This is a genomic window from Synechococcus sp. RC10A2, assembly GCF_047502605.1.
Genome location: NZ_JANSHP010000042.1, coordinates 227,844 through 435,159, shown reverse-complemented (window position 1 = coordinate 435,159; position 207,316 = coordinate 227,844). Strand labels below are relative to the sequence as shown.

Genomic DNA, 207,316 nt, shown 5'->3' with positions numbered 1-207,316 from the left:
GAAATTTACCCCAAGCGGCACTTTTTTTGTACCTGACCGATGTACCCTTATCAGAACCTTATGGAGGGGGGCGAATCCTTGAACCACCCCACCCCCACCGCCAACCCCAACACGATCACGCCCGCGACCAGCCACAGCAGCGACTGCAGGTACATCGGCTGACCCGCAAACTGCAGGTGATACCACCCCACCACGCCCGCGGCTGCCAACGCCAGCAGCGCGACCTTCCACCGCCAGCCGTCCCCCAGCGCGGCTTTGAACCGCCGCCTGACGCCCAGCCACAGCAGCGTGCTCGCGCCCAGCCCGACGACGCCAGGCAGCAACTTCGCTCCCAGCGGCGCGCTACCCCGACGCTCCTGCCACAGATACACCAGATGCACTTCGCCGTCTGCCCACAGGTTCAACGCCGACCAGCCCGCAATCGGCACAAGCGCAAGCGTCAGCCAGCCCAACGCGCCGTACGCCCGCTGCTGCAGCGTATACAAAGCGACCAACAGCACCCCAATCAGCGCAGTGTATTTCGCCAGTCCCGCCAGCCCGACCAGCAGCGCGCCCGCCGCCAGCCATCGCGCTCCCCGACGCTCCACACCCTCCACCCAGCACGCCAGCCCGCCCACCAGCAACGCCAGCGCAGGCACATCGCGCATCAGGTTCATCCCCGGCAGCACGGCAGGCGACAGCATCAGCCAGCCGACCGCCCACCACGCCCACTCCGCGCCCAGCCAGCGCGTCGCCAACCGATGCATGCCCCACATCAGCAGCGCAATAAACGGCGCAAACGACACATGCAACACCCACTCGCGGTAGCCTGTGAGTGCAATCCACGGCGCCAGCCAATAACTCACCAGCGGCGGGTTCGTGGTGACCTTTGCCAGCGGCTGCGGCGTCTCCAGCCAGAAAAACTCGCCCGCGAACGGACGCAACGGGTCGCGCAAAATGTTCTCCGCCACATGCAGCACAACCGTATCGTCGATATGCACAGGCTTAATCAGCGCGAATAGCCCGATGCCCGTTGCCGTGAGCGCGAGGAGGTAGCGCAGCATCACCAGCCGTACCGTTCGGGTCCCCAGTCGCGGTAGACCAACTCCTGCTTCAGCAGCACGAGTTTGCGGCTGGGGATGTCCTCGTAGACCACGATGCCCGCGCCGACGCACGAGTACGCGCCGATTTTGACGCCGGGCATGGTAATCACATTCACGCCTGTGCGCGAGAAGTCGCCGAAGTAGGTGCCGTTCGCGCCGAAGTCGGGTCGCTCGCGTCGTCCGCGCACTGTGTGCATCGTGTCGCCGTCGTCGAAGCGCAGCGTGCCGCACACAGTCGCCGCGCCGATGTCTACCCGTTGCCCCACCACGCCCATAATCTCGCAGTAGTGGAACAGGAAACTGCCGTCCAGCATCACACCGTCCATCTCCGCGCCGTGCCCGACGATGCAGCCGTTGCCGACCACCGTCGTGCCCGACAGGTGGCAGTAGTCGCGCAGGTAGCTGCGTGCGCCAATCGCCGTCGTGCCCATCAGCATCGCGCCGTTCGTCAGGTGCGACTCGCGCCCGATGAAGCAGTTGCCGCGAATCACCACGCGCTTGCCAATCACCGCGCCGTCTTCCACCACCACCTTGCCGTAGATTTCGGCGGAGTCGTCGATCTGCGCGGTCTTGCTGATGCGGTCGGTCTCCAAGCGGCTCGCCTCGTAGTCCAGCCAGCGCGCGTTCGCCTCCCACAGGTGCCACGGCTTGTCCATATCGACCAGAAAGCCCACTGGCTCCACGAAGGGGATGTCGTGCCCCTGTTCCAACAGCGTCTGCAGCGTTTGCGCCAGTTCCGCCTCCAGCGGGGGCATCCCGCCCACAGGCACGCTGGTCATGAGTCCCGGATGGGCGTTGAGCGCGTCGCGAATCTGCGGTTGGAACGCATACAGCCCGCCGAGGCGGTAGTTCGTATCCGCGCTGTGCCCTTCGATGCGGCGCAGGCGTCCGCCTTGCACAACTGCGCCGATCCAGTCGCGCGGGTCGTGTTCGGGCAGGTACGGCTGCGCCACGACCGCCCCCAGCGCACCCGATTGCTGAAACGCTTCAACAAGGCGGCGAACGGTCTCTGGCGGGGTGGCGATGTCTCCGTAGGCGACCACGAACGGCTCGTCGCCGATTAGCGGCAGCGCGCTCAGCACGGCATATGCCGTGCCCGTCGGCGGGTTCTGGCGAATAAACGCGACGGGCAACTCTAAGTCGTGCAGCGCGGCGCGCACCGACGCCTCATGCGCCCCTACAACTACAATTAGCCGCTCGACGCCTGCCTGCTGTAGCGAGTCTGCCAATCGGCGCACATTCGGGCGGTTCATCACGGGCGTCGCCGCCTTGTTGCGCACCTCGTTGTAGGGCCAAAAGCGCGCCCCCTGCCCTGCGCACAGGATGACCGCTGTTTTCATCGGCGTGTGCGTTCGACAGCCGCGCACTAATTCCTACCCTGTGCAGGCGCAGGTATACTTGCGGTATGCAACCCGTTTCGGTCGGCGCGGTCACGGTTGGCGACGGCAGGCTCTGCCTGATTGCAGGTCCCTGCGTGATTGAAAGCCTCGAATTATGTCAGCGTGTGGCGGAGGCGATGACGCGCCTATGTGACCGCTTGGGCATCCCGTACATCTTCAAGGCGTCGTTTGACAAGGCGAATCGCACGGCGCACGACTCGTTTCGGGGGTATGGGCTGGAGGCAGGGCTTGAGGTGCTGGCGCGTATTCGTCGCGAGTTCGGCGTGCCCGTCACGACCGACATTCACGAGTCGTGGCAAGCCGAGCCGACGGCGCAGGTGGTCGACTTATTGCAAATCCCCGCGTTTCTGTGCCGTCAGACTGACCTCTTGGCAGCGGCGGCGCGCACGGGCAAGCCCGTGAATGTGAAAAAGGGGCAGTTCCTCGCGCCGTGGGATGTGGGCAATATTGTGGAGAAGTTGCGGGCGTTTGGCGCATCGGGTGTGCTGATTACCGAGCGGGGCGCCAGTTTCGGCTACAACACGCTGATTGTAGACATGGCAGGCTTGCCGATAATGCGCGGGTTCGGCGCGCCTATCGTGTTCGACGCCACGCATAGCGTGCAGCGTCCAGGCGGGGCAGGCAAGCAGTCGGGGGGCAATCGGGAGGCGGTTGAGCCGCTGGCGCGGGCAGCGGTTGCCGTCGGAGTCGACGCGCTGTTTATGGAGGTACATCCCGACCCAGACCACGCGCTTTCCGACCCAGCGACGCAGTACCCCTTGGCGCAGGTGGAGCCATTACTGACGCGCCTGCTGTGCATTTGGGAAGCGGCGCGGGCGTCCTGACCCGCACAAAACCGCTACTGGCAGTAGCGAATCTGGAACGGCGCGTTCATGCCCCACGGCGCCCACGGACCGAACGGGAAGTTGTCGCCGTCGCCACAACAGGGCGGGTAGACCCAATGGCGCGCCTCGCGCCCGTCGCCCCCGCGCAAGCTCGGCTTGAGCCACTTCACATGCCCGTCCATCCACAGGATGTTCGTGCCGCCCGCATGCTGGAACCAGATTTCGTTCGTCTGCCCGCAGTCGATGTCTGTATCCGCAGTGCTGCCTGCAAGTTGACCGCCGCCGCGCCCGCGCACCTCCAGCAAGAACAGCGACTCGGTAGGCTTCTCCCACATCGCAATCGCAGGGTAGTCCAGCACATGCTCGCTCAGGGCGTAGCTCATGTGGAACTCATAGGTGCGGCGCGGCGTCATCCGCAAGCCCCACTCGGGCAGCGGGCGCGAGCGGAAATTCGGCTCCATCACAATCGGGTTGCTCGGACAGCTGAAAAAGTTGTCGCGCGTCCCTTGAATGTCGCTCGGCTTCATCTTAATGTACGGAATCAACAGGAACGGCCACCAGTCCTCCTGCCAATAGCGGTTGGGTACGGAATTGTCGCGCGGGCGCACAAAAAACTGCTCGTCGAAGTCCTGCAGGTACATCTGCTGCGCAATCCCCAGCTGTTTCAGGTTGGATGCGCACACGGTCTGGCGCGCCTTCTCGCGCGCCTGCGCAAACACAGGGAACAGAATCGCCGCCAGAATCGCGATAATCGCAATCACGACCAGAAGCTCGATAAGAGTAAATCCCTTACGCATGGCTCATCTCCTTGCATCCCCAGAGTACCTTTCAACGGTTTAAGGTTGTGTTAAGAAAACGGTTCCTTAACGCGCACTTAAACTTGCTGTAGGTAATCTCGCGTCGGAGGCACGAAATGAGAGGCTTCGCGAGCATCATTGTGGCGACAGGCATGGCGCTCGGCGCGACAGCGCAGGTGCGCATTACGGAAGCGATGATTAACCCCCCCGGCTCCCCTGACGCGGGACGCGAGTTTATCGAGATTCAGAGCTGTCAACCGAACTTCTCCCTGCAGGGCTACTGGCTGATTGGCATCGACGGCGAGTGGCTTTTCAACCCTGGCAACATCCACTGGGCGATTGACCTGAGCGCGTACAGCACGGGCAGCAACGGGCTGCTGCTCGTGCGCGACGGGGAAGCGGTACTCCAACCCCCGCCTGCAGCAGAGACGACGGTCGTGGTCATCCCGAACGCCTTCACGGCGGCGGGCATGGGCAACGACAGCTACACGGTCGCTTTGGTACGCAACTTTACGGGCGCGCCTGGCGACGACATCGACACGAACGACGACGGCGTTATCGACAATGTGCTGTGGAGCGAGGCGGTGCAAGCGTTCGGCTGGAAAGACGACGAAGAGGAGCCTGGACAGCCCGACCACATCTACCCTGAGCAGTTGAACGGCGTGGACATCCCTGCTAATCTGCGCCGCCGCGCCGACGGCAGCACCTGGGAACCCGATGTGATTATCTTCTTCCAGAACGGCTCGATTATCGCTGCAGACGCGGGACGCGCAACGGGCGCGGGCGACTTCGGTCCGTTCCTGACCAGCACAACGAACCGCGCCATTCTCGGCACGCTGCCCAGCCAGTTCAACCGCGAGGTGACTCCAGGCAACCTGAACCCTGGCGACCGCCCTGCGGTGGCAGGCGATGTGAACTGCGACCGCTGCGTGGATGACGCCGACCTGCTGCAGGTGCTGTTCAACTTCGGCGGCGACGACCCGAACTCGGATATCAACGGCGACGGCGTAGTGGACGACGCTGACCTGCTGACCGTGCTGTTCAACTTCGGCAGCGGCTGTTAGGCTTCGCGTCCTTGAGCGCGATTTTCCCCGCGCCGAAGCGTTTGGGCAGTATAGCCCTCACCCCCTGTGCCCCCTCGCCCGCCTCGCGGGCGAGGGGTTCATTCTCCCACGCGGTGGCAGAGGGCAAAACTGCCGTGCTTCACTCGCAGGACTCCCACACCGCATAGCGTACTCATAGGCTATGGACTTAATACGACCGAAGGCAATCGAGCCTGGCATGACGCTTGGGGTAGTCTCTCCTTCCAGCGCGATTGAAGCAGATGACTTGGAGAAAGGATTGACGCCATTCTATCAGCGCGGATACAAGATTGTGTTGGGCGAGTACGCACTGGCGCGACGGGGCTACCTGGCAGGCACGGACGAACAGCGCGCCCGCGACCTGATGGCGATGTTCGCACGCGAGGATGTCGACGCCGTGCTGTGTTCGCGCGGCGGCTATGGCGCAGCGCGATTGATTCCGTATTTAGACCCCGCCGTGTTCCGCAACCACCCGAAACTGCTGATTGGCTACAGTGACATCACGGTGCTGCATTTATGGCTACTGCGCCATGTGGGGCTGGTCGGCTTGTACGCGCCGATGCCGATTACGATGACGCGCCACATTCCTGACCACGCGATGGAGGTGTTCTGGCGCGCGCTGGAAGTGCCCGAACCGCTCGGCGAACTGCCCCCTTGGGACGCGCCCTATCGCACGATTGTGCCAGGCGAGGCGCAGGGACGACTCACGGGCGGTTGCCTCTGCCTCGTCGCCGACTCGATCGGCACACCTTACGAAATCGACACGCGCGATGCTATCGTCGTCCTCGAAGATGTCGACGAGCCGCCTTACCGACTGGATGCGATGTTGAACCACCTCGCGCTGGCGGGCAAGTGGGCAGTGTGTCGCGGAATCGCCTTCAGCGAGGACACGCGCTGGGAGCAGCATGTCAAGGAAGGCGAGCCGACGCTCACCCCTGACGAGGTGCTGGACGACTACTTCGGCACGCTGCCGCAACCGTCGATGGCGGGCTTCCCGTTCGGACACATCACAGACCCGCTCACGCTGCCCTACGGCGTGCTGGCAGAGTTAGATACCGAGCGCGGTAAACTCACCATTCTGGAATCGGCGACGGTACGGCGATGAAAACGCTTGACCCATAGGTAAACTATCAGTACGCTATGCGTGAGATTAGCGAGGCGCAACGACTGGTTCTGGAGTTGATGCGCCACGGCAGTTTCAACGAATTCGACGGCGATGTGGTCGCCGACGACCTGCTGGAACACGCCGACCTCTGGCTTGCTTGCTGGTGGGGCGACCACACGACGCCCTTGAGTGCCCTCGCAAGCCTCGCAACGGAAGGTGTGCCATATGCCGACACGCTCTACCTGCTGACCACGCAAGATCGTTGGGAACAGCTCACCGAGCTGGCGCAGGCATGGGAGTACGAAGAGATTTACGCAGTGTTCCAAGACTCGGATGAGGTGCTACTGATTGCCTATGATGAAGTCTATCATACCGACCCCGCAATAAAGCCTGAACTGGAGAAGGCTCTGGGGCGCACTCTGGAGGAGCTGAGCGACGACTTGGATGTCCCCGCGCTTGTGCTGCTCGAAATCTGGTGGGATTAGCGTTGCGCGATCGTTTGTAGGGCATCTGCTCAAGATTTCGAAACGGCGTTCCGATAATCCCTCACGAGCCGTTGCGGGAATGCGATTCGGAGTGTCCCGAAGAGGCTCGAAATCTCTTTCTCTGGAGGTCGATGATGCGTAAGCGAAAACCGAAACCGCCTGTTGAGGAGCGACCCGTGTCGATTAGCACGGCGAGCGCGCTGGTGAAGGTGGAGACGCACACCATCCGCTACTGGGAGCGCGAGTTCGCCGAGTTCCTGAATCCTGTGCGCACGGCAGGCGGGCAACGCCGCTACCGCCCCGAAGACATCGAGGTGCTCAAAGAGATTAAACGCCTGCTCAAAGAGGAACTCTACACCATCGCAGGCGCGAAGCGTAAACTCAAGGAGCGCTTTGCCCAGCAAGCGCCCCAATCCCCCAGCACAGGCAACAACAACGGTACAACCGCTTCGAAACACAAAAAACGCGCGACAGTCAAGCGCTAACGCTTAGCGCCCCAGAAAAGGAGGGAACCTATGCCAACTACTGTCGTGCGCCAGGAAGTGCCCCTCTTCACGGAGCGGTGGGACGCGCACCTCGACGAGGCGTTCGAATATCTCCGCGCTGAGCAGCCTGACGCCGCTTACGAGGCGTTCATGCACCACCTGCAGAGCCACCCCAACGACGAGAACGCTTACGAAGGCGCCGCTGTCGCACTGTTGCAACAAACGCGCTGGGACGAGGCGCAGCAACTCGTCGAGCGGGGACGCGCCGCATGCCCAAACTCCGCCGTCCTCGCGGCACGACAGACATGGCTGTGGGTCTATCTCACCCAAGAGTCGCAGGCGTACCCGCTGGTGGTGCAACTGCTGGAAGCGGGCTTTCGCCACCCTGACTGGCTGCGCGAGACGGTGCTGCCCCTGCGCAATGTGCTGATTTGCCACGCGAGCGACCCGCGCCTGGTCTCCAGCAACAAGCAGAAACGCCAGCACGAACGCGCGACGCTGCTCAAAGGCATCCAGACGCTGGAACACTGGCTCGAACGCTATCAGTTCCCCATCCCCGACGAGCCTGTCGGTGTGAAGATTACGCTGAGCATGATTGCTCGTAACGAGGCAGAGTACCTCGAAGAGTGCCTGCAGAGCGTGCAGGGCGTGGTGGACGAGATCGTGCTGGTGGACACAGGCTCGACGGACGCGACCCCGCAGATTGCCGAAAAGTACGGCGCGAAGGTGATCCACGCCGAGTGGCAGAACGACTTCGCTGCCGCGCGCAACATTGCCCTGCAGCACGCCACAGGCGACTGGATCTTAGTGCTGGACGCCGACGAGCGGCTGACCCCCGAATCGAAGCAGGCGATACTCAACGCCGCACGCCACCCGCAGTTCGTCGGCTATTACCTGGAGATTCTGAACGAAATTCGCGAAGGCGACTACTTCGTGCATCGTCTGGTGCGCCTGTTCCGCCGTATGCCCTACGCCCGCTGGGAAGGCGCGATTCACGAGCAGATTATCCCCAGCCTTGTGTCGCACAAGGGACGAATCGCCACTGTCGCCGCGCAGGTGCGCCATCTGGGCTACAGCAAAGAGGTCATGCGTAGCCGCGACAAGGCGCAGCGCAACATCGAGATTATCCTGCGCGAGTTGGAGCAAGACCCCGACGACCTGTTCCACAAGTTCAACCTCGCGAACACCTACTTCGCACTCGGCGATTATGAGCAAGCGGCATACTGGGCGGAGCAGACCTGCCCGTATCTACGCGGCGACGAGGACTACGCAGGGCAGATTTGGGCAAACTGGGTCGAGTCGCTGACGCATCTGGAGCGGTACGAGTCGGCGTTGCAGGTCGGCGCGGACGCCCTCGCGCGGGGAATTGACCACCCGATGGTGCATTACACCCTGGCCATGGTCTATGCACGAATGGGTTGCGCCCAGAAGTCGCTGGAGGCGTTAGAAGCCGCACGCGAAAGCGCGATTCGCATCGGGTTGCTCGCGCCCGACGGCGAGACACTTCTATCGGGCAGCGGCTATGTTGGCGATTTCGGCGTGGTCACCTACAAGTGGCGGTTCGCCTACGCGCGCGCCCTGCGCGAACTCGGACGCCCCGATGAGGCGTGCCTGCTCTACGAACGCCTCGTGCAGGAGCGACCGAACGACCCAATTGTGCTACTCGACTACGGGCAGACGCTGCTGCAGGTGGGCGCGCGCGAGCAGGCGGAAACGATTTTCCAACAACTGGCGACGCACGCAGATTACGAAACTGTAGCCCTTCAGCTCCTGGCAAAAACTTGGTGGGAAGCGGACGACCATCGGCGCGCGCTGCCCTATGTGCGCGCTGTTGCCTATGCGCTGCCTGACCAGCAGGAGTGGCTGGAACGCTGGCTGTATGCGGCGCACGAGGCAGGCGACGCGCGCAGCTTCGCCGAAGCGTGCGAGGTCTACGCGACGCGCGGCTACGCCCCCGACGCCGCGATGCACATCAACTGGGGGCGCGCCCTGTGGCAACTCAAGGATTACGAGAACGCCTTGGCACACTTCGCCGCCGCCATCGAGCTAAACCCCACCGACGCGAACGCCTTCCTCAACGCGGGCGACGCCCTCTACCAGCTCGGCGCGTACAACGAGGCTGCCGACGCCTACTCCGCGGGCATCGAACGCGACCCCTACAACGCGCAAGCGTGGTTCACGCTCGGCAACTGCTACTTCCGCATGGGGGTTTACGACGCCGCCAAAATCGCCTACGAGCAGGCGCTGCAGTTAGACCCCAAGCACGCGCAGGCGCAGCACAATTTGGAGCTGACCCGCGAGCGCATTCGATTCACAGCGGCGTAGCCTAAAACCCACTGCTCTCGAACGCCGCCTTGATGTTCGGACGGTTCAGCACAATGAGGACGGCGACGGGAAACGCTATCTGGAACGGGACACTGATGAGCGAAGGCAGTTGGTCGCATATCTCCCTTACCTCCTGAAGTAGAACATTCATTCAAGCCCATCGGGTAAATTCCTGCTATGATGGTTGCGGAATTCAAGGAGATGCCGATTCTCGCACGCTACCCTGCGAATCGGGTGCGGGCGATTGCGATGCCCGTTGGTGGGATAGGCGCGGGCTGCCTGGCGTTGGCGGGGGACGGCGCGCTGGTGGACTGGCAGTTGATGAGCCGTCCGCATCGGGGCTGGCGTCCGCCGTGGGCGCACATGCTGCTGCGCGTGCACCCGCAAGGCGATAAGGCGCGCCTGCGCGTGCTGGAGGGCATCACGCGCCTGCAACTGGACGCCGACCACGGCGCGCCGCAGACACTGGCAGGGCTGCCCCACATGCGCCCGCTGGGTTTCGAGGCAGCCTATCCCTTCGGGCGCGCCCTGCTGCGCGACCCCGAACTGCCACTGCAGTGCGCGATTGAGGCGTTCAACCCGCTCATCCCCGAAGCGACCGACGATTCGAGCCTGCCGTTCGCACTGCTGACCGTCGCGTTGCGCAATCGCGCCAGTACGCCGCTGGAGGCGAGCGTCGTGTTCGTGCTAAGCAACTTCATCGGCGACGACGGTATCGTGCGCGACCAGAAGGGCAATATCACGGAGTTCGCGCGGGCGCACGGCTGGCGCGGGCTGCTGTTCCGCAAGGCGACCGAGCAGCGTTCGCCGCGCTGGGGCACGGTCGCGCTGCTGACCGACGCCGAGAACGCCGTCGCCGCGCGCCGCTGGGCATTCCGACGCTGGGACTTGCCCACCACGCTGATGCCGTTGACCGACTGGCTGCTGGAGAACCCGACCGTCCCCGACGCTGCGCCGCGCCAGCCCTGCCCGCCCAGCGACGAACGCGGCTGGGAATCGTCGATCTCCGTACCGCTGACGCTTGCGCCCAACCAGACCGTGCGCGTGCGCTTCCTGCTGTGCTGGCACTTCCCGTACCGCAACATGCGCGAGGTGGGCTGGTGGCACGGCGAGAGCGACCCCATCGTGCGCAACCACTACGCGCTGCGCTTCGAGGACGCGCGGCGCGTGGCGGAGTATGTCATCCCGCGCCTGCCCGACCTGTGGGAGCGCACTGCCCGCTTCGTGGAGGGCATCGTTGCCCGCCATCCCGCGCCGATTGCCGAATCCGCGCTGAACTGCTTGGCGGTGCTGCGCAGCCCGACCGTCTTCCGACTGGAGGACGGTACTTTCTGCGGCTTCGAGGGCTGCAACGCCGACACAGGGTGCTGCTTCGGCTCCTGCACGCATGTGTGGAACTACGAGCAGGCGACGCTGTCGCTGTTTCCCGACCTGCACCGTTCGATGCTGGAGGCACACCTGCGTTACGGGACGATGGACGACGGCGCGCATCGGTTTCGGCTGGACTTGCCGCTGGGCGCGAACGCCTACGCGCTTGCCGCCGCCGACGGGCAGATGGGGCTAATCGTGCGCAGCTACATGCAGTATCGGCGCACAGGCGACCGCGCGTGGCTGGAACGCTGGTACCCCACGCTCAAAAAACTGCTCGCCTTCGCGTGGCAACCTGGCAGCTGGGACGCCGACCAAGACGGCGTCATGGAAGGCGCGCAGCACAACACCTACGATGTGGAGTTTTTCGGACCGAATCCCGTGTGCGGGACATGGTATCTGGCGGCGCTCAGGGCGATGGAAGAGGCGGCGCGCCTGCTCGGCGACATAGAGTTCGCCCAGAAGTGTCGCACGCTGTTCGAAAGCGGCAGCCGCTGGATGGACGCGAACCTGTTCAACGGCGCGTTTTATGTGCAGCAAATCCGCCCTGTGCCCGACAACCCGCACCCGATGACCACCCCGCGCAAGGGCGACTATCCCCACTACCGCGACAGCCAACTCGGCGAGGCGTGCAGTATCGACCAGCTGATTGGGCAATACAAGGCGAACCGCGCGGGGCTGGGCGACCTGCTGCAACGGGAGCATATCCGCACGGCGTTGCGCGCGGTGCTGCGCCACAACTTCCAGCGCACGCTGAACCAGCACTACAACTACGGGCGCACCTACGCGACAGGCGACGAGCGCGGCGTGATCACGGGAACCTACCCGCGCGGCGGCAAGCCCAGCCTGCCGTTCCCGTACCAGTCCGAGTGCTGGACGGGGCTGGAGTACGCCTTCGCGCGCCTGCTGCTGGACTACGGTTTTAGGCGCGAGGCGGTGCAGGTGGTGCAAGCCGTCCGCGCCCGACACGACGGCGCGAAACGCAACCCGTTCAACGAACCCGAATGCGGCAGCTACTACGCCCGCAGTATGTCGGCGTGGTCGCTGGTGGAGGGCGAATGAGGTATAGTAATACGCCGTGGGGGAACCCATAACTGACTATTCGGAGGGTACTATGCTGAAACAACGACGGTTCATTACGCTGTGGTTGCTGCTGTTTGCCGTGTCGCTGGGCGCGTTTGCGCAAGAGAAAGTGCTGCTGCAAAACAAAGCGCAGGCTGGGCAGACGATGCGCTACCGCCTGTCGGGAACGATTAGCATTGAGGCGGCAGGCAGAACCTTCAACTTGGAACTCACCTCCGTGGTGGCGCAGAAAGTCCTCGAAGTCTCTCCCGAGGGCAACATCACGCTGGAGCAGTCCACCGAGTCATATGAGATAAGCTTTGGCGGGCAAAAGATGCCCGCGCCTGACGAAGTGCTGGGCGCGAAGATTACCACAGTCATCAAGCCCAACGGCGAGGTGATTCGCCGCGAAAGCACCCGCGAAGAAGACGAGACCGACCCCGAGCAGCGTCATCTGGGGCAGACGCTGGCGGTCGTCTTTAGCGAGAAGCCCGTTGGTGTCGGCGACAAGTGGAGCTACACCTTCAAGGACGACTCCAAGCTGGGCACCGCGCCTGCCACAATCGAATACACCCTGCGCGGGTTCGAGACCTACAAGGGCATCCGTGTTGCCCGAATCGCCAGCGTCTACACTGCAGGCGGCGGCAGCAAGACCTCCGCTGAGAGCGAGCTGCTCGTCGAGGTGCGCACGGGCGACACAGTGTACGCTACGACCAAAATCACAGGCTTGAGCTGGGGCGCAGGCGAGGTCTCCGCCGCAGCATCGGCACAACTGGAATACGAGCGCATCTCAGGCTCACCCCTACCTGAAGGCGTGAACGGCGCGCAGCCCACACCCCAGCCCAAACAAGACGCCCAACCACAAGTAAGCGAGCAGAAAGCGGATGAGAAGAAACCCGACGAGCAGAAGCCCGCCGAAGGCGAGAAAAAAGAGGACGCCAAAAAGAAAGAGAAGACCATCGAAGAGGTAACCAAAGACTTCGAGAAGCTGGAGGGGCTGTTCACGCTCTACCGCAAGAAGGAGGCGGGCAAGGACACGATTTACATGGAAATCCGCCGCGAGCAGCTGGAGACGCTCTACTTCCTGCAGGCGACGGTGAGCGAGGGGCTGCCGACCTTTTTCCTCGCCGCAGGCACGCCCATCAATGACATCCTCTTCAAGTGGGTGCAGCGCGACGAGCAAATCCTGATGGTCGTGCCGAATTTCCGCTTCCGAGCGAACCCAAACACGCCGATTGCCCGCTCGGTGCAACGCTCCTTCGCCGACGCTTACCTCGAAGCGTTCAAAATCGAAGCCAAATCGGACGAGGGCAAGCGGCTACTCATCGATGTCTCTAACCTGTTTCGCTCCGACCTGATTCAGATTCAGCAGATCGTTAACCTTGCGACAGGCGGGAGCTACAGCATCGACCGCGAGAAGACCGTCTACAATCAGGTCAAGGCGTTCCCGAACAATATCTTTATTCAGACGGCGTACCACTTCGCTGGGGGTCCGCAGCGCGGCGGCGGGCTGGCAGGCATTCTGGGCGGACTGGCAGGCGGGGCGAACCTTGCCGACCCACGCAGCGTGCCCATCACGGTCAACTACAACCTGTGGGAGCTGCCCGTCAACAACGGCTATGTGCCTCGCTTCTACGACCCGCGCGTTGGCTACTTCACGACCCAGTACGACGACTTCACCCGCGAGCAGGAGAACCAGACCCGCCGCTACATCCTGCGCTGGCACCTCGAGAAAGCCGACCCGAACGCCGAACTCTCGCCCCCGAAAGAGCCGATTGTGTTCTGGCTCGACAACGCCATCCCGCACGAGTACCGCGACGCCGTGCGCGAGGGGCTGCTGGAGTGGAACAAGGCATTCGAGAAAATCGGCATCAAGGACGCGATTGTGGTCAAGCAGATGCCCGACGATGCCGATTGGGACCACGCCGATATGCGCTACAATGTGATTCGCTGGGTGACCTCGCCGAGCAACGGCTACGCCGTCGCCCTGTTCCGCGCCAACCCGCTCACGGGGCAGATTCTGAACGCCAGCATCACCATCGACGGCAATATGGCACGGTTCACGCGCGTGCAGTTCCTGCGCCAGATTGACCCGCTGGCGGCGTTCAAGGAAGCCGAGCAACGCGCGTGCTGCGACCACCACGACCACAACTCGCCGCACGCCTGCACCTTCGTGCAGGACACCCTCCCGCGCGCGTGGCAGGGCTTCGTGATGATGGAGCTGCTGGCAAGCAAGCGCGGCGCGACCAAAATCACCGAGCAGGAGTTCGTCAAAAGCTATATCCGCTCGGTCACCATGCACGAGATGGGGCACATTCTGGGGCTGCGCCACAACTTCGCCGCCAGCCGCCTGCACACGCTGGACGACCTCAAGGACGGCGAACGGGTGCGCCAGCGCGGCACGGTCGCCAGCGTGATGGAGTACGACCCGTTCAACCAGATGGCGCTGCACGCCCCCAACACCTACTATTGGAACCCCACGATTGGACCCTACGACTACTGGGCGATTGAGTACGGGTATCGCATCTTCCCCGACGCCCGCACGCCCGAAGCGGAGCGACCTTACCTGATGCAAATCGCCCAGCGCAACACGGAGCCAGAACTCGCCTATGAAACCGACGACTACGCCGACCGATTCGACCCGTATGTGACGCGCTGGGACTTAGGGCGCGACCCGCTGGATTACTGGGAGCTGGTGATTAAGGACACGCACGAGCTGCTGGAGGTGCTGCCGTCGCGCGTGCCTGGTCCTGGCGAGAGCTACTATGACTTCACGCGCTACTTCTTCGGCACGCTGGCGAGTTTTAGCCGCGCGGCGACGCAGCTGTCGCGGTTTGTTGGCGGGCTGCAGATTCGGCGCAACTTCGCCAGCGACCCGAACGCGCAGCCGCCGCTGGAGCCGCTCAGCGCGGACAAGCAGCGTCGCGCCCTGCAACTGTTGGCGACCTACATCTTCTCCGAGAGCGCGTTCAACATTCCGAAGGGGCTCTACCTGCGGCTGGCGCCGAATCCCTACGGTGGGGGCAGCTCCATTCCCCCCGATGCGCCCGTGCGCGACTTTTTGAGCAACATCCAGCGGCTGACGCTGGCGCGCCTGATGGCGCCCGATACCTTGCGCCGCATCGTCAACAACGAGTTCAAGGCGGTCGACGAGCGCAACGCGCTGACCCTGGCGGAGCTGTTCGACACGCTGCAGGGCGTCATCTGGTCGGAGGCGCAATCGGCGCGCGCGGTTCCCGCGCTGCGACGGCTGCTGCAACGCGCCCACCTACAGACGCTGGTGGATATGATCACCAAAAACACAGGCGCGCCCGACGATGCGCGGATGCTCGCCCGCTACCACCTGCGCCAACTGCGCGAGCAACTGGGCAAGCAGCTCCCCCGCGTGAAAGATACTTACACCCGCGCCCACTACAGCGAAGCCATCGAGACCATCGACAAGGCGCTGAACGCGCAATACATGCTGGGCATGCCCGAAATCCGCGTGCCGTCGCTGGCGGAACTGCTCGGTATCGGCGCGGAGAAGTAGGGGACGCCCTGAAAAACCCGTAATTCAGGGGCGCACCGCCGTGCGCCCCTACTGTTCAGAACCCTTCCAGCGCGAGGCTCGATTCGGGCAGCACCTGCCCGCCGTCCACAATCAGCGTCTGCCCCGTGATGTAGGACGCCTCGTCGGAGGCGAAAAAGAGCGCGGCATAAGCGACATCTTCGGGCGTGCCCAACCGCTTGAACGGGATCACCGCCTCCATCTTGCGCCGATACTCCTCGCCAATCTCGCCCAGCCCCTCCGTCTCGATGTTGCCTGGCAGAATCGCGTTCACCGTAATCCCGTACCTCGCCAACTCGATTGCGGCGGAGCGCATAAAGCCCAGCATGCCTGCTTTTGTCGCCCCATAGTGCGCCCAGCCAGGGAAGCCCGTGACGGGACCTGTTATCGAGGAGGTCAACACAACTCGCCCATACGGGGATTGCTTGAGCATCGGCAGGAACGCCTTGACGGTCAGGAACATTCCCCTCAGATTCACGGCGTGTACCATATCCCAGTCGGCTTCGGTCATCGTCTCCAGAAACGCTTGGGGGTAGATGCCCGCGTTGCAGCAGAGGATGTCGGTTCTGCTGTAGGCTTTTTGCACTTCGGCGGCGGCGTGGGTCAGGGTGGTCGGGTCGCTCACATCGGCGAACAGTGGAAGGGCGTCGCCTCCCTGCTGCTGAATCGCTTGGGCGGTGCGTGCCGCAGCTTCAGTGTCCACATCCAGCAGGGCGACTTTTGCGCCGCGCTGCGCGAACTGCTGCGCCATCGCGCGTCCGATGCCCTTCGCCGCGCCCGTAATCACCGCCACACGCCCAGAAAAGTTGTTCATCGCCTCCCTCCGCACGGAATTGTACCTGACGCGCGGTTCAGCACCCGCTGCCGAAGGCGAACAGCACCTCCAGCAGATCAGCGTCGTCCACAATCCCGTCGCAGTTCACATCGGCGGCGTCCCCCGTCGCGCCGAAGGCGAACAGCACCTGCAAGAGGTCGGCGTCGTCCACGCAGCCGTTGCCGTCGGCGTCGCCGCCAGCAGGCGTGCAGGCGCGCCGAGCTGCCCACCGCACAGCGTTCGTGAGCAACTGCCGAAAGAGCGCGTTCTGCGCCATAGGGTCGAGCGCATAGGCGGGGGCAACCGAGAGGCTGATGACTCGCCCCTCTTGGTATGCCCACCCAATCACCCCGCCTGCGCCTGGTAGATAATCGCTTACATAGTAGACCGTCGCGCCCAGTCTGGGTCTCAAGTGCGCCTCGTGCCCCTCGCCCAGCACCAGCCCTGCGGTCAGCCCGTGATTAAGGATAGGGTCGCTCACCTGCTGCTGGTACTGGATACGCATGCGATAGGTATGGCGCTGATAGGTCGCGGGGAACAGTTCCCGCAGGATAAGGAATCTGTTCATACGACTTACTGCCCAGAGCGTCCATTCCAGCGTTACCAGCCCGTGCCCGCTGCCGACCCACTCCAGCAACGCCTGCTGCCCGTCGAGGGGCATGTCATCGTTGTTGCCCGTGCCTGCCAGCACGACGACCTGGTAGCCGCTCAGGTTCTGGCTACCGTCGAAGGCTTGGTAGGGCGCGCCCAGCGTGACCTGCAGTCCGTGCGCCTGCAGCGCGTTATAGAGCGCGGCGTCCCGTTCAGGCACGCCCGTGCCGAACAGGTAGACCCGCTGCGCCGCGCAAGTCAAAAAGCCAACCATCAGCGCAAGGCACAAGGTCGCCGTTTTCATCTCTTCTCTCCGACTCACCGCAGCAGCGCGTCTTTGAACGCCGCGATGCGCTGGGCGATTTGCTCGCCGTCTTTGCAGTCGCGCGCCGCCTCTGCGACGCTGTCCAGCAACGCGCTGTACGCCTGCCGCCACTGCTGGTAAAGCGTGTTCAGCCGCTCTTGCGCATGCGGAGGCAGGTCAGGGTAAATCGGGCGCGGCTGAAGGCGCAATAACTCCTGCTGCAGGGGCGCGAGTTCATCCTCCATCGCCTGCTTGGCGTGCTGGTAGTTCGCTTCGGCGGCGCGGGCGCTTGCTATCGCCGTAAACGCTGCACGCAGCCGTTCCTGCGGATCCGTGCTGGCAGGGGAGGCGAGTATTCTCGACGGGGCGCTGTCGCCGTTGGTGGAGACCTCAGTAGCAGCTTGCGCGGCTGGCGGGGGTGCAACAGTCGGCTCGTGGCGCGTCGGCGGCTCGGAGCGTTCGTGTCCCTCGCGTGCCTGCTCCCGCCGCGCCGCGTTCACCGCCGCACGCACCGCGTTCGAAACAATCTCTTGACGCCCGTGGAAGTAGCCTCCCGACAGTGCAAGCCCTGCCAAGGGCAGCATCAGCACCAACGCGAGCAACGCCAACATTAGCACAGGCGTATTCCACACGCTCGGCGCGAAGTAAAGCCCACTCAGCAGTACGAGGATTGGCAAGAGCAGCACCGCGAGGATGGCTGCGCCCGCCAGCCAGGCGACCCGCCGCGCCTGCCCCGCGCCCCAGTTGAAAAGGTAGTAAAGCTCGCTCAGCGCACGGCTGGCGTTCCAAAGCGCACGATACCAGACCAACATCGACAGCGCGCCCGCAACCGAGGCAATCCAAAACAGTGGGTTCTGCCAATCGTTAAGCGATAGCCCAAACGCTGCCAGCAGTAGTTGCCCCAACAGTAGCCCGACAGCGATTGGCGCAAGCCACTGCACCCAGAGGAGCGCCGTACGCGGTTGCGCAGTGGGCAGCCGTGCTGCGTGCGCCGCCTCCTCCGCGCTGAGCGGCTCCACAGGCGGTTGAGCAGGCGACCAAGCGGAAGGGGGCGCGGCAGACCCAGAAGGCGTTTCCACCCGTGCGGGCAGCGAGGGCGCGCCTTGCAGGGCAGGGACGCGCGTTGCATGCTGGGGCGCGGGCGCATTTGTCTGGGTCGCTCCCTGTGCGTCCCATCCGTCTCCTTCAGAAGGCTCTAACCCGATTCCCAAGAACGCGCCGCCGCGCAGATTGATGCCCGCCTCGCCCGCGCGCAGATACGCCTCCACGCGCGCCTGCTCCAGTTCCGTGCGCAGCGAAGCCAGCACAGGACGCCATCGTTCGCGCACCTCGCGTACCTGCGCCTCGACCGCCTGCCGCTGGGCAGCTACCTCGCGGTTGTACGCCTCGTCTGCAACGCGCTGGGAAGCGTACACGGCTCGCTCTTCCGCGCGCGCGGCAACATAGTGCTGGTACGCCGTTCGCGCCGCCTCGTAATGCACGCGCATCAGCTCCGCTTTGGGCTGATTGACCTGCCGCAGTACCTCGTAAAGCTCCCGCCACTCGCTCTCGTCGAAGGGCACATCCCGAAAGAGCGGCTCCCGCAACGACGCGCCTGACGCGCTCCCCTGAACCACGGCGTTATTCGGCACTGTTATCACACCCGTACCGAGAGAATTGTACCCCCAAATTAGGACTAAAGTCCCGCAATCTCTGGCAGGCGCGTTCCGTATTCGGAAATAGGAGGCGCGTTATGTCTGATGAGGCTCGTCGTGAGTTGGAGGCGATTAAGTCGGATTTGTATCGGCTGAGCTACCGCGTGCGCGCGCTGGAGGAGCGGCTGACGCGCGAGTCGCGGGGATCGAATGTAGGGACAACCCCGTCTGTTCGCCCTGAACCCGAAGTCGCCCGCGATGTCGGGGCAACTGCGCCCATCCGTCTTGAATCCCCTGCCCACCCCGAACCGCGTGTTGCGCCCCCGCCGATGGACGAGGAGGTGCAAGCGTTCGAGCGCGTGCTGGGCGGCAAGGTCGCGCTCTACACGGGGCTGACGCTGCTGTTTTTGGCGACGGCGTTCTTTCTGGGCTGGGCGTGGACGCAGCTTTCGCCCGCAGGTCGCCTGACGCTGGGCTATGTAGGCGGTGTGCTGCTGATGGGGCTGGGCATCGTGGTGCGGGAGCGCACGGAGCGATGGTTCTCGGACGGGCTGATGGGCGCGGGGCTGGCAACGCTGTATCTGAGCACTTGGGCAGGCTGGGAACGCTACGCGCTGCTGGGCTATATGCAGGCGTTCGGGCTAACGGGCGCGATTACTGCGCTGGGGATTGCGCTCGCGCTCTGGCGTGGCTCGGAGACGCTGGCGATTGTGGCGACCCTCGGCGGGTTCAGCGCGCCTGTGTGGTTGCGCGGCGACAGCGCGGGCGCGCCCGCCAACTTCTTCGGCTACTTAGCCGTGCTGAACGCGGGCATGCTGACCGTGAGCGCGTGGCGCGCGTGGCGGTATCACCAGCTAACCTGCCTCGTAGCGACCATCGTGCTGGTGAGCGGCTGGGCAATGACGAGCTACACGCCTGAGTATCGCGGGTTGACGCTGGGGTTTGTGTCGCTTTATTACGCACTGTTCAGCGTCGCGTACCTGTTGCCTGACGCGCTGCGCCGCCGCGCGACCGACGCGGTCAGCTTGGCGCAGTTCCTTGTGGCGTCGCTGCACTATTTGCCTGCGGGCTACGCGCTGACGCAGGAGGTGTGGCGCGAGTATCCAGGCGCGTTTCTGGCGGCGATGGGCGCGCTCTACTTCGCGCTCGGCTGGCTGAAGATGCTCACCAAAGACTCGCCCACCGACGCCGCGCTGTTCATACTGGGCATCGTGTGCGTCGCAGCGGCAATTGCCGTGCAGTTCCAGCCGTCGGCGCAGGTTGTGCTGTATGGCTTGACGGCAGCAGGGCTGATTCTCGCAGGGCTGCGCCTCCAGACGCGCCTGCTCTACGGGTTCGGGATTCTGCTGACGCTGGCGGCAGTCGCGGCAATGTGGACAGTGCTAATCGAGCCGATCCGCACGCGCACAGTGCTGCTGAACGAGCATGGGGTCGGCTGGCTCGCGCTGCTAATAGGCGGCAGCGCGGCACTGTACGGGCTGTACCGCGATATGCAGGCGCGCCCGCAGTCGGCGTTGGATTCGATATTCCCGCGCTACGCGCTCGCGCACCTGATTGCTCCCGCGCTGGTGATTGCGCTGGCGTGGGGCAGCGCGGAGCAGACGCTCTATGCGTTCGAGCTGGCGGGTCGGCGGGACGCACCGCTGGCGCACCTGCTCGTGTCGCTAGAGTGGACGCTGATTGGCGCGGGGCTACTGATTGGCGGGGTGCAAGCGTCGCTGCGCGGCGTGCGCCTGATGGGATTGGGGATGCTCGCGCTGACAACCACGAAACTGTTCCTGTACGACTTGGGCTTTCTGGAGATGCCCTACCGCGCGCTGAGTTTCGCGGGGCTGGGACTCGCGCTGATAGGCGTCGCGTGGCTCTACAGCCGCTTCGGAACCGCCAACGCACGCGCTAATTAAGCAGGAATCGCGTGGCGAGCGGCGTATAGGAGTCGTGCCATGAGGCGTTGGGTGTTTCGCTTGGGGTTCTGGGGGGCGCTGCTTCTAAGCGCGTGGGGGCAGCCGCCTGTGGAGATTAAGGCGAAGCCGTTGCTGGGCAGGACGCCTGCCGCCAACGGCGCGTTCCCGATTGCCGTGCAGCTCGAATCGCGGCGGGGCAACTATCAGGGCGTGCTGAGCGTGTCGCTGGGCGGGTTCGGCGGTCGACGCGAATATCTGTATCCGATTGACTTGCCTGCAGGCTCGCGCAAGGTGGTGGTCGCCACGCCGATTGTCAACCGCTACGGCGATGTTGCAATAATCCGCTTCACCGCGCGCGGCGCGAATGTGGAGACGCGCCTGCCCATCGACCGCGTGTTGGATGTAGACCAGTTAGCGGTGGTGGTGGGCGACGCGATTGGCGGACTGCAGGTGCTTAGACAGGTGCGCGGGATAGCGAACCCGTTCCACATCGACTTTCGCACGAACCGTCCGATGCGCGGGGTCTACGAGGTCGCCTACTGTGCGCCCGAACTGTTTCCTGAGCAGACGATTGCGCTCAGCGGCGCGCAGCTGATTGTGCTCACTTCGGGCGCGGAGCGGTTGCGGGCGGAGCAGTGGGGGGCGCTGCGCCAGTGGGTGATGCTGGGTGGGACGCTGATGGTGTCAGGCGGGGCAGGCGCGGTTTACTTACAGGCGCCCGTGCTGCGCGAGTTGTTGCCTGTCGCGCCGCAAGGCACGCGCGAAGTGGCGCAACTTGCCGCGCTGGGGCGATGGCTCCAACACCGCCCGCCCGCAGGACGCGCAACCATCACGCAAGCACAGCTCACAGCGGGCGTCACCCTGCTGCAGCAAGAGGGGCTGCCGCTGATTGCTGTGCGCCCCTACGGACTGGGCACAGTGGTCTTTTTGGCGTTCAGCCCGCTGGAGCGACCGCTCAGCGAATACGACGCCCGCGTGCGATTCTGGCAGGCGTTGGTGGACGCTACGACGGGCTACTCACCCAGTTTCAACATCGCCGCACTTCAGGCAGGGCAATCGGGCTACTCCAGAGACCCATGGTCGGGACAGATGTCTGCTACCTTCAACGCCGATATCGACCCGCCCAGCGTGCTGATGATTGTCGTGTTGCTGAGCGCGTACTTTATGCTGGTCGTGCCGATAAACTACTGGGCGTTGAAGCGGTTGCGGGCGTTGGACTGGGCGTGGCTCACGACGCCGCTGATTGCGCTCATCTTCGTGGGCGTCTTGTGGCGGTTGGCGGGCGATTTGTACCGCAAGTCGCTTTCCAGCAAGGTACAGACCGTGCTGATGGCGCAGGCGGGCAGCGCCGACGCCTACGCGGTCAACGGCGCGCTCTTCTTCTTCCCGCGCGCGGGCGTGTTCGACCTGCAGTTCGACCAGAGCGACATGGTGGAGGTGGGCGTCGGCGATGACGGGGGCATGGGATTTGGACAGTCAACGGTGATTCGCACCGTCGAGGGCGACCCGAAGCGCGTGGACGGCTACCGCGTGGCGAACCTGAGCTTCCAGTGGTTCCGCTACACGCGCACCGTGCAGCTGCAAGGGCAGATTGAGGGCAGCCTGCGCCTAACGCGGCGCAACGGCGAATGGGTGCTGTCGGGCACGCTGCGCAATCGCCTGCCCTACGAGTTGCGCGAGGTGCAGATACTGACCCCGCGCGGCACCGCGAGAATAGGCTCGCTTGGCGCGCGCGAGACACAGACACTACGCGACAAGCCGCTGTTCCCTTCCAGTGGGTACGGCGGCGGTAGGTACGACTTCGATTGGGGCGTTCCTGTTCTCGCCTTGTCCGCCGAGCAACTGGCGCAGCGGCTTCTCGGGCAGCGCTATGAACTGCCCCGCGCGTTTCTGATTGCTCGCGCATCGCAGCCTGTGCTGACCCCAGAACTCCGCGAGGCAACCGATCGCTCCGCCGAGGTCGTCTACCTCGTGAGCGTGCCGCTGGAGGAGAGACCATGAGGGCGCTTTGGGAGAACCCCCTGCTGCAGTATCACCTGCTGGGCGCGACGCGCCACCGCTGGAAGCGTCAGCCGTGGCTCTACTGGGCGGCAACGCTGGGGACTGGGCTTGTGTATCTGCTCGCCCTGCAAACGGCGGTAAATTACCGTCCTGGTATCGATGTCGCCTTGTGGTTCTCCCTGTTTATAATGTGCTTGGCTGCGCCGCTGATGGCGTACAACTTACTCTCGTCAGAATACGAGAAGCAGACTTGGGAGTCGCTTGTGCTCACGCGGCTGACGGCGCGCGAGATTTTCTGGGGCAAGTGGGGCGCGGCGTTGACGCGGGTGGCTGTGCTGACACTGTTGCTGGCGCCTTTCCTCCTCTTTTCTGACATCAGGGGTTGGTATACCACGACCGCCGCGTTCATTGTTCTCTTCGGCTGGGGCGTGCTGCTCGCGTCGCTCGGCGTGTGGCTCTCGTTCAAGCTCAAACGCACGCTCACCACCGCCTCCGCCCTCTACGCAGGGCAAGTCTTCGTGCTGCTGCTGTTCCCGATGCTCTACTTCATCCTCGGCGAACGCTCGCTGCCAAGGGAACTCATCTCGGCAGTGCAAAGCTACGGGGACGCCTACTATACTTGGATTATCTGCTTGTTCAACGGCGCGTTTATCATCTATATCAATCCTTTCTATGTGGCTTTGGAGATGGAACATTTCCGATGGCTGTCAGATTGGTGGTGGACGGAACATAACGGAAATGCTTATCAACAGGGATTGCGCTACATGCTCTGGGGCTTCACGCAGGGCGGAATATATCTGGGATTGGCGCTGCTATTTGCAGGATTCACCTATCGGGGTATAAAAATCTCTTGGCGAAAATAGGGGAGTCGCTTATGCTGGATGTGCAAGGGCTACGCAAGGAGTATGGGGAGCTGGTCGCTGTGCGCGATATTCACTTTCAGCTGCACCCCGGCGATGTGTTCGGCTTTATCGGACCGAACGGGGCGGGCAAGACCACGACCATCAAGATGCTCGCCACGCTGCTGGAGCCGACGGCGGGCACGGCGACGCTAAACGGCATCGATATCGTGCGCTACCCTGAAGAGGTGCGCCCGCTGCTGGGCTACATGCCCGACTTCTTCGGCTTGTACGAGGGCATCACCGTGACCGAGTATCTGGAGTTCTTCGCGGCGGCGTACCGAATCCCCAAAGCGCAACGCGCGGCGATTATCGAGAATGTGTTGGAGCTGACCGACCTCACAGTCAAGAAGGACGCCTATGTCGAGACGCTCTCGCGCGGGATGCAGCAACGCTTGTGCTTAGCGAAGAGCCTCGTGCATGACCCGATTTTGCTACTGCTGGACGAGCCCGCGTCGGGGTTAGACCCGCGCGCACGCATCGAAATCAAGGAGCTGATTCGCGAGCTGGGCGCGATGGGCAAAATCGTGCTGGTCTCCTCGCACATTTTGCCTGAGCTGGCGGACTTCTGCAACAAAATCGGCATTATCGAGAAGGGCGAATTGCTTGTGTGGGGCGCGGTGGACGAAATCGTGGCGCAGTTGCAGGCGAACCGCGTGCTGGAGATTAGACCGCTGGGCGAGCCAGAGCCGCTGATTCAGCGACTGGAGCAGGAAGCGCATGTGCACGGCGTCGAGACGCGTAACGGCAGCCTGTATGTGCATTTCGCGGGCGGGCTGGAAGAGCAGGCGGACTTGCTGACCGCGCTCATTCGCGACGGGTTCCGCATCGCCGCGTTTCGCGAGGAGTCGCTCGATCTCGAGGATGTATTTATGCAGATTACGAAGGGCGAGGTGAGCTGACCAATCAAGCGTTCAACCCTCGGCGCAGGCACAACTTTTCCGGCTGAGGCGGGTGAGGGGGGATTCGTGACCTGCTGGGTTTACAAACTCGGCTTACGCGATTGGTACAACGAGCCCACCATTCCGCTTCCGTCGCACGGCTACTTGGCGTCCGTGCAAGGCGGTTTGCGGGGTTGACGCGCGCTAAGTTTGGGCGGCGGCTTGCCCTCGCGGGCGCGATTCGTGGACAAATTCGCAATCTCCGCCAGCGTGCGCAACCACGCATTCGACGGCGCGTCGTAGGGCGCGCTCCAATCGACATCCGAGAGATAGACCAACATCGCCTTCGCGCCCTTCTTGATGGGACACTTATCCACCAGCAGGATGGACGCCAGCGCGTTCGCGCCGACGCTCTTGAACGCCTCCTGCGGCATATCGAACACGCAGCGCAGGCTGTAGTGCGTGGTCAGCCACTTGCGCACATACATCAGGTTGCGATTTGCCAAGATGCCGCGCGGCACAATCACGCATACTACCCCGCCAGGCTTACATAACTGAAAAAACCGTTCCAGAAACAGCACTTCAATCGCTACCGAGGGCTTGCGTCGCTTCGGACGGTACTCGTCGCTCTCAAATAGCGAGGATTGCCCCTGCGGTTCGCTCACAGGCTCTTGCGCGAGTTCGAATCGCTCCAGAATTTTCGGGTCGCGGACGCGATACCCTGTAGCCGCAAACGGCGGGTTGCCAATTACGAGGTCATAGTCCGATTGCCAGTAGGGGTCGGGGTCTTCGATGGGCAGAAGTCCATCTTGAAGGTAGAGGCGCACACGGTCGCCGTAGGGCTTGAGATTCTCGCGGGCGCGTTCGAGCGTCTCAGGGTCGATATCGATGCCCACCACCTGCTGCGCGCCGCGCTCTAACGCGCGTTTGAGAAACACCCCCTCGCCGCATGCAGGGTCAATCACCTTCCAGTGCGGCTGGAATTGAGCAATATCCAGCATAAAATCGGCGAGCACTTCGGGCGTCCAGTATTGCCCCAGCTGCCGCTGCGTGGCGCGAGACTTAGGCATACAGCACCCCCTGAATGAGGCGTACCACGCCCGCGCGATTCGCGCTAATCTCGTGGCGTCTTAGTTCAACGATGAGACAACGCTTCGGCTTTTTGCGTGGCTTTTTGACCAGCACCAGCGCGTACATGCGGCTGGGTGTGTGGGGAAACAGCCCGCGCGGAAGCCCCAGAATCGCCACAGGACGCGCCTGCTCGAACAGCCACCTGCGGAACGGCTTCAGCTCTGAATTACTTAGCAGCCCCTCTGGTACGATTAGCCCAATTCGACCGCTGGGCGCGGCGAGTTTTACGGCTAACTCGGTGAACGCTACCTCGTAGGCGTTGGCGCGACCCCTTCCTGAACCCGCGTACTGAAAAGCGTCCACCTGAAGCGCAACCTCAATACTGCCAGCAGGCGGATTGCAGAAGATACACTGATAGGTCTGATTCGCCCAATCGTCGGTCAGAGTGTTCGCACGGCGTAAGTGCTTGGGCGGCGCGCCAATCCCCATCTCCAGAACCAGACTCGCTAACCTGTGCGCATACTCGTCGTACTCTACGCCGTAAAGTTGGTTGGCTACGGTTGCAGGGGAAGCCCCGTGCCGTTTGACCCAGTGCTGGGCAGTCGCCAGCAGGAACCCACCCGACCCGCAGGCGAAGTCCAGCACGCGCGATTCGGGATCGGGGGCGAGCGCGTCCACCATCAGTTGGATGACCTCCGTGGGCGTATAGTAGCGTCCCGTGCGGCGCACCACATCGTTTTTGTCGAGCGGGCGGAAGTAGCCGCGCGCCGTGTGTCGCAGGGCGAGCGCCAGCGCAAAGTTCGGCTGCCCCGACTGACGAACTTGGCGCACCATCTGCTGCGCCTCGCGCACGGCAGTAGGTAGCCGCTTGCGAACGCGCGTGCCCGTGAGGGCGTCCAACCAGTCGCAGAACCTGTCGTGCGCTGAGTTTCCGCGCGACTTGGCAAGCGCACGCTGGAACATCTCACGGTAGCGCAGCTCCTGCCCCGCTTCCGTTTCCGTGTGGCGCAGATAGTCGCCAATCGCTTCCAGCAAGCGTGCAGGGGCAAGCAACTCTGCAGGAGTTTTGCCCTCCAGCGGAGCGTACCGAATCGAAGATTGGCTCGGTTGCAACTGGTAGAGTGTGTCTTTGTTGCCTGCTGCCACCCACAGCAGCGGCACGGGGTTCTCCAGATTCCACGCTGCGCCCTTGAGCCGCGCCTCCTCGTAGCCCTCACGCTGCTGACGCGCGTTGCCCTCCACCTCCACAACGACCAGCGGCGTGTCGCCTTGAAACAGCATCACATCTGCGTAGAGGCGACGATTGCCGTACAGGCGCACCTCCACCTCGTACTCGAAGTCCTCATGTTCCGCGTAGCCCAGCCGCGTGAGCGTCTCGCGCACGCGCGTGGTCGGCTTGCCAGACGGCTTAGCGCGTCTCACGGGATAACTCCTCCAACCCTGCCAGCAGTCTTGCCAAGTGGCTCAACTCCTCGTTCAGTTCGCTATCCCGCTCTAAGTGTATTCCCAGCGCACGAGACTGCAGCTCATAGCAATCGGGCGTGGTGTCGCGATTAAGCACCATTTGCCCGACACGAGCATATTCGTCTTCTAACAGCGATACAAGGGCAGGCGGCAAGTTTCGTGGGAACACTGCGAGAGGCTTCGACAGCGAACCCTCAATAAGCTTCTCTGTCTGCCAGATCAGCATTTCAAGGACGCCCACCGCAGTGTTCATAAGTTTTTCCGCCTCCCTGTCCGAGCTTTGACGCGCCTTCGCGTCCACTGCCTTGAGATGGTAGTCCACGACAGACCTGTAGCCTTGCACAAAGGCTTGCTGAATTGATGCCTCTGGAACTACGATGAGAATGTTTTTTATCTCATCGTAATCTATGTATGTCTGCCCAGATACCCCGGAAGCTTCGCGGATCATCTGATGCGCGCCGTACATCGATTGCAAGTAGACACAACACCATTCAGGAAGTATGTCTCGCACGGTAAACTTTGTGAGGTGCTGGCTTATGTTCACCTTGGAGTAGCTATACTGGTCTGTGAAGACGATAGTACGCCCTAAAGAGCCTACTCCAGAATTCACAAGGACTATGTCGCCCACCCAGAGGCGGCTACGGGGCGGATCGTTGTAGCTGTTCTCCTGAATGTAGCGTTTGTCTTCGGGGGTCTCCGTTGGGTCTATCCCAGTTCGCGCAAGATTCCTCACTTGCAAGTAGAGTACGCCATCGACCGCCTTGCGGGCTCGCGGCAGCAGCAGTTTCACGCTTCCGTTTTGATGCTCGACTAAAGTTCCCTGCGGGGGATATTCGCGTCTACCTGCTTGACCGCGCGTGATTCCCAAGGCTTCGCCCCCGTCTCGTTCCACGGTTTCGGGGATGAACTCGCCCAGCGGTCGCACAGGGTGCGGGCACTGGCGTAGGATTGGCTCCAGTTCGACCCAGCGCGGGTTCCAGAAGCCCACATCGCCGCGCTCCCACACGATGTCGGGGTTCACATACACCACAGGTCGCTGCAGTTCAGGGCTATCCTCCAGCGCTGCAACGCCGTTCACAATCTCTGGGGCAGTTTGCCGCTTCCGTCGAGATGCTCGCATCGCGATTTCCTCCTGATAGAACAGAACCAGTATACCCGCCTGAACAGGTTGCCGACGCCGAGATGCAAGTCATTGTAACGGAGCAAGCCAGCCATGCTCTCCATTCCTGGTCGGGGCGCAGATGCGGGTTCTGCTACTGCACAATCAGGGTAATCCCCAGCAGGCTCTCCAGCAGGTAGAGGAGCGCCATCAGCGCCCACGCGCCGAGCAGAATCTGGAGCAGCCCGCTGTGCAGCAGGCGCAGCCCGAACGGAGGCGTCGCGCCGCTGAGCGGACGCGCCTTGCGCAATAACTCTTCGCCGACGCGAATCGCCTGCAGAATCTGGCGATCAGTCGGCGGCTTGGTGGTGGCGACCCACTGCAACAGCGCGCCGAAACTGCGCCAGAACATCAAGGTCAGCAGCAGCGCCAGCAGCAGCGCGAAATCGCGCGTATCCTCATCAGGCACGCCAAACTGGAACACTTTCGACAGCCCCAGAAAAAGCACAATCCCCGCGACCAGGTTCGTGCCGCAGCGCGGATGCACGCGCGGCATGCGCCGCACCACCTCCAGTGTGAGCGGCTCGCCCCGCTCAATCGCATGCACCACCATATGTTCCGCCGCGTGCGTGCCTGCAATCGGCAACAGGCGCATCAGCAGCAGGAACACGACAAAGATGGAGCTGCGCAACGCCAGCCCCATCACATCGGAGAACAGGAACCACTGCCCTGCGAAGGGCGAGTTGTAATAGCTGTAGAGCGGCACGCCGAATCGCTGCTGCGCCCACCACATGCCGCCAATCACCAGCCAGTTCGCCAGCAGGAACAGCGCAAAGAGCAGCGCGCCTGTGAGCATCAGCCCCAGCGCGCCCGCGCCCGCGCTCACGACGCCATTGGTCAGGTACACGCCCAGCGGAGTCGCCATGCCGCCAAGCGTGCCGAGTTGGGGCAGGCTTATCGGTCGCGCCGCCAGCCCCGCCAGCGTGACCACGCCCACATACCGCCCCCACGGGTCTACGCCCAGCGCAGGTTGCTCGGAGTAGGCGAGCGTCTCGATGGCTTCCTCCAAAGGCATGTCGATGGGTAGGCGCAGGAAGTTCTCATCCATCCATGAGGCGACAGGCTCCAGCCAGTCTGCCCCGCGGTGGATGGCTTCGCGCAGGCGCGATTCGGTCAGCACGCCCACAGGCGCGCCATATTCCAGAATCGGCAGCACGCCCGCGCCGCCCTGCGCCATCAGCTCCGCCGCGCGCAGCAGGCTGTCATCGGGGTAGGCGGGCAGCACCCGCTGCAACTTGTCCGCCACGAACCGCTTCTCGCTCATTCCTGCGCCAGTTGCTGGTCATACCGCAGGTAGCGGTCGTATTCCAGCAGTTCGTACAGCTCCGCGCGGGTCTGCATCGCGTCCAGCATCGGCGTCTGCGTGCCGTACTGCTTGATGCACAGCAGCGTCTGCTCCGCCGCCTTCATCATCGCGCGGAAGCAACTCATCGGAAAGATGACCATCTTGTAGCCCAGTTGCGCGAACTCGTTCGCGGTCAGGTAGGGCGTCTTGCCGAACTCGGTCATGTTTGCCAGCAAGGGGGCGGGCACGGCGCGGGCGAACTGCTCGAACTCGTCGGGCGACTGGAGCGCTTCGGGGAAAATCGCGTCCGCGCCTGCCTGGAGATAGCGTTTCGCGCGTTCGATTGCGCCCTCCAGCCCTTCTATTGCGCGGGCATCTGTGCGGGCGATGATAACAAAGTTCGGGTTGCTGCGTGCGCCCACCGCCGCTTTGATTTTAGCGACCATCTCGTCGGTGGGGATGACCTCTTTACCTTCCAGATGCCCGCATCGCTTGGGGCTGACTTGGTCTTCGATATGGACGCCTGCCAGCCCCGCGCGTTCGAGCATTTGAACGGCGCGAGCGGTCTGTAGCGCGCTGCCGTAGCCTGTGTCGGCGTCGGCAATCGCGGGGATGTTCACCGCCGCCGTGATGTAGTTGCACACCTGCGCCATTTCAGGCAGGCTGATGAAGGCATGGTCGGGCAGCCCCAGCAGGCTGTTGGTCACCCCTGCGCCTGAGATGTAGAGCGCCTCGTAGCCGTGAAACTGCACCAGTCGGGCGAGCGCGGCGTTGAACACGCCTGGCATCACTACAATATTGCGCTGTTCCCAAAGCAGGCGCAGACGCGCGCCAGGGTCAATCAGCCGCTCCTCGCCCCGCAGTGGAAAGTTCATTCGCCTCGCTTCCCCAGCATCAGAATATCGGCGCGTGTGAGTGTAATCACTTTGCGCACGCGCGTGTAGGTTGTCTCGCGCGTCGGGTTCTCCACCTCCCGTCGGAGCGCGTCGGAGACCTTCGCGTATTCGGGGACTTCGATAGGCGCGGGCTTCTCGCGCACCTCCTCCAGATAGCGGGCATCGTACATCCCCACCCCGTCGGAGCCGATACGCGCCTGAATGTTCGGCGAGGCGTAGCGCGGCTCGAAGATGAACTCCACCTCGTATTCCTCCGCCTTGAACGGGTACATCTTCGGGTCTTTACTCATGTCGATTTCGCGGCGGAACTTCTCCTCGCGCACCGCCAGCGAATCCTGCATGTAGGTCAGTTTCGAATCCACTTCGAAGGTGAAGGTTTTGAGGGCTTTCGGGCTGTATTCGAGCGTTCTGCCCTTATCGCGCAGGATGACCGTCACACGCGCGCCGATGGTGGGGATGCCGAGTCTGCCCTCCACTAACAGCACGCGCGGGCGCACCACCTTCACCGTCGCGTCGAAGCCCAAGTCTATCGGCGGCTGGGTCTCAGGGTTCGGTCCGTAGCGGCGCAGCAAATCTAAGATGGTGTCTTCCAAGTTGTTCTGCCGTACATCGTAGAGGTTGTTCGACTCCCAGTCCTTACCGCGCCCTTTCTCAGCGTCCAAAAGGAGCTTCGTCCAGTGGTCGACGGCATCGTCGAAGCGTCCCGCTTTGAAAAAGGTGTGCGCCAGCATGTGGCGTCGGGCAGGAATCATGTTGGGGTACTCATTCGCGAGTTGCATCCACGGCGCGGCGTTCACAGGGTCTTGAATCTTGTGATAATACATCCAGCCCATTTCGAAGTAGAGGTCCCACACGGCGGGATTGTTCTGGATGCCCTCTTCGAGGAACTTGAGCGCCATCGGGATAAAGCGTCGGTCGGAGCGCTGCGACTCGTCGGTGAAGTTGTAGCCCATATGCCATGCGCCTGTGGAGTAGACATCGAGGTTGTGCGGATCCAACCAGGTGACCAAGCGCAGCATGGGCAGCACGGCGTCGTAGTTGCCCGAATCGAAAAAGCTGTCGGCGCGCACCCACAGAATCGCCGCCAAGAACTCGCGGAAACCCGCCACCGCCGCCAGCAGTTGGTCGGGCGACAAGCCGACAGGCGCAGTCTGCTTGGGCGCGTAGTCGCGTGCCCATATCGGGAAGATACGCGCCTGTAGCCCCGCCTGAATCAGGAATAGAACCACAATCGCGACCCATAACTTGCTATGATTGCGTTTCATCGTTGTTGCCTCCGCAGTTGCCGTCTTCGCCATAATCGCTTACATCTCCCGCTGGTTGAAGATTAGCATGCTGGCGATGAGCAGCAGCGCGATGTAGACGATTGCGTATGCGAGCGTCTGCACCGTGTACGCCGTCGGGTCAGTCAGCACCTGCTCTGGGTTGATAATCGGGTTTTGCACATTGAAGTTGGCGAAGTTGGGCAGGATAACCGTGAGCAGCTGGACGGGGACGCGCGTCAGAGGCGTGACCTCGGGATTACGCTGGATGCTCTCTAAAAAGCTACTGAGCAGGTTGCCCATCAGGAACACGCCGCCTGACAGAAAGTAGTTCACCAGCGGTGAGACAAAAGTAGAGAAGAACAGCACGACCGCCGCCAGCAGCGAACTCTGGAAGAAGAACATGATCAGCCCGTGAATAATGTCTGGGTCAAACTCGCCCAGCGCTATCCGAGAAGCAATCAGGAACACGATACCCATCATCAGGTACATAAAGCCGAGCGTGCCCACCGCGCCAAAAAACTTGCCCAATATGAACTGGTAGCGCTGGACGGGCTTGGAGAGAATCGTGTAGATGGTGCGCCGCTCGATCTCGGTGGGAATCATGCCCGTGCACAAGATGATGGCGATGAAGGTTCCTGCGAGCTGAATCACGCCGAAGCCGAAGCCGAGAATCAGCGGGCGTGCGCCCCGCGCGCCCGCGAACGGCTCAAAGGCAGGGCTAATCAGGATAATCAGCAGCGCGACAAGCAAGATTACCATCAGAATGCGCTTGCGCACTGCCTCGCCAAAGGTCGCTCCTGCGATTGCAAAGGTCGTGTTCATGCGTTTGTGCCTCCTTGAATGGTTTCCACGAACAGGTCTTCCAGCGAGCGTCGATAGGGCTTGACGCTCACGATGTGCCCGCCTGCCGCCCGCACGATGTCAATCACGCGGTCTACCGAACCGTTGTCGGGCTGCTCGACGATAAGCCTGCCGTCGTGCAGGCTGACCTTGCCACCCAGTTGACGGATGGGTTCCACCGCGTTCTCGGGCACTTTGTCGGCAATCACCTCCACATGCCCGCCTGCAAGCAGCTCCTCGATGCGTCCCAGTTGCACCATCACGCCCTTTTTGAGAATCGCCACGCGGTCGCACACACGCTCGACATCAGAAAGCTGGTGCGAGCTGATAAAGAGCGTCTTGCCCTGATTGCGCAGTTCCAAAATCATATCGCGAATATCGATGTGCGCGATTGGGTCTAACCCTGCGGTCGGCTCGTCTAAGATGAGCAGTTCGGGGTCGTTGATAAGGCACTGTGCCAGCCCGATGCGCTGCAGCATGCCCTTGGAGTAGGTGCGCAGTGTCTGGTCAGCGGCGCGGGATAGCCCAACGCGATCTAACAACTCGTTCACGCGCTTGCTGCGCTCTGGCTCAGCGATGCCGAACAGCTTGGCGTAAAAGGTGAGTATCTCCCGCCCCGTCATATAGTCGTAGAAGTAGGGGGTTTCAGGCAGGTAGCTGATCCTGTAGTGGTTTTTCGGGTCGCCTGCAGGCTGCCCCAGCACATACGCTTCGCCTTCGGTCGGGTAGATAATCCCCAGCAGCACCTTAATCGTGGTGGTCTTGCCCGCGCCGTTGGGACCGAGGAAGCCGAAAATCTCGCCGCGATACACCTCTAAGTTGAGGTTCTTCACCGCGTCCACAGCCTGCTTACTCCACAGTCCCGAATAGCGCTTCGTGAGATTCACAGTCTTAATCGCTAAATCGCTCATTACCGCCTCCTATGATGACGATTACGGGGGAGATTATACCTGACCCCTGCGCCACGCGGTATACTCCGCATGTGAGTTGGTTGACGCCTGAGTATCGCGCGACGGCGGAGCGGTACGCGCCGCGCTTCGGAGCGCTGAGCGCGGTATGCCTGCTCATAGTGCTAATGGCATGGCTGGGAATTGGGCTGCGCGGGCTGGAGCGCGAACAGCATCCGAACGCGCTCCAAGCGTGCCCCGAAGCCTACCTGCGTAGCGGGCAATATCAGCTGGTGAACTGGTTGCCGTGCGGTGAGCAAGCGTTCGAAACTGCCCGACAACGCGACCGTCTGGTACTCATTGAGCTGGGCGCGTACTGGTCGGGACGCTGCCAGCGACTCGGCAGCGAGGCGTTCTCCGATTCGGGCGTGGCGGATTTAATCAACCGCGAGTTTGTCGCCATTAAGTTCGATGCGGACGCGATGCCGAAGCGGGCGCGCTATTTGCGGCAACTGGCGCAGCTGATGGGCGCGCCTGACCGCTACCCGATTCTCGCATGGTTCACGCCCGACGGTAAGCCCATTCGTGCCGTTGCGCCCGACACTCGCGCCGAGCTGATGCGCCACCTCGAGGAACTCAGTCAGATGTACCGCACGCGCCCCGCACAGATACAGCAACTGGCGGCGCAGTTGGAGCAAGCATGGAACGCGCGCTGGGCGCGCCCTGCACGCGCGGCGACCATCGGTGGCGTCCGCGAAGCGTTCCTGAATGCACTGCCCCCACTGCCGACAGCGCCGACGGAACCGACCAACGCCCCGCCTGCCTTCAACCTATGCCATTTGGAGGCGTTGCTGGCGCTGGCGGAGCAGGGCGACCTCACGGCGCAGGAGCAACTGCTCGCCCGACTGCGCGCGCTGCGCGACAGCCCTTACTGGGACGCCGAGCGCAAGACCGTCCAGGCGTTGCGCGACGGCATCGACCCTGAGGGCAAGTCGACAGGCGGGGCGCGGCTTATCGAACAGGCGCGCCTACTAAGCCTCTACAGCCGCGCGGCGCGCCTCGACCCTGAGCTGGGCAGCGTCGCGCATGAACTGGCGGATGGGCTGCGCGCCCACTTCTACCGTGAGCGACCTGCAGGGTTCATCGCCTCGCTTGCCCCGCCGAAACTGCGCATCGCGATTGCGCAGGCGAAGGGACTGCCCCAATCTGACCCGACGCTGTTTGCGGACGCGAACGCCTACGCTGTCGTCGCACTTGTAGACTATGCGGAGACCTTCGGGACGCTGGATCCGCAGGCGGCGTGGGCGCGCCAGACCGCGCCGCGCGTGCTGGAGACGCTCCGCGCCCTGCGCACCCCCCGCGGCGACCTGTTCCACAGCTCGGCGCGCGCAAGCAGCGATTGGATGCCCGACCTTGCGCTTGTCGCGCGCGCTGCCGTGCGCGTGCATCGGCTCCAGCCCAGCCCGCGCACGCTCCAGTTCGCCGAGCAACTGTTGCACCGCATCTGGCGCGAGTACGCCGACCCGACAGGCGGCTTCTACGACGCCTCGCAAAGCAGGCAGTGGGGCAACTTCAAGGTCGTGCCCGTGCGTATGGGTACGGACGACGGCGATATGCCCGCCGACAACGCGCTGCTCGCGCTGGCGATGTGGGAGTACGCCCAAGCGTCAGGCGAACGGCTCTGGCAGCAACGCGCCCTACAACTCCTGCAAACGCTCGGCGGCGACTACGACCCTACCCAACCGCTCGCCTACGCAGGGTACACTCAGGCGCTTGCACGAATCCAGCCATGAACCAAGTGCTGTTGGGACGCACGAATCGGTATGTGTTCCCCATCTGGGCGCGGGGGCATCTCACGGGTGACGGCTCGGCGGAAGAGCGCGCCGCGCGCTTGATGGACGCGCTGCTCGCCTCGCCCATCGAGACGCTGGACATCTCGCCTGCGCCTGCGTTGTGGGGACGATTCCTGCGTGAGCGAACGAACCGACTGCAGATTGCGGTCGCTACGCCGACGAATCTGCTGTTGCACGCTCCCGACGCCCGCATCGCGGCGAACCTCGTGCAATCGCACCTCATCGAGACGCTTTGCGCCGTCGGACGCACGCACATCGATTACTATTTTCTCAGCCTGCACGAGATTCCGACCGAGGCGCAACTGAGCGGCGCGTTGGAAGCGTTGGAACTTGCGCGTCAGGAGGGGCAAATCGGCGCGATTGGGCTGGCGGCGTATGGCAAGCCGCTCGCGATTCTCGCGCTCTGGCGCACCCACGATGCCTTCGAGGTCGCCCTGCTGCCCGACGAGGCGGAACGCCTGCAGACGCTGCTGCCCGAAGCGCACGCACGGCGCGTAGGGGTCGTCGTGCAGATTGAGGGGAGCCGCGCGCCTGATAAAGGGCAGGTCGTGCTGACGCGCATCGAGCAGGCAATTGCGCTGGCATCCGCGCGCTGATACCCATCGCGCAGGCAAAGTTTACAACGCCCCTTGGTTCCCCCTGCGAGCAGGGGGAACCTTAAGGAGGGGGTCTCCAATCTCGCTGGTTTTCGTAAATTTTGCCCACAGGAGCCGTCTGGCGAGGCTACTTCTACCGCTTCAGGTCTTTAGCGACGCTGAGCATCTCGTCGGCGGTCTGGATGGCGCGGGAGTTGACCTCGTAGGCGCGTTGCGCCATAATCAGGCGCACCATCTCGTCCACGATTTGCACATTCGAGGCTTCCAGCGCGCCGCCTGCGATACTGCCGATGCCGTTCGTACCAGGTGCGCCCTCAATCGGCTCGCCTGCGGCGGGCGTGAGGCGGTAGAGGTTCAGCCCAATCCGATTCAGCCCCGCAGGGTTCACAAAGCGCACGAGCGTAATTTGCCCGATTTCCTCCACGCCGTCCTGCCCGCCGCGCCGCACGCTAATCACCCCGTCGCGCCCAATCATGATTTGCTCGGCGTCGGGTGGGATGATGATTTCAGGTTCCAGCGGGTAGCCGTTGGAGGTCACGAGCCTGCCTTGTGAATCGAGCTTGAACCCACCGTCGCGCGTGTAGGCAATTGCGCCGTCGGGCAGCAGCACCTTGAAAAAGCCGTCACCCTCAATCGCCATATCGAGCGGGTTGCCCGTGACCTGCAGCGCGCCTGTCGTAAAAAGCCCGTAGGTGGCGGCAGGGCGCGACCCCAGCCCGACCTGCAAGCCGCTGGGCAGTTGCGTACCCCCCGCCGCCGTCGCCCCCGCAGGACGCAGCGTCTGATACAGCAAGTCCTCAAAATCCGCACGCACGGTCTTGAAGCCGTTCGTGTTCACATTCGCCAAGTTGTTCGCGATTACATCGATATTAAACTGCTGCGATTCCATACCCGCCGCGGCGGTGTGTAGTGCGCGTATCATCGATGTCCCTCCTATACCTTCGGTAGTTCGTTGATGGCGCGTCCGAGCGTCTCGTCATGCGCGTGGATGATTTTCTGGTGCGTTTCGTAGGCGCGGATGAGTTCAATCATCGTGACCATCTCGCGCACCATGCTGACATTTGAGGTCTCCAGTGCGCCTGCGACGACGCGCGGGTTGGCGACGGGCTGCGCCGCGCCCACAAAGTCGCCGTTGGGCGATTTGGTAAGGTCGCCTTGCACAATCAGCAGTCGCGCGACGCGCGTACCGTTCGCCAGCACCGAGCCATCCTCGCCGATTTGCACGGTCGCGTTCGGCGGCACGCGAATCGGCTGGTTGTTCTCGCCCAGGACGGGGTTGCCCGCGCGGGTAGTGAGTGTGCCGCTGGCGTCTAACTGGAATGTGCCGTTGCGCGTGTAGCGGACGCCCTGCGCAGTCTGCACCGCGAAAAAGCCCGCGCCGTCGATGGCGACATCCAGCGGGTTGCCTGTAGTGGTGAGCGCGCCCTGCTGGAAGTCGGTGTAAAGTTCGCGTAGGATTGCCCCTGCCGAGAGCGCGCCGATGGGCTGCGTGCGCGTCCCCTCTACACGGTACAGTTGCCGTTCGTAGACCGTCGTGAAGGCAGGGCGGTCCGCCTTAAAGCCTGTGGTGTTCAGGTTCGCCAGATTGTTCGCAATCGCGTCCTGCGCTTTCTGTCGGGCAGCCATTCCCTCGGCTGCCACATACAGTCCGCGTATCATCAGCGGGCATTATCGGCGCAGGGGCAGGCTTTCTGCAGGTAGTGCGTATCCTGCTGCGGCGCTACTCCTCTGCCACTCCTAAATCAGGTATACTCTCCTGTAGGAGGCGCAAGATATGGAGGTCAAACTCATCCCGATTGACCAGATTGTGGAGGATCCCGACCAGCCCCGACGGGGCTACGACGAGGAGAGCCTGCAGGGGCTGGCGGAGAGCATCCGCCGCTACGGGCTGATTAACCCCATCACCGTGCGACCGTTGCCCGACGGCGCAACCTACCAGATTGTGACGGGCGAGCGACGCTGGCGCGCCGCACAAATCGCTGGGCTAACCGAAATCCCTTGCATTATTAAGCACATCGACCACGACACCGCGACGACCGAGCAACTGATCGAGAATTTGCAACGCGAGGATCTCGCGCCCATCGACAAGGCGCGCGCGCTGAAAAACCTCAAGGAGAGCCGCCGCCTCACCAATCGCGAACTGGCGCAGATGCTGGGGCTGAGCGAGCGCACCATCGGCATCTGGCTGGGACTGCTGGAACTGCCCGAAGAGGTGGGCGAGCAAGTGATTGCCGTGAGCGGACGCCCGCCTGCAGGCAGCATTACCGAGAGCCACGCTCGCAGCTTGCTGGAACTGGACGACCCCGAACTGCAGACGCGCGTCGCCGAGAAAATCCGCGAAGAGGAACTCACCAGCGACGAGACCGCCGCCCTCGTGCGCACGCTACGCGACGAGCCTGACCGCGCCGACGAGATTCTCGACCAGCCCGCCGAGCAGGTGCTTGCCGTCGCCGAGGTGCGCGGACCCGCGCTCGAAGTGCGCCGATTCCGACGCTACCTGGAAGGACTGGATGTCTCTGCCCTGCACCCCAGCCACCTGCCCCCCTTAGAAGAGGAACTCGAACTGCTTTTAGAGATTATCGCCGAGCAACTGCAGAGCATTCGTGCGGAGGTAGGATGACCGTCGTCGCGATTGACGGTCCAGCGGGCTCGGGCAAAAGCACGCTGGCGCGGAGCCTGGCGCGTGCGCTGGGCTTCGTGTACCTCGACACGGGCGCGATGTACCGCGCGCTCGCGCTCGCCGCCGACCGTGCAGGGCTCGACCCCAACAACGCCGAACGACTCGCCCAACTCGCCCAGCAAGTAGAGATCCGCTTCGTCGCCGACGACGAGACGCAGCGCGTGCTTCTCGACGGCGAAGATGTCTCGGAGGCGATTCGCACGCCCGAAATCAGCGACCTTGCTTCGCGGATCTCGGTGCATTCGGGCGTGCGTCGCGCGATGGTCGCCCTGCAGCGCGCTATAGCGGCGCAGGCGCACGGCGTCGTTGCTGAAGGACGCGACACGACCACCGTCGTGTTCCCCGACGCGGCAGTGAAAATCTACTTAGACGCCTCGCCGCAAGAGCGCGCCCGCCGACGCCAGCACCAACTCCAGCAGCAGGGCATCGAGGCGCCCTATGAGCAGGTGCTACAGGCGATTCTGGAGCGCGACGCGCGCGACGCCGCCCGCGCCGACTCGCCCCTGCGCGTCGCCGACGACGCAATCGTCATCCAGAACGACGGCTGGAGCAAAGAGCAGACCTTCGAGTACGCCCTGCGCCTCTGTCGAGAGCGGTTAGGCGTTCCGTAGGACGCGCAGGGTTTCCCTACGCCCTCTACCCGACTTGACACACCCGCGCCTAATGAGGTAAATTGCTTGCCCGTATTGACTTGGGAGACTACGATGGCAAAACGCACCCGCGCCACGCGAACCAAGCGCACGCAGGGCGCGTCCCCGCGCACGAAGCGGTCGCTGCCCGCGCCGTCGGGCAAGCCCGTGATTATCGTGGAATCGCCCGCCAAGACGCGCACACTCACAAAGATTCTCGGCAACGCTTACACGATTGAGGCGTCGATGGGACATGTGCGCGACCTGCCGAAGTCGCAACTGGGCGTGGACATACAAAACAATTTCCAGCCGACCTACATCCCACTGCCCGACCGCAAGGAGACGCTGAACCGCCTGAAAGTCGTGACACAAGGCGCGCCCACCGTGTACCTGGCGACCGACCCTGACCGCGAGGGCGAGGCAATCGCATGGCACATCCAGCAAGCGCTCGGCTTGCAGAACGCGCTGCGCATCGAGTTCAACGAGATTACCGCCAGCGCGGTGCAGCGCGCGCTCCAAGCCCCACGCGCCATCGATATGCACCGCGTGAACGCGCAGCAGGCGCGGCGCGTGCTGGATCGGCTGGTCGGCTACCAAATCAGCCCGCTACTGTGGCGCAAGTTGCGCGGCGGGCGCAATGCGCTCAGCGCAGGGCGCGTGCAGTCGGTCGCTGTGCGCCTGATTGTCGAACGCGAACGCGAAATCCGCGCCTTTGTGCCCGAAGAGTATTGGAAAATCACCGCTACGCTGACCCCCAAAACCGAACACTTCCCCTTCGACGCCGAACTGCGCCAAAAAGGCGACGCGAAAATCGAGCTTAAGACCGAAGCGGACGCCAACGCGGTGCTGAGCGACCTGCAGGGCGCAACCTACATCGTGGAGTCGGTCGAGAAGCGCCAGCGCAGGCGCACGCCGCCCCCGCCGTTCATCACCAGCACACTGCAGCAGGAGGCGTCGCGCAAACTCGGTTTCTCTGCCAAGCGCACGATGCAAATCGCGCAGCAACTGTATGAGGGCGTCGAACTCGGCGACGAGGGCGCGATTGGACTCATCACCTACATGCGCACCGACTCGGTACGCCTGTCCAACGACGCGCTGCAGATGGCGCGCGCGTTCATCCAAGCCCACTACGCGCCCGACTACCTGCCCGACAAGCCGCGCCAGTATAAGACCAAATCGGGCGCGCAGGACGCCCACGAAGCGATACGTCCCACCGATGTGAACCGCACGCCCGACTCGGTCAAGCCGTACCTGACGCCCGAACAGTACCGCCTGTACGAACTCATCTGGAAGCGGTTCGTGGCGTCGCAGATGGCAGAGGCGCAACTGGAGGTCACTCATGTCAATATCCGCGCGCGCGAGTACCTGTTCCGCGCGTCGGGCACCGTGGTGCTGTTCGACGGCTTCCTGTGCATCTACCAAGAGGGCAAGGACACTGCCGAGCGCGAAGAGGAGGAACTGCCGCCTCTGCCGCCGCTGCAGCAAGGCGAGCTGCTGGACCTGCTGAAACTGACCCCCAGTCAGCACTTCACGCAGCCGCCCCCACGCTATACCGAAGCAACGCTGGTCAAAACGCTGGAGCAAAACGGCATCGGACGCCCCAGCACCTACGCGACGATACTTTCCACGATTCAGGAGCGCGGCTATGTCGTGCTGGAAAACCGCGCGTTCAAGCCGACGCCGCTCGGCGAGGCGGTCAACGACTTCCTTGTCAAGCACTTCCCCGAACTGTTCGATGTGCCCTTCACTGCGCGGATGGAGAGCGAACTGGACGAGATCGAGGAGGGCAAAGCCAACTGGGTACAAGTCGTGCGCCTGTTTTTCGAGCCGATGCAACAACAGCTGCAGCGTGCTAACGATAGTGACGAGCGCGTGGAAGTGCCTGTCGTGGAGACTGACCGCGCGTGCCCGACCTGCGGCGCGACGATGGTGCGACGCACGGGACGCTACGGCGAGTTCCTCGCGTGTTCGCGCTACCCCGAATGCAAGACAACGCTGCCTGTGGGCGCGACAGGCGTCCGCTGCCCCGTCTGCAACACAGGCGAAATCGTGCAGCGCAAGTCCAAAAAGGGGCGCGTGTTCTACAGTTGTAGCCACAAGGAGTGTACGCTGCTCACTTGGGACAAGCCGACGGGCGCGCTGTGCCCTAAGTGCAACGCGCCGCTGGTCGAAAAGACGCTCAAACGTGCCCAACAGCGCATCGTCGCCTGTAGCAACTCTGAGTGCGACTATCGGGAGACCATTCAGGCTCCTGAAGATGACACGCCGCTGGAGGCAGTCGGCTAACGGCGACAGTGGGTGGTCAGGCAGTCTCTTAGGGCTTCGGCAGTCCTAAAGCAGTCATCCACTCAATGAGTTTCTGGCGTCGTGTGGCGTCGTCTTGGGGCAGCAGGAGCGGTCGCCCGCGCGTATCGACCACAACGCCGACCACGCCGCCTTCCAGCGTGGCGTCTATTGCGCGCCCTTTGCCCGCGCCGACATCGAACCCGCGCGCGGGCTTAATCGTCGCTTGTATCGTTTCGCCGACACCCAACGGCAGCACGCGCAACTCACCGTAGCGGAAGGTCTCGCTCTTGCCGTTGTATTCAATCGTGAGGCACGGCTCGCCCTCCTTCGCCTGCCCAACGGGTGCGACGCACGAGCCGAGCCGAATCAGGCAGTCGCGGTCAAACACCTGCGCCGCCGCTTCGGGATGCACCGTCGACAGCACCCCCAACTGCGGCATCATAAAGATCGAGTCCACTGCCAGCATCGTGACGCCTTCGGGCTGGTAGGCGTCCATCATCATCAGCGCGGCTTGGGCGCGTTTCGGCGCGTGGCTCAGCACTCCGCCGCTGCCGACTATCATGTTCAGTTTCATCATCTGCACGAGCGTCTTGCCCGTTTCGGCTTGCTCCAACGCTTCGCCGATGGTGCGCTGCTGCTGGACGCCCTTCAGCCCACGCGCCAACTGCTTGTGGTGAACAAACGCCAGCCGCAACGCTTCGCGTGCGACCGCCTGCTCCAGCAGCAAATCTTCGTAGGTCTGCGGGATAGTAGTCGGGCGAATCATCTTGTTGCGCAGGCGGTTGCGCACCTCGTACTCTTCGATATCGAACGGCAACCAGCGGCGGATGTTCTGAATGCCCGCCTCCAGCATCACATTACAGATGGAATAGCTCATGCCCAAATTCGCGCTCACCGTGCGCGTGTAGTTGCCGTCGAAGACCGAGAACACATCGGTCGTCGCGCCGCCGATGTCTACGCCGAGAATGTTGATTCCGCGCTGCTCAGCGATGGTGACCATGATTTTGCCGACCGCGTTCGGCGTAGACATAATGTCGGCGGAGGTCCAAGTCATGAGTTTGGAGTAGCCAGGCGCTTGCTGCATCACATGCTCAAGGAACAGTTCGTGGATGGCTTCGCGGGCAGGTCCGAGATTCTCGCGTTCCAAGTCGGGGCGCAGGTTGTCCACGATGCGCAGGTCGAACCGCTCGCCGAGCAGGTGGCGGATTTCGTCGCGGGCGTCCTTGTTGCCCGCGAAGATAACGGGCAGGTTCATCGTGCCGAAGCGCGGGCGCGGGTCGGCGGCGATCAGTAGCTCCGCCAGCTCCACCAGGTGGGTAATCGTACCGCCGTCTGTGCCGCCCGAAAGCAGCACAATATCGGGGCGCAACTCGCGCAACCGCTGAATCTTCTGGTAGTCTTTGCGCCCGTCGTCGATAGCGATGACATCCATGATAATCGCGCCTGCGCCCAGCGCCGCGCGTTGCGCGCTCTCGGCGGACATCTGGCGCACCACGCCCATCACCATCATCTGCAGTCCGCCGCCTGCGCTGGAGGTGGACAGATACAGGTCTACCCCACGCTTCTCGTCGCTCTGTGGCGTGAGGATTGTGCCGTCTTGAATCAGTTGGCGTCCCGTGAGGTCTTCCAACTCGCGCGTGGCGTTCAGCACGCCAATCGTCACATCGTCGAAGGGTGCTTCGACGGTGGTGGGCGCCTCGCCGCGATTAATGAGGCGGTACTCCTCGCCGCGCTTCTCGATTAAAATTGCCTTCGTGGTCGTGCTGCCGCAGTCGGTCGCCAGAATCGAGCGCACTTCCGCCATAAACCTCTCTCCTGCCCCGCTTCGGGCGGGGTTAAGTATACCTCGCAGGAGACGAATGACGCCCTTTTGCGCCTTAGCGCACCCGAATTATGCGTTTGTCGCGGTACTCGTCGCCGAACAGGTTGCGCACGCGCACCTCCACGATGTGAAACCCGCGCGGCAAGTCAGGAGGCAGGTTCGCACGCCACAAGTGAACGGCAGGCGCCAGCCCTGGCAGTGGTCTGCCTGGCAGTTTGAACTCCTGCTCCTGCTGTTTGAGTGCGGCGTAGGCAGGGTCGGGCGTGTCGACAACCTGCTGCATACGTGTCCACGCGCCGTCGCCGACGCGCATCTCCACCGTGCAGCGCTCCGAGCCGAAGAAGTAGTTCACCAGCACGGGCGTCTCGGCGAGCTTGGCGCGGTCGACCTCGTCCAGGGTGTAGATATGCATTTGGTAGTCGGGGGGTCGGCGCGCCGCCTGATAGCGCACATGATAACGGTTGCGGTTCACCTCCAGCCACAGGTAGCCGTTGGGCGTGCCGTCGCGCATGGTCGTGTGCGGGATGCCCACAGGGTCAGGCGCGCCTGTCCACCAACTGCCGCACACCGTCACCGCGTTGATGTGATGGTGCGGCGTGCGCCCTTTCCAGCCCGCTTCCGCGCCGAAAAAGCGATGCATCTGCACATGGGTGTGCGCCGAGAACGAGAGCGTGTGGGCAAACGGCGCGAGCGCGTCGAATACCTGCCTGCGCTCCGCGTCGGGCCACTCCCACATCGGGATATGCATCAGCAGCACAATCAGGTCGTTGCGGTTCACATGGCGCAGGTAGTTGCGGATGAACTCAATCTGTCGCTCGCCCAAGCCCGCCACATAGCGTCCGCGCTGCCCCTCCTGTGCGCCGAACCACACCACATCGTCCAGCACCAGAAAGTGCGCCCGCCCATACTGGAACGCATAGTAGTTCGGACCGAAGTAGCGATGCCAAGTCTCGTCGCTGTTTTGGTCATCGGGCGAATCGAAGTTGATGTCGTGGTTGCCCAGCACATAGTAGATGGGCACGCCGATTTGTCCCATCATGCGCGTGATGGCGGGGAACAGGCTCAGGTCATCGAACACCACATCGCCCAGCACCACGCCGAACGCCGCCTCTTTCGTGCCGATAAGTTCGCGCACCACATCGCGCCCGATGTAGAACACTTCGGTCATATCGCGCGGCTGCGTGTCGCCGAACATCAGCGCACGGAAACGGTCTGGCTCGCGTTGCGGGTACAACGGAAAGTCCACCGACGCGGGCAGCGGTCCCGTCGGGGACACGCCGCCGTAGCGCACGGGAATCGAGCCGTTCGGCTTATGCACATAGTAAAAGCGGGGCACATTGTCTTCCGAGACGGGCAGCGCCCACCCGCGCGGTTTGATTACGAACAGAATCGTGTCGTCGTCCACAGGCAGCCGATAGCGTCCCTGCGCATCGGTCTTGACCACCTCGCGCTGATTGGAGACCAGCACATTCGGAACGCCCGGCTCGCCCGCGTCGCGAATGCCGTTGCGGTTGCGGTCGTGGAACACCACGCCTGTGGCGACCTGCTGCGCCCACGCGCCAACCGCCAGCGTTAGCAACAGCCCTATCCACCCAAAACGCCACTGTAGGATACGCATGCCTATAGGATACACGATAAGGATGTGAAGGGGAAGTTAAAAAAGGGGCAAGGACGCGGGAGTTAGGTATACTTGGACGAGCATGGTACAGCGACTACGCTTGAGGAACTTCCGCAGCTTCAAGGACGCTACGATAGAGCTGCGTCCGTTGAACATCGTTGTGGGGGCGAACGCTTCGGGCAAGACGAATTTGGTGCATGCGTTCCGCTTCCTGCGCGACTTGGCGCGTTCGGGGCTGGAGGATGCCGTTGCGTTGCAGGGTGGGGCGGAGTACCTGATCCCCTTGAACTCCCGTGAACGGGAAGTGACCATCGAACTAACGATTGCGCCTAATAGGGTTGTCTACCCTAAGGGCGCAAACCGCGAAGGGCTAATTGTGGAAAGTATTTGCCATGAATTGACTATCCAGACGATTCGCTCTAAGAACTCTGCGCGTGTGGCGCGTGAAACAGTGGAAGTGCGCTATGTCACGACGGGTGGCGGTATGCGGATACTGAGAATGACGCGCAGGGGAAAAAATATACGCCTAAAAGCACCAGACTCCAATCTCTTGTACGCAATTTTCACGGGAGGGAACCGCTTTGAGTTGGATACAAGCACCTCTTTGTTTGAGCTAACACCCTTTGTGTTAGGTTTGCCTCCATCTCTGTATGAAGAGAACATAGCGACTTATGACTTTTCACCTAAGCAAGCTAAGCAAGCGATTCCTGTGGCGTCTACTTATATACTGAGTGAGGACGGCTCGAACCTGCCGCTTGTGGTTCACCAGATACTGCGCGATCCTCATCAGCGAGAACGCCTGCTGCGACTCGTACAAAGTGTACTGCCCTACATCCAACATCTGCATACGACGATGGTGGGCGGGCAACATGTGCAGCTGCAGGTTCAGGAGACCTATCACGGCAAGCGCGCGCTCCCAGCAGTGCTGCTCTCAGACGGCACAGTAGAGATTGTCGCGCTGGTGGTCGCGCTCTTCTTCTCGCGTCTGTCTAATGGGCTTGTGGTTCTGGAGGAGCCAGACCGCAACCTACACCCAGGCTTGATGAGCGCGCTGATGGAACTCTTTCGCGCAGCTGCCGAACGCAATCAGGTCCTTATCACTACACACAATCCAGAACTGGTACGGCATGCGGAACTGGATGAGTTAGTATTGGTCGAGCGTGATGCGGAAGGCAGCTCGATGATTAAGCGTCCCGCAGACCAAGAGGGTGTGAAAATCTTTCTGGAAGAAAATTTGGAGTTAGACTACCTACACACGCAACAACTTCTTGGCGTATGAACGCTACTCAGTGGCGGCGAATTGCCCTGTTTGTTGAGGGCGAAGAAGACAGAGCGTTCGCCGAGCGCGTTCTGAAGCCTCGCTTGCTGCAGCAATATAGCGAAGTTCGCGTGCACATGCACGCGCAGACCCCCGATGAGAAACTAAGCAGCCACTTTCGTTCACTCCAGCGGATGAACAGCGACTACTTTCTCGTTGTAGATAAGGACAGGGTACCGTGTATCTCTGAAGTTCGGCGGGTGTATGCTCGTCGATACCAGCCGCAATTGGGTGAGAGGCAGGTTTTGGTCGCGTGCCCTATGATAGAGGCATGGTATACCGCGGGCGTCCCCACCCAAAACCTGTTCAAAGCCAGCATCCCTCCTACAGTGGAGGATGTCGACAAGCAAGCTTTTGCACGAATTTTCGGGGAACGCGCCCAGAACCTCGAGGAGCGCATCATACTGCTCCAGCAAATCCTTGATGTCTACGATTGGAACCTTGCCCTCCAGCGCAGCGAGTCGATCCGCTACTGCGCGACTCGGCTGGGAATTGCTCCATAGCCGCGCCATGAGGTACACTACCTGCGGAGGTTGGCTATGAGTACCATCAAGGAACAGCTGATTGCGGGTCTGAACACCGATCTGGCGAACGAGTACCAGGCGATTATCACCTACATTACCTACGGCGCGACTGTCACGGGCATCTACCGCGAGGAGATGAAGGAGTTTTTCATGCGCGAAGTGCCCGACGAGCTACGCCATGCTGAGTATCTGGCGAACAAAATCGCCGCGCTGGGCGGAACGCCCACCACCACGCCCGTCGCCGTGCCGCCCGCCAGCGACCTGAAGCAGATGCTGCTGAATGTGCATCGCGCCGAAGAAGAAACCATCGCCCGCTATCTGGAGCGACGCCATCAAGCCGAGCAACTCGGCGACTTCGGGCTGGTGAACGACCTGGAAGACATCATCTCCGACGAGACCAAGCACAAAGAGTCTATCGAGATGATTCTGCGCGGGCTGTAGCCATCGGGACATCTCTTTAGCGCAAGGGAAAGTCTGCGAATACCAGTCGCGCTATCATAGTTCACAGTTATCTCCTGCGAGTCTGGGCACTTTTTCACCCCCTCAGCAAGGGAGGAGAGGGGGAAAGGAGTGGGGAGATTCGCCCTGCCTGCCGTTTTGTGAACTATGCTTGGGCGATTGGTATAAAGTCATACGGCGGTCGAAAGACGCCTTGTTCGGTAATGATGGCAGTAATCAGCGCGGCGGGGGTGATGTCGAAAGCGGGATTGAGTGCGGGCGCGCCCGCGGGGGCAATCTGCAACCCATCGATGTGCGTAATCTCCGAAGGGTCGCGGTACTCAATCGGGATAGACGCCCCGTCAGGTGTGCGAGGGTCGATCGTGGAGAGGGGCGCGGCGATGTAGAATGGAACCCCATGGTAGTGCGCCAGCACCGCCAGCGTGTAGGTGCCGATTTTGTTGGCGGTGTCGCCGTTGGCGGCGATTCGGTCGGCACCTGCGATTACGGCATCTACTTTGCCCTGCGCCATCAGCGTCCCTGCTGCGCTGTCGGCAATCACCTCGAAGGGGATACCCTCCTGCAGCAGTTCCCAGGCGGTGAGTTTCAGCCCTTGCAGGCGGGGGCGCGTCTCGCATGCGTACACATGGGCGAGCGTGCCCTGCTGGCGCGCGACGCGGAGGATGCCCAGCGCGGTGCCAATCCCGCCAGTTGCCAGCGCGCCCGTGTTGCAGATGGTCAGTACGCGGGCGTTTGGGGGCAAGAGTGCCGCGCCGTGTTTGCCCATCGCGTAGTCGGCGGCGTAGTCTTCCTCGCGGATGGCGTGCGCTTCGGCAAGCAGGCGCACCCGCGCCTCGTCGGGCGTCGGGCACTGGGCGACCACCGCCTGCAAGCGTTCGATTGCGCCGAACAGGTTCACAGCCGTTGGGCGCGTCTGCGCGAACGCACGGCACGCCTCGCCAAACTCGGCGCGGAACGCCTCCATCGTCGGGGCGTCGATCGTGCGCGCGGCGAGCGCAAGCCCATACGCAGCGGCAATCCCAATCGCAGGCGCGCCGCGCACCTGCATCACGCGAATCGCTTCCGCCACCCCCTGCCAGTCGTCGTACTCGTGAACGACCATGCGCTGGGGCAACTGCGTCTGGTCTAAAATCGCTACGACGCCGTCGCGCCACTCAATCGGTTGCACACGCATAGCGCAAGGATACCTCACTCAAACAGCGTCGCAGGCGTGATGGATGTCTCGCCCAGCACCTCCGAGCGAATCGGTTGGTCGCCTGTGAACACCCCTACCGATTGCCAGCCCGCCGCTGACCAGCGCAGCACCTCCACCGACGCTGACTGGGGGTCTACCGCCCACACCTCCTGCACGCCAATCTGATGGTAGTCGCGCAGTTTCTCCAGCCACTCGGAAGCGGTATCGGAAGGCGAAAGCACCTCAATCACGAGTTCGGGCGCCACCTCGATGCGCGGCTGGTTCTGCAGATCGGGGATTTGTTCGGCGCGTTCGTGGCTGAGGAACAGCAGGTCGGGCTGGCGCGTGCGCAGCGGCGCACGGCGTATCACGACATCATAAGGCGCAGGCACAAGGTACCCCTTCGCGTCGCGGTGGATTTGCCCACCCAACCGTATCATCAACTCCGAGACAATCTTTTGGTGCTTGAATAGCGGCGTCGGCAAAGCGTTCACCTCACCGTCGATAATCTCGTAATAGGTAAGCGGCAACTGGAGATATTCGTCCCAGCCGATTCTGCGCGTCGCTGTAAGCGCCATAGGCATCTCCGCGCGAAGTATACCGCATGCGAATGCCTAATTCAGGTACAATCAGGCGGGTGAGCGCATGTCGCCGCGCACGATGCCTGTGGAGAGCGCGATTCCACGACGGTTCAAGTTCACGCGCGACGCCTACTATCAGATGGCGGCGCTGGGCTTGTTCTGGGGCAAGCGCGTCGAACTGATCGAGGGCGAGGTTATCGAGATGTCGCCGCTGAGTCCGCGCCATGTGGCGTCTACCGACCGCCTGTACCGCCTGCTGCGCGAGGTTGTGCCCGACGGCTACTGGGTGCGTCTCCAAGCGCCGCTGAGTCTGGGCGAGAGCGAGCCTGAGCCTGATGTGTCCATCGTTCTGGGCAGTCCAGACGACTACGAAGAGGCGCACCCCACGACCGCCGCGCTGGTAGTAGAGGTGTCAGACACTTCGCTGCCGTATGACCGCACCTTCAAGCAGAGCCTGTACGCGAAAGCGGGCATCCCTGAATATTGGATTGTGAACCTGAAGGACTCGCAGGTGGAAGTTTATCGCGAGCCTGCCGCTGTCGCGAACGCGCCGTTTGGCTACGCTTACCGCGCCATGCAGGCGTTCACGCGCGACGAAAGCGTCGCCTCACAGGCGATTGCGGGCGTCGTCGTGCCTGTGTCGCGTATCCTGCGGGCGTCGCACAAGCCGCTAAGGTAGAATCAAGGCATGGCGTGGGACGGGGTTTCAATAGAAGTTCTGGGGCGTCTGGAACGGTATCGGTTCCAGCCCAAGAAGATGCATGCGGCGACCATTCGGGGCGAGCGACTGTCGTCGCGCAAGGGTATCTCCATCGAGTTCGCCGACTACCGCCACTACACGCCAGGCGACGACCTGCGCCACTTGGACTGGAACATCCTCGCGCGATTAGACCGCGCCTATTTGCGCACCTATCAGGACGAGCAGGAGTTGCCTGTGCATCTACTGCTGGACTGTTCGGCGTCGATGGCGTTTGGCGAGCCGACGAAGTTCGACGCGGCGCGGTCGCTGGCGGCGTGCTTGGGCTATATTGGGCTGGTGGCGGGCGACGCGGTGTACCCGACCGCGCTGCACCATCAGCCTGCCGAGACGCGCGCCTTGCGCGGCAGGGTCGCCTACACGCGCCTGCTGGAGTGGCTGCGCACGCGCCAAGCCGACGGCAGGCATCTTGCCGCCGCTGTGCAACGCTTCGCGCATGCGAACCTGCCCAGCGGACTGGTGCTGCTGCTGACCGACGGGCTGGATGAGGCGTTCCCCGACGCGCTGCGCGCGCTGGGCAGCCGACGCCATGAGGTCGTGCTGCTGCATATCCTTTCTGAAGTGGAGTTAGACCCCGACTTGGAAGGCGACCTGAAACTCATCGACGCCGAGACGGACGACGCGATTGACATCACGGCAACGAGCGGCGTGCTGCAAGAGTACCAGCGCAGGCTGAAGGCGCATGTGGAGGCGATTCAGTCTGCCTGCCGACGGATTGGGGGAACCTATATTCAGGTGCGCAACGACCGTGCGCCGCAGGATGTTATCGTGCGCGAGTTGTACGCGCAGGGCGTACTCGGCGTCTGACGCGGCGCAGGGTGTCGCCCCACGCCGCGCGACTTTCCTTCCCCGAAGGGGTATCTTATGCAGCGGCAGGCTCCGCCGCCTCGCCCACTGCGCGGATACTCACCACACGGTCAAGCCGTATCTCCATGTAGTCGGTAATCAGGCAGATGCCGTACAGCGGCACGAAGGTCACATCCGAGACAAATAGGTTCCGCTCTTGCACATCCCCGCGCCGATCGCGCCAGGCGATCACGCACTCCATCCCGATATACTGCTGTGCGTCGTTGAACGACATAGCGAAGCCTCCCCAAATATGGTTTCTATGGGAGATTCTGCCCGATTCGGGGAGGCTCCGCACTGAACGGATTACGGGATTCGCGCTATCCCGTATCGTCCGCGCTGCGGAACAGGGGATCCAGCACCTCGGAGTATTGGTGTTCAATCGCCGCGAAGGTGAGATCCAGCGCGAGCGTCCACAGCAGCATCACGGCGCGCTCAGCAGGCAAGTCCAGCACATCCATGAAAAACTCCTTCATGACCTCCTCATAAGTGCGAGCGTTTTCGATGGGCATCTCGTAGCGTTCGCTGTAGCGGCGTTGATTGTCCCACGCCTCCTGCTGGAGTTTATCCAGGAACTCGCGCACATTCGCGGGCGTGGCGTTTTCCAAGTTCGGTCCGAACTCGGCTTCCACTCGCTGCTTGAATTCACTTAGTCGCACAGGCGCACCTCGCGCCAATTGTACCCCGAAGAGAACCTTGCTGTTCGCAGGCAGCAGACCGTATCCTCATCGGAACGGCAGGATTCTTGCGCGGAACCTCGAATCGACCTCGTCCGAGGTGGTTGGGATGCGTTGGATGGCATGTGTGGCGCTTTGTTCGGCAACCGTGTTGGGCTGGGCGGAAACGGAGATTTTTCTGGCGACGCTGGCGAAGTTCGACCCTGAGGGCGGCTCGATCATTCTCAAGCGCACGGGCAAGCCCGATATGAACGCCACGCTGCACAAAAAGCCGCGCCTATGGCTGAACAAGCAGCCCGCCGACATCGAGCAGTTTCGGCAGCTGGAGGGCAAGCAGGTGATGGCGCGGGTGAGCGTCGGCACGCAGGTGCGCCCCGTCGTGCGCGAGATGGCAGACCCCGACACCTGGAAATGGCTCGAAAAAGTGCGCCGCGGCGTCGTCAAAGGCACGCTCGTCGGCGTGGAGAATAACTACCTCATTATTGAGTTCCCCGACAAGACGCGCTTTTCCTACAAGTTCACGCCGAAGACCCGCTTCGAGCGCGACGGCAAGCCCGCTACGCTGGAGGATTTTGCCATCGGCGAGACGCTCTACTTCGCGCCGCGCCTGCTGTCGAACCTCGACACGATGCTCTTGTCGGTCAGCAACACCGAGAAGGACGCTCAGATAGGACGCGAACGCGCCCTGCCCTCCCTTCAAGGCACCATCCAGAGCATCGACCGCCAGAAGAAGATTCTCAAGGTGCTGACTCGCGCAGGCGACCTGCGCGAAATCCGCTACGACGACAAAACCGAGTTCACTTTCAAGGGCAAGCCCGTGAAGGTGGAGCAAATCAAGCCGCCTGCCCGCGCAACGATTCACCGCACGCGCGACGAGGAAGGCAACGACTACGCCCGTAAGGTGACGATTCAGCCGAATTAGGAAGCATACTTTACGAAAGCATAGGCGATTGACGATCCTCCTTAAGGTTCCCCTTGTGTGCAGGGGGAACCAAACGGGCGCGCGGTTCGGTTCCCCATGCTGATCACTTTGTATCTGCTAATGCGTACACGGTTTCGCCGCGCGCCAACTCTGCGGCGAATAGGAATGCTTCGTGAACGGCTTCAGCGGTCAATCGTGGGTGCGACTCAAGGATTTGTTCGAGAGTTTCGCCCGCTGCTAACTTCTCCAGCACTAAATCGACAGGGATTCGGGTTCCCTTGAATACAGGTTTGCCCATCATCACCTGCGGGTTCGCCTCGATCCACTGATACTGGCGCATTGCGAAGGAATTCTACCTCATCCCACCCAAACGCCACGATCCACTTACCCTACACGCCTGCTACCCCCAGTGCCGAAACGCCAGCACATACTCTGTTGGGTAGGCGAGGTAGTCGGCGTCTTGCGTTTTGGCGAACTTGCCCGTCTCTTTATCGCGGGTGCGGGGCAGGATTTTGCTGGGGATTTCACGCAGCACCGACTACACCTGCGAACAGTGCGCGACAGACAAGAATTCCTACTCCCAGCGAATGTGGTCATTTATCCCGTGCGTGTCGTAGAGGCGTAGAACCTCACGGCAGAACTCGACCATCTTCTGATCGCCCTCTTTTTCGGCGAGCTGCAGCAGCCGAATGAACATTCGCTTCCCCGTCTCGGTCTGCCTGTAGACTTTCTTCCGAAAGTTGCACTGAGCGCAGAGGGTTTGCCCATTCTCGATTTCCGACCGTCCTCCGAGATGGCGCGGTCGGATATGGTCTACATGCAGTTCCACGCCGTCGGCAAGCCCCTTACCACAGATGACGCACCGATACTGGTCGCGCTCCAGTATCGCCTGCTTTTGTTCTGGAGTGAAGTCGTCAAGCTCAACCCTTCTTGCGGATTCGGGGTCATACCGATACACGCCCTTGCGCACTTTGATGAGCCATCCCTCCTGATGGAGGCGGCGTATCATTCGCCACGGGTCGCGCGGTGGGGTTTCGTTTCCCTGCAAGCGCCACTGCTCGGTAACCCAATCCACGACAGGTCCGTGAGGAAGGTCTGTGTTCGGGTGCTGCTGGAAATACTCCTGAATCAGTTCGCGGATGGTCTTGCGTTGCTTAGGTCGCTTCATAGGCGATAGGCTCCTCTTCTACACTGAGTGCCAGTTGCCGTGAGTATAGGTACTGCATAATCCGCTGCTTTGCCAACTCGCAATAAGCCGGCTCGATCTCTACACCTATCGCGTGGCGGTTGTGCATAATCGCGGCAAGTAGTGTCGTGCCGCTGCCTGCAAAAGGATCCAGCACCGTGTCGCCGACATAGCTGAACAGCTTGATGCAGCGTTTCGGCAGCTCCAGCGGGAACGGTGCGGGGTGTCCAACGCGCTTACGGCTCTCGCCGTTGAAAGTCCACAAGCCGTTCGTCCATTCCATAAACTCCTGCGGCGTGATGTCCGAGATGCGTGTGCCAGAGGTCTTCTTCCACTCGCGCTTGTAAAGCACAACAATCAGCTCAACAGGCGCAATCACATAGGGTGCGGACGCGCTGACCCAGGACCCCCATGCCGTGCGCCGCGAGATGTTGCCCTCGTTCCACACGATGGTGGAGTGGTATTGGAAGCCCAGCCGTTTCGCCAGCGTCGTGAGGTCTGCGCCGACGCTCTGCTGACCGCCCTTGTTTTTGTCCAGCGGGATATTGAGGCACATGCGCCCGTCGGGTTTCAGCCACTCATAGCACCGCTTCAGCCACGCCTCGCAAAACTCCAGATAGTCGGCGTAGCTGAGGTCGTCGCGGTGCGTCCCATAGACGACCTCCACATTGTATGGTGGCGAGGTGACGATGAGGTCTACCGACTCAGGCGCGAGTCCCGCCTGCAGCACATCGGTGTTGTACAGTAGGCATTTCGGCTCCTGTAGCTCGAGGTAGGGCGTCATCGGGGGAAGTATACCCCGCTTACTCCTTCCAACATCGAAAAACGATTATATATTCCGTTGGGTAAGCGAGGTAGTCGGCATCGTGTGTTTTGGTGAACTTGCCCGTCTGCTTGTCGCGCGTGCGAGGCAAGATTTTGCTGGGGATTTCGCGCAGGATCACGCGCTCCAGCACAAAGCCCAGCGTCATGAGCTGCTCGGCAAAAACCTGTGCGTTCTGCACCTCGACACCGCTTAGGTGCGTATTGCCAATCACGATGCAGGCGTACCCGCCAGAGCGCATCACTCGCCGCCACTCGGTGAAGCAGGCGTACATCTCGGCGAAGTAGAGGGCGACCTCGCGCGCCTTGCGCGGGTTGACTGCGCTTAGCTTGGTGACAATCGCTTCCGCCAGCGGCGAGTGGAGGCTTCCCACAGGCTCGTGGATACCGTTAGAACGCCCAATAAACCCCTGACGGAACTCGCGCAGGTCGGTCGTCATCTGGAACCACAGCGCGCTCAGCTGGTGCAGGTCGGCGTACTCGTAACTGGTGACATACGGCGGCGAGGTCACGATGAGGTCTACCGACTGGTCAGGCACGGGCAGGGCGCGTGCATCGGCGCAGTGACAATATGCGGATGTATCCAGTGTGCCTGCACGCTGCAGGAGTGCCCAGTATTCGCGGTTGCCCCGTGCCATGCGCCGCACATGCCTGAAAAAGACCAGCGTCGGGTCGGGGATGGGCTTCTCCAACTTGCGCACAGGCTTGACGCTGCGATCGTGCCACCACGAGACGGGTTTCAGCGTGTGCGACAGGGCGCAGCGGAAAAAGGGTTGCACCGAGTCGTCCAGCATCTCAAAGGCGTGCTGAATCCGAGACAACGCGCACAGCACATCCTCGCGGAACCAGTAGCGCAGTCGCTCGTGCCAGTGGGAGTCGTCGACGGTCGCACACGCCTCGGCAAACGGCGACGGTTGTAGGGGCGACGCCAGTCTCTCCCAAACGCAGGCAATTGCTTCGCCCAGCAGGTGCGGTTCAAGGGCGCGTACCTTCGCAGTGGCGATTAAGTGCGCCACGGGATTGATGTCCACCCCGACGCTCGGTCGCCCCAGCCGTTTCGCCTCCACTAACGCCGTGCCCGACCCCATGAAGGGGTCTAACACGGTATCGCCTGGGTGGGAGTAGTCCTCAATCAGGCGCGCTGCGAGTTGGGGAATAAACTTGGCAGGGTAGCGGTGGTAGCCGTGCGTGGCGTAGCTGGTCTGCGCCTGCGTCAGGTGCGCAAACGCCCACTCAGGGTCAGGAGTTAGCCCTGTAAACTGCTCTAACACTGAAGCCGCAGAGTCGGCTAATCGAGTTCCAACCATCGTTTCAAGTCCTCACCCAGACGGTTAACGGTTCGGAAGATGCGCGTGTAGTGCTGGATTTCGGATTCGTTGCAGAAGAGATAAATCCTGTCATACATAGCGACGGACATACTGGCTTGCTTGGAAGTTAGTTTGCCCTCCGCTGTTGCCTCTGTAAGCACGCCATCATTATCGAGAGTGATAAAACAGAACCGTATGCCGCGCCCCCGCAATCGCTCTGCCCAGAAGAGATCCTGCTGAAAACGCTCGCGGAGGGAGACCTTGCAGCTGTAGACCGCGATGATTCGTTTCGGGGTGTTGCTGGTGTCCAATTCGTAAGCCACAAAGTCCACATTCGACTCTGCCGTAACCGATTGAATCTCGCCGCGTACCCACAACCGTTCACTCAAAGGCTCTTTGAGAGAGGCTGGGGTGGCGCGCCACTGCGCTATCCACAAACCCTTCAATCCTTCGCACTGGGCAGCAAACTCCTGCAGCACGATATCTTCAAAAGCCTTGCCTGATGCGGACTTCCACGACTGCTCGGCATCTCCTGACGGAGTGCGCTGGCGGAACTGCGCTATATAATCGTCCTTCAACTGCGCCCACGCTTACGTGGGAGAGTTTCCTGCTTCGCGCAACTGCCTGTATCTTTCAGGGAGAGACATCGTGCGCCTCAAGCGAGACAATCATCGCCCACTCACAGGCTCCGACCCCGTGAGACCCTCGAACGACTCGCCTGCGTGGGGATGGGTCTTGTCCTCGATGGAGGGTCCCCAAGTGCCCTGCGCGAACGGAATCTCCTCGCCGCCCAGCGGGAAGTCCTTGCGCAGGGGATGCCCCACCCAGTCGTCGGGCATTAGGATCCGCTTCAGGTTCGGATGCCCCTCGAACGGGATGCCGAACATGTCGTACACTTCGCGTTCGGGGTAGTTCGCGCCTTCCCATATGCCCGTGACGGACGGCACAGGCTCGCCATCGTCCACACGCACCTTCAGGAAGATGCGCCGAAAATGCACGGGCGAATAGAGGTTGTAGACCACCTCGAACCGCTTGGGCTTCTCGCCCTGCTGCCAGTGGGGCAGCCAATCAATCGCGGTGATGTCGCTGATATACAGATAGCCCAGTTCGGGGGCGTCGCGCAGCAGGCGGCACACCTCCAGCAGCCGCTCTTTGCGAATATACAGCCAAGTATCCCCGCGGAATTCGTACACTTCCTCAACGGCGTCGGGGTAGCGCGCGGCGATGGTCTGGTACTCGATGCGCTCGCTCATCGGTTCTCTCCTGTCAGGGCGGCGACGGGTTCAGGCTGGGGGGCGTTCAGGACGGGCGCAGGCTCAGGCTTCAGTCGCCGCGGCTCTACAGGATCTTCCCAGTCCAACGCGCCTTTTCTCCACTCGTACAGGAAACTGACCAGCAGCAGCAGGGTGAACACGCCCACCACGCCGACGGCGAACGCTCGCGCGTCGGGGGGCAAGTCGCGCACCGCCACGAAAAACGGGTACAGGAAGGCAATCTCCACATCGAAGATGATAAACAGCATCGCGGTCAGGTAGAAGTGGATGGGGAACCGCTCACGTGCACTGCCGACGGGCGTGATACCGCACTCGTAGGGCGATCCCTTCGCCAGCGACGGGCGTTTGGGACCCAGCAGCCACGACCCGCCGACCATCACGGCGACAATCACGGCGGCAATCGCGAACAGGATCAGCAATGGCACATAATCGCTCGGCATCGCGCGGTATTATACCTGCTGGTTTCCCTGTAAGTGAAGGGTTGACGACGCGAGATGATTTCAACAAGCAGATGGGGCAGGCACGAGACCTGCCCCTACATGGGCACTTACTGACCTTCTTTGATTTCATAGCGGTACTCCCACTCCATCGCGCCGGGGGGTACAATCGCCTCCCAAGTCACCTCCGTGAAGGGGTTCATCGGCGCTTTTTGGCGCAGGCTCCAGTTCCATGTGTCGCTGGTGCTTTGCTCGACGCTTTTGCGCGTGATACGGAACGGCTCGCGCGTGGCGCTGAGGTAGTGCCCCAGAAAGCGCACGCGCACGACCATCAGCACCGCCTCGGAGCGGGCGTTCGTGACGCGGATGACGCCGCGCCGTTCGGTTTCGATGCGTCCGAAGCCTTGCCCGCGCGTCTCGCTGCTCACCGTATGCGACAGGTTCACCTGCGGCGCGGGACCCAATACCACCAGCGCGTCCTCGCCCTGCGGCGTGAACAGCAGGATGTCCTGCGCGATAGGCGCGCCGTTCTGCACGACCGTAATCGGCGCAGTCGTCCACGCTAAGTTGCCCTTGTTTTCCAGTAGGATGGCGTCTTGCACCTCGCCCGATAGGTTGCGCCGCTGCATCAACTCGTAAGCAAGCTCCTCGAAGGTGCGGAACCGCCGCGGATCGCGGCGATACCAGTAGTAGCTTTCGCGTTCGCGCTGCGTGAGGTCAATTGCCCAGAAGCAGACGCGCTTGTACGGCAACGGCTGCTGCATCACCGCGTGCTGGGCGATAGAATCTTTGGGCAGGGTGATGCGTCCCAGCGGGATGAGGCTCAACTGCGGCAGCACGGTCGCCTGCGCATCGGTTTGGGGTAGGGCTTCGAGCAAAGATTCCGATGAGGCAGGCGATATGCCCATCCCAGGTGGGGGCGAAACATTCGGCACTACCGCGCCGAATCCGCCGAACCCTCCGAATCCACCGGCGCCTCCAATCGCGCGCTGGTAGACATCGTCAGGCTCGCCGAACCAGCGTGAGAGTTGCCTGAAGGTCTCGCGCATCGCCAGCGGCGAGATTTCGTCCTTCATCAGGAACTGCGGCGCGCCCACAGCCAGCGTGACCTCCGCATCGCGAAGGTCGCTCAACTCGTTGATGAGCGTCGCGTGCAGCTCCAGAGTCGCCTCGCCTTTGTCTGGGGGCAGCACCAGTCGGTACTCTGGGATCCAGCGGATGCCACGCTCAAGGGCAGCCAGCACGACGGTCGTGCGTTGCCCCGTCTTCGCGCCGTTGAGGTGTATCTCCAGCTGCGGGTGGCGCAGGGTCGCCTCGCGCTGCTTCACATAGTTGCCGAGGAACTCCACGCGCTTCACCTGCGCGGGGGTAAAAGCGACCATCCCGCGCGCTGTTTCTAACGCAAAGCTACACTGGCTCGCCATACGGCTCCAATCGTCCTGCACATAGTCGGGCGGCGACTGCTGTCCGTAGGGGTACCAAGAGTAGTAGCCGTAGTACCAATCCCTGCGCGGGCGTGGCGGCAAGACTGGCTGCGGGCTGTACGGGGGAGGCGGGTCGTGCGTCGGGTAGGCATCCTTGTAGCTAATCGCGGGCTTGAACACCCGCAGCTTGCCCGAATGCTGCTCGGTCTGAATCGGCTGGTTCGAGTCGGGCTGCGGCGCGGGGAACATCAGCTCCATCGTGACCTCCGCGCCGTCGTTCAGTACGAGCAGTTCCGCCATGTTTTGGGGCGCAATCGTGCGCTTCGCCTCGTGCCAGCTCGCCCGCAACTGCGCCACCTGCACCTTCGGGTCGCGCGAGTACGCCCACACTCCGCCCAGCAAGGCGTGGGGCAGCTCGGAAATCGCCGCCGTCGGGCTATTCACAACAATCTCGCGTTGGGTAAAGCAGTGTCCATCCTTGTAGACAACGAGGCGTCGGATGGGCGCGTCTGAAACCGTGTTCGTATCGGAAGGAGTCGCAACAGCCGTCAGCAGACTACCGCACAGTGTAAGCCAGTATCCGCGTCTCCTCATTAGGAATCACCGTCCAGCAATTAGACGAGTGTCTCAGGGGGTGAGGTTTCACACACGAGAGTAGTCGCCTGTCTAACCCCTTGACACAGGGGGCAAAGCATGCTATAATATAGTTCAGAATACGATTTCTCACGGCGGGCGTGGTCGCCCCCACTGCAAGTAATCTGGGAAGTATTCCGACGCAGGGTCGCATAATGCGGAGACGCCTAAGTGTTGCAGGGCTACTATTAGCGTGGATGCTGTCAGGCTGGGCTGACGAGCAGACCTACCCTGTCGTGTTTCGTCTCGCGCTGGACGCCCCTGCGGAGGTGGTTTATCTGGCGGGCAGTTTCAACCAGTGGCAGCCGCGCACGACCCCGATGATTCCCGACGCCGAGAGGCGCGTGTGGAGCCTTACGCTACGCTTGCCCGCGGGGGCGCACCAATACAAGTTCGTGGTCAACGGCGTGGACTGGCGCACCGACCCCAACGCGCCCGTGATTGACGACGGCAACGGCAACCTGAACTCGGTGGTGTGGGTGGAACCAGACGGCTACAACCGCCCCGCGCGCATCGGCGACGGACACATCACCCGCAGCGCAATCCGCCATAACCCCAGCGACCTGCGCGACCGAAACCCCATCGGCGGGCAACTCTACCTGTGCCTGCGCGTGCGCAAAGACGATGTGGCGCAGGCAACGCTCGTCTACCGCCAGAACGGGCGCACGCGCCGCATGGCAATGACGCCGTTTGTGAGCGACGCGCTGTATACCTACTTCCGCGCGCGGCTACCCGAAGCCGACATGGAGTATTGGTTCGAGCTGCGCGATGGGCGGATGCGCCTGCGCCTACCTGCAGGCAATGCCACCTTCCGCCACCGCCGCGGCGAGAACCGATTCGATGTGCCCGACTGGGTGCAGGACGCCGTCTTCTACCAAATCGTGCCCGACCGCTTCTACAACGCCGACCCGACCAACGACCCCGACCCCAGCCAACCGATTGACTTCACGGGGCGCATCGAGGGCGACGGCTTCTACGGCGGCGACCTGCAGGGCATCCTGCAGCAGATGGACTACCTGCGCACGCTGGGCATCACCGCGCTGTACCTGACGCCCGTGTTCGCCTCCGTGACGCACCACAACTACGACACCGACGACTACGAGCGCGTTGACCCCGAACTGGGCACGAACGAAGACCTCATCGAACTCGCGCAAGCCCTTCACCAGCACGACATGCGCCTGATTCTGGACGGCGTGTTCAACCATGTCGGCGTCTACTTCTTCGCGTTCCAAGACCTGCTGCGCCATCAGGAGCAGTCGCCGTTCCGCGAGTGGTTCATCGTGGAGCGGTTCCCCGTCGCTGTGCAGTGGAACCCCAATTACTGGGCGTGGTGGAACATTCCGTATATGCCGAAGCTGAGGCACGAGAACCCGCTGGTGCGCCGCTATCTGCTCGGCGTGGTGGACTACTGGACGCGCGCGTTGCGCTTGGATGGTTGGCGACTCGATGTGCCTAACGAGGTGCCCGATATATTCTGGCGCGAGTTCCGCCCTGTGGTGCGCCGCGCGAACCCCGACGCCGTGATTATCGGCGAGATTTGGGACGACGCAGGACGCTGGCTGCAGGGCGATATGTTCGACAGCGTGATGAACTATGTCTGGCGCGGCGCGGTGCTGGGCTTTGTCGCGCACAGGAGCCTCACACCCTCGCAGTTCGACCAGCGCATGGCGCAGTTGCAGGTGATGTACCCGCGCCAGAGCCTCTACGCGATGTATAACATGCTCAGCAGCCACGACACGCCGCGCTTCCGACGCGAGTGCGGAGGCGACCTGAACCGCGTGCGGCTGGGCTTACTGTTGCAGTTCACGGCAATCGGCGCGCCTGCGATTTACTACGGCGACGAAATCGGCATGGACGGCGGCGGCACCCCTGACAATCGCCGCCCGATGCGATTCGAACGCACGCCCGACGAGCAGTCGCTGTTCGAGTATACGCGCGCGCTGATTGCCATGCGCAAGGGTTCGGTCGCCTTGCGACGGGGCGATTGGACGACCGTGCTGGTGGACGACGCGCGCGGGCTGTACGGCTTCGTGCGCCATCACAACGGCGACGCCGCGCTGGTGCTTGTCAATGTCAGCGACCAATCCCAGCGCGCCACCGTGCCCGCGTGGAACGGCATCTCCCAGTGGGCGCACGCCGTAAGCACGCACACCCCCACCCAAACGACTTTCACGGTAGTAGAGGGGCGCATCACCGTAGACCTGCCGCCCCTGTCGGGAACCGTTCTGGTTCCCAGCGGTAATTCATCTATAGGAGGTAAGACACAATGAAGGCAACACAGCATCGTGGCTTTACGCTCATCGAGCTATTGGTCGTTATCGCGATTATCGCCATTCTCGCGGCGATACTGTTCCCTGTGTTCGCGCAGGCGCGTGAGAAAGCGCGCCAAACGCAGTGCCTTAGCAACGGCAAGCAGATTTCGCTTGGGCTGCTGATGTACGCCAACGACTTCGACAACCGCCTGCCCGTTTACAGCTGGCCTGAAAGCTACATGATTGCGGCGCGTGCAATGCCGTATATCAAAAACCGCGACATCTTCAAATGTCCCTCGTCGCCGTTCCGTCAAGGCTCGGTGCAAGCCGCCCAGCGCGACAACGGGCAAGCGGATTACCTGACTGCGCCCAATCACCCGCTGGTCGGGCTGGGAACCTCTACGCGCGGGCGACAGAATTACTTTGACGACATCTACCCACCGATGGACTACCGCACCAACGAGAACCTGTGGGCGTACCGCTGGTCAGACTCGCGAACCGCGTGCTACCTGCCGCCGCTGCAGTGCGCGGGGGGTGTATGTGTTGAGCCAGGCAGATCCATCGACGATCCTGTGGTTGTCAACCCCAGCAAGGCAGTAATGATGATCGACTTCCCGACGGCGCACTTTGAATGGCCTGGTGGTCGGCTCTGGGGCGAGAACTTCAAGGGACGCCACAACGAAGGCTCGGTAGCCATCCATGTCGACGGGCATGCCAAGTGGTATCGGTTCCTCGCGCTCTATCCGCGCAGCGTGCAGTGGAGCGGGCAGTATGTGGAGTGGTACTACTGGGGGCTTGCCTGCGGGCATGAGAGTGTGAGGTAAAGCGCTCCCATACACAGCTGATGCGAAGACCTGTTGATTCATTATCTATCACTGTTGGGATGTGGAAGTTGAACCAGCACAGAACATATCATAACTGGAACCGTGTGCAGATAAGAAAATCTTATCTGCACACGACTAAGTGCCGATGCACTGTGTTTTCGACATCGGCAACCCGGAGCGGGCAACCACAAGGGTTGCCCCTACGGAGGTGCAGCGACGCCAACCTTGCAGGGGCAGGTCTTGTGCCTGCCCCGTCCGCATGTTGAAACCCTATTATATTCTGATCGCAAATGTCCTGCCTACTGGAGGGCATATACCTCTACCATCCGCTGTGCGAACACGAGTTGCAAGCGTCCGTGCGCGATGGCATCGTAGTACAGCGCGCGCCACGCTTCGGGCGTGCCCTGCGGCGTGAACTGGCGGTTGATGAGCAGGTAGGTGTAGCCGTTGGCTGCCATCCAGCGGGCGAGGTCGTCGCCCGACTGCATCGAGTCGTAGGGGATGAGGCGATGATGCCCCGCGTTGCCCCACAGGTAGCGTCGCTGCAGGTAGTAGCCGCGCGTCTCGTCCAGCAGGATGACGCCTGCGTCGGGGGGCGTCTGCTCGTTGATGAAACGCACGGCGGGGTAGATTTGCAGGCGTTTGGCGAGGTAAGCGTCACGGTCGCGCAACGCAAGCGGCAGCACAGGCAAATACACGCTCGCCATCAGCCACAGCGTGAAAACTGCTTGTAGCGCGAGCAGCCCCGCATAGCCAAACCTGAGCCAGCCCGCCGCGCGCGCCGCCGACGCCAAGCCGCCTCCCGCCAGAATCGGCAACAGCAGCAGCCAGTAGCGAACCTGCTGCATCATGTAGAACCAGCCGACGGTATGCAGTCCCGTGAACGCGAGCAGGTAGCCCGCGCCCTGCGTGAGACCGCCCGACAGCCACAGACTCGGCATCGCCAATACGCCCACCCCCAGCGATGGCAGCAGGAACACCCGCTCGCCCACCCGCGCGCCGATGGGGTCGGTAAACGGCGCAGGGTTCGCCGTCAAGTTCCACGGCGCGAGCAGCAGCTGCGCAGGCTCGCGCCCCAGCCCGAACTTGAGCTGGTCGTTGCGGTAGGCGTCTGCTTGCGCTTGGCTCCAGTTCTTGCCGCCGAAAATCTCGTAGGCGAACGGATAGACGGGGTTGCTCGTCCAGACGGCGTTGCGGATGTACCACGGCGCGCCGATGGCTCCCGCGAGCAGCCCCGCGCCAACCAGCGTCGGGATAAGCTTCGCTCGCCCTGCCCGTATAAGCCACACCAGCCCGACCAGCCCCCACAGCCCCGCCGTGAGCAGTGCGGTGTATTTGGTGGCGAGCGCGAAGCCCATCAGCGCGCCCGAGATCCCCAGCCAACGCCGACTGCCCTCCTGCACGGCATACGCCAGCGCGAACATACCCAGTGACGCATAGAGCGCGGTCGCAAGGTCCGCATACGCGCTGAACATCTGCCACAGGAACGCAGGCGCGCCCAGAACCAGCGCGGCTGCCCACGCGCCCGAGATGCCCCGCCGCTGCAGAAAGCCCGCCGCGCCGAACACGGTGAGCATCCCCACCGCCCAGTGCATCACCTTCGCCGCCGACTCGCCCGTCACACTCAGACCCCACAGGTAGAGCATATCCTGCAACGGCGGGAAGTAGCTTTGGTGCATAAACGGAATCTCCACCATCCTGCCCGCCTGTAGGTAAAGCTTGGGGAAGGCGAGGTGGTACGCGAGCGCGTCCCACTCGTTGCCATCAGGCGGCAAGGCGCAAAGCAGCAGGCTTAGGAGGGCGAGTACGGCAGAGAGGATAAATAGCACAGTTTGTGGCGATCTGTGTAGGATTTTCCTCTCCCCAGCCCTCCCCGTCAACGGGGAGGGGGTTTGGGTTCCTCCCCCGCTTGCGGGGGAGGTTAAGCGGGGGGCTGTGTCTTCATCTGCCCCCTCCCCGACCCTCCCCGCACGCGGGGAGGGAGTAGACCCCTCCCCAGCTCTCCCCGTCAATGGGGAGGGGGGCTGGGTTCCTCCCCCGCTTGCGGGGGAGGTTAGGAGGGGGGAAACCTTTCTCTTGAACCTCCACCACCCCACCACCCCCAACACCCCCGCCACCACCAGCGGCGTCCAGGGCACAAGCCCCATCAGCCCCAGCGCGGTGCACCCTGCAATCAGGTACGCCCACAGCCCCAACGCCAGCGCGCCGCCATACGCCCACTGCTCTAAGCGGCTCGGCGTCCAGCGACGCGCCCACAAACCGCCCAGCAGCGCGAGCGCAGCGGCTACGACCAGCCCAATCCCAACGCCCAGCACGCCGATAGTGTACCGCCTATATCAGCGGCGTCTTGCCAGGGATGGGTACAGGGTCTTGCGGCGCAGGGCTATCGTAGTCGATACTACGCACGCGCTCCACATAGTTCAGTTTGGAGTTCAGCGCGGCGTCCCAAGTCACGATTTTGCCCGTGTACGCCGACATGCGCCCCATCATTGCGGTCAGCGTGCTTTCGGCAATCGTGCGCGTCTCGTTGATGGGGTCGCCCTTGCGGATGCTCTGAATCAGCACGCGATGCTCTTCCACATAGGGGTTCAGCCACTGCTGACCTGGCTCCCAGCGCTCTTTGCCGCGCACATAGAAGTTGGTGAACTGTTCCATCAGGGCTTGCCCTTCTGCGCCGACCACCAGATTCGAGACGCGATAGGCGGTGTTGTCCATCTGGCGGCACATCGCCAGCACGCGCACGCCGTTGGGGTATTCGTACTCAATCGCGAAGTGGTCGTACACATCGCCGTATTCGGGCGCGGTGCGCGCCTGTCTGCCGCCCATCGCCATCGCCCGTACGGGCACGCTGCCCATCACCCAGTTCATCACATCGATGTTATGCACGAACTGCTCCACAGGCTGGTCGCCCGACAGCCAAGTGTAGAACAGCCAGTTGCGCAGTTGGTAGACCATATCGCTCCAGCCTGCTTCGCGGGGGCGCGGGGCGGGGCTGGCGGCGTTGTAGTAGGCGTAGGCGGCGCGAATCTCGCCGATGTGTCCCGCGCGGATGCGCTCAATCACGCCCTGATAGCCTGGATGCCAGCGGTACTGTGTGCCAGGCATTACGCCCAGCCGCTTCTGGCGGGCAATCTCGTCCCCGCGCAGCATCATCCGTACCCCTTCGGGACACACGGCGACAGGCTTCTCCATAAACACATGCGTGCCCGCTTCCACCGCCGCCAGAAAGTGAATCGGGCGAAACGCGGGCGGCTCACACAATAGCACAAGGTCAATCCCGCTCGCCAGCACCTTCTTGTAGGCGTCAAACCCCAGAAACCGACGCTCAGGAGGTACCTGCACGCGGTCGGGGAACTGCTCCTTGAGACCTTCATAACTGGCGCTGAGGCGGTCTTCGAAGATGTCGCCCAGTGCCCAGATGACTGTGCCTTCATCCGCGCGGAGGCAATCGATGGCAGCGCCCGTGCCGCGCCCGCCGCAGCCGACCAGCCCGACCTTGATGCGGTCGGAACCGTGCGCATGCACCATCGACGCCAGCGGCAGCGCACCCAGCACCACGCCTGCCTTCAGAAACTCTCGGCGTGTGATAGACTGGCTCATAGGGCTTATATTATAGCGTAAAGTGCGAATTCCTGCCTGTTGGGTATACTCTCCGCGAGGTATCACACCCTATGTTAGAAACGCCTGTTCGTACCGAGCAATCGCGCTTTGAAGCCATCGCCGAGAAGGTGTTGGCGGGTGAGCGACTGTCGTTTGAGGACGGCGTCGCGCTGTTCCGCTATCCGAACCTGCCCGCGCTGGGCGCGCTGGCGCACGCAGTGCGCATGCGCAAAAATCCCCACCCGTATGTCACCTATGTCATCGGGCGCATCATCAACTACACGAATGTGTGCTGGGTGCGCTGCAAGTTTTGTGCGTTCTATCGCCCGCCGAACCACGCGGAGGGCTACCTGCTCAGCGACGAGGAGATTCTGCAGAAAATCGACGAGTTGGTGCAGCAGGGGGGCGTCGAGGCGCTTATCCAAGGCGGGCTGAACCCGAAACTGAAGATTGACTATTACGAGCGGCTCTTTCGGCTGATTAAGCAGCACTATCCGCAGGTGATTATTCACGGGCTATCGCCGACGGAGATTTTGTATATCGCGCATATCTCGCGGCTGAGCGTGCGCGAGTGCCTGCAGCGGCTGGTGGCGGCAGGGCTGAACTCCATCCCAGGCGCGGGCGGCGAGATACTGGTCGATCGCGTGCGCCAGCAAATCGCCCCCTTCAAAGACACCGCGCAAGAGTGGCTGGACTTCATGCGCGAGGCGCACCAACTGGGGCTGCGCAGCAGCGCGAGCATGATGTACGGGCATGTGGAGACCGTCGAGGACCGTGTAGAGCATTTCATCCGCCTGCGCGAGGTGCAGGACGAGACGGGCGGCTTCACAGCGTTCGTGTGCTGGAACTTCCAGCCCGAAGGCACAGAGTTGCCGCATGTGCGCAAGGCGACGCCCGCTGAGTACCTGCGCACTGTCGCCGTCGCCCGCTTGATGCTGGACAACTTCGACCACCTGCAGGCAAGCATCCTCACGCAGGGACCCAAGGTCATCACCGTCGCCTTGCGCTACGGGCTGGACGATATGGGATCCACGATGATCGAGGAGAATGTGGTCTCGGCGCAGGGTACGAAGTTCATTCTGAACGCGCAGGAGATTGAGCGCGTGATTCGCAGCGCGGGGTTTATCCCTAAGCGGCGCAACACGCGGTATGAGTGGGTGGAGTAGGTAGGGAGCGAAGATGACCCTTGCAAGGGTCGTAGAAAGCCGCCAGTGTGCTTGCAGTTGGTGTATAATACAGAGGAGGAGGATATCTGCTTATGAGAGTGATTCTTGGGAGTTGTTTGTTTGTGGTCGCGGCGATCACTGGTGTCGCTCAGACAATCAACGACTCGCGACTGATGCGCGAAACAGTGGTTGGTTCGGGGTTATCCCGCCCAATTATGATTGCCTGGCTCGATCCAGCGAACCCGAACGACTTTTTCGTTGTGGAGAAGGTTGTGCAAGGTTCCAATCCTGTGGTCGGACGGGTGCGTCGCGTAACGAACGGGGTCGCAAGCGACCCGCTCTTAACGCTCCCTGTCTCCTCGGTGAACTGGGAGCATGGGCTACTGGGCATCGAGTTGCACCCGAACTTCCGCGAGAACGGCTATGTCTACTTGTATTACACCGAACCTGCTTCAGACAATCCCTCGTTGGCGAGTCGAGCGCGTTTAGTACGCTATCGGTTCAACGGAACTGCTTTTGTAGAACCGACCATCCTCTGGACAGTTCCCATCAATGTGCGCGAATATCAGATCCACTTTGGTGGCGTTATTCGTTTCGGACCCGACGGAAAGCTCTATATTGTTATCGGCGACACGAATTACCTTTCTCCAAGCGCGATTGAGATTAACCGAACCATGAATCGCGTGCTTGGTGCGGGAGGAATCTACCGCCTTAATGCAGATGGCACAATACCCGAAGATAATCCGTTTACATACCACACCGATCAACGCATCAAAGCCCTTTACGCTTACGGGATCCGCAACTCCTTTGGACTGGCTTTTGATGCGCTCACGGGGTGGTTATGGTTTACGGAGAACGGCCCGAATGTGTACGACGAGGTCAACCTTGCGTTGCCCGGCTTCAACAGCGGTTGGCTTCGGATTATGGGTCCTGATAGCCGCGACGCGCGCTACGGGGAGAACGGAAACTATCCGTATAATGCGCAACATCTTGTTATGTTGCGGAACGCTTATTACGACGACCCTCGCTTTTCTTGGTACACGCCAATTGGCGTTGCGGCGATCTGCTTCCTCCGCTCCGCCCGATTTGACGCCGACCTGCGCGACCAGTGCGTCATCGGTGAGTCCGTCAACGGTCGGCTGTACCTGTTCCAAATGAATACGAACCGCAACGGCTTTCGGTTTACCGATACACGGCTTCACGATTTGGTTGCAGACAGCGCGGCGGAGCGCGACCTAAACGCTTGGGGCAGCAGTTGGGGCGTTGTTTCAGACCTCAAAATCGGTCCTGACGGCTATCTCTATGTCGTTTCGCACCTTGCAAACCGCATTCACCGCATCCGCCCCGTGAATCCGCCTGAAATCCTCAACGGGAAGGTCTCTCTCGCAGGGTATCAAGGGCGGCTTTTGAACCAACCCCTGCGCCTCAGGCTTCATCAGGGTAATCAAACGCATACGATGACCACTCGCTTAGACGCCTACGGTCGGTTCTCGGAGCGCGTTCCCAGCAGTGGCGTCTACGATGTAAGCGTCAAGGTTGGCAATTATCTGTCCGTTCGGCGAAACTCGGTTCAGATTAGTCCGCAAGGCTTTGCGTATTTGGAACTCACGCTTGACCGCGCGGGCGATGTGAACGGCGACGATGTCATCGATGACGCTGATTTGCTGCAGGTGCTGTTCGACTTTGGCACATCCTCCAGCACAGCGGATGTGAACGGAGACGGCGTGGTAGACGACGCCGATTTGTTGGTGGTGCTGTTCAACTTCGGGGCTACGGGCGAAGGCTAACTTGGGGGGCGCTGTCTTTTCGGGGCGCTACGCCACCTCATGCCACCCCCGTTCCAACTGCGCCCGCTGCGTCTCGGTTAGGTCAGAGAGTGGCGGGCGCACGAATGCGTGTGGGAAGCCCGTTAGTGCCAGCGCGTACTTGAAGTTCGCGGGGGCAGGGAAGGCGTCAATTGCATCGGCGGCGGCGTCAATCAGCGTCTGCAGCCCACTACAGTCCGCCCCCTGCTCGAAAGCGCGGTACAGCGCGACCATGCGCGGCAGGTAGACATTCGCCAGCCCGCTAATCGTTCCTGCACCGCCCCCCTGCAGACACTGCAGCAGCAACTTCTCCTCGCCGACCCATACGCGCAGGCGCGGCGCGTACTTCAAAAACTGGCGCATCGAGCGCACGCTACCCGAACTGTCCTTGATACCCTGCAGGTTCGGGTGTTGCACCAGCGCATCTACGAGCGCGGGCGTGAGTTTGACGCGCGTGCGCTGCGGGATGTTGTAAAGAATCACAGGCAACCGACTGGCATCCAGCACGGCGCGGTAGTAAGCAACCAGCCCCTCCAGCGTTGCGGGGTAATAAAACGGGGGGGCGACCATCAGCGCGTCGCAGCCGACCTTCGCCGCCTGCCGCGCCAAATAGAGCGTTTCGTCCAAGCTGCACGACAGCACGCCCGCAATCACTTGCAGCCGCCCTCTGCCCTGTACGGCAAGTTCGTACAATTGCACCTTTTCGGGCGCGCTCAGCGAGGGACCTTCGCCCGTGGAGCCTGCGACCACCACGCCTTGAGCACCGTGCGCCTCGAAGTGCGCCAACAGCTGCACGAAGTACGGCGCATCGATCGTCCCCTCCTGCGTGAACGGCGTAATCGCCGCGACATGCACCCCCGCGCGAATCGGCTCCATCCTCAGAACGGGAATCGGGGTCGGGCGCGCAGGAAGTCGAACAAGCCGCGCCAGAACTCGGCGCGCGCCCGCACTTCCGACGCCTCTGCCTCTATCTGAGCCACTGCCATCTTCGCCTTCGCCTCAGGGGGGATTTCCATCGCATGCGCGTCCTGCAGCACGCGCCTCATCTTCTCCAGCTCGCCGTGATCGACCCATACGCCGCCACACTGGTCGCAGGTATCCAGCACAATATTCGTGGTGTAAAGGTAGTTATACGGGCGCAGCGGAGAACGACACACGGGGCACAGCTTCTCCCATGGCGGGTCGTAGGGAAGCACTTGGGGCTGGTAGATTGTATCAAGTCGTGGCAGGATGCTCTCGTCAATATCGTGCAGACGCTTTAATTCGTCGGCGTCGAACCAAATGCCTGCGCATGCGGGACACACATCGATCGTCACGCCGTAATGCACTTGAGGCTTTAGCTCAATTTGACACACAGGGCACAGTCGCTCTCTCATGGCTGTTCTCCCACAGGCTCGCCGCGCAGGGTCAGCGCGAAGTCGCCTTCCACCTCGCCTGCGCGCATCTTAAGTGTACCCCGAATTTGGCGTGTCCAGCCCGATTGCGCGTCCACATGCACCGTCATTTCGCCTTGCATTTGGGGCAGCGAGTCGGGCAACGGCTCCACCTGCACGCGGATACGGTAGCAGGAGACGCCCTCCAGCGTTTCGATGCCCTCCAGTTGGCAGAGGTACTTTAGCTCGAGGCTGCCGACGCGCTCCATGCGCCCCCACTGCGCCCCGATGCGCACGGGTCGGTCGGGATAGGCGTAGCCGAACGCGCCGATGACAAAGACCCCTTCGTCCAGCGGGGTCTCGCGCCCATCGGGGAACAGTTTCCAGCGCGTTTTGGGTTTGACTTCGCCGAAAGGCGCTGCGCTCGCCTGCAGGCGTTGCAGCGCGTCGGGCGTCATCTGTAGCGTGCGCTCGGCAATCGCGCTGCCGTCCGACTCGACCGACCGCACACGGTCGGTGTAGCGCATCTCCAGCGTATCGGTCTGCCCGCGCAGGTCACCCTGCAGGGTGAGGGTGTAGCGCCACTGGTCGCCCGCGCGCAGGGTACGCCGAATCGTATGCTCTGGCTCGCCGCAGCTTACAAGGAGCCACACCGCAAGCCAGAGCAAGCCAACCAGACGCGCCGCGCCTGCCATGTCATACCCTCACCTGCCCTTAGAGGCAGGTGCAACCATTAGAACTGGTAGCCTATCGTGAACGAGAAGCCGCTTGCGCGGTCGCGATTCGCTCCGAAGCGGTCGGTAATGTCGAAGTTCAGCTCCGCGCTGTAGGCTTCGTTGAACCACAGGGTCAGCCCGACGCGCCCGCCGAAGATGTTTTTACTCGGTCCTGTGGTGTCCACGATATACAGCCCTGCGCCGAGACGCAGCTGCAAGCGCATTTCAGTATTGTTGATAGGCTGCTCGTACACTTGCGTCACCAGCAGGCTGGTAACCGCGCCGCGCGAACCGCCCGTCTGGTGCGTGAACAAGTCCGCGCTCAGCTCCGTCGCGTCGCTGCCCAGCAACGGTACGCCTTCTGCTGCGAAGGTTAGCCCGACCGCGAACCAAGTCTTATTGAACGCCTGCAGGTCGGTGTCCGACGGGAAGTACGCGCCGAAGCGCAGGCGCGCCGCCGCCGTCTCCAGTTGCGCCGCCGCCGTCGCAAAAACCAAAGTCATCAGCGCGCTTAGCGCGCTCCAACGAATCCAGCGAGTCGTCATCATCCAGTCAACCTCCGTGTTCTGTTGGGGGGATCCCACACGCACCGATTCGCGCCCGCCTGCGCGTTTCCTGCTACTTCCGTCGGCGATTTTGCGGGTATCATATGGCTATGCAGACCGAGACGACGGTAGCGGTCGGCGGCGAGGCGACTGTCGCGATTTCGCCTGAGCCGCAGACCACGCAGGCGATGACGCCCGTGCAGTGCCCCATCTGCGCGCAGATGAACCCGCCAGGCGAGGTTTACTGCATCGAGTGCGGCTTTCTGCTCAGCAGCGATGCGCCGACGGAGACCGCGCCTGCAGGCGCGTACCCGAAACTGCGCGACGGCGCAGGACGCGAGTTCCTGCTCAAAGCAGGCGAGAACATCATCGGGCGCGACCCCAGCAGCGAGGTGCTGATTAGCGACGGCACAGTGAGCCGACGCCACGCATGCATTATTATCGAGGAGAACCACGCCTACCTCCAAGACTTGGGCAGCACGAACGGCACGCTTCTGAACGGGCAGCCCGTCGGCGCGGAACGCACGCCGCTGCCCCCGAACGCCACACTGCAGTTCGGCAGCGTACAAATGACGCTGGAGCTGCCCGAAGGCTTCGAAACGCCGACCGTCGCCGCTGAGATTGCCCCACCGCTGGCGTACCTGGTAAGCCTCACCGACCCCAGCCTGCGTTTCCCACTCTATGCACGCCTGCAACGCATCGGGCGACGCGCGGGCAACGACATCGTGATCCCCGACGCCTATGTGTCGGGGCAGCACGCCCAGATTGAAATCGTCGGCGCGGATGTGCGTATCACCGACCTTGGCAGCACGAACGGCACCTTTCTGGGCGAGACGAAAATCGCGCCGAACATGCCGACCACTGTGCCCCCCGACGCGACACTGACACTCGGTAAGACGCAGTTCCGCATCGAGTGGGCGACTGCTGCCGAGCCGACGGAAGCGTCCGAAGCCCCTCCGACCGAAGCCGATGCCGAAACGCAAGCGCACGACGCGACGACCAACGAGGCATAACATGAACGAAGCGCGCCGCGTGCAGGGCATGCTGGGCGTTCTGTTTGTAGCGATTGCCGCGCTGGCAATCGCGGTGGGGGTGTGGCTGCGCCTCACGCCCGCGCCGCCGCCTCCGCTACCCGCCCCGCCCCGCGAAGCGCGAATCTACATCCCCAAAGTGGACGCGCAAGGCGAGCTGACCTACGAGAGCAAGCCCGTCGCCATCCAGAACCCCGACACAGCGTATATGGAAGTCTTCGAGAAGCTCGTCCGCGAGCCAGGCGTGTTCCCTGAAGGCGCGCGGCTGCTCGGCGCGACCGTGCAGAACGGCACCCTGCAGCTCAACTTCTCGCCTGAGCTGACCCAGAACTTCGCAGGCGGCTCGGACGACGAAGCTGCACTTATTAACGCTATCACCAGCACCGCAGGCAGCTTCCCGAACATCGAGCGCGTGCAGATACTGGTCGACGGCAAGCCGATTGAAAGCCTCGGCGGGCACATCGACCTCTCGCACGCGCTGCCCGTGAGCCGCTAAGGAGCAGCGTGCCTACCGAAATCGGCGTAGCGGCTCTGATTGAGAATATACTGCTCGAACATACGCGGCGGGAGTGCGAACTGGAGGATTGTGTCCAGCACCGTCTTCAGTATCGCCTCTGCAGGTTCGCCCTCGTACCCCGCTTCCTGAAAGACCTTCTTCCAATCCACTCCCTCACGGCTGACCTGCGTCTTCACTTCGTGAAGTGTGTAGGTGCGCCGACCAAGCTCGTCTTTATACTTCAGGACGCTTAGCTCGCTAACGGGGTTTTGCTGCAGCACGCGGAACGCAGGCGCGTCAGGCGACTGCTTAAGCGCCTCGCTTCGGGATTCCGGTACCCCCTCACTGCGGAACACGGAAGGGACATACAAGCCAACCTCGTAGTCGTCGGGCAGGTCGCGTAGAAGTTGTTCAGGTGGTGGGAATTCGCGGTAGAGCGCGGCGCGGAAGAGCTTGCGCTGCGGCAGCGTCAGGGCGCTTTCAGGAATCCATTCGCCCGCAAGCGCGCGCTGCCGCTGCGCCGCGCTCAGCGACGCCCAGAAGCGCAACGCGGGCAGTTCGTAGTAGAGCGGGTCGTTGTCGAACGCTGTCCAGAACTGAATACTCCCGCGCCGTCGCACTCGCGTGAAGCCCCGCGCCTGCTCATCGGTAATCGCCGCCGCCAGCGTCGCATAGTCGTCCAGCGAAAGCCACTGCCACGCCAGCCACTTCGCCTCCAACGGGCGCACGATACGCTCAGGAATCTCGAACTGGTTCAGCGTCCAAAACCGCTTGTGCCGCGCCAGCAGGTAGCCGTTTGGGTCAAAGCGCAGCCACAGGTCGTTGCTGAGCAAGGTCAGCAGCGCACGAGGACTATCGAGCGAATCGCGATACCACGCAGGCACATAGCGACTGGCGTCGCTGATGACAGGGTAGCCCGTGTGCCAGGCAAGCCACTCCAACGCATCGGCGGCTAACAGCGGTCTCTCGTTGTTCACAGTGGGCTTGGGGCGTTCAAGGGGCGTGCGCTCTTTGAGCCGCGCAGTCCAGTCTTCCATCGGTGTCGCCCACGCTTCCCACTGACGCCAAGTCTCTGTCTCGGCAAGATACTCCTGATGCGGCAGATGCAACTGATAGTCAACTTTGTTCAAAAACTTCTGGGTTTTCCCGTCCAGTTCGTAAACGCGGAGTGCAACGACCATGTACTCCAGCGAGTTGCCCCATGCTGAGAGGCGCACCCAGTAGCCGCCCCAGTCGGGATTGGGCAGTGGTTGCACCTCCGTGAACTGCCCGCTTGCCGCGTCGAACTGGAGAACGCTCTCATCACTCAGTTGCGCGTGGCGCATCCAGAACGGCAGCAGCACGCGCGGGGGCAGCGGTAGGGCGTCGGGCGTCGGGCGCGTGCTGAACCCCAGCGTGTGCCCTTCCAGCAGTCTATTCACGATGGCGTCCCCTGCTTCGCTTAGGCAGTGCAGCAGGCTGCCTTGTGTATCCTCCTCCGAAAAAAAGGCGTCTCGCTTCGGCTTCGACGGCTCGCCTTGTGGGCTGTAGCCCGACAAATAGTCCGCCACCAACGCTTTCACGCGCTGTTCTTGTGTCATCTGACGCTGGGCAGCGGCCTCTTCCATCAGGTAGGCAGAGTAGGGCATGTTGGCAGGGTATTCTCTGGTCTGAGCGAACGGCGCCATCGCTTCGGCGCGCGCCTCAGGCGGCAGGCGCAGCCACTCGCGAGCAATCCGCAGCATCTCGCGCAGGGCGCGCTCCGTCGCCGCGCGGTCGTCGCGTTGGGCGCGCTCCAACGCACGGCGCGTCTCGTCAGGCAGATACAACACATAACTCCCGTCATCATCCCGCCGCCAGCGCAACCCAAACAGCGACGCAACCTGCTCCAGAATCTCGCGCGCGGGTCGGTTCTGCACATAGACCGCCAGTTTCATCTCGCGCAGCGCGTCTTGGCAGCGCAATGGAACGCCCGTCTGCTTGCGGATGTCGTCCAGCACTTCGGCGAGGCTGGCAAGGCGTTGCCACACGGTAATCGGCTTGTGCAGCGCGTCGTCGGTCAGCACGGTCTCTTGCGCCACTGCAAGCAGCAATGCGCTACTTAGCCAAGCGAACACCATCCAGAAACGCATGGTCTCACCCCAAAGTGGGTTTCGCGCTGCAGGCGGGGATTCCTGCTTCTTTGGGGGCTTACTCCTTCACGGCAAGAGATGCTGAACGGCAAGCCTTGCATCGGGCGCGAAGAGGGGTGAAACCTGCTCACTTGCCGACAGTGTCTGCTGCCAGCGGTACGCCGCACCGTACACGGCTCGCGTGTCTGCTGCTGGCTCGCGGTACACCTCCAGCACGCGCTCGCGCAGGTTCAAAATCCAGTATTCGGGGATGCCTGCGCTCGCGTAGAGGCTGCCTTTCACCTCGCGGTCGGTCTTCAGCGACGCTTCAGACACCTCCACCACCAGCAACGCACTGGTCGGGTGCTGGCTGAGGTAATCGCGCGGGCTGCCCGACACGACCGCAAGGTCGGGGAACGGCTCGTCGTAATCGCTAAGTGCAAGGGGCAACTGGGCGCGCAAGTGTAAGTTTTTCGGCAAAACTTGTTGTAGGGCTTCGCTTACCAACACGACGGCGACAGCGTGTGCAGTGTTCACAGGCTCCCTCCGCGTCAACTCGCCTGCGAGAAGTTCCAGCCGCTCCTCGCGTGGGAATACCTCCGCCTCCATCAGCGCCTCGAACTCCGCTCGTGTAATCCAGCGGCGCATGGGAAGGCTGGGACGACGACGCACTTTCGGCTTGCCTACAACGCGGCTCACGGCGGAATTATACCGCCCGCTGGGGAACGCGCATTCCAGAAAGGGGGTATACTGAGTCGGTATGCCGCGCGTGACGATTGTCGGTGGCGGGTTCGCAGGAGTCGAGGCGGCGTGGGCAGCCGCGCGGCTCGGCGTCTCCGTGCGCCTCTACGAGATGCGCCCCCAACGCATGACGCCCGCCCACAAAACGGGCTGGCTCGCAGAGCTGGTCTGCTCCAACTCGTTCAAGTCGATACTGCCCACCACCCCGTCGGGGCAACTGAAGTGGGAGATGGAGCGGCTCGGCTCGTTGGTGATTCCCACCGCGCGCGAGTTCGCCGTGCCCGCAGGCGAAGCGCTCGCCGTAGACCGCGAGGCGTTCGCCAAAGCCATCACCGCCCGCGTTGAACTCCACCCGCTGATTGAAGTCGTGCGCGAGGAGGTTACAAGCCTCCCGCCTGACCGCCCGCTGATTATCGCGACAGGTCCGCTCACCTCCGACGCGCTTGCAGGCGAAATCGCGCGGCTCACGGGCAAGCAGCACCTCTACTTCTACGATGCCGTCTCGCCCATCGTGGACGCCAGCACCATCGACTACGACAAGGTCTTTTTTGGCAGTCGGCGCGAGAAGGGCGACCCCGCCTACATCAACTGCCCGTTCACCAAAGAGGAATACGAACGCTTCTGGGAGGCAATAGTCGCTGCAGAATGCGCGCCCCTGCATGAGTTTGAGGAGCCGCGCTTTTTCGAGGGCTGCACCCCGCTGGAGGAATTGGCAGCACGCGGCAAAGACACCCTGCGCTTCGGACCGCTCAAGCCGATTGGGCTGACCGACCCGCGCACAGGCAAGCGTCCGTATGCCGTGCTGCAGTTGCGCCCCGAAAACAGCGAGCGCACGCTGTATAGCCTCGTCGCCTGCCAGACGCGCATGAAGTGGGGCGAGCAGAAGCGTGTGTTCCGCCTCGTGCCTGGGCTGGAAAACGCCGAGTTCGTGCGCTACGGCGTCGTGCATCGAAACACCTATCTGGACTCGCCGCGCCTACTGCAGCGCACGCTCCAGTTCTGCGACGACGGCAAGCTCTTTTTCGCGGGGCAGCTGGTCGGCGTGGAGGGCTACATCGAGTCGGCGGCGAGCGGGATTATCGCAGGGCTGAACGCGGCGCGGATTGCGCTGGGCAAGCCCGCCGTTGCGCCCCCACGCGAGACGGTCATCGGCTCGCTGCTGCACTACATCAGCACTTACCCGCACCCCGATTTCCCGCCGATGAACGCCAACTGGGGGCTACTGCCCGACCCCGAAGACGCGCCTAAAGACCGCGACCTGCGCCGCCAACTCAAACTCCAACACGCCCGCGATGCGATGGAACGCTTCGCGCAGGCGTTGATGTTGTGAGTAGCTACGATTTGTTTGAGGAGATGCGCGTCGACTTTTATTGCTCCCGCCTGTTCGGGATCCACACCCTGCCGAGCGCACGCATCCTGCCCAACTCGCTAATTACCGTGTCAATCGTCAAGCCGTCGTAGAGCCCCAAGTCGCGCTCGATATCGATAATCGGGTTCAGAAACTGGCGCAGCAGGTTCGCCGATTCGAGGGGCAGGTTCGCGCCTTCGATTTCGATGCGCACTTCGGCGAGGTCGAGGTAGCGTCCATCGCGGGGCACGAGCCTACCGACGGCTTTAAAGCGCACCTCACCCACAAACAGTACAGCGATGCCCTGCACAGTGGTCTGTTCAGGGGCGATTTGCACGGCAACCTCTCGAAGGTAGGGCGCGTACTTGCGCACGATGTAGGCGGCGAGGTCGGTCTCGTTCACTACGATTTCGCATGCGCCGACGCCCGTCGCGCTCAGGCGGAAGATACGCTTCGTAAGCGCGAGCGACTTGTCGTAGTAGACTTCGGGAATGACGGCACTCGCGCGTTCGGCACGCAGCCCGCGCAGGTTCGCGTTGGTCATCTGCATCACGAACCGCTTGATGCGCCCCGACTGGGGGCGCTCAGGCTCTAAGGTGAACGGTAGCCCGTTCAGTGTAAAGTCGCGGGCGTGTACCGTGAGCGTTTTAAGCCGTCCCTGCGTGAGTCCGTCGACTCCGTCGGGTTCGATTCTCACAGTGAACGCGCCATCGCCAATGCGCTGTCGGATTTCGCGCGCGGCGTTTTTCTCGATCTCGCGAATCGCGCCGCGTCCCAGCGTCAGGATAATCGCGAACAGCGCGAGCCACTCGCGCCTCACCGCGCGCCCTCCAGCCGCGCCAACTCGTTGCGGATGTCCTGATTCGTCGGGAAGTTCTCCTGCATCAGGCGCACCAGCTCGATGGCGCGGAACCGTTGCCCTGCCATCTCCAGGTAGCGGGCGAGTTTCAGCCCTACGGAGATTTCGTCGGGCACGGCGCGGTAGAGCGCCTGCAGCGCGAGGATAACCTCCACCGTCGAGCCGTACTGCTCGGCGTGCATCACCCAGTTGCGCAGCAGGCTGATGTCGTTCGGGTTCAGCCGCGCGAGTTGGGCGTAGACGCCCAGCATCTGTTGGTGGCGTCCCAGCGCGTTCAGCAGCCCCAGTTGCAGGTTCAGCAGCGCGGTGTCGTCGGGCTTGGCGCGCAGGCGACGGCTCACCAGCGCGAGCGCGTCTTCGGTCTTGCCCTCGCGTTGCAGCAGGGCGACATACGCTTTCAGCGGCTCCTCGCCAGGGGTGTCCTGCTGAGCAAGCGCTTGGAGCATCGCGCGGTAGGCGTCTGTGCGTCCCAGCTCAACCGCCAGTTGCTCCAACAAGGGGTAGAGGCTAATATCGTCGGGGTTCGCGCGCAGCGCGCCCATCAGGGTCTCCCACGCCGCCTCTTTGCGCCCTTGCCGAATCTGAATCTGCGCGATGTGATAGAGCGTCCAGCTGTCGTTTGGCTCCAGTTGGCGGGCGCGTTCGTAGGCTTGGAGCGCGTCTTCGAGTCTTTGGAGCGTTTCGTAGACCACGCCCAGCAGCCGATGGAGCTGCGCGTTGTTCGGCTCGCGCTGCAGCATCTCTTGGAACAAGGCGACGGCTTGCTCGCCCTTGCCTGCTTGTATCATCTCGCTTGCCAGAAACGGCAGGAAGCGCGCCCCGTGCCGCTGCGCCATCGCCTTGAGGTACACCAGCAGGTCATCTGTGCGGTTCGCTTGGCGGTAGAGGTCGAGCAGAGCAGAGAACGCGAGCGGATTCGGCGTCTCGGCGAGAGTGAGCCGTCGGTAAATCTCGATGGCGGGTTCAAGCTGTTCCAGTTTGCGGTACATTGCTGCCGCGCCGAGCAGGGCAATCTCGTGGTCGGGATGTTGCTCCAACACACGCTGGTAGAGCGCCAACGCTTGGGCATGGTCGCCTTTCTTCTCGGCGAGGCGCGCTTTGCCCAGCAACGCGAACGCTTCGTTTGGCGACTGCGTCAGCAGCTGATCGTAGAGCGCGGCGGCTTCGTCTTCGCGCCCCTGACGCGACAGGAACTGCGCGTACTCACGCACGAACTCGGTCCGCTGCGGGAACTTCTGCAGGAGTTGCTTGTATTCCTCGTCGGCGAGGCTCGGATTGCGGTTGCGCTCGTAGATGCGGGCGATTTGCAGAATCGGGCGCGGATCATCAGGCAGGTTGCTTGCCCAGTTGCGCAGGAACGGCAGGATTTCGGTCTCCTGCTCCTGCGCAAGCAGCACCTGCAGTTGCCCCTCGTAGGCGCGCGCGTTTTTGGGCATCAGTTTCAGCACTTGGGCGAACTGCTCGCGCGCCTTACCGTACTGCTTCAGGTTTAGGTTGCAGTGCCCGATTTCGGTCAGCACTTCCAAATAGAGCGGGTCGCTGGGCGGGAGCAGGCTGAGCGCCGCGCCTAAATGCACGAGGGCTTCCTGATACCGCTCCTGACGCATCAGGATTAGTCCTGCGCCGATGTGCGCGTCGGAGTTGCGGGGGTAAAGCTTCGCGATATGCTGGAAGTCCTTCAGCGCGGCGTCGAGGTTGCCTCCCCGCTGGTAGAGGTAGGCGCGTTTGAGGCGGGTGGGCAGGTCGTCTGGCTCGCGTTTGAGCGACTCGCTGTAGGCGCGGATGGCATGCTCAGGCAGCCCGCGCGCCTCGTAGGTCATCCCCAGCGACTTCCAGCCTGTGGTGTAGTCGGGCTTGAGCTCGGTTGTGCGTCGGAAGTGCTGTTCCGCCACATCGTACCGTTGGAGCTGGTATGCCGCGATGCCGAGGTTGTAATGGATGCGGAAATCGTTCGGGCGCGTTTTGAGGGCTTGCTGGAACTTCTGCTGAGCGACGCCCCACTCGCCGCGCAGCGAGGCAAGTGCGCCCTCCAGTACGGGCAGCTCTGGCTCTTTGGGGAAGCGGTCGCGCAGCATGCGGAGGTAGCCCTGCGCGTCGTCCAGACGGTTAATGTCCAGGCACAGGCGGGCGAGTTCGACCAGCGGTTTGGGGTCTTTCGGGTTCAGCGTCGCCGCGCGGCGCAGGTGTGTCAACGCCTTTTCGTTCTGGTTCAGCAGGCGGTAGACCAGCCCCAGATTGAGATGCGCAGGCGCGAAGTTCGGCTGCTTCTGCACAATCTCGCGAAAGAGCGGCTCCGCCTCGCGCAGTTTGCCTTGCGCCGCCAAGCGCGTCGCCCGCTCGAACCGCTCTTGGAGTGCTTTCGGAAGCGTCGCTTGCGCCCAACCAAGCGCAATCAGTAGCCCCAACCCGAGTGTCAACCCTGCGCGCATTCGCATCACGCGGGGGAGTATACCCGACGCTCCACAGAAGCCGCGTCTTTGACAGAGGTGCGAATACGAACTCTGCTGGCGCAGTTGATCTCGGAAGGAATCACGGCGCGATTGCAGTATAATTCGGTCGGGGGAACATACGATGGCGCTAAAACAAAGCCGACTGACTGAAACCGCCGAGTCGCAGGCGCACTACTCGCCCGAAGAGGCGAGCGAGATTCTGCGCTTGGCGGCGAGCATTCAGGGCAACACGATAACTGCAGAGCAACTGCGCGCAATCGCTTACGAGGCGGGTATTTCAGAGGAAAGCTTAGCGCTTGCACTCCAGCAGTGCCAGCAGCGCCGAGCAGCAGAAGCCCAGAAACAGCAGCAGCGGGCGCAACGGAAGCGACGGCTGACCGTCCTTGTAAGCGCGCTGGCACTGATAGGCGTACTCCTGCTGGCGTTTGTAGGAACCCTCGCCACCTCTTGGCGCGTCGCAACGAAAACCCTGCAGGGGTCGTCGAGATATGTTCAGGTGCTGGACTCCTCTGAAGGCTGTGTCGTTGAACGGATGCTCGACAACAACGATATTCTTGTTCGTCGAGCCGATGGAAGAACCGTAGTCATCCCCCACTTTCAGTCGGTGGTGTTTGCGTCCATCTCTCCCTCGGGAAAGCATGTTGCTCTGTACGACTCTTTGACGGACGAAGTTTGGGTCGCCAACATCGACGATGGAACCTTCAAAAAGGCCGCACCGATCGACCGGCAGGCTTCTCCCATGGGGGCGTCGCATAAAGAGTTTTTTGGGAACCCGTTCGTTGGGTGGCTTCCTGCAGAGGGCAAAGATGTGGCAAGGGTACGGCAACGTGATGGACGCATCGTAGAAATAGAGTTCCCCTTCAATCGGAGGTAGAGCCATGACACGAGATAGTAGGCTTCGCTGTGGCGCGCTGCTGAGCGCAGCGCTTCTGTCGCTGATGGCAACTGTGTGTTGGTCGCAGCAGCCTTCACTTACCTGGCTCGGTGGGCTGCCCAGATACAGCCAGAGCATAGCCTACGGCGTTTCTGCCGATGGGCGCGTGGTGGTCGGTGTGGCGTTTATCGTGGTTGGGCTCGGGCGCGCCTTCCGCTGGGAGAACGGCGTGATGCAAGATCTCGGCACGCTGGGGGGCGAATACAGTTTCGCCTATGGCGTTTCTGCTGACGGGCGCGTGGTGGTTGGCTGGGCGAGCGATAGTGCAGAACGAACGCGCGCCTTCCGCTGGGAGAACGGCGTGAGGCAAGATCTCGGCACGCTGGGGGGCAGTCGCAGTGAGGCTTACGGCGTTTCTGCTGATGGACGCGTGGTGGTTGGCTGGGCGAGCGATAGTGCAGAACGAACGCGCGCCTTCCGCTGGGAGAACGGCGTGAGGCAAGATCTCGGCACGCTGGGGGGCAGTCGCAGTGAGGCTTACGGCGTTTCTGCTGATGGACGCGTGGTGGTCGGCGGAGCGGAAGACGCCTTTATACGAACACACGCCTTCCGTTGGGAGAATGGCGTGATGCAGGGACTCAGTTCGCCGCGTGGCGGCATCAGCATAGCCCATAGCGTATCCGCAGATGGCACAGTAATCGTCGGCTTGGATTACGACCGTAATCTTCAGGCGCGCGCCTTCCGCTGGGAGGGCGGCACGATGCAGAACCTCGGCACGCTGGGCAGCGATTACAGCTTTGCTCGTGGCGTCTCTGCCGACGGACATATAGTGGTTGGCGGAACCGAAGACGCCGCAGGGCGCAACAGACGCGCCCTGCGCTGGACAGCCGAGCGCGGGATAGAAGACCTGAACCTCACCTACGCCCAGCTGCTGACTCCTGGTTCGCGTCTGGCTACAGCGTATGCCGTCTCCCCCGATGGACGCTACATCGTAGGCACAGGCTATAACGCCGCCACCAATCGCTGGGAGGCGTTCCTACTGGACACAGGCTTCCCGCTGCGTGGGGATGTCGACCGCAACGGGTGCGTAGACGACGCCGACCTGCTCCGTGTGCTGTTTGCGTTCGGCGGGCAGGGCTACCGCAACGAAGACCTCAACTGGGATGGCGCCATCGACGACGCCGACCTGCTTATCGTTCTGCTTAACTTCGGCAGTGGGTGTTAGCCCTCACTCCCAGCCCCTCGCCCGCGCTGTGGGAGGGGGGTGTAGGGGCGAACGGCTGTTCGCCCTGCTTTTTCCCCTCGCCCGCTTGCGGGAGAGGGAGCAAGGGAGGTGAGGGCTTTAAACAACCGCCCTGACCCAGCACGAGTCAACTCCCTGCGCTCACGAGTCAATTCCCTGCGGGCGCGAGTCAACTCCCTGCTATCGGGTACACTCCTGTAGCGGAGGAGACAACCCATGACGACGCGAGCCACTTTATCCGTGGAGGGACAGCCCTACACCTACTACAGTTTGCCCGCCGCAGAGACGCAGGGACTGGGCAGGATTGACCGCTTGCCGTTTTCGATTCGCGTATTGTTGGAAAACATGCTGCGCGTGGCGGAGTCGCCCGACGGCGCGACGCTCCTTGGGGCAGAGGCGGAGGCGACCCTACGCGCGCTGGCGAGTTGGCAGCCGCAGCCCGAGCCGCGCGAAATCCCGCTGATGCCCGCCCGCGTGATCCTGCAGGACTTCACGGGCGTGCCGTGCATCGTAGACCTCGTGGCGATGCGCAACGCAATGCAAGAGCGCGGCAAAGACCCCCAGCGCATCAACCCCGTCGTGCCCGCCGACCTTGTGATTGACCACTCTGTGCAGGTGGACTACTTCGGCACGCAGTACGCCTTCTTCCTGAATGTCGAGAAAGAGTTCGAGCGCAACCGCGAGCGGTATATGCTGCTACGCTGGGCGCAACGCGCTTTCGACGGCTTCCGCGTGGTGCCCCCAGGCACGGGCATCGTGCATCAGGTGAACTTGGAGTATCTCGGCAAGGTGGTGCAGACCAAGCAGGTGAACGGCGAGGTGGTCGCCTTCCCCGACTCGCTGGTCGGCACGGACAGCCACACGACGATGATTAACGCGCTGGGCATTCTCGGCTGGGGCGTCGGGGGTATCGAAGCCGAAGCCGTGATGCTGGGACAGCCCTACTACATGCTCATCCCGCAGGTGGTGGGCGTCAAACTCACGGGCGAGTTGCCCGAAGGCGCGACAGCGACCGACTTGGTGCTGACCGTGACGCAGCTGCTGCGCAAGAAGGGCGTGGTGGACAAGTTCGTGGAGTTCTACGGACCGGGCTTGAGTAGCCTCACGGTGGAAGACCGCGCGACGATTGCGAACATGGCGCCCGAGTACGGCGCAACGATGGGCTTTTTCCCCGTCGACCAGCGCACGCTGGAGTATCTGCGCTTCACAGGCAGGCACGAAAGCCTCGTGCGTCTTGTGGAAGCCTACTGCAAGGAGAACGCGCTGTTCCGCACAGACGAGACGCCCGACCCCGAATACTCTGACACGCTGGAGCTGGATCTCAGCACGGTGGAGCCGAGCCTTGCAGGACCCAAGCGCCCGCACGACCGCGTGCCCCTGCGCGAGATGCAGGCGAGTTTCCGCAAGGCACTGTATACGCCTATCCGCGAGGGCGGCTTCGGGTTGCAACCGCACGAGCCGAGCCGATGGGACGATGAGTCGCCTGTGGAGGACACGCCTGCCGAGCGTGGAGAAGTAGGCGTGCCCGTCGTGCTGGAGGGCGAGGAGACCTTCCTCAAGCACGGCGATGTGGTCATCGCGGCGATTACCTCCTGCACGAACACCTCGAACCCTGCAGTGATGGTCGCGGCGGGGCTGCTGGCGAAAAAAGCTGTCGAGCGCGGGCTGCAGGTCAAGCCGTGGGTGAAGACGAGCCTTGCGCCAGGCAGCCGCGTGGTGTCGGACTACTTGGCGAACGCGGGGTTGCTGCCTTATCTGGAGGCGTTGCGCTTCCATGTGGTCGGCTACGGCTGCACGACCTGCATCGGCAACAGCGGACCCCTGCCGCCCGTGATTTCGGAGGCGGTCAAGCAGGGCGATTTGGTGGTCGCGGCGGTGCTGTCGGGCAACCGCAACTTCGAGGCGCGCATCAACCCGCAGGTGAAGGCGAACTACCTCGCCTCGCCGCCGCTGGTGGTCGCCTACGCACTCGCAGGCACGGTGGACATCGACCTGCAGCGCGACCCGCTGGGCTGGGATCCCAACGGCAATCCTGTGTTCCTGAAAGACCTCTGGCCCAGCCCGCAGGAGGTGCGCGAGACCATCGCCCGCGCGCTGCAGTCCGAGCTGTTCAAGCACCGCTACGCGCAGGTGTTCGACGGCGACGAACACTGGCGGTCGTTGCCCGTGCCCGACTCGGAGGTGTACGAGTGGGACGCCAACAGCACCTACATTCAGCGGCCGCCGTACTTTGACGGGATGCCCGACGCGCCGCCTGCGCTGAGCGACATCTTAGGCGCGCGCGTGCTGGCAATCTTCGGCGACAGCATCACGACCGACCACATCTCGCCTGCGGGCAGTATCCCCGTCGACAGCCCCGCGGGGCAGTATCTGATTCAGCACGGCGTTGACCCGCGCGATTTCAACACCTACGGCTCGCGGCGCGGCAACCACGAGGTGATGATCCGTGGCACCTTCGCGAACATCCGCATCAAGAATCTGCTGCTGCCTGGTGTGGAGGGTGGCTACACGATTCACTGGGACACGGGCGAGCGCACGACCATCTACGAGGCGTGCCAGCGGTACAAGGCGTCGGGCACGCCGCTGGTGGTGCTTGCAGGCAAGGAGTACGGTTCGGGCAGTTCGCGCGACTGGGCGGCGAAGGGTACCGCGCTGCTGGGTGTGCGTGCCGTGATTGCCGAGAGCTTCGAGCGCATCCATCGCGGCAACCTCGTCGGGATGGGCGTGCTGCCGCTACAGTTTATGCCTGGCGAGAATGTGCAGTCGCTGGGGCTAACGGGCGAGGAGGTGTTCCACATTCAGGGCATTGCCGACCTGACGCCGCGCAAGACGCTGACCGTGCGCGCGGTCAAGCCCGACGGCAGCGAGCGCGCCTTTCAAGTGCTTGCCCGCGTGGACACGCCGATAGAGGTAGAATACTACCGACACGGCGGCATCCTGCCGATGGTGCTGCGCAAGATGATGAGCTAACATGCAAGCACGGCGCAAGGCTCGGTCGCGCGTACAATCGCGTCAAGAGGTGGTGGAGCGTCTCCGTGCAGCGCTCCCCACCCTGCGCGAGCGGTACGGCGTGCGGCGTCTGGCGTTGTACGGCTCCTTTCAGCCGCCTTTGCGAGATGAAATATGCGAGTGTGCCTTGTTCCGCTGAGGATTGAAGTCAGGAATCCGTCAGCAAATTTGCGTCACTTTCGGCAAAGGCTGACGGAAATAGTACCGCACCAACCTGATATGATTTGTTTGCCAGAGTGTGCTTTCACAGGCTATCTCTATGAAGAACAAGACCTTGAAAGTTTTGCAGAGCCAATTCCTGGTGACACGACAGACGTTCTCTCAAGATTGGCAAAAGCCAATCGTTGCTACATTTGCTTTGGAATGTTGGAGAAAGCAGAGGAAGGCATTTATAGTTCTGCGGTTTTGTTTGACAAGTCTGGTGAAATCGTTCTTGTCCACCGCAAAATAAACGAAAAGCCCCCTTTTGCTTCGGGTTGCAACGTACAGGCGATTAAAACAGAATTTGGCAATTTGTCTGTTCTACTGTGTGGAGATCTATTTTCGGATGATGTGAAAGTCAAGTTGCCTGAGCGAGTGGAATGGCTAATCTTGCCCATGGCACGCAGTTTTGATGGAAAGTCGCCTGATCTGGAAAGATGGCTCAGGGAAGAACGGCAAGCGTATGTGGATGAAGTCAGGAAAGTCGGGATTACAACGTTGATTGTGAATTCGTTGGAAGATCCTTTGCTCCCAGATGCATCGTTTGGCGGAGCAATGATTATCAGTAGAGATGGGAAAGTCTTGGCAGAATCTACGCACGGAACAGACGAAGCGCTGATTTTTGATTTGCGTCTTGCAAAAACGAACGGCGGCTAACAGGTGCATCCAGCCGGCAGGCTTCGCCTCGCTGCACTTGGCTCGCCTGCGGCTGATGCGCGGGTCGTTAGGCGGCGCGTCGAGACATAAGAGAGCAATTGCATGCGCTGGCGCGTGGATGGGAGTGCGCGGCTTGGTGTGGAGACCTGCGCGGGTGAAGCAGGGTAATGTGTTGGGCAAGGTGACTTTGCACAATCCGTTTAGCACTCCATAATAAGCGCGGAGGCGTCAGCTCCCGCTCAGCGGATGTGGTACAATTCCACCGATGAGCGTGGAGACCCAGTTCCCGATTCGGCTGACGGAGCGTGCGATTGCTCGAATCAAGCAGGTGTTGGCGCGGCAGGGTAAGCAGGACGCCTACCTGCGGATAGGCGTCCGCGCAGGCGGCTGTTCGGGCTACGAGCATGTGATGCTACCTGTGGACGCGCCGCGCCCGAACGACCTCGTAGCGGAGTTCGACGGGGTGCGCATCGTCATAGACCCCAAGAGCGCGGAGATTCTGGAAGGCACAACCGTCGACTACACGGGGCAGCTCATCGGCGGCGGATTCCACTTCGACATCCCGAAGGCGAAGCGCACCTGCGGGTGCGGCACATCGTTCAGCCTGTAGCCCGCGCTGCCTTGCATTCGGGCGAGGGCAGTAGGGTATAATCCCCAAGCGCGAGCGGGCATAGCTCAATGGTAGAGCTCCAGCCTTCCAAGCTGGCGGTGCGGGTTCGATTCCCGCTGCCCGCTCCATTTTTTCTCTTAGACTCCCAGCTTGGAAGGCTGGTGGTGTACCTGCATTCTACCCTGCCCTGACCTCCTCGATCGCGCCGTCGCGGCAGAGGAAGGCGTTGAACCGCTCAGGCTGTGTGGCTGCCAGCCCGAACTCGCCGCGCGCGGAGATGGCGATGACAGCGCACTGGTGCTGGGCGACATCGGGCAGGCGGCGCAGCATAAACTCGATGCTCCGCTGGCACGCTTGTTGCGCCGAGTAGCCTGCGCGCATCGCCTCCACGACGCGGCTGGCTAACGCGAAGCGCCAGATCTCCTCGCCAACGCCCGTGCAGACCGCCGCGCCCGCCTCATTGTCGGCGTACAGCCCCGCGCCCACAATCGGCGAGTCGCCCACGCGCCCAGGCAGCTTCCACGCCAGCCCACTGGTGGTGCAGGCGACCACCAGATGCCCCCCGTTCCAGCCCAGCACACCCACTGTGTCGTGCGAGTCGGCGCGCTCTTGGGAGACCTCTTTCGGTGCGGTCTGCCGTTGTCGCCACTCCTGCCAGCGGCGCAGCGACTCGACGGTGAGCAGTTGCTGTGGCTCGTAGCCCTGCTGGAGCGCGAAACGCGCCACGCCGTCGCCGACCAGCATCAGGTGCGGCGTGCGCTCCATCACCGCGCGCGCGAGGTACACCGCAGGCATAAACCCGCGCACACCTGCCACTGCGCCCGCCCGTAGCCGCGCGCCCTCCATCACGGCGGCGTCCAGCTCCACCTCGCCGTCGCGGTTGGGCAAGCCGCCATAGCCGACCGACAGCACCTGCGGGTCGCGCTCCGCCGTCGCCGCGCCCTCCACAACCGCGTCCAACAACCGCAGCGCGGAATCGCTCTCGGAAGACTCCTCCCAGCGTCGATATGCCGCCTCGACGCACACGCGCCCGAACCACCAAGTCGCTGCGAAAAGTGTTTGCATCGCGGGCAGGGGTTCGCCCCGCGGCGCGAGTTTCCTGTCGGGCAGTGGAGAGGGGCTTGCAATTAGCGTCGGGGCGGGTATACTGTGGGCAGTTGGGGGTATCACGATGGCGTTGAACGCTTTGAACTGGGTGGATCGCCTGCGCCCGTACCGACGGCGGGTGCGCATCCTGCTGATGTGGCGCTACGGCGCGATGGCGGGCGTAGCAGGCGCGCTCGTCGCAACACTGCTGAGCCTTCTTGATTGGCGCGGCGTGCTGACCATCTATCCATCACAGTTGGGCGCGTGCATTTTAGCGGGCGTGCTGATGGGCATACTGTACGGACTCCTGCTGCGCGTCTCGGACGCGGCAGTCGCGCAACTCATCGACCGACGCGCAGGACTCAAAGACCGCCTGCAGACTGCGATGGAACACACCGACGGTGCGCACCTGTTTGACTTACCCCTCCTTGAAGACGCCCAGAACGCGCTGCAGAACGCAGACCCGAAACGCATTCTGCGCCTGCGGTTTGGCAGATGGCAAAAACTGTTCGTAGGCGCGGTCGCCTTGACGCTGTTTGTGCAATTTTTGCCCCAAATCTTGGCAATCACGATTCCCGAACGGCGCGAGGAACAGAAAGAGATCAAGCAAGCGGCAGAGGAGATTCAGGAAGTCGCTAAGCCCATCCTTGAGGAAGCGAAAAAGCCCGACGCCGACGAGCTGACTAAGCGCATCGCGCAGAATGTGGAACTCTACAACAAGCGCGCCCGCGAAGCCAAGATGAACAAGCAGGAAGCCCTGCTGCGCTACAACGAAATCCTCGACGAGGCGCGTAAACTGGAACAGCAGACCCAGAAGCGACTGGAGCAAGCCGCCCAAAAAGCCCAGACCGCAGGCGAACAACTGCAGAAACTGGCGGAGCAGTCTAATCAACAGAAGCAACTCCCGCCGCAACTGCAACAACAACTCCAGGGTCTCCACCAGCAACTCCAACAGCAGATGCAAAACCTGCAGCAGCAACTTCAGTCGGGCAAAGACCTGCAAGGACGCCCCCTGAGCGCCCAGCAGATGCAAAACCTGCAGCAGCAACTCCAGCGGCTGCAGGCGACCCTGCAGGCGATGCAGAACCCGAACCAGGCGAACCTGCAGGCGCAGATGAACGACCTGCAACGCCAAATCGACGAACTCCAGAAGCAACTCCAGTCGGGTAAAGACGCCAACGGCAACCCGCTGACCCAAGAGCAGAGGGAACAGCTCAAAAAGCAGCTGGAGTCGCTCCAGCAGCAGATGCGCGCGCTGAAGCTCTCGCAGGAAGCGCAAGAGTTCCTGCGCAAGCTGATGAACGACCCCGCTTACAAAGAGGCGATGGAACACCTGCGCAAGCTCGCCGAGCAGATGCAAAAGCTCAACCAGCAGCAAGACCCCCAGCAGCGCAAGCTTACCCAAGAGGAAATCGAGAAACGCCTGCAGGAGCTGGAGCGTAAATTGGAGGAACTTGCGAAAAAGTATAACACTGACGAGAAAATCCGCGAGCTGGCGCAACAACTGCTGGAGCAGGTCAAGCAGATGAAGGAGCTATCCCAGTGTCAAGGCGCGTGCTTGGGGCTGGGCATGGGCAACTGCTTTGGGCTTGGTATGGGTATGGGTGGAGCGTTCGGCACGAAGCAGAAGCAGGCGTGGGACAAGGGCGAGTTCGTCGGGCAGCCTGAGCTGTTCAATCAGGGCGACAAACAGCCTGAGCTGAAGATTCCGATGAAGGACACTGCCATCAGCGGTCAGCCGCCGCTGGTGCCTGGCGCAGGCGACTACATGGACTACAACGCGCCCCCAACGCCTGGTAGCAGCTCCATCCCGCTGACAAAGGCACTGCCGACCTATCAGAAGAAGGCGGAGCAGGCGTTGAGTCAGCAGAATGTGCCGCCCGCCGAGCGCAAGCGCGTGAGACGCTACTTCGAATCGCTACAGAGCGGGAAGTGAACTTGTACCGACTGCGCAGCCAGAGTTCATAAATTGCCCCCCTCCGTAAGGTTCCCCCCGCTGCGCGAGGGGAACCGCGCAGGGATTGGCTCCCCCTGCGTGCAGGGGGAACCTTAAGGAGGGGGTGAACGACTGTCGCTTTTTTGTGAAGTCTGGTACAGCGATTGGTGTTACCGCTCCCAATAGATGGGGTTGGTGAACGCCATCGGCGCGTCGGCGAACAGCGCGGTGAACCGTTCACCAACGATGCGCACCAGCACCCAGCCGCGCTCACTCTGCACGGGCACGGTCAGCGTTGCCTTGTAGTCCAGCGGCTTGCCGTCAGGTTGGTTCAGCGGCTCCTCGCGCACAACTGCGCCGTTCACAATCACCTGCAGCGACTTGACACGCACCCACGATGCCGCGCGCGCCTGCACCTCGAGCTGAATCGCGTCGCCCTGCAGTTTCAGCGTGTCGCCGATGCGCACGCGCTGGCGCGGACGCTTTGGGTCGGCGGCGGTCAGCGTCAGCACGGGACCGCTGGAGACCACCAAGTCGCCCTTGCGCAGCTGCTTCACGAGGTTATCGGGCGTCACGCGCGACGGGTCGCGATGCCCAAAGTAGACATAGGTGCGCGGCAGCCCTGGCTGCAGGCGGAACACATGGTGGCTGTCGGTCGTGCCGATGCCCAACACGCGCTTGCCTTTGTTGAGGAAGTAGAACCAGTCCTGCATCACGGCTTCGGCGGCGGCGACGCTCATACCGTTCATCACCTCGATGGCGTCGAAGTCCTCGCTGAGTTCGTCGGGACGCTTGATTTCGCCCGTTTTGGGGTCTAAGCCGATGTGGATAAAGTAGCCCATCGTCGGCGCGCGGGGGTGGTTAATCATCACGATGACATCGCCGTCGTAGTTTTTGCGGGCGGCAGCGAATATCTCGCCTGCCTTGCGATCCCACCACTCAATCGCGCCGTTGTTCCAAGCGTTTGGGTCGTAGCGCTGGGGAAAGGCGTTAAAGTGCCCGATGGTGTTCAGCGGGGTAATCTCGTTGCCGACGATGGTCGCCAAGCGATTGCGCAACCCCATCGCTTGCACCGTCGGCGCAAGGTCTACATGGTAGTCGTGGTCGGTGTTGACCATGATATGCACATCCATCGCCACATAGGAGGCGATTTTGTCTTCGAAGAAATCGAACGAGTCGGGTGAGGCGAGGGTGTGCAAATGGTAATCGCCTGAGAGGTAGCCTTCCAGGGGAGCGGTGAGGGCGAGTCGCGCGGCGAACTCGGCGCGGTCGCCTGCCTTGAGGTCGAACTCCAGCTGCGCGATTTCGTACTCGAATCCGCGCAGGAGCGTGATGCGATAGCGTCCAGGCTCCACCTGTAGCGTCTCGTCGCCTGTGAGGCTGTAATGCACGCGCGTCCAGTTGCCGTAGTTGCCCTCTTCGCCGTAGAGCAGTCGCTGGGCGCGCACGCGCGGCTCATCCAGCCGTTGGAACACCACAGCGGTCGGCATCGGGCGGTCGAGCAGGTCGGTCGCGCGCAGGCGCAGTTGCGCAGGTTCGGGCAGGCTCACGCTGGGCAGCACGCTCGTGGGCACACTGAAGCGGAACTCCTGCGGGGTGTGGTGGTCGGCGAACGCCATCGCGCGGTAGTCGCCTTGCGGCAGGCGCGCTGCGAAGCGTCCCTGCGCATCCGTGCGCACGACGGTGACAAACTGCTCTGCTTCGCCGCTTTGCTGGAAGAGATAGACGCGCGCGTTCTCAAGCGGCGCGCCGCCACCGTTTTGCACTGTGCCTTGCACCAGCGTCTGCTCAGGTTCACGCTGTAGGAGGCGGTTGCGTTCGGCGCGGACGGTCTCCGTCTCGCCGTTGCCAACCGTGAACGCCCAACGCGCCGTGACGCTCCCGTTCGGCTCCGCGCGCCCGCCTGCCAGCAGCGTGAAGAGGTAGATGTCTTGCACCTTCTGCACGACGGGGAACCTGTCGCCAAACGGGAACAGCCCGTAGCTCAGGGCGTGGTTGACTGCTGCAGCGTAGGGGATTTCGCCGCGCAAGGTCTGCACCAGCGCCAGCATGCCTGCCCCCGCCCCAACGCTCTGCGCCGCCTTCGCGTTGCCGAACGGCGGCAGGTACATCTGCATCCCGTCGTCTTGAATCCACGCGAGTATCAGCGTGTAGCTTTGGGGGCGGTCGCTCGTGTTCTGCAGGCGCGCCTCCACCAGCAGGGTGGGCGAGTCGGGTTCCAGCGTGTAGGTGATGGTTGCCTGGACGCCCAGCGGCTGGCTGGGCAGGCGCGTCGTCTGGTCGATTAGCGGCAGGCGTTCGTCGGTCATCTGCACGCGCAAGACGGCAGGCTTACCCGCGCCGCCTGCCGAGACGACTTCGAAGGCAGTGGGGCGCAGCGTGCGCGCAAAAAGCAAGCCGCGTGAGTCGGCAATCCCGAAAAACTGCTCGCCGAGGAAGTCGCGTTGGCGTCCGTCTTCATGGCGCACGGCGTCTATCAGCCTGCCGCCGAAACGCCCGTAGCCGTGCGTCGGTCGGTCGCCCGCAATCACGAAGGTCGCCACACGGTTGCGCAGCACATAGTCGCCAGGTCGCCCGTCTGCTTTGGGTCCGTTGGGCAGGTCGTTTGCCGTCGCTCGCACCAGTTCGGCGACACTTGCAGAGGGCACAGGCAGTCGCTTGCTCGTGTCGGAAACGCTATACGCCAGCTGCACACTCAGCAGCCAGCCAAGCACGCCCAGTAGCACCAGTGCTCGTTTCATCGCACCACCTCGCGCATTTGACCCGTGGGTCAGTGAAAGTATACCGCCGTTGCGCATAGGAGGCGCGAGGTCATCGGATTATGATGTTTCCCGCTCCACCAGTGCGCCCCGCTTATAAAGTTCCCACACGCGGAACACGGAGTTTTTGTGCGGGCGGATTCGGCAGTGTTCGTCCTCGTTGCGCTTCTCGTCGCAATAGCCGAGCGGCACACACTTGGGCACGAGCAGCCGTCCGAAGTAGGGGTCTGCTGCCATTACCTCTTTGCGGATGAGCTTGAACAGCTGCCGTATCTCCCACTGCGCCAAGGTACACAGGCGCAGCCCCGCCATGTGCATCAGCTGGCGCAGGTTCACCGTCATAATCAGGTTCGTCGTCACAGCGTTGGGGAAGATGAACCGCGCATCTTCGGCGGGGATGCCCTGCTCTAAAAATCGGTGGTAAACCTCCTCGCTCATGTCGCGGAGGCGTTCGAACTCGCGCAGGGCGTCGGGGTTCGCCTCGATGCTCGGCGGGGTGACATACTGCGGCTCTTTGTATTTCACATAGCGCTGGCTCTGCTGGTCGAAGGCGACGCCGATGCGGTGGCGCACCAGTTGGTGGCTCAGCGCGCGGCTCACCCCCGAAATCGCGAAGGTAAAGTTGATATGCTCGATCGTGCTGTGGTGCCCCGATTCGATCACATGCTCAATCAGTTTCATCACCCGTTCGGGGGGCGTTTTGTCGGTAATGAATTCGTCCCAGATTTGCTGGGGCGTCTTCTCGCTGTAGCAGGTGCGCGCCGCCAGGTAGATCAGCCCCCGATAATACTTGCGAATCGTCTCGGCTTCAGGGAAGATGAGCGAGACCTCCATCACGCCGCGTTTTGCCATACCATACCCCTTCGCGGTTTGCCCAAGGTTTCCTGCCGATTGCGCGCTTTGTGGGCGCAAACAACTCGATGAACCGCCGCGCGACTACGCCGAGACGCTCAGCAACTCACCGACGGGCGCTGCCCATTCAGGGGCGAACAGGGGCGCAATCGCTTCGTCGGGCGTGTAGAGGCGCACGGATTTGTAAGCGTCGCCTGCAGGCTCGCGGTAGACCTCGATGCACCCCTCTGGCAGGTTCACCAGCCAGCATTCGGGCACGCCCGCCCGCGCGTAGACGCCTAACTTCAACTCGCGATTGCGCTGGGGCGAGGTCGCCGCAATCTCGATGACCAGCAGCGCGGTCGCTGGGTGCTGCGCGGCGTAGTCCTCCACACGCCCAGGCACGACAGCGAGTTCAGGAGCCAGTTCGCTTGCGCCCAGGCGCAGCGGCGCTTCCACCCGCAGATGCCACTCGCCTGCAGGCAGCGCGAGTATCCGATACATCAGGCGCGTGCGCACGGTGGCGTGTTCGGGACCTTCGGGGGGCATGGCGTAGATGTCTCCTTCGATGAGTTCGTAGCGTGTGGCGTCGTCCAGCACGCCCAGTTCGCCAAGCCGATGGAACATCTCCGGCGTGAAGCGCAACCGCTCCGCCGCGCAGCTCTCGGACAGTGCGGGAGATTGCCGTTCCGACTGGCTCGCCATCGCCTGAAGTATACCAGCCCTACAGGAATCAGCGACTTGTAGGCGAACCTACGCGGGTGATGCTTCGGACGCGGATTGCGCCTGCGTTGCTGGGCGCGTTGGTGGTGCTGGCGGTGCTCAGCGTGCTGGTGCTGGCGGCGGGCAAACCGCTCGGCGAGAGTTTCCAGATTATCCTGCAGGGCGCGACGGGCTACCCGCGCGGCGAGGCGTTCGGTCCGTTGGAAGCGTGGGACGCCGTGCTGCACGACATGACGCTGCTGGTGCTGACGGGTCTGGCGGTGGCGGTCGCGTTGCAAGCGGGGCTTTTTAATATTGGCGCGGCAGGGCAGCTGCTGGTGGGCGCGCTGGCGGCGGCGTGGGTCGGGACGCAGGCAGGCGTGCCCGCGCCGTTGCACCTGCCGCTCGCGCTTGCGGCGGGCGCGCTCGCAGGCGCGCTCTGGGCGTTCCCACCTGCGTGGCTCAAGACGCATCGCGGCGCGCACGAGGTCATCTCCACCATCATGTTCAACTACATCGCGTTGTACCTGACGCACTGGCTGGTGACGGAACGGCTGAAAGACCCCGCAGGCGACGCGCCCCAAACCGCGCCGATAGCGGAAGCCGCGCGGCTTGCTCTGCTGCACGAGGCGTTCTTGCAAGCGAGTTGGGGGCTGGCGATTGCCGTGCTGGTCGCGCTGGGGCTGTGGCTCGCGCTCTATCGCACAGTGTGGGGCTACGAGATGCGGGCGACAGGCGCGAACCGCGACGCGGCGGACGCGGCAGGCGCGCCGACCGCACGGCGTATGACGGAAGCGATGCTCCTGTCGGGCGCGCTGGCGGGGCTGGCAGGCGCCATCGAAGTGTGCGGCGTGCAGCACCGCTTCTTCGAGGGCTTCCCCGCCGAGTACGGCTTTGATGGGATCGCTGTCGCGCTGCTGGCGGGCAACCACCCCGCGCTGATACTGCTCTCGGCGTACCTGATGAGCGCGCTGCGCAGCGGGGCGTACCACCTGCACGCCGAGACGGGCGCGCCCAAAGAGATTGCCGTCGTCGTACAGGCGGCGCTGATACTCTATATCGCGGCGGTCTACCTGCGCAAGCGGCGCGTGGAGGGCTAACGATGGGCGGGATTCTGGATGCGGAACTGTTCGGCACGGCGATACGGCAGGCAACGCCGCTGATGTTGGCGTCGCTGGGCGGGCTGCTGAGTGAGCGCGTCGGCGTGGTCAACATCGGTTTGGAAGGCAAGATTCTGATGGGCGCGTTCGCCGCCGCGCTGGGCGCGCTGCTCACAGGCTCGCTGTGGGTCGGCTTGGCGTGCGCCATACTCGTCGGGCTGACGCTCGCGCTCCTGCACGCCGTCGCCACGCAAGAGTGGCGCACCGACCACATCGTCAGCGGCGTGGCGATTAACTTGCTCGCGCTGGGGCTAAGCACCTACCTGTTTCGGCAGCTTATTGTGCCGCGTGAAGAGGCAGGCGAGTCGTCCGTTGTGCCGACCTTCGGCGCGGTGTCGCTCGGCGGGCTAGAGAACCTGCCGCTGCTGAATGTGCTGGTGAAAGACCAGAGCTGGCTGACGCTGTTTGCGCTGGGGTTGCCGTTCGTGCTATTGGTGCTTTTGATGCGCACGCGCTGGGGGCTGCGCGTGTACGCGGTGGGCAACGATTCGCAGAAGGCGCGGATGATGGGCGTGCCTGTGAAGCGCCTGCGGTATCTGGGCGTGCTGTTGTCGGGCGCGCTGGCGGGAATGGCGGGCGCGTTTCTGGTGCTGGCGGCGACGGGACAGTTCCGCGAGAACATGAGTGCGGGGCGGGGCTTTATCGCGCTTGCCGCGCTGATTTTCGGCAGGTGGCATCCGCTGGGCGCAGCGGGTGCAGCGCTCGGCTTCGGCTTCTTCGAGGCGCTGCAGATGCGCCTGCAGGGGCAACCCGTGTTCGGCGTGCAACTGCCGACCGACCTGCTGCTGATGCTGCCCTACCTGCTCACGGTGATTGCGCTGATGGGGCTACTGGGCAGGATGAAGCCGCCCTCCGATTTGGGAAACTAATACCAATCGTCGGTTCACGGTTCGTAAATAGGGTACACTTATCCCGCAATCGCACACACAGGAGGAACACCTATACGCGGACGAAAACGGCTCGCGGAACAGAAACGCCCTGCCGACGAACCCTACAGCCACATTGCCAGACGCTTCCACGCCCTCGCCCTGCTCAGACGCGGCAACACCCTCCAACAGACCGCCGCCCTCGTCGGCGTCACTCCGCGCGCCGTCCAAAAGCGGCATGTCTAGTATCGCGCAGATGGAGTAGAAGAACTCACGCGCCATCGGCAGCGTATCGATGAGTTCTTATGTGGTGAGTACGCGCTGCAGCGAGCCTCGATGCAGCGCTGCTGCGTGAAGCAATTCGTTGTCCAAGTCTTGTCCGCGGCTTTTCTTTTCTCCCGCGCGCAGCTCACCCAAGAGAAGTTGCTGCGCCAGTGCTTCAGGGGTCAGCCCCCGAAGTTCAGCCTGCTGGTGAAGCAGCTGCCAGGCTTTAGGGTCTACTTCGATCGTCAACTTGGGCATGGTTCAACAGGTTCTGTTGTGCCTTTCAGTGGGCAGCTGGAGGTACAATTTGGGCGCTTCGCTGGAGTGAAGGAGAACCGCGCCTATGCGCAGGCAGACACAGGCGGGTGATGTGGAGCGCGCTCTCGTGGAGTTAGGCGGCTATGCGACGCTCGCTGACCTCTACAAGCGTATCCCCATTCAGAACTGGGGCACAAAAACGCCCTTCGCCACCGTGCACCGCATCCTGCAGATGGATTCGCGCTTCTTCCGAATACGCCCTGGACTGTGGGGACTAACGGCGCAACGCGACCCAATCCTGAACCGCCTACAGATTGGCGAAGCGGCTTCCGAAGAGCAACAGACGGCGTTCGACCACACCTATTATCAGGGGCTTGCGCTGATGATTGGCAGGCTGCGCGGCTACGAAGTTTTCGCGCCGAAACCCGATAGGAGCAAGCTGTTTCTGGGAGAGCCACTGGGAGCGCGGGTCTCCTTGCAGGAGTTTCCGCGCTTCACCTACGATTCGTTGTGCCAGCGCGCCCAGATGGTCGATGTGATTTGGTTCCACAGGCGCGAGGCGGGGCTGTTCCCCAACAGCTTCTTTGAGATTGAACACACGACCGACTTCAACAACGCGCTCATCAAGTTTGCCGAGTTTCAGGATTTTCGGGTGCGCTTCTACATCGTCGCGCGCAGGGAGCGGCAGGGAGAGTTCCAAAAGCGAATCACTGCCTCTGCGTTCGACGCAATCCGCTCGTGGGTTAAGTTTGTGGACTACGAGACGCTCGTGCGGCTTTACGAGCGCGAGGTGTACGCTCAGCAGGCGGGGATTTAGCAGGTCAATCCGTTGTCGCTTCTTCTTCATGGAGCAACTGGTTCACCAGCTCTACAGTCACAGGCACTGGGTTCGGCACATCGGGGAATAAGGGAACGCCGTTTCGAACGCGGGTTGTCCCCGTTCCAGAAGCGTCCACGCACTCAGCCCCATCGTCACCTTCGGAAATGAGCAGGCTGAGCCGCTCGATTTCGGGATGGCACCGTAGGTAAGCCATCAGTTGCTCTCGGCTGCCGTGCAACACGCGAAGGCGTCCCATAACACTGTCAGTATACCTCAGCCTGGCAGGTCTGCCCTTGTGAACCAGCGCGGAATCGCCCCTTCGTATGCCTCGCGGCACTCCTCCAGCGATAAGTCAATAAGCGACGCGCCGTCCCAGCGGATGGTCAGGCGGTCGCCGCCCGTTTCGCCAATCACATAGCACGCCAGCCCAAGCTGCTGCGCCCGTGCAACGATTGCGTTCACATGCTGGGGCGATGCCGAGAGAATCACGCGCGTCTGCCGCTCACCGAACAGCGCGGCGTCGGGACGCGGCGCGCCCTCGCTCGCAGCGTCCGTGAGGTTCACCTGCACGCCGACGCCATGTACCAGCGCGCACTCCGCCAGCGCAACGGCAAACCCGCCCTCGCTCAGGTCGTGCATCGAGCGCACCAGCCGACGACGCGCCAATTCAACCAGCAGCCGATGCAAGGCGCGCTCCGCCGCCAAGTCTACGGGGTCAGGCGCGCCGCGCTCCAGCCCGTGTTGCACATACAGATACTCGCTTGCGCCAATCCCGAAGTGCGGCTCGGCGTCGGCGGGACGGGATGCGGGGCACACCAGCAGCACCACATCGCCCGCCGCGCGAAAGCCCATCCCGACCGCATCTTCGGGACGCTCCAGTATGCCCAGCATGCCGATTGTGGGGGTGGGGTAGACCGCGCCGAACTCGCTCTCGTTGTAGAAACTCACATTGCCCGACACGACAGGCGTCTCGAAAAACTCGCTCGCGTCGGCGATTCCGCGCACGGCTTGCTCGAACTGGTAGTAGATTTCGGGGCGTTGCGGGTTGCCGAAGTTGAGGCAGTCGGTGATCGCGCGGGGCTGTGCGCCGACGCAGGCGAGGTTGCGCGCCGCCTCCGCAACCGCAATCTGCCCCCCGCGATACGGGTGCAGGTAGCAATACCGCGCGTTGCAGTCAATCGTCAGCGCAATCCCGCGCTCCGAGCCGCGAATGCGCAACGCCGCCGCGTCGCCCGCGCCTGGCGGCAGAATCGTCTGCGTGCCCACCAGCCAGTCGTACTGCTCGTACACCCAGCGCTTGCTGGCAATCGTGGGCGATTCCAACAGCGCGAGCAGCACGGCGTTCATATCGTCGGGGACGGGCACTTCCGCAAGTTCCAATCGCTGCGCCTCGCGCAGGTACGCAGGCTCGTCCGCCTGCAGCGTGTAGGTCGGGCACGCTTTCGTGAGGTGGTCGGGCGACACTTCGGCGACCACCTCGCCCCGATGGCGCACGCGCACGACAGGCTCTTCAATCACGCGCCCAATCACGACGGCGTTCAGCCCCCACTTGCGGAACACTCGCGCGACCTCCTCCTCGCGCCCCGCCTGAACATAGAGCAGCATCCGCTCCTGCGACTCGGAAAGCATAATCTCGTAGGGGGTCATGTTCGCCTCACGGGTGGGCACGAGGCTGGTGTCGATCTCCACGCCTGTGCCCGACTTGGAGGTCGGCTCGCAGGTAGTGCAGGTCAGCCCTGCCGCGCCCATATCTTGCATGCCCAGCACTGCGCCCGTCTCAATCGCTTCCAGCGTCGCCTCAATCAGCAGTTTCTCCATGAACGGGTCGCCGATTTGCACATTCGGGCGCTTCTCCTCTTGGTCGTCGCCGAGGGTTTCGGAGGCGAAGGTCGCGCCGTGGATGCCGTCGCGTCCCGTGCTTGCGCCGACATACATCACCGCGCTGTTAGGCACATCTGCCCGCGCCGACACGATGCCGTCCAGCGGCACGACGCCCACCGCCATCGCGTTCACCAGCGGGTTGCCCGAATAGCACGGGTGGAAGTAGACCTCGCCCGCGACGGTCGGCACGCCGATGCAGTTGCCATAACTCGCGATGCCCTCCACCACATGCTCGAACAGGTAGCGGTTGCGCGGCTCGCTTAAGGGTCCAAAACGCAGCGAGTTGAGGATCGCAATCGGGCGCGCGCCCATCGTGAAGATGTCGCGAATAATCCCCCCGACGCCCGTCGCCGCGCCCTGATGCGGCTCCACCGCCGACGGGTGATTGTGGCTCTCCACCTTGAAGGCGATGCCCAGCCTATCGTCCAGCGGCACGACGCCTGCGTTCTCGAAGCCCGCGCCCTCCAGCGACTCGCGGTACTTGCGGAACAGGCGCAGCACGGGGCGCGAATACTTGTAGCCGCAGTGTTCCGACCACATCACGGCGAACATGCCGAGTTCCACATCGGTTGGCTCGCGCCCCATGAGCGACACGATGCGCTCGTACTCGGCGTCGGTCAGCCCCATCTCGCGCCACACTTCGGGCGCACGGCGGTAGGTCGTCATCGGCAAGGAGTGTACCTGAAGTATGGGGGTGAGCAACAATCCTCTTCGGGTATGCTTATAGGAGTTGGGGGTATGTGAAATGCATGCCGTTCAACAGTGGCTTGAGGGAGCTTCGCGAGCGCACCAGTCGCTTCGAACGAGTCGGGCGAAACTGGCGTGGCGGTTTTCAGGCGCGGTGCAGGAGTTCCCGCGCCCTGAAAGCGTGGCAGAGGCGCGCGCCCGCTGGGTGGAGCGCTCCAGAGGCGCCCCGCTGCCCGAACACAGGGCGCGCGCCATTCGCGAGGCGGTACTGCAGGGCGCGCGACTGGATTTCAGCGGGACAATCTGCGTCCACCATTCCCCAAACCGCACAGTTCTGACGATAGAGACGCGCGCGCCTGTGCTTGGGCTGGAGGATTACCCCGACCTGTGGCTACCCGCAGATACGCTTGTAGAGTTCGGCAAAGACTACTGCATCGGCTACTCCTACTGCCGTGGCTATCCGTCGTCTGCAATCGCCAGCGTCTACAAGACGCCCGAACCCGCGATAGCACATCCTGCGCCGCTGGAGATTGGCTGCTTGTACCCGTTTGGAACGGTGGACTTCCTACTGCTGTCGGGGACGCCGATTGCTTCGGTGTACGGCGCGCGTCTAGGGGACTATGCGCAAGAGGGCGACACGCTTGTGCTGCGCCGACCGAGCGACGGGGTGGAGTTCACACTCGTGCTTGCAGGCGAGCGGTTGGCAGGGCTACGGCTGTCCACCAAGCGAGTTCGCGCGTCCTACACCCTTGAGGCATTGCATCCCGACTTGCGGCAACTGCCGACGCAGATAGGGGCGACAATTGAGCAGTCGCACAGGCGCATTCGCGCGGCGTTCACGCTGGAGCAGGTTGCTAACGACGCCGTCGCGCCGTCCCTGCCCAAAGGCGTGTCCGTGAACGACTTCCGCCTATCCTCCATCAAGGGCGCGCGTGCAAGCGGATTGACAGGCGTGTTTTACGAGTGGCGAGGTCACCTGCCCAGCGCATGGCGGCTGCGCTGGCTTGCCCGCTGGCGCGGGACGATTAGCTATCCCCGCTCGTTGGACGCGCTGTGCAACGGAGGGTCTTGTACGCTTAGTTAGCCCGCCTTTACTCGTCCAGCGCCTCGCCTGCCCCGCGTGGGATGCGGATGCTGTCCACAATCTCTTGGATGTGCATCGGGGGCGGCGGCGTCAGGCGCGAGACCACCAACGCGGTCACCAAGTTCAGCACCATGCCCACGATGCCGATGCCCTCTGCGCTAATCCCGAAAAAGTCCTTGATGACAGGTTGTGCCGCGCCAAAGAGTTGCGGCGCACGCATCAGCCCAATCATGACGCTGGTGAAGGTCAGACCGACCAGCATGCCCGCGATTGCGCCCTGCGCGTTCATCCGACGGTCAAAGATGCCCAGCAGAATCGCAGGGAACAGCCCCGACGCTGCCAGCCCGAACGCAAACGCCACCACCTGCGCCACAAACCCAGGCGGGTTGATGCCCAAGTACGCCGCCGCCGCCAGCGCGGGTACCATCGCCAGCCGCCCGACCAGCAGGCGCTGTCGCTCCTGCGCGCGCGGGTTGAACACGCGGTAATACAAATCGTGCGCCACCGCGCTGGACATGGCAATCAGCAGCCCCGACGCTGTTGAAAGCGCGGCTGCCAGCCCGCCCGCCGCCAACAGCGCAATCACGAACGGCGCAAGGCGCGCCACCTCAGGCGTCGACAGTACGATGATGTCGTTGTCCAGATACACCTCGTTCGGATTCGACATGTCGGGCGCATTGAAGTCGGGCTTGCCGCCCTTCTCTTGGAACGCCTTGCCCTTCGCGATTTGCACGATGCCGTCGCCGTTCTTGTCGGTAATCTTCAGTAGCCCCGTCTGCTCCCACTTGGCGACCCAGTCGATTTGGCGCACCTGCTCGATGGGTTTGTCGTGCAGCGTGCTAATCAGGTTGTAGCGGGCGAACATCGCCAGCGCGGGCGCAGTGGTGTAGAGTAGCCCGATGAATAGTAGTGCCCAGAACGCCGAGTAGCGCGCCGAGCGCACATCAGGCGTGGTGTAGAAGCGGATAATCACATGCGGCAACCCTGCCGTGCCGACCATCAGCGCGCCTGTGATTGCCAGCACATCGAGCATCGGCTTGCTCTGGAACGGTGCGGTGTATTCGCCGAAGCCCAAATCGGTCTGGATTTGGTTGATGCGCTCGCTGATGTCGCTCAACGCGAATGCCAACTGCGGAATTGGGTTGCCCGTCAGCAGGTACGCCAGCGCGACGCCAGGGATTAGGTAGGCGATAATGAGTACCGCGTACTGCGCCGCCTGAGTCCAAGTGACGCCCTTCATCCCGCCCAAAATCGCGAAGAAGGCGACCACCGCAACGCCGATTAGCACGCCCTGCGCGATGTCGAGGGCTAAGAATCGGCTGAACACGATGCCGACCCCGCGCATCTGTCCCGCCACATAGATAAGCGAGATGAAGATGGTCGCTATCGCGGCAAGCGTGCGCGCAGCGTTGGAGGCGTAGCGGTCGCCCACAAAGTCGGGCACGGTGAACTTGCGGTACTTGCGCAAGTAGGGCGCGAGCAACAACGCCAGCAGCACATAGCCGCCTGTCCAGCCCATCAAGTAAATTGCGCCGTCGTAGCCCAGCACGGAGATAAGCCCCGCCATCGAGATGAAGCTCGCCGCGCTCATCCAATCGGCGGCGGTCGCCGCGCCGTTGGCGACCGGCGGCACCCCACGCCCCGCGACATAGAACCCCTTCGTGTCGCGCACGCGCGAAGTGTAGCCGATATATAAATAGAGTGCAAAACTCAGCCCAACAAGCAGATAAGTCCAGACCTCTACTGACATTCTGACCTCCGTTATTCATGCACATCGTACTGCCGATCGAGCGCGTCCATCCGACGCGCGTAAATCCAAATGAGCAGGATGAACACATAGATGCTGCCCTGCTGGGCGAACCAGAAGCCGAGGGGCGCGCTGCCCAATCGGAACTGGTTCAGCCACGGCGCCAGGACGATACTGATAAGATACGCCGTTATGAACCAGACAGCCAATAGCGTCGCTATCAAGCGCACATTGGCGCGCCAGTACGCGCGAAGGGGATTCTGCCCACGCATAGGCGAAAAATACTCCCCCACCGCTGGAAATCCTGCTGGGAACTCTCAGGCAAACTGTTGCGTATACCTGCATACAGGGTCGGGGTCGGTACCCACCTGTGGGAGGCGCTGGTTGGCTCCACTGCCAGCCTTGCCGTCCGCGACGCGGCGCGCCTTGCTGCGCCCTCGAAGGCTGGCGACGGTGTTCGCTACTTTAGGGGGGGTAGAAGGGCACTGCCAACCGCGCCTCTGAAATCATTAACTCGCTTCCGTATATCGTGATTCCTGCGGATTGCCCTCACTACTCAGCCCGCAAAAATCGGGTTTGCCTGTAGCCCTGAGAGAAACAGGCGACGGTTCATGACTCCCAGACTCGCGAAATTCGCGAGGTGTGGAAAACGGCGTCGAGGGCGTCGGACAGGGCTTGCATGCGTACGGCTGCTATCGGGTACACTGCATGCGCGTTGCCGGGTCGTCTAATGGCAGGACGCCAGACTTTGGATCTGGTAGTGGTGGTTCGAATCCACCCCCGGCAGCCAGAATGTCCCCCGCGTATGGTATACTCCCCTCTGGAGGAAACCGCTGATGACCAAACGATGGTGGCAGATTGCCGTAGCCGTTGCGCTGACCGCGCTGGGCGCGCACGCCCTGCTTCAAGAGCGCGGCTTGCCTGTGGGTACCGACGCCCCCGACTTTAAACTGGACACCCTGGACGGCAAGACCGTCGAGCTGAGCAAACTGCGCGGCAAACCCGTGTTTATCGACTTCTGGGCGACTTGGTGCGGACCGTGCCGACGCGCCTTACCCCATACGCAGAAACTTGCTGAGAAATACGGTAAAGACGCGCATATCCTCACGATTAATCTCAGAGAAGACCCCGAAACCGTGCGCCAATTCATGCAGAGCCACAACTACACCTTCACCGTGCTGATGGACACGGACGGCTCCGTCGCAGCCCAGTATCGCGTGCGAGGCATCCCGCACTTCGTGATCATCGACGCGCGCGGCAAAATCCAGTTCGTGCAAATCGGCTACGGACCGGGCATCGAGCAGCGATTCGAGACCGAACTGCAGAAAGCCATTCGCGCGAGCAAGTGGGCGCGTAGGTAGATAGACCGAATGATAGGCGACGCCATCCTCGCACGGACAATCCTTGCGCTGGACACGCCGAACTTGGGGCAAGCGTGCGAGTGGGTACAGCGGTATCGCGAGCGGGTCTATGCGTTCAAGTTGGGCGGCGCGCTGGCGATGGGGCACGGGTTGCCGATTGTGCGCACGCTGCGCGAGGCAGGCGCAGAGCGCGTGTTTTTAGACCTCAAGTTCCACGACATTCCCCACGCGGTTGCGTTGGCGGTGCGTCAGGCGGCGGGGTTTGGGGTCTGGATGCTGACGCTGCACTGTTTGGGCGGGGCGGAGATGCTCCGTGCGGCGCGTGCGGCAGTCGCCGATCTGCCGAACCCGCCACTGCTGATGGGCGTCACGGTGCTGACCAGCCTCGACGCCAACGCGCTGCGCGAAGTGGGCATCCCGCGCACGCCCCGCGCGCAGGTACTGCGCTTGGCGCAACTGGCGCATGCATCGGGGCTGGACGGCGTAATTGCCTCACCGTGGGAAGCGCGCGTGCTGCGCCGACGCTTGCCGCCGCCGTTCTTGATTGTGACGCCAGGCGTACGCCCCGCTGGATACGATGCAGACGACCAGAAGCGCGTCGCTACTCCCCAACAGGCACTGCAGTGGGGCGCAGACTACCTCGTAATGGGGCGCGCGCTGCTGCAACCCAAGGAGTAATCCCTACCGGCGCGGCGCACAGTAGCTAATCCGCTCGAACTCCTCAGCATTTAGGCTCGCGCCGCCGACCAGCGCGCCATCGATTTCGGGCTGGTGGAGCAGCGCGTGCGCATTCGACGCCTTCACGCTGCCTCCGTACAGAATGCGCACGAACTCCGCCAGCTCGTCGTCATAAAGCTCGCGCAGCGTCTGGCGAATGAAGCCGCACACGCGGTTCGCCTCTGGCGCGTCGCAGACTCGCCCCGTGCCGATTGCCCACACAGGCTCGTAGGCAATCACCAGCTCGTAGAGTTCGTCGGACGCCAGCCCGTGCAACGCGCCTTCTAATTGCGTGCGAATCACCTGCTCGGTCTGCCCCGCATCGCGCTCGGCGAGTGTCTCGCCGACGCACAGGATGGGCTTGAGACCATGCGGCAGCACGGCGCGCAACTTGCGATTCAGCGTCGCCTCCGTCTCACTGAAGTAGGACAGCAGGCTCGCGTCCAGCTCGGAATCGTCGACCCCGAACCTGCCGCGCGTCTCCGAGTGCCCCAGAATCACATACTCGCAGCCGACGGCAACCAGCATCGGTGGCGACACCTGCCCCGTGAACGCGCCCGAATCGCGCCAAAACACATTTTGCGCGCCGAGCTTCATCTCGCTACCTCGAATCGCCTCCGCGACCGCTTGCAGCGCGACGAAGGCAGGGCAGAGCAGAATCTCCACATCGGAGCGCATGCCGATGCGCTGGCGCAGTGTGGTCGCCAGCGCCGCGCCCTCCGAAGGCGTGCGATGCATCTTCCAGTTGCCTGCAATCAAGGGTCGTCGCATAGAGTCACCTCAGCGCGCCATCTCCTGAAGCAGATGCGCGTACTTTTCCGCCACCACGCGCCGCTTGACCTTTAGCGTGGGGGTCAGCTCGCCCGTTTCGATGCTGAACGGCTTGCTGATGAGCCGAAAGCCTTTGATGCGTTGGAAGTCCGCCAGCTCGCGGTTGACGCGCTCCAGCTCTTGGCGGAACCGCTTCTGCACAGCGTCGTGGTTCAGCAGCGCGTCGTCGTCCGCCTCGATACCCTCTTGCTTGGCGAAGGCGCGCAGGGCGTCCATATTCGGCACAATCAGCGCGACGGGCGCGCTCATCCCGTCGCCGTACACAACCGCCTCCTGCACCAACTCGCTCTGCTTGAGCAGGTTCTCGATGGGCTGTGGGGCGACATTTTTGCCGTTTGCCAGCACGATGATGTCTTTCTTGCGGTCGGTAATGTAAAGGTAGCCGTCGGCGTCCATGTACCCCACATCGCCCGTGTGGAACCAGCCGTCGGGGTCGATTGCGGCGGCGGTCGCTTCGGGCTTTTTGTAGTAGCCCAGCATGATGTTCGGTCCGCGCGCGAGGATCTCGCCATCTTCGGCGATTTTGATTTCCACGCCAGGGATGGGCTTGCCGACGCTTCCAAAGCGCGGTGCGTTTTTGGGGTTCACGGTTAGCACGGGACTGGTCTCGGTCAAGCCGTAGCCTTCCAGAATCAGGATTCCGAAGGCGTGGAAGAATTCGGCGACCTCTTTGGGCAGCGCCGCGCCGCCCGACACAAAGAAGCGCAGCCGCCCGCCCACGCGCTCGCGAATCTTGGCAGCCACCAGTTTATCCAGCACGGCATGCTGCAGCCGTATCCCCAGCGGTACGGAGCGTCCTTCCCGCACGCAGCGCGAATAGACCTTGCCGACCTCCAGCGTGCGATAGAACAGTTTCTGGCGCAGTGGCGGCATCTGGCGCACCGACGCCAGAATCCGATCCATCACCGACGCATAAAAACGCGGCACGCCCAACATCAGCGTCGGCTTGACCTCCACTATGTCGTTCGCCAGCGTGAACAGGCTCTCGGCGTAGGCAATCGTCAGCCCCGCGTAGATCGGCAGAAAGTGCCCAGCCATCCGCTCGAACACATGACTCAGCGGCAGGAACGACAAGAACAAATCATCGGGGCGACAATCGATAATCTGTAGCGCCGCCTCGATGTTCGAGATGAGGTTGCGGTGGGTGAGCATCGCGCCCTTCGGCTCGCCTGTAGTGCCTGAAGTGTAGATGAAGGTGATGATGTCGTCGGGCTGGCTTGCTTCTACGAGAGCGCGCAGCTCCGATTCGGTGAGTGTGCCAGGCTGATTGAGCATTTGCTCGAAGGTAGGCGTCTCCCCCACGCCTTCAGACTCCATACTAATCATCTGGGGGCTAAGCCCTGTGCCCTCGACGGCTTCACACGCCTTGCGCAGCTGTTTCTTGTCGCTGACGACCAGCACCTTCGGCTCCGAGTCGCAGAGGATCTCTTGCACCTGCGGGGCAGTGAGCGTCGGGTAGATGGGCACGGTAATCGCGCCCAGACACAGCGTCGCCCAGTCGGTGATAGCCCATTCGGGGCAGTTCTCGGAGAGGATAGACACGCGATCGCCTTTGCGGACGCCCAGCTCGTGGAGGGCGCGCGCGAAGGCATAGACGCGCCTACCCAGCTCAGTGTAGGTGATTGGACGGTACTGTTTCTCGCGCTTCACCAGCAGCGCGGGCTTCTCGCCATGCTGCTCCACGCTCCGCCAAAACGCCTTGCTCAAAGTATCGACAGCCATCGTCTTGCTCCACTGGAAGTGGTTCGCGCTCCGCGCGATGATTCCTGCTATTTCTCTGGGTTCACGCCTCGCGCAGCAATCCACGCAGCTGCGGGATGGCTTGGCGCATCACTTTCGCGCGGTGGCTGATACGATTTTTAAACGCGGCAGGCAACTCCGCCAGTGTGCAGCCCAGCGACGGCACATAGAAGATGGGATCATAACCGAAGCCTGCCTGCCCGCGCGGCGCATCGGCAATCCGTCCCTCCAGCGTGTCTTCGAAGGTGTAGATGGCGCCGTCAGGCGTGGCAATTGCGACGGCGCATCGGAATCGCGCCGTGCGCCGTTCGGGAGGCACATCCTTGAGCATCTCCAGCAGGATGCCCATCTTCGCGGGGAAGGGCGTCTCCTCGCCTGCGAATCGACGCGAGTGGACGCCTGGCATGCCATTCAGCGCGTCAATCTCCAGCCCTGCGTCGTCGGCGAAGCTAATCGCACAGGTGAACGCGGCGCACGCACGCGCTTTGATTACGGCGTTGCCGACATAGCTGTCCGCGTTCTCTTCGGGGGGCGGAGGCGCGTCGGGGTAGTCCGCCAGCAATCGTATCATCACAGGCAAGTCGGCAAGCCCCTCGCGCAGCAACGCCTCAATCTCGCGCGACTTGGAACGGTTGTGGCTCGCGATGACCACCACTCGTGAGTCAGCCATTTTCGAGAAGTCGCTGGATGAGGTCTTTGACGCGCGTCTCTATCGTTGCCCGCACGCGCCGAAACTCATCCATCGGCAGTCCCACAGGGTCAGGGATGTTCCAGTGCTCCTGAATACCCATGTAGGTCGCAGGGCACAGCTCGTCGGTTCGGGCGTCGCACAGGCTCACCACCGCGTCAAACTGTGTGATGTCGAACTCCCAGACGCCCTTAGAGGTCTGACGCGCGATGTCGATGCCCACTTCGCGCATCGCTTCGATCGCCAGCGGATGTACCCTACCTGCGGGCAGCGTGCCCGCGCTGAAGGCGACCACCTTGCCCTGCCCATAGTAGTTGCAGAAGCCCTCTGCCATCTGGCTGCGGCACGAGTTGCCCACGCACACAAACAGCACCAGTTTCGGTTGCTCGGTCTCCATTTCAGTAGCCCCTTTGTTTATATTGCTCAATCGTCTGCCGGTAGCGTTCCATGCCGTCGGGCTTGTTGACGCTGGCGAGGATAGTCGGCGGTTTGCCCGCGGCGGTCATGCGCTCGACGATTCCTGCGACCAGTGCCCACAGGGCGGCAGCCGCGCCGATTCCCGACGCAGGGCAGAAAGCGGTTTCGACGCCTTCTATGGTCAGCATCGCGTCGCCGTAGGGCGCCGCGTTGTCGATGACCAAGTCTACGACCTCGAACAGCCGCTTGCCCGACTCGTGTTCGGACTGGAGTTGGGAGGAATAGTCCAGCGCGGTTAGCCCGATGGTGAACACGCCGCGTTCGCGCGCCTGAATCGCCAACTCCACAGGGAAGGGCGTCTTGCCCGACACGCTGCCGATAATCAGCACATCGCCTGCCGTGATGCGGCTGCGATCGAGCGCGGCGCGAACGATGCAGCGCACGGTTTCGGGCGTGGTCTGCGCGCCGACGCCTTGCGCCTCGCGGTAGGCGTTCGTGTTGGTCACCTGAAGATCGAAACTGAAGGGCGCGAACGCCGCCAGCCCGCCTGCACGGTTAATCAGTTCGCGCGAGACGAGGTGTCCTGTGTCGTACACATGGATGACGCCGCCTGCCATCAGGCACTGGGCGCACCGCTCCGCCGCTTGCTCGATGGCCTCCCGAGAACGCCGCTCCAGCTCCGAAAGTTGCGCCCGAATCCGTTCAAAGTAGTCGTGTATCAAGCGCATGCAGCGGGAATTTTACTCGATGGAAGCATTCCAGCCGCCTCTTATTTTCGTCTTGGGCAGCTATGCCTCCCTCCCTTCTGCTTCGCGCAGGTAGCGCTCGCCCAGTTCGATAAACGCGGCGCGGTCGATGTCGGCGGGAAGTTCGTAGGTCTGCGCAAAGAGTCGCCATTCGTCGATGAGGGTGAGGCGGTTCTCCCCGTCGGCGTCGGAGGCGTTTGGGGCGACGCGCCCGCCTGCGCCTGTGCGCGGCGCACGCAGGTCTAAGAGGTAATGCAACGCGCACGCCTTGAGTTCGCGGAGCAATTCGCCGTCGATTTGGCGGCGCAGTTCGGGGTGTAGGTTCCACACGCGCTGGCGTACGATCGCCCCGTGCAGCGCGTCGCCTAACGCTTCCGCCCGCGACTCAATCGCTTCGTTCAGCTCCGCGGCGCTCAAGTCGGTGGCGTCTATCGGCGTCAGGTCAAACACTGCCCGCGTGCGAATTTTTTGGAACTCGTGCGTGCGCGTTTCGGCGTCGTACAAAATCCAGCCCTTAGACTCTTTCACCTCCTCCCAGATGTTCGTGCTGGTGAACTCGGTTGCGCCTGCGTAGAGCGCGTTCGGGGCGACTTCGGTATAGATGTGCCAGTCTCCCAGCGCGATATAGTCCCATTCGTCGCGCACAATCTTCTGGCGGTCAATCGGTCGCTCCAGCGCGAAGGATGTTATGCCCTCCAGCAAGCCGTGCAGCAGCAACAGGTTCCAGCGCGTGCGCGGATTAGGCTGCAGGAGGCTCCGTTCTAACTCGTAGACGCCGCGCGCGGGAATGCACAGCAGGCTCGCATCCAGCGACGCAATCTCCAGCATCTGGATTTGGTCGTAGATGACCTGCACGCCCGGAATGTGCGTCAGTAGCGCGAGGATACAGCCGCTGCCCGCCACACGCGGCGTCTCGTGGTTGCCCGCGATAATGACCAGCGGCGCGCCCTGCCGATTCTTCTGAAACTCTAACAGGCTGCGATAGGCAAGGATAAGGCTGGAGTTGGGCGGACGCACAGAGTGGAACAGGTCGCCCGTGATTAGCACCAGGTCGGGCGCGGCTCTGAGGATGGCTCGTAGGGCGCGTCCGAACGCCTGCAGCACATCGTGTTCGCGCTGGTTCATCCCATGCTCGTTCGTGCGGCTGTAGGCGCGGTAGCCCAAATGCACATCGCTTAGGTGCGCGATTCGCATCGGCGCAAGTATACCCCCATAGAGGGACTCTGACTGGCGTCAAATGGGAGCTACGAGGGGTATACTTTCCCGCCGAGGAACGATTACACGGCTGGAGAGAGAACCATGGCTGGATACGCCCCTGAACTGATTGTTGCGTTGCAAACGAAGGCGAACCTGCTCCGCATCCACTCCATTCGCACGACCACCCGTGCAGGGTCAGGGCACCCGACGACTTGTCTGTCGGCGGCAGACCTAGTTGCGGGGCTGTTTTTTTATGCGCTGCGCGCGGATGTGTCGAATCCGCGCCATCCGCTGAACGACCGTGTGATTTTTTCCAAAGGGCACGCGGCGCCCTTGCTGTATGCGGTGTGGGCGGAGGCGGGCGCGTTTCCTGTGGAGCATCTGGACACCCTGCGCGAGTTCACAAGCGACTTAGAGGGACACCCGACGCCGCGCTTTAGATGGTATGGTGCGGCGACAGGCTCACTGGGGCAGGGGCTATCTATCGCGGCGGGGATGGCGCTTGCGCTCAAGCGGGACGGGTTGCCCCCGCGCGTCTACTGTCTGATGGGCGATGGCGAGACCGCGGAAGGCGCGGTGTGGGAAGCTGCCGCCTTCGCCAGCTACTACGGGCTGAACAACCTCATCGCGCTGGTAGACATCAACCGTCAGGGGCAGAGCCAGCCCACGATGCTCCAGCACGACCTGCAGACCTACCGCGCCCGCTTCGAAGCCTTCGGATGGCAGACCGCCGTCATCGACGGGCACGACATGACGGCGATTTTGGACGCGCTGACGGCGGCGCAAGCGGCGGCGCGACCGTTCGCGATTCTGGCGCGCACGCTTAAGGGCAAAGGCGCGTCCGCTGTGGAAGATAAGGAGGGCTGGCACGGCAAACCGCTGCCGCCTGACCTCGCCGAGCAAGCAATCGCCGAGTTGACGCCGCCACCCGACCAGTTGGCAGCAGCGGCGCAGCTGCGTGTGCTGCCTCCCCACGAGGCGTACCTGCCCGAACCCGTCGCCCCCAAGACGCCAAGCCTGCCCACCTATACGCTGGGGCAGGAGGTCGCCACGCGCGAGGCATACGGCGACGCGCTGGTCGCCCTCGGCAACGCCGACCCACGAATCTACGCCTTCGACGGCGATGTGAAAAACTCCACCTACTCGGAGAAGTTCCTCAAGACACATCCTGACCGCTTTGTGGAGTGCTTTATCGCGGAGCAGAACATGGTGGGCGCGGCGGTCGGCGCGGCGGAGTGCGGCAAAGTCCCCTTCGCCTCCAGTTTCGCCTGCTTCCTGACGCGCGCCTACGACTTCATCCGCATGGCGGCAATCGGCAGGGCGAATGTGAAGTTCTGCGGCTCGCACGCGGGCGTCTCCATCGGCGAGGACGGTCCCTCGCAGATGGGGCTGGAAGACCTCGCGATGTTCCGCGCCATCCCAGGCTCGGTTGTGCTGTACCCCAGCGACGCAGTCTCGACCGTCAAACTGGTCGCGGAGGCGGCGCGGTATCAGGGCATCGCCTACCTTCGCACCACGCGCCCCAAAACGCCCGTAATTTACCCCAACACCGAGGCGTTCCTCATCGGCGGGTGCAAAATCGTGCGCCAGTCGCCCCACGATGTGGCGACTGTCGTTGGCGCAGGCATCACCCTGCACGAGGCGCTCAAAGCGCACCAGATGCTTCAGCAGGAAGGGCTTGCCATCCGCGTGATAGACCTCTACAGCGTCAAGCCGGTAGACGCCGAGACGCTCATTCGCTGCGCACACGAGACGAACGGAGTCATCATTACGGTGGAAGACCACTACCCCGAAGGCGGGATTGGCGAGGCGGTCAGTGCAGCGGTGAACGGGCATGGGATTCGCGTCTATCGGCTCGCTGTGCGCGAAGTCCCGCGCTCAGGCAAGCCCGACGCCTTACTGGAGGCGTATGGGATTAACGCTCGCGCTATTGTGGAGGCGGTGCGCGCTGTAGCGCGGGGGGCGGCGTAATAAGTGCCTTTGCGATATGATTTCAACATGCAGACGGGGCAGGCACAAGACCTGCCCCTACAAGGTTGGTGTCGCCGCACCTCTGTAGGGGCAACCCTTGTGGTTGCCCGCTGGTTTGCTTACCAACCGTGCTTGTAAGTCGCGCCTCCTATCAGGGGTATACTCCCTGTGGGAGGAACGCCGCTATGCCGAACCCGACAGTAGAAGCCCCTGAGATGCTCCGCGAGTTTGCGCCCCACGCGCTGCCCATAGACGAGGTTGCCAAGCGGCTGGAGACCAGCCCTGAGGGGCTGAGCGTCGAGGAGGCGCGCCGACGGAGGTCGCCCGCGCCGTGAGCCGTCTGCAAGACCAGATGACCTCCAACGCCTGCACGATTGCGCAGTACGCCGCGCTGGCTGCCCTGCGCGATGCCACACCCGACTGGCGCACGCAGCTGCAGGCGACCTTTGACCGCCGTCGCCGCCTGATGGTGGACGGGCTGAACCGCATCGAGGGGATCCGCTGCTGGACGCCGCGCGGCGCGTTCTATGTGTACGCGAATGTGCAGGGGTTGATTGGGCGTACCTACGACGGGCGCACGCTCGGCAGCTCGGCGGATGTGGCGGAGTATCTGCTCGCTACCGCCCGCGTCGCCACCGTGCCTGGCGAAGGCTTCTGCGCGCCTGGCTATATCCGCCTCTCCTACGCCGTCTCCGAAGCCGTAATTGAAGCGGGGCTAGAGCGGATTGCGGCGGCAGTGCAAGGATAAACCGCAGGTAGTCATACCCGCCGTTGCGTTCTGGAAAGAGGATGTGGTGTTGCGCAAACTTCGCTCTGTCCCAAGTCCCGTCATCGTAGCGCTTGCGCAACTCATCGAACAGCGTCGCAGAGACGAGGTAGGAGTCCAGCTCCACAGTCCAGCCATTGCTGGGGGGCGGAAGCTGCTGGGAGAGCGTGCGCAAATACTCGTGCAAGCGCGCCTTCTCATCGTGAATGTACGCCTTCGCGTACACCATTCCGTGCGGCTCGATGAAGACAATCCGCTGATGCTTTCGGCTGGGTTCGAGAACCCATAAGATGAAATCGGGATAAAAGCCGCGCCCCTCGAAAAAGCCAATGCCCTTGCCCCTGCTCAAATTCCGCAATAGGAACAATTCCTTCCCCGCTAACAAGCCACACTTTTCCTGCTTCCAGAAGGCGCGCAGGTCGCGCACAAATTGCTCTTCACTGGAGGCAAGTCCAGGCGGGCTTACCTGTAGCCCCTTCTGTTCCAAGAGCAACGGGATGTAGATGTGTCGGTCGAAGTAGATGCGGCTCAGCTCCCCTTCCTCCGTGCAGTAGAGCTTGTGTTCTTGTTCGAGAAGTTGCAGGATTTGCTTTATAAACGAGTCTTCCGTTTGCTTTTCAGACTCATCTTTTGACCGAGGTATCCGCACGAGATAAGTTGGGCGATTGGTTCCCGTCGGAGCTTCTCGCAGGTTGAAGCTCAGGTTGGGGTCGCTCTCGTCCAAAGGATAGAGCTGCATCTGCTGCGCTTCCCACTGCTCGCGTCGGGTCTGGTAAAACTTGTCCATATAGCGGCAGAGCAAGCGCGTCACGATGTCCTGCAGGCGTTCTAAATCGTCAAGCGTGTTCGGTGTGAGGTTCACACCCGAATCGACCACCACATCGTGCTTGCCCTGCGCCACTATCGCGCGCAGCTTTTCAGGGCGAATCACCAGGTTCGTAAACCCTTTGCGCGTCTTGTACGCCAGCAGTTCAAGGTAGACTCGCTCCCAGTCCACAAGGTCGAGTATTTGCGCAGGAATCTGCTGCGGTTTTACGCTTTGAGCCTGCGCTTGAGCGCTACTCGCTGATGGGTTGCTTTGCAATACCTGCAATTTCGTAGAGAGGTCTAACCGTACAGAGAGATTCGAATCGGCTTCCAGAAGGAGTGCTGTTTCTGTGATAAAGTCTTTGTCCTTCGGTGGGCGGGGGATGAGCAGGCCCTTCCGCAAATGCTCCTTTTGGATGGCGACGGGGATCGACAACTCCAGCGGCGGTTCCACCTCCACGCCCTCGCGTTCGAGATATTCGCGGAACAGCTGCATATAGTTGGCGCGCACGGCGAAGATGTTTAGCGTTTCCAAAAGGCGCAGATGCTCTGGATGGTTGCCCTCCAGCGCCGCGCTTCGCTTGAGGCTCATCCCCAGCCCCTTCAAGCGCACCCCGCGTCCAAAGAGCTGGATAATCTGCGAGCCTTCCTGCTTGCCGATGTTCAGCAGCCCCATAGACGACACGCGCCATGAGTTCCAGCCCTCGATAAACTTTTTCGCGCCGATGAGAATGTGCAGAGACGAGTCTGGGGCGTTAATCTGCTCAAAGAGTGAGGGGCTAATCGCGTCCTGTTCCCACTTAAGCTCTTGGGGCGTCTCAGCCTCAACGAGCTTCTTGAACTCTGAAACATCCCCGATGCTAATCACGCCAAAGTATTTGCCCTGCGGTCCCGCCTTCAACCCCAGCTCGCCTGCGCTACGAGACAGCTCGCACAAGTGTAAGCCACTGCTTCCCTGAGCGTGGAAGACGCGTTCCAACAAATGATTGTAGAGCACAGCGGGGTTCGCCGCGTATCCCTTCTGACGCAAGTAGACAAAACGCCCCCCGAAAGCATCCTGCCCGTTCGCCAGCGCCAAGCCGCTTTGCCCCGCGAGGAGATTACCGATGGTCTGCACAGCCCACTGAGGATCTGCCAGAACGCGATGCAAAAAGCGCACCACAGTCAGCACATCGCTGCGAGGCTTTTTGCTCTCCTGGTACACAGCGTTCACCGTACTGCCAATAAAGACCAGCAACGGCTTCTCCAGATTGTAGGAGCTTAGCTGTGACTTTTGATCTTCGTAAAGGCACAACTGCTCATAGAAGGTCAAGAGGTTGCCCATCAGCAGCCGATAGGTAGTGTCCAGGTCGTCGTTGCTCTTGAGATTGAGAATGTAGAAGTCTTTGCCGAAGCCATCGTTGTAGAAGTAGCGGTAGGAATAGTCAAAGATTATCGCCTTGCTGTATTCCTGCGTAAGCGCGTCGTTGCCTGCGGCAGAGAGCGCCTGCCCGAAAGTTGCGCTGTATTCGAAGGTGAATCCTTGCTCGCCGAGTGCGTCGCGGTACTTGCGCCATGCCTCGCCGCCCGCGCCCTTGTGGCCCTCATCCACGAAAATCAGATTGCGCCCCTCAAACGCCTCCACAGGCACACTCACTCCCCCGCCGCTTTTCTGCTCTACCAGCTTCGTAATCTCGATGACCTGCACGGTATTCGGGTCGCTCGCCCACAGCCCACCTGCCTTCAAGTCGAAACGCCGTGCGGGAATGCCCGACGCTTGTAGCTCCGCCAAGTGCTGCTCGCTCAACCCTTCGTTCGGCGTAATGAGCAAAATGTTGCTAAGAGGCTCCTTGTTGTAGTGCAGAAACTGATAGTAGTTGAGATGCATCAGCAGCGTCTTGCCGCTGCCCGTCGCCATCCAGTAAGCCAACTTGTTCAGGTCGCTCTCTGTGAACTGTGGGTATGCAACCTCGCCACGGCGGAGCGATTTATTCCGTTCGGCAACGAAACTGTTCAAATCACACAGGAGTCCATGCCTATCTGTAAAGAGGCGGTCGAGGAAGATTTCGGTGTAGAGCGCGGCTAAGTGCTGAAAGTAGCGCAGGGTGATGGGCGTGGTGCGCCGACGGTTGAGGCGCGCCAGATGCATCCGAATGTTCTCGTCGTAGCGAGCAAGGTCCGTTGAGTCGATTTTTACCTTACTGCCCCGCGCCAGCAGGTGATGGTACAGGTAGCTGCGCCCGTCTGCTCCGAAGCCTTCCGCGACGCTTTTTGTGTCCGCCAACGCTTCACGATTGTCTGCGTATCCCAGCTGATGGCACAACCACCGAAGCAGAACAAGTCGCTGCTCCAGTTGCGTGTAGTGCTCTTTTCCGTTCGTTGTTGCCTTCGCCATCTATGCCTCCACAGGAGCGAATAGCCGACGCTTGAAGATGTCGTCCAGCGACTGTGCGTTCGGGATGCTCGAATCGCCGTTCACATAAACCTCGTCCGCACCCTGCGTCCATCCTTGCTTGGTGACGAGCTTCGCCTCGCGCTGGAAGTCGTCGCGCGTCCAGCCCTGAATGTCGCGCCAGATGACCACTGCCGTGCGCCCGTTGGGGAGTGTACCGCGATCCATGGGGAGTGTACCGCGATACACGAGATAGCGCCGCCCGTTCTCGTGGTGAACAAACCGTTTCTGCACTTCCAGCCCCAGCAGGTAGTTGAAGGTTTCGGGCAAGTCCACCGTGCGCTCTTGTGTCTCCCCGTCGCGGTGAATCTTGAGTTTATAACAAAACGGCTCGGTGAGTTTCTCTACATTCAGCAGCGTTTCACTGCGCCGCGTCTCCCACACCAGCATATAGCGCAGTAGGTACTCGTCGCCAAAGCGATCCAGCATAGTTTGCCCGCTCGCCTCGTCGAAAGTCAGGTTATTGAGCGCGTCCTCGTAAGATTCGAGGCGAATGATCTTAAGGATGCGCGGACTGCGCTTGGCTTCCTCCTCAGTTGCCATTCGCTTGGGCTTGCCCTCCTTCCATTCGGGCGTGAAGATGACCTTCTTCAGGCGCGGCAGCAGCACCGTATCAAAGTAGTCCGCCATCTCCACCAGAATAAACTTGCGCCTGCCGCCATCTTCACGATTCAGGTTGATAACCGCGTGCCCCGTCGTGCCAGAACCCGCGAAGAAGTCAAGACAGAGTGTTTTGGGTTTGTTGCCACCCATCACCAACAAAGCATCCATCGTCGCATATATAGATTTTGGAAACGAGAAAGGATTATACTCTTTAAAGAAGGTTTTTAATACATTAGTGCCATGCTCCGTAGCAGAATACTTTGCATCTGTCCAAAGTGTTAGCGGCAGAATACCTGATGGTGGTCTATATTTGTAGTATATATTCCAAAATCCATTCGAATCCTCTTCAGCTTTCAAATCCTGTAAGTTTTCTCTAACGGTTTCTAAGCTCCACCTCCATCGTCTATAAATGCCCTTCTGATCGATAGGATATACAAGGGTTTCTCCCTCTTGAGGCTGCTCCAGCACACGCCATTCTTTCACGCGCTCATCCCACTCCATTTCTGGAACCCTGATGCGACCATCACGGGACACATAAAGTGGAAAATACAATCTCGGACTATCCTTCTTCTCTGATCCAGAGCCGCGTTTTCTCAACAGTTCCCACATGTACTGCCCTCGTTCATCCACATGTTTGTATCTATTGTTTAGCTGCTCCGTTCTGGTCAAAGCTGAGACCGTTGAATCGGACGAACGAGCAGCAAAGATAAGATACTCATGCGAGGTGGAGAAGCCCTTCTTTCCAGGACGCCCAGATGGATTACTTCTTACAACCACCGTGCCTAAAATTTTATCTTCTCCATAAATTCTCTCCACTATATGATGGAGTTCTTTCTGTTGAAAATCGTCTATCGCTATACAAATCATTCCTTCTTCCGACAAAGTACTTTTAGATATTAGCAAGCGATCATACATCATAGAAATCCAACTGGAAGATCGGTAATTATTTTTGTACACTATAGGGCTTGCATCGGTGTTATACGGCGGGTCAATATAGATGCACTTCACCCGCTCTCGATATCTCTCCTGCAGCAGGTTTAGGGCTTGCCAGTTTTCGGAGTGGACGAGCAGTCCGTCGATGGCGTCGTCCAGGTTTTCAAAGTGCGCCAGCAGGCGGTCGGTGAAGTCGGGCGGGAAGTGGCGGGTGTCGAGAACCAGCGTCGGGTGTGCTTTGAGAAACTCTATGCGCCCTTCAGAAGTTTCCAGGTCGGCTGTAAGCAAGCCGTCAGACTCCTCGTGAATGTGGTACAGCGTCTTCCACTCCTCCCACTGCGCCTCGCACTGCGCGATTTCGGGATAGAAATCTTTTGGTTTTGTAATGCTGCCAACGGTGATGCAGTAAAAGGTTTCCGTGACGAATTTCTTCTTCTCCCAGAGCATCTTTTGGAAGTTCTCAATCTGGGCGAGGAACTCGATAATCTCCATTCCGATGCGCTTGATGATGCGCAAGAGTTGGAACCATCCCTCTGCCAAGTCTTCACCAGCGCGTTCCATCTCGTCGAGGTTCAGCACCTCGTTTTTCAGGTAGAAATCCAGCTCGCGGGAGAGGAAGCCCTTCAGGTCTTTGTGAATGAAAAAGTCGCTGGTGTTGCGGCGCGTGTATCGGCGCAGGTGGTGTTCCAGATAGGACACCGATGCGCCTTCGTCGGTCTTGCGTCTTTCAGTGGTAAGGGCAGTGAGCGATTCAGGGTCGCAGGCTGCTTGAACGCGCTTGGGAATTTCGTTTACCGCCTCGGTGATGATGGTCTCCTGCTGGTTTTTCTCGCCATAGCGTTTCTGCTCCTCTGGCGTTAGGGGGCGATATTCGAAGGGGATGGTGAGGGTTCGCGTCTGTGCATCCCACTCGATAGCGTCTACTTGGGGCAGGAAGAAGCGTTTTTCGCCCTTGACATTGTTTAGTTCCACATCCGCTTGTCGCAGTTTGAAATGAACTGTTACGCCGTTGGGGGCTTTATAGGAGTAGTCCGTGAAGTGTTCAGCGGTTTTGATATAGTACTGGTCGTGGTTCGCCCAATAGAGGTAGACTTCCTCGCCGTTGTAGGGGATGGCGTAGCGTTCGCGTTTCGAGTAGCGTCGCTTGGAGATGAAGTCGCCGTCTTGCCAATAGCGGCTGAAAAAGGTGTAGAGGTGGTTGTAGATGGCGGTTTCCACCGCCTCGAGGCTACGGGCATGGGTAGCTTTTTGGAGAGCCTCTAAATACTGCTTACCTACTGGCGTATCGCGGAACTGTTCCAGTAGGCTCCCGTCGGGCTTGATTGCATATTCGCCCAGAGACTCTCGTACTGCAGCAGCTGCTTGCTGAAGTTCCTGATGCGCTCTCGTCTGCTCGGCAAGCGCGCCTTGAGAGAGTTCTTTCTCAATGATATTCGGCAGTTTGTTTTCTATGAAATCTTTTATGATCTCTCGCTTGTGGTTCATGATGCGGTAGATACCGAAGTCCAAGTCGGCACACTCGAACTCGAAGAGTTCCCTCAAAAGCTCCTGAAACCGCTGTAGTGCCTCCGAGCGCTTAGGGGCTTGGCTCTCCATCTGATCCTCCTGACAAGTGCGCCAATCATTATACCCCATACATTTGCTGGTTGCAAGCGGCGTAAGTGACCCGTTAGGTATACTGGATTGGGAGGAACCCGCGATGCCACACCCGACGATCGAGACCCCTGAGACGCTGCGCGAGTTTGCCCCACACGCGCTGCCTGCAGACGCAGTGGCGCGGCAGCTGGGAACCAGTCCCGATGGGCTGAGCCTCGAAGAGGCGCGCCGACGCCTGCAGCAGTTCGGCACCAACGAAATCGAAGCCATCAAGCCCATCAGCATCCCCGCGCTGATTCTGCACCAGTTCGCCAGCCCGCTGATCTACATCCTGCTCGCGGCGGCAGTGGTCACCTTGCTGCTGGGCGAGTATATCGACACGGCGGTCATCGCGGCGGTGCTGGTGCTGAACGCGACCATCGGCTTCATCCAAGAGTACCGCGCGGAGAAGTCGGTGCGTGCGCTGATGCAGCTGACCGCCCCCCACGCGCGGGTCATTCGCGACGGCAGGGAGTACGACATTGAGAGCCGCGAGTTGGCGCCTGGCGATGTGGTGCTGCTGGAGTCGGGCGTGCGCGTGCCTGCGGACATTCGGCTCTTTCAGGCGACCGCGCTGCAGGTGGACGAATCGATGCTCACGGGCGAGTCGGTGGCGGTCTACAAGCAGGTCGCGCCGATTCCCGAAGACGCGCCGCTGGGCGACCGGGCGAACATGGTCTTTTCGGGCACGATTGTGGCGTCGGGGCGCGGGCGGGGCTATGTGGTCGCCACAGGCGCGCACACCGAGCTGGGCAAAATCGCGGGCAGTATGCGCGAGCAGCGCGTGGACGAGACGCCACTGCAACAGCGCATGCGCCGCTTCGCGCACATCATCGGCATAGTCGTCGGCGTCGGCTGTGCGGTCATCTTCGCGCTGGGGCTGGCGGTCGGCAACAGCGTCGTGGACATGTTCAAGGTGGTGGTCGGCGTGGCGGTCGCCACGGTGCCCGAAGGGCTGCCGATTGTGCTAACCATCACGCTCGCGCTGCGTGTGAGCGCGATGGCGAAACGCAACGCGCTGGTGCGCCGCCTGCACGCCGTCGAAACGCTCGGCAGCACGACTGTGATTGGCTCCGACAAAACGGGCACGCTCACCGAGAACCGCATGACCGTGCAGGAATACTGGACAGCGGGCGAGTGGTATCGCGTACATGAACTGGAGCACGGCGCAATCCCCTACGATGACCAGCACCCGTTCGTGCTGGCGCTGCTGACTTCCGTGCTGACCAACGAGGCGCATGTACGGCGCATCGGCGAGGACGAATACGAGATTCACGGCGACCCGACGGAAGCCGCGCTGCTGATTGCCGCGCTCAAAGCGGGCTTCGACCACGACGAGTGGCGCGCGCAACACCCTGTAGTGGGCGAAATCCCGTTTGAGCCCGAGCTGCAATACTCTGCGAGTATCCGTTCACGGGGCGCGGAGCAGTGGATGTTCGTCAAGGGCGCGCCAGAGCGGGTGATGGGCATGGCGACGCGCTGGCTGACCCCCGACGGCGAGTTGCCGCTGGACGCTACCGCCCGCGAGACCATCTTGGGGCACGCGGCGGACATGGCGCAGCGCGGCTTGCGCGTGCTGGGACTGGCGTACCGCCGCTGCCCCGAGCCGTTTGACATGCGCGAGGGCGTGCCCCCGCCCAGCGAGCTGGTCTTCATCGGGTTGGTGGGGATGCTCGACCCGCCGCGCGCGGGCGTGCTGGAGGCGATTCGAGAGTGCCACGAAGCGGGCATCCGCGTGCTGATGATCACGGGCGACCACGCGGCGACGGCGCGCGCGATTGCCGCCCAGCTCCATATCGCCCCACCCGACGCGGAGGTCATCACGGGCGCGGAGATGGAGCGAATCTCCGACGAGGAGCTGCGCGAGCGCGTGCGCACCGTGAATATCTTCGCACGGGTGTCGCCGGAACACAAACTGCGTGTGGTGCGTGCCTTGCAAGCCAACGGCGAGACGGTCGCCGTCACGGGCGACGGGGTGAACGACGCGCCCGCGCTCAAAGCGGCGGAGGTCGGCGTCGCGATGGGCAAAAGCGGCACCGATGTCGCCCGCGAAGCCGCCGACATCGTGCTGGCGGACGACAATTTCGTCAGCATCCGCAACGCGGTTGAGGAAGGGCGTATCGCCTTCAAAAATGTGCGCAACGCAACCTTCTTCCTCATCTCCACAGGCGCTGGCTCTATCCTGATGTTCCTGTTCGCCGTGCTGCTGGGGATGCCGATGCCGATGTTGCCCGCGCAGCTGCTGTGGCTAAACCTTGTCACCAACGGCTTGCAGGATGTCGCGATGGCATTTGAGCCAGGCGACAAAAGCATCATGCGCCAGAAGCCGCGCCCGCGCAACGAGGGCATCATCTCCGCGCTGCTATGGGAGCGCACAGTCATCGTGGGGCTTCTGATGGCAGTGGTAACGCTCTGGCTATTCCACTACGAATACGCGACCACAGGTTCGCTCACCCGTGCCCAGACGGTTGCCCTGACGACGATGGTGCTGTTCCAGAACTTCCATGTGGGCAACGCGCGGTCAGAGTTCCGCTCGGCGTTCCTGCTGAGCCCGTTGCGTAATCCGTTTCTGCTAATCGCGGCGATTGCGGCGACCACGGTACACGCGCTTGCGCTTTATTTGCCGCTGACGCAGTTCGTGCTGCGCGTGGAGCCGATCGAGCTGGAGGCGTGGGTACGCAGCGCGCTGGCGGCGCTCAGCGTGGTGGTTGTCGTGGAGGCGCACAAGTGGCTGCGCCACCCGAAGCTGGCGCGGGAGGGCATCTAAAGTTCCCGCCCCCCGCCGCCGATAATCCCCACAGGTTGCTTTCGTTGCCGCGAAAGACCTTCGCTGATTCCCATCGATTCGCGTGCGCCACGGCGCACTGCTAATGGGGGTAATGTCTATGTGTCGACAGAGTGGCTTTACACTGGTGGAACTGCTGGTGGTGATAGCGATTCTCGCCGTGCTGGCGGCGTTGCTGTTTCCCGTGTTCACGACGGCGCGCCATGCAAGCAAGGCGAGCGTGTGTGCTTCGAACCTGCGCCAACTGAGCAAGGCGACCCTGCTTTATACGCAGGACTACGACGAGTGCTTCCCGTTGGCGTTTTATCGGATGGCGCGTGGGAGCGGGGCATGCCTGCGCACGGTATGGGGTCTGCTGCAGCCCTACCTACGCGACCATCGCGTCGCGCTGTGTCCTGCTGACCTGCAGCCGACTGACCTCACTGCGATGCGCACAGTGCGAGGCGTCGGATGTCCGCTTTGTGTGGATGAGCCTGCACAGGCGTCGCTGATGCCCAACTGGTGCCTAACCGTGAACGCGGCGACCTATCCTGAGGTGCCGCCTGTGAGCTTGGCGCGGCTGCCGTTTCCTGCATCTACAGGCTTCTGGTTCGACGGCTGGCTGGGCGTCAGCCATTCGGGCGCAGGGTTCGAGCCGATGAGTGGGGTAGACCCGCGCCACAGCCTCTCTGCCCGCGTGCCCAATCGGGTTATTCAGGGGCAGGAGTCGCGCTATCGGGGCAAGGGTCAGGCGAGCTTCGTGGATGGGCATGTGCGGGCGTTCCACACGCGGCTTGAACCCGACGCGCGACGCAGAGGCGATGTCGCCCATTACACGGCGCGCCCAATAACGATTGATAACCGCCTGATGCCGCGCTGGTTCATTCAGGGCGGGGTCTACCACGAGCGGCAGAGCTTCTTCGGCTGGCCCAGCCGCCCCAAAGAGGGCAACCCGAACCGCATGCTGCTGATGTGCTACCCGCGCCCGAACTTCTGCGAGGAGTGGGACTAACGCCCACTCCGTTCACACCCGCGCCCATACGCACTTCAGGTACAGGCTCTCTGGAAACTGAAGCAGGTACGGGTGGTCAGGCGCTTGGAAGGTAATCTCTTCCACGAAGAGCGGCGTGTTGCGGTCGGTCGCGGCTAAGCGCACGGTGTCGAGCATCTCGGTCAGGTTCATCTGGTAGGCGCAGCTGCACACGACCAGCCGCCCGCCCTCCGCCAGCAGCGGCAGCGCGTTGTAGACCAACTTCCAAATCGCCCAACGCAGCGAGTCTTTCTGGTCTTGGCGCTTGGCAATCGCGGGCGGGTCTAACACAATCCAGTCGAACCGTGCGCCCTGCTCGGCGGCTTGGGGCAGCCAGTCGAAGGCGTTCTCTACAATCCAGTGCGCCTCCAGCCGATTGCGTCGGGCATGCACCTCCGCAAGGTCAATCGCGTCGGGCAGGATGTCCACCCCGACGGCATACGCGCCTGCACGCGCGGCGTAGAGCGCGAACGCGCCCGTGTAGCAGAACATATCCAGCACGCGCTCGCTAGGTTGCACACGCTGCGCCAGACGGCGACGGTTCTCGCGCTGGTCTAAGTAGAAGCCTGTCTTGCGCCCTGCGTCGGTGGGCACAAGGAAGGTCAGCCCGCTCTCCTCGATTTCGATAACTTCGGGCACTTCGCCGTGCAGCACGCCTGCGACAGGCTCCAGTCCTTCCTCCGCGCGGCTCGCCATCTCGCTGCGTTCGAGAACGCCCTTCGGCTCCAACTGTTCAATCAGTGTCGGCAGCCACAGCTCGCGTAGCCGCTCCATGCCCAGCGTGCGTACCTGCACGACCAAGTAGTCGGCGTACTGGTCGACAATCAGTCCAGGCAGCCCGTCCGATTCGCTAAACAGCAGGCGCATCGCGTTCGTGTCCTGCACGACGCGCTGGCGATAGCGCAGGGCGCGCTCCAGTCGCCGCTCGAAGAACGCGCGGTCAATCGGTTCGTCTTCGGTGGTCAGCAGACGCACAGGGAATCGGCTCTGCGGGTTGTAAGTGCCGACGCCGAGCGCCTCGTTGCGGAAGTTGACGATACGCACTAACCCACCAGGCGTCGGCGCGCCTGATACCTCCGAGATTTCGCCGCGCTGCACCCACGGATAGCCGTGCTGCAGCTTCTTTTCACGACCTCCAACAATCTTAACGGTTCCCTCAATCATTGCCTGCCTCTCAATTCCGATTCACATACTCGCGCCAGTGGTCAGGGTTGTAGGGCTGAATCTCTGACGCGAACGCGCTTATGATGGCTTCCAAGATTTGATCGACGAGCCGCAGTCGCTCGCGGGCGTCTTGCAGTTCCAGCAGGTATTGGCGCAGGGGCATTTCCAGCTGGAGTGTACCTGCAATCGCGAACGACAGGGCAGTCGGGTCGCGGGGCAACTCGATCTGCTCCACGCGCAGCCCGCCTGCGTCCAGCGCCATCCGCAGGAACTCCCGAAACCGCTGGGCGACCGTGTCCGCGTATTGCTGTTCCGCGTCCCAGTCGAACGGCTCGTGGTCGCGCCACAGGCGCACATGCGCCTTTAGGTACGGCGCCTCGTGCCGAATGATGCGCACAATCTGGAACCGTTCCTCGCCGATTGCCAGCAGGTGCAGCCTGCCGTCGGGCTGACGGCGCAGACGCCCGATTCGCGCCAGCGTGCCGACCTCATGCACCTGCACTTCCGCGTCGCCGACCTCACGACCCTCACGAATCAGCACCACCCCAAACGGCGAATCGGTCTCCAGACAGTGCATCACCATTTCCCGATAACGCGGCTCAAAGATGTGCAACGGCAGCGCCGTGTACGGAAACAACACTGTCTCCAACGGAAACAGCGGTATCGTCCAGATCGACTCGTTCACTCTAACGAATTGTACCCTATGGACGCAGTTTTATCGCCGCCAGCACGCCGTCGCGCATCGGAAGCAGCACGGTCCGTAGGTCGGGGTCGCGCGTCATCTGTTGGGTGAGTGTGCGGATTGCATCTGTCGCCTCCGAAGTGTCCTGTGCATCCCACACGCGCCCGCTCCAGAGCGCGTTGTCGTAAAGTGCTAGCCCACCCACGCGCAGGTGTCGCTTCACCACAGGCAGCGACGCGGGGTAGCCCGCCTTGTCGATATCGCAAAAGATGATGTCATACTCGCCGCCGACGCGCTGGAGCGTCTCCACCGCCTCGCCGACATGGTAGGTCATCAGGTCGCTGAGTCCCATCTGCGCGAGGTACTCCTGCGCTTGGCGCGACAGGTCAGCGTCCCAGACCGTGTGATGCACCGTCCCGCCGCCGTTGGCGCGCATCGCCAGCGCGAACCACGCCGTGGAGTAGCCATAGCCGCTGCCCAACTCGAACACACGCCGCGCGCCCGTCAACCGCGTCAGCCAGTAAAACAACTGTCCTACCACAGGACCGACAATCGGGAAGTTCGTCTCGGCGGCGCGCTGTTCCATCTCCAAAAGCAGCGGGTGCGGGCGATCCACCAAGCCCTCCAAATACGCCGTCAGCGCGGGATGATACAAGCCGTCCATAGCGCGATTTTACCTGACGCGCTTGGTCATCACGCGGCGGTTCTATCTCACCGCGACCCTTAGCACCCCAAAAGGGTCTACGCACGACTCCCCTCTGGGCAATTGTGAACTCTGGATGCGCAGTTGGTATAAGGTCTCGTTTAGGAACCGCTCTAATCTCCCAGATTAGGCTCGGTCATTTTGTACGGGTCGAACACCTCGCGGATTTGCTCTTCAGTGAGCAGGTTGCGCTCGCGCACGATGTCGACAATCGAGCGTCCTTCGCGCAAGGCTTGCTTGAACACTTCGGCGGCGGTGGCGTAGCCGACATACGGGTTCAGCGCGGTCGCCAAGCTGGGGCTGGTCTCGGCGTACCAGCGGCACTTCTCCTCGTTGGCGACAATCCCGCGCACACACCGCTCATCGAGCTGCCGCATCATGTTCGTCATAATCTGGATGGTGTAGACCGCGTTGTACGCCATGACGGGCATCATCACATTCAGCTCCAGTTGCCCCGCCTGCACGGCGTAGTCGATGGTGGTCGCGTTGCCAATCGCTTGGAAGCAGACCATGTTCGCCATTTCGGGGATGCTGGGGTTCACCTTGCCGGGCATGATGCTGCTGCCAGGCTGTACGGCGGGCAGGGTGATTTCGGCGAAGCCTGTGAGGGGGCCCGACGCGAGCAGGCGTAGGTCGTTCACGATGCGGGTCAGCTCCAGCGCGAGGGTGCGCAGGGCGGAGCCGACGAGCTGGATGGGCATCTGGCTCTGCATCGCCTCGCGCAGGTCGTCTGCGGGTCGGAACGGCAGCCCTGTCCACACGCGCAGCAGCTCCACGACGCGGAATCGGTACTTGGGGTGCGTGTTCAGCCCCGTGCCGACCGCGCTGCCGCCGATGCCGAGTTCCTCGACGGCTTCGGCGGCGAACTCCAGCACGCGGCGGCACTTGCGCAGCGTCGCCGCATACGCCGCGAACTCCTGCCCCAAGCGAATCGGCACGGCGTCCTGCAAATGCGTGCGCCCCGACTTCAGCACATGGTCGAACTCCCTGCCCTTCTGCGCAAAGGCGTCGGTCAGCGCGTCTAACGCAGGGAAGAGATTGCGCAACGCAAGGCGCGCGGCGATGCGCATCGCCGTCGGGAAGGTATCGTTGGTGGACTGCCCGAAGTTCACATGGTCATTCGGGTGGACGATGGTGTAGTCGCCCTTGCGCCCGCCGAGAATCTCGATCGCACGGTTCGCCAGCACCTCGTTGACATTCATATGGAACGAGGTGCCCGCGCCCTGATGGAAGATGTCGGTCGGGAACTGGTCGCGCAGGCTGCCCTGCAAAATCTCGTCGGCGGCTTGCATAATCGCGCGCCCGATGGGTTCGGGGATTAATCCCAGCTCCGTGTTCGCCTGCGCCGCCGCCTTTTTGAGTAGCACATACGCCTCGATTATCACGGGGGGTTCGGTGATACCGCTGATGGGGAAATTCTCTTGCGCTCGCAGGGTCTGCAGACCCCAGTAGACCTCGGCGGGCAGTTCGCGTTCGCCTAAAGCATCGCGCTCGATTCGTGTCGCCATCGCACAACCTCCGCACAAGTGTACCCGATAGCGCACGCAGGGCGGTTCTTATGCTGGAAGGGTTGTAATAAGTGCATATGCAGTGTATTTTCGACGCAGGCAACGGGCAACCACAAGGGTTGCCCCCACGGGGTGCGGCGACGCCAACCTTGTAGGGACAGGTCTTGTGCCTGCCCCATCTGCATGTTGGGTATCATATTGCAAATGGATTCGTGGGGGCACAGCAGCGCTGTCTACAGGGTTGCCTTTTCTCCTGATGGCGCGTGGCTGGCGTCGGGGAGTTGGGATCGCACCATTCGGATAGGGTGCGTGTCGGATGGCGCACTGCTGCAGACCTATGACCAAGAAACAAGCACGGGAGTGTATTCCATAATCGCAACGGCAGGGTAGACGACGCTGACCTGTTGGAGGTGCTGTTCAACTTCGGCAGTGGGTGTTAGCCGTCACCCCTGACCCCTCTCCCACTGCGTGGGAGAGGGGTGTAGATTGTCGTGTTCACCCCGTGCGCGGTTGACACCGCTCGAAAGCATCCCGCAGGGCGGCAATCGGGTCGCCTTTCGGCACGAACTCCTGCCCAATCCAGCCTGTGTAGCCCGTCTCCTTGATGGCGCGCATAATCGCGGGGTAGTAGAGTTCTTGCGTGTCGTCAATCTCGTTCCGTCCAGGGTTGCCCGCCGTGTGGTAATGGGCAATCTTGTCGTGGTGGGCGCGGATGGTGCGGATGATGTCGCCTTCCATAATCTGCGCGTGGTAGATGTCGTACAGAATCTTCACGCGCGGCGAGTTGACCTGCTCCACCACGCGCACGCCCCACTGCATGCGGTCGAACTGGTAATCGCGGTGGTCGACCTTGCTGTTGAGAATCTCCAGCGCGAGCGTGATGCCCTTCTGTTCGGCGTAAGGGGCAACGCGCTTGAGGCAGGCGACGGTATTTTCGATGCCCTCCTCGTCGGGGCGACCGCGCCGATTGCCCGAAAAGCAGATGAGAATCGGGATTTCGTACTTGACCGCCTTGTCGATGGTCGCCTTCAGTTCGTCCTCGATGCGGCTGTGGTTGCGCGGGTCGTTCATCCCGTTTTCAATCGTGCCGTGCCCGCCGTGCGTGACGATATGCATGCCGGCTTCCTTGACCATATCCCACAGCGGTTCGGGCACGAGTTCGAAGCCTTCGTAGCCGATGCGCTTCGCTTCGGCAATCAGCCGTTTCGGTTCCACGCGCCCGTGAAAGCACCACCAGCAAATATCCTGTCGCATGCGTCCACCTCTCATAGCAAGAGTATACCTGCGCGGGGCATTGCTGGGGTATACTTTACTTTCGCGCATGGGGTATCCTATCGCGCGCGTAGAGACGCAAAAAGCGAGGTGCTATGATGAACCACACGGTCTTGCAGGAAGTGGAGCAGCCCTATCTGAAGCAGGATGTGCCGGAGTTTCGCCCTGGCGACACGGTGCGCGTGCATGTGCGCGTCGTGGAGGGCGGCAAGGAGCGTATTCAGGTCTTTGAGGGCGTCGTGATTGCCCGCAGGCATCGCGGCATCGCCGACACGATTACCGTGCGCAAGGTGTCATACGGCGTCGGCGTGGAGCGCACCTTCCCGATTCACTCACCGATGGTCTCAAAGATTGAGGTCGTGCGCAAGGCGAAGGTGCGCCGCGCGAAGTTGTATTACCTGCGCAACCTGTCGAGCAAAGAGGCGCGCTTGAAAGAGGACATGAGCCGCTGATGGAGCCGTTCACGCCCCCGTCGGGACCGCTGACTTGGATCGAAACGCTGGCGCGGCTGCCGATTGCGACCGTCGTGCTGGCGATGGCGGTCTGCACAGTGATACGGCTGGCTATCGCGCCGCTGCAGAACCGCCTCGCGCGGTTCGTCAACAACCTGCTGGACGCCATCATCTACGCGGGCATCTTGGTCTACCTCATTATCCGTCCGTACATCGCCCAGCCGTTTTACATCCCCTCCGAATCGATGGTTCCCACCCTGCGTGTGGGCGATGTGGTGATGGTGGGCAAATACAACTACCGCTTCAGCGAGCCGAAGCGGTTCGATATCGTGGTGTTCCGCGCGCCCGACTGGGCGTTGAACCCGTGGCAGACGCCTGGCAAGACCGACTTCGTGAAGCGGCTGATTGGACTGCCCGGCGACATTATCGAGGTCAAAGCGGGCGAGGGGCTGTACCTCAACGGCAAGTTGCTGAACGAGCCGTACCTGAATGGTATTCCGCAATACTCGATGAAAATCATCGACGGCTGGGTGTACGAATACAACGACTTCGGCGACATCTGGAAAGGTGGCGAGGGCACCATGCGCCAGCCCGTGTTCAACGAGGCGGAGCGCCAGAAGGTGCTGCGCACGCCCTCGCAGCCGATTCCGCCAGGCAAGTACCTCATGCTGGGCGACAACCGCAACAACAGCAGCGACGGGCATCACTGGGGCTTGCTGGACGCCGAGCGCGTGGTAGGTAGAGCGCTCTTTGTGTTCTGGCCGCCGAATCGGATTGGTCCCGCGAATCGAAGTGAGTTGCCCAAGGTGGATTAGCAGACCGTATTCTGCGGCTGCCCCTCCAGAAACGCCTTCAGGTTCTCCAAAGTGGTGTCCAGAATGCGTTGCACCGCCTCGTGGCTGTTGAAGGCGATATGCGGGGTGAAGACCACATCGTCGCGTCGGAGCAGTAGGTGCGCCTGCACGACCTGCTTGAGCGTCTGCTCGGCAAGCGGCATCTTCAGCAGCGCGCTCTCCTCCTTGATATACTCCTCGCCTTCTATCACATCCAGCCCCGCGCCTGCCAGAATCCCTTCCTCTAATGCCCACAGTAGGGCTTCCGTGTCCACCACGCTGCCGCGCGCGGTGTTAATCAGGAGTGCGCCACGCTTCATTTTGCCGAGCGTCTCGCGGTTGATGAGGTGGTAGGTCTCAGGCAGCGCAGGCACATGAAGCGACACGATATCCGACTCGGCAAGCAGTGTGTCCAAGTCGGTGTAGGTAAAGCCCAGCACCTCCGCCAGCAGCGGGTGCGGGCGCACATCATACGCCAGCACGCGCATGCCGAACCCGCGCGCGATGCGAATCACATGTAGCCCGATGTTGCCCGCGCCCACCACGCCCAGCGTCTTGCCATAGAGGTCGAAGCCGCGCAACTCACGGATACGAAACTCGCCGCGCAGCCCCTGAAAATACGCCGCGTGCAACTTGCGCGAGAGCGAGAGAATCAGCGCGAAGGTGTGTTCCGCAACGGTGTTCTCGCCGTAATGGGGCACATTGCACACGGTAATCCCACGCGCCCGACACACCCCCAAGTCGATATGGTCGTAGCCTGTGGACATCGTGAGAATCAGGCGCAGGTTGGGCAACGCCTCGATGATTGCGCCGCTTACCTTCGTCCAGATGAAGACCACAATTGCCTCGAAGTCGGCGTACTCTGTGGTGGTGTCGGGGGTCAGGTGGTCTTGGAAAAACGCTGCCTGCACGCGCTCGGCAATACCCAGCCGTTGGAGTCCTGCGTGCAAGTAATCGGGCTGCCACGGCTCTAAGTCGAAGAAAGCCACACGCATGCGCGTCTCCTATTGTAGGGCAACCTCCACGACGCCATTGTGAGCGCGGCATATGCCAATCAGCCGCGCCTTCCCGACGATGTAGGTCTCGTAGATATACACAGGTACTTCGCGTCCGAGTGCGCGGGTCGCTTCATCGTAGCCCAGTCGCGCAGCGCGTGCGGTGTACCAGCGGGGTAGCGCCGCCGCCGCGTTCAAGCGCAACGCGAGCGCGCCGTCGTCGGTCTGAATCACCTTAAAGCGCAGGGGGGCGTCTAATTCGCGGTAATGGTGGGTCAATCGGTCTGTCAGCGTGCGCAGTTTCGCTTCGTCTGTCGGTTGCTGGAGCGTCTCTTGTCGCACGGCGGGCAGGCGGTCGTTCCATACAGGCTCGCGCACTTCGATGCCTTCGTACTGCGCCTCTTCGGCGCGTCGTTGCTCGGTACGCGCCCAGCCCAACAATCCTGCGACCGCCAGCAGAATCACCAGATACGGCGAGAATCGCCCAATCGTCTTCATCGCGCCACCCAGCCCTATTATACACCATCCGTAGGAACATCTGTGTCGTGAGACGGAACCCCCGCCGATGCACGGGAGAACGCGAGGTAAAATCAAAGCGTCTAAAACAGTGGAGGAATCGCCATGCGGTATGGGGCTTTGGTTGGGGTGATAGCGACGCTCGCAGTGGCAGGCGGGCAAACGGTGAGCTTTCCGATAGGCTACTACTCCTACGAGGACATTGCCCAGCGCATGTCGGTCGGCGGCAGGCGCGTTGTGTGTTCCCCTGATCTCAATAATGCGATAGTGCTGTTGCACCTGAAGCCGCGCGACTGGAACCAAACGCGCAGGATTCTGGAGAACACACTTGAGATACAGTTTCGTCCTGCGGGCGAGGGCGATGACCGATGGGTTCTCGCACGCCCCTCAGAGTTGCGGAAGCAGGACGCGCGTCTGATAGAAGCATTGGCGCGCACACTAAATGCGGAACTTCGGGCGCAAAGAACCGTTCTCCAGAGGATCGCCCAGTCCCGTGTTCCAATCGAGCAAATTACAATGGATTCGGCGTCGCGCCTGTTCGGAAAAACCTTTTCGCGCGACCCAGAGTTGGCGCGCTACGAATATCAGCGGCTCATGGAGACGGTCGAGCTGCTGCGTGGCGCGCCGTTCCAAGAGCTGTTCGCGAACTGGCGCAACCTACAACAGTTCCAAAAGGCGTTCGCGGAAGGGATTCCTCGTGAACCGCTATGCGTCCTCCAAGTAGACCCATCCTCACCAATTACTCAGCAGCGAAAGCCCTACGAACGCCCGCCGATCGATTGGCAACGAGTGATTGAACGCTTCCTTGAGAACTACTCGATACGCGACTTCGGGATACACCCCTCCCTGCTGCGCTTAGCCGAGCAGCACGCGCGCCTGCCCCAATCCGAGTGGTCCACGCGCTATGGCAAACACTGGTTCGACGACCCCTCTCATCGGATGGTGTGGGCGCTTCGCAACCAGTGCGGGAAACTCCTCAAAATCTTGCAAGAGCATGTCCATGCAACCATCGCTCAGCGACTGCACCCGCCGCTCAACCTTCAAAACGCCCTCGAGCAATCGGCGCTTGCGCAAGTCTACACGCTGGAGGTAGATACGGAATCGTTGGCGCTTTGGTTAGGCGATGCGGAAGGCGTGCTATTTCTGCCAGACGCTCCAGCAACGACACGAATCGAGTTGCTGGCGACGGTTCAGTGGTACGAGTCAATGATTGGCTACGGCGTCCGCTGCCGCTACATTCTCTTGCACCCCAAGCCGCCGCGTGAGCGAAGGATATTTTTCGATGAGAGTGCCCACCTCGCGTTTTCGCATGACACTCTCTCGCGCTTGTTCGAGAAAGCAGCGCCCCCGCTTCAGCAGCGGCTTCAGCAAGCGTTGCGACAGCACCACTCGCTTCTGGAGGAGCCTGTATTGCGCCAGTTTCCGCCGCGCGCTGGTGACCGAAGCCACTCCATCTACGAGCGACTTCACGAGTGGGCGCAACTGCAAAACCAAGAGATTGCTGTGGAGAAGGCGATGACTTGGGACGCGCCCACAGGCTGGTGCATGGCGTTGCGGCTGTATGTGAAGGAAAGCACCCCAATCCACGAAGCGCTCCGCAAACACACCCAGTATGCCGAGGCGCTGTTAGACCGCTACGAGACGGTGTGGACGCTGCGGAACTTCGTTGCGTTTCTGAATCGGTTGCAGCGCGTTCCTGTTGCCCCTATTCGTCGGCTCGTCTTATCGGATGGGGCTGCCGCCGACTGGAACCTCTTCTACCAATCGCTCACACCTCTTCAGGCTGCACGGCTCGTGAACCGTTCAGGATACATTCCTGAATGGCTGCGCGACGGCAAGACACTCCTTATCGACGCCGATTTTGCCTCAGCCTATGGAAAGGCGTGGTTGATTTGGCACATTTTGGAACAGTTGCCTGCCTCTGAGCGGGAACGGCTCTTGCAGGAGCCGCGATGGGCGGATGTCATCCCGATTCCTCTGGGGCGATTGCCCGCCTCTGCGAAAGCGCGCCTCGCGGAGGTGTTCCGGTTGTGGGCGCTAACCTCGCTTGCCGCTGAGGGCTTTTACATCGCCGATAGGCGCGATCAAGTGTGGTTTGATATGCTGACTGGTCGGCTGCCGATGGACGAGTTCCTTGACGCAGTGGTGTTGGAGCGTCGGCATGGAGGGTGGGAACTGCGCTTCAATGTGTCCGACCCTTCATTGCCAGGCGGTGTCTTGTTCTTTATAAGCGGGCTGCCGCGCGCGGGAGGCGTTGTTTGGAAGCCGATTTTCTGAGCGTGCGCCGGGGCGTTCTCCGCTCATCGTTTCCATGCGCCGATGAGGTAGAAGGAGCCTGTAATCAGCACCAAGTCGTCGGCGTCGGCGAGGTCGAGGGCGCGCTGGAAGGCGTCTTGGGGGCTAAAGGCGGTCAGCAGCGTGCGCGGCGCGCGGTTGGGCTTGCTCGCCAGCCACGCCTGCGCGCTCTGGAGCAGGGTCTCCGTCGTGTGGGCGCGCGGGTGGTCAATCGGGGCGAAGACGACGGCGTCCGCAAGGGGCAGCAGGTGGCGCAAAGTATCCGCAGGTTCGTGCGGAGTAAGCATTCCGATGACGAGGATGAGCCGCTGGTACTTGAACAGGCGCGGGACGGCGCGCGCTAACACGGCAGCGGCGTCGGGGTTGTGTGCGCCGTCCAGCACCACGCACGGCGACTCGCCCACCACTTGCAGCCGTCCAGGCAGACGCGCCTCGCGTACCCCTTGCTCAATCGCGCGGTCGGGTATCGTGTAGCCTCGTTCGCGCAGCAACACTGCCGCCGCGGTAGCGCACGCCGCATTATGCCGCTGGTAGTCGCCAATCAGCGCGGGCTGGAGCGCGACTTCCCACGCGCCGCGACGCACGCGCACCGCCGAATCGGTCGGCGAGGGCAACGGCATATACAGAAAGTCGTTGCTACCCGCGCGCCAGTCGCCTGCTGTCTCCGCGCGCCGCACACGAGAGAGCGGTGCGCCTTGCGCAGCGGCGACCTGCGCAATCATCTCAACCGCGTCGGGCGGAATCGCGCCACTCACAACAGGACGCCCAGGCTTGATGATGCCCGCCTTCTCGTAAGCAATATCGCGATGCGTCGGACCCAAGCGGTCTTGGTGGTCTAACCCGATGCTCACAATCACGCTCACTTCAGGCACTATCACATTCGTAGCATCCAGTCGCCCGCCCACTCCCACCTCCAGCACTGTGATGTCCATCTGCGTCTGTTCGAACGCCCAAAACGCCAGCGCGGTCTTGATTTCGAACTCGGTGGTCTGCCCGTACTCGGTATCCGTCAATCGCTCGATTATCGGGCGTAGGAAGGCGATGCCTTCTACAAACAACTCTTGGGAAATCGGCTCGCCATCGATAAGGACGCGCTCGCGGATGTCGAACACATGCGGCGAGGTGTAAGTGCCCACGCGGTAGCCTGCCGCACGCAAAATCGCGCTGAGCATCGTCGTGGTAGAGCCTTTGCCGTTCGTGCCTGTGATGTGAACGCAGGGAACTTTGAGATGGGGGGAGCCTGCTCGTTCCAAGAGCGCCTCGAATCGGGCGTTGCCCAGCCGCCAGCCTTGAATCGAGAGGCTCTCGATGTACCGCACAGCGTCTCGAAAGTCCATGGGCGTCGCCATGAGTATACCGCGTGGGCTATAATAAAGGGTATGCGGGTCTTAGGGTTGTTCGGGTTGATTCTGTGGATGGGGTGTCTCTTTGCCCAGACGCCAGTGCGCTCGGTGCAACTGCAGGGCGTTTCAGTTGCTCCGCCCGAGCAAGTCGGCGCGTCGCTTTACGCGCTTGTGGGCACGACGCCCACAGAGGAACAGATTCGGGAGGCGTTGCAGCAGGTGGAGCTGTGGTATCGGCAACGGGGCTACACGCTGGCGCGCGTAGCAGATTACGCGCTGGACGAGTCGGGCGCGCTGCGGGTGCAGGTCGCCGAGGGCGTGATTGCGCAAATCACGGTGCAGGGCAACAAGCGCACGCGCACGGAGGTGCTGCGTCGCTTGGTGGGCGTGCGCCCTGGCGAGGTCTACAACGAAGAGCGGCTACGGCGCGTTCGCCAGCGCATGGGGCGGTTCCCGTTCCTGCGGGACGCGAAGCTGGGCGCGGAGCCAGGCGAGCAGGTCGGTACGGCGAACCTGCTCCTGCAGATTGAGGAGGAGCAGTCGTTCGATTTTGCGGTCGCGGCGGGCTATAGCAGCGAGCAAGGTTTCGTCGGCTATGCTGAGCTGGCAGAGACGAATGTCGGTGGACTGGGGCATCGCGTGCGTGCGCAGTGGCAGCGCGAACAGGTGCGCAATCCGCTGACGGGCGAATATGAGGCGCTGCGTCCCTCCTACTCGCTGAGTTATGAGGCGCCGCGCGCGCTGCCCGGCGCGTTCAACTTCGGCGTGGAGCTATATGACCGCGCGCCGTTCTACCCAGTCTTCTACGCGGATATCGACACCGTGCGCCGCTATGAGCGGCGGCGTGGGGTCACGGCGTACATCGGCTTCGATTGGCGCGAGCTGTTCGAACTGCGCCTGCGCTACCGCGCCGACAGGGTCGATTACGACGACGCGCCCGACGCGCTGCTGACCCCTACCTTGCGCGCGGCGAATAGGGGGCGTTTTGACGCGCTGGGCGTGCAGGTGGTTTATGACACGCGCGAGGGTCGCTTCCCGCGCGCGGGGCTGTACGCCAGCGCGCTGGCGGAGCGAGCGGTTTCGGGCGATTTCCGCTTCACGCGCGCCGTCGGCGAGGCGCGGTACTACATTCCCCTGCGTCGGGAGCAGACGCTTGTCCTGCGTGGTGTGGCGGGCGTTGCGTCCGACGGCGCGCCGCTGAGCGAGCTGTTCTGGATAGGCGGCTACGACCTGCTGCGCGGCTATGCCCAAGACGAGTTTCGAGGCAACCGTGCCGTGGTTGGGAGCGCGGAGTATCTGTTCCCCGTGATGGAGGCGGTACAAGCGGCGGTATTCGTCGATGTCGGCGCGGCGTGGAGCAGCGGAACCGAGCTATCAGAAGTGCCTGTGCGGGCGGGCGTCGGCACGGGCTTGCGATTCGCCTCCCCAATCGGGCTGATTCGCTTCGACCTTGCCTACGGGAAACGCGGCTTCGTGTACCTGAGCCTCGCAGGGGTCTATTAAGATTGAAGGACCGGGTGGAGGGGGACAGCACCCGGTCCTTGGGGGTGGGAGGGGGGATAAGCTTAGAAGTCGTCGAAGTCGCCGCCGCCCCCACCAGGCGTCGGCTCCGTCTTCTTTTCGGGCTTCTCGGCGACCATCGCTTCGGTGGTCAGCACCAGCCCTGCGATGGACGCAGCGTTCTCCAACGCGGCGCGGCTGACCTTAGCGGGGTCAATTATACCCGATTTCACCAGGTCCACGAATGTACCCGTGACCGCGTCCAGCCCTTCGTGTGCGCCGAGCGCCTTGACTTTCTCGACAATCACGGAGCCTTCCAGCCCCGCGTTCTCGGCGATTTGGCGCAGCGGCTCTTCGAGGGCGCGCTTGACGATGGTGACGCCCGTGCGCTCGTCGTCGTTGTCGCCGATGCCGTCCAGCGCGGCTTGCGCCAGCAAGAAGATTTTGCCCCCGCCAGGCACGATGCCCTCCTCTACTGCCGCGCGGGTTGCGGACAAGGCGTCCTCGAAGCGGTGCTTCTTCTCCTTCAGCTCGGTCTCGGTCGCCGCGCCGACCTTGATGACCGCCACACCGCCCGACAGCTTCGCCAGGCGCTCCTGCAGCTTCTCGCGGTCATAGCTGCTCTCCGTGGTCTCGATGAGCCGCTTGATCTGATTGATGCGCCCCACGACGGCTTCATGGGAGCCTGCACCCTCGATAATCGTGGTCTCCTCTTTGCCGATGACCACCTTCTTCGCCTGACCGAGCATGTCGAGCGTCACATTTTCCAGCTTGATGCCGAGATCTTCGGAGATGAAGCGTCCGCCTGTGAGGATGGCGATGTCTTCGAGCATCGCCTTGCGTCGCTCGCCGAAGCCAGGCGCTTTGACCGCGGCGCACTGCAGCACGCCGCGCAGCTTGTTGACCACCAGCGTCGCCAGCGCGTCGCCGTCCACATCCTCGGCGATAATCAGCAGCGGGCGGCGCGCCTGCGCCACGCGCTCCAGCACAGGCAATAGGTCTTGCGCCGAGCTAATCTTCTTCTCGTGAATCAGAATCAGCGCGTCCTCCAACACCGCCTCCATCCGCTCAGGGTCGGTGATGAAGTAGGGCGAGATATAGCCCCGATCGAACTGCATGCCCTCCACAATCTCCAGCGTGGTCTGGGTGCCCTTAGACTCTTCGATGGTGATGACGCCATCCTTGCCGACCTTGTCCATCGCTTCGGCAATCATTTTGCCGATTTCGGGGTCGTTGCCCGCGATGGTGGCGACATACTCGGTCTGCTCGCGCTCGGTGACGGGGATGGCGTGCGCTTTGATGGTCTCGACGGCTTTCGCGACGGCTTTATCGATGCCGCGCTTGAGCGCAATCGCATTGCCGCCTGCCGCGACATAGCGCATACCCTCGTTGACCAGCGCTTGCGCCAGCACGGTCGCGGTGGTCGTGCCGTCGCCTGCCACATCGTTCGTCTTGGACGCGACCTCACGGCACAGCTGCGCGCCCATGTTCTCCCACGGGTCGGACAGTTCAATCTCCTTCGCGACGGTCACGCCGTCTTTGGTGATAATCGGCGCGCCCCACTTGCGATCCAGCACCACATTGCGCCCTTTCGGGCCGAGGGTCACCCTCACCGCGTTGGCGACCTTATTGACGCCGCGCTCTAAGGCGCGTCGAGCCTCTTCGTTGAACTTCAGCATCTTCGCAGGCATAGCGTCTCACCTCCTATTTAGCGTTCGCGTATCGCGTAGATTTGATCCTCGTCGAGGATAAGGTACTTCTTACCCTCGTATTCAAACTCGCTACCAGCGTATTTAGAGAAGACGACGCGCTGTCCGACCTGCACGGTCATCGGCGCGCGCATACCATTATTGAGCAAGCGACCGGGTCCGACAGCAATCACTGTGCCCTCCTGCGGGCGCTTCTTCGCCGTGTCGGGCAAGATGATGCCCGTCTCGGTCTTCTCATCCTCCTCCAGCAGCTCAATCACAACCTTGTCGTTGAGCGGTTTGAAGGTCATAACCATCTACCTCCTTACGATCTGAATTTGAACCTGAATTTAGCACTCTCGGCGTCCGAGTGCTAAAATTAGGATACCCAACAGGGTAGGGGGCTTGTCAAGAGGGCGACTCACTCTAAGCGAGACAACAGCAAGAGGGAGGGATGTGTCGAGAGGCGTTGATTGCTGTCTTTTAGGTGTCTTCGTGATATGGTTTCAGCATACGGGGCGGGGCAGGCACGAGACCTGCCCCTACAAGGTTGACATCGCCGCACCTCCGCGGGGGCAACCCTTGTAGCTGCTCGCTCCAAGTTGCCTATGTCGAAAACACAGTGCCCCGGCACTATTACCGCCTCCGAATGGGGTCGCTGCTGGGTAGGATTTTCTCGTCTCCACCCGAGCTTTCGGGTGCGCGCTTGCCATCGCCTGAGCCAGGCATCCGCAGCCCGCTACTCTCGCGGTAGAAGATGCGCGCCTCCTTCGGGTAGAGCTTAATACGCGACCCCGCGGGGAACAGCTGCCCCGACCAGAGTTCGCGGTAGTCAGCGTCCAGAATGTAGGTGAACACCGCGCCATCCTTGAATCGGGGGGCGATGTTGCCCGTGGGGTTCACTATCACGAAACCGTTCTGGAAGGGGCGATAATACAGTCCGCCTTGATAGTCCGAAGAGCGGAACAGTACCTGAATCCCGCCTGTGGGCTGTCCAAGGGGCACATCGAAGTCGGCGTCGGGACGCCAACTGCGCTGACGGTTGGGTGGCGCGTCGTAGTAGTGTTTGTCCAGATAGAGGTAGTTGTTGCTGTCCGCGCACAGCAAGAAACTCGCCAGCGCGTAAATCTTCTGCCGTCGTCCCTCCACAGGATCGCGCACCGCGTAGCCTGTGTAGACCACACGCAGGCGCGGGCGCTGTTCAATCAGGGTGTTCAGCTGCCCTTCCCACTGTGAGAATGGGAGAAACCCCGCAGGGAGCGAGTAGATGGTCGTAAAGACCTCTTCCATCAGCAGCCCGTCCAGAAATCCTTGGCGCAGGAAGTAGGTATGTGGTTGGTCGCGCGTATAGAGCGCCGCGGCAGTATTGATGATGAATTTCACATCGCGCTCACTGAGCGTGTTGCGCATGTTGATTAAGTGTTTATGCATGGCAGCCATGCGGCTGGCGCGTGTCGGATACTTCTGGAACAAGAAGTTCAGGAAGAAGAAGTCGATAAAACTGTCGAAGTGGATGACATCCACGCCTGGGTCGGCGTAGAGCATCGACAGCCCCACATTTTGCGCCGCCCAGGCAGACGCTTGGGGATTGCCGATGTCCATCGCGTAGCGGTCGGAGCCGAACTGCTGCCGATTGCCGTAGATGTTCAGCAGGAACCAGTCAGGGTGGTTCGTGTCGCAGTAGTAGTAACCAAATAGATCGCGTTGCTGCCAGCTACGGTCGGGTGTGCGAACGCTGTAGATAAGGTTGTAGTAGTATACATTTAGCAGGTCGCTGCGGTGCGTGCGTAACGCTTTGATGTCGTCCCATGTCGCCAACATTAGGTCGAACTCGCGTGCGTAGTAGACCCAATCGCGTTGGTTCTCTTCTGCCCAAGAGTAGTATGGGGCGGCGATTTTCAGGCTGCGCGGCGGGCGGGAACGCCATCGCTGACTGCCCGTGACTTCTAATTTGTCAAAGCGAACAACGCCCGACGAGACGCCAGCGTTGGACCGGACAATCAGGTCGAGCCTGACCCCTTGCGGATTCGAGTTGGGAACCGTGTAGTTGAACACGAGTTCCGTCCATGCGTTGGGCACATTCGTGGTGTTGATTAGATCGGCGCTGCCTGAACCGTCCAGACCGCGCGCACGGACGCGAAGCGAGGCGTTGACCCAGTTCTCTGCCTTCACCCACAGCGAGATGCGGATGGTCTCTCCTGGACGCGGGTAGTCGTTGGAGGGGAAATACATCAACATACTCAGCGAAGCTTCTGCTGTGCTGGAGCTGTTCCGATTGAAACTGATTTTTTGGGCAGCGCGCCCGCTGACTTTGTCCACCTCGTCCAGTTCGGCAGTAAAGCCTGACGGGATAGTACCACGAAACCCTTCCGCGACGCCGTCGCGCACCATGCCAACATCATGGTTGCCGCGGTAGAAGTCGAAATCGAACTCGCCATACAGCGTGGCGTAGTTGATGAGCGGCTGCTGCTGCGCGAGCGCAGCCCCCCAAATCGCGACCGATACAACAGTCCCCAGAACCCGATAGTTTAGACGCATGGGTCTCTCCTCTCGCGCCTATTATACCCCACTTTCGCATCCGCATGCCCTCGCAAAAACACTACACTTGCCCTGACTCGCGTTTTTGCCGCGCGCTGTCCAGCCCAATCGCAATCACGGGCAGCGAGAAGACAAAAGTCTGCAGCCGAAACCGTGCGTTCCCGCTGCAGCCCGCGCTGAGCGTGAAGTAGATTGCCGTCAGCACAAACAGAATCGCCCACCACTGCTGGCGTCGCGTCCGAATAGTCAGCCACAGCCCCGTAATCAGAGCAACCAAGTAGGCAAAGTAATAGCCCTGAAACCAGCGTCGTACCGCGCGCGAGGACATCATCCACTCGTTTCCCGTGTTCGGTCCGCCTGCAGACCGCCAGAAGAAGAGCATCCCGCGCAGCCAGTAGTAGGCGAACTCGTTCGGATGTTGCTGGATGTAGTCCAGAGCGACGGCGCGGTAATAGCGACCGCGCTCGAAAATCTGGCGGTCGGGGTCTAAGCCGTCGTTGCGCATCCGTGCGAACGCCTCCGCTTCCAGCATCGCACGCGCTTGGTGGATGGGCTGCTGCATCTGCGTAACGACCAGCCCCGTCATATCAAGCAGGTACAACTCGCCTGCGAGCGTTAGCCGCCACGAGCCGTAATGCACGCGATTGTACGCCGCCCACGGCACAAACAGCGCCAGCACCCCCGCCAGATACCCCGCCAGCCATATGCCCCGCGCCCGCGCCGAGAGCGGACGCGCGAAGACGCCCAGTACACTTAGCACGGGGATCAGCCATAGAGGGCTGGGGCGTATCAGCGTCGTGAGCGCGAGCGCAACGCCACTCCCAACGCCTGCACGCCAAACCGCAGGATTCGGCTGCGCACGGAACTGGGCGAAAGCGTACAGCACAAGCGTCATGCCCAACACGAAGAGGGTCTCTGTGAGAATTAACTGCGTGTAGTCGATGAGCGTCGGGTTCAGCGCGAAGAGCCACCCGCCGACCGCTGCGCCCAGCGGCGCGCTAATCCGCCGTAGCGCGGCAATCACCAGCGCGCAGTTCAGAACGCTGGCGCACACCTGCACGATGACCACCCACACTGGGTTCACCCCCAACAGCGCGTACAGAACCGCCATCACCAGCGAGTAGCCCGGCGCGCGGATGATAATCGAGTCGATGGCTTCGGGCATCTCGACAATCGCCTGTCCGGGCTTGTTCCAGTAACGCAGCAGCACGAGGGCGACCTCTTGGTACGAGCCTGCGTCGGGGTTCGGCGCGCGGGTAATTAGTCGCTCGTTGGGGGCGTCCCATGGCGCGTAGGCGACCATCCACGCCACGCGCAGGCACAACGCCACGCCCACAATCAGCCAAGGATGCTGCAGCCACACCATCGCCCTGTGCAGAGTCGTCGCCATCACGGGGATTGTACCTGCCTGTGCGTATTCGGCTTTGGTATAATACTTGTGTGAGCGGCTCCGCGCAGGTACACCCCATCCGACGCGCGCTACGCCACTGGCGCTGGGTCTGGCGACAACGCCGCAACTGGGAGTCGCCTGGGCGGTTTCTCTTGTTGCACGCCCTTGTATGGCTGGGTCTCAACGAACGCGCGGTGTTTCGGTATCAAGGGGCGCGCTTTCGGCTCTATGACACAACGCTGACTCACCTGATGTTCTTTCACCCCACGCGCTGGCACGGCGCGATCGACCTCGCCCTCTTGCGCCAACTGCTGCGCCCTGGCGACACGATTGTCGATATCGGCGCGAATGTCGGCTCGCATGCGATTCCGCTTGCGAAGTCGCTCGGCGCATCAAGCCCTGTACATGCCTTCGAGCCGCACCCGCGCGTGTTTGCGCAGTTGCAGGCGAACGCGCGGCTCAATCGCCTGCCGAACCTGTACCTGTATAACCTCGCGCTGGGTGACCGTACAGGCGAGGTCGCGTTTACCGATGTGCGCAGCGACGACTACAACCGTGTGTTGCCCGACGGCGCGGGCGCGCTTACCGTGCCGATGACGCCCTTAGACCGCTTCGAGCCGCTTGCAGACGCGCCTATCACGCTGCTCAAGATCGATGTGGAAGGCTACGAACCCTTTGTGCTGCGCGGCGCGGAGGCGACGCTCACGCGCACAGACTTCCTTTACTTGGAGGCGAACGCGATGCATGCCTGCGAGTACGGCGTCAGCGTGCAAGACCTTGCGGATTCTCTGCGGGCGCGCGGCTGGACGCTCTACCGCGTCGCCGACAGCGCGACCTTGACGCGCCTGCCCGAACGCCCCACTGTGACCGAGTGGGAGAACTGGCTTGCCGCACGAAGCACTGACGCCTTGCGCGAACGGCTGGCAGGGCGGGGCGTGCGCATCCTGCCCGACGATGAGTGAGCTGCGTCGCCGCGCCGTAGAAGGCAGCCTGTACCTGAGCCTGCGCCGCGTGCTTACTATCGCCCTCTCGATAGCAGGCATGCTCTATGTGACGCGCATTATCGGTCCCGCGAACTACGGGCTGTACGCTTCGGCGATGGGCGTTTACTTGTACCTCACGCAGGTGGTGAGTATGGGCGTGCGTACGTACCTGATTCGCGCCCCGCAAGACGCCCCGCGCGAGGTGTGGCATCAGGCGTTCTGGTGGCTGCTGGGGTTCGGGAGCGTGCTGACCGTCGTCGCCCTTATCGCGCTGTGGTTGCTCGGCGCGTACTGGATTCGCACGGAGGGCTTTTTCGCGGTCGCGACGGCAATCAGCGTTGGGTTGCCCCTACACGCCGTCTCGATTGTCGCGCAAGCCGCGCTGGAGAAAGAGCTGCGCTACAAGCGAATTGCGCTCATTGACACGCTCGCGCAGGTCAGCTCGTATGCAGTCAGTATCCCGATGGCGCTGCTGGGGTTCGGCGTGTGGGCATTGGTTGCAGCGTACTGGGCGGCGCAACTGGTGAGTTTCACGCTGGCGTTTATTAGCGCACGCTACCGCCCCCGTTGGTATTGGAACCGCGACCAGCTGCGCGATATGCTTCGGTTCAGTTTCGTGCAGGCGGCGTCCGAGTGGCTCTACAACGCCAAGAATCTCGCGCCTGCGCTCGTGCTACTGCCGATTGCGGGCAAGGAGGCGGTCGGCTACCTGACGCTGGCGGAACGGCTGCTAAACATGCTCAACTTCGCGCAGATTGCGATTCGGAATGTGACGACGGCGGTGTTCGCTCGCGTGCAAGACCAGCCGCAGAAGATGCTGCACGCGCTGTATGTCTCGTCGCAGGCACAGATTCTCAGTCTGGGCGGCGTGTGTCTGCTGTTTGTGCTGAGCGCGTGGTATGTGCTGCCGCCGATTTTCGGGGCGCAGTGGGACATTCGTCTGGCGATACTCGCGCTGGCGCTGCTGGCGTCAGAACAGTTGCTGACGGCGATTTTCAGTGCGCAGGCGCAGGCGCTCTACGTGATACGGCAAAGCCATGTGGTCACACGCGCCGCGCTCGTGTTCGTGTTCAACCTCTACTGGTCAACCGCTCTGCTGACTTACCTTGCGCCAGAGGGGTACGCGGTTCTGGGCTATGGCGTCGCCTACTTTTTGGCGCACCTGCCGAACAATGTCTTTTTGCATTTCGGGGTAGCGCGCTATATTGGGCAGCCGCGCTACGGCATGAATCTGCTCTGGGCGGTTGCGCTGGGCGTTGCGCTGTTTGCGCCAATTGCGCACTACATCCCACTGCTTGCGCTGGGGGTCTTCCTGCTTCCCGCCAGTCGGCGTGCGCTGCGCGAACTGCTCCACGAAGTGCGCGCCCTGCGCACGCAGTCGTAGACGCTACTGGCGCAATCACGGAGTGACGCGCACGACCTTCCAGCCCTTATGTGTGTGAACGACGCGGAAGCGCGTCGGCTTGTCGGCGGGGATAATCCAGTAGTCTACTCGATACTGCTGGGTAATCTGCTGCACGCGGGCATCGTCCAAGCGATGATTGGCGCGGCGGAAGATGTCCGCATCGGCGCGCAGGGTTCCAAACTCCACCCACGCACCGATACGGTAGGTCGCTTCGTTTAAACCTGCTGCTTCGAACAGCCCTGCTGCGCGCATACGGGCAATCCATTCACGGGCATAAGCGGGTGCGAATGTCCAAGCCGTGCCGTCTTTACGCGTGCCGAACACGCCCCGCTGCGAAAGATGGCGAAACTGGTGCCAGCCTTCGGGGTCGCTATACAACGGCACAAGGAAGACAGTGTCGGGCGGGGTATGCACCCGCGCCCAACGAGCGATTTCGTAAGCAGGCGCACTCGGTATCCCCCACCAATTCCCGTACTTGGAAACGCGAATCGTGTGAATACGCACAGCGTTCGCAAGAGTAAACATCAAACACAACGCCAGCATTGCGCCCACAGAAGTGGGAAACGCCGTCCGCCGCGCAATCTGTCGATAGAGTTCGATGCCTCCAATTAGTAAGAATAGCCCCTTGATGACACTTACCGTACCGTAGCCAAATCGCCAGAGGATGCCGATGGACACCAGAATCGCAAGTGGGGTAAACCAGCGTTTGAGCGTGTCCGACGGCAGCGACTCAACCCATACCACTGCCGCTCCCGCTACAAGGACACTCGTGATAAGGAACCACAACTCAGCGGCTCGAATCGGGTGCAAATGCAGTAGTGTCAGCGAGCACAACAGATAGGGCGTCAGCCAAGCCAGTAAGTAGCAGCCGACTGCCAACCCTGTCCATAGCATTAGATTCAACCGCAGGCGCGAATCGATATCGCCCCAGAACCCGCACAAAGCGAACAAAAGAACCACATACCCCAACAGAATCAACTGCGGGACAAGGTCCCAAGTCTCTGGAAAAAAGTGATACGGGTAGCTCAGCTCTGCTGTTTGCCAAACTGCCAACGGGTCTACGGCTGGCTTACGCGCTGCTTGTAGTAGCAGTAACCATCCAGGAAGCCCAATAGCTATACTACCTACTGTCGCACCTGCCCACCGAAGCCATCCTTGGCGCAACGACGAGTCGCCCAGCAAAGAAATGAAAACATAACAGTAGCTAAATATCGCATACATCTGATTAAAGTACGGTACCAGTGCCATCCAGAGCATATAGCCCAGTGCATGGCGTCGCAGGAGCGATTCCAACGCCAGCAAGGCAAAAAAAACCGAGAAGCTGGTCTGCTCTAACGCACTGGAAGGCTGACCGTTGCCTATTAGCATAGTCGGCGATGTGGCAATAAACAACGTACCTGCGTACCACGCACGCCACGAATGCGGGAACAGCAGTCGTGCCCAGCGATAGCCCACAAAAAGAAACAGAAGATTCCGCAGCCAAAACAGCACGAACAACACCGCTGAAAGGTCAAACAAACGTGCCAGCCACGCCACCCCATACCAGAAAAGCGACGCAAACGAGAAGATAGTCTCCGCCATAGGGTCGCCTGGGTAGAGAGTTGGATCATTTATCTTCTGTACCAATAACAGTTGGAAAGCATGGTTAGCGCCGTATACATCACGATAGCCACTAATGAGGAGCGAGACGACGCTCAGCAGCAGTATCCACGCGACTAAAGCGCCTCGATGTACCTGAACTACTGTGCGCTGTCCTGAGTTTGATGCCATCACATAGAATCATACCCGTCAAGCGAACTTATCACACTAACATGCCTTGCTTGCCCGTCGCCGACGAGACGGTAGGCTGCCGTGGGTGAGGTATATAATTGCTATGGCACAGCCCTTTATCAGCGTCATCATCAACAACTACAACTATGCCCAGTTTGTGGGGACTGCCATCGAGAGCGCGCTCGCGCAGACCTACCCGCACCGCGAGATTATCGTCGTCGACGATGGCTCCACCGACGAGTCGCGCGAGGTCATTCAGCGATACGCCGACCGTGTGCAGGTGGTTTTTAAGGAGAACGGCGGACAGGCGTCAGCGTTCCATGCGGGAGTCGCCGCCGCGCGCGGGGAGGTGATTTGCTTTCTCGATTCGGACGACTACTGGGCGCCGCACTTATTGGAACGGGTGGCGGCGCGTTGGGACGACTCGCTGGCGATGGTGGAGTGGCGCATGGAGTGCGTTGACCCCGACGGCAAGCCGCTTGGTCGATCGTTCCCCATCCATACCCCCTATGAGGGCGACCTGCGCCCGATTTTGACGCGCCGTATCTACTATCCCAGCACGCCTACCAGTGGGAACGCCTTCGCACGCCGCGCTGTGGAAGCAGTCTTCCCGCTGGACGAGTCGTTTTGGCGCATCAGCGCGGACGCGCCGCTGCTGATGGGCGCGCCGTTTTATGGCAAGTTCGCCTTCATCGACGAGACGCTGAGTTTCTATCGCGTGCATGGCGGCAACCTGCACTACGGAATCCCGCCGCGTTGGGAGCGTCTGCAACGCGAGGTGCGTCATCTACTGGCGCGTGAGCCAGTCATCCGCACGCACGCCGAGCGTCAGGGACTGCGCGTGCATCCGCGACTGGTCTACTCGCTGCCCACGCTGAATCTCGGTCGGCTGATGCTCTTGCTGGGACGGCGCGGAATCCCCGAAACGCGCCACGATACGCTTGCGCAACTCATCTACTACGGCATCCGCGCGGTGTGGGAGTACGACGCGCCGTGGAACTTTCGGCAGCGGCTAAGTTGGATGCCGCCGTTTTTGCTGGCGATGGTGAACCGACGCAAAGCTCTATACAAGGCGGCGCGCCTGATGTTCTGGAGCGCACGCGAGGAGGACATCGCCCGATTCGTTCAGGAGGCGGGCTGAACCCGCGCGCGGAAATACTCGATGGTGCGCCGCAGCCCCTCCTCCAGCGACACACGCGGTTCCCAGCCCAGTATCTCGCGCGCTCGCGTGATGTCGGGGCAACGCTGTTTGGGGTCGTCGGGCGTGAAAAACTCCTGAAACACAATCGGGCTGTCGCTGCCCGTGAGCCGCTTGATGAGCTGCGCGAACTCCAGGATTGTGCGCTCTTCGGGGTTGCCGATGTTGATGGGCAGGTGGTAGTCGGCGTGCGCCAGTCGCCAGATGCCCTCCACGAGGTCGAAGACATACCCGAAGCTGCGCGTCTGGCTGCCGTCGCCGTAGACGGTAATCGGCTCGCCGCGTAGCGCTTGACACACGAAGTTGGGCACCACGCGCCCATCGTCCAAGCGCATGCGCTCGCCGTAGGTGTTGAAGATCCGCACGATGCGTGTGTCCACGCCCTTGTAGCGGTGGTACGCCATCACCAGCGATTCGGCGTACCGCTTCGCCTCGTCGTAGACCCCGCGCACGCCAATCGGGTTCACATTGCCCCAGTAGTCTTCGGACTGCGGATGCACCAGCGGGTCACCGTAGACCTCCGAAGTGGAGCTGAACAGGAACTTCGCGCCCTTGCGCACCGCCAACTCCAGCGCGTTCGCCGTGCCGTATGAGCCGACTCGCAGCGTCTCCAGCGGGTGGCGCACAAAGTCCACGGGGCTTGCTGTCGACGCCAAGTGGAACACATAATCGACCGCGCCCTCAATGTCAAATGGCTCGCACACATCATGGCGTATAAACTCAAAGTCGGGGCGTCCCATCAGGTGCTGCAGGTTTTCCTCGCGTCCTGTGATGAGGTTGTCTATGACGACCACTTGCCAGCCTTCGGCAATCAGGCGATCGACAAGGTGCGAGCCGATGAAGCCCGCGCCTCCCGTAACGACAGCTCGCGGCATTAGCGGCGTACCTCCTTGTGAATCGTCTCGCGCCATGGATCGATCAGTTTCTCGCGGTCGAACAGGCGTCGGTAAAGCGCGCTTGGCAGCCCTGCGAGCAGCATCCATGCCACTTGGGGCGATTCGCGCAGGAGCCGAACGGCTGTGCGCCACTCGCCGCGCTTGACGCTCCGCGCGAACTGCGGGTAGCGCGCGTAGGCGCGGTCGCGCTGGTACGCCCAACGCAGCAACTTCGCAATACGGGGCGTCGTTTCAGGCAAACACAGCAGATACTCCAGCACCTTGCGACGCTCGTCCAACACATCGTACCGCGTCACGGTCGTGCCAGGTCGCACCCGATAGGAATACAGCGGTTCAGGCAGCAGCGCGAAGCGCCCCCCCTTGAGAAGCACTTCCATATAGAAGGCGTAATCCTCGCCGATGCGGATGGTCGTCGGGTAGCGGATCTGTTTTGCGTCCAGAAATGCCCGTCGAATGAGGGGCTTGAACGAGGGATGCGCCGTGATGACCTGTTCGAGGGTGTAGCAGCGCGGGGCTTTCGGGGGCTTGGCGTAGGTCGCCCAACTGACTTGATAGACGCCGCCCCACTCGGTTCGGTAGACCTGCAGGTCAGCGACCATCTCCACGCTCTGTGCCTCGGCGAAGCGCACCAACTTCTCCAGCCGTTCAGGGGCAATCCAGTCGTCGGCGTCCACAATTGCAACCCACTCGCCCTGCGCGGCGTCCAGCGCGCGGTTGCGCGTCGCGCCAGGACCCAAATTCTGTTCGTTGCGCAGGTAGCGGATGCGCGGGTCGCCCAGATACCGCTGCACGACGGCGGGGGTCTCGTCGATGGAGGCGTCGTCCACGATGAGCATCTCCCAGTCCGAGAGGGTCTGCGCCTGCACCGATTCGATGCACTGCCCGATGTAGGGCGCGACATTGTATGCAGGCGTGATCACCGAAACCATAGGACGCGACACCATCGTGGCTATTATACCATTCGCCTCTGAAACAGGCGTTCGTAAAGCGGTTTCCATTGGCGTACTGTGTGGCGGATATCCCAACATGCAACGGTGTGCTGCCGCGCTGCCAGCCTATCGCTTGTCGTCGCGCCGCGTCGTCCACCAACTTCTGCTACATGCTCCCCTGAGTGTGGTGGAATCTAATACCAATCGCAAGGGTAGAGTTTACAATTGCCCCCCTCCTGCGGTTCCCCTCGCGAAGCGGGGGGAACCGAGCCGCGCACCCGTTTGGTTCCCCTTGCACGCAGGGGGAACCTTAGCGAGGGGGTCTTCAATCTCGTTGGTTTTCGTAAATTTTGCCTACGCGATTGGTATTATCACCGGCTCCCTTGACAAAAGCGCCTGCGGTGTGGTATAATACCATTAGGCTATTAGACCTAAAAGGTTCAATAGCCTGAATGAACAACGAGAGATGGAGGCAGCGCAATGCGAGAGACACAGGACACCTTTACGCCAGTTGGCGCGATAGCGTTCTTTGTGGCGATGATATTCGTGTACGCGCTCGTATGGCTCACGACCTACGGCATATTGCTCAAGTGGAGGTGATTTTATGGATCGGTTCGAGAAGCGCGCGATGGCGTTAGCGTTATTTCTGGTGTTGATGTTCTTCGGGCTGGTAGTATACGCCGCGAAAGGGCTACAAGCGGACTTGCCGACCTGCTTACCGAACGCGCGGTTGTTCGAGCGCGGGCGCATGGTGGAAATCGGTCCCAACCGCTATCAGGTGGATGTCGTCGCCTACATGTGGGGCTTCGATATGGGCACAGTGAACCAGATCAAAGTTCCCCGTGGCGCAGTGGTGGACTTCTATATCACCAGCAAAGATGTAATGCACGGCTACCATATCGACAGGACGCTGGTGAACCTGATGGCGATTCCAGGCGCGGTGACCTACTCCCGTGCGAGGTTCGACAGGGCAGGGGAGTACCAGATTATCTGCCATGAGTATTGCGGTTTGGGTCACCAGAACATGGCAGGTAAGGTGATTGTGGAATAAGGAGGCGAACCATGCAAGTCAAAGGCGCAATTCGGTTTATTCTGCTGAGTCAGCTGATTATCCCGTTTATTCTGCTCATTTTGGGCGTGCTGCTGGGGCTGTATCAGGCGTTAGCGCGTGCAGGGATCATCCGCTCGGCAGACCTGTTCGGTATTAACTACTATCAGGGGCTGACCCTGCACGGCGTCATCAACGCGGTGGTTTTTACGACCTTCTTCGCAGTGGCGTTTGGCAACGCACTGATGCTTCACCAGCTCAAGCGTCCGCTGAAGGTCGGCGTGCAGTGGGCGTCGTGGGTGCTGATGGTGGGTGGCACGCTGATGGCGGCGTGGGCGATGCTCACGGGGCGCGCCACGGTGCTGTATACCTTCTACCTGCCGATGGTCGCGCACTGGACTTTCTATGTCGGCGCGACGCTGCTGCTGATTGGCTCCATTTTGCCGTACTTTCTGGACTGGATTCCGAACACGCTTGCGTGGCGACGGGAGAATCCGAACGCGAAACTGCCGCTGGCAGTGTTGGGCAACCTCATCAATTTCACGCTGTGGTTTCTGATCATCATCCCCTTGGCGGTGACGGTGCTGTTCCAGATGTTGCCGCTGTCGCTGGGGCTTGCCAGCGAGGTGAACCCGCTTCTGTCGCGCACGCTGTTCTGGTTCTTTGGGCACGCGCTGGTCTACTTCTGGCTCATTCCGTCGTACATCATGCTCTACACCATGCTACCGAAGCTGGTGGGCGGCAAGCTTTACTCGGACCCAGCCGCACGGTTTGCGTTCCTGCTGTTCCTGCTGTTCTCGATTCCCGTTGGATTGCACCACCAATACACAGAGGGCGGCTTGAGCAGCGGCTGGAAGCTCTGGCATGCGTTCCTGACCTTTATGGTCGCGCTGCCGAGCTTCATCACGGCGTTCACGGTGGCGGCGTCGCTGGAACACGGGGCGCGCCTGAACGGCGGGCAAGGGCTGTTCGGCTGGTGGAGCAAGCTGCCGTACTGGAGCAAAGAGGGCGATAAGTGGCTCTTCGCCTACCTCATTTCGGGGCTGATTCTGTTCCTGTTCGGCGGCATCACGGGTATCGTGAACGCTTCGTACAACCTGAACCTGATTGTGCATAACACGGCGTGGGTCGTAGGGCACTTCCATACCACGGTCGGCGGGCTGGTGACGCTAAGCTTCTTGGGGATGACGCTCTACATGATTGCGCGATTGCGCGGGGCGGAGGTGCAGGCGAAGCCGCTCGCGCTCGCGGCGCCGTACCTGTGGATGCTGGGCTTCGTGATTTTCGAGATTGCGCTCTCGATTACGGGGCTGCAGGGTGCGCCGCGCCGCAGCAATCTGGGCATCAGCTATCTCGACCCCACCAACGAGTTCCTGTATCGTCCCGATTGGCTTTTCTGGTCGCATGTGGGCGCGCTGGGCGGCGTGGTGGCGACAATTGGCTTCCTGAGTTATGTCGTCTCGCTGGTCGGCACGCTGTTCGCCAAACCTGTGCGTGCGCCTGAGATTGACTTTCCCATCACCGACGCCCTACACGAGACGCCCACGCCGCTGGTGGTGAACCTGCGCCCGTGGGTGACGGCAACTCTCGTGCTGATTGCCATCTCCTATACTTACCCTGTATACGAGTCGATGACGCGCGGGATCGTCTCGAAAGTGCCTGGTTACCAGAGCCTCGACAACAACCTCGTGCCGCAACAGACTCTGCGGGAACAGACGAAACTGCCATGAGAGTCTTGCCACTTGCTGGATACCTCCTGTCATTCACCCTGGGATGCCCTGCCTTCGGGCAGGGCGTCCCGCCTAATCTTTCGAACACGCTGGGCACGAAGCCGCCGAATGTGAGGTTCATCGACACGGAGGGGCGCACCTTTACGCTCAACGACCTGAAGGGAAAACCTGTAATCCTCAGCCCCATCTATGCAGGTTGTCCCAGCGCATGCATCGTCATCAGCCGCAGTCTAAAACAGGCTCTCATAAAGCTTAACTTAAGTCCAGAAACCTATACAGTCGTCACCTTCACTTTCGATCCGAAGGAAGGACATGCCCACATGAGAAGTTTTCGGCAGAAACATCAACTTAACCTGCCGAACTGGCGGATTGCCTATGTGCCTGACGACAGGGCATTATTTGAACTCTTGGACGCAATCGATTTCCGCTTTACCTATGTGTCGGAGCAGGTGAAAGACCACCCGAACCTGCTGGTGTTTCTCGATAGCGACGGGGTGATACGCCACTACGAATTTGGTCTGGAGTTCACGCCTGTCCAATTGGAGCGGGGGCTGCGGATTGCACGCGGGCAGTACACGCTTTGGGAGCGCATAAGCGACTGGCTTTTTCCGATTGGCGCGGTGGGCGTGTTGGCGACGGGCGCGTGGCTGATGTTGGGGGGACGCCGCAAACGATAAAATCGCGCTGGACTCAGTGGTATAATTCGGTTGAATGAGCGCGAGGAGATGAATTGCTATGACGAAGTTATTGGATTTGGGAGCGCGGACGGATTACGCGGTAAAGGCGTTGGCGCTGTTGGCGCAGCGCGGCGATGGCGCGATTGTTACGGTCAAGGAGCTGGCGGAGGAGACGGGCATCTCCCAGCACTTCCTATACAATATCTTCGACGACTTGGCGAAGGCGGGGATTGTGCGCTCCTATCGCGGGGCGAAGCGCGGTTTTGCTCTCTGCCGCTCTCCGGAGGAGATTAGCTTCTACGACATCGTGGCGGCGGTGGAGGGGCTAATTGAGAAGCCGTATTGTCTGCTCGATCGGAATCGAGTCTGCTCTGCGGAGAATCCGTGCGCGGCGCACTTCTTTTGGATTGGCTTGCGCGACTATGCGGAACAATCGATGCGCGCGTTGACGCTGGCGCAAATTGCCCGCAAGCCGCCGTTCAAGTAGGGCGGTAGCGGCGGAAGTCGATAACCCCCTGCGAGTAGACGTCCTTGACGACCGACTCGACGCCCTCGCGTTGGGCGATTTTGGGCGTCTGACGGTGCGCCCACTGCGCGCCTATTACCACGGGAGTGACTGTCAGCCCCGCACGGCGCAGCGTCTCGGCGCGTTGCTTGGCGCGTCGCACATCGTGGCGGTCAACCTTAACCGAGATTTCCGCCAGCGCGACGCGCTCGCCCTTCCACCAAATCAGGTCTGCTTCCAGTGGGTCGCTCGCGGGGTCTTCCTCTTCGTCCAGCAGTCCTGCCGCGTCCAGCCACAGGAGTATCTGCTGGCGCACGGCGGCGTCGTCGCGCGGCGAGCCGCCCTGACCCAAGCCGAAGATGCGCCCCGCGCGCTGTATCACACTTTGCTCGTAGTCGTCGCCCTTGCGCCGCGCGACTTCGCCCCGTTGCCACTTCTGCAGCTCAATCACTGCAGGCTCCATCCTGGCAACAATCGGCTCAATACGGTTGACGATGGGTTCGATGCGATTGACAACAGGCTCAATACGGTTGACGATGGGTTCGATGCGATTGACAACAGGCTCAATCCGATTGACAACAGTGCGTAGTTCGCTGACCGCCGCTTCTAATGCCGCGACCCGCTCAGGCAGTTGGAGCAAGGGTTCTATCTTTTCGGGCAGTTGCAGAAGAGGCTCTATCTTTTCTGGTAGCTGGAGGAGCGCGTCTGTCAGAATAAAACGGCGCAAGGTCTCCCGCAGTTCGGGATCGGCTTGGAACAATCGCTGTAGCACACGGTTGGTTAGGAACGCGCGCGCGAACTCCAACTGCAGGCTCTCGTCCTCCTGCAGCAGCCCGACGATTTGCTGAATCAGCTCCGAGGTGCGTGACATGCGCGGGGAATTGTACCCGTTATTCGTCGCGCTTGGGCTGGAACGCCATTCGTGCGCGTATCGCCTCGCCGACCCGTTCGATAGGGTGTTGGGCGTTGGCTTGTTCCAGTGCGCGGAACATGGGGCGTCCCGCGAGGTTCTCCAGTATCCACTCGCGCGCGAACGCGCCTGTCTGGATTTCGTGCAGAATCTGGCGCAGGATTTCTCGTGTGTGAGCATCTACAATTCGCGGACCGCGTGTCATCGCCCCGTAATGCGCGGTATCGGAGATGGCGAACTCCATCCCGCGGATGCCGCTTTCGTACATCAGGTCGGTAATGAGCTTCAGCTCGTGCAGGCACTCGAAGTAGGCGACTTCGGGCGCGTAGCCCGCTTCTACCAGCGTTTCGAACGCGGCGCGTATCAGGGCAGGTACGCCCCCACACAGCACCGCCTGCTCGCCGAACAGGTCGCATTCGCACTCCTCGCGGAAAGTGGTCTCGTAGACGCCCGCGCGTGTGCCGCCCAAGGCGCGCGCGTAGGCAAGCGCAATCGCTTTCGCCTCGCCCGTGTAGTCCTGATGGACGGCGATGAGGCAGGGCGCGCCGTGTCCCTGTACATACAGACGGCGTAGCTGCGGACCGACCGCCTTCGGCGAGACCATAAACACATCGATGTCGTCGGGAGGCGTAATCTGCCCGAAGTGGATGGTGAAGCCGTGTGCAAAGCCGAGCGCGTGCCCCGCGCGTAGGTGGGGGGCGATTTGTTCGGCATACAGGCGCGGCTGCTGCTCGTCGTTGACCAACAGCATCAGCACATCGGCATGTTGCACTGCGTCAGGGATGGGGTGGACGGCGAACCCATCCGCCTGCGCCCGTTCCCACGAGAGACCCCGCCGTGCGCCCACAATCACCCGAACGCCGCTGTCACGCAGGTTGAGCGCGTGCGCATGTCCCTGAGAGCCGTAGCCGAGTATCGCAACCGTGCGGCTTTGCAAAGGAGTCAAGGGGGCGTCTGCATCTGTGTAGACCTGCGCCATCAGTTATCCTCCTTGGGCGGGGGCGGCGACTGCAGTTCAGGTTCGGCAGGCGGTTTCGGGCGCGGCGGCTCTGGCTGTGCCTCGCGCTGGATGCGCACACGCACCATCACTTCGCGCACGCCCCGTATCTCCACTCCAGGCGGCGGCTTCAGCGGCACGCGCAGCTCAGCGTCACTGGTCTTGTTGCGCAGCGAAATGGGCGCGGTCTCAATAACATTGATTTGCGCCAAGCGCGCAGGACTGCCGCGCAACTGCACCGACACAGGTTCCACCGAGAACCAGATGACGCGGTAGGGGAAGGGGGGGAGGTCCTCGAGACGGGGGCTGATAGGCACGGTTTTGGAGGTCGGTTGCGGAATCAAGCGCACTCTCAACCGTACCTCAGCGGGGGTAATCTGCACGCCCATCACAGGCTCACCGCGCTCGTCCAGCGGTGTGGGCGCAATCTCCAGTTCGAGGTCGCCCTGCAAGCCTGTCATATCGAAAGTGATTTGCACGGTGCGCACGCGCCGTACTTGGGATGCCGCGCCCGTGATGCGCACACTGTTCGGCTCAGGGACGGCTTCCGCCAGCACCTCCTGCAGCTCAGGGATACCCGTGAGATTCACGCGCACGGGGAACTGTCGACTCAGGCGCGGCTCGAGCGTCACGCGCACCATCGGTCGCTCAGGGGTGAGAGTCAGCTGCTCGCGCCACTCGGCAGGGTAGTCGAGTCGAATGGCGAGGCGGTTCTCTCCAGGCTTGGCGCGACTAAGGTCGACGGAGGCGCGGATTTGCTCGGCGCGCGTCTGTTCCACCCATTCTTTGACGCCGCGCACGACCACTCGTGCGCGGAGACTGTTCTCCAGGCGCACCTCGTAGTTTTGCGGCGCGTTGATGAGTTCAATCGGCACTTCGTAGGCGCGCTCGATGATGGGGTGCAGCTGCGACTGCACGTAGAGCGCGAGCAGCACTGCCGTCACTAACGCGCCGATTTTTTCCAGAAGGTTCTCGCGCCACCGCATCACGGGGAAGTGTACCCCGTCAGCCGCGCCATTCGCCCCGCGCTACCGCAGGGATGAAGGTCTCCAGTTCGGGGCAGGGCAGGGCAACGGTTGCGCCGCGTTCCGCGCTCAGATACGCCGCCATCAGCAGCTCGGTGATTCGCGCGCCATACTCCAGCGTGCAAAACGGCGTCTCGCCCGCGAGGAAGCACTCGGTGAAGTAGCGGTTCTCGGCGATGTAGCCGTAGGCGTGTGCCTCGTCCGCGAGGTAGGGCATTAGTCCTTGCTCGGCGTTCTGTTTCTCCACAAGGTCTTCGCCTGCTTCGCCATGCACGGCGCGGCTGAAGAAGATTTCGCCCTCGCCGCGCAAGGTGTTAATCGCGAGCATGTATTCGGGTCCCAGCACCTCGAAGGTCAGCCGCAGCCCAGGTCCGACGAAACACCACGAGGTGCTGGCTTCGACCATCGCCTTGTTGCCCGACGGCATACGGAACTCGATGCGTGCGGTTGCGTAGTCTTCGGCGGGCGCCTGGGTGTAGTCCACCTCCATCTCGTGGGCGTAGGTCTCGCGCAGGCGTCGGGCATATTCGGGGCGCGCCCACTTGAGGCAGGCGATTTGCGCCGAGACGGAGCAGGGGAGTAGGGCAGTGAGTGGCTGGTCAGGCGGGGTGAGCGCATACCAGCCTGCGGCGACGCTGTGGCACATCATATCGTTCAGCACGCCGCCGCCCTGTAGGTCGCCGCGCCAGAACCACGCGCGGTGCGGACCGCTGTGTTCCTCCGCGCAGCGCGCCAAGTACGGCTCGCCTGCGACCGCCGCGCCCCGACGCCAGAGCAGCTCCTTGCCGCGTACAAGGGCAGGGGCGAAGAGCTGATTCTCGAGGTAGCCGTGCGGGATGCCCGCCTCCGAGACCGCGTTTAGAATCTGGCGTGCCTCTTTGAGGTTGCGCGCCAGCGGCTTTTCCACAGCCAGCCCCTTGAGCGCCGCGCGTCCCGACCTAACCTCGTCTGCAATCGCCTCGATCAACTCTACCCGCACATAGTTCGGCGCGAGGAACCAGACGGCGTCTACTTCAGGGTCGCGCGTTAGGGCGCGTACATCCGTGTAGACCTTCGGGTCGCCCACACCCAGCGACCGACAGAACGCCGCTAAATCGGAACCTTTCGCAGGGTTGGTCGTCATAATTGCTGTGATGGCGGCGTTGCGGACGCTGGCAAACGCCTGCGCGTGGAACCGCGCGACGAAACCGCTGCCGACAAAACCTATCCGTAAACGGCTCATGGGAGCGGATTTCGGTATTTTCCTCTGGATTCCTGCTTACGGGTTAGCAGGGAAGGGTAGGGGAACGCCAAAATTAACCACAAGGAGGCAAACTGTGACGATGAGACGCTGGATTATTGGGATTGCTGTAGTCATCGGACTGACGGGTGCGTTTGCGCAGCCCTTGCCCCCAATCACTGAGCCGCTGTTCGACACGGCATGGCCGACTTGGGGGCGCGACTTGCGCCGCAGTCATTTTGCAAGCGACTTCGCCGGTCCGAACAACCCTGTCGTGCTTTGGTTCCGACGGAACGGAGCCTTAGAAGAGCTTGCCATCTTCGAACCGGAGATATGGGTTCCTCAGCATCCTGCCACAGGGCTACGGTACACCAGCTACACCTTCTACGACGCGGCGTCAGGGCAGATTACAGGGTCGTTTGGTCCGTTTTGGGGAGTGCCCTCGACGCCGATTTTTATGAACGCTGCGGTAATCGTCGTAGACAATCGCGGCAACTTAGTCCTTACTATACCGTGGCTCGCACTGATGCTTTCGGGTGGGCAATATGAGTGCCTGCTTTTCAGCCCCAGCCCCGTGCGAGGCGTTCGTGCTATCTCATGGACGCTTCGGGGCTTTCCCGCCTATCGGACGGGCTTTGGCGCAACGACGGACGGGTTTTACATCTATCCCGTCTTTGCTGACAACTTCGGGAATATCGTCTTCCTATACTTGGCTTGGATTGTCGTTGTGGACAGCAATGGGAATATTCTGCGGGTGATTCCAGATTACGGCGGGTTCATCTTTGACCAAATCCCCTCTGCCGCGCTCAGCTCAGTCTCTGGCACACAAGATGGCTTGCTTCTGCTGTTGGGGTTCCATAACGGGTTAGTTGCCGCTATTGCGGTGGATCCGTTTGCTGGCACGATTGACTATGCCTGGTTCACCTCGATCCAAGATTTGAGCGGCGACGAAGTCGCTTCCGACTCGGTAGACCGCCCGATTGCCGTGACCTCTGACGAGACGATGGCGATTGTGTGCGGTTCCAACAGTGGGCGCGTGTACGGCGTGTCGCTGGCGGACGGCTCTCGGCAGTGGGAGTATCAAGCAGGCGGCGCGATTATGGGCGGACCCTCCATCGGTCCCGACCCTGGCAACGGCAACGAAGACACGGTCTACATCGTCGTGCGCCACTCGCCGACGCAGAGCGCAATTCACGCGATTCGCGCCTCGGATGGGGCAGGGAAGTGGGTGCGCGTGCTGCCGAACATCAGCCGCTGCACGCCTACGATAGATCGAAATGGCGTGCTCTACATCGGCGACGAACGGGGCTTTCTGTACGCCATCAACCCGAACAATTGGGTCAAGTGGCAACTCTATTTAGGCGCGCCCATCCGCGTTGCGCCTGTAATTGGCGAGTTCGACTTCAGGGGCAATCCCACAACCTTTATGTTCGTGGCGGCGTCTAATCGGTTCCTGTACGCGATTGTAGACCGGTCCGTGCTATCTACGCAATCCACGCCTGGAGCAGGAGGCGTAAACACTGCGCCGCGATCGGGCGGAGCCCAGTAACCTTCGCAGTATGCAGGGGCGCGTCCTGATGCGCCCTTGCATGCTTCCGCAAAATGGGGTATAATTTCGGCGTACTGCCGTAGAGGACTTCCCAGAACTGCCCATAGGAGCAGGAAACGGGTACATACTACATTTGGACGGGACAGGCAACGATGAGAAAACGAACACAGACCGCCACATCCGCCGAGGAACCTATCGAGACGCTGACCAACGGCGCGGGCGATGCCCTCGAAGTGGAGATGCGCCCCAAGCCGAAAGAGACCGCCGACTTCAAGCAACTCTGGTTGCAACCGCTGAGCGACCTCAAACGCCGCGCGAAGCGCATCGGCATCAGCGATGAGATGGAAGACAAGGCGGAGCTGATTTACTACATTCTCCGCGCGACTGCCAGCGAGCCGGGCAGCGAATACGCATGGGGCGTGCTGGAAATCCTGCCCGACGGGTGGGGCTTCCTGCGCCGCCACCCGAACCTGCAGAGCGTGAGCGAGGATGTCTATGTCTCGCAATCGCAAATCAAGCGGTTCGGATTGCGCACGGGCGACCTCGTGTTTGGGGTAGCGCGCCCGCCAAAAGAGGGCGAAAAGTATTACGGGCTGCTGCGCGTGGAAGCCATTAACGGTGTGCCCGCCGACGAAGCGCGCCGCCGTAAAGATTTCGAGCAGCTCACTCCTCTATATCCGAACCAGCGACTGGTGATGGAAACAGTGCCCGAAAACATCTCGGGACGCATCATCGACCTGATTGCGCCCATCGGGAAGGGGCAGCGCGCGCTGATTGTCGCGCCGCCCAAAGCAGGGAAGACCACGCTGCTGAAAAACATCGCGAACAGCATCACCGCCAATCACCCAGAAGTCATTCTGCTGGTGCTGCTGGTCGACGAGCGCCCCGAAGAGGTCACCGACATGCGTCGCTCGGTCAAGGGGCAGGTGATTAGCTCCACCTTCGATGAGCCGCCTGAGAACCATATGCGCGTGGCGGATTTGGTGCTGGAACGCGCAAAGCGACTGGTGGAGCAGGGGAAAGATGTGGTGATTCTGCTGGACAGCCTCACCCGATTCGGGCGGGCATCGAACCTGACCACCAGCCCCAGTGGGCGCACCCTTTCTGGCGGCTTAGATCCTGCCGCGCTCTATCGCCCGAAACGATTCTTCGGCGCGGCGCGCAACATCGAAGAGGGCGGTAGCCTCACCGTCATCGCGACCTGCCTCATCGATACGGGCTCGCGCATGGACGAGGTGATTTTCGAAGAGTTCAAGGGCACAGGGAACATGGAGCTGGTGCTCTCGCGCGACCTCGCCGAGCGACGCATCTTCCCAGCCATCGATGTCAAGCGGTCGGGAACACGCCACGAGGAACTACTGTATTCCAAAGAGGAGCTGATGGCAATCTGGCAACTGCGGCGACTGCTGGCGAATCAGGAAGACCTCGTGGAGGCAGCCGAGCAACTTATCCGACTACTTCAACGCACGAAATCGAATCGCGAGTTCCTGATGGAAGTGGTCGCCCGCACCCGCGCTGGATAAGGAGGCGAGACCATGCGCGACGACGAACGCAAACGACCATTCGACGAAGACCCCGACGACGAGCTTGAAAACCTCTTCGATGACCTCGAAGAGGATGATGAGCCGCTCTACGACCCCTTCTCGGAGGCGGAGGAAGAAGAGGAGGACCTCGAGGAGATAGAGGCGCAGCTGCAACGACTGCTTGGGGCGGAGCCGTCCACTGAACCAGAGGAGCGCGTTCCCCGCTTCGATCGCGGGCGTGAGCTGGAAGTGCGCGTGACGGGCGTCTATGAACGCATTGAGCATGGGCAGCCGCGCGCGCTCTTAGTGCAGGTGCGCGACAACTATGGGCGCACCGTGCCTATCGTCATCGGTCCGTTTGAGGCGCACGCCATCGTCTCCGCGCTCAACGACGAGGCGCCGCCGCGCCCCATGACGCACGACCTGACCCGCAACATCCTCACACGGCTGGGCGTGAGCATCGACCGCGTGGTCATCGACGACCTCTGGCAAGGCACTTTCTACGCCAAAATCTACCTGCTGCACGGCGACGAAGAGATAGAAATCGACTCGCGCCCCAGCGACGCGATTGCGCTCGCGCTGCGCTTCCGCGCCCCAATCTACATGGTAGAGTCGGTGTTGGAGATGGAAGGTCAATACGACGACTATAGTTAACATAATGCCACTTATCAGACTCTATGCGCACCCTCTGGAACCGAATCGTTTTCGACCTCGCCTATGCGCTGTTCAAAATCCTCTTCGGAATAACTTTTCGGTTCCCGCTTTTTGCGTGGTTGCGCATTGAGGGGCGTCAGAATGTGCCGCGTCGCGGCGGGCTGATTGTGGTCGCGAACCATCTCTCGCTGGCGGACCCGCCCGTGCTGTGGTACGCCGCGCCGCGCCACCTGTGCTTTATGGGACGCGCGGACATCCCTCGCATCCCCCTTGTCGGCGCGATTGCACGCTTGGCGAAAACAGTCCCTATCAAGCAACGCGCCGCTGACCGTACTGGGCTGAAACTCGCCATCGAAACCGTGCAAAGCGGCGAGGCGTTGGCGATTTTCCCCGAAGGCGAGTTGTCCGAGTCGCGCGACCTGCAGCCGTTTCTGCCAGGTGTGCTGCTGATTCTGCGCCAGACGCGCGCGCCAGTGCTGCCCGTCGGTATCGTCGGCACGGACCGAATCTTGCCCTACGGGAAACTGGTTCCCCGACCCGCGTTTGGCGTGGTGCGCGTGCGCTTTGGGCAAGTCATCCCCGCCGAGCAGATTCTGAGCCTACCCAGCGCGGAGGAGCAGCTCGCGTTTCTGGAGGAGCAGGTCGCGCGCTTGTCGGGACAGCGCAGGGCGCGTGCATGCGCTGAATGAACGGGGTACAATTCCGCTGTGGCAGCGAGTCTGTGTCCCTTTCCGGGGATGGATCCCTACTTGGAAGACCCAGCGCTGTGGGGCGATGTGCATCACACGCTCATCAGCGCGCTGCGCCGTCAGATAACCGAGCGGTTACCTGAAGGATACCTCGCCCTGATACAAGAGCGGGAGTGTCAGGAGAGTATGCCCCCCTCCTTAAGGTTCCCCCCGCTTCGCGAGGGGAACCAAGCTTGTGCGGTTCCCCCTGCTGGCAGGGGGAACCTTAAGGAGGGGGTAACCAAAATTTACGCGGAGCCTGTGCGTGAGCCATACATAGAAATCTATTCTCTGCGTGCGCCTGAGCGTACTTTGGTGACCGTTGTGGAGATTCTCAGCCCTGCGAACAAGTCGCCCCAGTCCGAGGGGCGGCGGCTCTACCTGCGCAAACAGCACGATTTGCTCAATAGCGGGGTTCACCTGCTGGAGATAGACCTGCTCCACGAAGGGGCGCACACAGTGTTCCCTCCGCTTGAGGCGTTAGAGCGCGTGCGTTCGGAGTGGGACTACCTGATTTGCCTGCATCGGGCAGGTTGGGCGGGGCGCGAAGCGGATGTGTGGTTCGTTGACCTTGCCGAACCGCTGCCGAAGGTTCTCGTGCCCCTGCGTGCGCCCGACCCCGATATTGTGGTACACTTGCAAGCAGCGCTGGAGGACGCCTATCGTGAGGGGCAGTACCACAAGGTTGTGGACTACAGGCAACCGCCGCCTGCTGCCCTGCCCCCAGAAAAACAGGCGTGGGTGAACGCGCACTTACGCGAGAAGGGATTGAGGACATAGATGGAGACGCACGCACAATCGGGCGACTGGCGCGTTACGACTTTGGGCACGGCGATTCTGCAATCGCGGTTCCGCACGCTCACACGCCCCGCGACGCCGTTCGAGCTGATGGACGACGCGGTCAGCTACTACCGCGAAAACTTCCGTCCACTGTTCAATATCTCGCTCTGGGTCTACCTCATCCCAATCGTCGTCACGATTCTGTTGCTGATTCCGATGGTCTTCTTGGACGCCTCGACGACTGGGGGGTTCTTCGCAGCGATTGCGTTGGACTATTTGGGGCTGTTCCTGCTTTTCCCGTATCTGGTGGTTGCGCCGATGGTGCATGCGGCGTTTACGACGCTGGCGTTCCGCATGTTGGCGGTTGGAGAGCCTATCACGCTGCGTGCGCTGTGGGCGCGGCTCAAGCCCCGTTTCTGGCATCTGATTGCGAACCAGCTGTTGGCAGCGCTTGCTCTAGGCGGTATCTATTTCGTGTTGGGGGTAGGCTACTTCTTGCTGGTTCTGGCGATTGTTTTTGGGGTTGCCGCACTTGCTGGGGGCAGCCCTACCCTTGCGATTGTGCTGACGTCCATACTACTGCTGGTTATCACAATTCCGACGCTGGTGCTGGCGGCGATGGTGACGGTGTGGTTCGTCATCCTCCCCCAAATCATCGTGCTGGAGGAGCGCACAGATGCCATCACAGCGTTCAGCCGCGCGGTGGAGCTGGTGCGCCCGAACTTGAGACACGCCACGCTCAGCTGCCTTGCTTTCTGGGGCGTGTACGCAGTTTTCTCGATTGCCGTGATAAGCCTCGTGGGCATACTGCTGGCAATTGTTGTAGGCGTCATGAGTATCTATGTGAACCTCGAGCAACTCCTCGAACGCTGGTCGCTCACGCTCAACCAGTTGTATGAGTTGCTTTCGTATGTGGCGTATATGCTGGTGATGCCTGCGATGTATCTGACCAGCATATTGCTCTACTTTGACCTACGCTACCGCAACGAGGGGCTGGACATCTATGAGGCGCTACAGCGGGGCGAGGCAGGCGTGTAGCCTATTGTGGGCTGCCCTGCTCTGTGCGTGCGTATGGGCGAGCGAGCCTGCGGACGCGCTGCTTGAGGCGGAGCGCGCCCTTGAGGCGGCGTCCCGCGCACGCCCTGCCGACCGAAAAGTTTTCGTCCAACGGGCACAACGCGCACTGGCTTCCCTGCCCCAAGAGGCGCGCGAACCGCTTGAGGCGTTGCTCGACGAGGCGGCGACCGACGGCGACCTATCCGACATCGCCCGCGCACGGCGCAGCATCCGTGCCTATCGCGAGTCGCTCGCGCCCTCCCCTACCCCGTCCCCTGCCCCAGACCGCGTCAAGCAACAACTGGACGCCATCTTCGCCGAGCCTGACATGCAGATTCCGCCCAAGTCGCTGATAGAGCGCCTGTCGGAGGCGTTCCTGAACGCGGTGGAGATGTTTGTGCGCTGGCTCAATCGGCTGTTTGGCGGGCTGGGCGGGTTCGGCGGTGGCGGGCTGGGGCAGTTCCTGCAGTGGTTTGTGATTGTGCTGCTGGTGCTGACGCTTGCGCTGGCGGTTTCATACATCGCGGGGCGCGTGCAGTTCCGTCGTCGGGCGCGCGTTTCCCTGAAGGCACTGGATGTCCTACCCGACGATGCGCGCTCGCTGGGTGCACGGGAGTGGCGCGAGCTGGCGCGGCGGCTCGCCGACGAGGGCAACTGGCAACTTGCCGCGCGCGCCTACTATCTGGGCATCCTGCGCCTGCTCCACGAGGCGAAACTGCTGGACTACGACCCTGCGCTCACGAACTGGGAGCATCTGCAGCGGCTGCGTCAGCCGCCGCTCGCTGCCCTGCTCCCCTCCCCTACTCCCCTGCCCGACCCTGCTCTGCGCGAGGAAGCGTACCAGCAGCTGCGTCCCATTACACTGCTGTTCGATTCCATCTGGTACGGCGGGATGACGCCCGACGAGGCGACCTACCGCCAGTTCGAAGCGGCGTTCGAGTCGCTCTACGGGAGGTTGGAGGCGCGTGCAGTTCCTGCGTGAGCGGCTGGGGTTGGTGCTGTTGGTAGGCGTCGTGGCGGCGTTGCTGCTTTACTCGCTGCACTTGGCGCAAGCGGCGCGCGACCCGCGCTTTGCGCCTAAGCCGTTGAGCTACAGCCAGCACCGCTACGGCGTCAAGGGGTTTGCCCGCCTGCTGGAGCGCAACGGCTACACGGTGCGCTCGCTCAAGCGCACCCACCGCCGCCTGCCCAAAGACGCCGAGATGCTGGTCATTTTTCCCCCACCCTTCCGACTGGATGGCGGCGGCGATTGGAGCGCGGAGGACGCCGACGCTCTGGACGCTTGGCTGCGTAAGGGCGGGCGGCTACTGCTGTTCAGCGAGGACACGCGCCTGCCCGATTCGCTGCGCGGCGACGCCCGCAACCGCCTGCCGATTGCGCAGTTCCCTACCGACCGCCAAATCAACGCCCAGCCCATTCTGCCCGCGCCGTGGCTGGACGGCATCCAGCGCGTGCGACTGGCAGACCAGCGTGCGAGCCTTTCGCCCCGCGAAGAGCGCTGGGTTCCCCTGCTCCACACGGGCGGCGCGGTGGAGGCAGCGCTGTGGTACTACGAAAAAGGCATCGTGTTTGAGTGTACCGACTGGCAGTGGCTGACCAACGAACGCCTGCGTGAGGCGGACAACGGCGCGTTTGCGTTGGCGGTCGTGCGCAAGCTTCTGCCCAAGGGCGGCGTGGTCTACTTCGACGACGCGGGTCAAGGCGACTTGGAGCGTGAAGCGCCACCGCCGCGCGGCTTTTGGGGCGTTGCGCCGATGGGCATGCGGATTGCATTTGCACATCTGATGCTCATCACAGTTGTTGCTCTCTACTCGTTGGGCAAGCGTTTCGGTCTGCCCCGCCCTGCTCCACCTCGCGCGCCTGCGCTGGGCGAGTATGTCGACGCGCTCGCAGGCGTCTACGAGCGCACGCAAGCCGTTCAGCCCGCCTTCGAGACGATTCTGGACGATGTGCGCCGTCGGCTCTGCCGTCGGCTGGGCATGCCCGCAGGCGCGACGCTGCTCCAGCTCATCCAAGCCCTGCCACCCGACTCGCCGCTGCGCGACGCGCTCGTGGAGGCGCACCGCGCCCTTCAGAACCCGCAACTCACCCCCGACGAGGCGCTACACCTCCTGCGGCGGATTGAGGCGGCTGATCACTAACCCGTTGCTGCCCATCGGATAGTACCCGCTCGGCTCGCCCGTCGCCCCCATCATCAACAACTCACCGCCTGTATGCCGATACCGCCAGTTCTGGTTGTACCCAAGCGCATTCCCCACAGTCAAGTAGTCCTCCACACTCGCCCAACCGCTATTTTCTACTTCTGCTGCTCCAAAATATCTCTTGAACCTGGCGTGCGAAGCAACTCATCCCGCGATAATCGCTTCTGAGTTTCCCAATCAGGCTCCACCTTCCAAAGGCGGTACTCCCCTCTACGCTTGTCCCACTGCCATATCTTGCGTGCGAACAAGCAGCGCCGCGTAGCTATCTGAGAATAGTACGGTTCGTCCAGTTGAACGGTCAACCACGACTCCACAATCTCCCATAGCCCATCTCGGTTCATATCGCGTGCTTCCGCTCGGAAGCGCCCCTCGTTCCGATAAAGCCAGCGTGCTTGGTTGGAGCGCACCATCTGCAACACACCTGCAGCACACGCCTGGCCATCCACCCAGAAAAAGATTTCGTCTTTGCGGTCGCGATTCAGGTCGCGTACAAGCAGTGTGCCGCCGCAGCCATGTCCAACGAGTTGCTCCCAGAGGCGTTTGGGGAGACCATCCCTACGCTCTCCAAAGACGACAACAGAAACATTCCCAGGATCCTGATAATATTCCTCCCCTGCACGGGCAGCAGCGGTTTTGCGCACCAGCGCAATCAGGCAGCGTTGCCCGGGTAGCAGGCGTGTTGAACGCGCAGTTGCGATCACTTCGAAGTAGTCGGTAGCGAGCTCAAGAGTCACTTTTGTTGCCTCAGGGTTATTTCGCTGTGAATCCCACATAAGCCATCCTCCTTATCCTCAGTGCGTAGGTTTCTGATTCATACACTCTGAATGCCGATACCACCAGTTCTGATTGTACTCCAGCGCGTTCTCTGGGGGCAAGTAATCCTCCACGGTCGCCCAACTCCCGCCGCTCATCGGTCGGTTATACACCCGCATCGGCACACCGCCACACCCGATACGACACACATACCGATACTCCTGTACTCCTGCCCGTTCAGCACATCCCGCTGCCACACACGCGCACCGTCGCTATTGTACCCGTGCTCATACGCTGCCTGCACACCACCAGCCCCGTAGTCCCGCTCTATCCTCACCAACCGACCCTCCTCGTCGTACCTGAACACACGCGCGTAGCTGTTCGGCTCATTATTTGACCACCGCGCCAAAGTGCCCTCAGGGTTCCACGCAAAACCGTTCGTCTCACCCGTCCACATATCCTGCACCGACGCCAACCGCCCAGACACCTCGTCGTAGCTGTACATATCCCAGTGCGAACCGTTCACCGCATCGTCCCGCATCACCATCGCCCGACTGCCGCCCAGGTTATACCCATAATACCGACTGTACCACACCGACCCGTCTTCATACAGACTCACGGCGCGCCTGGACAAAGGCGAAATTAGGACTTAAGTCCCATTCCGCAGGGTGCGCCCGCGCGTTATAATTCGGCAGGATGGACGCGATACTCATCGCGGGAGGACGGGCGAATGCGCCGCTGTCGGAGGTCGCGGGGCACTCGGTCAAGGGGCTTTTTTCGCTGCACGGCGCGACGCTGATTACGCGCGTGCTGCACGCCCTGCAACAGAGCGGAGTGGAGCGGATTGCCGTCGTCGGCTCGGAGTTGCTACTGCACGCGCTGCCGACGCTTGACGCTGAGATTCTGTTCGCCGTGGAGGGCAACGACCCGATTGATAACCTGTTGCGTGGGGTGGAGCGGTTAGGACTACCTTCGGATGCCCAGTTTCTGCACTGCGCTGTGGACTTGCCGATGCTGACGGGGGACGCGCTGTGCGATTTGATACACACCGCGCCGCCTGACGCCGATGTGGTGGTCGCTTGGACGCCCGAATCGGCGTTCGTGCAGATGTTCCCTGGCGCACCTTACACTGCGCTCCAGTTCGCGGAGGGGCGGTTTCTGAGCGCGTCGGCGAGTGTGATGCGGGTGGGATTTCTGGAGGCGCAGTTGCCGCTTTTGCGTCGGCTGGCGGCGGCGCGCAAGTCGGCGGGTAGGGTTGCCCTGACGCTTTTGCGCACCTTCCATTACCATCTGGCGGCGACGGGCGCGCCGTTGGCGGCGCGGTTCCTCACGGGACGGCTTGCGCTGAGTAGCCTACCCCCGATAGCGGAGCAGTTGCTGGGTGCACGACTGCATTTTTACCTGAACGCCGCCCCTGAACTGGCATACGATGTGGATACGGAGGAAGACTACCGCTACGCGCAGGCGTGGCTGCGGGCGCACAGCAGGTATACTAACCCGTCGAACACCTAAATGCTGGGCAGAATCTGGCGGCTACTGATTGGTCCTGTGCTTTCGACGCGGCGGGTGCGCCATGAGCGCCTGCCCGTGCTGTTGGCTTTGCCTGTGTTCGCTTCCGACGCGCTTTCGTCCTCCGCCTACGCCACCGAGGAGATGATGCTTGTGTTGTGGTCGGCGGGCGAGGAGGCGTTGCGCTTGGCGTTCCCCATCTCGCTGGCGGTCGTCGCGCTGTTGTTTATCGTGGTGTTCTCGTATCGCCAGACAGTGTATGCGTATCCGCAGGGCGGCGGCGCGTTTATTGTGTCGCGCGAGAATCTGGGCGAGTTCTGGGGCGTGCTGGCGGCGTCTGCTCTGCTGGTCGGTTATACCCTGACTGTTGCGGTGAGTATCGCGGCAGGCGTGAACGCGATTATCTCGGCGTTCCCTGCCCTGCTGCCCTACCGCGTCTCGCTCTGCATCCTGTTTATCGCGCTGATGACGCTGATTAACCTGCGCGGGGCGCGCGAATCGGGCTTAGTATTCGCACCGCCCACCTACGGCTTCGTATTGACCTTCGCGATTCTGATTCTGGTGGGGCTGTTGCGCGGCTTCGCGGGCGACATTAGCCCTGCCCCCTACCCTCCCTACGGCGAGGGCGCGGTAACGCTTAGCTGGCTGGTCATCCTAACGGCATTTGCGCGGGGCTGCTCCGCGCTGACGGGCGTGGAGGCGATTTCGGACGGCGTCGCTGCGTTCAAGTCGCCCGAATCGCGCAACGCCGCGCTGACCCTACTGCTGATGGCAATCATCCTGGCGGGGCTGGTGCTGGGAATCACCTACACTGCTTCGCATTTCCATGTGCTGCCTGTCAAAAACGAACAGGGCGAGATTGTGGAGACGCTCACCTCACGCTTAGCACGCACAGTGTTAGAAGGCACGCCGTTCGAATGGTTTTACTATGTGGTTCAGGCTGCCACGATGTTGATTCTGATTCTGGCAGCGAACACGGCGTATGTGGACTTCCCGCGCCTATCGTCGGTGCTGGCGAATGCGCGGTTTGCGCCGCGCCAGTTGGCAAACTTGGGCGACCGCCTCGTGTTCAACAACGGGATTATCCTGCTGGGTGTGCTGTCCGCGCTGCTGATTGTCTACTTTCGGGGCGACACGCACTCCCTGATACCGCTGTATGCGGTGGGCGTCTTTATTGGCTTCACGCTCTCGCAGGCGGGGATGGCGCGCCGATTTGCGCGTCTCAAGCCTCCACGCTGGCGCATCGGCATGATGATTAGCGGCTTCGGCGCGTGTACCACGGGACTGGTGCTGATGACGCAACTCATCGCCAACTTCCGCTACGGCGCGTGGATCACGCTGGTCTCTATCGGCGTGCTGATGTTCTTGCTCTTCAAGGTACATGAACACTACATGGCCATCAAGGGGCAGTTGAAGCCCAAGCCGACGGAGCCGCGTACTCTGCGCCACAAGGTGGTCGTGCTGGTTCCCAGCGTTCATCAGGGCGTGCTGCAAGCGCTGGACTATGCGCGCTTGCTCAGTCACCCTGACGAGATTGTCGCGCTCCATGTCAACCTTGACCCGCGCCCGCCCGCCGTCTATCGCCGCGTGCTTAAGCGCACCAAAGACGAAGAGACCGAACTGCGCCTCGTTACCCCCGCTGCCGAGAAGATGCAACAAGAGTGGCGGCAATTCGTGCCCGACATCCCGCTCGTCATCCTCGACTCGGAACACCGCTCGCTAACGGAACCTATCGAGGAGTACCTCGACGAACTTATGGAGCGCGAACCGTTGGATCAGGTGACGGTCGTCATCCCAGAGTTTTATCCGCGCAAGTGGTGGCATCACCTGCTGCATAATCAGTCGGCGTGGATTCTGCGCCTTGCGCTGATGAAAAAGCCGAAGGTGGTGGTCTCTACTGTGCGCTACTTTTTGGAGCGATAGATATGCGGACGATTCTGATGGCGTATCGCGGCAGTGAGCATGACAAGCGCGTGTTGCGCTGGCTGTGTCGCCTTGCGAAGCACACGCGCAGCAACCTGCGGTTGGTCTATGTGTTGGCAGTCGGCTACACCCACGCGGTGGACGATCCCGAACCGCCGGGCGCGAAGGAAGCCGAGCAGATGCTTCTGGAAGCCGAACATATCGCGCAGGAGGAGGGCGTGGTCGCCGCCGCCGACTTAGTGCAAGCGCGTGAAGTCGGTCAGGGACTGGTCAGCGAGGCAGAAGAGGTGGAAGCCGACCTGCTGGTGCTAACTGACCACCGCAAACTGCTGCCGCTGGAGAACCCGCTGGGAGTCGGCATCGTCGCCTATGTGATGCGGCACGCCCCCTGCCCCGTGTGGCTCTGCTACGAACCTCTCTGAACACCACCCACAGGCAATTTCGCGGTAAAGTTTTTGCCCCGCCCTGCCCAAAATACTCTCGGCTCAAAACCTGCCGAGGGGGTCACTATGGAACAGCACTTCGATTGGCGGAAACTGGTCGGGCTGGAGGCAGCGGACGACGAGGAGCAGCCCACGAATCAGGCGAGCGATGTCACCCTGCAAATTGCAGGCGACGAGCAGTCGGTGGAGGACATCACTATCGACGATTTGCTGCGCCAGTGCGTGGAGCGCGGCGGCTCAGACCTGCACTTGACAGTGGGACTGCCGCCCACAATTCGCTTGAGCGGGCATCTCACACCCCTGCCCTACAAGCCACTCACGGCGCACGACACCCGACGCCTCGTCTACGAAGCGCTGAACGACCAGCAACTGGAGCAGTTCGAACGCCACCACGAGCTGGACTTCGCCTACACGGTCAAAGACACGGCGCGGTTCCGCTTCAATGTCTACATGCAAAAGGGCGCGGTCGCCGCTGCGATGCGCGTGATTCCGTCGCGAATCCCTTCAATCGAGTCGCTGCGCCTGCCGTCGGTCATCTACGAGGTGGTCAAAAAACACAGCGGGCTGGTGCTGGTCACGGGTCCCACAGGCTCTGGAAAGTCCACCACGCTGGCGTGCATGATTGACCTCATCAACCAGACGCGCCCGTGCCATATCATGACCATCGAAGACCCCATCGAGTATGTCCACACGCACAAGCGAGCGATGGTCAACCAGCGCGAGGTGCATACCGACACCGAAAGCTTCCACAACGCCCTGCGCGCCGTGCTGCGTGAAGACCCCGATGTCATCCTGATTGGCGAGATGCGCGATTTGGAAACCATCCAAGCCGCGCTCACCCTCGCCGAGACGGGGCACCTCGTGTTCGCCACCCTCCACACGCGCAACGCCCCGCAGACCATCGACCGTATCATCGATGTTTTCCCGCCGCACCAGCAGGAACAGATTCGCGTGCTGCTGGCGAACACTATCGAGGCGGTCTTCGCGCAGCAACTGATCCCGATGATTGGCGGTGGGCGTATCGCCGCCATCGAGGTGATGCTCGCCAACGCTGCCATCCGCAACCTCATCCGCGAGGGCAAAACGCACCAGATTTACTCGATTATGGAAACGCAGTCGGGACAGGGCATGATTACGATGGATCGTGCGCTGGCAGACCTGCACCGCAACGGCTACATCACCTACGAGGAAGCCGTCAACCGCGCGATGGACAAGGAGAACTTCACGCAACTGCTGAAGACCGCCTAAGGAGGATAGGCTATGCCGCTGTACGGATACGAAGCCGTCGATAACAAGGGGCGCACGCTCAAAGGCGCGATAGAAGCCGACAACGAGCAGCTCGTGCTTGCGAAACTGCACGAGCAGGGGCTGCATGTGGTGCGCGTCGCGCCCCAACGCGCCAAGACGCAACTGTTCAGCGGGTTCGGCAAGCCCAAAAAGCCGAAACTGCAGGCGCTGGTGCTGTTCACCCGCCAATTCGCCACGATGATCGACGCGGGCATCCCCATCCTGCGCTGTCTGGACATCCTGCACACGCAGACGAAAGACCACGCGCTCAAAAACGCTATCGACGCCATCCGCAAGGATGTCAAAGCGGGCATGGCGCTCAACGAGGCGATGGAGAAGCACCCACTGGTGTTCTCCGACCTGTTCGTGAACATGATTCGCGCGGCGGAGGTGGCGGGTATCTTAGACCAGATTTTAGACCGACTGGCGACCTTCCTCGAGAAAGACCTCGAAGTGCGCCAGAAAATCAAGTCGGCGATGATGTATCCCGTGATGGTGTTGGTCTTCTCGTTTCTCGTGCTGATCGCCATCTTCACCTTCGTGCTGCCAAAGTTCAAGGAGATATTCGCCAGCATGAATGTGGAGATGCCCACGATGACCAAGTTCCTGTTCAGCGCGAGCGACTTCATGGTGGGCTACTGGTGGGCGATTGCAGGCGCGCTGGTGGGCGTGGTGTTCGCAATCAGGGCGTATATCCGCAAGCCGCGCGGACGCTACCAGTACGACTACCTCAAGCTCAAGGTTCCGATTTTCGGCGACTTGGTGATGAAGCTGGCGGTGGCGCGGTTCGCGCGTACCTTCGGCGTGCTGGTCGCCAGCGGCGTGCCGCTGATGCGCACGCTGGAGATTGTCGGGCAGACTTCGGGCAACCAGGTGCTGGCGACCGCCATCGAGGGCACGCGCCAAAGCATCCGCGAAGGGCAGCCGCTCAGCGCACCCTTCGCCGCCACAGGACTTTTCCCATCGATGGTCATCCACATGCTCGACATCGGCGAGGAATCGGGACGCCTCTCCGAAATGATGGTCAAAATCGCCGACTTCTACGAGCAGGAGGTGGACGCGACTATCAAGGGGCTGACCTCGATGATCGAGCCGTTGCTTATTGTGTTTCTCGGCGGCATCGTCGGGTTCATCGCCATCTCGATTATGATGCCGATGTTCAAGCTGATTAATGCGATTCAGTAGCTCGGTTGGGCGGGCTGTTGCCCGCCCTGCCTGCGCGGTCGGGATGACCGCGCCACACACGCTCAGGAGGAGCGCGCCATGCTAAAACGGGATACGGAGGAACTGGTGTTGGAGTATTGCCAGACGCGCGACCTTGAACTGCGCGACGCGATTACGATTCAGCTGTCGGGGCTGGTGGAAAGCATCGCCCGTAAGTTCATCGGCTCAGGCGAACCCATCGAAGACCTTATCCAAGAGGGCTATCTGGGGCTGCTCAACGCGCTGGACTTGTTCAAGCCCGAAAAGGGCGTCAAGTTCACCACCTACGCCACGCACCTGATTGTCGGGCAAATCAAGCACTACTTGCGCGACAAGGGCAAAATTATCAAAGAGCCTGCCTGGCTCCAAGAGTTGAACAGCAAAATCAACCGCGTGGTCAACGAACTGAGCGCGCGCTATGGACGCCCGCCCACCACGCAAGAGATTGCCGAGTTTTTAGGTATGACCGCCAAAGCCGTCGAAGATGTGCTGATGACGCGCGAGGTGTTCAAAGTCAGCTCGCTTGACGCCATCTACGAAGACGAGGAAGAGGAATGGAACGGCTACGACCTCGAAAAACTGCACTGCGAGCCGTGCCAGACCTTCAACCTGCCGATTGAGGAGCGCGTCGTCGTGGAGACCGCTATGCGTCAGCTAAAGCAGATTGAGCAACAGGTACTCCACCTGTTTTTTGAGGAAGGCTACAACCAGACCGAAATCGCGCATATGCTTAAAATATCGTGTAATTATGTCTCGCACATATTGAGGAACGCGACGCAGAAGCTGCGGCGGATTATTAGCGAGGCGGAATGGATTGACGAGCAGCGGTTCCGTGCGCGTGCGCTGGCGCGTGGCGATTTTGAGGCGCGTATCTTAGACCCGCAGACGGGGCTGTTCTCGGCGGACTACCTCGCCGTGCGCCTGCGCGAGGAGGTGCAGCGCGCCGCACGCTATGACCAGAGTGTGGGCTTCGCCATCTTCGAGTTCGCGACCGAAAAGAGTGCGCTGGACGCGCTGGGCGAGTTCGCAATTGGCGAACTGCTGCTGCAGGCGTCGGCGGTCGTGCGCGAGGCAACGCGAAAAGCGGATATTGTTGGGAGGTACGGACACACCACGCTGGGACTGCTGCTGCCCTACGCGGGCGAACACGCGCCTAAAATCGCCGAGCGCGTGGCAGCCGCACTCGAAGAGTGGCTCCTAACAGCGTTCAGCCCCTCGATGCACGAGCGGTTCCACATCTACTTCGGCTGGGCGTTCTACCCGCGCGACTGCGACGATTACGAGCAAATTATGCGCGCTGCCGAGCAGCGACTGCTGGAGCATCGGGCGCGCACTCGATTGCATGGGGAGGCGGCTTAGAAGCTCTCGTGCGGTATACCCTTACCAAAGAGTGAGGAGCTGATGAGGATACACTGCTCGGGCTTGCTACGTGCGCGGTGTTCGCGTTTTTTGCCCTCACCCCCAGCCCCTCTCCCATCGTGTGGGAGAGGGATGTAGGGGCGCACGGCGGTGCGCCCTACCGTTCCCCCTCTTCCGCTCACGCTGGAAAAATTGTGCCCACCCTGAGAATTCAATGCTTGATTGCCGTACCCTTATCAGGAAGGTCGGGGTTGGGGTAAGCAATCTCGAAATCTTACTGCATGGGCACTTAGAGGCTGTCGAGCATTTCCGCATTCTCGCTAAGCGACGCGCTAACCACTTATGGCTCCCACAGGGATAGGATACCCTATGCCTGACAATTGCTCGACAGTCTCTTATTACCTCACAGCCATATACCGCGCCGACTGTGCGCTTCCCTACCGCCCCAGCGCCACCATCGGCGAAGACTGAATCTCTACCTCACAGCCCAGATACAGCGACTGCAACTGCTGCGGCGTGAGGTGGAGCGTGTCTACAGTCCACTGGGGCAGGTCGAACCACCAGTCGTCGGGCGCGTCGGGCTGACGCAGCAGGTGCGCCACATGGTTCGCCAGCACGACGACCGCCGTGAGCGGTGCGTCCTGCAGCCCGTCCGACGAGTCGGCGTGGTGGCAACCGATTGCCTCCACGAGTTTTTCGGGAAAGCCCCAGTGCAGGCTCACGGCGCGCCCCACCGCCGCGTGGTCGCAGCCGTACACCTGCTGCTCCGCCGTTAGCTCAGGCACGCCTTGCGCCACGAGGTCTTCCACCTGTTCGTAGGGCGCGTCGCCGTAGCGGTCTAAAAGCGGCTTGCCGATGTCGTGCAGCAGCCCCGCCGTGTACGCCTCATCTGGCGAGACGCCCGACACCTGTGAAGCAATCAGCCGCGCGCACAGCGCCGTGTCTATCGAATGACGCCACCACTTGCCCCGCCGCAGGTTCTGCCGATCGGTCTTGCCCACAAACAGGTCGAACACGCTCACTGTCATCGCCAGATTGCGTACTGCCTTGAACCCCAGCAGCACTACTGCGTCCTTGATGGAGGCAATCTTGCGCGAGAAGCCGTAGTACGCCGAGTTGACTGTGTTCAGCACGCGCGTGGACATCCCCTGATCGATGCTAATCAGCCGCTCCAAGTCCTTCGCGCTCGCGTTGGGATTGCTGGTCAGGTGGATGATTTGATGTACGACCTGCGGCAACACGGCAAGGTCTCGCACCTTCTGCACGACCTGCCCTACCGATTGCGTTTGCGTGACCATGGTAGCCTCCTATCCACTATAGATGACGCGCACGATCTCCTCGATGCTCGTGCGTCCGAGCAGCACTTTCTGTAAAGCGTCCTCCTTGAGTAGGCGCAAGCCGTGTTCCACGGCAACTTTCTGGATAGCATACGCCGCTGCGTGCTTGAGAATGAGGTCGCGCATAGGGTCAGACATCACCAGCAGTTCGTGGATGCCCGTGCGCCCTTTGTAGCCTGTGTTTTTACAGTTTTCGCAGCCCTTCGCGCGGTAAATCGTAATCTCGTGTAGGTTCGGCGGCGGGGTGAACCCGTAGCGGGTGAACTCCGATTCGGTGGGTTGGTATGGTTCCTTGCAACGGGGACAGAGGGTGCGCACCAGCCGCTGCGCCAGCACAGCAATCAGCGAGGACGCTATCATGAACGGCTCGACGCCCATTTCGGTCAGGCGCGGCGGCGCACTCGACGAGTCGTTCGTGTGCAGGGTGGATAGCACCAAGTGCCCTGTCAGCGCGGCTTCGATCGCGATTGTTGCCGTCTCACGGTCGCGCATCTCGCCCACCATGATAATGTCGGGGTCTTGGCGCAGCATCGCTCGCAGTGCGCTCGCGAAGGTCAGCCCCGCCTTCGGGTTCACCTGCACCTGATTGATGCCAGGCAACTCGTACTCGACGGGGTCTTCCGCCGTGATGATGTTCACCAGTCCTGTGTTCAGCCTCGAGAGTATCGAGTAAAGCGTGGTGGACTTGCCCGACCCTGTGGGACCCGTCACGAGAATAATCCCGTAGGAGCGGCTGACGACCTCCTCCAACTTGGCAAGCGTATCGGGCAGGAAACCGAGCTTTTCGAGACCGACGCGCACGCTGGATTTGTCCAGCACGCGCATAACGATTTTTTCGCCATAGATACACGGCAGGGTGGAGACACGGAAGTCGTACTCGCGTCCGTCGATGGTCGCGCTGATGCGGTTGTCTTGCGGGACGCGCTTCTCGGCGATGTCCATATCTGCCAAGATTTTGAAGCGCGAGGTGAGCGACGCCTGCACCCGCTTGGGCAGCACCATCGAGTCGATCATCACGCCGTCGATGCGATAGCGCACCTTGAGGCACTCGCGCGTGGGTTCAATATGGATGTCGCTCGCGCCGTCGGTGATTGCTTGTGTGATAATCATGTTCGCCAAGCGCACCACGGGCGCGTCGTCGGCGATTTCACGCAGCTCCTCTGCCGAAAGCTCGTCCTCGGCGTTGTCGTGCAGGAGCATCTCGCTCTCGCCGAGGTCGCGCATCAGCTCCTTGACGGTGTCCGAGACGGCAGTGTCGGTGCGGTAGAGGCGCTTGAGGGCGTTCTGGATGTCCTCTTCGGTGGCGATGGCAGCTTCGATTTCGTGCTTCGTGTGCTGGCGGATTTCATCGATGGCGAAGATATCCAGTGGGTCTGCCATCGCGACGAGCAATCGCCCATTCTCTTTGGCGACGGGCACGGCGCGGTAGCGTCTCGCCAGTTCTGGGGTGAGCATCGAGGCGAGTTGTGGGTCTGGCGGGGTGTCGACGAGGTCTACAAACGGCACGCCCCAGTGATGTCCCATCACGCGCACGCGGTCTTTCTCGGTAATGTGTCCGAGTTGCACCAGTAGGTGTTCCAGAGGCAACGGCACGCCCTCCTGCTGCTTCTGGAGCGCTTCGTGGAGTTGCTGCTCAGTGATTAGCCCCATTTGCAGGAAGAGGTCAGCGATGCCGACAAAGCCCGTTGCGCCTCCGTACCCCATCGTCGAGGGGGATTATTCCACAGAAGGGGGCATTTTCACACGCATAGGGAAAAAGAAAGTGCCCGAGCGCTTTGGGGAAGTCCTTTTCGGAGCCGCCTTCCCACAGAGCGTCGCTTCGAAGCTTTGGAGCCTTGACCGACGTTGCCGCCGATCCGTAGGCGTCCTATCACTCCTCGAGTGGGCGCTCTGGTTCCGAGCGTTCCTAACCCGCTGCTTGCGGTCGCCTTTGCTGGGGCGCAGGCTTCCGCATTACCCCTCGCGCGCCTTACGCTTCCTGCTTGCGCAGCGAAGCGGGACACAGGCTGCGCGAGGTTCCCAACGGCAGGGGCTTTCCCTCTGCACTCGGGCTGCGTCGTCAGGTTTCCCCAACGACGCCTTAATTATAGCACATCGAACGCCCGTTTGTCAAGGGGTTAAGGGGGTTTTAAGGGCAAATTGGGGGGAAATTCGGGGTAAATTCTCAGAAATTCGCGGGCGGCTGGGGGCGCGGCGAGATCCGAACTTCGTCCGCCTTCTCATTTGGAGCGCCTATCCTGCAGTTTCGGTTGCAAAAAACCGAAAATAGGGCATGTGAGCCGACTGGAGATACGCACGGCAGGTGCGGTGGACGACTGGACGCTGCTGCGCTGGACGAACGGCGAGGGCGACGCGCTGAGCCTCGCGCCACCTTGCGTCGGAGAGACGGCGACGATACCGCCTGCCCCGTTCGGTATCGCCTACCCTGCACTACTGAAGGGCGTCGGGCGTGTGTACCTGTGGGGGAACAGTTTCCACGCACGCACCCAACAAATCGTGCTGGAACGCAACTTGGCAGATTGTTACTTCAGGGCAGCAAGTACGCTCGTCAGGCAATACGCGCGGCGCGGCGCGCCGATGGAAACGGCGCAGGAACGCCTTCAGCAAGCGCAGGCGTTGCATCGCGAGCAGCGGTGGGTGGAGTGCCTCGCGGCAAGCGTCGCCGCCGCCGAAGCGAGCGTAGTGAGCCTCGCACGCGCGCGACTGGAGCGGATGCACGGGCGCACAGCCTTCCTGTGGGGCGTCTGGGCTGAAGAGCCTGCCGATGGAGAGACGCCCCTCGCTGCCTTAGCGCCGCCCTTGAACCTTATCACCCTTCGCAAGTTAGACCCGTCCGACGGACGGCGACCCCTGCTCCAGCAGGCGCAGGGCATGCGCACCGCCGTCGCCGCGTTCTGGGCGGAGTGCGACCGCTTCCCGCAGTCTGTAGACGCGCTCCGCGACGCTATCACCGCTTATCGGGGCAGCGTGCGCTACTGGAACATCGCGGCGCACTTGCACCACTGCAAGCCATCCGAGCGGTTGACGCAGCAGATTGGCGCGCTGTGTGAGGCTGGGCGCGACGCCGATTTCGGCATCATGCGCCTGCTGCACGGGGCGCACGGTTTTTACGAGGCACACAGCCCCTACGCGCTGCTGGCGCAGTGTACCGAAGCAGGTGTGCCCTACGAAGCCGTCCACTTAGAATGGCAGTGGTACGACGGCACGCTCTACGACCTCGACCAGTTGCTGGAGCGCTATGGCGAGCTGGGCAAGCCGATACACCTGAGCATCAGCCTCCCCCCTGAAGGAGGCTACAGTGTTTTCTCGCGCGACGAGCCGCTGGCGTGGGTGGAGCAGGCGTGCCTGATCGCGCTCAGCAAAGCGTATGTGGTTGCGCTGCAGGTTCCCCTGCGCGCCACAGCCTCCAGCGCGGGCGCGCTTGGGTCGGATGGACAGCCCAGCGCACACTGGCAACAAATCGCGCAGGTTGCAGCGTGGAACGCTTCGATGCTGGACTAAAAGCTCATGCGTACGGCGTCGCTCCAGAGCAGGCGGCGGATGGCTTCGCGCGTAGCTTCCGCGACCGCCTCCGCAGGCTTGCCCGCAAGTTGAGCGTCTTCGTCCGTGATGCGCACGACCTCCTGACCCTTGACCAGCACCCCACGCTTGTCCGCGCTCAGCTGCACCTCAAACAGTTGCACGCCGTCGTCCAGCAAGGTGTTGAGCATTCCTGCAATCCGTTCCGCGCGGGCACGGGAGCTGCCCAGCTCCGCATGGGGCGCAGGGGTGAAGATACGAATCTTCTCAAACTGCACGGTGTAGAGACCGTCAGGTTGCTCTTTGTCTTCCATGAGGGCGTGGACTGCCAGGGCGGGGCTGACCTCGCGGCGGCGGATGGGGATGCCGTACTCCTGCAGGGCGCGTCTGATGGTCTCCACGCGCTCGCGCGTAATCGGGTGCGTGCGGAAGATGCCCCAGTCAATCTGGGGACGCTTGCGCTCCTCCGCCGCCAGCCGCTCCATAAACACCAGCAGCCCCACGGGGTTGTACGGCGAACGGCGCAGGTATTCCAGCGCGGTCAGGTCAGAATCGGTCTCCGCCTCCTGGCTGAAACTGCTCACGCGGGCGATGCGATACAGTTGCGCGCCCGTCATCAGCCCCGCGAAATCCTGCGACGGCAGCCGCCCGAAGATGCCCACCAACAGCGCAGGCAGCAGCACGCTTTGCTGAACCTTCACATCGTCGCGGATGAGTTTCATCACATGCCGATGCGCCGCGTGCGCAATCTCGTGCGCCAGCACCGCCGCCAACTCGTCGTCGCTGGACACAAAGTCCAGCAGCCCCTTGTTCACGAAAATAAAGCCCCCAGGCACCGAAAAGGCGTTCACATCCTTCTCGTCGATAATGCGGAAGGTGTATTCAAACGGCGCAGGACCCGACTCGCCGTAGCGCGCCTCTGTGCGGGTCTGGCGAGCAATCTCTGCCAGCGTCTGCCCAATCCGATTGACCCGCTCCACCAGTTCGGGGTCAGTGATAAACTTGTATTGCTTCTCGATTTCGGCGACGACCTTCTTGCCGAATTCCACCTCCTGCTGGTCGCGTGGCGAAAGGGTGGGCTGCTCGCGCGCTTGTTCCTGCGCGACGAGACTCCCCACCAGCACCAGACAGGCAATCAGCAGGTGAATCGGCTTCCAAAGCACTCGCATGGTCTTTCCCCACAGCGGCGCGTCCGAAAACTATAGACGATGCGCGACGCAGAGTCGTTCCCTATTATAGCACATCTCACGCGGTTAGCCGCCCCGTTGCCCCGCGATGAACTCGGCGTACCAGCGTCCGCTGGTTTTCATCGCGCGCCGCTGCGTTGCATGGTCCACATATAACAGCCCGAACCGCTTGCTGTAGCCAAACGCCCACTCGAAGTTGTCCATCAGCGACCAGTAGAAGTAGCCGCGCAGGGGGATGCCGTCGTGGATGGCGCGGTGTGCCTGCTCCAAGTGAGCGCGAATGTAGTCCACACGCAGCGGGTCGTCCACTTCGCCCTGCGCGTTGGGCGCGTCGGGGAACGCCGCACCATTCTCAGTGATATATAGTGGGATTGCGCCGTATTCGTCGCGAACCCACTTCAAGATTTCGTACAAGCCCTCGGGGTAGACCTCCCAGCCCATCTCGGTATGCAGTCTGCCCTCTTGGTACACCGTGCGCGAGCCGATAGGCTCACTGGCATCGTAGGCGATGACATTGCGCGTGTAGTAGTTTATGCCGAGAAAGTCGATGGGCGTTCCGATGGTTTGCATATCGTCGGGAGCGACCCTGGGCGCGAACTCGCCGATAAAGTTCAGCACCGTGTCGGGGTACTCGCCACGGAAGATGGGGTCTAAAAAGTAGCGGTTGATGAAGTTGTGCCACAGCGTGGCGACCATTTGGTCTTGGGGGCTGTCGCTGGCAGGCTGTTGCGGACCGAGGTTCGTCACGATGCCGATTCGCGCGTTGGGCAGCCCCAGCCCGCGCAGCGCCTGCACCGCCTTGCCGTGCCCAAGCAGCATGTGGTGTCCTGCCTTCGCCGCCGCGCCGATGTCGCGGATGCCAGGCGCGTGCTGCCCCCACAGGTAGCCCAACGCCATCACCACCCACGGCTCGTTCAGCGTCGCCCACAAATGCACGCGGTCGCCTAACTCGCGGAACATCAGGCAGGCGTAGTCGGCGAACCACTTGGCGCAGTCGCGGTTCGCCCAGCCGCCCATATCTTGCAACTCAGCAGGCAGGTCCCAGTGGTACAGCGTAATCATCGGCGTAATGCCCGCGCCGAGCAGCCCGTCCACCAACCGCTTGTAGAAGTCCAGCCCCTTGTGATTGACCGCGCCGCGCCCCGTGGGCAATATGCGCCCCCACGCCACCGAGAAGCGGTAGGCGTTCAGCCCCAGCCGCTTCATCCACTCGATGTCTTCTTGCCAGCGGTGGTAATGGTCGCACGCCACATCGCCCGTGTCGCCGTTCAGAATGGTTCCTGGTGTGTGGCTGAAACGATGCCAGATAGACGCCCCCGCGCCGTCCGCTAACGGCGAGCCTTCAATTTGATACGCCGCCGTCGCCGCGCCCCACAGGAAGTCTTTCGGAAACCGCATAGCACATGCGAGTTCGCGCTCTGAGCGGAGGTTCCTGCAACAGTGGCAAATCTATGCGCCAAAGCCCCTCTAAGGTATAATTTGAGTGATGCATACCCCGACAGGCGTCGTGGAAACAGCACAGGAGCGCGACCCGCAGGTGTTCGCAACCGTTGAGGAAGCCGTCGAGATCATCCGCAACGGGGGCATGCTCATCGTGGTCGACGACGAAGACCGCGAGAACGAGGGCGATTTCCTGATGGCAGCCGAGAAGGTCACCCCCGAAGAGGTGAACTTCATGGTGGTGCATGGGCGCGGGCTGCTCTGTTTGCCGACCGACGGCGCACGGCTGGACGAACTCGGCATCCCGATGATGACCAAAGCCATCACAGCACAGTTCGGCACGCCGATGGCGGAAGCGATTGACGCCCGCGAGGGCATCAGCACGGGCATCTCGGCGTTCGACCGTGCGCTCACCATCCGCAAGTTCTGCGACCCGAACGCCAAGCCCGACGATTTCGTGCGTCCAGGGCATGTGTTCCCGCTACGCGCCGCGCCTGGAGGCGTGCTGCGCCGCGCAGGGCACACCGAAGCCGCGGTTGACCTCGCGCGACTGGCAGGGCTGTTCCCCGCAGGCGTTATCTGCGAGATTCTGAACGAGGACGGCTCGATGGCGCGTCTGCCCCAACTCATCGAAATCGCCCGCAAGCATGGTCTGAAGATTTTAACCATCGCCGACCTGATTGCCTACCGACGCCAGCACGAGAAACTGATTCAACGCGCCGCGCCGCCCGTCGCGCTACCCACTAAGTATGGGCACTTCACTGTGTACGCTTATGAATCGGAGTTAGACCCGAACCCATACCTCGCGCTGGTGATGGGCAAAGTGGACGACGGCGAGCCTGTGCTGGTGCGCATGCACTCCAGTTGCATCACAGGCGACCTGCTCGGCTCGTTGCGCTGCGACTGCGGCTCGCAGCTGGAACTCGCGCTGCGCAAAATCGCCGACGAGGGGCGCGGCGTGCTGGTCTACATCCTGCAAGAGGGGCGCGGCATCGGCATCGTGAACAAAATGCGCGCGTACCACCTGCAGGAACACGGACTCGACACCGTCGAGGCGAACCAAGCGTTGGGGTTCAAGCCCGACCTGCGCGACTACGGACTGGGCGCACAGGTGCTGGTCGACCTCGGCGTGCGCAAAATCCGCCTGCTGACCAACAACCCCAAGAAAATCGCGGGGCTGGAAGGCTACGGGCTGGAGATCGTCGAGCATGTGCCGCTGGTGGCGACGCCCAATCCGCATAATCTCCGCTACCTGCGCACCAAAGCCGAAAAGCTGGGACACCTCCTGCCGATGAGCGCGCTGCAGGAGGGGGGCGATTCCTCCCCCGTTGACGGGGATGACTAAGTTCCGCCACGACAGTTGAGGCAGAGGGGCAGAGAAATAGCGGTTGGGTGTGGGGTGTGGAGGGGGGTGTGTCGTTGAGTTGGTTGCAGGCGTTTTGGTTATGAGTTTTTCGGGTGTGAATGTGTGGCAAACTCCAGGCGGAAGCAAGGTTTCCGCTAAAGCTTGTGCTTCAGCACTCCAAAAGTGTGGTGTGTTCGCGTAGTGTGGCATACTCTTGCAGAAACCGCCCCAGCCCCGCTCGCAGCGACTCGTCTAACTCATAGACCATCACATCCTTGAGGTAGCGTTGGCACACCGCGCGCGGAATGCCCGTGCGCTGCGACTCCGCATCGATAATCGCATCCAAGTGCGCCTTGCCCCACTGGTAGGCGCGTTGCAGCAGTTCGGCAAGCGGCTGGTCGGGTGTCTCGGCATTCGCAAGCCACAACGCCCACACGAATGGCAGCCCCGTGTAGGCGCGCCACGCGCTGCCCAAGTCCATCACCTCGCGCACTTCGGGGTGCGCAGCCGTCATCCCCAAGTCGCCAATCAAAAGTGCGGCGTCCGCCTGACGCAGCATTGCGTCCAAATCGGGCGCGGCGTGCCGATACTTGGCTTCGACGCCATACGCGCGGGCGAGCAGTATCTGCGTCAGCGCGACGGAGGTCAGCGAACTGGTGTCCAGCGCAACCGTGCGCACCTGGCGCAAAGGCGTTTTGCAGAACAGGCGCACGCTCAGCACCGCATCGCGCGAGCCGATGCACAGGTCGGCGACGGGGCGCACATCGTCGCGCCGCGCCAACTCCACCGACGAAACCAGCGCGACCTCCAACTCCCGCGCCTGCAACTGCCGCGCCAGCACGGACGGCGGCGCGTACACGACCTCCACAAACGACGACGCCTCGTCGGTCTCCAGCCAGCGCGTCAGCGGCGCGGCGTTAACATAGGGCACACTGCCTACGCGCAGTCTTCGCATTACAGCACCCGATCTACCAGCGCGAACAGGAACAGCCCGATGCTCACATAGCCGTTCAGCGTGAAAAACGCGACATTCAGACGGCTCAGGTCGTTGGGCTTGACCAGCGACTGCTCGTAGGCGAGCATCAGCGCGGCGCAGGCGACGCCGACGAAGTACCACACCCCCGCCCCCAGCGCGACGCCCCCCACCGCGAACAGCACGATGCACAGCGCGTGCGACAACCGCGAGACGAGAATCGCCCGCGCTGCGCCCAGCGTCTGCGGCAGGCTCCGCAAGCCATACGCGCGGTCAAACGCCTCGTCCTGCAGGCTATACAGGATATCGAAGCCCGCAACCCAGCACATCACGCCCAGCGTCAGCCACACGGGGGGCAACTCCAGCGTGCCGCGCACGGCAATCCACACCGCGCTCGGCGCAATCCCCAGCGACAGCCCCAGCCAGTAATGCGACAGCGGCGTGAACCGCTTGGAGTACGAGTAGCCCAAAATCACCGCCAGCGCGACAGGCGCAAGCATCAAGCAGAGCGGGTTCAACTGCCATGCCGCGTACAGGAAGACGAGGATTGCTACCCACATCGCGGTTGCCATCTGGCGGGGGGTGAGCAAGCCTGCGGGCAGGGCGCGCGTGCGCGTGCGCGGGTTCAGAGCGTCCACATCGCGGTCTGCCAGCCGATTGAACGCCATCGCCGCCGTGCGCGCCGCAACCATCGCCACGAGTATCCAGCCCACCACCCGCGCCGACGGCAGACCCTCCGCCGCGTAGAGCAGACTCAGCAGCGCGAACGGCAAGGCGAAGATGGTATGCTCGAACTTGATGGCTTCGAGGAAGATGCGCACTTTGCCCCAAGACGCCCGCAGGCTTGGCATAGACATCGCACGAATTGTACCCCACATGACCGCGGCTTCGTACAGGTATACGGTGGCTTCGTATGCATATCTCGAGGAAGTGGTAGCCCTGTTAGCACGGGTGGTGAGACTACATCGCTTCGTACCACCGTGCCTTGAAGCAAGCAACTACTCACTGCCACCCTGCGTCTGGAGCTGATTTATGAGCGCCTCGATCTGCATAGTGGGATTGCCTCTTGCAAGACTCGCTCACGGATGCGAGGCTTGAGACCGTGCGCGCTCACCACATCTACCTTAACCCCCAGCAGCTCCTGAAGTTCGACCCAAAGCCCTGCGTGGTCGAGCAGGCTTCGGTTGGGTTCGAACTCCACGAGCAGGTCGATATCGCTTTGTTCGTCTGCTTCGCCACGCGCGACGGAGCCGAAGACGCGCACATTCCGCGCGCCGTACTTTGCGCAAATCTGCAAAATTTCGTCCCGCTTGGCTCTCAGAAGCGCCTCAAGGGTCATCTCCGTGCCCATAGGATACCCTCTATGCGGGCGAAGCTCTTCTATTCTTCCATGTAAAGTTTCCGCCTGTTTGGTATAATAGGGGCGGGTGAAACCATGCGTTCGAAATGGGTGGTGTTGCTAATCCCGTTTGTCGCGCTTGCGGCGTTGGGCTTCTATCGCCCTGCTGCGCCAGAGCCGCGCGCGCTGTCGTTGAGTATCGTCTTCGGCTCGGAGATTAATGGCTACATCACGCCCTGCGGCTGCAGCAAGCCGATGGTCGGAGGCATCCCTCGCCGCGCCACCTTGCTCAAGCAACTCGCCGAGAAACACACCCTGCTCAAACTCGAAAACGGCGACCTGACCAAAGCGGCGGGACGCCAAGACGAACTGAAAGCCGAGGCGCTCATCGAGATGCTGAACGCGATGGGCTACGACGCGCTCAACTTGGGCAAGTACGACTTCCAACTGGGGATGGACTACCTGCGCGCGTTGCAGGCGCAGTTCAAAGGCACAATGCTCTGCGGGAATGTGCAGGAGGGGGGCAACCCCGCCTTTGACGCCTACACGCTGGTCGAGAAACGCCACTTGAACCGCCCCGTGCGTGTGCTGATTGCGGGGCTAATCTCCGAGAAATATGCCGACGCGATACGCAAGCGCAACCCGCACCTAAGTATCATTCCTGCCGCACAGAAACTGGATGCGCTGCGCTCGCAAATCGAATCGATGGGTGACCTGCGCGTCCTGCTATTCTACGGCGCGGCGCAGGAGGCGACGCAGTTGGCGCAGGCACACCCCTACTTCCACCTGATTGTGTACGCGGGCGGCGGCGACGGACCCCTGCCTACCAAGCAGGTCGGGCAGACGCGCCTTGTGTTTGCGGGCAACGACGCCAAGTTCGTCGGGATTGCACACCTGAACGAGAATGCGCCCTACGAAATCGCTCGCGTAGAGCATATACGCTTGACCGAAGACTTCAAGGACGACGAGCATGCGCTCGCGCTCAAGCTCGGCTACTTGGCGCGGGTGGAGGCGGAAGACCTGCTGGCGATGGTGCCGCGCCGCCCAACAATCAACGGCGATACCTTCGCGGGCAGCCGCGCCTGCATGCCCTGCCACTCGGAAGACTACCGCATCTGGCAGCGCACCGCCCACGCGAAAGCCATGCAGACGCTCATTGACGAGAAGCACGACAAAGACCCCGAATGCGTCGTGTGCCATGTGGTCGGGCTGGAGTTCGAGGGCGGCTTCCAGAGCATGCAGAAGACGCCCACCCTCAAAGATGTCGGCTGCGAGAGCTGCCACGGTCCCGCCCGCAAGCATGTGCAAGACCCCGAAAAGCATCGGCTGGGCAAGGCGGGCGAGCAGTCGTGCATGACATGCCATGTGCCCGCGCACAGCCCTGGTTTTGACTTCCCGACCTACTGGAAGAAGATCGAACACGGCTTCAAAAAGTAGCGACGGGTATACTTGAGGCGTTATGCGCACAGGTCAGCGTTCTGCGACGCGGATTGCAATCCTTGTAATTGGGGTGCTGCTCGCGCTCTACTTTGGGAACATGGGCATCGGCTACTATCAGGCGAGTCGGATGCAACTTTCGAAGCTGCAGCCGTCGCGCTTCACGGTGTTCGGCTTCCCTGCGCGCGAGATGGAGGAGCGCCGCTGGAAAATCATCATCACGCACGAAGTGCCCAAAGTGATGGAGCAGCTGCGCGAGGCGGACTTCGCGCGCCCCGAATTCGGCGCGGAGGATCAGCAGAACTTCAAGCGCGTGCCGATTGAGGAGGTCATCCGCACGCTGCCTGTGGTGCTGACCGAGCAGCATATTGAAAAGGCGTGGGTAGAGGAGCGCGCCGCCGAGACGCTACGGGCGCAAGGGCGGTTTTTTATCGTGCATCTGCGCTTGACTTCTGAGGGGCGCGCTCGCCTGTGGCACTACGCCCGCGAGCAGGTCGCCCGATTCCGCGCGCTCGGCGAGAAACCCCGCGACGAGCGACTGCTCATTATGGTTGGCGAGCAGCCGTGGGCGTCGCCGATTATCAGCCCCGAAGTCGGCAGCAGCTGGTGGCTGATGAGCCGATTCTCGATGCTCCAAAGCTCCGATGTGCAAATCTTCCCCATCTACGACGAGGAAATCGCGCAGGAGATTGTGAAGGGCTTCGAGGCGGCGAAGCAGCGCGGGCTGGCGCAGGCGGAGGGCGCACGATGACCATTCGGCTCGGACACAGCCCCGACGCCGACGACGCCTTCATGTTCTGGGCGCTCGCCGAAGGCTTAGTAGACACCCCCCTCCAGTTCGAGCATGTGCTGCGCGACATTCAGACGCTCAACGAGTGGGCGCGCGAGGGCAAACTGGAGTTCACGGCGATGTCGGTGCATAACCTTGCCTATGTCGCCGACCGCTACTGCGTGCTGGCGCATGGGGGCAGCTTCGGCGACGGCTACGGACCGAGGCTGGTCGCGCGCGAACCCATCCCGCTGGAGCATCTGCAGGACTACACGATTGCCGTGCCTGGCTACCTGACCAGCGCGTACCTTGCGCTGCGCCTGTTTCTGCCCGACGCCAAGACTGTCGAGATGCCCTTCGACGCGATTATGCCCGCCGTGCAGCGCGGCGAGGTTCCCGTTGGACTGCTGATTCACGAGGGACAACTGACGCATCGTGAGGCAGGGCTGCACCTGCTGCTGGATTTAGGCGTTTGGTGGGGCGAGCAGACGGGCGGGCTACCCCTGCCGTTGGGGATTAACACCGTGCGGAGCGATTTGCCCGAAGCAGTGCAGCGCGAGATTGCCCGCGCCTTCCGCGAGAGCATTCGGCTGGGGCTGGAGAATCGCGAGCAGGCGATGCGCTACGCTATGCAGTTCGGGCGCGGGATTGACCCTGACACTGTCGACCGTTTCGTGGGGATGTATGTGAACGCGCTGACGCTGGAGATGGGCGAGCGCGGCAGGCATGCGATTGAAGAGTTCCTGCGCCGCGGCGCGGAGGTAGGAATTGTGCCCCAAGCAAGCATTCACTATTGCCCGACGGGTTAGAGCGCTTTCCTACTGTCCTGAATCCTTGAGCAAACCCCTGAGAGTGTTCGAAAAATAGGGCGCGGGAACCGCGCCCGTACCGACCAGCAGTAGGGGCGCGGTCGCCGCGCCCTGCGAAAAAGGCTTACCGAACACGCTGCCGAACAATTTTTCGAATACCCTCAGCCATCCCCTTGCATTACCCCATAAACCTGTGGTATAATAGAAGCACCCTTCAGAAAGGAGGCATGATGGCGATGAAGCGAATGACGGTTGTTTTGGGCGTTGCGCTGGCGGGCGCACTGATGAGCGCCGGCGCACAGGTGTCTTTCGAGCACCTCAAGAGCGTAGACCTTTCGTCGTACTTCCCCGCGGGCGGACAGCTGGGCGATTTGGCGTCCGATGTCGCGTTCGACGGGGCGAACCTGTATATCGCGGGGATGTCCACGGCGAACTCGCTGGCGGAACCTGTCGGCGTTCTCAAAATCTCGAATGCGTTGTCGCTGAATGTGAACGCTTGGGGCTACACGCCGCTGATTACGCTGACCCAAGCGGGGCAGAGCCGCAGCAGTTATGTCGTGTACCACGATGGCTTCCTCTATCTGGGCACGGGGCTGGGCGACGGCGGCAATGTGGCGGATCGAACGGGCATCCGCAAGTACGATGCGCAGACGGGCACGCAAGTGTCGGGCTGGAACGGTACGGGCGTCGTGCTGCCGAGCGACTTAGATGGGTCTGGACGCGCCGAGTGCATCGAGATTGACCCTGGCTATCAGGGCAGCGGGCAGTCGCTGGCGGTGCTGGCGCGCGCGCGTGGGTTTATTTTCCGCCGTGATTTTGCAACGGGCAACGCGCTGTCGGATATCCTGAGCCAACCTTTCCGCGACTGCACAAGCAACCCCCCCACAGGCTCGACAACTGGCATGCGCGACATCACCTTCTCGCCCGAAGGCGATGCCTACCTGCGCGTGGATAACAGCATCTTCTACGCCCAGCGCACGGGGCCTGACTCCGTCGCGCTCGAGCGCGCCTGCCAAATCTTTGACTTCAGCTCGGACAACGCCTTCCAAGTGCTGATTAACATCCACTACCTGCGCACTTCGGCGGGCGACTACCTGCTCTACAACCGTCGCGGCACCACCCCCACTTCCTTGAACAAAATCTTTGTTGCGAAGCGTTCAGGCGCGACTTGGCAGGACTACGCGGAACTCACGGGCGACGAGCCGCTGCCCAACGGCAGCACGCCCAACCCGTTTGGCGGCAATATTTTCAACTTCACCAGCGGGTTCGGTCCCGACCCGTCGAAGGGCGATGTGAACTTGGACGGCATCGTGGACGACGCCGACCTACTGGCGATTCTGTTCGCGTTCGGCTCCAGCGACGCGGCGGTGGATGTCAACAGCGACGGCATTGTGGACGACGCCGACCTGCTGACCGTGCTGTTCAACTTCGGCAGCAGCCCGCAGGCGCAGTACCTGTTTGTCGTTCACAGCACCATCGGCACAGATCGGCTGGACATCTATCGCGTGGATGTGAACTAATCTGACGCCAGCGGAAGGGCTGATTGCGCGTTTCATCCCCACCCTAACCCTCCCCGCAAGCGGGGAGGGAATTTTGTTCCTCTGCGATTCTGACTGCTGTGCCCTTATCAGACCTGCAGGAGGATGGCTATCCGCCATGAATATACGCCTCATGTGAATCGCGAGCAGTGGCGCATGCTGTACGGGCATCTGTTTATCCTGCCGTGGTTGGCAGGGTTCCTGCTATTCACGCTTTACCCCATCTTGGCGACGCTCTATCTCAGTTTCACGGACTACAATGTGCTGGGCGCGCCACGCTGGGTGGGGCTACAAAACTACGCCAGCCTGCTCGCCGACCGCGACTACTTCTGGAAGTCGGTCGGCAATACGCTGTTTATTATGATTGGCGTGCCGCTCAGCATCATCGTTGGGATTGGGCTGGCGTTGCTGCTGAACTTGCCGCTGCGCGGGCAGGCAGTGTACCGCGCGCTGTTTTACCTGCCTTCGGTGGTGCCTGCGGTAGCGACGGCGTTTCTGTGGGTGTGGGTGCTGAATCCGCAGAACGGGCTGGCAGCGCCGCTGAACGCAGGGCTGAATCGGCTGGGGCTGCCCGCCATCAACTGGTTCACCGACCCCGCGACCGCCAAGTGGGGCTTTATCGTGATGGACTTGTGGGCAATCGGCGGCGTGATGGTGATTTACCTGGCGGCGTTGCAGGGCGTGCCCGTGCATCTGTACGAGGCGGTGCGCATCGACGGCGCACGCGGCTGGCAACTGATACGCCATGTGACCCTGCCCCAGATTGCGCCCGTGATTCAGTATATGCTGATCATCGGCGTGATTGGTGCGTTCCAGTATTTCACGCAGACCTTCATCGCCACGCGCGGCGGTCCCGAAAACAGCACGCTCTTCTACGCGCTCTACCTGTTCCAGAACGCCTTTGAGTTTTTCCGATTCGGGCATGCGTGCGCGATGGCGTGGCTGCTGTTTCTGATAACGCTGCTGGCGACCTACGGGGTGTGGAAGCTGACGCTCAGCAAGGCGTTCCAGGAGGCGTAAGTACCCCCCTTCAACTCCACTTGAGTTGTGCGACCTGCTTCCTTGCCGCTGGATACCAGATGCGCCAAAGCGTTGGCGCGTCGATTCCAGCCGCCTGCGCTACCTTCACCAGCCATCCCTCGTGGCGATGCTGGAACGCGACTGCCACATTCTGCTGCCGCGCCTGCCGCACCACCCACAGCCCCACGATAAGACTGGCTACCATGTTTGGTATCAGCCAATCGTAGGGCGAGCGCTCGCGCATGTTCGGGGGCATCTGAAACCAAGTCGCGCCTAACTGGTAGCCGCGTTCAAGCAGTCGCTCGGCGTCTGCCCACCGCCCGTCGCGCACGCATAACTCGACGAGACGCTGGCACAGCGTGAACGCCTCAAAACAGCTCCCGAATTCCTGCACGAACGCCTCCAAATACTGGACAGGCTCAGGCGGCGCGGCGAGAGGGCGAAGCAGGAAGCCTCGATCAATTATCGCCCCTGCTCGCCGCAGGTAGCGCGTGAGCCAGCATTGCTCTGAAGGGTCGATCCGTCGGGCAACTCGGCAATCCCAGGAAGCCCACCCGCCTTTTCTAAGGAGCGCGAGACACCACGCCACGGGTCGGCTAACGATAACAGCTACCAGAATAGCGAAGCATCGTAGCAGGCTGGTAAGCATCAGCAGCATCTTCGTCCCCTGTACCTATGATACCTGATTAGCGATCAATCTCGCCCAGTACGATGTCGATGCTGCCAATCAGCGCAACCATGTCGGCAATCAGGCGTCCGACCGCCATCTTTTCTAATGCTTGCAGGTTCATAAAGCTTGGCGCGCGGGTGTGCATGCGGTAGGGGCGGTTCGTGCCGTCGCTGACAAAGTAGAAGCCCAACTCGCCCTTGGGCGACTCGACGGGCACATACGCCTCGCCCACAGGCGGGCGGAAGCCCTCCGTGTGAATCTTGAACCAGTGAATCAGCGACTCCATCGAGGTATCAATCGCCTCGCGCGGGGGCGGCACGACCTTCAGGTCGCTGGTGTTGATGGGACCGCCTGGCAGCCCGTCGATGGCTTGCTGCAGGATTTTGAGGCTCTCGCGCATCTCCGCCATGCGCACGAGGTAGCGGTCGTACACATCGCCGCGCGCGCCGACGGGGATGTTGAATTCGAACTGCTCGTAGCCGCTGTAGGGGTTCGACTTGCGGATGTCCCATGCGAAGCCTGTGGCGCGAATGTTGGGACCGCTCACACCCAGCGCGAAGCACTCTTCGGTGGTCAGCGCGCCGATGCCCATCGTGCGCTCGCGCCAGATCGGGTTCTGGGTCAGCATGCCTTCGATGTCGTCAATCGCGCGGGGTAACTCCTTGAGCAGTTGACGCAGGCGGTCTTCAAACCCATCGGGCATGTCGCCGCGCAACCCGCCTGGGCAAATCCAGCTGGGCATCATTCGCACGCCCGACATCATCTCAAACAAGTCCAGTATCTTCTCGCGTTCGCGGAAGGCGTAGAAGAAGATGGTCATCGCGCCCAAGTCCATCGCGTGCGTGCCAATCCACACCAGGTGGCTCGCCAGACGCGACAGCTCCGCCAAAATCACGCGCAGGTACTGCCCACGCGGGGGGATTTCCACGCCCAGAATCTTCTCGATAGAGAGCGAAAACGCGAGGTTATTGTTGTTCGCCGACAGGTAGTCCATGCGGTCGGTCATCGGGAGCGCCTTGTGATAGGTGAGGTACTCGGCTTCCTTCTCCATGCCCGTGTGCAGGTAGCCAATCACGCACTCCGCCTTGACGATGCGTTCCCCTTCCAGCTCGCACACGACGCGCAGCACGCCGTGCGTGCTGGGGTGCTGGGGACCCATGTTGATAATCATCGTGCCCTCTTCGGTGCGCTCCACATTCGTGGCGACCGCTGCGGACGGAATAAACGCCTGTCGCATAGCGGCGGAATTGTACCATGCGGTATACTCTCGCGGAGGTGAGCTGGCTATGAGCAGGGAATTTCTGGCGTTGGCGCAGGACAAGTTGCGCGATTTGCAGATGGAGGCGCGCGCGGAAGGCGTGCGGCTCGGTGAACTGCGCAAAATCAACAAGGACTTCGCCAACGCCTACCGATTTCGACGGATGACCGTCTACTACAAGGAACCGCTCAAGTTGCGCTTGGAATCGGAGGTGCAGTCGCAGCGGATTGTCTATATTCTGAACGCAGGTCAGAAGCTGGTGATTGCACCGCGTCAGCGCGTGCGCGAGGATGTGCGCAACTCGCCCGGCAAGCAGCAGACGCCGATGGACTTCGGCTTTTTCACCCCGTCGGTCGCGCGCCAGTTCGAGGTGAAGTTCCTGCGCGAGGAGCGCGAGAACGGCGTGCTGTACCTGGTGTTCGAGCTGCAGTGGAACTACGGCGACGACGACGCACGGCACATCGTGTGGATCGACCCCGACAAGCGCTACTCCGCGCGGCGCGTATGGTACAGCCGTACAGGACGCTACCGCGCCCGATTCGAGTACAAAGACCCCGTGCAAGCCGCGCCAGGCATCTGGATCCCCAGCAAGGTGGAGGTCTATAATGTCGACCAGCGCTTCGGCGGGCGCACGGTCAACACGAATATTCGCGTCAATCAAGGCTTGGATGACCAACTCTTCAGCGTCTGAACCCTTCTCGGCGGTCGCCCCCTATTACGACCAGCTGATGCAGAGCATCCCCTACCTGTGGTGGATGCACTATGTGGAGACGCTGTTGGACTACTTTGACCGCCCCGCGCACAAAATCCTCGACCTGTGTTGCGGTACGGGCAACCTGAGCGAGCTGTTCGCGCTCAGCGGCTACGAAGTGGTCGGCGCCGACCGCTCGGCGGCGATGATCGAGCAGGCGGTACGCAAGGCGCAGCAGCACCAGTCGGGCGTGCGCTACTATGTGCAGGACGCCGCCGAGCTGGACTTGGGCGAGACCTTCGACGCCATCGTGAGCCTGTTCGACAGCCTAAACAACATCGTTGAGCCTGAACGGTTTGCCGAAGCGATGCGCCGCGCCTATAGGCATCTTACCCCCTGCGGCATACTCATCTTCGACCTGAACACCGAGTATGCCTTCGTGCGTAAGATGTTTGACCAGAAGCAACTGGAGCCGAGCGCGCCGTTGCGCTACTGCTGGCGTAGCCAGTACGATAAGGAATCGCGCCTTTGCACAGTGCAGATGGAGTTTTGGGTGCGCGAGGGCGAGCAGGAGCGGTATTTTACCGAGATTCATACCCAGCGCGCCTATTCAGAAAGCGAGGTGCGCGAAATGCTGCGCGCAGCGGGCTTCCCCGAAGTGCATCTGTTTGACGCCTACACGCTGCACCCGCCCGACCGACAGAGCGACCGCGTGTTCTATGTGGCGTTACGGTAATATCTATACCCTCACAGGAATTTCAAATCCCTTCGGTTGATCTTGGCGGCGGAGCATGGCGTTTGCCTCGCGGTCGCCGATAAACTGCTTGCGGACGGGGTCGAAGCGCAGCGCGCGTCCCAGTCGATAGGAAATGTTCGCCAGATGCACCAGCTGTGCCGAGATGACGCCCTCCTCCACATCGCAGTGGAGGTCGCTGACGCGGCGGGAGCGCACCGCCTGAATAAAGTTGCGATAGTGGTTCGGCTCGCCTGTGCCGCCAAGTTCGGGTCGCTGCAGGTTTTCTCTTTCGGGCAGCGCCTCTTGTGGGCTGCGGCGCGGCTTGTAGCCGTCGCCCGACGACATATAGCCCAACGAGCCGTACACCAAGTTGCCGATTTTCGCCCCCTGCTCGTCGTTGGTGAACAGCCCGCGCACCTCGAACACCAGCAGCGTGCCGTCTTCGTACTCGAAGGTGGCGATTTGGGTGTTGGGCGTCTCGCCTTGGTCTTCGTAGCCGTAGCGTCCGCCGACTGAATGCACCTTGACTGGATAGCGCTTGTTCAGGAACCACCGCGCGATGTCCACTTGATGCACGCCCTGATTGCCGATGTCGCCGTTGCCGTAGTTCCAGAACCAGTGCCAGTTGTAATGCACATAGTTCGGGTTAAACGGGCGTCGGGTGGCGGGTCCTTGCCACAGTTCCCAGTGGAGCCATGGGGGTGGGTCAGTATCTTTCTGGAAGCCGATGGGTCCGCGCGGTTTGTAGCACAGCCCGCGCGACATGTAAATCTTGCCGATTTCGCCTGCCCATGCGCGCTGCACGGCAAGGCGCGTCACGGGGTCGGAGCGCGTCTGATGCCCGACTTGCACGATGCGGTTATACTTCCGCGCCGCCTCGATCATCTTCTCGCCCTCTTCGAAGCTCCAGCAGGCAGGCTTCTCCACATAGACATCCTTGCCCGCCTGACACGCCCAGATAGTTAGTAGGGCGTGCCAGTGGTTCGGAGTGGCGGTTGAGACGGCGTCGACCGCCTTGTCTTCCAGCAACTGACGCAGGTCGGTATAGAGTTTGGGGCGTGTGCCAGTGCGCTGCTCGACCATCGCGCCTGCTTGCTGCAGCACGCGCTCGTCCACATCGCACAGGGCGACGAGGCGCACACCTTCAATTTCGGAGAATTGGCGAACATGCGCCTTGCCCTGCCCGTTTAGCCCGATAACCGCCACGCCAATCGTGTCGTTCGGGCTATGGCTCCACGCTCGAAGCACGGTTAGGCCCGCCGCTGCGCCCATCACTGCGCGCCCCGACTGCTCCAGAAACGCTCGCCGTGTCATCTGCTCCATCACCGTTCACCGTCTCGAACTTTCGACGGCTGGGGCAAGGTTCCTGCCCCAGAATGGCGCGCCCCCTTGAATCACGGCGCGTGCGAAGGGTATAATTGAATGCGCTTGCGGGGATCGTAGCTCAGCCGGTTAGAGCGCCTGACTGTGGCTCAGGAGGTCGTGGGTTCGAGTCCCATCGGTCCCCCCAGAGGGGCCGTTAGCTCAGTTGGTAGAGCAGCTGACTCTTAATCAGCGGGTCGCAGGTTCGAGTCCTGCACGGCCCACCATTTTTTTTCACACGGGGTACACTTAAGCTGTGAGAATCGAGACCATCATTCCGATTGAGTCGCTCACGCCGCGCCAGATAGTGGCGGAGCTGGATAAGTATATCGTTGGACAGACCAAAGCCAAACGCGCCGTCGCGATTGCCCTTCGCAACCGCTACCGTCGCCAGCAACTGCCGCCCGAACTGCGCGACGAAATCCTGCCCAAAAACATCCTGATGATTGGTCCCACGGGCGTCGGCAAAACAGAAATCGCGCGTCGGCTGGCGATGCTGGTGCGTGCGCCCTTCGTGAAGGTCGAAGCGACCAAGTTCACTGAGGTGGGGTATGTCGGGCGCGATGTCGATTCGATGGTGCGCGACCTGACCAATATCGCCGTGCGCATGGTGGAGCAGGAGAAGATTCAGGAGGTACGCCCCAAAGCGCAGCGACGCGCCTACGAAAAGCTGGCGACCCTCTTACTCAATCAGAGCGAGCGTCCCAAGCGCGGACGCCGACGCGAAATCTCGCCCCTCGAAATGCTCTTCCAAATCCTCAGCCAAGACGATGAGGACGAGGAAGAGCCGCCGACTCTGGCGGAGGAGACGCCAGGCGAAAAAGCCGACCGCCGCACCCGCCGACGCCAAATCATGGAGCAACTCAAGTCGGGCGCGCGCGATAAAGAGACCATCGAAATCGAAGTTGAAGAGAGCCTGACCCCCTTCGTGCAGGTTTTCTCGCCGCAGGGCATCGAGGAGATGGGGCTGGACGCCGACCTGTTGCCGCCGTTCGGACCGCGCAGCCGCCGCAAGCGCGTGGTGACCGTCGCCGAAGCGCTCGACATCTTCACCCAGCAGGAAGCCCGCAAAATGATCGACCGCTCCGCTGTGGTCAGCGAAGCCATCCAGCGCGTGGAGCAGACAGGCATCATCTTCCTGGACGAAATCGACAAAATCGCGGGTTCTGGGCGCGCCGTGGGTCCCGATGTGAGCCGCGAGGGCGTGCAGCGCGACCTGCTACCCATCATTGAAGGCTCCACCGTCACTACCAAGTTCGGACCCGTGCGCACGGATCATATCCTGTTCATCGCGGCGGGCGCGTTCCACACCGCCAAACCGTCAGACCTGATTCCCGAGCTGCAGGGGCGACTGCCAATTCGCGTGGAGCTGGAGCCATTGGGCGCGGAGGACTTCCGCCGAATCCTCACGGAACCCAAAAACGCGCTCACCAAGCAGTACCAGCAACTGATGGCGACCGAGGGCGTGCAACTGGAGTTCACTGACGACGCTATCGTGGAGATCGCGCGCATTGCAGGCGAGGTGAACACTCGCACCGAGAACATCGGCGCACGACGCCTGCACACGGTGATGGAGCGGCTGATGGAAGACCTCTCGTTTGACGCGCCCGACCACGCAGGCGAGCGCATCGTCATCGACCGTGCCTATGTGCAAGCCAAGCTCGCCGACATAGTGAAAGACACCGACTTGAGCCGATATATTCTGTAGGCGGGGGGAACTTTCTACGCCGCCATGGGATACAATTACGATAGTGGAGGACAGCAGCGCGTGAGAACGAAATGGCTTCGCGGGGGGATTGGCATGCTGGCGTTTACGCTTGTGTTCGCCAGTGGCTGGCTAACCCGCAACATCTTAGTGAGCCGCTCGACGCAAAGCGGTGCGGCTGTGGTGGTGCAACGCGATTTTGCGCCTGCGCTGGCGGACGCGCGTACCCCCACGCCCAACCCGAAAGTCTCGGAGCCGTCGATGGTCAGGCTCTATGCGAATGTGTTCCGACTCGTGCGCGACGAGTATGTCGAGCCTGTCGCGACGGAGAAGCTGACCTACGGCTCGTTGGACGCTTTGTTCGCCTCGCTGAACGACCCGCGCTCGCAGTTCCTGCGCCCTGAACAGCGCGAGCAGTTCACGCGCGCCCTGAACGGCGAGATTCAGGGCATCGGCGCGGTGTTGACCGTCACACAGCGCAAAACGACGCTGCGCGTCGGCAACGAGACCGCCCCGCTGGAGCAGAATCTGCTGCAGGTGGTCGCCGTCGCGCCCCACTCGCCCGCCGAGAAAGCAGGGCTGAAGCAAGGCGACTTCATTGACGCAATCGACGGACAGTGGGTGCTTTCGGAAGACCCGTTCGCCGAGATTGTGCAACTGCAGCGGATGCACAGCCCGCGTGAGCAGATCCGCCAAGCGAGCGAACGCGCCCGCAAGCGACTGGAAAATAGCATCTCCATCAGCGACGCCATTCGCCGCTTGAGCCAGACTCCGACCGACCCGAAAGAGTCCAAGCCGCTTAGGCTAACGGTCAAGCGCGGGGGGCAGACGCTGGAGTTAGAGGTTGCCCGTACAACGACGCGCGTGCGCCCGCTGGAGTACCGCATGCTACAGGGGCGCTGGGGCTACCTGCGCCCGAACCTGCTGAATGCCGCCGCCAGCCGCGAGTTCGCCAGCGCAATGCGCACGCTCAAGCAAGGCGGCGCGAAAGGGTTGGTCATCGACCTGCGCGGCGTCGCTATCGGACAACAGGAGCCTGCCCTGCAGATGCTTAGCCTCATCGCCACAAAGCGGCAGGTCGCCCGCGTGGAATACCGCGACGGGAATCGCTACCTCACGCGCCCGCTTAGCTTGCCCAAGTCGCCCCAGCCCGCCAAACTGCCCGTCGCTGTGCTGGTCGATCGGGGCACTTACAATGTGGCGGAGTTGATGGCGCTGTCGATTCGCCAAACCGCGAACGCCCGAATCTTCGGCATGCCAACTTTCGGGGACGCCTCGCAGACGAACCTGTACCGACTCAAGGACGGGTCGGGCTTCACCCTCACTGTCGGGCGGTATATGGGACTGGACGGCGCGAAGTTCCATCAGAAAGGTGTGCAACCCGATGTGCGCATCGCTGCTGAGCCGCGCATGCGCGGACAGATGGGCGGCGACCCCGCGCTGGAGCGTGCACTGAGCTGGCTACAATCGCAGGAGAAACGGTCATGAGAGAACGCGGACGCGCTTGGGTCTATACGCTGGCGTTAATGCCGCTACTGTTTGTAGGTGGGTTTGTGGGGTCAGAGGCGTATGCCCTGCTGACGCACGCCTCGCCGTTGCTGGTGAGCGCAACGCTGCGCGACCTTACGCGCCGCGAGGCGCTGGAGCCGACGGACGCCTTTCAAAGCGCACTCGCCGAAGTGGAGGCGCACTACTACGGCAAGCCGCCCGCCGTCGACAAACTGACCTATGCCAGTATCGACGGCATGCTGAGCGCGTTGGGTGACCCCTACACGCGCTTTATGGATCCCGACGCCTTCCGCCGCATGCAGGAAGACACGACGGGCAGCTTCACGGGCATCGGCGCGCTGCTGGAGGACGCGCCAGGCGGCGCGCGCATCGTGCGCCCCTTGCCGAATAGCCCCGCCCAACGCGCAGGGCTACAGCCCGGCGACATCATCATCGCCGTAGACGGCAAGAGCCTGGAGCGAATCGCCTTAGACGAAGCCGTGCGCATGATTCGCGGACCGCGCTTTACCGAAGTCAAACTCACCATCCGCCGCGGCGACCAAGAGCCGTTCACTGTGACCATCAAGCGCGACCTCGTCGAAAGCCCCACCGTCGATGTCTATCTGGAGGACGACGAGAATAAGATCTACCGCATCTGGCTGCAGAACTTCAGCGAGAAAGCCCCCGCGTTGCTGGATCGCGCCCTCAACCAAATCAAGCGCGAGGGCGGGCGCGCGATAATCTTAGACCTGCGGGCGAACCCTGGCGGGCTGCTCGATTCGTCTGTCGAGGTCGCCAGCCGCTTCATCCCGGGCGATAAGGTCGTCGTGAGCGTCGTCGGCAGGCACGGACTGCTGGATCGGAAAAGCACCCTGCGCGGACGGTACGCGAACTTGGATGTACCGATGGTCGTGCTGATGAACGGCGGCAGCGCGAGCGCGTCGGAGATTGTTGCGGGCGCACTGCGCGACCACAAAGTCGCCTTGCTCATCGGCGAAGACTCGTTTGGCAAAGGGCTGGTGCAGACGGTCATCCCGACCTCGCCAAACACCGCCGTCGCCATCACCACCGCCAAGTACCTCACGCCGAACGGCACCGACCTGAACGCGAAAATCGTGGACGGCAAGCGCGTTGGGGGTCTCAAGCCCGACATCGAGGTCAAAAACCCCGAAGATTGGCGCATGACCGAAGAGGACAAGGCGCGCGACAAGCAACTCCAGAAAGCGCTGGAGGTGCTGCGCGAGCGACTCAACGCCTCCAAAGAGGGCAACAGCGTGCTGCGCGCGCAGTCCGAAGCGGAGGTGAGCCGATGATCCTCTTCATGGGCGCAGACCACGCTGGTTATTCACTCAAAGAGTTTCTGAAGAACCACTTGTCGCAACAGGGCTACGAAATCGTCGATGTGGGCGTCCACTCGGAAGAGGCAGCGGACTATCCCGATGTGGCGCATACGCTGACCGCGCGGCTGGTGAACGAGACGCGCCCCGCGCTGGGCATCCTCATCTGCGGCACGGGGATTGGCATGAGCATCGCGGCGAACAAGCGTCCGGGCGTGCGCGCCGCGAACGCCAGCGAACCCGTCTCCGCCGCGCTGGCGCGTGAGCACAACAACGCGAACATTCTCTGCTTGGGCGCGCGCGTGGTTGGACCCGAACTCGCACGCGCAACCGTGGAGGCGTTCCTGCGCACGGGCTTCAGCGCGGAAGACCGCCACCAACGCCGCGTACAGAAACTCGAACTCGCAGGAGGTGAAACGCAATCCCGCACCGACTAACCGACATCAGGCAGGCTGAGCGAGCCATCTTGGTCTTCTGCCATCACGAGGGGCACGAGGAAGCCTACTGGAACGACGAGATGCGCGCCTTAGCGCACTCCGCAGGCGTCCGAATCGTCGCCGAAGCGCGGCAGAAACGCCCTCTCCCCGATGTCGCCACCTACATCGGCAAGGGCAAGGCGGAGATGCTGTTCCAACTCGCCCGCGAACACGAAGCCGATGTCATCCTGTTCGATGTGGAACTCAACCCCGTGCAGCAGCGCAACTTGGAACAAATCACCCAGACGCGCGTAGTAGACCGCACGCAGCTGATTCTGGACATCTTCGCGCAGCGGGCGCGCTCGCGCGAGGGCGCGCTGCAAGTGGAACTGGCGCAACTGCTGTACCTGATGCCGCGCCTATCAGGTAAGGGCGTCACGCTCTCGCGCTTGGGCGGCGGAATCGGCACGCGCGGTCCAGGCGAAACGAAGCTGGAGATCGACAAGCGACGCATCCGCGAACGGATTGCCCACCTGCGCCACGAAATCGAAGAACTCCGCCGCCAGCGTGTCCACCAGCGCAGCTCGAGGCGCAAGCTGCCCTTCCCCAGCGGCGCGATTGTGGGCTACACCAACGCGGGCAAGTCCACCCTGCTGAATGTGCTATCAGGGGCGCAGACCTATGTGGACAACCGCGTGTTCGCCACGCTGGATCCCACCACGCGCCGAGTGGTGCTGCCCGACGGCTGGTCGGTGCTGCTGACCGATACCGTCGGCTTTGTAGAGAACCTGCCCCCGATGCTGCTGGAAGCCTTCTACGCCACGCTTGAGGAGGTGCGCGAGGCGGATTTCCTGATTCATGTAATTGACATCTCCAGCCCGCACTGGGAACTGCAACGCGACGCCGTCGAAACCACGCTGGTCGAACTGCAGGCAGACCAGAAGCCGACGATAACCGTGTTCAACAAGGCGGATTGTGTGCGCGACACGGCGCTGCTGCGCCAACTGGTCGCCGAAACGCCCAACTCGGTCTACATCTCCGCCCGCTTTGCGCAGGGCATCCCACACCTGATGGATCGCATCGTGGCGACGGTTCAGGGGATGCTGGTCAGCGTCGATGTGTGGCTGCCGTATGAGGCGACCGCGCTGCTTGCCGAGTGCTACGAGTTCGGGCGCGTGCTGTCAGTAGACTACCACGAAGAAGGCATCCACCTGCGGGCGCAGGTCATCCCGTCGGTCGCCGCGCGCCTGCGCGAGAGCCAAAAGTAGTGAGGTACAATTCCGCTATGCAGCTTCGGAATGCAGGAGGCTTGGCTTGATGGTTCGGGTACGCTACGCGCCCAGCCCGACAGGCATGCCCCATGTGGGCAACATTCGCACCGCGCTGTTCAACTGGGTCTTCGCCCGCCGTCACGGGGGACAATTCATCGTGCGAATCGAAGATACCGACCGCGCGCGCTTTGTAGAAGGCTCCGAGCAGGCGATTTTGCACTCCCTGTGCTGGCTGGGGCTGGACTGGGACGAGGGCCCCGAAGTCGGCGGTCCCTATGCGCCCTACTACCAGTCGCAACGGCTGGAGATTTACCAGCGCATCGCGCACCAGCTGGTGGAGGAAGGCAAGGCGTACAAGTGCTTCTGCACGCCTGAAGAGCTGGAGCAGATGCGGGCGCAGCAGCGGGCGCAAGGCGCCGCCGCCACGATGTACGACCGCCGCTGCCGTAAGCTCACCCCCGCCGAAGTCAAGGCGCGCGAGGACGCGGGACTGCCCTATGTCATCCGCTTCAAAATGCCGCTGGAAGGCACGGTGGAGTACGACGACCTGATTCACGGGCGCACGGTGTTCCAAAACAAACTCACCGACGACTTCGTGATGCTGAAATCGGACGGCTTCCCAACCTACCACCTCGCGAATGTGGTGGACGACCACCTGATGGAGGTCACCCATGTGATGCGCGGGGACGAGTGGGTCGCCAGCATGCCGCGCCACCTGAACCTCTACAAGGCGCTGGGCTGGGAGCCGCCGCAGTTTGCGCACCTGCCCCTGCTGCTGGGACCCGACAGGCAGAAACTCTCCAAGCGGCACGGTGCAGTGGAGTTCACTGACTTTATCCGACAGGGCTACCTGCCCGAAGCGATGTTCAACTTTTTAGCCATCTGCGGCTGGAACCCTGGCGACGACCGAGAGATTCTCAGCCGTGAGGAGATTATCCAGCTGTTCGCCATCGAGCGTATCTCGGACAACCCGTTCGTGTTCCACCACGATAAGCTTTTGTGGATGAACGGCTACTACATCCGCCAATTGCCGAAGGAGCGGCTGGTGGAGCTGTGCCTGCCGTATTTGCAGGAGGCGGGGCTGGTGCCCCAGACGCTGGACGAGGCGACCCGCGCCTATGTGGAGCGTGTCGTGCCGCTGGAGCAGGAGAAGATGAAGCTGCTTAGCGACGCGCCGCGCCTGCTGGACTTCTTCTTCAAAGACGACTACCCCATCGACGAGGCGGCGGTGCGCAAATGGTACGGCGAGCCGCACATCCCACAGATGCTGGAGGAGCTGATTCGCCGCTATGAGGCGCTGGAGCCGTTCACTGCGCCCGAGATCGAGCGCGTCACGCGCGAGGTGATTGCCTGGCTGGGCGTCAAAGGCGGCGAGGTCATCCACCCCACGCGCGTCGCGCTCAGCGGACGCACGACAGGACCGAGCCTGTTCGAGATGATTGAGGCTTTAGGCAAGCCGCGCGTGCTACAACGCCTGCGCAAGGCGCAGGGGTGGGTGTTTGGGCGGTGAGGAATTCTATCACCTCTTCCGTATCCCCCGCCTGCACTAACGCCCGTAGCCTCTCACGCTCTTCATCGGACATCTCCAGATACGGGAAAGTCTCAATCAACGCCTTCGCTTGCGATAAGCCGAGATACTTGCGCGTGTACGCGCTTGCGGAATACTTATAGGTGGTCATGAACTCGCTGTCGGTCAGGGCGCGGAGGTGTTCCAACAGCAGGTTGAAGTAGTCCCGCAGGAGACGCAGGTCGTCCAGCGGCAGGCGCGGCTCGAGAAACACCTGTATTGGGTGCGTGCGGTAGGTCGCCTTCGTGACGACAATCCCATCCGCGCCGAACACTTCGGGGATGAAGTATAGCCCCGCGCGTCCGTCTGCGCTGCCCGTGTCCAGCGTGCGCACAAAGAGCGGGTTCGCCTTCACATGTTCGTAGAGCGCGGCGTCTACGCCCACCTCCAGCACGCGATAGCCCTTGCCCGAAAAGTCGTTCGCGTCCACCAGCCTGAGCGGGTACGCGCCCGCGTGCTGCTGCACGGTCTCCCAGTGCAGGTAGTAGCGCACTTTCAGCGGGCGCGCGGCGCGGTGAAGCGTGACGAACTCTTCGAACTCGCTGCCCGCGCGATAATGCCACTTGGGAGAGAGGCGATAGCAGCGCGTTTCGGCAGCGTGGTTCACCTTCACCGCCTCGAACACCTGCACTTCACGGCAGGCATACGGCTTGCGCTCAAAAAAAGCAATCATCACATGCACGCCCGTATGTTCGAACAGAGTCTGCTCGAACAGGTACGCCTTGCGAATCGTGTAGGCGTCCAGCAGGTCGTCGCGAATCTTGTTGGAAATCGCGTCCCCGAACAGGAAGTTGGAAGGAATGATGTACGCCATCTTTGGCACGGCATGGCGCAGGTCGTTGATAAGGGCAATCTGGTAGAGGTCTTGATAGCCTTCGTTGCGCCCTGTGAAGTAGCGCAGGTACGGGCGCGTCTCGGGATGCTTCGGGATGTAGCCCAAGTAGAGGTACGGCGGGTTGGTGACATGGTACACAGGCAGCGGCGAGCGCAGGATTTCGTCGGGATAGTCGGCGAGCGTGTCCCGTTGGCGGATGTGTTCCCGCGCGAGCGGTTCGGGCACGCCAAGCGCGACCGCACGCTGGATGCAGTGGGCGACCATTTGCGGCTGGATGTCGTAGAGGCGGATATGCTCGGCGAAGAATTCGGCGCGGTCGGCGGGCGGAATCCGTTCCAGAATCGGGAAAATCAGGTCGCCCTTACCTGCAAATAGGTCTACCCATCGGTATTGCGTGAGCATGGGCGCGATTTCGGGCAGGATGTAGTCGCGCATCAGTTGCTGGGGCGTGAGATGTTCCCCGAGAGCGCGACGCCGCCTCCGTTCGGTGTGCGCTGCCATACGCCGAGATTATACCGAAAACGGGGGTACTTGCTCAGTCACTCCGAGTAGCGTACCCTTACTCTGTCTGGCTCTACTGTAATCAGTGCGCTCTACGCCAGCTCCGATCGATAGGTTTTCAGAATATGGCTACAAAAATCCCTTCATTCCACCCCATACGCAGGTATCAAGTAGTACCCTCACTGTGAGGCTCCACCAAAAACGGTTCGATACGCTCGCGTCCGACAAGGCGGCGTGCGTACACCAAGCATGCGCGAATATCGTCCATTTCCAGCCACGGGTAGCCCTGCAAGATGGTCTCGGGGCTATCGCCCGCTGCCAGCATCGCCAGCACATGCTCCACCGCCAACCGTCGCCCGCGAATGATGGGTTTCCCGCCGAAAATAGCGGGGTCGGTCGTGATTCGCGCCAAAAGCTGCTCCTCATCGATGCGCGCAGTCGCCATCTTGACCACCTCCTGGAGAAGAGGATACCCGACTCACTGAGTAGCCACTCAGCCGCACTCCCCCAACTGCCTAATCCACATCGTATGTTCCCTCAGTGCTATCCGCCGTATCATCGTCCACCTCCTGCGACAGGCTTTGCCGAATCGCCTCCAACTCCTGCGCGGTCAAGCCCCATACCTGCGCCGCCAACTGGTCTATCTCCGACAAGTCGCGGAACAGCGAGCCGATTTTACTTTACCTCTTAGGTACAATTCCCCCGCTATGCCAGAGACCCACGCCCACTCCCTGAGTACGAGCATCCTGTTGGTGATTGGCGTCAGTATTATAATCGTGGCGCTGTTTACGCGCTTGCGCCTGCCTGCCGTGGCGGGCTTCATCCTCACGGGCGCGCTCATCGGTCCTTACGGGCTGGGCTGGGTCGACGAAGTGGAAGCGATTCAGCTGCTTGCCGAGTTGGGCGTGGTGCTGTTGCTGTTCTCGCTGGGAGTGGAGTTCTCCATCGACAAGCTTTACCAGTTGCGCCACTATGTGTTGCGGGCAGGGATTGCGCAGGTCGGGCTGACGGTACTGATTTGCGCGATAGGCGCGGGGCTGTTGGGCTACACGCTGGCGCAGTCGCTCGCGCTGGGCATGATTATCAGTCTCAGCAGCACGGCGGTCGGTGTGAAGATTCTCAAGCAGCGCGAAGAGTTGGACAGCACGCACGGGCGGTTCGCGGTCGGCGTGCTGCTGTTTCAAGATATTATGGCGCCCGTGTTTATGGCAATTTTACCCTTCCTGCCCCAACTCCAAGAGCGCGGGCTTATCGTGGCGGGTTCCAAGCTGGTCTTCACAGTGGTGGGGATTGCGGTCGTCTATCTGCTGGCGCGGGTGGTCGTACCAGTGGTGTTGCGCTGGATCGTGGTCTCGGATACGCGCGAGATTCCTGTGCTGGGGTCGCTGTTTATCGCGCTGCTGATGAGTTATATCACGCAGTCGCTGGGGATGTCCGCGGCGTTGGGCGCGTTCATCGCGGGCATCATCATCTCCGAGACGCCCTACAGCCACCAAATCACGGCGAACATCACGCCGTTCCGCGACAGTTTCCTTGCACTGTTTTTCATCTCGGTTGGTATGCTGGTGGATCTGCCCTATCTGCAAGCGAATTGGGGCACGGTCATCGCGTGGACGCTCTCGCTGATGGCGCTGAAGAGCCTTATCGTGGTGGGGATTGGGCTTGCGATTCGGCGTCCGCTACGGGTAGGTCTGCTGGCGGGGATGGCGCTGGCGAATATTGGCGAGTTCTCGTTCG

The 207,316-nt window shown here is 61.9% G+C and carries 183 protein-coding genes, 4 tRNA genes and 2 pseudogenes (1 of these 189 running past the window's edge); 95 read left to right on the top strand and 94 right to left on the bottom strand.

The window, feature by feature from the left end:
* Nucleotides 1-50: 50 nt before the first annotated feature.
* Nucleotides 51-1,043, bottom strand: a complete 993-nt coding sequence (locus tag NW848_RS06265; protein WP_414510837.1) for an ArnT family glycosyltransferase — start codon at nt 1,041-1,043, stop codon at nt 51-53.
* Nucleotides 1,043-2,422: an NTP transferase domain-containing protein gene (locus tag NW848_RS06260; RefSeq protein WP_414510836.1), complete on the bottom strand. Its 1,380-nt coding sequence runs from the start codon at nt 2,420-2,422 to the stop codon at nt 1,043-1,045. Before NW848_RS06260 ends, NW848_RS06265 begins: the two co-directional genes overlap by 1 nt.
* A 65-nt stretch (nt 2,423-2,487) precedes the next feature.
* On the opposite strand from NW848_RS06260, the gene kdsA reads away from it, so the two are divergent.
* Nucleotides 2,488-3,306, top strand: a complete 819-nt coding sequence (gene kdsA / locus NW848_RS06255; protein ID WP_414510835.1) for a 3-deoxy-8-phosphooctulonate synthase — start codon at nt 2,488-2,490, stop codon at nt 3,304-3,306.
* Between the two features lie 14 nt (nt 3,307-3,320).
* Here kdsA and NW848_RS06250 read toward each other — a convergent pair whose 3' ends face one another.
* Entirely contained in the window at nt 3,321-4,103 is a 783-nt protein-coding gene (locus NW848_RS06250; protein WP_414510834.1) for a prepilin-type N-terminal cleavage/methylation domain-containing protein, read from the bottom strand.
* Between the two features lie 116 nt (nt 4,104-4,219).
* On the opposite strand from NW848_RS06250, the gene NW848_RS06245 reads away from it, so the two are divergent.
* The 5 genes from NW848_RS06245 to NW848_RS06225 all read left to right on the top strand — a co-directional run bounded on the left by NW848_RS06245 (nt 4,220) and on the right by NW848_RS06225 (nt 9,585).
* Nucleotides 4,220-5,167 carry a hypothetical protein gene (locus tag NW848_RS06245; protein WP_414510833.1) on the top strand — a complete coding sequence of 316 codons (948 nt, stop codon included), beginning with the start codon at nt 4,220-4,222 and terminating at the stop codon, nt 5,165-5,167.
* Between the two features lie 181 nt (nt 5,168-5,348).
* Nucleotides 5,349-6,290 (top strand): S66 peptidase family protein, encoded by a 942-nt coding sequence (locus NW848_RS06240; RefSeq protein ID WP_414510832.1) that lies wholly within the window; start codon nt 5,349-5,351, stop codon nt 6,288-6,290.
* Nucleotides 6,291-6,325: 35 nt separating this feature from the next.
* Complete coding sequence (locus NW848_RS06235; RefSeq protein ID WP_414509101.1) at nt 6,326-6,775, top strand: hypothetical protein; 450 nt, start codon at nt 6,326-6,328, stop codon at nt 6,773-6,775.
* 131 nt (nt 6,776-6,906) lie between these two features.
* Nucleotides 6,907-7,260, top strand: coding sequence for a MerR family transcriptional regulator (locus NW848_RS06230; RefSeq protein ID WP_414510831.1), 354 nt, complete (start codon nt 6,907-6,909; stop codon nt 7,258-7,260).
* A gap of 30 nt (nt 7,261-7,290) precedes the next feature.
* Nucleotides 7,291-9,585: a tetratricopeptide repeat protein gene (locus NW848_RS06225; protein WP_414510830.1), complete on the top strand. Its 2,295-nt coding sequence runs from the start codon at nt 7,291-7,293 to the stop codon at nt 9,583-9,585.
* Nucleotide 9,586: 1 nt separating this feature from the next.
* Here NW848_RS06225 and NW848_RS06220 read toward each other — a convergent pair whose 3' ends face one another.
* On the bottom strand, nt 9,587-9,736 hold the full coding sequence (locus NW848_RS06220; RefSeq protein WP_414510829.1) for a hypothetical protein: 150 nt from the start codon (nt 9,734-9,736) through the stop codon (nt 9,587-9,589).
* A gap of 26 nt (nt 9,737-9,762) precedes the next feature.
* On the opposite strand from NW848_RS06220, the gene NW848_RS06215 reads away from it, so the two are divergent.
* On the top strand, nt 9,763-12,015 hold the full coding sequence (locus NW848_RS06215; protein ID WP_414510828.1) for a GH116 family glycosyl-hydrolase: 2,253 nt from the start codon (nt 9,763-9,765) through the stop codon (nt 12,013-12,015).
* Nucleotides 12,016-12,067: 52 nt separating this feature from the next.
* On the top strand, nt 12,068-15,544 hold the full coding sequence (locus NW848_RS06210) for a zinc-dependent metalloprotease (protein WP_414510827.1): 3,477 nt from the start codon (nt 12,068-12,070) through the stop codon (nt 15,542-15,544).
* Nucleotides 15,545-15,599: 55 nt separating this feature from the next.
* Here NW848_RS06210 and fabG read toward each other — a convergent pair whose 3' ends face one another.
* From fabG to NW848_RS06195, 3 genes are read right to left on the bottom strand one after another with little or no spacing between them, the layout of a single operon-like run.
* Nucleotides 15,600-16,376 (bottom strand): 3-oxoacyl-ACP reductase FabG, encoded by a 777-nt coding sequence (gene fabG, locus NW848_RS06205; RefSeq protein WP_414510826.1) that lies wholly within the window; start codon nt 16,374-16,376, stop codon nt 15,600-15,602.
* A 37-nt stretch (nt 16,377-16,413) separates the two neighbouring features.
* Nucleotides 16,414-17,271, bottom strand: coding sequence for a hypothetical protein (locus tag NW848_RS06200; protein ID WP_414510825.1), 858 nt, complete (start codon nt 17,269-17,271; stop codon nt 16,414-16,416).
* Between the two features lie 14 nt (nt 17,272-17,285).
* Nucleotides 17,286-18,911 (bottom strand): hypothetical protein, encoded by a 1,626-nt coding sequence (locus NW848_RS06195; protein WP_414510824.1) that lies wholly within the window; start codon nt 18,909-18,911, stop codon nt 17,286-17,288.
* Between the two features lie 92 nt (nt 18,912-19,003).
* On the opposite strand from NW848_RS06195, the gene NW848_RS06190 reads away from it, so the two are divergent.
* Genes NW848_RS06190 through NW848_RS06175 form a run of 4 tightly spaced genes read left to right on the top strand, consistent with a single transcriptional unit; the run spans nt 19,004 to nt 24,611 of the window.
* On the top strand, nt 19,004-20,809 hold the full coding sequence (locus NW848_RS06190; protein ID WP_414510823.1) for a DUF2339 domain-containing protein: 1,806 nt from the start codon (nt 19,004-19,006) through the stop codon (nt 20,807-20,809).
* A gap of 39 nt (nt 20,810-20,848) precedes the next feature.
* Nucleotides 20,849-22,810: a hypothetical protein gene (locus tag NW848_RS06185; RefSeq protein WP_414510822.1), complete on the top strand. Its 1,962-nt coding sequence runs from the start codon at nt 20,849-20,851 to the stop codon at nt 22,808-22,810.
* Entirely contained in the window at nt 22,807-23,673 is an 867-nt protein-coding gene (locus tag NW848_RS06180; RefSeq protein WP_414510821.1) for a hypothetical protein, read from the top strand. The genes NW848_RS06185 and NW848_RS06180 overlap by 4 nt, the downstream gene beginning before the upstream one ends.
* Nucleotides 23,674-23,684: 11 nt before the next feature.
* Entirely contained in the window at nt 23,685-24,611 is a 927-nt protein-coding gene (locus NW848_RS06175) for an ATP-binding cassette domain-containing protein (RefSeq protein ID WP_414510820.1), read from the top strand.
* Between the two features lie 140 nt (nt 24,612-24,751).
* Here NW848_RS06175 and NW848_RS06170 read toward each other — a convergent pair whose 3' ends face one another.
* The 8 genes from NW848_RS06170 to NW848_RS06135 form a co-directional block, all read right to left on the bottom strand.
* Nucleotides 24,752-25,660, bottom strand: coding sequence for an HsdM family class I SAM-dependent methyltransferase (locus NW848_RS06170; protein ID WP_414510819.1), 909 nt, complete (start codon nt 25,658-25,660; stop codon nt 24,752-24,754).
* Nucleotides 25,653-27,083, bottom strand: coding sequence for an HsdM family class I SAM-dependent methyltransferase (locus tag NW848_RS06165; protein WP_414510818.1), 1,431 nt, complete (start codon nt 27,081-27,083; stop codon nt 25,653-25,655). Before NW848_RS06165 ends, NW848_RS06170 begins: the two co-directional genes overlap by 8 nt.
* Complete coding sequence (locus NW848_RS06160; protein WP_414510817.1) at nt 27,070-28,245, bottom strand: hypothetical protein; 1,176 nt, start codon at nt 28,243-28,245, stop codon at nt 27,070-27,072. The genes NW848_RS06165 and NW848_RS06160 overlap by 14 nt, the downstream gene beginning before the upstream one ends.
* Nucleotides 28,246-28,378: 133 nt before the next feature.
* Nucleotides 28,379-29,548, bottom strand: coding sequence for a DUF1385 domain-containing protein (locus tag NW848_RS06155; protein ID WP_414510816.1), 1,170 nt, complete (start codon nt 29,546-29,548; stop codon nt 28,379-28,381).
* On the bottom strand, nt 29,545-30,444 hold the full coding sequence (gene prpB / locus NW848_RS06150; RefSeq protein WP_414510815.1) for a methylisocitrate lyase: 900 nt from the start codon (nt 30,442-30,444) through the stop codon (nt 29,545-29,547). The genes NW848_RS06155 and prpB overlap by 4 nt, the downstream gene beginning before the upstream one ends.
* Nucleotides 30,441-31,730, bottom strand: a complete 1,290-nt coding sequence (locus tag NW848_RS06145) for a tetratricopeptide repeat protein (protein ID WP_414510814.1) — start codon at nt 31,728-31,730, stop codon at nt 30,441-30,443. The genes prpB and NW848_RS06145 overlap by 4 nt, the downstream gene beginning before the upstream one ends.
* A gap of 39 nt (nt 31,731-31,769) precedes the next feature.
* Nucleotides 31,770-32,552, bottom strand: a complete 783-nt coding sequence (locus tag NW848_RS06140) for an ABC transporter permease (protein WP_414510813.1) — start codon at nt 32,550-32,552, stop codon at nt 31,770-31,772.
* A complete protein-coding gene (locus NW848_RS06135) occupies nt 32,549-33,481 on the bottom strand; it encodes an ABC transporter ATP-binding protein (protein WP_414510812.1) in 933 nt (310 codons plus the stop codon). Before NW848_RS06135 ends, NW848_RS06140 begins: the two co-directional genes overlap by 4 nt.
* Nucleotides 33,482-33,492: 11 nt before the next feature.
* On the opposite strand from NW848_RS06135, the gene NW848_RS06130 reads away from it, so the two are divergent.
* The gene (locus NW848_RS06130; RefSeq protein ID WP_414510811.1) at nt 33,493-35,250 is read left to right on the top strand and encodes a DUF255 domain-containing protein; all 1,758 of its coding nucleotides are present in this window, start codon (nt 33,493-33,495) and stop codon (nt 35,248-35,250) included.
* Complete coding sequence (locus tag NW848_RS06125) at nt 35,247-35,906, top strand: hypothetical protein (protein WP_414510810.1); 660 nt, start codon at nt 35,247-35,249, stop codon at nt 35,904-35,906. Before NW848_RS06130 ends, NW848_RS06125 begins: the two co-directional genes overlap by 4 nt.
* 133 nt (nt 35,907-36,039) lie before the next feature.
* Here NW848_RS06125 and flgG read toward each other — a convergent pair whose 3' ends face one another.
* Together flgG and flgF are read right to left on the bottom strand one after the other, a co-directional pair.
* Nucleotides 36,040-36,828 carry a flagellar basal-body rod protein FlgG gene (flgG, locus tag NW848_RS06120; RefSeq protein ID WP_414510809.1) on the bottom strand — a complete coding sequence of 263 codons (789 nt, stop codon included), beginning with the start codon at nt 36,826-36,828 and terminating at the stop codon, nt 36,040-36,042.
* An 11-nt stretch (nt 36,829-36,839) separates the two neighbouring features.
* Entirely contained in the window at nt 36,840-37,565 is a 726-nt protein-coding gene (flgF, locus tag NW848_RS06115; protein WP_414510808.1) for a flagellar basal-body rod protein FlgF, read from the bottom strand.
* A 115-nt stretch (nt 37,566-37,680) separates the two neighbouring features.
* Between flgF and NW848_RS06110 the strand changes: the two genes are divergently transcribed.
* From NW848_RS06110 to topA, 3 genes are all read left to right on the top strand, one after another.
* Nucleotides 37,681-38,526, top strand: coding sequence for a ParB/RepB/Spo0J family partition protein (locus tag NW848_RS06110; RefSeq protein ID WP_414510807.1), 846 nt, complete (start codon nt 37,681-37,683; stop codon nt 38,524-38,526).
* Nucleotides 38,523-39,197 (top strand): (d)CMP kinase, encoded by a 675-nt coding sequence (gene cmk, locus NW848_RS06105; RefSeq protein ID WP_414510806.1) that lies wholly within the window; start codon nt 38,523-38,525, stop codon nt 39,195-39,197. The genes NW848_RS06110 and cmk overlap by 4 nt, the downstream gene beginning before the upstream one ends.
* Before the next feature lie 93 nt (nt 39,198-39,290).
* Complete coding sequence (topA, locus tag NW848_RS06100; protein WP_414510805.1) at nt 39,291-41,501, top strand: type I DNA topoisomerase; 2,211 nt, start codon at nt 39,291-39,293, stop codon at nt 41,499-41,501.
* Nucleotides 41,502-41,529: 28 nt separating this feature from the next.
* Here topA and NW848_RS06095 read toward each other — a convergent pair whose 3' ends face one another.
* On the bottom strand, nt 41,530-43,305 hold the full coding sequence (locus NW848_RS06095) for a glutamate mutase L (protein ID WP_414510804.1): 1,776 nt from the start codon (nt 43,303-43,305) through the stop codon (nt 41,530-41,532).
* A gap of 73 nt (nt 43,306-43,378) precedes the next feature.
* Nucleotides 43,379-44,941 carry a calcineurin-like phosphoesterase C-terminal domain-containing protein gene (locus NW848_RS06090; protein WP_414510803.1) on the bottom strand — a complete coding sequence of 521 codons (1,563 nt, stop codon included), beginning with the start codon at nt 44,939-44,941 and terminating at the stop codon, nt 43,379-43,381.
* An 82-nt stretch (nt 44,942-45,023) separates the two neighbouring features.
* Between NW848_RS06090 and NW848_RS06085 the strand changes: the two genes are divergently transcribed.
* The 3 genes from NW848_RS06085 to NW848_RS06075 are packed head-to-tail and all read left to right on the top strand — an operon-like array spanning nt 45,024 to nt 47,224.
* The gene (locus tag NW848_RS06085; RefSeq protein WP_414510802.1) at nt 45,024-46,220 is read left to right on the top strand and encodes an AAA family ATPase; all 1,197 of its coding nucleotides are present in this window, start codon (nt 45,024-45,026) and stop codon (nt 46,218-46,220) included.
* Complete coding sequence (locus tag NW848_RS06080; protein ID WP_414510801.1) at nt 46,217-46,762, top strand: hypothetical protein; 546 nt, start codon at nt 46,217-46,219, stop codon at nt 46,760-46,762. Before NW848_RS06085 ends, NW848_RS06080 begins: the two co-directional genes overlap by 4 nt.
* A 36-nt stretch (nt 46,763-46,798) precedes the next feature.
* Nucleotides 46,799-47,224, top strand: coding sequence for a ferritin-like domain-containing protein (locus tag NW848_RS06075; RefSeq protein WP_414510800.1), 426 nt, complete (start codon nt 46,799-46,801; stop codon nt 47,222-47,224).
* A gap of 163 nt (nt 47,225-47,387) precedes the next feature.
* Here the strand turns inward: NW848_RS06075 and mtnA are convergent, their stop codons facing one another.
* Nucleotides 47,388-48,416 (bottom strand): S-methyl-5-thioribose-1-phosphate isomerase, encoded by a 1,029-nt coding sequence (gene mtnA / locus NW848_RS06070; protein WP_414510799.1) that lies wholly within the window; start codon nt 48,414-48,416, stop codon nt 47,388-47,390.
* 14 nt (nt 48,417-48,430) lie between these two features.
* Complete coding sequence (locus NW848_RS06065; protein WP_414510798.1) at nt 48,431-48,994, bottom strand: Uma2 family endonuclease; 564 nt, start codon at nt 48,992-48,994, stop codon at nt 48,431-48,433.
* A gap of 67 nt (nt 48,995-49,061) precedes the next feature.
* Between NW848_RS06065 and NW848_RS06060 the strand changes: the two genes are divergently transcribed.
* Entirely contained in the window at nt 49,062-49,676 is a 615-nt protein-coding gene (locus tag NW848_RS06060) for a Uma2 family endonuclease (RefSeq protein ID WP_414510797.1), read from the top strand.
* A gap of 9 nt (nt 49,677-49,685) precedes the next feature.
* Nucleotides 49,686-50,561, top strand: a complete 876-nt coding sequence (locus NW848_RS06055; protein WP_414510796.1) for a DUF58 domain-containing protein — start codon at nt 49,686-49,688, stop codon at nt 50,559-50,561.
* 55 nt (nt 50,562-50,616) lie between these two features.
* Here NW848_RS06055 and NW848_RS06050 read toward each other — a convergent pair whose 3' ends face one another.
* Together NW848_RS06050 and NW848_RS06045 are read right to left on the bottom strand one after the other, a co-directional pair.
* Nucleotides 50,617-50,835 carry a hypothetical protein gene (locus tag NW848_RS06050; RefSeq protein ID WP_414510795.1) on the bottom strand — a complete coding sequence of 73 codons (219 nt, stop codon included), beginning with the start codon at nt 50,833-50,835 and terminating at the stop codon, nt 50,617-50,619.
* An 85-nt stretch (nt 50,836-50,920) separates the two neighbouring features.
* Complete coding sequence (locus tag NW848_RS06045; RefSeq protein WP_414510794.1) at nt 50,921-51,259, bottom strand: hypothetical protein; 339 nt, start codon at nt 51,257-51,259, stop codon at nt 50,921-50,923.
* A gap of 127 nt (nt 51,260-51,386) precedes the next feature.
* Here NW848_RS06045 and NW848_RS06040 point away from each other — a divergent pair, with 127 nt between their 5' ends.
* A complete protein-coding gene (locus tag NW848_RS06040) occupies nt 51,387-52,199 on the top strand; it encodes a hypothetical protein (protein ID WP_414510793.1) in 813 nt (270 codons plus the stop codon).
* A gap of 103 nt (nt 52,200-52,302) precedes the next feature.
* Here NW848_RS06040 and NW848_RS06035 read toward each other — a convergent pair whose 3' ends face one another.
* The 9 genes and pseudogenes from NW848_RS06035 to NW848_RS05995 all read right to left on the bottom strand — a co-directional run bounded on the left by NW848_RS06035 (nt 52,303) and on the right by NW848_RS05995 (nt 59,243).
* Complete coding sequence (locus NW848_RS06035) at nt 52,303-52,539, bottom strand: DUF433 domain-containing protein (RefSeq protein ID WP_414510792.1); 237 nt, start codon at nt 52,537-52,539, stop codon at nt 52,303-52,305.
* 60 nt (nt 52,540-52,599) lie between these two features.
* Complete coding sequence (locus NW848_RS06030; RefSeq protein WP_414510791.1) at nt 52,600-52,734, bottom strand: hypothetical protein; 135 nt, start codon at nt 52,732-52,734, stop codon at nt 52,600-52,602.
* A gap of 39 nt (nt 52,735-52,773) precedes the next feature.
* Nucleotides 52,774-53,367 carry an HNH endonuclease gene (locus NW848_RS06025; RefSeq protein WP_414510790.1) on the bottom strand — a complete coding sequence of 198 codons (594 nt, stop codon included), beginning with the start codon at nt 53,365-53,367 and terminating at the stop codon, nt 52,774-52,776.
* The gene (locus NW848_RS06020; protein WP_414510789.1) at nt 53,354-54,169 is read right to left on the bottom strand and encodes a DNA-methyltransferase; all 816 of its coding nucleotides are present in this window, start codon (nt 54,167-54,169) and stop codon (nt 53,354-53,356) included. Before NW848_RS06020 ends, NW848_RS06025 begins: the two co-directional genes overlap by 14 nt.
* A 19-nt stretch (nt 54,170-54,188) precedes the next feature.
* Nucleotides 54,189-55,478 carry a DNA methyltransferase gene (locus NW848_RS06015; RefSeq protein WP_414510788.1) on the bottom strand — a complete coding sequence of 430 codons (1,290 nt, stop codon included), beginning with the start codon at nt 55,476-55,478 and terminating at the stop codon, nt 54,189-54,191.
* Nucleotides 55,479-55,495: 17 nt separating this feature from the next.
* Entirely contained in the window at nt 55,496-56,092 is a 597-nt protein-coding gene (locus NW848_RS06010) for a BsaWI family type II restriction enzyme (RefSeq protein ID WP_414510787.1), read from the bottom strand.
* 216 nt (nt 56,093-56,308) lie between these two features.
* A pseudogene (locus NW848_RS06005) lies at nt 56,309-56,767 on the bottom strand (NADH-quinone oxidoreductase subunit C); the annotation flags it as partial.
* Entirely contained in the window at nt 56,764-57,228 is a 465-nt protein-coding gene (locus NW848_RS06000) for an NADH-quinone oxidoreductase subunit A (RefSeq protein WP_414510786.1), read from the bottom strand. The pseudogene NW848_RS06005 and the gene NW848_RS06000, both read right to left, overlap by 4 nt.
* Nucleotides 57,229-57,335: 107 nt before the next feature.
* Nucleotides 57,336-59,243: a hypothetical protein gene (locus NW848_RS05995; RefSeq protein WP_414510785.1), complete on the bottom strand. Its 1,908-nt coding sequence runs from the start codon at nt 59,241-59,243 to the stop codon at nt 57,336-57,338.
* 236 nt (nt 59,244-59,479) lie between these two features.
* Between NW848_RS05995 and NW848_RS05990 the strand changes: the two genes are divergently transcribed.
* Nucleotides 59,480-61,552, top strand: a complete 2,073-nt coding sequence (locus tag NW848_RS05990; protein ID WP_414510784.1) for an alpha amylase N-terminal ig-like domain-containing protein — start codon at nt 59,480-59,482, stop codon at nt 61,550-61,552.
* Nucleotides 61,549-62,358 (top strand): prepilin-type N-terminal cleavage/methylation domain-containing protein, encoded by an 810-nt coding sequence (locus NW848_RS05985; protein WP_414510783.1) that lies wholly within the window; start codon nt 61,549-61,551, stop codon nt 62,356-62,358. The genes NW848_RS05990 and NW848_RS05985 overlap by 4 nt, the downstream gene beginning before the upstream one ends.
* Before the next feature lie 299 nt (nt 62,359-62,657).
* Here the strand turns inward: NW848_RS05985 and NW848_RS05980 are convergent, their stop codons facing one another.
* Both NW848_RS05980 and NW848_RS05975 read right to left on the bottom strand, forming a co-directional pair.
* Complete coding sequence (locus tag NW848_RS05980; protein WP_414510782.1) at nt 62,658-64,673, bottom strand: hypothetical protein; 2,016 nt, start codon at nt 64,671-64,673, stop codon at nt 62,658-62,660.
* A 16-nt stretch (nt 64,674-64,689) separates the two neighbouring features.
* Complete coding sequence (locus NW848_RS05975; RefSeq protein WP_414510781.1) at nt 64,690-65,958, bottom strand: Gfo/Idh/MocA family protein; 1,269 nt, start codon at nt 65,956-65,958, stop codon at nt 64,690-64,692.
* Between the two features lie 71 nt (nt 65,959-66,029).
* Between NW848_RS05975 and mqnC the strand changes: the two genes are divergently transcribed.
* Both mqnC and NW848_RS05965 read left to right on the top strand, forming a co-directional pair.
* On the top strand, nt 66,030-67,124 hold the full coding sequence (gene mqnC / locus NW848_RS05970; protein WP_414510780.1) for a cyclic dehypoxanthinyl futalosine synthase: 1,095 nt from the start codon (nt 66,030-66,032) through the stop codon (nt 67,122-67,124).
* Between the two features lie 92 nt (nt 67,125-67,216).
* Entirely contained in the window at nt 67,217-68,911 is a 1,695-nt protein-coding gene (locus NW848_RS05965; protein ID WP_414510779.1) for a PQQ-dependent sugar dehydrogenase, read from the top strand.
* Nucleotides 68,912-68,938: 27 nt separating this feature from the next.
* On the opposite strand, the gene NW848_RS05960 is transcribed toward NW848_RS05965, so the two are convergent.
* The 4 genes from NW848_RS05960 to NW848_RS05945 are packed head-to-tail and all read right to left on the bottom strand — an operon-like array spanning nt 68,939 to nt 71,566.
* Nucleotides 68,939-69,805, bottom strand: coding sequence for a dihydrodipicolinate synthase family protein (locus tag NW848_RS05960; RefSeq protein WP_414510778.1), 867 nt, complete (start codon nt 69,803-69,805; stop codon nt 68,939-68,941).
* 2 nt (nt 69,806-69,807) lie between these two features.
* The gene (locus NW848_RS05955) at nt 69,808-70,305 is read right to left on the bottom strand and encodes a zf-TFIIB domain-containing protein (protein WP_414510777.1); all 498 of its coding nucleotides are present in this window, start codon (nt 70,303-70,305) and stop codon (nt 69,808-69,810) included.
* Entirely contained in the window at nt 70,302-70,997 is a 696-nt protein-coding gene (locus NW848_RS05950) for a hypothetical protein (RefSeq protein ID WP_414510776.1), read from the bottom strand. The genes NW848_RS05955 and NW848_RS05950 overlap by 4 nt, the downstream gene beginning before the upstream one ends.
* A gap of 38 nt (nt 70,998-71,035) precedes the next feature.
* Nucleotides 71,036-71,566 (bottom strand): hypothetical protein, encoded by a 531-nt coding sequence (locus NW848_RS05945; RefSeq protein ID WP_414510775.1) that lies wholly within the window; start codon nt 71,564-71,566, stop codon nt 71,036-71,038.
* 101 nt (nt 71,567-71,667) lie between these two features.
* Here NW848_RS05945 and NW848_RS05940 point away from each other — a divergent pair, with 101 nt between their 5' ends.
* Both NW848_RS05940 and NW848_RS05935 read left to right on the top strand, forming a co-directional pair.
* A complete protein-coding gene (locus NW848_RS05940) occupies nt 71,668-72,576 on the top strand; it encodes an FHA domain-containing protein (protein ID WP_414510774.1) in 909 nt (302 codons plus the stop codon).
* A gap of 1 nt (nt 72,577) precedes the next feature.
* The gene (locus tag NW848_RS05935; protein ID WP_414510773.1) at nt 72,578-73,090 is read left to right on the top strand and encodes a GerMN domain-containing protein; all 513 of its coding nucleotides are present in this window, start codon (nt 72,578-72,580) and stop codon (nt 73,088-73,090) included.
* Here the strand turns inward: NW848_RS05935 and NW848_RS05930 are convergent.
* Together NW848_RS05930 and NW848_RS05925 are read right to left on the bottom strand one after the other, a co-directional pair.
* Nucleotides 73,087-75,201 carry a hypothetical protein gene (locus NW848_RS05930; RefSeq protein WP_414510772.1) on the bottom strand — a complete coding sequence of 705 codons (2,115 nt, stop codon included), beginning with the start codon at nt 75,199-75,201 and terminating at the stop codon, nt 73,087-73,089. The genes NW848_RS05935 and NW848_RS05930 overlap by 4 nt on opposite strands.
* 66 nt (nt 75,202-75,267) lie before the next feature.
* Nucleotides 75,268-75,879, bottom strand: a complete 612-nt coding sequence (locus NW848_RS05925) for a Uma2 family endonuclease (protein ID WP_414510771.1) — start codon at nt 75,877-75,879, stop codon at nt 75,268-75,270.
* A gap of 61 nt (nt 75,880-75,940) precedes the next feature.
* Here NW848_RS05925 and trmFO point away from each other — a divergent pair, with 61 nt between their 5' ends.
* The gene (trmFO, locus tag NW848_RS05920) at nt 75,941-77,251 is read left to right on the top strand and encodes a methylenetetrahydrofolate--tRNA-(uracil(54)-C(5))-methyltransferase (FADH(2)-oxidizing) TrmFO (RefSeq protein ID WP_414510770.1); all 1,311 of its coding nucleotides are present in this window, start codon (nt 75,941-75,943) and stop codon (nt 77,249-77,251) included.
* Between the two features lie 37 nt (nt 77,252-77,288).
* Here the strand turns inward: trmFO and NW848_RS05915 are convergent, their stop codons facing one another.
* Both NW848_RS05915 and NW848_RS05910 read right to left on the bottom strand, forming a co-directional pair.
* Nucleotides 77,289-78,089 carry a hypothetical protein gene (locus tag NW848_RS05915; protein WP_414510769.1) on the bottom strand — a complete coding sequence of 267 codons (801 nt, stop codon included), beginning with the start codon at nt 78,087-78,089 and terminating at the stop codon, nt 77,289-77,291.
* The gene (locus NW848_RS05910) at nt 78,086-80,563 is read right to left on the bottom strand and encodes a tetratricopeptide repeat protein (protein WP_414510768.1); all 2,478 of its coding nucleotides are present in this window, start codon (nt 80,561-80,563) and stop codon (nt 78,086-78,088) included. Before NW848_RS05910 ends, NW848_RS05915 begins: the two co-directional genes overlap by 4 nt.
* A 136-nt stretch (nt 80,564-80,699) precedes the next feature.
* Between NW848_RS05910 and NW848_RS05905 the strand changes: the two genes are divergently transcribed.
* From NW848_RS05905 to NW848_RS05875, 7 genes are all read left to right on the top strand, one after another.
* Nucleotides 80,700-81,452, top strand: coding sequence for a hypothetical protein (locus tag NW848_RS05905; RefSeq protein ID WP_414510767.1), 753 nt, complete (start codon nt 80,700-80,702; stop codon nt 81,450-81,452).
* Nucleotides 81,453-81,456: 4 nt separating this feature from the next.
* A complete protein-coding gene (locus NW848_RS05900; protein WP_414510766.1) occupies nt 81,457-82,677 on the top strand; it encodes a hypothetical protein in 1,221 nt (406 codons plus the stop codon).
* Between the two features lie 234 nt (nt 82,678-82,911).
* Nucleotides 82,912-85,665, top strand: a complete 2,754-nt coding sequence (gene acnA / locus NW848_RS05895) for an aconitate hydratase AcnA (RefSeq protein WP_414510765.1) — start codon at nt 82,912-82,914, stop codon at nt 85,663-85,665.
* A 1-nt stretch (nt 85,666) separates the two neighbouring features.
* On the top strand, nt 85,667-85,843 hold the full coding sequence (locus NW848_RS05890; RefSeq protein WP_414510764.1) for a hypothetical protein: 177 nt from the start codon (nt 85,667-85,669) through the stop codon (nt 85,841-85,843).
* A 29-nt stretch (nt 85,844-85,872) separates the two neighbouring features.
* A complete protein-coding gene (locus tag NW848_RS05885) occupies nt 85,873-86,562 on the top strand; it encodes a carbon-nitrogen hydrolase family protein (protein ID WP_414510763.1) in 690 nt (229 codons plus the stop codon).
* A 265-nt stretch (nt 86,563-86,827) separates the two neighbouring features.
* Nucleotides 86,828-87,172 carry a HesB/IscA family protein gene (locus NW848_RS05880; protein WP_414510762.1) on the top strand — a complete coding sequence of 115 codons (345 nt, stop codon included), beginning with the start codon at nt 86,828-86,830 and terminating at the stop codon, nt 87,170-87,172.
* A gap of 54 nt (nt 87,173-87,226) precedes the next feature.
* Nucleotides 87,227-87,300: transfer RNA gene (locus tag NW848_RS05875), tRNA-Gly, on the top strand.
* A gap of 49 nt (nt 87,301-87,349) precedes the next feature.
* On the opposite strand, the gene NW848_RS05870 is transcribed toward NW848_RS05875, so the two are convergent.
* A complete protein-coding gene (locus tag NW848_RS05870; RefSeq protein ID WP_414510761.1) occupies nt 87,350-88,237 on the bottom strand; it encodes a N(4)-(beta-N-acetylglucosaminyl)-L-asparaginase in 888 nt (295 codons plus the stop codon).
* A 106-nt stretch (nt 88,238-88,343) separates the two neighbouring features.
* Here NW848_RS05870 and NW848_RS05865 point away from each other — a divergent pair, with 106 nt between their 5' ends.
* Nucleotides 88,344-90,194: a hypothetical protein gene (locus NW848_RS05865; protein ID WP_414510760.1), complete on the top strand. Its 1,851-nt coding sequence runs from the start codon at nt 88,344-88,346 to the stop codon at nt 90,192-90,194.
* A 170-nt stretch (nt 90,195-90,364) separates the two neighbouring features.
* Here NW848_RS05865 and NW848_RS05860 read toward each other — a convergent pair whose 3' ends face one another.
* The 3 genes from NW848_RS05860 to NW848_RS05850 form a co-directional block, all read right to left on the bottom strand.
* Nucleotides 90,365-92,935: a CehA/McbA family metallohydrolase gene (locus NW848_RS05860; protein ID WP_414510759.1), complete on the bottom strand. Its 2,571-nt coding sequence runs from the start codon at nt 92,933-92,935 to the stop codon at nt 90,365-90,367.
* Between the two features lie 78 nt (nt 92,936-93,013).
* A complete protein-coding gene (thyX, locus tag NW848_RS05855) occupies nt 93,014-93,805 on the bottom strand; it encodes an FAD-dependent thymidylate synthase (protein WP_414510758.1) in 792 nt (263 codons plus the stop codon).
* Nucleotides 93,806-93,889: 84 nt separating this feature from the next.
* A complete protein-coding gene (locus NW848_RS05850; RefSeq protein WP_414510757.1) occupies nt 93,890-94,489 on the bottom strand; it encodes a Uma2 family endonuclease in 600 nt (199 codons plus the stop codon).
* A 59-nt stretch (nt 94,490-94,548) separates the two neighbouring features.
* Here NW848_RS05850 and NW848_RS05845 point away from each other — a divergent pair, with 59 nt between their 5' ends.
* From NW848_RS05845 to NW848_RS05835, 3 genes are read left to right on the top strand one after another with little or no spacing between them, the layout of a single operon-like run.
* Nucleotides 94,549-95,586, top strand: a complete 1,038-nt coding sequence (locus tag NW848_RS05845) for an ABC transporter permease (RefSeq protein ID WP_414510756.1) — start codon at nt 94,549-94,551, stop codon at nt 95,584-95,586.
* A 2-nt stretch (nt 95,587-95,588) separates the two neighbouring features.
* A complete protein-coding gene (locus NW848_RS05840; protein WP_414510755.1) occupies nt 95,589-96,515 on the top strand; it encodes an ABC transporter permease in 927 nt (308 codons plus the stop codon).
* A 27-nt stretch (nt 96,516-96,542) separates the two neighbouring features.
* Nucleotides 96,543-96,758, top strand: coding sequence for a helix-turn-helix domain-containing protein (locus tag NW848_RS05835; protein WP_414510845.1), 216 nt, complete (start codon nt 96,543-96,545; stop codon nt 96,756-96,758).
* A gap of 57 nt (nt 96,759-96,815) precedes the next feature.
* Here the strand turns inward: NW848_RS05835 and NW848_RS05830 are convergent, their stop codons facing one another.
* Nucleotides 96,816-97,034: a hypothetical protein gene (locus tag NW848_RS05830; protein ID WP_414510754.1), complete on the bottom strand. Its 219-nt coding sequence runs from the start codon at nt 97,032-97,034 to the stop codon at nt 96,816-96,818.
* Nucleotides 97,035-97,119: 85 nt separating this feature from the next.
* Here NW848_RS05830 and NW848_RS05825 point away from each other — a divergent pair, with 85 nt between their 5' ends.
* On the top strand, nt 97,120-97,851 hold the full coding sequence (locus NW848_RS05825; protein WP_414510753.1) for a hypothetical protein: 732 nt from the start codon (nt 97,120-97,122) through the stop codon (nt 97,849-97,851).
* Between the two features lie 4 nt (nt 97,852-97,855).
* On the opposite strand, the gene NW848_RS05820 is transcribed toward NW848_RS05825, so the two are convergent.
* Together NW848_RS05820 and purL are read right to left on the bottom strand one after the other, a co-directional pair.
* Nucleotides 97,856-98,110: a hypothetical protein gene (locus tag NW848_RS05820; protein ID WP_414510752.1), complete on the bottom strand. Its 255-nt coding sequence runs from the start codon at nt 98,108-98,110 to the stop codon at nt 97,856-97,858.
* A gap of 17 nt (nt 98,111-98,127) precedes the next feature.
* A complete protein-coding gene (gene purL / locus NW848_RS05815; protein ID WP_414510751.1) occupies nt 98,128-100,401 on the bottom strand; it encodes a phosphoribosylformylglycinamidine synthase subunit PurL in 2,274 nt (757 codons plus the stop codon).
* 79 nt (nt 100,402-100,480) lie between these two features.
* Here purL and NW848_RS05810 point away from each other — a divergent pair, with 79 nt between their 5' ends.
* Nucleotides 100,481-101,506 carry a hypothetical protein gene (locus NW848_RS05810; protein WP_414510750.1) on the top strand — a complete coding sequence of 342 codons (1,026 nt, stop codon included), beginning with the start codon at nt 100,481-100,483 and terminating at the stop codon, nt 101,504-101,506.
* Between the two features lie 7 nt (nt 101,507-101,513).
* Here NW848_RS05810 and NW848_RS05805 read toward each other — a convergent pair whose 3' ends face one another.
* Nucleotides 101,514-103,256 carry a sodium:solute symporter family protein gene (locus tag NW848_RS05805; protein ID WP_414510749.1) on the bottom strand — a complete coding sequence of 581 codons (1,743 nt, stop codon included), beginning with the start codon at nt 103,254-103,256 and terminating at the stop codon, nt 101,514-101,516.
* Nucleotides 103,257-103,267: 11 nt separating this feature from the next.
* Nucleotides 103,268-103,525, bottom strand: coding sequence for a DUF4212 domain-containing protein (locus tag NW848_RS05800; protein WP_414510748.1), 258 nt, complete (start codon nt 103,523-103,525; stop codon nt 103,268-103,270).
* Between the two features lie 444 nt (nt 103,526-103,969).
* Here NW848_RS05800 and NW848_RS05795 point away from each other — a divergent pair.
* The 3 genes from NW848_RS05795 to pyrF all read left to right on the top strand — a co-directional run bounded on the left by NW848_RS05795 (nt 103,970) and on the right by pyrF (nt 105,292).
* A tRNA-Gln gene (locus tag NW848_RS05795) sits at nt 103,970-104,043 on the top strand.
* Nucleotides 104,044-104,089: 46 nt separating this feature from the next.
* Nucleotides 104,090-104,614, top strand: a complete 525-nt coding sequence (locus NW848_RS05790; protein ID WP_414510747.1) for a TlpA family protein disulfide reductase — start codon at nt 104,090-104,092, stop codon at nt 104,612-104,614.
* A 9-nt stretch (nt 104,615-104,623) separates the two neighbouring features.
* Nucleotides 104,624-105,292 (top strand): orotidine-5'-phosphate decarboxylase, encoded by a 669-nt coding sequence (gene pyrF / locus NW848_RS05785; protein WP_414510746.1) that lies wholly within the window; start codon nt 104,624-104,626, stop codon nt 105,290-105,292.
* A 3-nt stretch (nt 105,293-105,295) separates the two neighbouring features.
* Here the strand turns inward: pyrF and tpiA are convergent, their stop codons facing one another.
* From tpiA to NW848_RS05755, 6 genes are all read right to left on the bottom strand, one after another.
* Nucleotides 105,296-106,102 (bottom strand): triose-phosphate isomerase, encoded by an 807-nt coding sequence (gene tpiA, locus NW848_RS05780; RefSeq protein WP_414510745.1) that lies wholly within the window; start codon nt 106,100-106,102, stop codon nt 105,296-105,298.
* 9 nt (nt 106,103-106,111) lie between these two features.
* Nucleotides 106,112-107,884, bottom strand: coding sequence for an AMP-dependent synthetase/ligase (locus tag NW848_RS05775; RefSeq protein ID WP_414510744.1), 1,773 nt, complete (start codon nt 107,882-107,884; stop codon nt 106,112-106,114).
* Nucleotides 107,885-107,945: 61 nt separating this feature from the next.
* Nucleotides 107,946-108,572 (bottom strand): non-canonical purine NTP pyrophosphatase, encoded by a 627-nt coding sequence (locus NW848_RS05770; protein ID WP_414510743.1) that lies wholly within the window; start codon nt 108,570-108,572, stop codon nt 107,946-107,948.
* Nucleotides 108,565-108,987, bottom strand: a complete 423-nt coding sequence (locus NW848_RS05765; protein WP_414510742.1) for an arsenate reductase ArsC — start codon at nt 108,985-108,987, stop codon at nt 108,565-108,567. Before NW848_RS05765 ends, NW848_RS05770 begins: the two co-directional genes overlap by 8 nt.
* Before the next feature lies 1 nt (nt 108,988).
* Nucleotides 108,989-109,735 (bottom strand): sugar isomerase domain-containing protein, encoded by a 747-nt coding sequence (locus NW848_RS05760; protein ID WP_414510741.1) that lies wholly within the window; start codon nt 109,733-109,735, stop codon nt 108,989-108,991.
* Between the two features lie 60 nt (nt 109,736-109,795).
* Complete coding sequence (locus tag NW848_RS05755) at nt 109,796-110,947, bottom strand: metallophosphoesterase family protein (protein ID WP_414510740.1); 1,152 nt, start codon at nt 110,945-110,947, stop codon at nt 109,796-109,798.
* A 105-nt stretch (nt 110,948-111,052) separates the two neighbouring features.
* Between NW848_RS05755 and NW848_RS05750 the strand changes: the two genes are divergently transcribed.
* From NW848_RS05750 to NW848_RS05740, 3 genes are all read left to right on the top strand, one after another.
* Nucleotides 111,053-112,921, top strand: a complete 1,869-nt coding sequence (locus NW848_RS05750; protein ID WP_414510739.1) for a transketolase — start codon at nt 111,053-111,055, stop codon at nt 112,919-112,921.
* A 185-nt stretch (nt 112,922-113,106) separates the two neighbouring features.
* Complete coding sequence (locus NW848_RS05745) at nt 113,107-113,256, top strand: cation-transporting P-type ATPase (RefSeq protein WP_414510738.1); 150 nt, start codon at nt 113,107-113,109, stop codon at nt 113,254-113,256.
* A complete protein-coding gene (locus tag NW848_RS05740; RefSeq protein WP_414510737.1) occupies nt 113,253-113,669 on the top strand; it encodes an aminotransferase class I/II-fold pyridoxal phosphate-dependent enzyme in 417 nt (138 codons plus the stop codon). Before NW848_RS05745 ends, NW848_RS05740 begins: the two co-directional genes overlap by 4 nt.
* Nucleotides 113,670-115,998: 2,329 nt before the next feature.
* Here NW848_RS05740 and NW848_RS05735 read toward each other — a convergent pair.
* Together NW848_RS05735 and NW848_RS05730 are read right to left on the bottom strand one after the other, a co-directional pair.
* A pseudogene (locus NW848_RS05735) lies at nt 115,999-116,622 on the bottom strand (DEAD/DEAH box helicase family protein); the annotation flags it as partial.
* Between the two features lie 246 nt (nt 116,623-116,868).
* On the bottom strand, nt 116,869-120,057 hold the full coding sequence (locus tag NW848_RS05730; protein WP_414510736.1) for a site-specific DNA-methyltransferase: 3,189 nt from the start codon (nt 120,055-120,057) through the stop codon (nt 116,869-116,871).
* A 103-nt stretch (nt 120,058-120,160) separates the two neighbouring features.
* Between NW848_RS05730 and NW848_RS05725 the strand changes: the two genes are divergently transcribed.
* Together NW848_RS05725 and NW848_RS05720 are read left to right on the top strand one after the other, a co-directional pair.
* A complete protein-coding gene (locus tag NW848_RS05725; RefSeq protein ID WP_414510735.1) occupies nt 120,161-122,863 on the top strand; it encodes a cation-translocating P-type ATPase in 2,703 nt (900 codons plus the stop codon).
* 118 nt (nt 122,864-122,981) lie between these two features.
* Complete coding sequence (locus tag NW848_RS05720) at nt 122,982-123,872, top strand: prepilin-type N-terminal cleavage/methylation domain-containing protein (RefSeq protein ID WP_414510734.1); 891 nt, start codon at nt 122,982-122,984, stop codon at nt 123,870-123,872.
* Nucleotides 123,873-123,884: 12 nt separating this feature from the next.
* Here NW848_RS05720 and NW848_RS05715 read toward each other — a convergent pair whose 3' ends face one another.
* From NW848_RS05715 to NW848_RS05700, 4 genes are all read right to left on the bottom strand, one after another.
* A complete protein-coding gene (locus NW848_RS05715; protein ID WP_414510733.1) occupies nt 123,885-125,054 on the bottom strand; it encodes a class I SAM-dependent rRNA methyltransferase in 1,170 nt (389 codons plus the stop codon).
* A gap of 10 nt (nt 125,055-125,064) precedes the next feature.
* The gene (locus NW848_RS05710) at nt 125,065-125,739 is read right to left on the bottom strand and encodes an LON peptidase substrate-binding domain-containing protein (protein WP_414510732.1); all 675 of its coding nucleotides are present in this window, start codon (nt 125,737-125,739) and stop codon (nt 125,065-125,067) included.
* Nucleotides 125,740-125,755: 16 nt separating this feature from the next.
* On the bottom strand, nt 125,756-126,400 hold the full coding sequence (locus NW848_RS05705; protein ID WP_414510731.1) for an O-methyltransferase: 645 nt from the start codon (nt 126,398-126,400) through the stop codon (nt 125,756-125,758).
* A 152-nt stretch (nt 126,401-126,552) separates the two neighbouring features.
* Nucleotides 126,553-127,947, bottom strand: a complete 1,395-nt coding sequence (locus tag NW848_RS05700) for an aspartate ammonia-lyase (RefSeq protein WP_414510730.1) — start codon at nt 127,945-127,947, stop codon at nt 126,553-126,555.
* A gap of 183 nt (nt 127,948-128,130) precedes the next feature.
* Here NW848_RS05700 and NW848_RS05695 point away from each other — a divergent pair, with 183 nt between their 5' ends.
* On the top strand, nt 128,131-128,337 hold the full coding sequence (locus tag NW848_RS05695) for a WD40 repeat domain-containing protein (RefSeq protein ID WP_414510729.1): 207 nt from the start codon (nt 128,131-128,133) through the stop codon (nt 128,335-128,337).
* Nucleotides 128,338-128,442: 105 nt separating this feature from the next.
* Here NW848_RS05695 and NW848_RS05690 read toward each other — a convergent pair whose 3' ends face one another.
* A complete protein-coding gene (locus NW848_RS05690; RefSeq protein WP_414510728.1) occupies nt 128,443-129,201 on the bottom strand; it encodes a hydroxypyruvate isomerase family protein in 759 nt (252 codons plus the stop codon).
* Nucleotides 129,202-129,317: 116 nt separating this feature from the next.
* On the opposite strand from NW848_RS05690, the gene rplS reads away from it, so the two are divergent.
* Together rplS and lepB are read left to right on the top strand one after the other, a co-directional pair.
* Nucleotides 129,318-129,671: a 50S ribosomal protein L19 gene (gene rplS, locus NW848_RS05685; RefSeq protein WP_414510844.1), complete on the top strand. Its 354-nt coding sequence runs from the start codon at nt 129,318-129,320 to the stop codon at nt 129,669-129,671.
* Nucleotides 129,671-130,486, top strand: a complete 816-nt coding sequence (gene lepB / locus NW848_RS05680) for a signal peptidase I (RefSeq protein ID WP_414510727.1) — start codon at nt 129,671-129,673, stop codon at nt 130,484-130,486. The genes rplS and lepB overlap by 1 nt, the downstream gene beginning before the upstream one ends.
* Here the strand turns inward: lepB and NW848_RS05675 are convergent.
* Together NW848_RS05675 and NW848_RS05670 are read right to left on the bottom strand one after the other, a co-directional pair.
* Entirely contained in the window at nt 130,483-131,499 is a 1,017-nt protein-coding gene (locus tag NW848_RS05675) for a hydroxyacid dehydrogenase (protein WP_414510726.1), read from the bottom strand. The two genes, lepB and NW848_RS05675, sit on opposite strands and share 4 nt — an antisense overlap.
* A 9-nt stretch (nt 131,500-131,508) precedes the next feature.
* Entirely contained in the window at nt 131,509-131,997 is a 489-nt protein-coding gene (locus tag NW848_RS05670; protein WP_414510725.1) for a hypothetical protein, read from the bottom strand.
* A 123-nt stretch (nt 131,998-132,120) separates the two neighbouring features.
* Between NW848_RS05670 and NW848_RS05665 the strand changes: the two genes are divergently transcribed.
* On the top strand, nt 132,121-134,292 hold the full coding sequence (locus tag NW848_RS05665) for a hypothetical protein (protein ID WP_414510724.1): 2,172 nt from the start codon (nt 132,121-132,123) through the stop codon (nt 134,290-134,292).
* 23 nt (nt 134,293-134,315) lie between these two features.
* Here NW848_RS05665 and NW848_RS05660 read toward each other — a convergent pair whose 3' ends face one another.
* On the bottom strand, nt 134,316-135,659 hold the full coding sequence (locus tag NW848_RS05660) for a bifunctional folylpolyglutamate synthase/dihydrofolate synthase (RefSeq protein ID WP_414510723.1): 1,344 nt from the start codon (nt 135,657-135,659) through the stop codon (nt 134,316-134,318).
* 66 nt (nt 135,660-135,725) lie between these two features.
* Here NW848_RS05660 and NW848_RS05655 point away from each other — a divergent pair, with 66 nt between their 5' ends.
* Nucleotides 135,726-137,156: an outer membrane protein assembly factor gene (locus NW848_RS05655; protein ID WP_414510722.1), complete on the top strand. Its 1,431-nt coding sequence runs from the start codon at nt 135,726-135,728 to the stop codon at nt 137,154-137,156.
* A gap of 62 nt (nt 137,157-137,218) precedes the next feature.
* Here the strand turns inward: NW848_RS05655 and groL are convergent, their stop codons facing one another.
* From groL to NW848_RS05635, 4 genes are all read right to left on the bottom strand, one after another.
* Nucleotides 137,219-138,844 carry a chaperonin GroEL gene (groL, locus tag NW848_RS05650; RefSeq protein WP_414510721.1) on the bottom strand — a complete coding sequence of 542 codons (1,626 nt, stop codon included), beginning with the start codon at nt 138,842-138,844 and terminating at the stop codon, nt 137,219-137,221.
* 17 nt (nt 138,845-138,861) lie between these two features.
* Entirely contained in the window at nt 138,862-139,152 is a 291-nt protein-coding gene (gene groES, locus NW848_RS05645; protein ID WP_414510720.1) for a co-chaperone GroES, read from the bottom strand.
* A gap of 325 nt (nt 139,153-139,477) precedes the next feature.
* Nucleotides 139,478-141,379, bottom strand: coding sequence for a putative glycoside hydrolase (locus NW848_RS05640; RefSeq protein WP_414510719.1), 1,902 nt, complete (start codon nt 141,377-141,379; stop codon nt 139,478-139,480).
* A 61-nt stretch (nt 141,380-141,440) separates the two neighbouring features.
* On the bottom strand, nt 141,441-142,769 hold the full coding sequence (locus NW848_RS05635) for an ArnT family glycosyltransferase (protein WP_414510718.1): 1,329 nt from the start codon (nt 142,767-142,769) through the stop codon (nt 141,441-141,443).
* Between the two features lie 50 nt (nt 142,770-142,819).
* Here NW848_RS05635 and NW848_RS05630 point away from each other — a divergent pair, with 50 nt between their 5' ends.
* Entirely contained in the window at nt 142,820-143,731 is a 912-nt protein-coding gene (locus NW848_RS05630; protein WP_414510717.1) for an FkbM family methyltransferase, read from the top strand.
* A complete protein-coding gene (locus NW848_RS05625; protein ID WP_414510716.1) occupies nt 143,724-145,136 on the top strand; it encodes an oligosaccharide flippase family protein in 1,413 nt (470 codons plus the stop codon). Before NW848_RS05630 ends, NW848_RS05625 begins: the two co-directional genes overlap by 8 nt.
* A 15-nt stretch (nt 145,137-145,151) precedes the next feature.
* Here NW848_RS05625 and NW848_RS05620 read toward each other — a convergent pair whose 3' ends face one another.
* On the bottom strand, nt 145,152-146,738 hold the full coding sequence (locus tag NW848_RS05620; RefSeq protein WP_414510715.1) for a DUF6798 domain-containing protein: 1,587 nt from the start codon (nt 146,736-146,738) through the stop codon (nt 145,152-145,154).
* 292 nt (nt 146,739-147,030) lie between these two features.
* Between NW848_RS05620 and NW848_RS05615 the strand changes: the two genes are divergently transcribed.
* Nucleotides 147,031-148,068, top strand: coding sequence for a glycosyltransferase family 2 protein (locus tag NW848_RS05615; protein ID WP_414510714.1), 1,038 nt, complete (start codon nt 147,031-147,033; stop codon nt 148,066-148,068).
* On the opposite strand, the gene NW848_RS05610 is transcribed toward NW848_RS05615, so the two are convergent.
* A complete protein-coding gene (locus tag NW848_RS05610; protein WP_414510713.1) occupies nt 148,053-149,000 on the bottom strand; it encodes a UDP-glucuronic acid decarboxylase family protein in 948 nt (315 codons plus the stop codon). The two genes, NW848_RS05615 and NW848_RS05610, sit on opposite strands and share 16 nt — an antisense overlap.
* Entirely contained in the window at nt 149,000-149,965 is a 966-nt protein-coding gene (locus NW848_RS05605) for a glycosyltransferase family 2 protein (RefSeq protein WP_414510712.1), read from the bottom strand. The genes NW848_RS05610 and NW848_RS05605 overlap by 1 nt, the downstream gene beginning before the upstream one ends.
* A gap of 589 nt (nt 149,966-150,554) precedes the next feature.
* On the opposite strand from NW848_RS05605, the gene NW848_RS05600 reads away from it, so the two are divergent.
* From NW848_RS05600 to NW848_RS05585, 4 genes are read left to right on the top strand one after another with little or no spacing between them, the layout of a single operon-like run.
* The gene (locus NW848_RS05600) at nt 150,555-151,001 is read left to right on the top strand and encodes a cytochrome c oxidase subunit II (protein ID WP_414510711.1); all 447 of its coding nucleotides are present in this window, start codon (nt 150,555-150,557) and stop codon (nt 150,999-151,001) included.
* An 11-nt stretch (nt 151,002-151,012) separates the two neighbouring features.
* Entirely contained in the window at nt 151,013-152,728 is a 1,716-nt protein-coding gene (locus NW848_RS05595; RefSeq protein WP_414510710.1) for a cbb3-type cytochrome c oxidase subunit I, read from the top strand.
* Entirely contained in the window at nt 152,725-153,405 is a 681-nt protein-coding gene (locus tag NW848_RS05590) for an SCO family protein (protein ID WP_414510709.1), read from the top strand. Before NW848_RS05595 ends, NW848_RS05590 begins: the two co-directional genes overlap by 4 nt.
* Nucleotides 153,406-153,463: 58 nt before the next feature.
* Nucleotides 153,464-153,892, top strand: a complete 429-nt coding sequence (locus NW848_RS05585; protein WP_414510708.1) for an RrF2 family transcriptional regulator — start codon at nt 153,464-153,466, stop codon at nt 153,890-153,892.
* On the opposite strand, the gene NW848_RS05580 is transcribed toward NW848_RS05585, so the two are convergent.
* The 4 genes from NW848_RS05580 to NW848_RS05565 are packed head-to-tail and all read right to left on the bottom strand — an operon-like array spanning nt 153,885 to nt 158,064.
* Entirely contained in the window at nt 153,885-154,781 is an 897-nt protein-coding gene (locus tag NW848_RS05580) for a hypothetical protein (protein WP_414510707.1), read from the bottom strand. The genes NW848_RS05585 and NW848_RS05580 overlap by 8 nt on opposite strands.
* Before the next feature lie 19 nt (nt 154,782-154,800).
* A complete protein-coding gene (ilvC, locus tag NW848_RS05575) occupies nt 154,801-155,799 on the bottom strand; it encodes a ketol-acid reductoisomerase (RefSeq protein WP_414510706.1) in 999 nt (332 codons plus the stop codon).
* Complete coding sequence (locus NW848_RS05570; protein WP_414510705.1) at nt 155,799-156,803, bottom strand: YbbR-like domain-containing protein; 1,005 nt, start codon at nt 156,801-156,803, stop codon at nt 155,799-155,801. The genes ilvC and NW848_RS05570 overlap by 1 nt, the downstream gene beginning before the upstream one ends.
* Before the next feature lie 19 nt (nt 156,804-156,822).
* Complete coding sequence (locus NW848_RS05565) at nt 156,823-158,064, bottom strand: Gfo/Idh/MocA family protein (protein WP_414510704.1); 1,242 nt, start codon at nt 158,062-158,064, stop codon at nt 156,823-156,825.
* 100 nt (nt 158,065-158,164) lie between these two features.
* Here NW848_RS05565 and NW848_RS05560 point away from each other — a divergent pair, with 100 nt between their 5' ends.
* From NW848_RS05560 to NW848_RS05525, 8 genes are all read left to right on the top strand, one after another.
* A complete protein-coding gene (locus NW848_RS05560) occupies nt 158,165-159,610 on the top strand; it encodes a PQQ-binding-like beta-propeller repeat protein (RefSeq protein ID WP_414510703.1) in 1,446 nt (481 codons plus the stop codon).
* Between the two features lie 239 nt (nt 159,611-159,849).
* The gene (rho, locus tag NW848_RS05555; protein WP_414510843.1) at nt 159,850-161,133 is read left to right on the top strand and encodes a transcription termination factor Rho; all 1,284 of its coding nucleotides are present in this window, start codon (nt 159,850-159,852) and stop codon (nt 161,131-161,133) included.
* A 12-nt stretch (nt 161,134-161,145) separates the two neighbouring features.
* On the top strand, nt 161,146-161,787 hold the full coding sequence (locus NW848_RS05550; protein ID WP_414510702.1) for a bifunctional nuclease family protein: 642 nt from the start codon (nt 161,146-161,148) through the stop codon (nt 161,785-161,787).
* Nucleotides 161,788-161,810: 23 nt separating this feature from the next.
* A complete protein-coding gene (locus NW848_RS05545) occupies nt 161,811-162,476 on the top strand; it encodes a lysophospholipid acyltransferase family protein (protein ID WP_414510701.1) in 666 nt (221 codons plus the stop codon).
* Nucleotides 162,477-162,494: 18 nt separating this feature from the next.
* Nucleotides 162,495-163,295, top strand: a complete 801-nt coding sequence (locus tag NW848_RS05540; RefSeq protein ID WP_414510700.1) for a DUF4058 family protein — start codon at nt 162,495-162,497, stop codon at nt 163,293-163,295.
* Entirely contained in the window at nt 163,296-164,333 is a 1,038-nt protein-coding gene (locus NW848_RS05535) for a hypothetical protein (RefSeq protein ID WP_414510699.1), read from the top strand. It abuts the gene before it with no gap.
* Nucleotides 164,299-165,333 (top strand): DUF4129 domain-containing protein, encoded by a 1,035-nt coding sequence (locus NW848_RS05530; protein WP_414510698.1) that lies wholly within the window; start codon nt 164,299-164,301, stop codon nt 165,331-165,333. Before NW848_RS05535 ends, NW848_RS05530 begins: the two co-directional genes overlap by 35 nt.
* Entirely contained in the window at nt 165,317-166,492 is a 1,176-nt protein-coding gene (locus NW848_RS05525) for a DUF4350 domain-containing protein (protein ID WP_414510697.1), read from the top strand. The genes NW848_RS05530 and NW848_RS05525 overlap by 17 nt, the downstream gene beginning before the upstream one ends.
* Here the strand turns inward: NW848_RS05525 and NW848_RS05520 are convergent.
* Genes NW848_RS05520 through NW848_RS05510 form a run of 3 tightly spaced genes read right to left on the bottom strand, consistent with a single transcriptional unit; the run spans nt 166,454 to nt 167,562 of the window.
* A complete protein-coding gene (locus NW848_RS05520) occupies nt 166,454-166,627 on the bottom strand; it encodes a hypothetical protein (RefSeq protein ID WP_414510696.1) in 174 nt (57 codons plus the stop codon). The two genes, NW848_RS05525 and NW848_RS05520, sit on opposite strands and share 39 nt — an antisense overlap.
* A 20-nt stretch (nt 166,628-166,647) precedes the next feature.
* A complete protein-coding gene (locus NW848_RS05515) occupies nt 166,648-167,286 on the bottom strand; it encodes a hypothetical protein (RefSeq protein ID WP_414510695.1) in 639 nt (212 codons plus the stop codon).
* 57 nt (nt 167,287-167,343) lie between these two features.
* A complete protein-coding gene (locus tag NW848_RS05510) occupies nt 167,344-167,562 on the bottom strand; it encodes a hypothetical protein (RefSeq protein WP_414510694.1) in 219 nt (72 codons plus the stop codon).
* 439 nt (nt 167,563-168,001) lie between these two features.
* On the opposite strand from NW848_RS05510, the gene NW848_RS05505 reads away from it, so the two are divergent.
* The 6 genes from NW848_RS05505 (at nt 168,002) to NW848_RS05480 (ending at nt 175,029) form a co-directional block, all read left to right on the top strand.
* Entirely contained in the window at nt 168,002-168,817 is an 816-nt protein-coding gene (locus NW848_RS05505) for an NTP transferase domain-containing protein (protein ID WP_414510693.1), read from the top strand.
* Nucleotides 168,818-170,737, top strand: a complete 1,920-nt coding sequence (locus NW848_RS05500) for an APC family permease (protein WP_414510692.1) — start codon at nt 168,818-168,820, stop codon at nt 170,735-170,737. It abuts the gene before it with no gap.
* A 2-nt stretch (nt 170,738-170,739) separates the two neighbouring features.
* A complete protein-coding gene (locus NW848_RS05495; RefSeq protein ID WP_414510691.1) occupies nt 170,740-171,159 on the top strand; it encodes a universal stress protein in 420 nt (139 codons plus the stop codon).
* Nucleotides 171,160-171,246: 87 nt separating this feature from the next.
* Entirely contained in the window at nt 171,247-172,428 is a 1,182-nt protein-coding gene (locus NW848_RS05490; protein ID WP_414510690.1) for a type IV pilus twitching motility protein PilT, read from the top strand.
* Between the two features lie 12 nt (nt 172,429-172,440).
* Nucleotides 172,441-173,652: a type II secretion system F family protein gene (locus NW848_RS05485; protein WP_414510689.1), complete on the top strand. Its 1,212-nt coding sequence runs from the start codon at nt 172,441-172,443 to the stop codon at nt 173,650-173,652.
* 78 nt (nt 173,653-173,730) lie between these two features.
* Nucleotides 173,731-175,029: a sigma-70 family RNA polymerase sigma factor gene (locus NW848_RS05480; protein ID WP_414510688.1), complete on the top strand. Its 1,299-nt coding sequence runs from the start codon at nt 173,731-173,733 to the stop codon at nt 175,027-175,029.
* A gap of 437 nt (nt 175,030-175,466) precedes the next feature.
* Here NW848_RS05480 and NW848_RS05475 read toward each other — a convergent pair whose 3' ends face one another.
* Together NW848_RS05475 and gspE are read right to left on the bottom strand one after the other, a co-directional pair.
* Nucleotides 175,467-176,327: an HDOD domain-containing protein gene (locus NW848_RS05475; protein ID WP_414510687.1), complete on the bottom strand. Its 861-nt coding sequence runs from the start codon at nt 176,325-176,327 to the stop codon at nt 175,467-175,469.
* A 9-nt stretch (nt 176,328-176,336) separates the two neighbouring features.
* Complete coding sequence (gspE, locus tag NW848_RS05470; RefSeq protein ID WP_414510686.1) at nt 176,337-178,070, bottom strand: type II secretion system ATPase GspE; 1,734 nt, start codon at nt 178,068-178,070, stop codon at nt 176,337-176,339.
* Between the two features lie 570 nt (nt 178,071-178,640).
* Between gspE and NW848_RS05465 the strand changes: the two genes are divergently transcribed.
* Complete coding sequence (locus NW848_RS05465; RefSeq protein WP_414510685.1) at nt 178,641-179,867, top strand: hypothetical protein; 1,227 nt, start codon at nt 178,641-178,643, stop codon at nt 179,865-179,867.
* On the opposite strand, the gene NW848_RS05460 is transcribed toward NW848_RS05465, so the two are convergent.
* Both NW848_RS05460 and NW848_RS05455 read right to left on the bottom strand, forming a co-directional pair.
* Nucleotides 179,864-181,054, bottom strand: a complete 1,191-nt coding sequence (locus NW848_RS05460; protein WP_414510684.1) for a M48 family metalloprotease — start codon at nt 181,052-181,054, stop codon at nt 179,864-179,866. The genes NW848_RS05465 and NW848_RS05460 overlap by 4 nt on opposite strands.
* 84 nt (nt 181,055-181,138) lie before the next feature.
* Nucleotides 181,139-182,470, bottom strand: a complete 1,332-nt coding sequence (locus NW848_RS05455; RefSeq protein WP_414510683.1) for a GH1 family beta-glucosidase — start codon at nt 182,468-182,470, stop codon at nt 181,139-181,141.
* A gap of 88 nt (nt 182,471-182,558) precedes the next feature.
* Here NW848_RS05455 and NW848_RS05450 point away from each other — a divergent pair, with 88 nt between their 5' ends.
* On the top strand, nt 182,559-183,857 hold the full coding sequence (locus NW848_RS05450; protein ID WP_414510682.1) for a bifunctional 3,4-dihydroxy-2-butanone-4-phosphate synthase/GTP cyclohydrolase II: 1,299 nt from the start codon (nt 182,559-182,561) through the stop codon (nt 183,855-183,857).
* Between the two features lie 169 nt (nt 183,858-184,026).
* On the opposite strand, the gene NW848_RS05445 is transcribed toward NW848_RS05450, so the two are convergent.
* The 3 genes from NW848_RS05445 to NW848_RS05435 all read right to left on the bottom strand — a co-directional run bounded on the left by NW848_RS05445 (nt 184,027) and on the right by NW848_RS05435 (nt 186,181).
* Nucleotides 184,027-184,812: a menaquinone biosynthetic enzyme MqnA/MqnD family protein gene (locus NW848_RS05445; RefSeq protein WP_414510681.1), complete on the bottom strand. Its 786-nt coding sequence runs from the start codon at nt 184,810-184,812 to the stop codon at nt 184,027-184,029.
* Nucleotides 184,812-185,687, bottom strand: a complete 876-nt coding sequence (locus NW848_RS05440; protein WP_414510680.1) for a UbiA-like polyprenyltransferase — start codon at nt 185,685-185,687, stop codon at nt 184,812-184,814. The genes NW848_RS05445 and NW848_RS05440 overlap by 1 nt, the downstream gene beginning before the upstream one ends.
* A gap of 173 nt (nt 185,688-185,860) precedes the next feature.
* Nucleotides 185,861-186,181: a nucleotidyltransferase family protein gene (locus tag NW848_RS05435; protein WP_414510679.1), complete on the bottom strand. Its 321-nt coding sequence runs from the start codon at nt 186,179-186,181 to the stop codon at nt 185,861-185,863.
* 84 nt (nt 186,182-186,265) lie between these two features.
* Between NW848_RS05435 and NW848_RS05430 the strand changes: the two genes are divergently transcribed.
* From NW848_RS05430 to NW848_RS05410, 5 genes are all read left to right on the top strand, one after another.
* Complete coding sequence (locus tag NW848_RS05430) at nt 186,266-187,606, top strand: multiheme c-type cytochrome (protein ID WP_414510678.1); 1,341 nt, start codon at nt 186,266-186,268, stop codon at nt 187,604-187,606.
* A gap of 22 nt (nt 187,607-187,628) precedes the next feature.
* Nucleotides 187,629-188,357 carry a hypothetical protein gene (locus tag NW848_RS05425; RefSeq protein ID WP_414510677.1) on the top strand — a complete coding sequence of 243 codons (729 nt, stop codon included), beginning with the start codon at nt 187,629-187,631 and terminating at the stop codon, nt 188,355-188,357.
* Entirely contained in the window at nt 188,354-189,184 is an 831-nt protein-coding gene (locus tag NW848_RS05420) for a menaquinone biosynthesis family protein (RefSeq protein ID WP_414510676.1), read from the top strand. Before NW848_RS05425 ends, NW848_RS05420 begins: the two co-directional genes overlap by 4 nt.
* A 236-nt stretch (nt 189,185-189,420) precedes the next feature.
* On the top strand, nt 189,421-190,704 hold the full coding sequence (locus NW848_RS05415) for a hypothetical protein (protein ID WP_414510675.1): 1,284 nt from the start codon (nt 189,421-189,423) through the stop codon (nt 190,702-190,704).
* A 123-nt stretch (nt 190,705-190,827) separates the two neighbouring features.
* On the top strand, nt 190,828-191,742 hold the full coding sequence (locus tag NW848_RS05410) for a carbohydrate ABC transporter permease (protein WP_414510674.1): 915 nt from the start codon (nt 190,828-190,830) through the stop codon (nt 191,740-191,742).
* A gap of 10 nt (nt 191,743-191,752) precedes the next feature.
* Here the strand turns inward: NW848_RS05410 and NW848_RS05405 are convergent, their stop codons facing one another.
* Nucleotides 191,753-192,400 carry a hypothetical protein gene (locus NW848_RS05405; RefSeq protein ID WP_414510673.1) on the bottom strand — a complete coding sequence of 216 codons (648 nt, stop codon included), beginning with the start codon at nt 192,398-192,400 and terminating at the stop codon, nt 191,753-191,755.
* A 28-nt stretch (nt 192,401-192,428) separates the two neighbouring features.
* Nucleotides 192,429-193,649, bottom strand: coding sequence for an NADH dehydrogenase (quinone) subunit D (gene nuoD, locus NW848_RS05400; protein WP_414510672.1), 1,221 nt, complete (start codon nt 193,647-193,649; stop codon nt 192,429-192,431).
* Between the two features lie 49 nt (nt 193,650-193,698).
* Here nuoD and NW848_RS05395 point away from each other — a divergent pair, with 49 nt between their 5' ends.
* Together NW848_RS05395 and NW848_RS05390 are read left to right on the top strand one after the other, a co-directional pair.
* Entirely contained in the window at nt 193,699-194,361 is a 663-nt protein-coding gene (locus NW848_RS05395) for an outer membrane lipoprotein-sorting protein (RefSeq protein ID WP_414510671.1), read from the top strand.
* On the top strand, nt 194,339-195,097 hold the full coding sequence (locus NW848_RS05390) for a class I SAM-dependent DNA methyltransferase (RefSeq protein WP_414510670.1): 759 nt from the start codon (nt 194,339-194,341) through the stop codon (nt 195,095-195,097). Before NW848_RS05395 ends, NW848_RS05390 begins: the two co-directional genes overlap by 23 nt.
* A 3-nt stretch (nt 195,098-195,100) precedes the next feature.
* Here the strand turns inward: NW848_RS05390 and NW848_RS05385 are convergent, their stop codons facing one another.
* Nucleotides 195,101-196,411 carry a Gfo/Idh/MocA family protein gene (locus NW848_RS05385; protein WP_414510669.1) on the bottom strand — a complete coding sequence of 437 codons (1,311 nt, stop codon included), beginning with the start codon at nt 196,409-196,411 and terminating at the stop codon, nt 195,101-195,103.
* Between the two features lie 119 nt (nt 196,412-196,530).
* Between NW848_RS05385 and NW848_RS05380 the strand changes: the two genes are divergently transcribed.
* From NW848_RS05380 to gltX, 8 genes are all read left to right on the top strand, one after another.
* Nucleotides 196,531-196,607, top strand: a tRNA-His gene (locus NW848_RS05380).
* 3 nt (nt 196,608-196,610) lie between these two features.
* Nucleotides 196,611-196,686, top strand: a tRNA-Lys gene (locus tag NW848_RS05375).
* A 35-nt stretch (nt 196,687-196,721) separates the two neighbouring features.
* Nucleotides 196,722-198,167 (top strand): ATP-dependent protease ATPase subunit HslU, encoded by a 1,446-nt coding sequence (gene hslU / locus NW848_RS05370; protein ID WP_414510842.1) that lies wholly within the window; start codon nt 196,722-196,724, stop codon nt 198,165-198,167.
* A gap of 60 nt (nt 198,168-198,227) precedes the next feature.
* On the top strand, nt 198,228-199,652 hold the full coding sequence (locus NW848_RS05365; RefSeq protein WP_414510668.1) for a S41 family peptidase: 1,425 nt from the start codon (nt 198,228-198,230) through the stop codon (nt 199,650-199,652).
* Nucleotides 199,649-200,965, top strand: a complete 1,317-nt coding sequence (locus tag NW848_RS05360) for a S41 family peptidase (protein WP_414510667.1) — start codon at nt 199,649-199,651, stop codon at nt 200,963-200,965. The genes NW848_RS05365 and NW848_RS05360 overlap by 4 nt, the downstream gene beginning before the upstream one ends.
* Nucleotides 200,962-201,426 carry a ribose 5-phosphate isomerase B gene (rpiB, locus tag NW848_RS05355; protein ID WP_414510666.1) on the top strand — a complete coding sequence of 155 codons (465 nt, stop codon included), beginning with the start codon at nt 200,962-200,964 and terminating at the stop codon, nt 201,424-201,426. Before NW848_RS05360 ends, rpiB begins: the two co-directional genes overlap by 4 nt.
* A 29-nt stretch (nt 201,427-201,455) precedes the next feature.
* Entirely contained in the window at nt 201,456-202,673 is a 1,218-nt protein-coding gene (hflX, locus tag NW848_RS05350; protein WP_414510665.1) for a GTPase HflX, read from the top strand.
* Nucleotides 202,674-202,722: 49 nt separating this feature from the next.
* Nucleotides 202,723-204,186 (top strand): glutamate--tRNA ligase, encoded by a 1,464-nt coding sequence (gene gltX / locus NW848_RS05345; protein ID WP_414510664.1) that lies wholly within the window; start codon nt 202,723-202,725, stop codon nt 204,184-204,186.
* Here the strand turns inward: gltX and NW848_RS05340 are convergent.
* From NW848_RS05340 to NW848_RS05330, 3 genes are all read right to left on the bottom strand, one after another.
* Nucleotides 204,077-205,579 carry an N-6 DNA methylase gene (locus NW848_RS05340; protein ID WP_414510663.1) on the bottom strand — a complete coding sequence of 501 codons (1,503 nt, stop codon included), beginning with the start codon at nt 205,577-205,579 and terminating at the stop codon, nt 204,077-204,079. The genes gltX and NW848_RS05340 overlap by 110 nt on opposite strands.
* Before the next feature lie 166 nt (nt 205,580-205,745).
* Nucleotides 205,746-206,024: a DUF433 domain-containing protein gene (locus tag NW848_RS05335; RefSeq protein ID WP_414510662.1), complete on the bottom strand. Its 279-nt coding sequence runs from the start codon at nt 206,022-206,024 to the stop codon at nt 205,746-205,748.
* 70 nt (nt 206,025-206,094) lie between these two features.
* Nucleotides 206,095-206,232 (bottom strand): hypothetical protein, encoded by a 138-nt coding sequence (locus NW848_RS05330; protein ID WP_414510661.1) that lies wholly within the window; start codon nt 206,230-206,232, stop codon nt 206,095-206,097.
* A gap of 54 nt (nt 206,233-206,286) precedes the next feature.
* Between NW848_RS05330 and NW848_RS05325 the strand changes: the two genes are divergently transcribed.
* On the top strand, nt 206,287-207,316 hold the 5' portion of the coding sequence (locus NW848_RS05325; protein ID WP_414510660.1) for a cation:proton antiporter. 698 nt of this gene lie beyond the right edge of the window; only the first 1,030 of its 1,728 coding nucleotides appear in the window; the start codon lies at nt 206,287-206,289; its stop codon lies beyond the right edge, outside the window.

What these genes read in the sequence shown, in the direction of transcription:
- acnA (WP_414510765.1), top strand. Translation starts at nt 82,912, where the DNA reads ATGACGACGCGAGCCACTTTATCCGTGGAGGGACAGCCCTACACCTAC.
- NW848_RS05405 (WP_414510673.1), bottom strand. Translation starts at nt 192,400, where the DNA reads ATGCTGCTGATGCTTACCAGCCTGCTACGATGCTTCGCTATTCTGGTA.
- NW848_RS06210 (WP_414510827.1), top strand. Translation starts at nt 12,068, where the DNA reads ATGCTGAAACAACGACGGTTCATTACGCTGTGGTTGCTGCTGTTTGCC.
- rplS (WP_414510844.1), top strand. Translation starts at nt 129,318, where the DNA reads ATGAACCACACGGTCTTGCAGGAAGTGGAGCAGCCCTATCTGAAGCAG.
- NW848_RS05960 (WP_414510778.1), bottom strand. Translation starts at nt 69,805, where the DNA reads ATGGAGCCGATTCGCGCGGGGGTGCATGTCGCGGCGATTACGCCGTTC.
- NW848_RS05940 (WP_414510774.1), top strand. Translation starts at nt 71,668, where the DNA reads ATGGCTATGCAGACCGAGACGACGGTAGCGGTCGGCGGCGAGGCGACT.
- mtnA (WP_414510799.1), bottom strand. Translation starts at nt 48,416, where the DNA reads ATGCGTGTGCAACCGATTGAGTGGCGCGACGGCGTCGTAGCGATTTTA.
- NW848_RS05725 (WP_414510735.1), top strand. Translation starts at nt 120,161, where the DNA reads ATGCCACACCCGACGATCGAGACCCCTGAGACGCTGCGCGAGTTTGCC.
- NW848_RS05880 (WP_414510762.1), top strand. Translation starts at nt 86,828, where the DNA reads ATGAGCGTGGAGACCCAGTTCCCGATTCGGCTGACGGAGCGTGCGATT.
- prpB (WP_414510815.1), bottom strand. Translation starts at nt 30,444, where the DNA reads ATGAACTTTCCACTGCGGGGCGAGGAGCGGCTGATTGACCCTGGCGCG.
- NW848_RS05410 (WP_414510674.1), top strand. Translation starts at nt 190,828, where the DNA reads ATGGCTATCCGCCATGAATATACGCCTCATGTGAATCGCGAGCAGTGG.
- NW848_RS06040 (WP_414510793.1), top strand. Translation starts at nt 51,387, where the DNA reads ATGCGTTGGATGGCATGTGTGGCGCTTTGTTCGGCAACCGTGTTGGGC.
- NW848_RS06250 (WP_414510834.1), bottom strand. Translation starts at nt 4,103, where the DNA reads ATGCGTAAGGGATTTACTCTTATCGAGCTTCTGGTCGTGATTGCGATT.
- groES (WP_414510720.1), bottom strand. Translation starts at nt 139,152, where the DNA reads ATGACCTTCAAACCGCTCAACGACAAGGTTGTGATTGAGCTGCTGGAG.
- NW848_RS05975 (WP_414510781.1), bottom strand. Translation starts at nt 65,958, where the DNA reads ATGAGCCAGTCTATCACACGCCGAGAGTTTCTGAAGGCAGGCGTGGTG.
- NW848_RS06055 (WP_414510796.1), top strand. Translation starts at nt 49,686, where the DNA reads ATGGCGTGGGACGGGGTTTCAATAGAAGTTCTGGGGCGTCTGGAACGG.
- trmFO (WP_414510770.1), top strand. Translation starts at nt 75,941, where the DNA reads ATGCCGCGCGTGACGATTGTCGGTGGCGGGTTCGCAGGAGTCGAGGCG.
- NW848_RS05660 (WP_414510723.1), bottom strand. Translation starts at nt 135,659, where the DNA reads ATGGCGACGCCCATGGACTTTCGAGACGCTGTGCGGTACATCGAGAGC.
- NW848_RS06265 (WP_414510837.1), bottom strand. Translation starts at nt 1,043, where the DNA reads ATGCTGCGCTACCTCCTCGCGCTCACGGCAACGGGCATCGGGCTATTC.
- tpiA (WP_414510745.1), bottom strand. Translation starts at nt 106,102, where the DNA reads ATGCGACGACCCTTGATTGCAGGCAACTGGAAGATGCATCGCACGCCT.
- NW848_RS06245 (WP_414510833.1), top strand. Translation starts at nt 4,220, where the DNA reads ATGAGAGGCTTCGCGAGCATCATTGTGGCGACAGGCATGGCGCTCGGC.
- rho (WP_414510843.1), top strand. Translation starts at nt 159,850, where the DNA reads ATGCGCCCCAAGCCGAAAGAGACCGCCGACTTCAAGCAACTCTGGTTG.
- NW848_RS05485 (WP_414510689.1), top strand. Translation starts at nt 172,441, where the DNA reads ATGCCGCTGTACGGATACGAAGCCGTCGATAACAAGGGGCGCACGCTC.
- NW848_RS05390 (WP_414510670.1), top strand. Translation starts at nt 194,339, where the DNA reads ATGACCAACTCTTCAGCGTCTGAACCCTTCTCGGCGGTCGCCCCCTAT.
- NW848_RS05340 (WP_414510663.1), bottom strand. Translation starts at nt 205,579, where the DNA reads ATGGCAGCGCACACCGAACGGAGGCGGCGTCGCGCTCTCGGGGAACAT.
- NW848_RS05435 (WP_414510679.1), bottom strand. Translation starts at nt 186,181, where the DNA reads ATGGGCACGGAGATGACCCTTGAGGCGCTTCTGAGAGCCAAGCGGGAC.
- NW848_RS05665 (WP_414510724.1), top strand. Translation starts at nt 132,121, where the DNA reads ATGCGGTATGGGGCTTTGGTTGGGGTGATAGCGACGCTCGCAGTGGCA.
- NW848_RS05460 (WP_414510684.1), bottom strand. Translation starts at nt 181,054, where the DNA reads ATGCGAGTGCTTTGGAAGCCGATTCACCTGCTGATTGCCTGTCTGGTG.
- NW848_RS05730 (WP_414510736.1), bottom strand. Translation starts at nt 120,057, where the DNA reads ATGGAGAGCCAAGCCCCTAAGCGCTCGGAGGCACTACAGCGGTTTCAG.
- NW848_RS05590 (WP_414510709.1), top strand. Translation starts at nt 152,725, where the DNA reads ATGAGAGTCTTGCCACTTGCTGGATACCTCCTGTCATTCACCCTGGGA.
- NW848_RS05950 (WP_414510776.1), bottom strand. Translation starts at nt 70,997, where the DNA reads ATGGCAGGCGCGGCGCGTCTGGTTGGCTTGCTCTGGCTTGCGGTGTGG.
- NW848_RS05890 (WP_414510764.1), top strand. Translation starts at nt 85,667, where the DNA reads ATGCAAGCACGGCGCAAGGCTCGGTCGCGCGTACAATCGCGTCAAGAG.
- NW848_RS05990 (WP_414510784.1), top strand. Translation starts at nt 59,480, where the DNA reads ATGCTGTCAGGCTGGGCTGACGAGCAGACCTACCCTGTCGTGTTTCGT.
- NW848_RS05605 (WP_414510712.1), bottom strand. Translation starts at nt 149,965, where the DNA reads ATGGTGTCGCGTCCTATGGTTTCGGTGATCACGCCTGCATACAATGTC.
- NW848_RS05860 (WP_414510759.1), bottom strand. Translation starts at nt 92,935, where the DNA reads ATGAAACGAGCACTGGTGCTACTGGGCGTGCTTGGCTGGCTGCTGAGT.
- NW848_RS06065 (WP_414510798.1), bottom strand. Translation starts at nt 48,994, where the DNA reads ATGGCGCTTACAGCGACGCGCAGAATCGGCTGGGACGAATATCTCCAG.
- rpiB (WP_414510666.1), top strand. Translation starts at nt 200,962, where the DNA reads ATGATCCTCTTCATGGGCGCAGACCACGCTGGTTATTCACTCAAAGAG.
- NW848_RS05450 (WP_414510682.1), top strand. Translation starts at nt 182,559, where the DNA reads ATGCATACCCCGACAGGCGTCGTGGAAACAGCACAGGAGCGCGACCCG.
- NW848_RS06230 (WP_414510831.1), top strand. Translation starts at nt 6,907, where the DNA reads ATGATGCGTAAGCGAAAACCGAAACCGCCTGTTGAGGAGCGACCCGTG.
- NW848_RS06135 (WP_414510812.1), bottom strand. Translation starts at nt 33,481, where the DNA reads ATGAGCGATTTAGCGATTAAGACTGTGAATCTCACGAAGCGCTATTCG.
- NW848_RS05545 (WP_414510701.1), top strand. Translation starts at nt 161,811, where the DNA reads ATGCGCACCCTCTGGAACCGAATCGTTTTCGACCTCGCCTATGCGCTG.
- NW848_RS05535 (WP_414510699.1), top strand. Translation starts at nt 163,296, where the DNA reads ATGGAGACGCACGCACAATCGGGCGACTGGCGCGTTACGACTTTGGGC.
- NW848_RS06220 (WP_414510829.1), bottom strand. Translation starts at nt 9,736, where the DNA reads ATGAATGTTCTACTTCAGGAGGTAAGGGAGATATGCGACCAACTGCCT.
- NW848_RS05495 (WP_414510691.1), top strand. Translation starts at nt 170,740, where the DNA reads ATGCGGACGATTCTGATGGCGTATCGCGGCAGTGAGCATGACAAGCGC.
- flgF (WP_414510808.1), bottom strand. Translation starts at nt 37,565, where the DNA reads ATGATACGCGGACTGTATGTGGCAGCCGAGGGAATGGCTGCCCGACAG.
- nuoD (WP_414510672.1), bottom strand. Translation starts at nt 193,649, where the DNA reads ATGCGACAGGCGTTTATTCCGTCCGCAGCGGTCGCCACGAATGTGGAG.
- NW848_RS05745 (WP_414510738.1), top strand. Translation starts at nt 113,107, where the DNA reads ATGCCGAACCCGACAGTAGAAGCCCCTGAGATGCTCCGCGAGTTTGCG.
- NW848_RS06215 (WP_414510828.1), top strand. Translation starts at nt 9,763, where the DNA reads ATGATGGTTGCGGAATTCAAGGAGATGCCGATTCTCGCACGCTACCCT.
- NW848_RS06145 (WP_414510814.1), bottom strand. Translation starts at nt 31,730, where the DNA reads ATGAAACGCAATCATAGCAAGTTATGGGTCGCGATTGTGGTTCTATTC.
- NW848_RS05900 (WP_414510766.1), top strand. Translation starts at nt 81,457, where the DNA reads ATGACACGAGATAGTAGGCTTCGCTGTGGCGCGCTGCTGAGCGCAGCG.
- NW848_RS06110 (WP_414510807.1), top strand. Translation starts at nt 37,681, where the DNA reads ATGGAGGTCAAACTCATCCCGATTGACCAGATTGTGGAGGATCCCGAC.
- NW848_RS06160 (WP_414510817.1), bottom strand. Translation starts at nt 28,245, where the DNA reads ATGCGAGCATCTCGACGGAAGCGGCAAACTGCCCCAGAGATTGTGAAC.
- NW848_RS05865 (WP_414510760.1), top strand. Translation starts at nt 88,344, where the DNA reads ATGGCGTTGAACGCTTTGAACTGGGTGGATCGCCTGCGCCCGTACCGA.
- NW848_RS05690 (WP_414510728.1), bottom strand. Translation starts at nt 129,201, where the DNA reads ATGCGACAGGATATTTGCTGGTGGTGCTTTCACGGGCGCGTGGAACCG.
- NW848_RS06080 (WP_414510801.1), top strand. Translation starts at nt 46,217, where the DNA reads ATGAACGCTACTCAGTGGCGGCGAATTGCCCTGTTTGTTGAGGGCGAA.
- NW848_RS05800 (WP_414510748.1), bottom strand. Translation starts at nt 103,525, where the DNA reads ATGCGTGGGCAGAATCCCCTTCGCGCGTACTGGCGCGCCAATGTGCGC.
- NW848_RS05995 (WP_414510785.1), bottom strand. Translation starts at nt 59,243, where the DNA reads ATGAGGAGACGCGGATACTGGCTTACACTGTGCGGTAGTCTGCTGACG.
- NW848_RS05770 (WP_414510743.1), bottom strand. Translation starts at nt 108,572, where the DNA reads ATGGCTGACTCACGAGTGGTGGTCATCGCGAGCCACAACCGTTCCAAG.
- NW848_RS05385 (WP_414510669.1), bottom strand. Translation starts at nt 196,411, where the DNA reads ATGACACGGCGAGCGTTTCTGGAGCAGTCGGGGCGCGCAGTGATGGGC.
- NW848_RS05695 (WP_414510729.1), top strand. Translation starts at nt 128,131, where the DNA reads ATGTTGGGTATCATATTGCAAATGGATTCGTGGGGGCACAGCAGCGCT.
- NW848_RS05675 (WP_414510726.1), bottom strand. Translation starts at nt 131,499, where the DNA reads ATGCGTGTGGCTTTCTTCGACTTAGAGCCGTGGCAGCCCGATTACTTG.
- NW848_RS05600 (WP_414510711.1), top strand. Translation starts at nt 150,555, where the DNA reads ATGGATCGGTTCGAGAAGCGCGCGATGGCGTTAGCGTTATTTCTGGTG.
- NW848_RS05840 (WP_414510755.1), top strand. Translation starts at nt 95,589, where the DNA reads ATGGGCGGGATTCTGGATGCGGAACTGTTCGGCACGGCGATACGGCAG.
- NW848_RS05755 (WP_414510740.1), bottom strand. Translation starts at nt 110,947, where the DNA reads ATGCGAATCGCGCACCTAAGCGATGTGCATTTGGGCTACCGCGCCTAC.
- mqnC (WP_414510780.1), top strand. Translation starts at nt 66,030, where the DNA reads ATGTTAGAAACGCCTGTTCGTACCGAGCAATCGCGCTTTGAAGCCATC.
- NW848_RS06025 (WP_414510790.1), bottom strand. Translation starts at nt 53,367, where the DNA reads ATGAAGCGACCTAAGCAACGCAAGACCATCCGCGAACTGATTCAGGAG.
- NW848_RS05930 (WP_414510772.1), bottom strand. Translation starts at nt 75,201, where the DNA reads ATGCGTTTCTGGATGGTGTTCGCTTGGCTAAGTAGCGCATTGCTGCTT.
- NW848_RS05395 (WP_414510671.1), top strand. Translation starts at nt 193,699, where the DNA reads ATGAGCAGGGAATTTCTGGCGTTGGCGCAGGACAAGTTGCGCGATTTG.
- gltX (WP_414510664.1), top strand. Translation starts at nt 202,723, where the DNA reads ATGGTTCGGGTACGCTACGCGCCCAGCCCGACAGGCATGCCCCATGTG.
- pyrF (WP_414510746.1), top strand. Translation starts at nt 104,624, where the DNA reads ATGATAGGCGACGCCATCCTCGCACGGACAATCCTTGCGCTGGACACG.
- NW848_RS05425 (WP_414510677.1), top strand. Translation starts at nt 187,629, where the DNA reads ATGCGCACAGGTCAGCGTTCTGCGACGCGGATTGCAATCCTTGTAATT.
- cmk (WP_414510806.1), top strand. Translation starts at nt 38,523, where the DNA reads ATGACCGTCGTCGCGATTGACGGTCCAGCGGGCTCGGGCAAAAGCACG.
- NW848_RS06185 (WP_414510822.1), top strand. Translation starts at nt 20,849, where the DNA reads ATGAGGCGTTGGGTGTTTCGCTTGGGGTTCTGGGGGGCGCTGCTTCTA.
- lepB (WP_414510727.1), top strand. Translation starts at nt 129,671, where the DNA reads ATGGAGCCGTTCACGCCCCCGTCGGGACCGCTGACTTGGATCGAAACG.
- NW848_RS06095 (WP_414510804.1), bottom strand. Translation starts at nt 43,305, where the DNA reads ATGGCGGAAGTGCGCTCGATTCTGGCGACCGACTGCGGCAGCACGACC.
- NW848_RS05705 (WP_414510731.1), bottom strand. Translation starts at nt 126,400, where the DNA reads ATGGACGGCTTGTATCATCCCGCGCTGACGGCGTATTTGGAGGGCTTG.
- NW848_RS05610 (WP_414510713.1), bottom strand. Translation starts at nt 149,000, where the DNA reads ATGCCGCGAGCTGTCGTTACGGGAGGCGCGGGCTTCATCGGCTCGCAC.
- NW848_RS05360 (WP_414510667.1), top strand. Translation starts at nt 199,649, where the DNA reads ATGAGAGAACGCGGACGCGCTTGGGTCTATACGCTGGCGTTAATGCCG.
- NW848_RS05635 (WP_414510718.1), bottom strand. Translation starts at nt 142,769, where the DNA reads ATGGCGACGACTCTGCACAGGGCGATGGTGTGGCTGCAGCATCCTTGG.
- NW848_RS06170 (WP_414510819.1), bottom strand. Translation starts at nt 25,660, where the DNA reads ATGCCTAAGTCTCGCGCCACGCAGCGGCAGCTGGGGCAATACTGGACG.
- NW848_RS05945 (WP_414510775.1), bottom strand. Translation starts at nt 71,566, where the DNA reads ATGATGACGACTCGCTGGATTCGTTGGAGCGCGCTAAGCGCGCTGATG.
- NW848_RS06200 (WP_414510825.1), bottom strand. Translation starts at nt 17,271, where the DNA reads ATGAAAACGGCGACCTTGTGCCTTGCGCTGATGGTTGGCTTTTTGACT.
- NW848_RS05805 (WP_414510749.1), bottom strand. Translation starts at nt 103,256, where the DNA reads ATGTCAGTAGAGGTCTGGACTTATCTGCTTGTTGGGCTGAGTTTTGCA.
- NW848_RS05715 (WP_414510733.1), bottom strand. Translation starts at nt 125,054, where the DNA reads ATGATTGAGGGAACCGTTAAGATTGTTGGAGGTCGTGAAAAGAAGCTG.
- NW848_RS06020 (WP_414510789.1), bottom strand. Translation starts at nt 54,169, where the DNA reads ATGACGCCCTACCTCGAGCTACAGGAGCCGAAATGCCTACTGTACAAC.
- NW848_RS05955 (WP_414510777.1), bottom strand. Translation starts at nt 70,305, where the DNA reads ATGAGAGAGCGACTGTGCCCTGTGTGTCAAATTGAGCTAAAGCCTCAA.
- NW848_RS05500 (WP_414510692.1), top strand. Translation starts at nt 168,818, where the DNA reads ATGCTGGGCAGAATCTGGCGGCTACTGATTGGTCCTGTGCTTTCGACG.
- NW848_RS05475 (WP_414510687.1), bottom strand. Translation starts at nt 176,327, where the DNA reads ATGGTCACGCAAACGCAATCGGTAGGGCAGGTCGTGCAGAAGGTGCGA.
- NW848_RS05595 (WP_414510710.1), top strand. Translation starts at nt 151,013, where the DNA reads ATGCAAGTCAAAGGCGCAATTCGGTTTATTCTGCTGAGTCAGCTGATT.
- NW848_RS05765 (WP_414510742.1), bottom strand. Translation starts at nt 108,987, where the DNA reads ATGGAGACCGAGCAACCGAAACTGGTGCTGTTTGTGTGCGTGGGCAAC.
- NW848_RS06085 (WP_414510802.1), top strand. Translation starts at nt 45,024, where the DNA reads ATGGTACAGCGACTACGCTTGAGGAACTTCCGCAGCTTCAAGGACGCT.
- NW848_RS05480 (WP_414510688.1), top strand. Translation starts at nt 173,731, where the DNA reads ATGCTAAAACGGGATACGGAGGAACTGGTGTTGGAGTATTGCCAGACG.
- NW848_RS05850 (WP_414510757.1), bottom strand. Translation starts at nt 94,489, where the DNA reads ATGGCGAGCCAGTCGGAACGGCAATCTCCCGCACTGTCCGAGAGCTGC.
- NW848_RS05845 (WP_414510756.1), top strand. Translation starts at nt 94,549, where the DNA reads ATGCTTCGGACGCGGATTGCGCCTGCGTTGCTGGGCGCGTTGGTGGTG.
- NW848_RS05720 (WP_414510734.1), top strand. Translation starts at nt 122,982, where the DNA reads ATGTGTCGACAGAGTGGCTTTACACTGGTGGAACTGCTGGTGGTGATA.
- NW848_RS05620 (WP_414510715.1), bottom strand. Translation starts at nt 146,738, where the DNA reads ATGGCGGAGACTATCTTCTCGTTTGCGTCGCTTTTCTGGTATGGGGTG.
- NW848_RS06035 (WP_414510792.1), bottom strand. Translation starts at nt 52,539, where the DNA reads ATGCGCCAGTATCAGTGGATCGAGGCGAACCCGCAGGTGATGATGGGC.
- NW848_RS05775 (WP_414510744.1), bottom strand. Translation starts at nt 107,884, where the DNA reads ATGGCTGTCGATACTTTGAGCAAGGCGTTTTGGCGGAGCGTGGAGCAG.
- NW848_RS06050 (WP_414510795.1), bottom strand. Translation starts at nt 50,835, where the DNA reads ATGTCGTTCAACGACGCACAGCAGTATATCGGGATGGAGTGCGTGATC.
- NW848_RS06260 (WP_414510836.1), bottom strand. Translation starts at nt 2,422, where the DNA reads ATGAAAACAGCGGTCATCCTGTGCGCAGGGCAGGGGGCGCGCTTTTGG.
- NW848_RS05625 (WP_414510716.1), top strand. Translation starts at nt 143,724, where the DNA reads ATGAGTGAGCTGCGTCGCCGCGCCGTAGAAGGCAGCCTGTACCTGAGC.
- gspE (WP_414510686.1), bottom strand. Translation starts at nt 178,070, where the DNA reads ATGGGGTACGGAGGCGCAACGGGCTTTGTCGGCATCGCTGACCTCTTC.
- NW848_RS05585 (WP_414510708.1), top strand. Translation starts at nt 153,464, where the DNA reads ATGACGAAGTTATTGGATTTGGGAGCGCGGACGGATTACGCGGTAAAG.
- fabG (WP_414510826.1), bottom strand. Translation starts at nt 16,376, where the DNA reads ATGAACAACTTTTCTGGGCGTGTGGCGGTGATTACGGGCGCGGCGAAG.
- NW848_RS06060 (WP_414510797.1), top strand. Translation starts at nt 49,062, where the DNA reads ATGTCGCCGCGCACGATGCCTGTGGAGAGCGCGATTCCACGACGGTTC.
- NW848_RS05580 (WP_414510707.1), bottom strand. Translation starts at nt 154,781, where the DNA reads ATGTCACGCACCTCGGAGCTGATTCAGCAAATCGTCGGGCTGCTGCAG.
- NW848_RS05825 (WP_414510753.1), top strand. Translation starts at nt 97,120, where the DNA reads ATGCGCAGGCAGACACAGGCGGGTGATGTGGAGCGCGCTCTCGTGGAG.
- NW848_RS06000 (WP_414510786.1), bottom strand. Translation starts at nt 57,228, where the DNA reads ATGCCGAGCGATTATGTGCCATTGCTGATCCTGTTCGCGATTGCCGCC.
- kdsA (WP_414510835.1), top strand. Translation starts at nt 2,488, where the DNA reads ATGCAACCCGTTTCGGTCGGCGCGGTCACGGTTGGCGACGGCAGGCTC.
- NW848_RS05760 (WP_414510741.1), bottom strand. Translation starts at nt 109,735, where the DNA reads ATGCGCTTGATACACGACTACTTTGAACGGATTCGGGCGCAACTTTCG.
- NW848_RS05415 (WP_414510675.1), top strand. Translation starts at nt 189,421, where the DNA reads ATGAAGCGAATGACGGTTGTTTTGGGCGTTGCGCTGGCGGGCGCACTG.
- NW848_RS06175 (WP_414510820.1), top strand. Translation starts at nt 23,685, where the DNA reads ATGCTGGATGTGCAAGGGCTACGCAAGGAGTATGGGGAGCTGGTCGCT.
- NW848_RS05455 (WP_414510683.1), bottom strand. Translation starts at nt 182,470, where the DNA reads ATGCGGTTTCCGAAAGACTTCCTGTGGGGCGCGGCGACGGCGGCGTAT.
- NW848_RS06240 (WP_414510832.1), top strand. Translation starts at nt 5,349, where the DNA reads ATGGACTTAATACGACCGAAGGCAATCGAGCCTGGCATGACGCTTGGG.
- NW848_RS05830 (WP_414510754.1), bottom strand. Translation starts at nt 97,034, where the DNA reads ATGCCCAAGTTGACGATCGAAGTAGACCCTAAAGCCTGGCAGCTGCTT.
- NW848_RS05965 (WP_414510779.1), top strand. Translation starts at nt 67,217, where the DNA reads ATGAGAGTGATTCTTGGGAGTTGTTTGTTTGTGGTCGCGGCGATCACT.
- NW848_RS05430 (WP_414510678.1), top strand. Translation starts at nt 186,266, where the DNA reads ATGCGTTCGAAATGGGTGGTGTTGCTAATCCCGTTTGTCGCGCTTGCG.
- ilvC (WP_414510706.1), bottom strand. Translation starts at nt 155,799, where the DNA reads ATGGCGCAGGTCTACACAGATGCAGACGCCCCCTTGACTCCTTTGCAA.
- NW848_RS05490 (WP_414510690.1), top strand. Translation starts at nt 171,247, where the DNA reads ATGGAACAGCACTTCGATTGGCGGAAACTGGTCGGGCTGGAGGCAGCG.
- NW848_RS06190 (WP_414510823.1), top strand. Translation starts at nt 19,004, where the DNA reads ATGTCTGATGAGGCTCGTCGTGAGTTGGAGGCGATTAAGTCGGATTTG.
- thyX (WP_414510758.1), bottom strand. Translation starts at nt 93,805, where the DNA reads ATGGCAAAACGCGGCGTGATGGAGGTCTCGCTCATCTTCCCTGAAGCC.
- NW848_RS05670 (WP_414510725.1), bottom strand. Translation starts at nt 131,997, where the DNA reads ATGAAGACGATTGGGCGATTCTCGCCGTATCTGGTGATTCTGCTGGCG.
- NW848_RS05870 (WP_414510761.1), bottom strand. Translation starts at nt 88,237, where the DNA reads ATGCAAACACTTTTCGCAGCGACTTGGTGGTTCGGGCGCGTGTGCGTC.
- NW848_RS05640 (WP_414510719.1), bottom strand. Translation starts at nt 141,379, where the DNA reads ATGCGTCTAAACTATCGGGTTCTGGGGACTGTTGTATCGGTCGCGATT.
- NW848_RS05570 (WP_414510705.1), bottom strand. Translation starts at nt 156,803, where the DNA reads ATGCGGTGGCGCGAGAACCTTCTGGAAAAAATCGGCGCGTTAGTGACG.
- NW848_RS06225 (WP_414510830.1), top strand. Translation starts at nt 7,291, where the DNA reads ATGCCAACTACTGTCGTGCGCCAGGAAGTGCCCCTCTTCACGGAGCGG.
- NW848_RS05615 (WP_414510714.1), top strand. Translation starts at nt 147,031, where the DNA reads ATGGCACAGCCCTTTATCAGCGTCATCATCAACAACTACAACTATGCC.
- NW848_RS05810 (WP_414510750.1), top strand. Translation starts at nt 100,481, where the DNA reads ATGCATGCCGTTCAACAGTGGCTTGAGGGAGCTTCGCGAGCGCACCAG.
- NW848_RS06155 (WP_414510816.1), bottom strand. Translation starts at nt 29,548, where the DNA reads ATGAGCGAGAAGCGGTTCGTGGCGGACAAGTTGCAGCGGGTGCTGCCC.
- NW848_RS05700 (WP_414510730.1), bottom strand. Translation starts at nt 127,947, where the DNA reads ATGGCGACACGAATCGAGCGCGATGCTTTAGGCGAACGCGAACTGCCC.
- NW848_RS05560 (WP_414510703.1), top strand. Translation starts at nt 158,165, where the DNA reads ATGAGACGCTGGATTATTGGGATTGCTGTAGTCATCGGACTGACGGGT.
- NW848_RS05905 (WP_414510767.1), top strand. Translation starts at nt 80,700, where the DNA reads ATGGCGCTAAAACAAAGCCGACTGACTGAAACCGCCGAGTCGCAGGCG.
- NW848_RS05985 (WP_414510783.1), top strand. Translation starts at nt 61,549, where the DNA reads ATGAAGGCAACACAGCATCGTGGCTTTACGCTCATCGAGCTATTGGTC.
- NW848_RS05750 (WP_414510739.1), top strand. Translation starts at nt 111,053, where the DNA reads ATGGCTGGATACGCCCCTGAACTGATTGTTGCGTTGCAAACGAAGGCG.
- NW848_RS05790 (WP_414510747.1), top strand. Translation starts at nt 104,090, where the DNA reads ATGACCAAACGATGGTGGCAGATTGCCGTAGCCGTTGCGCTGACCGCG.
- NW848_RS05420 (WP_414510676.1), top strand. Translation starts at nt 188,354, where the DNA reads ATGACCATTCGGCTCGGACACAGCCCCGACGCCGACGACGCCTTCATG.
- NW848_RS06130 (WP_414510811.1), top strand. Translation starts at nt 33,493, where the DNA reads ATGATGACGATTACGGGGGAGATTATACCTGACCCCTGCGCCACGCGG.
- NW848_RS06235 (WP_414509101.1), top strand. Translation starts at nt 6,326, where the DNA reads ATGCGTGAGATTAGCGAGGCGCAACGACTGGTTCTGGAGTTGATGCGC.
- NW848_RS06090 (WP_414510803.1), bottom strand. Translation starts at nt 44,941, where the DNA reads ATGCGTATCCTACAGTGGCGTTTTGGGTGGATAGGGCTGTTGCTAACG.
- flgG (WP_414510809.1), bottom strand. Translation starts at nt 36,828, where the DNA reads ATGATACGCGCACTACACACCGCCGCGGCGGGTATGGAATCGCAGCAG.
- NW848_RS06140 (WP_414510813.1), bottom strand. Translation starts at nt 32,552, where the DNA reads ATGAACACGACCTTTGCAATCGCAGGAGCGACCTTTGGCGAGGCAGTG.
- topA (WP_414510805.1), top strand. Translation starts at nt 39,291, where the DNA reads ATGGCAAAACGCACCCGCGCCACGCGAACCAAGCGCACGCAGGGCGCG.
- NW848_RS05935 (WP_414510773.1), top strand. Translation starts at nt 72,578, where the DNA reads ATGAACGAAGCGCGCCGCGTGCAGGGCATGCTGGGCGTTCTGTTTGTA.
- NW848_RS06180 (WP_414510821.1), top strand. Translation starts at nt 22,807, where the DNA reads ATGAGGGCGCTTTGGGAGAACCCCCTGCTGCAGTATCACCTGCTGGGC.
- NW848_RS05910 (WP_414510768.1), bottom strand. Translation starts at nt 80,563, where the DNA reads ATGCGAATGCGCGCAGGGTTGACACTCGGGTTGGGGCTACTGATTGCG.
- groL (WP_414510721.1), bottom strand. Translation starts at nt 138,844, where the DNA reads ATGCCTGCGAAGATGCTGAAGTTCAACGAAGAGGCTCGACGCGCCTTA.
- NW848_RS05655 (WP_414510722.1), top strand. Translation starts at nt 135,726, where the DNA reads ATGGGGTGTCTCTTTGCCCAGACGCCAGTGCGCTCGGTGCAACTGCAG.
- NW848_RS05820 (WP_414510752.1), bottom strand. Translation starts at nt 98,110, where the DNA reads ATGGGACGCCTTCGCGTGTTGCACGGCAGCCGAGAGCAACTGATGGCT.
- NW848_RS06075 (WP_414510800.1), top strand. Translation starts at nt 46,799, where the DNA reads ATGAGTACCATCAAGGAACAGCTGATTGCGGGTCTGAACACCGATCTG.
- NW848_RS05565 (WP_414510704.1), bottom strand. Translation starts at nt 158,064, where the DNA reads ATGAGCCGTTTACGGATAGGTTTTGTCGGCAGCGGTTTCGTCGCGCGG.
- NW848_RS05440 (WP_414510680.1), bottom strand. Translation starts at nt 185,687, where the DNA reads ATGTCTATGCCAAGCCTGCGGGCGTCTTGGGGCAAAGTGCGCATCTTC.
- NW848_RS06125 (WP_414510810.1), top strand. Translation starts at nt 35,247, where the DNA reads ATGAACCAAGTGCTGTTGGGACGCACGAATCGGTATGTGTTCCCCATC.
- purL (WP_414510751.1), bottom strand. Translation starts at nt 100,401, where the DNA reads ATGACGACCTACCGCCGTGCGCCCGAAGTGTGGCGCGAGATGGGGCTG.
- NW848_RS05445 (WP_414510681.1), bottom strand. Translation starts at nt 184,812, where the DNA reads ATGCGAAGACTGCGCGTAGGCAGTGTGCCCTATGTTAACGCCGCGCCG.
- NW848_RS05335 (WP_414510662.1), bottom strand. Translation starts at nt 206,024, where the DNA reads ATGGCGACTGCGCGCATCGATGAGGAGCAGCTTTTGGCGCGAATCACG.
- NW848_RS05505 (WP_414510693.1), top strand. Translation starts at nt 168,002, where the DNA reads ATGGACGCGATACTCATCGCGGGAGGACGGGCGAATGCGCCGCTGTCG.
- NW848_RS05550 (WP_414510702.1), top strand. Translation starts at nt 161,146, where the DNA reads ATGCGCGACGACGAACGCAAACGACCATTCGACGAAGACCCCGACGAC.
- NW848_RS05530 (WP_414510698.1), top strand. Translation starts at nt 164,299, where the DNA reads ATGAGGCGCTACAGCGGGGCGAGGCAGGCGTGTAGCCTATTGTGGGCT.